This window comes from Shewanella sp. 10N.286.52.A9 (assembly GCF_041468985.1).
Lineage (GTDB): Bacteria > Pseudomonadota > Gammaproteobacteria > Enterobacterales > Shewanellaceae > Shewanella > Shewanella japonica.
Genome location: NZ_JBFRJQ010000006.1, coordinates 1 through 230,686 on the forward strand (window position 1 = coordinate 1; position 230,686 = coordinate 230,686).

The window sequence follows — 230,686 nt, forward strand, 5'->3', positions numbered from 1 at the left end:
TCGATGACTAAATCGACGGTCAATTGACCTGCCACAGCATCAATTTCACCATTATCATTTGCTGTCGCTGTATTACCAGCCGCGTCAGTAACAGAGGCTGTAACGGTAAAATCGCCTTCAGAAAGTGGAGAAGGGACTTCTACTTGGTATGTACCATCTGGGTTTACTTCAGCTTCTAGAATTTGTTCATTACCTTCACTATCCGTGACGGTAAGGGTCACAGTACTGCCAGGAGCTGCATCAGTTGAGCCTATGATTAATGGGGTATTATCACCGGTTCCTTCTGGTGCTGCGACTGTGATGGTTGGTGCAGTTGTATCAACATCACCCGTATCTTCAGCCATAGCGCCATTACCTGCTGGATCAGATACGCCAGCAACTGCAGTGTAATCTCCCTCTGCTAAAGGTTCTGGTACTTCAACTTCATAGGTTCCATCAGGAGAAACAACAGCTTCTATAATTTGTTCGGTACCTTCACTATCAGTCACTATAATTGTCACTGTAGTCCCAGGCTCTACATCCGTAGTACCTGTGATAATTGGCGTGCTATCAGATGAGTTGTCAGGTGCGTTAACCGTAATTTCAGGCGCTACGGTATCAATTGCACCTTCATCATTTGCAGTTGCTGTATTACCTGAAGGATCTGTTACAGCAGCATTGACGGTATAATCACCTTCAACTAATGGTTCAACTACATCAACTTCATAACTTCCATCAGGATTGACAATAGCTTCGAGAGTTTGCTCATTTCCTTCTGCATCGACGACTGTAACGATCACAGTACTGCCTGGTGCAGCATCTGTTGTGCCGGTAATTGTAGGGGTTGAATCAAGATTACTATCGGGTGCACTAACAGTGATAGTTGGAGCTGTGGTATCCACAGAACCATTATCATTGTCTGTAGCAGTATTGCCAGCAGGATCTGTGACTTCAGCAACAACGGTATAATCGCCTTCGGCTAAAGGATCATTGATCTCGACTTCAAAGCTACCATCTTCACTGACAATGGCTTCTAAAATTTGCTCATTACCTTCACTGTCTGTAACGACCAAAGTAACAGTGCTGCCTGGTTCAGCATCCGTAGTGCCTGAAATAAGTGGCGTGTCATCGTTACTGTTATCTGGTGCAACAACTGAAATAACAGGAGCTGTAATATCTAGGGTTGCACTATCAGAGCCTTCGGGGCTAATGTTTCCAGCTGAGTCGATAACGGTTGCCACAACTTCAATTGTGTCGCCTTCTTGCGGTGCTGGTAATGTTAAATCTACTGATCCATTATCAATATCTTCTTGAGTTAAGATGATCTCTTGACCATTAACAACCAAGGTGTCACCAGGTTGAGCACCAGTAGTTGTTAAATCTATCGTGACCGAAACTTCAGTGTTACCTGCTAATTCATCTTCACTGATAATACCGTCATTATTGGCATCAGTGTTGATAATGACGCCAGGTGCACCATCTGCAACAGGCGTAACCTCAATGGTTAGAGTTGCGGTGACGTTAGTGTTAGTCGTATAGGTGATAACTGGAACCTGACCATTCCAATCAGTATTAGGAGTAAAGGTATAACTACCATCTTCATTAAGCGTTAATACACCTTCATCTAGCGTGACAGAATCGCCCGCAGAGTAGGTTTGGCCATTAACTTCAAAACTAACGACAGTTAATACATCATCGGTGTCACTATCATTATCAAGAACATTACCTTCTGCAACAGCGTCTTCAGCGATAATGATACTGTCATTTACCACTTCAGTTGGAATGTCGTAATCTTCGGTTGATGTTGCTGTGCCTTTGGCGCCATTATCACCATAGCCATATACAATTCCGTCAATAACAGTATCAGGATCGTTTAATAAATCTTGGGCATCCACTTCCACAGAGAAGGTGCCATCAGATTGCATAATGGCTTGGTATTCCTGACCATTAATGGTCAGCATGATAATACCCGTTGTGATCGATGCATCGGCTGTAACAGTACCAGTAATTGTCACTGTACCTGTAGATTCATCTGGCGTTAATACGTTATCACCAGTAACAGGATCGATATCCAAAGTTATCGCTGTATTATCAGGCGAATCGTTATCATAAATACGCAGGGTGGCTTGGGTATCACCCAGTACGGCATTAGCCACATTAGATAGATTTATTAATGCAAATTCAGGACTATCTTCAACAATTAAATCATCGGTAATAGGTACTGTAATATAGGCAGTCGTTTCACCAGGAAGGAAAGTGACAGTTCCACTTACGTTAGTAAAATCTTCACCGAACAATGCTGTCAGCTCTTCAGAGCTATAATCCAAGGTAATGGTTTCAGTGCTAGGTTCACTTAACGTTAATGTGAACAGGGCAAATTCCATGCCCTCAACAACTACAGCGTAATCAATATCGACGACAGGTAAGTCAGAGCCTTCTCCATCATTATCAATAATGGCAAATTCTAATTCTTCATCATAAACATTCTCGCCACTAACAATGGCGTTGAAATACTCAGTGGGTTCGATTATTGCGTCATCAAAAATCGGCACGCGGATCATGACACTGTCACTACCCGCTGCGAGTGTGAACCCAAAGATAGGGCGTGCTAAGTCACCACTCGTATCGATTCCTGTTACAGTCATTGTCTGCCAGGTTAAGCCACCATCATTGGAATACTCTAGAGGGACTAAATAATCATCAGCATACTCAGCGATAGGGTAACCAAGCTGTTCGCTTAATAGCTCACTGGTAAATGTAATCGATAAGGCTTGATCATCTTCAAAGGTCAATTCACTGTTTAAGGTAAATTGGTTAAAACCTACATCCTCTAATACATCGGGAATATCAGCTGATAAGTGTGATTTGTACTGATCTTGCGTAGACGAGGTAACGTCTTTAAATACCGTCCAATCTTCAACGCGGTAATCAATACTGAGTCCCTCAAGATCATATTGATCAATGCCTTCATTCAAGATAATGGCGTAGTTACCATCACCTAAATCCTGCAATGTTCCGATATTTTCAAAAGCGGCGCTCAGTCTAACATTAGTGACGAGTAAGTTTTGATCGACAACTTGCTGCCCAACAGCACCTTCAAGCAAATCATTGACAGAAAAAGTTATTTGGCCATCTAGCTCGTTGTAGTTATAGGTTACTAAGCCACCTGGCACATCGAGCACATCAACAGTACGAGCATCATGCTCATCAGGTGCTCTGTCACCTGCAAGCTCATCAATAGTACCTGCAACATGCTCCATTGCGATGGTTTCAAATAGGTTTTGTTCGTTTTCTTGGCGTTCGGTATCACGGGTAAAGATGATGCCAAGTTCAGCCAAAACTTGAGAAATCATTTCTTTACCAGCAGTCGCGATATTTAAAGGCTGGCCTGTTGTTGGGTCGATGTAGTTTGCTAAGGCTTCATGAACAGAAAGAAGAATATTGATATTGGTGGCATAGCTATCTTCAATATTAACTAAGCTGTTGGTATTTAACACACCATCATCAACACCATCGGATAAATCATTGTCCAAGGCTTGAAGAAAAATAGCCATGTTCTCAACATAATCCATGTTGGTATCAGACAATAACGTGCCAGCAATATCTTGTAAGAATAGAATGTCGCCCTGAATTACATCTGCACTAAAGGTCGCAATTGTTACGCCACCCACCATGAAGGTGATGGTATCACCAGGCAAGTAAGCAAACGAGCCAGGAGCACCGAAGTCTCCCGTAAAGCCCGATAAACCAGAAGAGGTAGTAAATGACACACCGTTGACAAAGTTATCGGTGAATTGAGCAACATTGAAATTATTGTTGTTTAATGCGTTAACGCCTTCATCACCTAACGACAGGTTGGCAGTTAATGTTTCAGGAGCATCGAAAGACGTATTAAAACCAGCAGTGGCAATGGTTTCGGCACCATCACGGGCAAGAGAAGCAAAGTCACTGCCACCTTCGTTACCAGATGCTTCACCCGCTGCGGTCTCTGGTAATTCTTCAGTAGGGTCTTCACCCGAAAGAATTAACGCTTGTAGCGCTTCAATCTCAGCTAATTCTTCTGGGCTCATATCTGTTGAAAATTGAGCCACTGCATCATCAGTGACGCTAGGGTCAGCTTGTTCAGCAATAAGCTCATCACCGTTTAGCACTGTGCCGTCATCAAAAGTGACAACAAATGCTAAATCGCTCGCAAATTGGAGTTCTGCACCAGCAGGAATTTGTTCCCCTGGAAGAATATTTTTGGATTGCCCATTTAACGTGAGAGTGATCTCGCCGTTGGCTGAACTTAAGACACCATTTTTAGTCGTTACAACAGAACTCATATTTAGCTCCAAACCCTATTTTAGCAATGTATTTACATTCGATGCATAAAAAATCACATTGCTATATTTGTCGTTATTTAATTAGCGAGAAAGATTAACCGCAATATAACAATTTTAGCGTTATAAGTATGCTTGGTCAATTTTTTGGCGTGGCCTTAAATGCCTTTAAGATAATGAAAATGTTTTAAAATTAAGATTTACTTAGTAAATCAATGCAACTAAGTCATTATGCGGAAATGTGAAGTTTTTAATAACAAAGTGCTAAAAACTGGAATTTACAAGTGTAGTTCATTTTTTATACGATTTAAACTGGCGTTTAGTTTACAAAATAGATAAAAAAACCTGCCAATTGGCAGGTTTTTAAATAGTTAATTATTCGATTTAATGAATATTAGTCAGAACAATTAGCTGCTTTACGGTAGCTTTGTAATGCAGCAGCATTTTTGCCTAATTGCTCCTGCGCTTGGGCTAATGCTAAAAAGTACTCACGCTTAGGTGATATCTGGCAAACACTATGCCAATGATTTTTAACGACTTTAATATCACGTTTTTGTTGAGCTAATTTTGCTAAACAAATTTGATAATCAACATCATGTTCATGACTTTGCTCAAATCGAGCTAATAATTTTCTAATATCTTCATCATCCGCATCGATTATTTTGGGGATGTCAGCTAAAAGTGCTGGATGAAGATCAGTCTTTAAGCTTTTATTGATGATTTTTATGGCGTCTTTTTTACGATTATATTGGCACAGGCCGCGAGCGTAGATACTAATAAGGTGTGGTTGATTACGTTCCGTTTTACTTAGCCAATGCCAGCACTTTTCTAGCTCTTGTTCGCCATGTTGAGACGCTGCCGTTAATAATGCCGTATTGGTTGTGTGTTCAACCTCTTCATACTGCTTTTCACTAATAATCTGACGTTTTTTAATCGCCGGTAATAAGATTTTAAGTGCTTGCCAATCATCTTGAAGTTGATAAAGGTCAAGGGCTAGTTTTAATACAGGTGATTTACTTTTACTGGTTGGATTTAATGCATCAAGCTCAGCTCTTGCTTCAGTCAGCTTTCCTTGCTGAATTAGATACCTTGTTTTTGAGGTTTTAACGGCGGTTTTAGCCAAAGGGTCTTTTGCAGCCTCTGCTAAGTATTTATCTCGGCTATCAGTGTTTTTTTGATGATGTGCAGCTCTTGCCGCTGCAAATAAATTGAGCGCAGGCAGCTCCCCTTTAGCAGCACCTTTTGCCATGGCTTTTTCTGCACTAGGCCAATCTTCTTCTGCTAATGCTAACGCGCCTTGAAGCGTGTGCTTCTTCGCAGCTTCTTTACGCCAACGTTCTGGTAAGTAACGGCTATTGATAACAATATTAAGCAAAAATATGATGAGCCATTCAGTTAATTGGAGCGCGCAATAAAAGAGCACTAACCCTAATAAACCAAAGACTAAGCTGGTTTCTATTTGATACTCGCCCGCCGCAATATAGATATAGCCAATATTGCCAATAATGAATGGGCTAATGCAGAAGCCGATTAAAATGATGATGACATAAGCAAGAATTTTAATCATAGCTGTGGTTCCTCTGCTGGAACCAATGAACCATAAGTGATTAATTGCTGTAGTAACCGGGTCGATTCAAAGTTGGTGTGTTTCACTTGGTCAATTTTAACTGTAATTAACGCATCAAGTGCCGTCATGGTGTCTTGAGTTAAGTCTTCATCTAAATCGAAATACTGTTGAATCCATGTGCGAGCAAAGCCGATCGATTGACGATAATTTACTTCATCATGTTGATACAGAGCCAACTGAGCCTGCAGTAATTTATTTCTAATATTTTCAATTAAATACCATTGTTGATCTGGTGCTAATAACGGCTCTATATCTGTTGTACGTTTACGGATGGTAATAAAGCCGTCAGTAACTGAATGCCATGTTTTAGCAAGATTACTTTGCCAGTCATCTAACGAGTCTGTAATGACGTGTTGTTCTGCTAAGTCTTCAGCTGACTGCGCTTTGGCACGGTTTAGCGGCAAGCTGTCTAACTGATTTAAAATACCATCAATCGTATAGATGGTACCGGCAACATCTGTTGTTTTAATGGCATTCGTTTGAGCTAAATCGTGGGCTAATGCACGTCGAATAGGTAACAAAGCAGGGTCTTTCATTGCTTCAATACGATCATCGGCAGACTTTAGCAATCCGGCTGCAGTTTTAGGGTCATTCTCTAACCATAATTTACGTCCTGCCATTCTCACCAAGTATTCAGCTTCAGATGCCATCCAATGGTTTGGATTTCGTTGAGCTAAGGTTGCAACTCGCTCTTGAAGTTGTTGGTGTGATTTTGCTAACTGATTTTGTTGTTGGTAGGCCAAGGTATCGTTTTGTTGCTGTACTTCTAATTCTGCAATACGACGCTTAGGTTCAATTAACGCTTCAGTCACTTCATTACTGATAGCTTGTGTTTGTTGATACTGAGTTTGTAACTCAATTTTCTGACTTTCGAGTTCAATCAACAATAAATAGCTTATGCCAATGCCTGCAAGAGCGATAATCAGGCAGAGTAAAATACTTAATCTTACCCACCATGAACTCTTATTGTGTTTCGGTTTATCGCTTGGCGCATCAGAATGTATTGAAGATGGCACTTTGTTCGTAGGCAAGTCTGTTGAGTCAGCATCAGTGTGAGAACTAGTTTGATTTTCAGTAACAGAATTGACTTCATTTACAGATTCTGAAGGTGCTTCATTATTTTCTGGAGTAGACGTTGAAGCTTGCTTTTTGTGTTCCATGAGCTGTCCTTGAGTAACTAATTGCGGTTAACAATTAGTGCGACCATTTACTGCGCGACAAAAATGTAGAGTGATAGGGTACAAGTTTGGCAGCATTATACAATATGGCAAATAAGCAAGTTTACTTTATTGTTTAAATAGATAACGCTCGTAAAACAGCTTCAGTGTTCGCGCCGTTAGCATTGGTGACGTGATGAATACCTGCCGTTTTAGCCCTTTGTTCCACTCGATGACTAGGTACTATGATATGACATGATTGCAACCATGCAAATAACTCTTTTGGAACAAGTTTAATTAGATTATCTAGGACTTCGCCACTGGTCACGACGATAGTGTCTATTTGGGCGCTTGCCCAATAGTTGCAAATGTATTGTGAATCGAGTTGTGGCGTGACTCGCTGGTAAACTTCCCAATAGCTGACACTTGCCTGTCTTAAGCTAAGTTGTTCGGCGATGGTTTCTCTACCGCCAAAGCCTCTAATGATGACGACTTGTTGTTGAGCGATATCGCTTAACGAGGTTAGCGATAATAATCCTTCACTATCTTGGCTTTCTTCTGGTGCGGTTTCAGCAAATACACCGAGCTCGGCCAGTGCCGCAGCTGTCGCTTTTCCAACAGCGTAATATCGACTTGCAGGAAAATGGTTATTAAGCATTTCTGCTGCGTACTTTACCGCATTGGTACTGATAAAAATGATGGCATCAGCATCAGAAAGTTGCTGATGAGAGAAAGGATGTTGAGTTGGAGCAACTGCTAACAAAGGAGTGACAATATAGTCCACTCCTTTTGCATTGAGCTGTTCTATCATTGCTTGATTGCGCCCCTCAGGGCGCGTTAACAAGACTTTCATGTAAGCTTTCGCCTAATTACTTGTTGTAAACAGCATCTAAAATAGTTTTAGCGCCACGGCTAAGTAAGTCATCAGCCAGTGCTTCACCTAAAGCGACCGCATCCGTTTTAGGACCAGATACAGCACCTTCAATGACTTGGCTGCCATCAGGGTTACCCACTAAACCACGTAAGCTTAATGTATCACCTTCGATTTCAGCGTAAGCACCAATAGGTACCTGACAACCACCTTCAAGGCGGGTATTCATAGCACGCTCGGCAAATACACGGTAACGCGTCTCAAGATGTTCTAGTGGAGCGAGTAATGCTTTAACACGCTCATCATCAGTACGACATTCAATTCCTACAGCGCCTTGACCATTTGCTGGAAGTGAATCTTCTGCTGAGATAAAGCTTGCAATACGTTCATCCAGTTTAAGGCGAATTAAGCCCGCAGCAGCAAGAATAATGGCATCGTAATCACCGCTATCTAACTTAGCTAGACGTGTTCCGACATTACCACGTAAGTCTTTAATCACTAGATCAGGACGAGCGGCACGGATCTGACATTGACGACGTAGGCTTGATGTACCCACTACAGCGCCTTGAGGTAATTCAGCAATGGTTTTGTATGTATTAGATACAAATGCATCACGAGGATCTTCACGCTCACAAATCACTTGCAAACCTAAGCCTTCAGGAAAATCTACCGGTACATCTTTCATTGAATGAACAGCGATGTCTGCACGGTCTTCAAGCATGGCAACTTCCAGCTCTTTTACAAATAACCCTTTACCACCCACTTTAGCCAGAGGCGTATCTAAAATAACGTCTCCTTTAGTGCTCATTGGTAATAACTCAACCGTTAAATCAGAATGAATGCGTTCAAGCTCTGCTTTTACGAATTCAGCTTGCCACATAGCCAGTGGACTTTTACGAGTAGCGATACGAATAACATTTTGAGACATGCCAGAGAGTTCCATCAATAGACTTAATTGCGTCAATGCTAACATTGCCATCGAGCTTATGTAACAAACTGATAGTGATTGTTTGACCTATGCACATAAAATTTTTGTGACGCAGATCTCATTTGCTGGCGTAATTATCCAAAAGTGATAATATGATCATGTTGTTGCTAATTAATTGAGCGCTAATATTGCAAGCAATTGCTTGTCAAATTGGTATCAAAACGATAGTAGATGGTTGCACAGGGATGGAAGCCTTGATTGAAAACAGTTGTCGGCCAGTCAAAATAGCTAATCGATTAAACCTTGTTCGTTACGAACGAGTCAAATCGTTATTGTCACCAAAACAGCAACGCTTATTCGATTTGATTCCTTACCTCATACACCATCACCATCCCCAATTACCCGGTGGCACCTCTGCATTAACCCCATTTGGCGTGAGCGACTTTGCAACCCTTCCAGAAGTCGTGCTCGCGTGTGAAGTATTTGATTTACCCTTTATTGAAACCAACAATAACCAACCAAGTGCCTTCGAAGGTGTTTACTCTATGGGGAGTACTGCCAGTTTTGGCCAGAACCCCAAAAGTGATGTTGATGTATGGTTGGTCTATAAGTCGAGCCTTGGCAATGCTGACTTAGCCCTTATCGCAGACAAAACGGCGGCATTAACGGAGTGGTTTGCTTCATTTGATTTTGAAGTGAATTTTTACTTAGTGCATCCGTTGCAGTTTCGAGAGTGCAGTGCATTTGATAACTGTTTTAGTTCACTCGGTGAAGAGCACAGTGGTAGTACGCAGCACTGGTTATTACTAGAAGAGTTTTATCGTTCGCACATTCGCCTAGCGGGTAAACCAGTGGGGTGGTGGCCTGAAGCTTTAAAAGAACCATCGGTGTTGCATTTAGGTGACGTAAGGTCAATGCCTGCGACTGAGTACTTTGGCGCTTCATTGTGGCAACTGTATAAGGGGTTGAATAAACCTCACAAAGCGCTACTTAAAGTACTGCTACTTGAAACTTATGCGGCGGACTATCCCAAATCTTATTTTATAACTGAACAAATTTGGGAGCAGTGTCTACGTGATGATTTTTCTGATTCGAATGACGCCTATTTGATTCTGTATCAACGTATCGAAAGCTATTTATTAAAACAAAAAGACATTCGTCGATTAGAGATTGTTAGACGTTGTTTTTACCTAAAATGCGGAGTTAATTTAACCAATGCATGTGTAGGACAAGATTGGCGCCGAGATAAGATGCAGCAACTTGTTGAGCAATGGCATTGGCCATCAAGCTTATTAGAAACCCTAGATAATAGTCAAAACTGGCATTCAGGCCAGCTAAAGTGGTTCAATAAACAATTAAATGAACTCTTATTGAAAAGCTATAAAACACTACTTGAATTTGCCTCTAAGCAAGCGTTAAGCGATCGCTTTAGAGTTGAAGAGTTAGGGATGTTAGCTCGTAAGTTACATACCTATTTTAGTGATGATGAACATCAACTGCTGCCATTAAATAAGTTGTGGAGTCACTCGGTATTCGAGCCGAACATGACCATCATTCACAGCATTAAAGAATCCCGTTATTACCTTTATCGTAAACCACTGAAGTCGGGTCAACTGTTAGGCGAAACCTCAATCATTAAAGCGGATACTCCAACGGCCCTTATTGCTTGGGCGGTGATGAATGATGTGTCCAGAAGCACCACTCGTTGGCAAGAATATGGCCGTAAGAAACACCGTTCAGCGTTGCTAACACAACTATCGGCTCATTTAGTGCCACTACTAAACCATAATAATAAAGTCTCAAAAGCTGAATTATGCCAACCTTTTTTCTATAAGAAACTGATTGTGGTGGCTAACGTTGATGGTGACCCTACGCTAAAATGGCAAGGTCAGGAAATCATGGTGGATTACATGAATGGCAATGTTTTTTCTTTAGGGAAAAAGCAGCAAAACATGTTGTCGACTCTGGATGTGATTTCACTGAATAGTTGGGGCGAGCGGCAATGTCATCGCTTTAAAGGCGAGCAAGGCTTATTAGAAGCGCTGTCTTTTGTGGCGCTGGGGCTAAAAGCAACGCCTGAACAAGTCGACATCGAAGTGTTGGTGTGTGCCGAGCGATTAAAGAAGCAAATTCATGATGCACTGTTTAATATTTTTAATCAGTGCGTTAAATATTGCCATGAAGCAAGATCATCGTCGGCAATGATGCACCCAATAAAATTATCCAATAAGCGCTACGGTTTGTATTTTAACTCTATGGGTCTCGTCTATAAGGTGTTGACGGGCGATGAGGTTAAAGTTGCTCCAGTCAAAGTTGAACGTTATAAAAAAGCGCAGTTAAATGCCCCTGTAGCTGTTATTAAGTCTGATCCTTTTCGCAGTATTCCCAGCATTATTAAGCTGTATATCTCAAAAGGGGCAAAACAGTACTTTTTAAGGCAGCGACCCGATGTTCTTGATGTGTTTATTATTGATGAAACCAATCGGCTCACAAAGCGTGAATATGAAGATGTGTCGATGAAAGAATTAGTTGAGAAAGAAAGCCATAGTTTTGCTTTTGAGCGAGATGCCTCTTCATTGCATTATTTCAATGTGCCACAGTTTTTTAAATTAGAACGAATTGATGGCGAGTTGAGTGTGGTGCCATTTGGCGTAGAAATGAATGAACTGAGCTCAGATATTTAAGCTCAGTTCACCTCATTGATAAATTAGCGCTTAAATTGACAAAGCAATGCCGCTTTGTTTTTTAATTGACTCAATAACAAATGGCATAAATACATTATCGTTACGTTCATCAAACCATTTACCATCAACAAGCGCAAAGTGGTAGCCACCAAATCGCGTCGCAATCCATAACTCATGTAAAGGCTCTTGTTTATTGATGACAATTTGCGAACCGTCTTCAAACTCTAGTTGCAACACGTTGCCACTCGCATTGATATCCACATCAGCATCTTGCTCATCAATTGCTGTTTCTATGGCGTTTTCTATCTTGCTAAACATTTCATCTGCCAACTGATGAAATTCAGTATCTGTCATAGCCATGTATTTCAATCCTTGTGCTTTCTAGGTTATGAATGCGATTATAAGGCTATAACTCCCCAGATGCATAGATGTTGAGAAAAATGAGACTGTTTTTATTAGTAATGCTTGTTAGCCTATTCACTATAGGTTGCGGACAAAAAGGCCCTTTATATAAATCTTCTGAAGTGGAAACGAATCAGCAAGAGCGAAAACCGCAAGAGCCTACTACTGAATCAACCCAACAACAGTCTCTCGAGCAAACTCAAGAGCCGACACAAAATAAATAAGATTTACAAGGAAACGCATTTTGGACCATTTTACATATCAACAGGATAGTTTATTTGCTGAAGGTTGTTCTGTTGCTGAACTTGCTAAAACTCACGGCACACCACTATATATCTACTCTAGAGCGACGTTAGAGCGTCATTGGAATGCATTTAACAATGCCGTGGCTAATCATCCCCATCTTATTTGTTATGCGGTAAAAGCCAACTCTAATCTGGCGGTGTTAAATGTACTTGCTAGGCTTGGCAGTGGTTTTGATATTGTCTCTGGTGGTGAATTAGCTCGTGTTATCGCTGCTGGCGGCGACCCGAAAAAAGTTGTTTTCTCGGGTGTGGGTAAAACCATTGCTGAAATGGAACAAGCTTTAAACATTGGTATTTATTGTTTCAATGTAGAATCAAGCGCAGAGCTTGAGTTGCTCAATGACGTGGCTGGTAAATTAGGTAAAGTCGCGCCGATATCGTTGCGAGTTAATCCCGATGTCGATGCAGGGACTCATCCATACATTTCGACTGGGCTTAAAGAAAACAAGTTTGGTATTGCAATGGATGAAGCTGAGCAAGTGTTCGCACGTGCGCAAGCACTCCCTCATTTAGCGATCAAAGGGGTCGATTGTCATATTGGCTCTCAGCTTACAGAAATGCAGCCATTCTTAGATGCGATGGATAGAATGTTAGCGTTAATTGACCGTCTTGCAGTTAATGGCATCGAAATTAAACATTTTGATGTTGGCGGCGGCTTAGGCGTGCCTTATGATGATGAAACACCGCCACATCCTGACGTATATGCTGCCGCATTACTTGAACGTCTAGGTGACAGACCACTTAAATTAATTTTTGAACCTGGGCGTGCGATTGCGGCTAATGCAGGTATATTTGTCACTGAAGTGCTTTCTTTGAAAGAAAATAGCGATAAGCGCTTTGCTATTGTTGATGGCGCGATGAACGATCTTATTCGCCCATCACTTTATAGCGCTTGGCAAAATATTATTCCTGTTCAGCTCACTTCTGCACCAAGCTATGAGTATGATGTCGTAGGTCCTGTATGTGAAACAGGTGACTTTTTGGGGAAAAACCGCCAGCTTAATGTTCAGGCTGGAGATTTACTCGCCGTTCGCTCAAGTGGTGCATATGGGTTTGTCATGGCATCAAATTACAATTCTCGCCCTAGAGTTGCTGAAGTCATGGTTGACCAAGACCAGCATCAAGTCATACGCGAGCGTGAAAAATTAGAGCAATTATGGCAAGGTGAGCACTTACTACCTTAAACTAGTGAAATCAGTTAATTTTTTAGTTCGATAAAGGAAATTCTTTTGATCCAATTCACCAAGATGCATGGGCTGGGTAATGATTTTATGGTGGTTGATGGCGTAACACAGAATGTGTTTTTTTCGCCTGATCAAATTCGCCGTTTAGCCGACCGAAATTTCGGTATTGGCTTTGATCAACTTTTATTAGTTGAGCCTCCGTATGATCCTGATTTAGATTTTCATTATCGAATCTTTAACGCTGATGGCGGTGAAGTGGAACAGTGTGGCAATGGTGCACGCTGTTTTGCCCGCTTTGTACGTAATAAAGGGCTAATTAATAAGTATAAAATTCGTGTCAGTACCAGCTCTGGTAAAATGACACTGCGGCTTGAACGTGATGGAAATGTGACGGTTAATATGGGTGTTCCGGTGACTGAACCAGGGAAAATCCCATTTAGAGCTAAACGTCCTGAGAAAACCTATTTACTGCAAACCCCTAAGCAAACATTTTTATGTGGCGCAATCTCGATGGGCAACCCTCATTGCGTACTCGAAGTCGATAATGTTGACACCGCCGATGTAGAAGAGATTGGCCAAATGCTGACAAAGCATGAACGTTTCCCGAAAGGCGTGAATGTTGGCTTTATGCAAGTGGTTGATCGTGGCCACATAAAATTAAGAGTGTATGAACGTGGCGCAGCAGAAACATTAGCTTGCGGCACTGGCGCATGCGCTGCCGTGGCTATCGGTATTTTACAGAATAAGTTAGATAGACAGGTCAAAGTTGACCTGCCTGGAGGTCGCCTTACCATTAATTGGGAAGGAGAAGGGAAACCATTGTGGATGACTGGACCTGCTGAACATGTATTTGATGGACAAATTCAGTTATGAACGATGTAACCCGTACTAAAAAACTTCTCGAAGACAATGCTGAATCTGCCGCATTACTTGGCACAGAATTACCATTAGAAGCTATGCCAATTGATGAATTGATGATCCGCGAATACTTGCTTGATAATCCAGAGTTTTTCAATCGTTACCCTGAATTATTACTGGCAATGCGTGTCTCTCACCATGAGCGTGGTACGGTTTCTTTAGTCGAGAAACGCCAAGATTTATTGCGTTCTCGAGTCACGCAATTAGAAGAAGAAATTACGTCATTAATGAAAATTGCCACTGAAAACGAAAAGATTTTCAGGTTCAACAGTGCGTTATCGCTGAGTATTTTAAAGTGCGAAGATCTAGGTGAGTTAAGGCAAGTATTGTCTGAGCAGCTAAAAGGGCAGTTTGGATTCACTCATGTTCGTTTAATTACGGTTCACGATATCGACAGTGAATTAGCAAATATTTGGCGTCAACGTATCCAACAAGGTTTTTATTTTGGCCGCCTGACTCAATCTGAATCAAAACGTTTGTTTGGCAGTGAAGTGGGCTCCGTTGCATTAACTAAACTGTCTGATGAAAATGGTCAGGTGATTTTTGGTGTAGCGTCAGCTGATGCTGCTCATTTTCATCCTGAAATGGATCATTTGTTTTTTAAACAAATCAGAGATTTGCTTGATCATATGCTGCCAAAGTTTTAAAGCAGTCCCTTATGATTATAGGGGCACCCCCGTGTTTGTTTGGATAAACGCTATAAAAAGAATGGAGGTAGCATAATGGCACAACAACCGAGTTGGTTAGCCAGTTTTGAACGTTACCTTCACTCTGAAAGACAGTTGTCTCCTCATACCATTAGAAATTACCGTTACGAACTTGTGCGAGCAGGTGAGATTCTTTTTAAACAGCCTCAAGGGACGTCATTAGAGGCATTTGATGACGGCTGGTTAACTGTCTCCAGAGACGAGCTTCAACGAGTAATATCATCTTTGCATCGCAAAGGATTAAGCCCACGCTCTTTATCATTGTGTTTATCATCACTTAAACAATTTTTTGAGTTTCTTGTTCGTGAACAAGTGATAAAAACCAATCCAGCTAAAACATTACATGCTCCTAAACAGGCTAAGCCCTTACCTAAGAACATGGATTTAGACGCCGTCAGCCATTTATTGGATATTGATGCTGATGACCCGTTAAGTAAACGGGATAAAGCCATTATGGAATTGTTTTATTCCAGTGGCTTACGTTTAGCTGAACTTGCAAGTTTAAATGTGGCAGATATCGATTTAAGCCAAAACGAAGTCAAAGTGATGGGTAAAGGCAGTAAGCAGCGCGTGGTGCCGATAGGCAAAATGGCGCTAGCTGCAATCAATGTTTGGTGCGAGTGTCGTCATGATTTGGTCAAAGCTGACACTGGTGATGCTTTGTTTGTTAGTCAGCAAGGCAAGCGATTGTCCCATCGCAGCATCCAACTCAGAATGAAAAAATGGGGCCAAACACAATCTTTATCGGCAAAAGTTCACCCTCATAAATTGCGACATTCCTTTGCAACGCATATGCTTGAATCAAGTGCAGATTTACGAGCCGTGCAAGAACTATTAGGGCACGCTAACTTATCTACTACCCAAATCTATACCAGCCTTGATTTTCAGCATTTAGCGAAGGTTTATGATGGAGCTCACCCTAGGGCAAAAAAAGCTAAGGAGAAATAATGAAACAATATTTGCGACTTAGGCCTTTTAAGGCAATCAGTTTTGACTTAGATGACACCTTGTACCATAACGCCCCCCACATTATTAAAGCAGAATCCGCATTATCATTGTTCATGCAAGAGCACTTTAACGTCCCTGAAGGTTGGGGAATTACTCAGTGGCGAGAACTGAAATCGCAAGTGATAGCTGGCCATGAAGAGCTAGCCCATGATACGACAGCTGCAAGGTATGAAGTGCTACGTAAGGCGCTCATTCAATGGGATTACACTGAGCTAGAAGCCAGCCAAGGTGCGCAACAAGGTTTGGAATGTTTTCGTTTCCATCGTAGTGATTTTAAAGTAGACGACAGTGTTATCACTCTACTGGCAGAGTTAGGGGATCATTATCCGCTGATTGGGATCACCAATGGTAATGTCGATGCTAGTCGTGTTGGGTTAGATGACGTGCTCAAGTTTGTTGTGCATCCCGGACACGGTGTGAAGATGAAGCCATACAGTGATTTATTCGATTTGAGTTGCCAACATCTTGAGATACTACATGGGGATTTATTGCATATTGGCGATCATCCAATTAGCGATGTTTTGGGCGCTCGTGCAGCTGGTTGTCAAAGCTTGTGGTTAAATCTGAATCCAAATGAGCAAGGTCAGGCTCGACACATTTTACCTCATATTGAAATTGAGCAGTTACAAGAAATAAGAAAATTAATTTAATAATTTTAATTAGTTACCTATATTATCGCTTAAGTTAACTAATATGTTTATGGATAAATCATAATCAATATTGTGCGGTCAACGAGGTTTCTGACTCTTTTTATTCCAAATCTGACATTGTGTGGGTAAACCTCATAGTGTTTTATCATTGTTTCGCTTACACTTGCACGTTACAGGTGTTACCAATTCACCTAATTGTTAATAACTTCATACAGGTTATCGCCTAAGCGCTCATGTTAAGTTTTTATCGTAAGCTAAAAACCATCATCACTATGTCTCCAGCTATGCTGGCGCGGGTTTTGTTGATCATGATTTTTGCGATGCAATCCGTGGCAGCGATGTCAGACAACTGTGCGCTAGAGCATCAGGATTGTGGCAATAGTTCAGACGATAACAGTAAGGGTCAAGTAACTGAATTAGCAGTTATTAATCATGATGCTCTTGATATAGATAATCCTCTTGGCTACAGCGATACAGAGTTGTGTGATGATGGCACTGTTGTTATTCATGTTGATGATGATTGTGCCGAGTGTACTGATAATTGCTGCTCTTGTTGCATGACCTTGATGCATCCTACAAACACAATAGCAAATGAACTAGTTCATTCTGATTATGTGGCATTTACGTTTACTTCTACTGCCGCTGAATCCCCATACTTTAGCTTTTTACGACCTCCTCAAGCCTAACCTTTTAATCAAAAATATTATTCTAGTGAGCAAATTTAACCCTTAAATTTGCTCAAGCCTACTGCGTTTTCCTATGACTTAGGAACACTCAGCTAGGGTTATCTTTTGTATTAAATCGAGGCTTATCTTTGATGTTTTATAATACAAGTCGCTTTAAACAGCGTGCTGTGCTGTTTCCTATTTTGTGTTGCAGCTTACTTGGCTTGTCGGTGTTATTACCCGTAACAGTCTATGCTGAACCGAGTGCAGCACCTGAAAAATTGACGTTACAAACCGTAATAGAGCGAGTTCAATTACAGCATCCTTCGCTGAAGGTTTTTCAATTTAGACAACAAGCATTAGATGGTGAAGCGCAAACTCAGGCGTTAGCACCAGGGCTCGAGTTAGGTTTCGAACTTGAGAATGTCGCTGGAACAGGCGAATTCCAAGGTATCGAGAGTGCTGAAATGACAGTGTCCTTATCGTCTGTCATCGAGCTAGGCGATAAACTGGATGCGCGTTCAGACATAGTGACTAAAAAACATGCCTTACTTGATGCCGAACAGAAAATTGCAGGCTTAGGTATTCTTGCTGAAGCAACGCGTCGCTACATTGATGTGTTAGCTGCGCAATCAAGATTACAACTTGCTGACGATGCACTTGCACTGGCAGAAGAAACATTAACCGTTGTTGAGCTTAGAGCTCAAACAGGTTTGACGCCAGATGCTGAAGTGAAACGAGCGCAAGCCGCTGTGTTTAATAACCAATTAGTTGCCGAAACACAGTTGCATCAACTTGAGTACGCTAAGTTAGCACTCAGTATGATGTGGGGTGAATCTCAGGTGAATTATGCCAGCCTCGAAGGCAGTTTATTTGAGTTTACCGATGACGTGGCATTAACGCCGTTATTTGAAAAAGTGAAATACAGCCCCGCGATTGAGGCGTATTTAACTCAGGCGCAATTGAAACAAGCTGAGTTGCGTTTTGCTCAGTCGCAATCTAGCACGGATGTCAGTTGGTCTGTTGGCGTTAAACAAATGCAACAAACGAATGATACGGCTCTATCAGCAGGGTTTAGTGTGCCTTTGTTCAGTGGCGATCGAAATACCGGAGCTGTAATAGCAGCGCAAGCCGCAAAAGATGAGGTACTGATTAATCGAGATATCGCTTTGCGAGAATTGTATGCTCAGCTGTATCGCGCTTATGCCAGCCGCAAGCAAGCTATTATGACGGTTAACCGCTTACAAACCCGCATTATCCCTACCTTAACTTTGGCCTTAGAAGATACGCAAGTCGCTTACGAGCAGGGGCTCTACAGTTACCTTGATTATTTAACTGCAAGAGAGGAATTATTGTTTTCACGACGAGCAATGATAGATGCTGCGGCATCAGCTTTACGGTTTGGTGTTGATATTGAGCAATTAATTGCCGAACCCTTACCCGCATCTCAGCATTCCTTTTTCCGTGATTTCCAAGGATTTTAACCATGAACCACAGTATTTCTAATCACTTATTCGCTCGCAGTCTAGCGGTATTGATGGCGTTAGTATTGTCAGTATCAGTCCAGGCGTCTACTGAGCATCAGCATGAAGAACAACATTCAGAATCCAATCATGGCCATAACGAGTTACATCAAGATGAACATGATCATCAAGAAGGACATAAAGACAGCCATGGCCACAAAGATGAACATGGTCACAAAGATGAACATGGTCACAAAGATGAACATGGTCACGAAGATGAGCACGGCCATGATGAGCATGAAGAAGGGCAAGTGCACATAAGTGCTGAGCAAATGGCCATTTCTGGGATTATGACTGATTCAGCTCAGGAGGGTGAAATCAAAAAAGTACTTACTTTATATGGCCGCACTGTATTACCAGAGCAAAATGTGAGTCATGTCAGTGCACGATTTGCGGGCTTAATTACCAAGTTAACTGTCGAGGTGGGCGATAAAGTAAAAGCAGGGCAAAAGATTGCTGAAATTGAGTCTAATGCGAGTTTGAAACGCTATGGGATTACTGCGCCAATTAGTGGTCTCGTAGTAAGTCGTCACGGCAATGTCGGCGAAATGGTAAGTGATAAAGCATTAGTGAGCATTGTCGATAGCAGCCAACTATGGGGAGAGTTCCAAGTCTTTCATGGTCAAAAAAACCGAGTTGCTGTTGGGCAAAAACTCAGTGTGAACTTTGAGCAATTACGGACGACTTCAACCATTCAATACTTGTTAAATCCAATGGGTAACAAGGCGTATTTACGTGCGCGTGTGCCACTTGATAACACTGAAGGACACTGGACTGTTGGTGCCTTATTATCGGGTGAAGTGACCCTGAGTAAGCACAACGTCGCGTTAGCCATTGATAATCGCGCCATACAAATTATGGAAGGTCAGCAGGTTGTTTTTGTCAGAAATGAAGAAGGCTTTGAAAAACGCATCGTAACATTAGGTAAAAAAGACAGTCAGAAGACAGAGCTGTTATCTGGTATAGCAGAAGGTGAAGAGTATGCGGTCGAAAAAAGCTTTTTATTAAAAGCCGATCTTGAAAAGTCTAGTGCTGGCCACGTTCACTAAAAGGAGATGCAAATGATTGAATCTGTTTTGCGTCTTGCTATTAGCCGACGCTGGATGATGATGTTTTTAGCGCTGCTGCTAGTTGCAGTGGGGCTTTGGAGTTATCAAAAATTGCCGATTGACGCGGTGCCTGATATTACCAATGTGCAGGTGCAAATCAGTACCCGAGCAGAAGGTTATTCACCGCAAGAAACCGAGCAAAGAATCACTTATCCGATTGAAAATGCCTTAATGGGCATACCGAATCTTGCCTATACCCGCTCACTGTCGAGATATGGTTTATCACAAGTGACAGTGGTATTTGATGAGGGCACGGATCTATATTTTGCCCGTAACCTTATTAGTGAACGATTAAATGCAATTAAAGGAAAATTGCCTAGTGATATCGAGCCAGAAATGGGGCCAATTACTACCGGCCTTGGCGAGATTTTCATGTATACCATTGAAGCCTTACCTGACGCACAGCAAGCCAATGGCCGTGAATATGATGCGACTGCGCTACGAGAGATCCAAGATTGGATCATCAAACCGCAATTAGCCCAAGTTTCTGGTGTGACAGAAATTAATACCATCGGTGGTTTTGACAAGGAATATCATATTACACCGCACCCAATGAAGATGCTGTCTTATGGCATCGCTTTTGCTGATATTAAATTAGCCATTGAAACCAATAACAGTAACCGTGGTGCAGGTTTTATTGAGCGAGAAGGGCAGCAGCTGACAGTTCGTTCAGCGGCGCAACTTGCTTCGATTAATGATATTGAACAAGTTGTTGTTAAGCATATTGATAATGCGCCAGTGTTTATTAGTGATGTTGCCGATGTTGGTATCGGTAAAGCGCTGAGAACGGGCGCTGCAACACGTGATGGTAAAGAAACAGTACTAGGTAGTGCAATGATGCTGGTGGGGGAAAACTCCCGTCAAGTGTCTTTGGCGGTGGCAAGTAAGCTTGAGGATATCAAGGCGTCATTACCTGAAGGGATTAAAGTAGCAGCGGTCTATGACCGCACGACCTTAGTTGATAAAGCAGTCCATACAGTACAGAAAAACCTCGTTGAAGGCGCATTGCTCGTCATTGTGGTGCTATTCATCCTACTTGGTAACGCTAGGGCTGCATTAATCACAGCTGCAGTTATTCCATTGGCAATGCTGGCAACGATGACAGGCATGGTACAAGCAGGTGTTTCGGCAAACTTAATGAGTTTAGGGGCGTTAGATTTTGGCCTTATTGTCGATGGTGCAGTGATTATTGTAGAAAATGCCACACGCCGTTTAGGTCAAGCTCAGGCGCAAAATGGCGGGCAGGTGTTAGCACGTAAACAAAGGTTGCAACTGGTATACGAAGCCACTAACGAAGTGATTCGTCCAAGCTTATTTGGTGTATTGATTATCACTGTGGTGTATATCCCGCTATTTAGTTTAACGGGCGTGGAAGGAAAAATGTTCCACCCTATGGCTGCTACGGTTGTTATGGCGTTATTGGCGGCATTGGTTTTATCGTTAACCCTAGTGCCAGCGGCTGTTGCTTTGTTCATGACGGGTAAAATCAACGAAAAAGAAAGCCGAGTAATGGCATTAAGTAAATCGGTTTATAAGCCACTCCTTTTGCTTGCGATGAAATTACGTTGGTTGGTATTAAGTGCATCACTAACTCTTGTGGCCTTCTCTATTTGGCTGGCGACGACGTTAGGCTCAGAGTTTATTCCACAGCTTAATGAAGAGGATATATTGCTGCAGGCTATTCGTATTCCAGGTACTGGTTTAGAGCAATCTGTGGAGATGCAATTACTATTGGAAGATCGTATTAAGCACTTTCCAGAAGTCTTAAACGTGTTCTCTAAAATAGGAACGCCTGAGGTGGCGAATGATCCTATGCCGCCCAATATTGCCGACACTTTCATCATGCTAAAACCTCGTAATGAATGGCCTGATCCTAAAATGAGCCATGAAATGTTAGCGGCTGATATTGTGGAGTCTGTTTCGGGGCAACCAGGTAATAATTTTGAGCTAACTCAACCCATTGAGATGCGATTTAATGAGCTCATATCAGGCGTGCGTGCCGATTTGGGGATTAAAGTGGTGGGTGATGACTTACAGCAGTTATTAACTTCAGCTAATGACATTCATGAAGTGTTAGAGAAGATAGACGGTGTGACGGATTTACAAGTCGAGCAAGTGACAGGCTTGCCAATGTTGTCGATTCAACCTGACCGAATGGCGCTTGCTCAATACGGTTTATCAGTACAAGCATTGCAAAATTTTGTGGCGACAGCGATTGGCGGAGATGAGATCGGATTGATTTTTGAAGGCGATCGCCGTTTCAAAATAGTGACTCGATTGCCTGAAAATATCCGTAAAGATGTCGAGCACTTACACAATTTACCAATAGTGATGCCATCTGGTGAGTTTGTTCCTTTATCGGAAGTCGCAAGTTTATCTATTGCGCCATCGCCAAATCAGATCAGTCGCGAAAATGGTAAACGCCGCATTGTGGTTACTGCAAATGTTCGTGGGCGCGATCTGGGATCTTTTGTCGCTGAAGCCAAGAGAGACATTGCCGAACAAGTGGATATTCCAGCAGGTTATTGGCTTGAATATGGTGGAACGTTTGAACAGCTTGAATCAGCCAGTCAACGATTATCAATTGTGGTGCCTTTGACCTTAGCTATTATCTTAGGTTTATTAGTTATGGCGTTTAGCTCTGTCAAAGATGCGTTGATTATTTTTACCGGTATTCCGCTGGCATTAACTGGTGGGGTCATTTCATTGTGGATAAGAGACATGCCATTGTCTGTTTCTGCAGGTGTAGGCTTTATTGCTTTATCGGGTGTGGCTGTACTTAATGGATTGGTATTACTGAGCTTTATCCGTCAACTTCACCAAGAAAAAGGCGAACTATTAAATGCAATTGTTGATGGTGCTTTGATAAGACTAAGGCCTGTGTTAATGACAGCATTGGTTGCCGGACTGGGCTTTGTGCCGATGGCGCTGAATATTGGTACCGGTGCGGAAGTGCAACGTCCGCTTGCGACAGTGGTTATTGGCGGTATTATTTCATCGACTATTCTTACCTTGTTTGTTTTACCTGCTTTGTATCAATGGATACATGGTAGAACTAAAGAGTGAAGTGATTAAGTGTATTTACACATGACAAAGCCCAGCGATTGCTGGGCTTTTCGATAAGTCTTCATATTAACGGTTTAGCTTTGCCCGCATTGCAAGCTGCTTTAATTCAATGCATTGACAGTTAATCAGTAGGATGTTGTATCACCATCTTATATTTTTCAATGAGATGTTGCCGTTTACTGGCAAGCATATTGATTTTACTTGCATCGCCACCAGTGGTTGCTAATAGTCGTATATCCATCACTTTAAACCACAACCAAGGAATATAAGCCAGACCATACATACCAAAGTAGCCGCTTGGCAGTGTCGGTAAGTCATCGAAATGTCGTAATGATTGGTAACTGCGTGTTGCATTGGCGTGGTGATCAGAATGACGTTGTAAATGAAACAGTGCCCAGTTGGAGAAAATATGATTACTGTTCCAACTATGATGAGGCTGCGGAGGCTCATAACGACCATTGGGTAGCGTACGTCTTAATAGGCCATAATGCTCAATATAATTTGCCGAGGTTAACTGCCACATAGACCAAAAAGCGCAAATGAGCAGATAGGGAATGACTGATACACCTAACCAGATCACCAAACCAATAAATAGCGAAAATGTTAATAGCATGGCCTGCCAAAACTCATTGTGTAAACTCAAGGAGGATTTTCCTGCCTTGTTGAGCCGTAACTTTTCGATTTGGTGAGCACGCATGATGGCGCCAGGGAGCTCTCGCAGTGCAAATCGATAGATGCTCTCTCCCATTTGAGCTGAGGCGGGATCTTCTGGTGTGGCCACATGTTTATGATGACCACGATTATGCTCAATAAAAAAATGACCGTAAGCTGCTGGAGCCAACACAATCTTGGCCAACCATTTGTCTATATTTTTACGTTTATGTCCGAGTTCATGGCCAATGTTTAACCCATGCCCACCAATGCTGCCTGCCAACAAGGCAACGGCTAAGTATCCGGAATAACTAAGGGAATAATTGGCAACAAACCAAGCACAATAGATGAATGTTGCCAGTACGACAAACACATTTAACCGTGTAATTCGAGCGTAAAATGGGTCGGATTCGAGTTCAGGAATAACTGATTCAGGTGGATTGCTGGTGTCTTCTCCCATGACATAATCAATTAAGGGAAACAACATATAGACCACTGCAAAAAACAACCATAGAAAAATTTCTTGCTGATAGGTTTGATATAGCAAAGGCCCTGCGACAGCAATAGTGGGGATCAATAATGACAGCCACCAAAAGTGACGTTTTTTGTCTACGTATGTTGTGCCGTCTGTGGCAATAAATACCCCAGCTTTTTCCATGCTGACTCTCCAGAACCATTATTACAATAAGCATGGCCTATCGCTTAAATAAGCTGTTTAACTGTTAACCATACTGTTTATTAGTTAAGCACACATTGCTTTGAAGATAAACCGTGAGGTTTTGGCTGTGGTGACAGGCATATTTTGCGGTTATAGCGCGTTAGTCAAAGCTGTTATAACGCCTTGAGCAATCAAATTACGCTGGAGTTGCTGAATGGCATTAGTATAAAAGCAAAAAAATGGCTCTGCTGGGGGAGCGAGAGCCAAGGACCTGATGAAACTTTTTACTTAACAATCGGGTTAAGGTTTAGATTGCGAGTGCTTTTGGAAACAGTAATTCATTTTCAGTATGAATATGTACCTGTAAATCAGCATCAAATTCAGCCAAGGTTTGGTAGCATTTTTGCCAAGTGCTACATGCTCCATCAGGAACTTGGTAGTTATTGGTGAGTTCGCGTAACTGTTGTAAAACACTGCCTGCATGATCATGTTCATGCTCCATGGCATTAATTGGATTACCAATATGGCCAAAGCAACCATTCACTTCTTCGCCAGCAGCGAGTCTTCTCATCGCAGGGAATAAAATCTGTTCTTCTTTCATTAAATGCGGCATCAAATCAGCAATCAGCGCACCAATTAGCATGGCTAATGGTTTAATCTCTGCATAATCTTCGCCATGGGCTTGCACCATTTTTTGCGAGTATTCAACTAGCAGCGGCGCTGTTTCACGCACGTATTGGTGATGCGTTGCTTCTAAATGGTCAATTAAAGCAGGAATAGGCAAAGCTTGTAATTGCTCAAAGCGAGTGGAAGGCATGGTTGCTCCAAAAGATGCAATAAGTTAATACCTGTATTTTAAATGCGTCTTTTGGTTGGGCAATCATATTGATGAGTAATTGTTAGTTGGATCACATAATTTAAAGGCGAGTATCTCTTACTGAGTACACTTTTGCCCATTTATTAGTGGGCTCACTAAAACCTGTTTACTGACTTGTTGCTGCTCAAGCATGCCACCGATGCGAAGCAACTGATCATGGTGACAAATTAAGCCACGATGATCCATGCTGGGTACATTAAGCGTTACAGGCGTTAACCATTGCATAGATTTAAAATCAAATGTGTATTGAACATTATGAGGGGCGCTCGGGTCGCCGTTATAGCCGATGCCGCTGTAATTGTATGGGTTATTACTGCCAGCCATAAAGATTGCTTGCCCTTCAGATGAATCACTGATTCCTGTGGCAGCCATACGGTAATGTGCAGTGGCTGTTGGTGCTTTATTAAGCTTGGCAGCCTGTTCACTGATCGAATAATGCGGCAATAATTGCCAGCTTATTCTTAAATGATTTTCTGGATTCACTTTACCAAACAAGCACACTGGCGATGACTGATAGTTGCGGCGTTTACCGATATTTGCCTGCACTTTTACACCATCACATAACACGATTTTATTGCCACTCATGGCGACAGCTTGACCAAATACGGCAGGAGCTGGGATAGGACTTGCTTGCTCCCACGTATCTGTTTTAGTGTCGTAAACTTGAACCAAATTAACATTGCCGTCGTTATGCCAGCCACCAAATAAGTAGATATAACGCTGCTGATAAACGCTGGCAGCAGTGTCATCAACAGCTACTGGCATGTCAGCAATTCGCTGGTAGTGATTGGTTAATATATCGAACTGATAATTATCGACAGTGCTGATCTCTTCATGGTTTTTAGCAACTGTGTAGCCACCAAATACATAAGCTTTTTCATCAATACCGACAGCAATTGATGCGAGGCGACCTGCTAACGGCGCAACAAATGGCACAGGTTTTAATGCTTGCCATTGGGAGTCTGAGGTCGAAAGATTAACGCCCCACACTTTATTATGAACCGCTTGGTAGTCTTTTTCTGCTGCTAACCCAGTAAAGCTAATAAGGTAATCCCCTTTAATGGTGGAGACCTTAGCTACGGCATTATTAGACACGCCTTCAGGTAATTGTGGGTAACTCGCATAAGCTAATGGCGCAGCGCACATGGCTGAAATTGTCGTCATTGCTATCGCACCGAGTTGAATTAATCGGCTCATTATCAATCCTTTTGATTTTTTATTGTGGATATTTAACCATATTTGCTCACCCATGGGGTAACCAAACTGCAGTGAATGTAGCGTTAATGGCATGATTTATTATGTTTATCTTGAGCGATTTAAATGCTGCGAGAGTGACGTTTTTACGGTAAGTTAGTTTTTACTAATATCAGTGCCGATGTAAATATAGCTAGCGTTTACGGCCAATATAAAAATCATATAAAACACCGCAAAACACAGGCAAATTGTTATTTTGAATCATAAAAAAAACTCTCGAAGTGTCGTAAGTAAAGTGACCTCGGCTCAATTTATCCATCGCTGGTTAATGTTAATATTGGCTATCCCAATTGTGATTTGGGGTTTTACGGGCAGCTATTTCGTGTTGATGGATATTGGCTTTATCCGAAGCGATCATATTGCCGTGGAAAAATCAGATAAAATTAACCCACTATCAGTGTCTTACCCTATTTCCAAGCTCTATCAAGACTTCCCTGACGCTAAAAGCATCAGCGTGAAATCATTGCTTCAACAAGCTGTTTATCACGTGACGCTAACTGAAAAAACCGTATTGGTTAGTGCCCAATCGGGTACGCAACTCGATGCAATAACCCATGAGCAGGCAACAAAGATAGCTCAGTCTTTTCAGCATAATAATGCTGTTTCACCTTCAGCCAGCATTGCTGCGGCTAAGTTATTAGTAGATCAAGCTCCAGCTGAGCTAGCTTCAAGGCATTTACCTGTTTGGCAGGTGGTGTTTGATGATATGGCCAAAACGACATTGTATATATCAGCACAGACAGGCGATGTGGTGACAAAACGTCATGAATATTGGCGTTGGTTTGACCTGTTTTGGAAATGGCACATTATGGATTATGACGAAGGGGAAGCGATTGATAATGCATTATTGTTTTACAGTGCAATAGGCTCATTTATCGCCGTTTTTGCAGGGTGTGTTTTACTTTGGCAACGCCGAAAGAGGTATTGCTAATGAAAGGGAAAGCGCTCAAACGTTGGTTACGAGTCGGTCATTATTGGTTAGGAGTGATCGTCGGTGTGCAGTTGCTCATTTGGTTGGGTACAGGTATTTATTTCAACATCACGCCCCATGAATCGCTTAAAGGTAAGTTGTACTTTAAAACGGCACCACAATTAGAAAAGCAGTCATTTAGCGTTAACGAACTCTTGCCGTTAGCCTCAATATTGGCAAGAGTAAAATCTGTAGAGCAGGTAAGTCTGATTACTTTGAATCAGCGAGCCGTATATGTGTTAGATGAACAAGTGCAGCGTTATCCACATGACTGCCAACAGCAAACTCTCATCGATGCGTTGAGCGGCGAAAAAATGATGATTGACGCGCATCTTGCTGAGCAGTTAGCCAAGCATACCTACACAGGTCACGGTAAGGTTATACAAACGCAAAAAATGACTGCGCCTTTTGATGAATGGCCCAAAGAATGTAATCCATTATGGCAAGTCAGTATTGATGACGATGTGAGTACACAAATTTATGTTAACGCGATTAATGGCCGAGTTGTTGGCCATAAAAATGATCAGACTGAACTCGCTGACTTAATGTTTAAATTGCACTTTATGGACTACTTGCACCAAGGCAGTTTTAATAATCCTTTTAGTTGGCTATTTGGGTTAATGATGCTGACTTTATCGCTTACAGGTTTGTATTGGGTGATTGAAAATATGGTGATGAAGCGGTATCGATTTAAGATTACTTAATTCGTCGAGCAGTAGGTAAAACATGGAAAACAAAAAAGGCTAATCATCTCTGATTAGCCTTTTTAAATGCAGCAAACTTAAGAATCGCTTCTTAGTTCATGCCGTATTTTTTTAATTTCTTACGTAAAGTACCACGGTTGATACCTAACATGTTCGCAGCACGTGTTTGGTTACCACGAGTGTGTTGCATGATGATGTCTAGTAATGGTGCTTCAACTTCGCTTAAAACCATTTCATATACTTCAGACGCTTCTTGACCGTCTAACTGAGAGAAGAAGTTTGTTACTGCACGCTTTACTGCGTCACGTAATAGTTGTGGCTTGATTGTACCGTTAGCGGTTTCAATCTTACCTACGGTTAGCTGGTGAACTTCTGTGTTAGTAGTTGTCTGATCAAACATTCTATTCTGCTCTTTATATTAAAAATTTACTAATTCATCAAAGTAACATTCCACAAGGGAATATTGCTGTTCAGCGGTTTCAAGCCTATTGAAGTCAGCACGGAATTGTCGCTGTTCTTCTTGGTTTAGGTACCATCCCATATGCTTTCTCGCAAATCGGACACCTTTGTATTCGCCGTACAATTCGTACAATTTGTTCAGGTGTTCGAGCATGATTTCTCGTTGCTCGCTCGCCTCAACTGGCGGTAATTTTTTACCTGTTTCCAAGTAGTGGTGAATTTCTCTAAAAATCCACGGTCTGCCTTGGGCTCCTCGTCCTACCATCAAAGCATCGGCGCCTGTGTAATCTAAGACAAACTTAGCTTTTTCAGGACTGTCGATATCTCCGTTAGCAACAACAGGGATTGAGACATTTTGTTTTATTGCTTTAATCGTGTCGTACTCGGCAAAGCCTTTATACATGCATTGTCTCGTTCTACCGTGAACGGCGAGCGATGCAATACCACAATTTTCAGCAATGTGGGCAATTTCAACACCATTACGATGTTCAGGTTGCCAACCTGTGCGGATCTTAAGTGTTACAGGGACATCAACTGCACTAACAACAGCCTGTAAAATCTCTTTCACTAGCTGGGGATCTTGCATTAATGCCGAGCCTGCAAGCTTCTTATTCACTTTTTTTGCCGGACAGCCCATATTGATATCAATGATATGCGCACCTTGTTCAACGTTGAACTGGGCGGCATTTGCCATTAAATCAGGATCTGCACCTGCAATTTGTACTGAGCGAATACCTTCTTCACCAGAATGCATCATGCGCTGGCGGCTTTTATCGGTATCCCAAACATCAGGATTCGATGAAAGCATTTCTGATACTGCTAGGCCTGCGCCATAGCGTAAACAGAGGTTTCTAAAAGCGCGATCGGTGACACCTGCCATTGGTGCCACGATCAGCTGATTGCTCAGTTGATAAGGGCCAATTTGCATTGAGTTAATCACCTTGCTCGTCAAAGGGGCGCTATATTAGCCCTTTTTTGCGCTGCTGAAAAGGTCAATAAATGAACTAAATGTAACTTTTTTTCTTGACTTTTAGTTGGGGAGTCGTAATAGCCCCTTTTGGCAGAGATCTAGCTGCCATAAGGGGTGTACTGCCTTTACCGTTATTTACGTGTACCTGTCAAGCGGCTCCAGTCTTCTTTGTGAGCCGCTTCATCCATGATGAACCATTGACTGTAAAATTGTGATATTTCTTCTGCTTGCTCTTGTAGGAGGCCAGATAGGGCTAATTTACCGCCTGTTTTAACCTTTTCTGCAATTAAAGGCGCTAATTCACGTAAAGGACCCGCAAGAATGTTAGCAACCAAGATATCAGCTTGCAGATTGTCAGGTTGGTTCTCTGGTAAATATAGCGCTAATTTATCTGCAACGCCGTTACGTTCTGCATTGGCAGTTGATGCATCAATCGCTTGATAATCAATATCGACACCAGTAACTGTTTTAGCGCCAAGTTTTAGTGCTGCAATGGCTAAAATACCTGAGCCACAACCAAAATCGATCACTTCTTTATCAGATAAATCTAAGCTATCTAACCACTCTAAACATAATGCTGTGGTTGGGTGGGTACCTGTTCCGAAGGCAAGACCTGGATCAAGAATAACGTTAACAGCATCAGGCTCAGGAATATCACGCCAGCTTGGGCAGATCCATAAGCGGTTACCAAATTTAATCGGGTGAAAGCTGTCCATCCATTCACGAACCCAATCTTTATCTTCAATCTGTTCGATTTTATGTGTAAACCCTTTGCCTAGATAAGGCAGGGTTTCTAAAAAGCTCACTGTCGGAGCTAAGTCGGTGCCAGCATCAAACAGGGCAATCACGATAGTGTCTTGCCAAAGTGGTGTTTCGCCTAATTTGGGTTCGAATATCGGTGTGTCTTTACCATCTTCATAGGTAATTGATACAGAACCTTGCTCCATTAAGAGGTCGCCAAGCGCGTCGGCATGGTCGCTGTGAGTACTAATGCGAAGTTGAATCCAAGGCATGGAGTTTTCCTATGAGAATAATTTAATGGCCTATTGTACCTGCTTGGCGGGTAAAACAGCAGCATTTGATAGTGAAATATTGCTCAATTGCATTGAAAGGGCCATTTTCACACCTTTTGCTACTGGTTAATCTTTAAGCTATTAATATCCATGATGAAATCATCATATTCATCCGTTTGTTTGAATGTCACGATAAATTTATGAAACATAAGGTAAATTTTGAGTTCTTAAATTTGAACAATCTGTGACTGTGATCAACTTCTAAAAGACGGTGAATGCAGGGTGAGCTTGATCACGATTTAATTTTCTAGCACAAGGAGAAATAGTGATAACTGATAAGCTGAAATCACCAGCAATATGTCATTAACAGGCATGAGAACTATGACAGCTTCATCACAAACACAAAATCAAAAAATACATGACGTATCGTCAAAAGGGTACTTGAACCCCATTTGGGCTGCCAGAGCGGATAAATTACAAAGTGCCACTGGATTACTATTGGGCTTCTTTATCATTATGCATTTGCATTTTGAGTCGAGCATCCTAATCAGTAAAGAGGCGTTTTATCATGTGGGTCACTTTCTAGAGGGGGGAATATTCAGTGAAACTGGACATGGCTTCCCAGTACTAACCAAATTTATCTCTGCCTTCATGTTAATTGTGGTGATTATTCATGCTGCATTTGCCTTGCGCCGCTTTCCTGCGCAAATTCAACAATGGCGAGCACTACGCAGCCAAATGACCATTATGCCGCACCAAGATACTAAAATTTGGTTCTGGCAGCTGATCACTGGCTTCTTATTATTCTTCCTCGCGCCAGTTCATCTCTACGATATGATCACTAACCCTGCGATTGGTCCGCATTTATCAGCAGAACGTGTTTACCACCAAGATGTGTGGATGCTGTATGTATTACTGCTTCCTGCCGTTGTGATTCATGCCATGTTCGGCTTATACCGTGTTGCCGTTAAGTGGGGCATTACCACTAAACGTATGGCAGCGTTAAAACTTGCCAAGTTTATGGTGATTTACTTGATGATTATTGGTATCGCAAGTTTGATGACTTACATCGTGATTGGTCAATCGTTGGAGTTACCAGTGACTCCTTTTGTGCCGAGCTAGAAGCTTAAGAGTTTTAGGTTAATGAGTCACATATGCCATTAACCTCGTATCGAATTTAAGGAATACCCGTGAAAATAATTTATACAGACTCATTAGTCGTTGGCGCAGGCCTTGCTGGTTTGCGCGTTGCTATTGCTTCAAAAGAACGTGGTTTAGATACCGTGGTGTTATCGCTTATCCCTGCTAAGCGTTCTCACTCTGCAGCGGCTCAAGGTGGCATGCAAGCGAGCCTTGGTAATACAGTTAAAGGTATGGGTGATGATGAAGATGTCCATTTCCAAGATACTGTAAAAGGGTCTGATTGGGGCTGCGATCAAGACGTAGCAAGAATGTTTGCTCATTGCGCGCCAAAAGCGGTGCGTGAATTAGCTAACTGGGGTGTGCCTTGGTCTCGTATTACTGCTGGCGATCGGCAAGTGGTCGTTAATGCTGAAAAAGTCACTATTACCGAAGCTGAAAAAGCCCATGGCTTAATTAATGCCCGTGACTTTGGTGGTACTAAAAAATGGCGTACTTGCTATACCGCTGACGGTACAGGTCATTCATTGTTATATGCAGTAGATAATAAAGCCATTGAAATGGACATTCCTGTTCATGAACGTATTGAAGCTTTATCACTTATCCATGATGGCAAACGCTGTCATGGTGTGATTGCACGCTGTTTAATTACAGGTGAATTACGTGCCTATATTGGCAAGGCAACCACTATTGCTACTGGCGGCTATGGTCGTATTTACGAAGTGTCTACCAATGCAATCATCTGTGAAGGTATAGGCCAAGCATTGGCATTAGATACGGGCGTTGCCGCCTTAGGCAACATGGAAGCGGTGCAGTTCCACCCAACAGCCATTGTGCCAGTAGGGATTTTAACCACAGAAGGGTGTCGTGGTGATGGCGGCTTATTACGTGATAAAGATGGTCATCGCTTTATGCCTGACTATGAGCCTGAAAAGAAAGAGCTCGCATCACGTGATGTGGTATCACGCCGCATGACCGAGCATATGCGCAAGGGTAAAGGGGTTGATAGCCCTTATGGCCCACACTTATGGCTCGATATTACTCTACTTGGTCGTAAACACGTTGAAACCAACTTACGTGAAGTTAAAGAGATTTGTGAAAACTTCCTTGGTATCGACCCTGCGAAAGATTGGATTCCAGTCAGACCAACTCAGCATTACTCAATGGGCGGCATACGCACGAATGCTACCGGTGAAAGTCCGCAGCTTGCAGGTTTATTCAGTGTCGGTGAGGCAGCCTGTTGGGATATGCATGGCTTTAACCGTTTAGGCGGTAACTCACTAGCAGAAACCGTGGTTGGCGGCATGATTATCGGTAAGTATGTCGCTGATTTTTGTGAGAAGAATACCCTAGAGATTAATACACAAGTCATCGATGACACCATGTCAAAATTACAAGGCGAAATTGATGAGCTATTAGTCGGTGAAGGTACTGAAAACGTATTTGATATCAAACTCGCTATGCAGCGCATTATGATGAATTACGTGGGTATTTTCCGTAATGGCCCTGAGCTTGAAAAAGCCGTCAGCGAGTTAAAAGACTTGCTTAAACGCAGTAAAAATATTGGCCTTAAGTGCAAAAAACGTCACGCTAACCCTGAATTAGTTGAAGCATTAAGAGTCCCGCGTATGCTGCGTGTTGCCCTAACGGTTGCATGTGGTGCCAATGCGCGCACAGAAAGCCGTGGTGCCCATGCCCGTGAAGATTACCCGCAACGTAACGATAAAGAGTGGTTAAATCGCACACTATCAACATGGCCAGATGAAAATGCACTTGAGCCAGAACTACATTACGAGCAACTTGATGTGATGAAGATGGAGTTGCCACCAGGATATCGTGGCTATGGTAATGACAATGCCGTGGCGCATCCTGATACTGCAGCGCGTGAAGCCCAAATTGCCGATATTCTTGCCGAATTAGGTGATGATGCCGACCGATTTGACAAACAAGCAGCCATCATGCCTTTTGAATTACCCGAAACATTACGTCCTCGTAATGAAAGATTAAGTGACACAAGCCCTGTGTCGGGAGAGAAGTAATGAGTGCACCACGTACTATCAGTTTTGATATTTTTCGTTATGATCCACAAGATCCTAACGATAAGCCAAAGATGGTGACTTACGAGATCACTGAAGCGCCAGGAATGACAGTGTTTATTGCATTAAACCTGTTACGTGAGCAGCAAGATCCTTCTTTGCAGTTTGATTTTGTTTGTCGTGCAGGCATTTGTGGCAGCTGCGCCATGGTGATTAATGGCAAACCAACACTAGCGTGTCGCACACTGACGGCTAATTTCCCTGATGGCAAAATTAAACTTATGCCATTACCAGGATTCGAGCTAATTGGCGATTTATCGGTGAATACTGGTAAGTTTATGCGTGAGCTGGCAGAGCGTTTACAACTGTGGCTGCAACCAGACAGTAATGACATCGACATTCACCGCTTAGAAAACCCAATGGATCCAGCTGAAGCGGCTAAGTTATATGAGCTAGAGCGCTGTGTTGAATGTGGTGTGTGTGTTTCTGCGTGTGCGACCAAACAAATGAAAGACACTTTTGTTGGCGCTGTGGGTATGATGAAAATCGCTCGTTTTGAAATGGATAGCCGTGATACCCGCACAGCGGAAGATTTCTATCATGTGATTGGTAATCAAGATGGTGTATTTGGTTGTATGACCTTATTGGGTTGCCAAGACGCTTGTCCAAAAGATTTACCGCATATGCAGCAAATCGCTTACCTAAGACGTAAGATGGCGCAAACGATTGTGAGCTGTTAATTAATCGCTAAACATTTAAAAGCCGCATATCTGCAGAGGTAAGCGGCTTTTTTGTCTGCCATTTTGAACAAATCAAGGTCACGGAACTTAGTTAATATCAGTTTTAGACATATGGATTTCATACTGGATTTCCAAACTCCGTTTGGATTAACGTCGTGGCGCTTCGCCCACACCAGAGTCAAGGGGGAAAGCGCTTGTCCCCCTTAACAAACCCTCAGCGCCCCTAACGAAAAATGCTGGAAAGCGCATAATTTTCGATGGGGATTGATCCAGCTTTAAACTTCGTTTGTTGCTAACTTCAGACTTATTCGAAAATGCTAACGCTTCCGATGGTGCATCCCTGCACCGCGAAAGCTATGCTCACATCCATGTGAGCATCACGCTATTTTCTTCAACGTCCTCAATTCAAATTGAGCGCCTTTTAGCTCTTTAAATTGACACGAATGCAGTCAAATCGAAGAGAAAATAATCCCAGTGTAGATGCGTTCAAGACCTTCGAAAACAAGGCGAAGTTTCACAGTGTGAAACACTCTGAGCGAGAGGCATGGATGCCGAACTGGCCGCTTAACATGGATGTTATTTGTTTTCGTAGAGCCCACATGGATGTGTTAACGGCGTGTCTTGGATGTATCTGCATAAAAGGTCTCTCTTTCACATCCATGTGATCGCGACATTCGTATATCCTATACAGCACCTGCGGCAGGCAATGGATTAGATTGAAGTGATGACCTACGATAACTTAGTTAATAAAAACTAAGTAAAACATTGAATTAAAGCCATAAATTATATTAAAGTATAACCACTTAAGGACAGCGTTGGGTAACCTCGAATACAATCATCGGGCATGCCATTTAGGGAAGAAAAGCCATTTAATAAAATGTGCCTATCGCCAACCTATAAAGTTTACTCTGCCCCCACTAATTTTGGTCCGCTTAGCGAGGGGTTATATTTCAAGGAGGAAACATGCCACATCACCCATCACTAGATGAAGTATTAGAAGAACGCTCTGATTACGAATGGCTTGAAGCTAATATTTCTGGGTTTTCCTTAGGTAATTTCGCTGACTCAGAGAATGAAAAAGGCGACATTATCACCTCTAGCTTTAGCTTATTTTCTGGCTTATCCAATTCAGAATACGGCACATATTCATATAAAAGAGCTACTATCTCGATTGAGGAAGCAGAAGAGAGTTTATTGCAAAACCTTGAAGGTAAGTTTCCTCTCGGCAGTATAAACTACGATGATGCCGAAAGGACTTTTATCACAATTCGTTTAAGTAAAAAGCTCTATAGTAGCTTGCTAACATTATTAACAAACAATATTGATAATTTGATTATAAAAATAGCAATCCCAAAGTGGGATGATTCTGAAGCAAAATGTTTGCCGCTGCTCAAATACCAAATCACTTATAAGCAAGAAAATAAAATATAACAATCGCAGTCATGAAGGCTCTTCGGGTTGGACTCGTTGCTGCGCTACTCGTCCATGCTAATGGCGTTAGCTATATTTGGAGATATCGCGATATGTTTAAGTATTTTAAGAGAAAAGAATTAATTAAAGAAATTACATATTACGAGTCTTATCTTGATACACAGCTAGAAGATACTGTTAAAATTCGAGAAGATGTTTATTACAACTTACATAAACTAAAAGTAAAAAAGGCTTGTGAATGGAGTTGTTTGCTAAAAAGCACAGAAGGTAAAAACACACTTTTTCCACTGTTAATGCACAAACAATTTATTGGTTACTTATTTGAGCAAATGCGACAAAAAACGCATCAGCTTTATTCACTTGATAACAAGGCGCCATCATCTTTTAACAACCAACAATATTTTGAACTTATTGAAAATTCTGTAGCCAAGAGGCAAATGAATACTATTTTTCAAATATTTGAAGAAGAGATGGCTCTTTTACTTGAAAAGTATGAGAAGGATATTAGCTAACGTAAAAGGATAAGCGGCGTGAGAGTTCACGCTGATTTAGGTGAGTGGCCTTGGATATGCGGAGTCAGTGTGAATTTTTTTGATACCCATACATTTACTAATCCCAATACCCATTCATAGACCCTTTGCACTAAATTATTTTTGTCCAAAAATAAGCTTCAAACTTTATCCGATAAAGAGATTGCTAGATAACTAAACCAAAGGCGCTAGCTTCATTAATTCTGCAATATTTTGCACGCCCAGTTTTTCCATTAATTTTGAGCGATGAACTTCGATCGTTCTGACTGCCACACATAATTCATTCGACATTTGTTTATTGGTATTGCCTGCGATAACTAATTTGAAGATTTGATTTTCTCGCTCTGACAGTCCATCAATTAAAGCCAAATTGTGCATTTTCCAGTGTTGTTTCACGCTGTATTGCAGCCCTTTTTCTATGGATTGTGCTAGCACTTTGCCTTGTACTGGTTTTTGGAAAAAATCAAAAGCGCCTTGTTTGAAGGCATCTACTGCCATTGGCACATCGCCATGTCCTGTTAAGAAGATAATCGACAACGGGCTTTTCGCTTCATTCAATAATTGCTGTACTTCTGGGCCGCTAAGTCCAGGCATTCTGGCATCTAAAATAACGCAACCTGCTAGTGACAAATCAACCTGAGCGAGAAAGACGTCTCCAGAGTTAAAGCTGGTTAGCTGATAACCGAACCCTTCCATTAAAAAGCATATTGAATCGATAATGGCTTCATCATCATCGACTAAATAGACTGGGCAATGAATGTCAGTTTGCATGTGTATTCCTTGCAACGTTTTGAATGCATCATTGATAAATATCTCAGTTTGAATCGATATGCGAACTAATTTTATACAAACCATGAAATCCATCACGTTGCGTGATTGCCGCTCATCGTAAGCTTATTATAGTTTTCTAATGAAAGGTTTTATTGTGCTGCGGATATTGCTTTGTTTAATCGCTATTAGCTTTTTGTCACCAGTTTGGGCTAAACCGCAAGAGCTTTATGTCGGTGTGCTTGCCAATTGGGGCGATCAACAGGCGATTGCTCGTTGGACGCCGATGATGGATTACTTGAATGAACAGGTACCTGATACCCGATTTCATGTTTATCCAGGTAATTTCGAAGCCTTGAATGCGGCAATGGAATCAGGAAAAATCCAGTTTATTATTACCAACCCTGGGCAATACCTTTATTTATCCAATCAGTTCCCTTTGTCTTGGCTAGCTACGATGCGTTCAAGGCGTCATAACGGCGCTACCTCTGCTATTGGCTCAGCCATTATTGTTAGGGCTGACAGTGATTACCGTACCTTGTACGACTTAAAGCAAAAAACCATTGCGGCTAGTGACCCTCATGCGCTAGGAGGCTATCAAGCTACCATTGGCTTGATGCATAAATTGGGCATGGACACTAAAAATTACTTTAAAGAGATTAAATTTCTTGGGTTCCCACTCGATCCATTATTGTATCAAGTGCGTGACGGCAACGTGGATGCGGCGATAACGCCATTATGTACCTTTGAAGATATGGTCGAGCGAGGGCTGATTAAAGCGGATGAGTTTCGTATATTAAACCCGAGTCGCCCGAAAGGGTTCGACTGCCAGTGCAGTACTAATCTTTATCCTAACTGGTCGTTTGCTGCGAATGAGAGCGTGGATATTGAACTCAGTAAACATATCACTCAAGCGCTAATGGATTTGCCTTCAGAGCACCCTGCTGCAATACAAGCAAAACTAAAAGGGTGGACGTCACCTATTAGTCAGCTGGCAGTGATTCAGTTATTCAGTGAGCTTCATGTTGAAGCGTCAGAAGTAAACCGCTGGGACACTTTACTAAAATGGCTTAATGATAATCGTCATTGGGGTGGTTTGGCAGTGCTGTTATTTATCGTCGCGACGGTTTACCACTTATGGATTGAGTATCGATTTCATCAAAAAAGTGAATCGTTAATTGAGTCTGAGCGGCAATTAAAACAACAAGAATTGGCGTTAGAAAAACTGCAAAGTGCTGCCATTATTGGTGAGATTGGCGCAGGGCTCGCACATGAGATTAATCAGCCCATTGCGGCGATTACCAGTTACAGTGAAGGCGCTATTATGAGGCTGGAAAATAATCAGCCTTTTGATGAACAATCAGCTAAAGCATTGCTGACTAAAATCCATCAACAATCCACCCGAGCTGGCGAAGTTGTGCACCGTATTCGTGGTTTATTAAAGCGCAAAGAAGCGGTCATGGTGGATGTCAACATTTTGAGTTTGGTCGATGAGAGTGTGTCATTACTCAAAATTGAATTGGCTAGACACGATATCAGTGTTGAAAACAATATCAAAGGTGAGCCATTTTTTATTACCGCCGATAGAGTTGGCCTGTTGCAGGTGCTGATTAATCTAATTAAAAACAGTATTGATGCGATAAGTGATAGTGCTGAGGCTGTAAAACGAGCCAAAATTGTCATCGCAATGGATTTTAAAGAGCATCAGGTGGATGTTTCGATAATCGATAATGGCCCAGGCTTACCTGAGACATCAGATGCGTTAATGGCAACCTTTTATACCACCAAAGAAAATGGTTTAGGCCTTGGACTTGCGATTTGTAATGAAGTCATCAAGGAGCATGAAGGCGCCTTTAGCCTTAACAATCGACAAGATATTCAATCTGGTTGCATTGCCAAAATCAGTTTGAAAAAAAGAGGCAGCCAGCAAAAACTCATTGTTTAACGTGAATAACAACCTGCCTCGATAGAGGCAGGTTGAGTCGCATTAATACTGACTATTTTGTTTTTATCACGAAAATAGACAAAATGTGGTTTACCACAATAGCGAAAAAAATAGACATGTGTTGGTGTTTTTTTAAACCGTGAACACAGTCACAAAGCCGAAATACCCGCCGTAGATATGTGGTTTACCACAATATTCAATTCGCTTCTTCTGTTTGAGAATGATGAAAACCTTAGAACTACTTAACCGTTATGCCATCCAGTAGATTGGATATTAAAGCAAGCTGATTAAGGTTCTTGGGCATCGTTGTCAATTGGGAGAAGTACCATGAAACTAGATCGGCGAACCTTTATCAAAGGCGCAGGAGCAGGCACAGCAGGTTGTGCACTCGCTGCGCTGCCAGGCTCGATTGCTGCGTTGGGTAGCGTCACTGTGCAAGGGAGTGAAGAGCTAGTCGCAAGTAGCTGCGAGATGTGTTCAACACGTTGTCCTATTTCTGCTCGAGTAGTAAACGGCAAAAACGTTTCTATTTTAGGGAATAAAAAAGCGAAATCATTTGGCGGTGCTGTGTGTGCCCGTGGTGGCGCTGGTCATAGTTTACTTTACGATAAGCAGCGTATTGTTAAGCCGCTTAAGCGAGTGGGGGAGCGTGGCGAAGGCAAGTGGGCTGAAATCGAGTGGGATGAAGCCTACAGTCTGATAGCGGAAAACCTCAATAAAATTAAAGCCAAGCATGGCGCAGAGTCTGTTGCATTTTCTTCTAAGTCTGGCTCGCTTGAAAGCCATCTTTTTCATCTCGCCAAAACCTTTGGCAGCCCAAATACCTTTACTCACGCATCGACTTGTCCAGCTGGTTATGTGGTTGCAGCTAAAGCCATCTTTGGTGGCAAAATTAAACGTGATTTAAGTAACTCAAAGTACATCATCAACTTCGGTCATAACTTGTATGAAGGCATTAATATGTCTGAAACTCGCGGGATGATGAATGCACAAATGGAAAAGGGCGCCAAGCTAGTGGTATTTGAACCACGCTTTTCTATCGTGGCTGATAAAGCTGATGAGTGGTACGCCATTAAACCAGGTACAGATGTAGCGGTTGCCTTGGCGATTTGTCATACCCTGATTAATGATGATTTATACGATAAAGATTTTGTCGCACAGTACGTTGAAGGCTTTGATGAGTTTGCCAAAGAAGTCAAAAACTACACACCTGAATGGGCCGAAGCGATAAGTGATGTCCCCGCTGAAGATATTCGCCGTATTACCCATGAATATGCTGCTGCAGCGCCTCATGCATTAGTGGATTTTGGTCACAGAGCCTCATTTACAACTGAAGAGTTTGAAATGCGCCGTGCGCTATATGCCGCCAACGTGTTAGTGGGCAATATTGAGCGTAAAGGTGGCTTATATTTCGGTAAAAAAGCGTCTAGCTACAATAAATATGCTGGCGAAACCGTAGCGCCAACCTTGTCAAAGCCAGGGGTGAAAAACCTTCCTAAAATTGATGCTAAACGTATTGATATGGTCGATGAGCAATACGCATTATTGTGGTCATCAGGCGGGGTGTATCAAAGCATTTTAGATGCCACCCTTGAAGCAGTGCCTTATCAATTACACGGCTGGGTTATGAGCCGCACAAACCCAATGCAAACCATGACCGACAGAGCACGGATTGTAGAGTCGATGAAAAAGCTCGACTTTGTTGTCGCATGCGACTTATACATCACCGAAAGCGCAGCTTATGCTGATGTGTTCCTACCTGAATCTACCTACCTTGAACGTGATGAAGAAATTAAGGATAAGTCAGGCAAGAACCCAGCTTATTACGTGCGCCAAAGGGTGGTCGATACCATTGGTGACACTAAGCCAAGCTGGCAGATTTGGAAAGAGGTGGCAGATAAATTAGGCCTTGGTGAGTACTTCCCTTGGGAAAATATGCAGACCTTGCAGATGTTCCAAGTGAATAAAGATATTAGCTTGCTGGATAAAATTAAGCGTGATGGCTGGGTAAGCTACGGCAAACCATTAATGTTACGTGAACCGAGCATGGTGAATGCGTTTGTAACTGAATACGCTAATGCCAAAGCCCCAGATGAAGATAGCACTTATGCCAGCCATCTGAGCTTTAAAACGCCGTCAGGCAAGATTGAATTAAGCTCAGATAAAGTGGAAAAAATGGCACCTGGACGCGGCGTGATTAAATACCGCGAAGTCACCATGAAAAAAGCTGATGAGCTATTTTTCATCCAAGGTAAGGTCGCCGTACATACCAATGGCGCAACGCAAAATGTCCCCATGCTGGCTAACTTGATGTCTGACAATGCCTTGTGGATCCACCCGATAACAGCGGGACATATGGGGATTTCGAGCGGCGATAAAATTCGTATCTTCAACGATACAGGCAGCGAAGAGGGTCATGCCTTAGTCACGCCAGGTATACGTCCTGATACCGTATTTGCTTATATGGGTTGTGGCTCTAAAAACAAAGAGCTTGCGCGTGCCACAGGCAAGGGTATTCATTGCGGTAACTTACTTCCTCATGTCACGGCTCCGGTAACAGGTATGAACCTACATACTACCGGCGTCAAAATAGCCAAGATTTAATCGGAGTTCATTATGACTAAACGTTATGTCCTTGTGCACGATGAAAATAAGTGCATTGGCTGCCAAGCGTGTAATGTCGCTTGTCGCAGTGAAAATAATGTCCCTGAGTCGGTGACCCGTATTCAGGTAAGAGTTGAGGGGCCTTACGGTAATTTTCCTCACCTGCATTTTAAATACAACCGCGTGTCATGTGAGCAATGTGAAAACGCACCTTGCGTGAAAGTCTGTCCAACTGGAGCGGCTTATGTCAACGATGATGGCATTGTGTCCATCAATGAAGGTAAGTGTGTTGGTTGCTTGTATTGCGTGGCGGCGTGTCCTTACAAAGTGCGCTTTATCAATCCTGAAACCCGCGTGCCGGACAAGTGTGACTTCTGTAAAGAAACCCGTTTAGCTCGAGGCGAAGACCCTGCATGTGTAGCAGTGTGCCCAACCCAAGCGCTGACCTTTGGTGATGCCAATGATTTAACTTCTGAAGTGAGTCAATTGCTAGACACCAAAAATCATTACCAACAAAAAGTGAATCTAGGCACTGAGCCAAGGGTTTATCGTATTCCTAGCCGTAAAGGAGGGATCAAAGCATGAATAATATCTGGGGCTCAATGGAGCAATACGATCCAGTCGTCTGGAACTGGATAATCGCAGTGTATTTATTTATGGCAGGGTTATCAGCAGGTTCAATGCTGGTGGCAATAGGGCTCAAATGGTACAAGCAGAGCCGAGGTTTACCGACAGAAGGGTTACCGGTGATCAAAGCCGCAGCGGTAGTTGGCCCTGTCTCTATTTGTCTAGGCATGGCGCTATTAGTGCTTGATTTAACCAAGCCATTTGAGTTTTACCATATTCTGCTTAACTACAACTTTACTTCGGTGATGGCTTGGGGGGTATTAGCATTATTATTTTATATCCCGCTGGTGTTTATATTTGCTGGTTTAGTGTTTGAAAAGCAGTTACTTAAATATGCACCCTGGTTAGCTGGCGTGGCTAAAGTATGTCGCCAACTTGAGAATAGCCTTAACAAGTTGATCTTTATATTGGCGATAGGGGTTGGGGTTTACACAGGCTTTTTATTATCAGCGTTGATTAGCTACCCGATATTAAATACTGCTGTGTTACCTGCACTATTTTTAGCATCAGCTTTGTCGGTAGGTTCAGCAGGTAACATTTTGGTTGCGACCTTATTCTTTAGCAAAAAAGAATCTGATTGTATCGAGCAAGTGCATCGTATCGAATACCCTGTGGCCTTTAACGAAGCCTTATGTCTGGTGTTATTGTTTGTTGGGCTTAACTTTTCAGGCCCTGCAGCGCAAGCAGCAACGTCAGCCATCACTACAGGAACGTGGGCGAGTGTATTTTGGCTAGGGGTTGTTGGTTTAGGTTTAGTTGTGCCAGTACTTGCTAGCACGATTGCACCTAAGTCATGGCGTCATACAAAAGGGTTTTTAATCACGGTTTCTTGTAGCACCATTCTTGGGGTATTAGCCTTACGTCACTTCGTGGTGTATGCAGGACAAAGTTATATCAGTTAGTCAGTTTAAAACTTGGAGTTTAACCCTCAAAAAAGCCGCTTAACATATACTGTTTAGCGGCTTTATCGTACTCACAATATTTATAGCGTTAGATTATTTCTCACATTAGCTGTGGAAATTGACTCCCGGCGAAAATCACTTATTCCATTATTAATATCAATACTACTACCAGTACTACTATCAGTTTTACATTCCAAGAGCATCACATGTTAATCGAGCATGTTTATTTAGGTTTAAATTTATCCGATGCAATCATGTGCAGTAATGATATAGTCATTTTTATTTAATCATTTGATTCAGATGTTTGAAGAGTATTGATCATGAGTGTTTGTGGTAGTTGCGGATCAATGACTCGCAATAGATAAGCACCAAAATAACATAGAGGGATTTATGATTTATTGGCCGTTAAATAAGAACATTAGGTTGGTCAGCATACTGGCTATACTGTTGTTATCTGGATGCGCTTCGCAGCAAGTGAATACCAAAAGTAGTGTGATGGATTACCTTTATCCAAAGTCCAGCGAAGCAGTAATTACCCCTGCAATCCCTCAGTTAACTCTCCCGTTACGGGTTGGTGTTGCGTTTGTTCCTGCAAGTAAAAGTGATAGCTCATCTCATAACTCTTGGACCGGAAATAGTTATTCTGCAGGGTTATCGGAATCTAAGAAAACCGAAATTTTAGAAAGTGTTGCTAGTAACTTTCGGATGTTGGATTTTGTTAGCAGCATAGAAGTGATCCCTTCTGCGTATTTAACTGCTGGTGGTAGTTTTGCTAATTTGTCTCAAATACAAACTATGTATGGTATTGATGTGATCGCATTGGTTTCTTATGACCAAGTACAGTTCACCGATGAGGGCATATTATCGCTAAGCTATTGGACAATTGTCGGTGCTTATGTGGTATCAGGCGAGAAGAATGATACGAATACCTTGATGGATACAGTTGTCTACGATATCGACAGTAAAATGATGCTATTTAGGGCGCCAGGAACCAGTCAGATATCAGGCAGCTCAACACCTATTAATTTAAGTGAAGAGTTAAGAGCAGATAGTATTCAAGGCTTTGAGCAAGCAGCGGATAGTATGGTTATGAATTTAAACACTCAATTGGATAGCTTTAAAAAGAGAGTTAAAGAAAACCCTGATCAAGTAAAAATAACGCATAGTGAAGGTTATAGTTCTAAAGGTGGCGCACTAGGTTTGTTAGATATAACACTGTTTTTCATAATGATGGTATTTGGATTTAGAAACCGAGTAGGTAGAACATAATCAAAAACAGTACCTACACCCTAAAGTGTTAAATAATTAGCTTTTCTCAGTGCTTTTACTGAAGTATTGCATGCTGACATGTCCGCTTGTTGAAAGTACAGGCACAAAAAAACCACCAATATAGGTGGTTTTTTTAATGCAGAATAAACGTTAGGTTTTAGCGCGTTTCATCGCAGTGAAGAACTCATCGTTTGTTTTGGTCATGGCCAATTTATCGATAAGGAATTCCATACCTGAAACTTCATCCATTGGATTAAGGATTTTACGTAAAATCCACATCTTCTGAAGTTCATCTGGCGTGGTGAGTTTTTCTTCACGACGCGTACCTGAACGGTTGAAATCAATCGCTGGGAATACACGTTTTTCAGCTGCTTTACGAGAAAGGTGTAACTCTTGGTTACCTGTACCTTTAAATTCTTCGTAAATGACTTCATCCATCTTAGAACCAGTATCGACAAGCGCTGTTGCGATAATAGTTAAGCTACCACCGTGCTCGATGTTACGTGCAGCACCAAAGAAACGTTTTGGACGGTGTAAAGCGTTAGCGTCAACACCACCGGTCAGGACTTTACCTGATGATGGAATCACGGTGTTGTATGCACGTGCTAGACGCGTGATTGAGTCTAATAAAATCACCACGTCTTTTTTGTGCTCAACTAAACGTTTAGCTTTTTCGATAACCATTTCTGCCACTTGAACGTGACGTGAAGCTGGCTCATCAAAGGTTGAAGCAATCACTTCACCTTTTACCATGCGTTGCATTTCGGTTACTTCTTCAGGACGTTCGTCAATCAGTAATACCATTAACACCACTTCTGGGTTGTTGTAGGTAATGCTTTGCGCCATGTTTTGAAGTAATAAGGTTTTACCCGCTTTTGGCGGTGCGACAATCAAGCCACGTTGACCTTTACCGATAGGAGAGCATAAATCAAGAATACGCGAGGTAATATCTTCAGTCGAACCATTACCGCGTTCCATGCGTAGGCGATCTTCTGCATGTAGCGGGGTTAAGTTTTCGAATAAGATTTTAGAACGAGAATTTTCAGGCTTGTCGAAGTTTACTTCGTTGACTTTTAGCAGGGCAAAATAGCGTTCACCGTCTTTTGGTGGGCGGATTTTACCAAAAATGGTATCACCGGTACGCATATTGAAGCGTCGAATTTGGCTTGGAGAGACATAAATGTCATCAGGGCCTGCTAAGTAAGATCCATCTGAACTTCTTAAAAATCCGAAACCATCTTGAAGGATTTCTAATACACCGCCACCAAAGATATCTTCACCGCTTTTGGCGTGGGCTTTCAGAATTGAGAAAATGATGTCCTGCTTGCGAGCACGGGCCATATTGTCTAATTTCATGCTTTCAGCGAGTGAAACTAGGTCCGATATAGACGTGTCTTTTAATTCAGTTAAATTCATGTTGGGGGTCTTGTATTACGCGACGATGCTTACCGCAATCAATCATAGGGTATAACGGTGTAGATAAAGTGTGATTGATAAGCGAGTAGGAGTTTAGTTGAAAAAATCTGCTGAATAAATTAGCACTATATGGAGTGTGCGTCCAGAATTTTAGCTAATTATCGGCACAAATTGTTCACATATTGTGCCGATAATCACTATTCAAGCTCAAAATGCGCAGCATCGTCATGATTGATTAGCGTTATTGACTCTCATATATGAGAGTCTCTAAGCCAATAACGAGTCTAACAACAGCACTCGTTATGAATAATATTCAACATTCAATCAGATAGGCTGTGATTCTGATTTGAGGCTTGCTTAAGCTTGTGCGTCGATGAACTCTTTTAATTGAGTCTTAGATAGTGCGCCAACTTTAGTCGCTACTAACTCGCCGCCTTTGAACATTAATAATGTCGGGATGCCACGTACACCGTACTTAGCAGGTGAAACATTATTTTGGTCAACGTTAAGTTTAGCTACTGTTAGCTTACCTGCGTACTCTTCAGCTACGTCATCTAAGATTGGGGCAATCATTTTACAAGGACCACACCACTCAGCCCAGAAGTCTACCAATACAGGTAATTCTGAGTTAATAACGTCATTTTCGAAGCTGTCATCGCTTAGGTATACAATTTTATCGCTCATGTAAATCTCCAGATTTGGCACCATTGCTAGTTTATTAATGGCTTACCATGTATATTGGGGCGGTTAAATAGTTTTCAAGTAAACGTGTGGGCTATTTCAAACGATTAAGTCTTTTTTTGCAACACTAACGAGTATGCTTGTGCTATGAGCGAAACACATTTATCTACCCAAAGATTCGCCGACTTCCCTCTGAAACCAGAGGTTGTTCAGGCTTTAAACGAAAATGGCTTTGAATTTTGTACGCCGATACAGGCGTTATCTCTCCCCATTTTATTACAACAAAAAGATATTGCAGGTCAGGCACAAACAGGTACTGGCAAGACAATGGCTTTTTTGGTTGCAACCTTTAACCATCTTTTATCCGTTGCCGTGCCAGAAGGGCGACAAGTCAATCAGCCACGTTCAATTATCATGGCGCCGACTCGCGAATTAGCGATTCAGATTGCAAAAGATGCCAAATTATTAGAAAAACATACCGGCTTAAAAGTGGGTATTGTTTATGGCGGTGAAAGCTATGATGTTCAACGCCAAGTGCTTGATGCTGGTGTTGATATCCTTATTGGCACAACGGGTCGTATTATTGATTACGTTCGCCAAGGTGTGATTAGTTTGAACTCGATTCAAGCTGTCGTATTAGATGAAGCTGACCGTATGTTCGACTTAGGCTTTATTAAAGATATCCGTTTCTTGTTTAGACGTATGCCTGATGCGAAATCTCGCTTGAATATGCTTTATTCAGCGACATTATCAATGAAGGTACAAGAGCTAGCTTATGATCATATGAATGATCCTGAGAAAGTCGAAATTGCGCCTGAGCAAAAAACGTCAAAAAACATCAAAGAAGAAATTTTTTACCCTTCAACAGATGACAAAATGCGCCTGTTGCTAACATTATTAGAAGAAGACTGGCCAGAAAAAGCCATTGTATTCTCTAATACTAAGCACAGCTGCGAAAAAGTATGGTCATGGTTAGAAGGTGACGGTCATCGAGTTGGATTGCTGACAGGTGACGTGCCGCAAAAGAAACGAATTCGTATTCTTGAGCAATTTACTAATGGTTCGCTTGATGTGTTAGTGGCAACTGATGTTGCTGCGCGTGGCTTACATATTTCTGATGTATCTCATGTATATAACTATGACTTACCGGATGACTGTGAAGATTATGTTCACCGTATTGGCCGAACTGGACGTGCAGGTCAAAAAGGCGTGTCAGTGAGTTTTGCATGTGAAGAATATGCATTAAACTTACCTGCAATTGAGACTTACATTAAGCACTCAATTCCAGTGACAAATTACGATCGTGAAGCGTTACTTGATGATTTACCGCCACCAGTGCGTATTCATCGTAAACACCCAACGACTCGTGGTCGTGATGGTGCTAACCGTAATGGTGCTCACCGCAGTGGTGGTCGTCCACCTCAAAGGAATCGCAGACACTCGTAAATGACTGTTTCAGCTACATTACCCTGTTACGCCGCGATAACGCTTGGCTCAAATAGCTTTAATATGTTGGTTGCCCAAACATTGGATGGCCAACCAACGATTATTGCTAAATATAAGCAAAAGGTGCGCTTGGCTGAAGGTATTGGCGAGGATAATCGCTTAGCTGAACATGTGTTACAGCGTGGTCTTGATTGCTTGCAAATGTTTGCTGATATGCTTGAAAAACATCAAGTAGCTCAGCAACATGTTGCTGTTTTTGCCACAGCAACACTCCGTGTTATTTCTAATGCGGCTGAATTCCATCAACGTGCGTTACCGATATTAGGTCATCCTATTGAGGTGATTAGCGGTCTGCGTGAAGCTGAGCTTATTTATCAAGGCATGGCAGCGACAACCGAAGGTGATGGCCAGCGTTTAGTGATTGATATTGGCGGTGCAAGTACCGAGTTTATTATTGGTAATGGCAACGAAGTGCTATTTAAAACCAGCTTAGATTTTGGTTGTGTACGCTTTAATCAACAGTTTTTCAATCAAGTTCCTCATCAGCTTCAGCATTTTGAACAAGCTAAAGCAGCGGTGTCTGATGCGTTGCTTCCTCATAGTGAATTACTTAGAGAGCTAGGTTGGCAAGGGGTGGTTGGTGCCTCAGGCGCGGTTCAGTCCGTGGTTTCGGTACTGAATCATCGTGAGCTATCTGAAATCATTACCCTTAAAGTCTTATATCGATTTCGTGATGAAGTGTTGGCGCAAAAGAATGAATCTTTGCATCATATTCAAGGCTTATCTGAAGAAAAAGCACCGACTTTTGCTTCAGGCATCGCCATATTAATCGCCTTATTTGAATTGCTTGATATTGAGTCGCTAAATTTATCTGGCGGCGCACTTCGAGAAGGGGTGCTGAAAATGTTGGCTGACAGAGTTGAGCTGGGCTAAGATTTGAAAAAGTGCTTGTTATGAGCGATCAAAAAAGGACCTAAATAGGTCCTTTTTTATTGTGGCGTATTTGATTTATTTAACGATATTCAATAAATCTTGCTCTAGTGTCACTTCAGGGCTTTCTACGATACGGCCAATCTCTTTATTGTCTTGTTCAACGATAAAGGTTGGGATACGTGTAAAGTCATAGTTAGCGGCTAAACCTTCAGGATCAAGCTTGCTGCGATCAACACCAATGTAGGTAACGGTGATATTCGGGTTAGCAACTTCTTCGATTAGCTTCATGAAACGTGGTGTTTCACGATGACAATCAGGGCACCAAGTTCCAATAATCACAACCACATTTGTTGGCGTGGTAATGGCTTTTAATGCTGAGATAGTCGCGGCATCTGTTTGATAGTTTTCAAACTCTTCTGCATAGCCTGGTAAATCTTTTTCTAATGCTGAAATTTCAACAATACCTGTGATAATCACTTCTTGTTTCTCCTCGCTACATGTTGCCATGAAGCCTGATTGCTCTTCATCAAACGCACAGCCGCTGCTAGCTAAGGCTGAACCTACAACCAATTGGCTGCTAAAGAAAAGGGCGGTTGTGGCTAATAATGTTTTAACAGTTTTATGCATGATAAAGTCTCATGAAAGAAGAATGCAATAATTCAATCATTTTGACGTAAGTTAGGGAAGTTGAATATGAGCGACCTGTTAGCTAGATCACTCACAAGGGCAATAATTCAAAGAGAACTTTGAACTTGCCCATAAGTGCGATAAATACTGTTACAGATATAAGAATCTTATTGCATATCATATTCCTGATGCACTGTTTTTGTCCTTTTTGGGCTGTTTTTCTGTCGAGAAAATATGCCAAGACTTTTCAATTCCTGATTCTTGCCACTTAGCCACAGCAACTAATCTGTGTTCACGTCCCTTGATGGCTGCTGGGATCATATTATCTTCAAAATACACTTGCGAAGTAATGTTTTGCTTGTTGATCCCTTGCGCCACAATCAAGCGGGTAATTTCTTCGGTGCGCTTTTTAGCGAGTTCATGGTTATAGGTATCGCTACCCTCGGGGCTTGTATCACCAATCAAATAAATCTTCGCGTCTGGGTGGTGTTTGACTGCGTTTACCATTTTAGCCAAACGATTCGATTCATACTCAGTCAGTGTGTGTTTATCAAATTCAAACATCACCACTCGGCTGGCTTTTTTCTCCACGGTGACGGCATTCTCGCAGCCATCGTTATTGATAACTGAACCGTCAGGAGTCGTTAAGCACAGATCTCTAGCTGTGATAACGCCATCGGCATCGGCATCAGTTAAATCACGACTTTGCTGTTCAACCATGGCTGGTTTAGGTGTTTCAATACAGGCTGATAGCATCAATGCCACGAGGCAAAGTGGAAGCATATTAAGGTGTTTCATATTACTTCTCCTCTTGCCATTGTGTTGGGGTGTCGACTCTAAATGATTCAATGAGTTGACCTGTGGCGTTAATTAATCGATACGATGCAATATGATAATTGTAATAGGCGCTAAGGTAGTTTTTTCTGGCTAAATAAACTTCTACTTTGGCATCTAACACATCAAGAAGTGAGCGTCTTCCTAGCTCAAATTGACGTTGATAGCCTTGCTCTGCTTGCACGGCTTGGTCCACATTCACTTGATAAAACTTACGTTGCTGGCCAACAAATTCATAGGCGTTCCAAGCAAGTCGAGTGCCTTCAATTACTTGTTTTTCAGTTTGCTGACGAATTGATTTTGCTTGTTGTACTTGCCAGGCTGCGGCTTCTGCTCGGTCATTGGTTGAACCGCCATTGTAGAGGTCATAACTGAGCATTAGCATGGCTCGTGCATCTTCATCAGGCCCTTCAATCCCACCAATGTTGTCATTTTTATTGGCTTGTAACTCGATTGATAACTTAGGCCAGTAGTCACTTTTTTCTCGCTCATACTGTGACGACGCAGCTTGAGTATCGTTGATGGCCGCATCAATTTCTGGATGGTTCTTAACGGCTTGCTCTAGTGCCAGCTTGAGTGATGTAGGTACATAATTAAAATCGGGTTTGGCATCATGCAGCTCTGTGGGAAGTTGGCCAACTAGGTCGTAATAACGAGCTTGTAAATCCATTTGCTCATTGCGCGCAGCAAGGTATCCCGATTGACTTGTTGCTACACGGGCTTTGACTTGCGCGACGTCTGACTCACTACTCAGGCCTTTTGCTTGACGCAAAATAATGTCTTTTAAGATGTCTTCGTGTTCGACAATATTACGTTCAGCAAGCCCCACTACACGGTTAGACAGCATTAAATTGAGATACACTGTTGCGACATCTAAGCTGAGGTTTTCAGCTTCAGAAATCAGCCCAAAGCGTTCAGCCTCTTGTTCAAATTCGAGGCGGTCAATTTCTGAAGTGGTTCTAAAACCATCAAATAACAGCTGCGACACTTTCACGCCTAACTCGGTGCGATTTAAATCAGTATCGACGCGTTGGCCGCTGTTATAGCGCACCTCTTCATAGCCTACACCACCATACAACTTCACTTGGGGTAAATAGTCTCCTACTGCGGCTTTCTTATAGCGAACAGCAGCTTCAAAGCTAGCGTATTTTTGCTGCAGCCTAGGGTGATGATTTATCGCTTCAGCCACCGATTGTTCTAGCGTCATTGCTTGAACTTGAGTGGACATCACTAAAGCAGAAATGAATAGCAGTTTTTGCATAGTATCCTTACCTTCTGGTACCTTTACGGTTCTCTTAGTGCATTTGCTTTGGCTCGTAATAATGGTTTAAGCCAGTAATTTAAAACTGTTTTTTGACCGGTCAAAATATCTGTAGAAGCTTGCATTCCGGGGATAATTGGCCAGCCATTGAGCTGAGTTTCATCTGTTTTTATGTGCGCCTCATAATAGGTGGTGCCATCTTCTAGTTGCTGGGCATCTGGACTGACATAAATAACCTCACCTTTAATGCCACCATAAATGACAAAATCATAAGCGGTGAATTTCACCATGGCTTGCAGTCCAGTATGGACAAATGCGATGTCCTTAGGCGCTATTTGGCTTTCAATAATCAGTTGATCATCTTGCGGCACTATTTCCATGATAACTTGCCCCGGTTCAACCACTTGGCCGGCGGAGCGCACCAGAATATTCGACACGCTACCTGTGACTGGCGTAGTGATTTGGGTGCGTTCGAGCCTATCGGCTAGCGCTTTCATGTTTTCGGTTAACGCTGAGAGTTCGTTACTGGTTTTATTACGCTCATCAGTCATGCGATTAATAAAATCGAGTGCCACATTGCGTCGCTCTGCAACCGCTTGACTGATCGCGGCCTGAAGCTGTCTTTCACTGGCTTGCGAGGCAGATAACTCTCCCTGTAAACGAACTGCGTCTCGCTCAAGTTTTAGTAGTTCAAGTTCGGCAACGGCGCCTTCACTAACCGCTTCACGGGTCATACGGATTTCTTGTTTCGCCATGCTAAGACCACTGCGTTGAGCCTCAATATTAATATTCACTTCTTCTTTGGCTTGGCGTTTTTGCTCGACGATTTGCGCTGTTTGATCTAATTGCGATATCAGTTGTGAGAGTTGCGATGAGTATATTGCTTGAGCACGACGATTGGCTGAAGGGTCTGCAATCTCAAACTGTTGCAGACTGACTTGCACTTGTGAAAACCATAATGGTTCATTGTCATTGATTTGCACACTTTCAAGTAATGCTTCTAATCGTGTGAGTTGGTTTTTTAAGGCAACGCTATTGAGTCTTGCCTCATGGAATGCTGAGGCAAATCGTAACTCATCTATCACTAATAAAGTTTGTCCCGCATTAACGGTATCGCCTTCTTTGACTAAAATTTCTTTTAAGCTGCCGCCATCTAAACTTTCTATTTGCTGAACGGCTGTGGCTGGTACCACTTTGCCTTCGCCAACCACCACCTCTTCTAAGGTGGCGAAGGCAGCCCAAGTAATCGTAGCCAAAAGCAAGGCAACAGTCAGCATGATGACAGTGTTGGCACGTTTTGCCCCTTCAAGGTGTTTGATGTGCATGTTGGCACTCATGATTTCACCTCATTGCTTGTATGTTGGCGCACATTGACCGCTTTAATTCGGCGCTTACTGGGCTCAATAAATTCACTGGCAGATTTCTCGCCGATTATCGCCCCTTTATCCATTACTATGATGCGATCACAAAGGCTCAATACTTTGGGGTTATGGGATGAGATTAGCAGGGTGCAATCAGCCGTATTCATTTTCAGGCTACTGATAATTTGTGTTTCACTGCGCTCATCCATGGCACTTGTTGGCTCATCTAATATCAGTAGTTTAGGTTGTCTGAGTAAAGTACGGCAAAGGGCAATAGCTTGACGTTGTCCGCCCGATAATTGGCGGCCAAATTCACCCACTTGGCTGTTTAAACCACTGCCGAGTCTATCCATTAACTTATCGATACCCGTATTCATCATGGTTTTAGCCAGTAATGCTTCATCCACGTGCTGGAGTCCGTAAAGTAAGTTGTCTAGGACGGTGCCATAAACTAAACAGGGTTGCTGACTCATATAACCGATATGGTCACGAAGTCGATTAACGGACCATTGTTGCGCTTCGAGTTGATTGTAAAAAAGTTGACCTTCATTTAATTGATACTGCCCTGCAATGAGTGCCAGTAATGTTGATTTTCCCGCACCTGCGGGGCCATAAAAGCCGACTTTTTCTCCAGCATTGATATCAAGGGATATGTCATTAAATGCAGTTAGTGGCTGCTCAGGGTAACTGAAACTTGCGTGTCGTAGATGTAGGCTGCCATTAAATGGGAATTGCGACACACTCATTGATTGCTGCTGGTTTTCTTGGGGTAAAGACAAGATAGATTCAACCGAAGTAATTGCTGAGCGAGTCTGTTGGTATTTTAGCAATAGCATGGCTATTTGATTGATAGCACTTGAGGCGCGTCCGCTGAGCATGACGATGGCGATAAGCCCGCCCATGCTCAAGTTACCCTGATGAATTTGATAAACGCCAGTAATAATCAGGCCAATGGACACTAGCTGCTGACAATTCATCACACTATGGCTTAGGGTATTTGAGCTAATACGGGACTCATTTTGCCAATCTGCAAGACTACTGACGGTTTCATGCCAAATACGTGAGGCTTTAGCTTGACCGTTATTTTGTTTAATTTCGGCTAGCATATTGAGGCTTTCGACTAGATGTGCTTGGCGCTGAGTAGACAGTTTTGATGATTCTTCTATGGTCACTGATAAGCGCTTTTGCATAAAAACACTCAGTAAAATGAGTACGACCATGCAGGTTAATGGCACAAACACCATGACGCCACCTAACCATGCAATTAAAAGCAAAAACAATAGGGTAAAAGGTAAATCCACTGCCGTGACAAGGGTAACTGATGTGATGAAGTCACGAATGCTATCAAATTCTTGTAATTGTTTAGCGAAAGCCCCTGATGATGCGGGGCGGTTTTCAAGCCGCATTCCGACGACTTTTTCAAATAATGTGCTTGAAAGTTTAATATCAACTTGCTTGCCAGCGACGTCAGCAAGACGGGTACGAGCTTGGCGCAGTAACCAGTCAAAAACAATCGCAATGGATGCACCGCTAGCGAGGACCCATAAGGTATCAATGGCTTGGTTGGGCACAACGCGGTCATACACATTCATGGTAAATAATGGTGTGACTAAGGCGAGTAAATTAATGGCCAGAGAACCAATCAGAAAACTGCCGTAAAACGGTTTTACTTCATCAAATGCGGCTAAAAGCCAATGTCTTTTAGTCTCTTTGTGGTGCTCAGTACCTCGCTCGTCGAGTTGTTCGAGTGGCTTGAGGTACCAACACAGGCTGTTTTTTTGAGGAAACTGTTGGCTTAATTGTTTGGGTGAGATTGTTGATTGTTCACCTGCAGCATTGAGTAAGGTAAAACCTGCAGCTTGTTTTTGGGTAATGAGAAAAACCTGTTGATTAGCATCGGTCAGGAGTGCAGGTAGCGCTAAATGCTGGCTATCAATTTTTTGTGAAGCAGCGTCCAAGCTTATTTTGGCCATCGCCGTGGTGAGTTGGATGGCGATGTCTTTTTGTACGGGCAGTGCCTGCTGCACTTGTTCAGTGCTAATGCTTAAGCCAAAGTGAGCTTTGGCTAATACTAGAATATTAACTAAGGCTTCATGTTGAGCTATATCGGCATGACTGCTATCTGTAACTGACATTGTAATATTGCGTATCCTTATGCGTTTTTAGTTTTTGATTCTAGCTTTGATTTAATAAGGCCTGATGGGCGGCTAATTGGTTTATTTCATCCAATTCAGTTTGACTTAAATGGACATCTGTTTGCACATCGAATAATGAAGCGTCTTGCTGATGTGCCATGGACTGTTTTATCGCATCAGTTAGCGCTAATAGGTTTTCAGCCTCAGTTTGATTCTCTGATGTTGCATTCATTTGGGTATCGTCTGGAATTGGCTGTATCTCATCAAAACCTGGCTGCTGAATAAGCTTGTCATATGAATGAGTTTGCTGCATATCGATTGATAATTGGCTGGTTGACTCAATCGTTATTGTTGATAAACCTTCATTGGGCAGTGCTGGTGCCAACAACTCTTGCGCTACTGGGCTCATTTCACTGAATAGGGCTAAGTTATTATCGAGATGACTAAAAATTGGCTCTACAGTTTGAGCTTCAGCGTCGGTAATAGGTTGCGGATCTTGATATCCGTATTCAGGTTTACCGCTGAGTAATGGTTCAGACTCTGGTTGAAACTCTGGTGCAGATTCTGGTTCAAAGTTTGGTTCAGATTCTGGTTCAAAGTTTGGTTCAGTCCCTGGTTCAAAGTCGGGCTCTGAATCTAAGGTCAATTTACTGTAGTCATTGGACGCAACAGGGGGCATCGTATCTTGATGAATAAGTATGTCATCTGATATGACTGGTTCATCAATAGGTAAAATGGCGTCTATAGGTTGGCTTGATAATGGGTTACGCGACTGCTCATATTGATAACGAGCGAGGGTTTGTTCCATTAACTCGATTTCAGCAAATACAGCTGCGGCAGTTGGAGTCAGGTTTCGATAGCCATGTTCATAATGCCGCACTTGCTCAAATTGTGCTCTTTCATGCATTTCTTGCATGATATCGAGCTGCATCATCTCTAGTGCTGCTTCATCATTAAATGGGTGGACTATCGGATCGTCGAGTTCCGCTGGCTGGGTAACCGTCATCGCCATTGCCATATTGAAAGCTGAAACGTAGGCGGCATTCGCTGCAAATGTATTGGCTGCAAATGCATTAGCCACCACGGCGTTGCTATCAACGGTAATGGTGATGGTTTCAAGCTCACCATCGGCCACATCAGAACCTAATGTCGCAATCGGATCGAGTGATAAGGTAATTGTTTCCCCGTCTGTCGCACCGCTTAATGTAAGCCCTGCGACATCTTCAATATTAACAATCCATTTGTTGCCTTGTTTTTCACCTTTCGAAAGCGTCATGCCATCTGATAGGCCAAGAATCGTTAATGTTGCGGTTTCATTTGGTGCAGGGTTTTGCAGCTCTAAGCCCAAGTTTAAAGCGATATTGTCAGTTTGATTGGTCGTGAAGTCGGCAAATTGCGTCCAAATAGGCGGATCGACCTCTGGGGTTAATTCAATATCAAAGGACACGGTTTGACTTTGGCTTCTGTCGAGCTCTTCCGAGCCGAGGACTTCCGCTGTATCAATACTGGAAATTGCCATTTCAACATTGAGCGTACCAAAGGCAAGTTCACCAGGTAATATTTTGACTTCAGCTAAGCTGACAGCTTCAACAATTAAGCTGGCGATATATCCACCTGAACCATTAGCGGTTAAAGCAACAAATTGCCCATCAATTTCTACACCTTCAAGGTCGACAAGGGCACTGGCGTCACTTGAGGTGATTAGAAAATCAACAACAAAGAATTCACTCCCATCGAGATTAAGTAGTTCTGCGGCAATTTCTACTTTGATGTCATCGCCCTCATTACCCGTATAATCGTCTGGAGCAGAAATGATTTGTACGCCATCTGCGACAGGGCTGACGCCAACAATAAAGTCCATTGAGGTAGTCACAAAATCATCTGTGCCTAACTCTTGGGTGATGATGGATAAAGACAGTGGCATATCACCGTTAAAGTTGTGTGGAGGCTTAACGACTATGCTATCTAGTTGATCGGGTGTGACTGTCCAATAGGTTGTCGGAGTACCATTGAGTTGACCGCCATCAGCGCCATTGTTTGGCAGAATGTGTAAATCACCACCTGCATCTTGGTAATAGACAGTCGCCCCTTCTGGCACGCCATTAAGAGTGATGTATTGCACCTCTGAACCATCTAAATCAATTAAGCCGATAACTGAGCTATTAATGCCACTAAGCAAAATATCGGTATCTTCTGTACCGTTGATAGTGATTAGGCCTGCTGGAATGTCAGCAGCGTCGGTTACTGGGTTTACATGAATCGTAATTGTGTCACTGAAATTGGTGGTATCGATGACATCTGCTGAGTCAATATCAGCGGTGTCACTGACTGCACCTGATATCTGTAACCTAAAGTCTCCACTTAAATGCTCGGGAGGCGAAAATTGTAATAAGGCCAGCGCTGAATTTAATGCAGCATTGGTAGAACCTGTGAATTCCCATGTATCTGTGGTGCCAGACTTTAATTGGAATAATCCTGAGTTATCAATTAGCTGACCACCATCGAGCAGTTGAATGGTGAATAATTGGGCGGGATTATCAAGCACCACTTTTTCAACACCACCATTATCAGCAGTTGGATCTAGATCCTCATAAGTAAGGAATAAGCCAAGTGATGTCGGATCGTCCTCATCCATAGTATCAACTAATACATCTAGCGATAGGCCATCAGCGATAGGGGAGATATTAATATCCAGACTCTGGCTATCATCAACTAGGGTATCACCACTGAGTGAGTCCGTTGCAATAATGCGAATAGGGATGACCATATCTCCGGCAAAGTCGTCGGCAACATTGTGCAGTGTGAGGTTACTTAATGATGCTGTGGTAAAGACATATTCAATCACGTTTTCACCGCTGGCATCATAAAGCGCAATGACATCACTGCCACTGAAATAGCCCCCTTGTGGGAGATCACTAGCAAGCACTCTAAAGCTAATCACATCATTATTATCGCTCGTGATGGATAGGTTTAAGTGGCCAGCAAAACTGATGGCGTTATCTTCGGTAGCATCTACGGTCGTCGATTGCAGTGCCGTCACAGTTGAAGCTGTTGAGGTTGAAGTGGGCTGATCAAAGGTAACAAAAATATTGGCTGAAATAACTTCTGGGTCATCTCTATCTAGCACTCTGGCTTCTACAAGGATAGCTTGAAAGAGTGTGATGTGGTCACTTGATATGGTCATTCCTTCTAAAATCGCCAGTGATTGTTCTTGAACTGAGTCACTGGTCATATTATTGCTAGGAATTATCCATCGGCCATCACCGTCGTTAATTGCGCCATTTGGATGGGTGATATACCAGCCGTCAGCACTTGGCATTGTAATAACGATATAGTCGAGTACTTCAGAGCCATCAATATCACCATCAAAAAACACAATATCATCGCCAATGGTAATTGGCTGTCCATCAGGACTATAAAGGACGGTGTTGTTCACCTGTAATCGTGTGATGCCTTCTACAACGGCATCGACTTCAATAGAAAGCTGACTCGCGATATCTTGAACCGACGTTTCTCCTGTATCAGAGGTGTCGGTAATTTGATAAATAACGTCTAATGAGAAAGTACCGTCAGCATCTTGTGGTGGCAGTACGGCTAAGCGTCCCGAGTTGAGTAACTCTATTAATGTTGGGCTAAATTCATCGGTAAGTTCAGATAGTAATAGGCCTGAACTGCCCACGGTTATTTCAGCGCCATCGAATAAGTAAATGATCCCCTCACTAGAAGGAAAGATCGTCATATCTGTGATGCTTTCACTACCGTCAATATCGGCTAACAAAGCCGGTATTAAACTCAGTACAATAGGTTGATCTTCTTTGCCATTGCTGGTGGTAGTTAATGTTGCGGATGTTTCATCAATTACTGGGGCAATATCAATATTGAGATTGAGTTCGTATTGCGCACTATCGCCATCTAATTCGGTGCTTTCGACAAATAGTTGTAAGTTAATTTGACCACTAAAATCTTCAGCGGGTCTGATTGACAGTGCAGATAACTCTGCTGCTGTAACGCTATAAATAGGTGCTGAACCGTCAAAACCGACTACGGGTAAATTAACAATCTGGCCATTGCTGTCGACAAAGTTTGCACCGTCAGGCAAGCCCACAATGCGTAAGCTTAAACTTTCTGAGCCATCATCATCTGAGCTAATTACCGTAAATGATAGTGGAATATCAGTGTCCTCATTGAACGCCGCCACTGAATTGATATTACCATCATTGGTAATTTCCCAGACTGTGGGATCTGAGGTGATGGTAGGCGCATCATTGGCGACACCGGTGAGAGCTATCGTTATGGTTTGTGGGGCACTGTAATTGGGATTGGGATTGATAATACTGTCTACTGGATCGATACCATCTTGGGTAGTTTCTGTCGCATAGCTGCGAACCGAAATAGTAAAGTCGCCAAGATTTGCAGAGCTTGCGTCTGCTAAAGGCACTAGCATGGCTTCTGGACTGGCAAAAAGATCGTCTACCGAGACTGTCCACACATTGTTGCCTAAATGGATGGCGCTTGGGGCATCAATCTGCCAACCATCTGGTAAGGTTAATTCAAAATGGAGGCTTTCAGAGCCAGATGTATCGGTTAATTCGCCAAATAAAATTGTGTTTAAAGCGATAGGCTGATCTTCTTGACCATTGATATCACGAGTCACTAATGTGGGAGCATCAGCAATTGGGGTGACATTGATGGTGATTGTTTCATTGGTGCTTTGCGCAGTATCGCCATTATCAGGCTCAGTCGAGATGGCCCTAACATCAAAGCTATATTGGCCCGCTAAATTTTCACCGACTGTAGCTTGTAATAATGCTAATTCATCTGCACTGATTTCTTGGCCATTGGCGATAGAGAATTGCACACCTTCACTGTTTGTACTGGTGAGCTGAATACCTAGTGCAATATTGAAAATGACATAGGTCATGACCTCAGAGCCCTGAGCATCAATGCCAACCACATCCTTAGTACTGGCTGACAGGCTTATATTGAAAGCACCATCATCTTCATTGACATCATAGGTAAACTGGCTGGTGTTTTCCCATTCAGGTGTGTCGGCAACAGAGGCGATAGTCAACGGAACTTCAGTCGAGATTGACGGCTTGTTATTAATATTGACCGTGATTTCAGCGTTGATGGTTAAGGTTGCATCCGAGGCGTCTTCAGGAGGGTGGAACACTAAGTCACCGCTAGGGATCGCTATACCAAGATTACTGATCAACAGATCTCCACCACTCAAGATATAGTTCCCATCGGCATCTAGGCTGACAGGTTGGCCATCTAATGTGAGTGTGCCACCTGTTAAAGATGCTTTGTTGATGACAATGCTTTGAATGATTTCCCCTTCATCAATATCGCCAGGCAAGGCGACGATAGATAAAGCCCCAGGTGTATCTTCGGTATAATTGGGGTTGAGCACCTTGATAGAGCCTGCTTTATCGTTAGCCGTGATGGTGAGGTTATCAATGACGGTATCACCATCAGTATCGGTGACATATACCTGAACCACCTCACTATAAAACAGTTCATCATATTCAAAAATCATACTGGTTACTGTGGCTTTACCATTGGCAGTAATCACTAACGTTCCGTACTTAACTCCGGTATCGGTAAAGAGTTCAACGGAATCGCCTGCTGAATATTCTGTGCCTTTGTATATAAATTTACTGACTTGTGCTCCATCAGCGCCTTGTTGTTTTTGATTAAACAAATTAACACTGTGGTCAGCATTGTTTTCTTCGGTAAAGGTGAGTGATGAGTCATGTTGAATGGGGACATCATCTTGAACATTGATATGTATCGTTTGACTGTTTGAGGTATCGCCATCGGCATCGGTTGCGATAACGTCAAAGCTGATAGTTAAGGTATTTTCACCATCGCCATCAGGATGATCTATGGCCTCAAATTGCTCAAATTCAACTTTACCATTGGCGTTAAATCGCACTCTAAATACTTCACTACTGTCTCCGGCTCTAATGGCGGTATACCAGCCGTTACCATCAGCAAAATTACTGAGTAATATTGACTGCCCACTACTGGTATAAGCCCCAAAAATAAAGCTGGGATCAAATTCAATACGACTAATATCATCACTGCCATTATCGATATTTAATACCGCACTGCTAAGGACGCTGTTGTTCTCGACTAGCTCACCTTCATCGATTGTTAAGATGAGCGAAGAAGGTAGACTTGGAGATTCTCCATCGTAAATATCAATAGAAATAATGGCGTTTATATCTGTGTTATCGCTGTCGGTTGCGACAACATCGACGTTGATTTTGCTTTCAACACCCGAGCCTGCGATGTTGTCAATTGGGCCTAACATACGCATTTCAAAATCAATTTGAGCTGTGGACTCGGCATCGATATGGATGTCTGTTGGCAGGCTCATTCTGAACACAACAGTTCCGTCAGCTGTTTGTCCTTCTGCTGTTGCCCCGTCATTAGATATCACCCAATACACGAGTGACCCATTTTGAGTCACATCATTATTGTCTGCATCTACAACCACGTCGCCATCGGTAATGGCAAATTTGATATCGACGATGGGGTCGCCTTTAGCACTGATATTAATAAAGCCACTAGCACGGTTATCAACGCCTGGAGTAACGCTAGGCAGCTCGCTAATTTGCACTGTGATGCCAGTAATTTCACCTGCTTCATCATCTTTTACTGTCAACGTCATCGTGGCTTGTGTTGTATCGCCATCATTATCAGTTATGAATAAGCCAAAGTTGATGTCGTCAGTATCAATTTGATCAAAAGGTTGATGGAGCGTTGTTGTATAGCCATGAGATAAAGTGACAGATTCAGTATTCCAGCCATTGTCGATCGCAATGGTAAATATTGGTTGAGCAGGATCGCCAGTATGTGCGGTTAGCGTTAATCCATCAGCGGATAAGTCAAATTGAATTACTTCACCGCCAACGGTGAGCTCAGGAAGCTGGTCAATATCAAACCCTAATGTGTCGATAGCATCGGCACCGACTTGAATATCAAACTGACCTGTTTGGGCAATAGGTGTTCCTATGAGATTTGTTTCATCAAAAATCAAGGTTTCAATATTATTGATAGCTGCATCATTGCCATCTTGTATGTTCCATTTAAGGTTACCTAAATCGATATGACTGCCATCAATATCATTGGCATCGATTAATGTGGCTAATTCCAGTGATTCAGCACTGTAATGATCTAATGGCCTAGTTAATGACATTACCGCTGTCACATCGACATCATCGCCATTACTGACAGCAGAAAGAGATAAGGTAAATACAGTGACTCCATTTGCAGATGCAGTGATGGTTTTAGCATCTGGACTGAGGATATAACTGAGACTGTCGCCATTAGATGTTAGTCCTAATGCGGTTAATGGGATTAATGATAAACTACTAAACACCACAGAACTGGCGACGATGGAGTCTGAACCTGCGGAAATGGTAAAAGAGCGTGAGTCTGTATTAGGGGAGTTGATAATCGCTTCTGCAGTCGAAAAGCTGGCATCACTCATGTTACCAATTGCACCGTCAGCGATGATAATGGTACTGGTTGCAGATGCAATACTGCCGTCAAAGTCCGTAACTGTGTAGTCAAAACTTATGGATTGTTCTACGGTGTTATCTAGATTGTCACTTGCCTCAAATCGCCAAAAGCCATTGTATAAAACCGTTAATTCACCTTTACCTGTATCAATAACAGCTGGAGAGCCTTCTAATACGGGGTAATCGATGCCATTAAATGTGACGGTTTCGACGACCAGTGGGCCTTCGATAGTATAATCGTTACCAGTTATCGAGCCCGTCATAGCGGTATCTTCAATGGCTGTGAAGTGATCGTCAATGGCTAATTCAGGGGTATCTTTTACATGCAGTATGGCGTAAGTGATGATTTGCTCAGTTGTGCCATCTGTATCCGTTTGCAGCCCCTCAACTCGAATTAATGTGGATAAATTACCTGTAGCAGGGTTATCCAGCGTTTGATAAAGGGTAACGTCGAGTTCGGTTCCGATAAGCGTCGCTTCAAGGACGAGTTCGTTATCTCCATCCCTAAAAACTTGGAAAGACAGGCCGTTTGGCGCGATCACAATCGACAAGTCTTGGCCATTAGATTGGTTTTGTAGAAGAAAGGATTGGTCAGTTGATAATGTCAGGTCGGCATTAAGAATATCAAAACTAAACTGGGCACTTGTTTGATTGTTAATGTTTAACACTAACTCATATAAATAACCATCATCAGGAATATCTAAATACGGCATTTCATCTGTAGCGGTATTCCCTGCAAGGTCGGTCACACTGACACTCATCTGCCAACTTACACGTTGATCTAATCCATCTACATCTAAGGTTTCATCAAACTCCCAAGTGCCATCGGCCTTAACATCAGTAGTAAATGTTTTGGTGGTGACTCCATCAGTTAGCGTTAGAGTGATTGTTTGGCCTTCTTCTGCACCTGTTGTGGTACCAGATAAAGATGATTCTCGACCATAGGTAAATAATCCGACGTCAAACCCATCTGCGCCAGTATCGATATCAATGGTTACTTGAGTATCTATAAGAAGTTGATCCGTTGCGCTGGCGGTATTTCCCGCGACATCGGTTGCCGTTGCTGATGCTGTTAAAATACCGTCAACAAAACCTAATGCGGCTAGATCTTGCGCTGAAATGGTCCACGTACCGTCACTATTGACCGTGGTGATGATGCTGGTGGAAGTATTATTCGCATCCGTCAGCGTGACAGTCACATCTTGTCCTGCTTCAATATTAGTGACGGTTCCGCTAACAACGACGGCCAAAAGCTCAGTTTGGTTAATGATATCGTCGTTATCTATGATGTTAATTGTGATGATAGCCGTGGTATCAACGGGTAACTGAGTTGTCGCAGTGGTAGGGTTGCCAGCATCATCGTTAACACTTGCTGTGACTTCTAAAGAGCCATCATCAAAACCTGATAAGTCTTGAGCTGCAAGTTGCCAAACTCCAGCAATGACTTGTGTGGTTAACGTTAGACTATGGCCTTGATTATCGGTAATGACAACGGTGACGGTTTGGTTGTCTTCAACATCGGTTACCGTGCCCTGAATAACCACTTGTGTCATTTCAGTGGCGTTAATGACACCATCATTATCAAGGATTTCAACCGTGATATCGGCAAGAATATCGACAGGTAACTGAGCAGTGGCAGTAGCAGGGTTACCTGCAATATCGTTTACGGTTGCTGTGACCTCTAAAGAGCCATCATCAAAACCTGATAGGTCTTGGGCTGGTAATTGCCAGATCCCACCATTGACTTGAGCTGTTAACGTGAGGCTATGACCTTGGTTATCAGTGAGATTTATCGTTACGGTTTGACCATCTTCGATATGGGTAACCGTCCCTTGAATCACCACTTGAGCCATTTCGGCGGCATTAATCACGCCATCGCTATCAATGATTTCAACAGTGATTTCGGCAAGGGTATCTTTGGCTACGGTGTTGTTACCAATACTTGGATTGCCTTCAACGTCAATGGATAAGACTCTTAGGCTGAGTTCACCTTCTGCTAGTGAAGATAAATCTAGATTATCTAACTGCCATTGACCATCAACAACTGTGGTATTGAAAATAAGGCGTAAGCCATTAATATCAGTGACCCATACAAGTACGTTCTGACCATCTTCAATATTAAGTGCTTCACCTCGTAAAGTCGTTGTGGAGACTTCAATCGCATTGAGCGTATTGTCATCGTCGACAGCTTCTATGGTGACAGCAGCAAGGGAGTCTTTGGTGACAATCGTAGAGGTTGAGGCTGGGTTACCTGCGATATCAACGGTGCTAACGGCAAACAGGATATCGCCATCAACGAGTGAAGAGATATCGGCATTATCAATTTGCCAATTTCCCGCTGTGATAGTGGTGGTAAAAGTTAACGATGTACCCAAAGAGTCAGTGACGATAATCGTCACGCTTTGGCCGTCTTCGACATCATTGACTTGCCCTGAAAAATCTAACCGTAGCATTTCAAAACGATTAATAATGTCATCACGGCCAGTGTCGACGTCGATATTAATGTCAGCAAGAATATCAACAGGTAACTGCGTTGCTGCCGTTGCAGGGTTACCTGCAAGATCGCTGACCTGCGCAGTTACGAACAGTGACCCATCATCAAAACTTGATAAATCTTGCGCAGCGAGTTGCCATTCTCCGTTTGAGACTATCGCGGTTAACGTTAGTGTATTACCTTGATTATCAAAGAGCAGTACGGTGACCGTTTGGCCATCTTCAACATTCGTCACAGTCCCTTGAATCACCACTTGAGTCATTTCAGCGGCATTAATCACGCCATCATTATCAATAATTTCAACACTAATACTTGCTAGGGTATCAATCGGGAGTGGTAATGATGAGCTTGCAGTATTTCCTGCAATATCTGTGACGGTGGCGGTTGCCACTAACGAGTTTTGATCAAAGGCTGACAGATCTTGTGAAGGTAGGGCCCAAAGTCCGTTAATCACAGAGGTTGTTATCGTTCGTGTGTTACCTAAATCATCGGTTAAATTGATGATAACAGTTTGACCATCTTCTACATTCGCTACGCTACCATGAAAATATACGTTAGTGATTTCTGTTGAATTGATAACACCATCATTATCCAGAAAATCGATACTAATCTCTGCGGTGGTATCGACAGGCATCGATGTCGTCGTCGTAGCAAGGTTGCCAGCGATATCACTGACTTCTGCGATAACGATTAGAGTACCATCATCAAAATGACTTAAATCTTGGGCAGGCAATGACCATTGGCCATTAATGACAGTGGTCGTGAGTGTTAATGCATTGCCGTGAGCATCACTTACTCTTACTGTGACGGTTTGGCCATCTTCAACTTTAGATACACTACCTTGTATGCCGACTTGTGTTTGTTCTGCTGCATTGATAACGCCATCATTATCGATAATGTCAACGGTGATCCCTGCTTGGGTATCTTTGATAATGGTATTACTACCAAATGCTGGGTTACCTTCAGCATCAATTGCCACGGCATAAAGGTGCAATACCCCGTCTGCTAAATCTGAAGCATCTAAGCCTGATAAACTCCAGATACCATGAGTGACTTCTGATGACAGGGTGAATACTTGCCCTAAACTATCAGTGATAGTGATGAAGATTTTTTGCCCATCTTCAATATTATTGGCAATACCAAAAATAGTATTGAGGTCATCAATTTCTTGCTGGTTTAATAGGTTGTCTGAGTCAATGACATTAATGGTGACATTGGCGATGGTATCTTTAATCACTGTAGTTGAAGCACTGGCTGGATTGCCTGCTAAGTCTGTTGTATCGACATCAAATCGCAACTCTCCATCAACTAAAGCTTCAATATCAGCGTTATCTATTTGCCAAGCGCCATTAATAACTTGGGTGGTAAAGGTTAATACTTGGCCATTGATATCGGTAATTGTGATGGTGACAGTCTGGCCATCTTCGACATCAACCACACGGCCTGAAAAATCGAGCTTTTTCATCTCGAACCGATTAACAAATTCGTCATTGCCTGTATCAACGCTAATATCAATATTCGCAAGGATATCAATAGGATCTGCTGTAGTGGCGGCAATAGGGTTACCCGCTATATCAATAACTTCAGCGGTTGCTGTGAGTGAACCTTGATCAAAGTCGGAAAGGTCTTGAGCATCAAGCTGCCAAGCACCACTCATTACCGTGGTTGAAATTGTGCGAGAATGACCGCTGGCATCAGTTAACGTCACAAGCACTGTCTGACCATCTTCGACGTTAGTGACGTTACCTTTGATGGTGACAGATATAATTTCTGCAGCATTGATAACATTATCATTGTCTTCAATTTCAATGGTAATGCTGGCGAGGGTATCTTTAATGGTTTGATCAGTTGCTGGTGCAGCTTCACCTTGATAGGTTGGTGCACTGATTTCTGCGGTAATCAGTCCTTCAGCTAGGGTTGATATATCAAGCCCATTCACTTGCCATGACTCATTCATCACCAATACTGACAATACAATTTGCTGACCCTGGATATCCGTTAGCGTGAGCTGGAGTACTTGCCCATTTCGAGCATCGAGTGCTTGGCCATTGATATCGACCGTAGGGACTTCAAACTGGTTTAAATAGCCGTCGTTTGCATCTTCAATATTGACAGATAAAGTTAACGTTAAAAAAGTATCTTGGCTGCCAACAAGGGAATTGATTGAGTCAGTAGAATTGAATTGTTCATTGCCTTGAGTGTCGTAACCAGATTGGGCAATGAGCGCATTATATCGAGTTTGAATGATTTGGTAGAAGTAGTTAAGCCCGCTATTACTGACATTATTACTGTTCTCGCCAGAAGTATTTGAGCTGATAGAAACGGGTTCAGTCGAACTATCTTGAGCTGGGCTATTTTGCAGCCCTTCGTCTTTGGCTGAATTAATCAGTAATGAATTAGGCAGCAAAACGCTTTGTTGGTCGACAACAATATAAGGGGCGCTGTCTGCATTAATAAAAATACTTTCAGCATTGACGTCATGAACGGTTAATTCATTGCTGACGTTATCTAGCGTAACCGCATGCCATTGACCATCGTTCGCTACAGCGAAAATGCTTGAGCCAATTTTAACGTAGTACAACACATCTACACCATCAACAATCATTTGCATTCCTTAATTTCAATCCATTGTTGTCAGTAATCAAATACGTTTACCGCTTATGACGAGGATCACCAACAAATTAAGCGCAATTTAAAGCATAAACCTTGTTTTTTAAATTTAAAAGCGATGATGAAATATTCACCTGTTTTGATTCATAAAGATACAAAAAAAGAGGCCAATTGGCCTCTTTTTTAAAACAATCAATAATTTTTATTTGTCTTCTTTAAGCCACTGAGCGGCAGATTTAGCAAAGTAGGTCAAAATACCATCAGCGCCAGCACGCTTAAAGCAAAGTAATGATTCCATTACGATGGCTTTTTCTGCTAACCAACCGTTTTGAATTGCTGCCATGTGCATCGCGTATTCGCCGCTGACCTGATAGGCAAATGTTGGTACTGCAAGTTCTGTTTTAACGCGGCGAACAATATCTAAATACGGCATACCAGGTTTAACCATCACCATGTCAGCACCTTCTTGAATATCTAATGCGACTTCGTGAAGTGCTTCATCACTATTGGCTGGATCCATTTGATAGCTGTGCTTGTTGCCACCTTTAAGGTTGCCTGCTGAGCCAACTGCATCACGGAATGGGCCATAATAGCTAGAAGAGTACTTGGCTGAGTAAGCCATAATTTGGGTATTCACATGACCCGCAGCTTCCAGTGCTTCACGGATAGCGCCAATACGGCCATCCATCATGTCAGAAGGCGCAACAATATCAGCACCTGCTTCTGCATGAGATAGGGCTTGTTTAACTAAGATTTCAGTGGTGATGTCGTTAAGAATATAACCTTCATCATCAATAATGCCATCTTGACCGTGAGTGGTGAATGGATCTAAAGCCACATCAGTCATCACGCCCAACTCAGGGAAAGCTTGCTTTAGTTCACGCACAGCACGCTGAACCAGCCCATCAGGGTTATAAGCTTCTTCAGCCATTAATGATTTCTTTTCTGCCGGAGTCACAGGGAATAAGGCAATAAGCGGAATACCTAATTCAACGAGTTCAGCCGCTTCTTTAAGCAATAAATCGATTGAATAACGTTCAACACCTGGCATAGAAGCCACTTGTTCAGTGCGATTGTTACCTTCAAGAATAAACATTGGGTAGATAAGATCATTTACCGACAATTTGTTTTCTGACATTAAACGGCGGCTGAAATCATGTTTACGCATGCGGCGCATTCTGCGCTGTGGAAACGCACTAGTAATAATATTCACATTCGACTCCTGATATTAATTTGCTCTTATTCGGACGAAAATTGGCTTACTTGGTTTCGTCCATTGCGCTTAGCTTGGTAAAGCGCTTTATCGGCTTGTTCAAGTAGCAGAGTTGGGTGTTCATCAGTTTCAATTACCGAAGCACTGACTCCAATACTTACAAAAAGGGGAATAGGGTTATTCTCCCAATCAATGGATAACTTGGATATTGCTAAGCGAACTTGCTCTGCTAACTGCATGGCTCCTTCACTATCAGTATTCGGTAATATAATAGCAAACTCTTCACCACCAAAACGTGACACCAGATCGGTTGGACGTTTTAAAAAATCTGAAATTGTAGTCGCAATCACTTTTATTGAGTGATCGCCAGCAAGATGGCCATGTTGATCGTTAATGTCTTTAAACTTATCGATATCAATCATTAATATCGCCAATGGTGTCTGTTGACGACGACTGATACGACCCTCAGCGGCAAGACGCTTATCAAAAGCACTACGGTTTTTAACACCCGTTAAACTGTCAATGGTATTCTGCTGAGTGAGTTTTTGGTTAGCTTCATTTAACTCACGCAAGGTCACTTCAAGTTCTAAGGTTCGCTGTGCCACCATTTGTTCTAAGCGCTCGTTCGCTTGCGCTTCAGCTCGTAGTGCTTCATCTCGGTTTTGTTGTAACCTTACCGCTTGTTCAAGCGCTTTTTTCTGCATTTGTAATTTTGCTTTGCGCTCATCGTTATAGCGCATAGCCAATACTGCTGACATGATAATGACCTCAAAGGTCAGCCCAACCATAATTGGAGTTTGCGGCAAGATTTGCCAGCTAATATGACCTAAATAGATTAATGCTGATATTAAAGAACCAGCAAATAAACCAATACGGCCTATGGCATGGAAGCGGGCGTTTTTAGTGCCTTTTAGAACTTGTATTATTGAAAATACAATTAAGGTAAAACTAATTAAAATGATTGATACACCCAGGAGGTATATGGTCACTTCAAAATTTAAAAATGAGATCACTAAGCTTAGGAATACACAATAAACTGCCAAGTAGCGCCCCATTAGCAACATGCGTTTATTATGATATTTAAGTTGCATAACCTTTTCAGTAAACATCAATGCAAAAGCCAGTGCGATAGGGATCATCATCGGAATGATTAATTGCTGCAGTCCAGGCAATGAGGGCCAAATATACTGAAATGAAATACCATAAATACTCGTGACAATGATCGTTAAGCTCATGACATAACCACAGTAATAGCTGTAACTGAACGAGCCAGAAGCCAGTGCAATAAATAAACTGAATAAGCTAATTGCGATTAAAATACCAATTTGAAGCCCATGCACTAGGCTCTGGGTTTCTATCGCATGGCTAAAATCATTCTTGCTCCAAAGCACTAAGGGAATATTGAGTGTGCCGCGATTATTAATTTTAAAATAAAAGGTATGCAGCTCGCCGGGTTTCATGTCGAATGGATATAGAAATAAGTTACTTTGCAGTGGACGTTGATCAAAAGGCAGGCTATCCCCCATCAGTTCAACATTCTTTAAATCATTATCCACTAGATGAAACAACTTCAATCTATCTAGCAGTGGGTTATCTAAGGCGATAATGCGTGACAATTGATCGTTAGGGTTATAAATACTGAAGCTGACCCAAGTATTTTTCGCTCCAATTGAGCGCATGTCTGCTTCGGTAAATTTATGCCAATTTTGCTTGTTGTTATTGTGTAAGGTGAGGGTAGCAAGCTCGGTTATATTATTGGAGTTATGGATGTAGAGCCAATCAGTGAGATCAATTTTGGTGATGGAAGATTCTGTTAATCTGAGAGGGGTATTTTTATGCTCGTTTGTGTCAAAAACATCTTGATTATTAATCGCTGATACTTGAGTTTGGCTTTGTACATAATCATGATCGATTGCCATGCTCGCTGCGCAAAAAAGTAAGCTGAAAAGCGAGAACAATAATATGGCACTGTAGTGAGTTAGCGGTGCTCTAGGCATTAGGTGTTGCCTAGATTAAAAAAGTTAACGCTATTGCGGTAACAATGATCCGAAAATTGTTCATAGGTTTGCCCACGAAGCTGGGCAATATAGTCGACAATATAAGGTAAATATTGCGGTAAGTTTTTACTCGATTTAGGTTTAGGTCGCATACTTCTTGGCAACAGATAGGGGCTATCGGTTTCAACCATAATCCGGTTATCTGGAATCAGAGGGACAATACTGGCAAGTTCAGCACCACGCCTTTCATCACACACCCATCCCGTAATGCCGATATGAAGATCGAGTTCAATACAAGCAAGTAGCTCATCTCTTGTTCCGGTAAAGCAGTGCAGTACTGCGGCAGGTAATTGTTGCCTATATTGAGATACTATTTCAACAAAGTCGTTATGGGCATCACGACAATGCATTAATACTGGCATTTGCAGTTTTACCGCTAATGCCAGTTGGGCATCGAATGCTTCTCGTTGCTTGTCTCGAGGAGAAAAGTCACGATTATAGTCTAAACCGCATTCACCAATCGCAACGACATGCTCAGAGCCCACTAGGGATTGTAGCTCAGCTGTACTGGACTCATTCCAAGTACTGGCTTGGTGTGGATGTACACCTGCCGTAGACAACAACTGCATTGGGTATTGCTGGCAAAGGGTGATGGCATCAGTACTTTCAGATAGGTCACTGCCAATAACAATCAGCGGAGATACATTTTTCTCCGCTGCATTGTGAATAATAGTGTCTATATCTGCTACTAACCGACTACTGAGTAGGTTAACCGCAATATCGATATGTTGAGACATAATTACTTGAGACGTTTAACTCGCATGGTTGAATTGCGGCCATCACTACCAAGTAAAAATGAACCTAGTGCGCCTTTTTTGATAAAGATGGTTTGGCCTGATTTAAGCTTATAGCGCTCAGTTCCTACTTGTTTCCAAGTTTGCTCATTGGCTAATGTCACAATTAATGAACCATAAGGATCTTTCTTTATGGATGACACTTCGGCATAAAGACGAACATCTTCTTCGTCATCAGCGACTTGTTTTAAGCCAAATTCCTGTTCATCTTTTTCAGCGACATTCTTCAAACCAAACTCTTGCTCAGCGGTGTTAGCACTCGCTTCAACTGGCGCTGCAGCCGCTGTTGGCGTAACAGGTGCTGTGTTTGTTTGTGTTGACGTCACTGCAACTGCTGCAGGCGCAGTGACTGCTTTAGCAATCTGGGATGTTGAAAGTGTAGATGTTGCTGTAGAAACTGAGGCCGCTAATGCGTCGTAACACATTAGACGGTCCAGTTTATCGGTATGATTGGCACATGTTGCCAATTGCTCTTCCACTGAGGCATGAGCTTGAGAAGTGATAGCCAAAGCAAAAGTGGCAACCAAGGTTAAACGCATAACAGAATCCTTCTTTATTATTGTTTTACTAGTCCATGAGTATTAAATGCAATTACTTAGCTGTCAGTGCTTTCACTCTTAGACTCTTCGTTATCTGTATCTTCTTTTGGCGTGTATAGCTTAGCTGCTATGAGTCCGCCTTCAAATAATATTAACATAGGAACAGCTAACATTGTTTGAGAAATAATATCCGGTGGAGTGAGCATCATACCCACGACGAATGCGCCTACGACAATGTATGGTCGTTTTTGCTTTAATTCTTCGGGAGTGGTTACGCCAGCCCAACACATTAATACTACAGCAACGGGAATTTCAAAGGCTAATCCAAAGGCAAAAAATAGCTTCAGAATAAAGCTTAAGTAGCTACTGATATCCGTTGCAACGGTAACGCCTTCTGGTGCCACACTGGTAAAAAAGCCAAACACAACTGGAAAGACAATGTAGTACGCAAATGCAATTCCAAGATAGAACAACAGTGTACTACTGAATAACAGTGGTGTAATAAGGCGCTTTTCGTGCTTGTATAAACCCGGTGCGACAAAAGACCACGCCTGATATAACACATAGGGAATTGCCACAAAAAATGACAACACTAAGGTTAATTTAAATGGGGCGAAAAATGGCGCAGCTACATCTGTTGCAATCATGCTGCTTGTTTCAGGCAGTGATTGCATTAATGGGATCGCCATATAATGATAAATATCATTTGCCCAATAAACTAAACAGATAAATACCAGCAAAACACTGCCGATAGCTCTGAGTAACTTATTACGCAATTCAAGCAAATGACTAATGAGAGGTAGCTGTTGTGACATTGATTACCCGCTAGCTTTTGGTATTTGAACTGGTCGAGTCTGCTGCTTGCTCACTTGTTGTAGTGGCGCTTTCAGCTGGTTTTGCTGTTGCAGCATCTTTATTAATGTCCTCTACTTGATAAGGACGATTAACCGATTGCGCAGCATCTTTTAGCTGATCAATAGACTCTTGTAATTCAGGAGATAAGTTAGACAAACCTTTGCTTTCAGCTTTTTTCAGATCAGCATGTAGCTCTTCGATTTTAAGCTCTTGCTCTAATTCGTCTTTAACAGAGTTTGCCATTCGCTTTAATGAGCGAATCCACCCAGATATTGAACGTACTGCAGTCGGGAGTCTTTCGGGGCCCAATACCACTAGCCCCAAAATACCAATCAGCAGTAGCTCCATAAAGCCAATACCGTCAAACATAATGAATTACGCCTGTTCTTTGTCCTTTGACTCGGACTTTTGTTCAGTTGCCTGTTGAGAAGTTTTCGCTGTGCTTTCTTTATCTTCTAAAGACTTTTTCTCTTCGTCTTCAGGATTCATAGCATTTTTGAAGCCTTTAACAGCGCCACCTAAATCACCACCTAAAGAACGTAACTTTTTAGTTCCGAATAACAAAACAACAATTAACGCAATGATAAGAAGCTGCCAAATACTGATGCCGCCCATGAACATTTCCTCTATAAGAATAAAAACGTGATTTTGAATAAAGTCAAAATTATAACCTTTATTACATCGAGTATTATGAACCTCTAATGAATAAGTGCTAGTTAAAATTTACGATTCTTTGGTCTGGATCTCCATCCTGTGAGCCAAAGCACTATACCTGATGTGATACAAATATAAGAAGGCCATAGTGTAGCGTCTTGATTTAATAATAGTGTGCCACAGATCAACAATACAGCAGATGTTATTAATAAGTAATTGCTTTTATGGGCCTTATGCTGAAATTTTAAATATTTATCAAGCATTTGCTGCTGAGTCCCCAGCAGTTTTCGGCCCACTTTTAGGTTGTCATAAATCAGTTCTGGCAATTCAGGTAACTTTTCTGCCCAGTAAGGACTTTTCATTTTCACTTTGTCAAAAATCGCTTTAGGCCCGACTTGTTCAGACATCCATTGCTCTAAAAATGGTTTTGCTGTCGACCACAAGTCAAGTTGAGGATAAAGCTGACGGCCTAACCCCTCAATGTAAAGTAATGTTTTTTCGAGTAAAACCAGTTGTGGTTGCACCACAATGTCGAATTGGCGGGCTGTGCGGAACAGCTCTAGTAACACGTGACCGAATGATATTTCATCTAATGGTTTATTGAACATCGGCTCACACACCACTTTAACGGCTTGCTCAAATGCCAGTACGTCTGTGTTTTCAGATACCCAGCCTGATTCAATATAAAGCTGTGCAATTCGTTGGTAGTCTCGGTTAAAGAAAGCAAGAAAGTTTTCAGCTAAGTATCGTTTATCGACATCGCTTAATGTGCCCATGATGCCGCAATCCATACCGATATAAAATGGATTGTCTGGGTGCTCACGGCTAATAAAGATATTGCCAGGGTGCATGTCAGCATGGAAAAAGTTATCGCGGAATACTTGGGTGAAAAATAGCTCTACACCGCGCTCTGCTAGTAATTTAAGGTTTGTGCCTTGGGCTTTCAGTGCTTCAACGTCTGATACAGGGATACCATAAACGCGTTCCATGACCATCAAACGAGGGTAGCAATAGTCTTCATAGACATAGGGTACATATAAGGCGTCAGAATCTAAGAAGTTATTGCGCAGTTTAACCGCATTAAGGGCTTCTAGATTCAGGTTTAACTCACCTAGTATTGTGGTGCGGTAATCATCAATTACTTCAGCAGGGCGTAGGCGGTTGCCTTCTCCTAACAGCTTTTCAAGTAGATCTGCAGCCTGACACATTAATTGTAAATCTGCTTGCACCTGTGCTTCGACATTGGGACGAAGGACTTTCAGTACCACTTCGGCGCCATTTTCTTTTAAATTTGCAGTATGTACTTGTGAAATTGAGGCTGATGCGAGCGGGGTTTCATCAAAGTTATCGAATAAGCTTTCGACTGGTGCTTTTAATTCAGCTTCAATAGCCTGTCTAGCGAGTGCTGAATCAAAAGGAGGGACTCTGTCTTGCAACATTGATAACTCATTTGCCCACTCGTCATTCAACAAGTCACGACGTGTGGACAACATTTGGCCCAACTTAATGTAGACAGGTCCTAGTTCTTGCATCGCCAGTTTTAAGCGTTCTGCTGCGGGTTTATCTTTGTGTTGATTGCGAAGCCAGAAGAAGCAATTGCGAAGCAAACTGAAGTACCAGGGGGTTTTCTTATTAGCAATAATCTCATCTAGGCCGTAATGCAATACAGTTTTGATGACTTGATAACCACGTCTGATACTGGCAATTGTCATGGGGTAATCTTTTCTCTTAGTGATGCAATTCTGTCCGCAATTGCATTGGTGTTATCTGCTAATTCTTCCAGATTATCACGAAAATGAATGAATTCTATTTGATGGGGGGCAAGACGGTATTCTTCGGTGGTTAATTGACCGACATGGGAACGCGATTTGTAGAATATGTCTTTAGCAGTGCTTGCAAGTTGTTGAGCCCCTGAAATCAACAAATGAGTGGGTGCATCACCGATATATTTTGATAATGGCTCCGCAAAATCTAACTCAATATGACGCAAGTAATGACTAAAACTTTGTAATAAGTTTATATCACCATCCAGTGTCAATTTGTCTTCTTTAATGAGCTCAGTCAGGCTGTCACCGTCAGTGACTTTATATAAGGTCGTGACATCGGCTGAAATACTGACATCCACTTCGCCTTCGTAGGCGTTGAGCACTTGAATCTGTTTGGCAAAAACAAAGTAAAGTGGCCATTCAACTTGGGTTAGTTGAATACGAAACACTTTACCGTGTAATTGTTTAAGCCGTGCATATTCACCCTTGTCTTGCGCTTGTAACTGCGCAATGGCCGTTTCTAATCCTGCACAAGCAAAGAGTGAAAAATGATTCGGTTGCATTAGAACTTGTAACCACGATGAAGTGCAACGACACCATCAGTCATATTGGTGTAATCGACTTGTTCAAAACCAGCATCAACCATCATTTGTTTTAATGTGTCTTGATCTGGATGCATACGAATTGATTCAGCAAGGTATTCGTAGCTGTCAGCATCTTGTGTAATTAATGCACCCATCTTAGGTAATACTTTAAAGCTATACATATCATACACTTTACGCATGACTTCATGCTGAGGTTTAGAGAACTCTAGCACTAATAACTTTCCACCTGGTTTTAATACGCGGCGCATTGAGCGTAAAGCGGCATCTTTGTCGGTGACGTTACGTAGGCCAAATGCAATGGTAATGATGTCGAAGTAGTTATCAGGAAATGGCAATGCTTCGGCATTAGCTTGAACGTAGTCAACATTTCCTACAATGCCTTTGTCACGCAGTTTAGTGCGGCCAACTTTCAACATAGAGTCGTTGATATCAGCTAAGATCACTTGGCCACGATCACCAACGAGGTGTGAAAACTTTGCGGTTAAGTCACCGGTTCCACCTGCTAAGTCCAACACTTTCATACCTGGACGTGCACCCGCTGTCGCAATGGTGTGACGTTTCCAGAAACGATGAACACCAAAAGACATCACGTCATTCATAATGTCGTATTTAGCCGCAACCGAGTGAAATACGTCAGCAACTAAGTCAGCTTTCTTTTCTGATTCAACGGTTTTATAACCAAAATGCGTGTTCTTTGGGTCGCCCTCAGACATTTGTGTATTCCTATAATGTGCGATAATTAACTGCGAGTGTATGCCATTGCTTGCTTTGCAGAAACTTTAATCAGCGAGAGTGTGATCAAGTTTACTAGAAACAGCGTGGAAAGTGGCAAACCAGAATCGTTTTGCAGCTTTGCAAAAAATTGCTCTGCATTAGACCACAAAACGACTCGATATTGAATAGTCTCAAATGGCGCAAATACAGCATAACTGTCAATATCATACGCCTTAATTAAACACTGGGTTCAACTTTACGCAGTGCTTGATACTTTGTAGGCGTTATCATTTTGCCTGTATGACCGCCTAGTCTTAACTTGAATGTCGGTAACACCCTGATTTAAAGTTGTTTCTGTGTTTTTAATAGTGTTGCGGTTGCTTGGCTTGAATATAAGCATAAATCAATTCACTTACACTTTGCCCTACATCCCTATTGCCAGCAGACTCGCCCGCTTCATGACATAACGGTGCAGCTTCAGCAATATGTAAGTATGCAGTTTGAGTATGTTTAGCCATATAACTGACGTAGTGGCAGGCATCAAGTAGTGGTATTCCCGCAAAAGTAGACGCGCTACTCGGCATTTTAGCGATAGCATCGACATCAAGCTCTAACGCCACTGGTGATTGGGTTTGATTAATATTCTTACTTATCTGGGTTAATGCCTCAGTTAAGCTGATTTCTCGTCTGACCCAAATTTGCTGGAAAGTATGCCACTGACCACCAAATAAACTGAGTTGTTCTAGTGTCGCTTCGCTATTTTTAAGTTCATGTAATCCAAGTACATGGTAGTAACTTAATGCACCATTGGCAGCTGCGTAGCTAAATCCATTGCCACTGTGTCGGCCTTCTCGTGGTCGAAAATCGCTATGTGGATCGAGGTTGACCGCCGCAGCAGCTTGATTAAATTGATCTTTTACAGCCATTAAAAGGCCATAAGCATTGTTATGACCGCCGCCTATCACTATGGGCGTTAATTGTGCTGCAAATATTTGACTGACGATGTTGATAACTTGCTCATCTAATTCAGCTGTTGCTTTTGATAAGTCGGCTTGAGTGGCATTGTCATCGAGATGGTGAGGTAGGAGGTTGCCTAAAATAAGGCATTCTTTTCCATGAAGGTATCGGTTTGATTGCAAGTTCAACCATTGCGACATCGTTGCTTCAAAAGCCGTATTTGCTCCACCTCGACCAAGGTTTGCTCTAGGGCCTGCATCTTCGCTGATCCCAAGAATAACGAACTGTCCGCCTTGGGATTTAAACTGGTGTAAAGCTTCTTGTTGCGTCGCACTGTTAGTTAATGATGGTGCAAGCACGTGCACTGTTTGTCCTAATTTTGTCTCTCCATCACGGGGGGAGACAAACTGCTTAATTGCTTCGTGCGTCATTATCTGTAGCATAAAAACCTACTCTATCTCGTGTTAAGTATTATTGTTATCGAGGTTGGGTTCGTTATTGTTGCGCTACAAGGTTTTTTAGCGCATTTATTGTGATGCCTTGTGCCACTATTGTTCATGACAGTGATGAATGAGTAAAGTAGATTTAGCTTAAACAATGTTCTATTACAGTAAATAAAAAAGCCAGCAAAGCTGGCTTTAATTTTGACTGCTCATGATATGACAGTAGTTATCAATTAACCTTCACAAGGTGAAAGTTGATTAGTCGATGTCTAAAGCTTCTGGCGATAAAATAATGCCAGTATTATCAGCATAAATATGATCGCAAGGTAAGAAGGTTACACCACCAAAATTAACTGGGATTTCAACTTCACCGACACCATTACCATCAGCGCCAATTGGGATTGAAGCGAGTGCTTGAATGCCAATGTCCATTTCTTCAAGTGTGTCGACATCTCGGACAGAACCATAAACAATGATGCCTTCCCACTTGTTGGCAACAGCAATCTCAGCAATAGAAGCATCGATTAGTGCACGACGCATCGAACCGCCGCCATCAACTAATAATACTTTTCCTTCACCATCTGCTTGCAGTGCATCTGCGATAAGGCCGTTATCTTCGAAGCATTTAATGGTGCTAATAGAACCACCAAAAGAGCTCGTACCGCCGTAATTACTGAACATAGGTTCTACGACATCAACAACATCTAAATACATATCACACAGTTCTGAGGTGTTGTATTCCATAGTGACACTCCTTGGGGGTAGCGATTTGTTACTTCTCGCTAGTAGTTAAGCAATCTTAAATGAATTATATGAGCTTTTTGTGAAATTAAAAGCGATATTCATCACCAGATGACGATAAACCAACAAGTTGATTTATAAACTGATGTTGAGAAATCCCACAACATCGCACCTGAGGCTAGGTTGTAGGAAACTAACTTACATTAGTGCTGGATTAGGATGTTTATATTGATCTTAGTCATCTTATTACGGTTTTTTATTACAACCTTGTATGAAATTTTGTTAATATCAGCGCTTAATTAAATGCAGTTTGTTTTATTTGCTTTAGGGGCACGGACCCCCCGTAACGCTTATGGATGGCAGAGGGCCTTAATGAGAGGTTCTTATGGAAGGGTTAAACGTTGTTGAAATCATAGGTTATGGCGCATCAGTTATGGTGGCTATTTCATTAATGATGAAAGATATTATCTGGCTACGTTGGTTAAACTTTGTGGGTTGTACATTATTCGTTATTTACGGTGTGCAAATTGAAGCATGGCCAGTAGCAGGTATGAATGCCTTCGTTGCGGGGATCAATATTTTCCACTTGATCAAAATCTATCGTACCAATAAGTCAGAAAGCTTATCTGAAGCGTCTGCGTAAAAATGGTCAAGCGAGGTGCCTTTATTGGGCACCTTAATCCATCACTGAAATTTACTATTTACCAACCACGCTTAATATATCCTCTCGTTTTTATCTTTATGTCAGTTCCAATGCTTTATGGCTGATGCAAGCTTGCCTGTTTGTGCTCTGATATCACTTCCTCTTATGACGGTTATTGCGGACACTTGATATCAGTATCAGATTCGTCATTGTCACAAAACTTTCGACAGAATGTCATGTCAGCGTCATTGGTCATATTTACAGTCCTAATCATGGTTGAATAATAAATAACCCAAAGGACTAGCGAGATGGTGAATATAGCAAACTTAGATAAGTTGTTATTTTGTCATATATTAACCTTTTGTCGTGAGCATAAGCTTAATCAGTTTGCTAAGCAGGTCTCTGCAACGGGTGATGGCCATATTTATGTGTATTTGGCCGTTGGATTGTTGTTTCTACATCCTCAAGGAAGCCACTTTTTCAACCTTATGTTAGTCAGCTATATTATTGAGCTGCCTCTTTATTTATTACTCAAAAATTTTATTCGTCGCAATCGTCCCTGCGCCGCATTTGCAGGGTTTGAATCTGATTTTCAACCATCTGATAAGTTTAGCCTGCCTTCTGGGCATACGGCGGCGGCCTTCATTATGGCATCAGTCGTGATGCATGTTTTCCCATTACTGGCTGTGATGGCATTTACTTGGGCTATGGCAATTGGCTTATCGAGAATCGCACTTGGCGTGCATTACCCATTAGATATCTTAGCTGGAATAGCATTAGGGCTCGGAGCGGTGAGCATGGCAGAGCAATTTATTTAACCACAGGGTATTTAACTCTTTTTATTTTGTGGGATGTAGAAATTAGTGGCAGATAATCAAGGGCGTTTATGAAAATCTTATACGGTGTTCAAGGTACAGGAAATGGCCATATTAGCCGTGCACGTGTGATGGCGAAGTCACTGAGTAAAACGGATATAGAGGTCGATTTTTTATTCAGTGGCCGAGAAGAACATCAATATTTTGATATGGATTGTTTTGGTGACTTTCAGCTGCGAAAAGGTATGTCATTTATGACAGAAGGTGGGCGAGTTAATCTGCCAAAAACCATTAGACGCAATCTTTCTACGTCCATCTTCTCAGAAGTGCAGCACATGGACTTATCTGATTATGATTTAGTGATTAATGATTTTGAGCCTGTGACGGCTTGGGCAGCAAAAAAACAGGGAGTCACATCAATAAGCATCAGCCATCAAGCTGCATTGCAGTATCCTGTGCCTAAACAAGGGATGAGTTGGCTTGACGAACGTTTACTGAATAACTTCGCTCCAACAGATATTAAGCTAGGTTGCCACTGGCATCACTTTGGTTTTCCTATTATTCCACCTTTTGTTGAAGTCGAGCCAAACTGCGGTGATCACCATCATCAGATTTTGGTGTATTTGCCTTTTGAAAGCCCAGATGAGATTGCTCGGTTCTTGGCGCCTTTTAATCAATATCAATTCTTTGTCTATCACGCTGCTGAGCCGAATATAGCTTTGGCAGACCATATTAATTGGTTCGGTTTCAATCGCACGGGTTTTAAAGCCCATATGTCACAATGTGGCGGCGTGATTGGCAATGCTGGGTTTGAACTGGCCAGTGAAGCCATGACACTTGGCAAAAAGCTGTTGGTAAAACCGTTATTAGGTCAATTTGAGCAGTCATCTAATGTGGCCGCATTAGAATTACTTGCTGCTGCACAAAGCATGGACACTTTAGATGGCAGTGTATTAAAACGTTGGTTAAAGTCTGCATCGCCAAAGCCTATTCTGTATCCTCAGGTCGGTGATGCTTTAGTGAAATGGTTAAAACAAGGCGACTGGCATCAACATCAAATGTTGTGCAACGATTTATGGTCGCAGGTGGAATTACCAGATAACTGGCGTAAATGAAGTTATAACTGGGTATGCCTTGTGAGCAGGTAATGGAAAGCTAATGGTTTAAACTATTCTTAAGCGCTAATTTTATGTACAAATGCTCAGCGCTAACGGTAATGACTAGCACCCATACAATTGGCAATAGCGTTAACTGGCCGCTTTTGAATGATGCTCGTAAAGTTGCTCAAGAAGTTCGTCTTCAAAAGCAAAACGCGTTTCCATTGCTTGAGCTAATTTTGATAAATCGGCGTCTAAGTCCATCAATACATCGTCACTTTCAACTTCTGTATATTTATCATTGAAGTCAAGCGCAGCATCGGTTGTTTCGCTAATTTGAGGCAATAGCTGTTGTGCACGGGCTTTACTGCTTTCACCAGACTTCTCACATTCGTTGACCACTTGGTCATACACTTCAAAGTGTCCCTCGGAAACGTAGTCCACTAATTGTGCACAAAATTGCTTGACCGTTTCTGTGGTTGGAAGGCTTTTTTCTGGCGCAGTGTAAGGAGCTAGACCGGCAATATTGAAGTATTGGATCAGTAAATTTCTACGGTGTTGTAGCCATTGATCGACAAGCTTGTTAGAACCGCCCCATTTTTGTTCGGCTTTTTCTAGTTTTGTCAGCATAACGAAATCCAATATTGCAACTAATCCATAACACTTAATGTATGAGAGAAAGTGACTATTGATCAACTATTTTCTGTAAAAGATCGAATGGATCGACCAGAAGAAGGACGTTTTAATTGTAAAAAATAATGAAACTGTGGAGTTCAGAAAGAAAAATGCCCAGTGATAGCAAGCTATCACTGGGCAAATAGATTTTTTAAGGGCTCGATTTATCGTGCTTCTTGATTGTTCTTGCTAGCGCAGACTTTTTATACCAAACGCTAACAATAGGTGCAACTTTTTTATCCAATTAGCCTAATCTATACCTAATTATGAGTATTATTGTGAGCGTGATAACGATTACATTAGCAATTTCGATACTAGTTGGGGTGTTACTTCACATTAATTTAGCATTGCTGGTTACATTAATCGCATAAGTGCTAAACTACGCGCCAGCGGATATCACTATATGTTTAGGAATCAAGCCCCATGGCAGAATTAAAGAATGATCGTTATTTACGCGCTTTATTAAAACAGCCTGTTGACAGAACCCCTGTCTGGATGATGCGTCAAGCTGGACGTTATCTACCTGAATATAAAGCGACTCGCGCAGAAGCGGGTGACTTTATGTCTCTTTGTAAGAACCAAGATTTAGCATGTGAAGTGACGCTGCAACCACTTCGTCGTTATGATTTAGATGCTGCAATTTTATTCTCAGATATTCTTACTGTTCCAGATGCAATGGGCTTAGGTTTATATTTTGAAACCGGTGAAGGTCCACGTTTCGAGCGTCCTACAGATACAATCGACGCTATCAAAAAGCTAGCTATCCCAGATCCTGAAGATGAGCTTGGTTACGTTATGCGTGCTGTTAGCACCATTCGTCGTGAACTGAAAGGTGAAGTACCATTAATTGGTTTCTCTGGTTCTCCATGGACACTAGCAACCTATATGGTTGAAGGTGGTTCAAGCAAGACGTTTGAAAAGATCAAAAAAATGGCTTACGAAGAGCCAGCAACACTACACATGCTTTTAGACAAGTTAGCTGATTCAGTTATCTTATACCTAAACGCACAAGTTGCTAACGGTGCTCAATCGTTAATGATTTTCGATTCATGGGGCGGTGCATTATCTCACCATGCTTACCGTGAGTTCTCGCTACGTTACATGCAAAAAATCGTTGATGGCCTTACTCGCCATGCAGACGGTCGCCAAGTACCAGTTACTTTATTCACTAAAGGTGGCGGACTATGGTTAGAATCTATGGCTGAAACAGGTTGTGATGCACTAGGTTTAGACTGGACTGTTGATATCGGTGATGCACGTCGCCGTGTTGGTGAAAAAGTTGCACTTCAAGGTAACATGGATCCATCAGTACTTTACGCATCACCTGAGCGTATTCATCAAGAAGTTGACCAAATCTTGTCATCTTACGGTGAAGGTACTGGTCACGTATTTAACTTGGGTCATGGTATTCACCAGCATGTTAATCCTGAGCATGCCGGTTCGTTCATCAACTCTGTGCATGAGTTATCGGCTAAATACCACAAGTAATGGGTATGAAGTTTGAGGCGTCGTGAAGATGCGTAAAAAAAGACGAGCTTAGCTCGTCTTTTTTATTTGTGAAAAAAGTGACGAATGACTAAAGCTGAACTAGCTTATAGGAATCATCGAGTTAAAGGTGTGGTGATATGTGTCACAAAGTAAATATGAGATATTCTAATTTGTGATCTTTGCAAAATTCTTCAGAGAGTTAATTTGATATTTTATACACATTCTGAGAATAAATATTTTATGCTAACTAGTTTTGTTTCACGATGGGATGGAAGCCACATCTAGTAGCCTTCGCTAAAAGAGAGTTAAATATGAAAATTCAAATTATTGTTGCTTTAGTGTTCTTCGCTATTTTTGCTGCTTTGCTTCCTGGCACCCATTACATCTATGTCGCCAATGCTGATTATTACATGGGGCAATACATCACAGTTGCTTCAGTATTATTGATGTGGATTAGCTTGTTTGCTGGTATTGCGAGTCTTTTCTTCCACAAAATTAAAAGCTTATATCAATCAATTTATAACGATTAATTGTAGACATACAAGGTTCGTTATTAATTGACTTGATACGTAAAGCCACCTTAATAGGTGGCTTTGTTGTTTTTCGCTTTGATGTTTTGAGCAATTATACGTTTAATCCTCTGTCATATAGAAGAAAGTAATCGCGAGTCTTTTTTCTCTCTTTTCTTTACCAAAGTAACTACTGGCGCTGTGAACCATATTGCCTTTGAATAAAATGAGGCGATTAAATTTATTTTCAATGGCTTCGTCTTCATACCAAGCACTTGGAGGTAAGCTGTCGGTGTTTAACGCATCCACTAAATTGTTATAGGGTTTTTGTACTAGATTACCGCCAGCAGCTTCATTCGCGTATTTCAATCGATAGAAAGAGGTTCCAGAGTGTGGTTTAGGATTTTTACTTAAAAAAAGCACGGCGCCGTATCGACAAAGCTGCCGATTATCAACATGAGGCCTTGCCGCTCCTTCATCAGCCCCAACCAAAATGGCTGTGTTTGTATCAACAACGACACTGTTTGATTCAGCAACCCATAATTTATCTACTTTTAGGGTTTCTTTTATCCAGTTTTCTACTTGTAAGAGCTCTTTTTTCTTCAAGGCGTTTTTAGAGCGCATACCAGGCCATAACTCACTAGTATAAGGCTTGCCAAGCTTCCACTTACTTTTCATGAAACAGCGATTGGCAATCTCTGTTGCTTGCTTTTCAGAAAAGAAATTATCAATTATCCAAAAGTTTTTATTTTCTTCGGGCTTTTCATAATTGAGTTTAGGAGCATCGAAAGGTGCATCAGGAAGGTTGAGTTCATCTGAATATATTGGGTGCATGCTGTATCTACCTGCAAACGATTTAAAATAATAATTGTTCGTTTAATACGGACGGTGCTTGTTGAATTTATGTTATCAACATTCAAATGCGATGGGTAGAAAAGTGGCTCATTAACTTGTAAAAAATAGTGAGTAATCAAAATCGGAGTAACGATTACTCACATAACACTCAATGACTTGAAGAAAGCAGCTCAATATGAAAACAACTTCCTGTACCAGGTTGACTGTCGATATTTATACGGCACTTTAATATCCCAAGGAGCTGTCTAACAATTGCAAGCCCAACACCTAATTGTGGGAGTGGTTGTTCTGGTGAAAAGGTAAGTTGTTGCATTGATAATTGTTTTAAAGCGTCCACTTCATGCTTGTGCATACCTGCACCAGTGTCTTTAACGGCTAGCCAAGTTTGACCATTTAACGTTTCACTGTAAATGGTAATAGTGCCATCTTTAGGGGTGTATCTGAGCGCATTATCAACAAGATTATTGAGTATTCTGCGCATCAATTGTGGATCGGTATAAACCTGTAATTCATCGGTAATATTAAATTGTAATCTTATTCCCAGCTTTTTAGCTCTAGGAGCAAATGTCTGATTCAAATCGAGTAACAACTCACGCAAATTGATTTGTTTAATTTGAGCGCTAATTTGACCGTTTTCAAGTGCTGCAAGTTCAAGCAGTTGCGATAGTAATTGTTGCAAGTTTTGCCCTGAGTTAGCCGCATACTCTATGTATTCTGGTTGGCGCTCATTTGGTGGGGAGAGCAACCAGGTATCTATATATCCTAATAAAGAGGTGAGCGGTGTTTTTAAATCGTGGGATAAATGCAGTAAAAAGTCATGTTTTGCTTGTTGCTGACGTTTAACTTGTTGATGTTGATTATTCAGCTCTTGCAGTAAATGGTTAATATGTTCGCTGAGCTTTTTGATTTCTAAGCTACCGTTATAACGGTTTGGGAGAGTTAGGCTGCTGTCGAAGGAATTCCCTTCAAACGAACACGCTTTAAGACGCGTTAAATCACTGGCTAACTTTTGAATTGGACGGGTAAAAAAGCCTAATAATAATACAAACAATATCAAGGCAAATATCACCCAAAAACCAATCGTAGCGCCCCATAGTTTAGGCTGGTTTTCAGAATTAATCAGCGCCTGCCAGCTGTCATAATCTTCACCGCCAATAATCACGTATAAATACCCGCTGTGAAGGCCATCCTCTGTGATAAGTGGGCTGACTGAAAAAATCTTCTCAGTTTCAGTCGAACGAGGGTCTGTTCCTAAGATAGGTAAATCTCGGCGTGCTATAAACTGTTCAATTTTATCTAAACTCACTCGGTTTTTTTTAATCTTCTCCTCTTTTGCATCATAAGCAACGACTCGGCCTTCTGGATCGAGTGTGTAGATCTCAAAACTGGGCCCAAGTAACATAAAATCATGAAACGCTTCTTTTAATGCCGCATCAGAAGTAATGCCTTGAGAGAGTAATGGGTTGATATGTGCCATATGCTCAGCCAATTCGAGATGCAAAGATTGCTGAATTTGGTTACGACTAAATTCATGATTGAGTTGCAACCATTGCCATAACGCCATGAACAGAATAAGCACAACCAATGTCGCTGAAAGAAATAGTCGATTAAATAGTCGATTCATAATGACTGGCCTGCCTTGGTAACATCAGAGAAAAATAATCCATTTACGCTTCTGGTGGAGAAAATTTATAACCCACTCCCCAAACTGTTTTTACGAGCTCAGGATGACCTGGACTGCGGGCAAGTTTGCTGCGTAAACGATTAATATGGCTATTTACCGTATGCTCGTATCCATCATAGTTATAACCCCAAACAGCCTCTAGCAATTGCATACGACTGAATACTTGGAGTGGGTGCTTGGCTAAAAATAACAGTAAATCAAACTCTCTTGCGGTGAGTTCAAGTGGGCTGTTATTGGATACGACCTCTCGGGTGGTTGAGTTAATGGTGACCCCATTAAAGTCCAATTGCTCAGTTTGTACTTGTTGAACCTTACTGCGCCTTAGCATGGCTTTAACGCGGGCTCTAAGCTCTAATACGCTAAATGGCTTCACTAAATAGTCATCAGCGCCAGCTTCTAACCCCAAAACAATATCGGCTTCAGAATCTTTTGCAGTTAGCATCATTATTGGTAATGACTTTTCTGCTTCTCGTAATTGCTGACATAACATGATGCCGTCACCATCAGGCAGCATCCTGTCCATGAGAATGAGGTCGAGCGTTTTTGTGTCGATGATTTGCATTGCCTGACTTAACGTAGTTGCATGAAATACTTCATAATTTAATGCCGTTAAGTTGAGCATGATAAGTTTTGCTAAGTCTTGTTCATCTTCCACAAGTAAAATATGCGGCTTTATCTGATGGCCGTTATGCTTAGTGCTATCGTTCATCCAGAATGTCCCAAATCAGATCCCTACTGAGCAGACCTGACTTGGGCAGATTAAATTTCAAATTGTTTAAATAATGTTATCAAACAGAATTTAATCTATCGCTGAACAATCTGATTAGCTATGTATTCGCATCACTTACTCAGTACGGCTAATCGAGATAGAAACCGCTGGATTATCAAAACGATGTGAAGGCGTTAATACGCTATCCATTAACCCATCATACATGGTGATAACACCAGGGTGGATATGGACAAAATCAACATCATCACGTTCAGCGTTGTAGCCTTCACCACCATCAGCAGGTCCAGGCATAGTGCCTTGTGCTTCTGAGTTTGCTTCGGTTCCTGCATCGTAAACCATGCCACGCATAGATACTGAATCACTCACTGCGAGCATACTGATGTCATAGCTGTTTAAGCCTGTAAATGCATCATTGGTGTTCACTAACATAGTGGCAACCGTGAGGTTGGCTACATCGGCTTCTTCGAGTGTCACGGTAATGGTTTCTGACATCCCTGGCATTAAAATACCAGCGCCACTGACGGTTGAAGTAATGCCTTCAATCGCAGCAACATCTGCTGCATCACCACCTTCTGCGATTTTCTCTAGTGCAACGTTGGCTGCTTCACCGGCCTGCCATAACATGACATCATCACCATGAGAGGCGATAGCAATAGGAGACATTGGCTGGTTAGCTGTTAAATTCGTAACAGTGACAGTGTATGTTTGCATTACCACAGCTGGCGGCGTTGGTGTCACTGGTGCCGGTGTTGGTGAGTCATCATCGTCATCAGAACAACCACTTAACCCAATCACAGCGATAAGTGCTACGGCTGACAAACTGTATGGATGACTGCGTTTTTTGGACGTATTCGTTAAATATCTCATTGCGATTCCCCCTTATTTGACGGTAACAACAACTTTCGCCACAGGGTTTAACCAGCGATGAATACGACTGTCTAAATCACTGGCACCGCCTACTGCATCAGTATCGCCAAGCACACCTGGATGAGTGTGAACATAAGCATTAGTAGAACCATCCATAACACCAGTACCATTCATACCTCCGTCACCGCCAGGAGCAGCTGGAATACCTGGAACACCTGACATGCCGCCGCCATTGACGATTTCATCGTTGGCTTCTGTACCTGCATCATATGCATTTAAATACACAGTGTAGCTGCCTGCCTCAGTCGGAATTTCCCAGCTATCTAAACCAATAAAGGCATCGTTGGTTGGTAATACCATTGCCACAATCGATAAATGTGTCATATCCATAGAGTCGAGCGTCACTTCACTTACATTCGCGCCAGGGGCTAATAATCCCATTGCAGGGTTAACAGCGGTAAAACCACCAGCACCCATTACGGCGGCATCTAAATCACCAACATCGCCGCCTTCAGCCATTTTTTGTAAGGCAGGCGTGGCCATTTCACCGACATGGAAAAGGTGACTGTCAGTATCATGAGCAGCAATCAGTAGAGGGGTGAAATGATTACCATGGGTTAGGTTAACGACACTAATTTCTAAATCAGCTGCAGATGCTTGAGCACTAAATATTCCGCCTGCAACTAATCCAAGGGTTAACAAGCTGGTTTTGACTGATAAATTTTTGTGTGTTGATGTCTTTAAGACTGATGATTTCATAACAGAGCTCCTTTTGTTTGATTGATAATGATTCTGACAAAGGGATCTCACTGGGTTATCGCTAAATTATCACAAAAGTTTAACATCGTTTATTTGAGCGATTTTTTTGTGTTATCGTGATGGTGAATAGTAAAATTTTAGGGTGTGAAAATGATAATAAGAACACTAACTCCTGAAGATTTTCAACAGGTTATTGAGCTAGGTAATTTAGTACACGGTGAAGGTTACTTAGACATGCCTTCGCTGGAAAATATTTATCAAATGGGAATAAAAAATAATATTAATGCCCATTTTATCGCAGAAAATGAACAATTATCATCTGTACATCAGGCGCAAGAACAATCAAAAATAGCTGGGTTTAGACTGACCTATGCAGCGGGCAATTGGCCAATTGATAAATGGTGTACACCACAAAAATGGCCAGTTTCACCCGATCAAATGTGTTACTTCAAGTGCAATACAGTGGCTCAAGAGCTTAGAGGGCAAGGGATAGGTTCGCAACTACTACAAGCCTCTATCAAAGCAGTAAAAGCGCAAGGTGCGACAGCTGGAGTGAGTCATTTGTGGAAACAAAGCCCTAAAAATTCAGCAGTGGGCTACTTTACTCATGCTGGCGGTAAATTGATTAAAGAGCATCCGAGTCGATGGAACCAGCAGCAAGACAACAGTAATTATCTGTGCGTGATATGCGGCGATGATTGCCACTGTACAGCCTGTGAAATGGTGATTGAGTTTAACTAAATAACTCATTTTAACATTTCTCTGTATGACCACATTGATGTTAACCACGAGTACCCAACATGCCTCAAGCTTTGTATGATCCCTTAATTAATCAATCACCTGCTAAGCAGCCTTTAGCGCATAGCTACTGGGCGAGCACACAATCATTACCCGCATTACTTCCCTCACTCAAAGGTTCTCAGCAAACAGACGTTGCTATTATTGGCGGCGGCTATACTGGTCTATTGACGGCTTATTATTTAGCGACACAATACCACATTGATTGTCGTGTGCTTGAGGCTAATCAAGTGGGGTTTGGCGCTAGCGCTCGCAATGCGGGTTTTGTATTAAAAGGGTCTGGTCGTTTGGGGTATTCAGCAATGGCTGAACGTTGGGATCTAGACACTGCGCGCGGGATCTACAGTGAATTTAGTCAAGCGGTAAGTCGAGTTGAAGGATTAATACAGCAACATCACATTCAGTGTGAGCCACAAGATAAAGGTTATCTCAAGGTCGCTCATAATCCAAAAGCGTTAAAAAACCTTAAAGCGGCAGCCGAATATATTCAAAAAAATATGGCCCAAGGCAGCGATTTTACAGCCGAGTTTATTACTGCTGAACACTTTAGAGAGCAGTACCTTAACCACCATCAAGCTTATGGTGCGTTAAGGCTGAATGACGGCTTTGGAATTAACCCTCTTAAGCTATTACTGGGTTATAAGTCCATGCTTGAAAAGCAGGGAATAACCATTAATGAGCAATCCTGTGTGCGTGACTGGATAGAGGAAAATGGAAAGCACCGTTTAGTAACGGATCAAGGTGAACTGTTAGCCAATAAGGTGATCATGGCGGGTAATGCTTATTCGCCTAAGCAGCTGAGTCAAAGAATAGATGATAAGTTTTTGCCGATACTGAGCAATATTATCGTCACTGAACCATTAACTGCAGATGAGCTAAAAGCGGCAGGTTTGCATAGTCACCAAGTGACAATGGATACTCGAATATTAAAGTATTACTTTAGATTGCTGCCCGATAACCGTTTATTGTTCGGGGGCCGTGGGGCCGTATGGGGCAAGGACGCAGCTAAACCGATATATGGTCAGCGTTTGAAACTTGCGATGGATAAGTGCTTTCCACATCTGAGCCGAAAGAAGGTTGCTTATAACTGGACTGGGTGGATAGCAGCATCAATGGATGACATGCCCCATGTATATGGCAAAGATGGTGTCGGATATAGTTTAGGTTACTGCGGCGCCGGCGTATCATTTAGCGCTCAAGCTGCCTTTAGACTGGCACAAAATATTGCAGGAGAAACCTTACCGAACTTACCGCTTTACAATACCCCATTACCGCCGATGCCGTTTGCAAAAGCAAGACGGCTAGGGCAATGGGGTTATTATCATTATGGCTGGCTCAAAGATAAATTCGGTTAATACTGATTTTATACATCGATACCACCAAGGCTAGCTTGCTTGAATTTCTTCACTGAGCGTTGATTCATCTAATGGCTCAATTTTAATATTGAAATAGGCATAAGACGCACTGATAAACGGACAAACTAAGTTAAAAATAGCGTAGGGTAGATATGCGATAGTCGCCACGCCTAGGGTACTTGCCATAAAGGCGCCACAAGTATTCCAGGGGATCAGTGGGCTAGTGACAGTTGCTGAATCTTCTAAAGAGCGGCTTAAATTGACAGGTGCAAGTTTACGCTTTTGATATTCCATTTTTAACATTCTACCGGGTAATACGATGGCAATGTATTGGTCGGCAGTAATCACATTAGCGCCAATACAGACCCCAAGAGTGGTGATAATTAAGCTGCTTGTGCCTGTCACTAAATTCATGATGCTTTCAAGTAAGCGAGCTAATAAGCCTGTCACTTCCATCACGCCGCCAAAAGCCATAGCACACAATATTAACCAGACTGTTGTCACCATACTGCTCATGCCGCCACGGCTTAATAGGTTGTCGAGCACGGCATCGCCAGTATTAGCCACATAACCATCAAACATCGCAATCCAAATGCCTTTAATGATGGCAATTACTGGTAATAACTGTGGGTCGTTAACGTAAGTAATCACATTATCAAACTGGAAAATGGCTGCGCAGATAGCACCCGCTAAGGTACCAATAATGACGGTTGGAAAGGCGGGCATTTTCTTATTTGCCAAAAAGAGCACAACTAATAATGGTAGTAATAAATGCAGCCCAGGTTGGTAAGTATTTTCTAGTAATGTCAGCGTATCACCTAGTTGCGAGTTAAAGCTGGATACATCGGCTGATAAACCTAAAAAAGTAAACACGATTAAGGCAATAATAATGCTGGGCACAGTGGTCCAAGTCATATGCTTAATATGACTAAAGATATTTGAGCCAGCAACGGCAGGAGCTAGATTGGTTGTGTCAGATAAAGGTGACATTTTATCGCCAAAATAAGCGCCACTGATGATTGCACCAGCAGTGATATTGATATCTAAGCCCATCGCTGAAGCGATACCAATAAGGGCAATACCAATAGTACCTGCTACTGTCCACGAGCTACCGATGCTTATTGCTACAACGGCACATAAAATACAGCTGGCAGCATAAAAATATTGTGGATGGAGGATTTGCATACCGTAGTAAATCATTGTCGGCACTGTGCCGGCTAAAATCCAAGTACCGATTAGGGAGCCAACAGTAAATAAGATCAGTAAAGCGCCAGTTGCGACACCAATACTTTTAATGATGCCACGTTCCATTTGGTTCCAGCTGTAACCATTTTTGTAACCAATTAAAATGGCAATGCAAGCGGCGAGAATCAGTGCAATTTGGTTTGCTCCTGATGAGCTATCAGAAGAGAAAAGGTTCACCGCAGCGCCCAGCATGGTGATAAGGGCGATAACAGGTGCAAGGGCGTCAAACAAACTAGGTTGTTTGAGTTGAGAGTCAGACATAAAGCTATCCCTATTTTTATTCTTATGGGGTGTTGTAAATAGTCGGTGTTATTTGTTGTTAATTTGTGACTAGGTCGACATCCTGCCATAGATGCAGGGGATAAGTCGATGTTTTGGCAGTGTAACAACTTGCTAGAAAAGCATAGGGTTACAAGATCTATTGCTTAATAATTTAAGATACTAGATTAGCTATTCATTTGAGGTGATATTGGTGCATATTTACTTAGATGTGATTGACTATATTTAGTTATTTAATTTCTTTTTCTCGCAAACTTTATTAAGAGCAAAGTCGTTGAGCTTCGCCCACACCAGAATCAAGGGGTAAAGCGCTTGTCCCCATACTTTATATACTAAGAGTAATCCCTCAGCGCTCCGGCGAAATTTAAAAAGCAAAATTTCCAACGGAGTATTATTTAGCTTTTAGCTTCATTTGGTTCAGCTTTGTGCATCTTCAAAAATCACTAACGCTTACGACGGGGCGTCCCTTCCCCTCGAAAGCTAGCTGATATCTTAAGTGCAGGATGCACAAAATGCCTTGAAGCACATGGATGTGCGAGAAAGGCCATGTCAGGACTCACGTAATTTTCTTGATGCACTCAAGTTTTATGAAAAATGATAATGAAAGCATTCTACTGAGATTTTGAATAAGCAAACGGAGTTAAATCGAAGAAATAATAATCCCAGTGCAGATGCGTCTAAGACCTTCGAAAACATGGATGTTTTCGAAGGTCTTACATGGACGTACTTGAAGCGTGTCTTAGATGAATCTGTACAAAAGCCTGCGGCAGGCAATAGGTTAGATTGAAGTTTTGGACTTATATTCATTATTCAATACCAAATAGGGTATTGCATATACGACTTATAGGCTGAGAAAGTCGTGGCGCTTCGCCCACACCAGAATCAAGGGGAAAAGCGCTTGTCCCCATACTTTATATACTAAGAGTAATCCCTCAGCGCTCCGGCGAAATTTAAAAAGCAAAATTTCCAACGGAGTATTATTTAGCTTTTAACTTCATTTGGTTCAGCTTCGTCCATCTTCAAAAATCACTAACGCTTACGATGGGACGTTTAGTTTTGTTTTCTTTGGCTCAAAGCAAGATCAAAGTCGTGGCGCTTCGCCCACACCAGACGAAAGGGAAACAACAGCTTTTCCCTTTTCGATATCCCTAGCCGCCTTTACGAAATTTTCTGAAAAGCGAAAGATTTCTACAAGGATTGATCCAGCTTGTGGCTTCGTTTTACTCCGCTTCGCGCATCTTCAAAAATTACTAACGCTTACGATGGGGCGTCCCTTCCCCTCGAAAGCTAGCCTGACATCCATGTCAGGACTCACGCAATTTTCTTGATGCACTCAATTCATATGTTGGCTTCAAACTTTATGCTTGAGTTTTTAGAATGCTCAAATGAACTACAATCGAAGAAGTAATAATCCCAGTGCAGATGCGTCTAAGACCTTCGAAAACATGGATGTTTTCGCAGAGCTTACATGGACGTACTTGAAGCGTGTCTTAGATGAATCTGTACAAAAGCCTGCGGCAGGCAATAGGTTAGATTGAAGTTTTGGACTTAAGTCTTCGTAATAAATAGAAATAAAGAGACGTTATTAAATATTATGGTTTGAAGTCGTCGATTACTTGAAAAATAAGCATCCTTTCGCAATTGATTATTCGAGATTTAGCTATGATGTTTGATAAAAAATCCCCGTGATATTGCTATCACAGGGATTTTATTTCATCGCTTCAACAACAAGCCAACTAACGAGTTAGTCTTTACCTTGCTCACGTGCAATCGCACGGTAGGCGATGTCGGTACGGAAGTAGACGTCATCCCAGTGGATGGCATCGACTAAACCATATGCCGCTTTTTGTGCTTCTGTCACTGTGTTACCGAGTGCTGTGGCACATAATACGCGGCCGCCTGCTGTGACAACGTGACCGTCTTTCATGGCTGTGCCTGCGTGGAATACTTTGGCGTTGTTGTCACCTAAAGATAAACCGTCAATGACGTCTGCTTTGCGGTATGCATCTGGGTATCCGCCAGCTGCAAGGACTACACCTACTGCTGCGCGTGAGTCAAATTCTGCGGTCACTTTATCAAGCTCACCACGGGTGGCGGCTAAACAAAGCTCAACTAAATCTGATTGTAGGCGCATCATGATTGGCTGCGTTTCTGGGTCGCCAAAGCGGCAGTTGTACTCAAGTACTTTTGCGCTGCCATCAGGTGCAATCATTAAACCAGCATATAAGAAGCCTGTGTAAACATTGCCTTCTGCTGCCATGCCATCAACCGTTGGGCGGATAACGTTAGCAATTGTCCAGTCGTGAACAGTTTGCGTGACCACTGGTGCTGGTGAGTATGCACCCATGCCGCCAGTGTTAGGGCCGTAATCGCCGTTATCGCGGGCTTTATGATCTTGGCTCGATGCCATAGCTAAGATGTTGTTGCCGTCTACCATGACGATAAAGCTGGCTTCTTCACCTTTTAAAAATTCTTCGATAACAACGCGAGAACCGGCTTCGCCAAACTTGTTGCCAGCGAGCATATCTTCAATTGCTGCATCGGCTTCAGCTTGGTCTTGCGCGATAATCACGCCTTTACCTGCAGCTAAACCGTCAGCTTTAATCACAACTGGGAAACCTGTTTTAGCAGTTAACTCAACTGAGTAAGCTTTCGCAGCATCAATTTCAGTGAAGTTTGAGTAGTCAGCCGTTGGGATGTTGTGACGAGCTAAAAAGTCTTTGGTGAAGGCTTTTGAAGATTCAAGTTGCGCTGCACCTTGAGTTGGGCCAAAGATAGGTAAGCCAGCTTCGTTAAAGGCATCAACTACGCCAAGTGCTAAAGGCACTTCTGGGCCGACAATGGTTAATTCAATTTTGTTGTCTTGGGCAAACTTCACTAATTCTGAAATTGCTTCAACCTTAATACTGACGTTTTCTAATTTTGGCTCTAAAGATGTGCCTGCGTTGCCAGGAGCAACAAAAACTTTTTCAACTTGAGCTGATTGAGCTGCTTTCCAAGCTAGTGCGTGTTCGCGTCCGCCGCCGCCAATTACAAGTACCTGCATCTTTATTCACCTTTTTTATATTCAATTTGGTAAAAATTATCATGTTCTTTAAACGAAAAAAGCAGCCAAATGAGGCTGCTCTATTCAAAAGCTATTTAGTGACGGAAGTGACGCATTCCGGTGAACACCATAGCAATGCCGTGCTCGTCAGCTGCTGCAATGATTTCTTCATCGCGAATTGAACCGCCCGGTTGGATGATACAGCTGATGCCCGCTGCTGCGGCTGCATCAATACCGTCACGGAATGGGAAGAATGCATCAGATGCCATTACAGACCCTTCAACAACCAAACCTTCATCGGCGGCTTTAATACCTGCCACTTTCGCTGAGTAAACGCGGCTCATTTGGCCTGCGCCCACACCGATAGTCATACCATCTTTGGCGTAGACAATCGCGTTTGATTTAACAAATTTAGCCACTTTCCAGCAGAACATTAAGTCAGTTAGCTGCTCAGCTGTAGGTTGGACTTTTGAAACCACTTTAACATCGGCGACATCAACCATACCTTGGTCGCGGTCTTGTACTAATAAACCACCGTTAACACGTTTAAAGTCTTGAGTGATGGTTTTAGTGTTCCACTGACCACACTCTAATAAACGCACGTTGGCTTTAGCGGCAACGATTTCACGTGCAGCTGCACTGACTGTTGGGGCAATAATCACTTCAACAAATTGACGGTCAACAATGGCTTTCGCTGTGTCTGCATCTAACTCTTGGTTAAACGCAATGATGCCGCCAAATGCTGATGTAGGGTCAGTTTTAAATGCGCGATCGTAAGCTTCTAAAATGGTGTCGCCTAGTGCAACACCACATGGGTTAGCATGCTTAACGATAACACAAGCCGGACCGTCGAATTCTTTAACACACTCAAGGGCTGCATCGGTATCAGCGATATTGTTGTAAGACAGTGCCTTACCTTGCAATTGAGTTGCGCTAGCCACTGACGCTTCATCAATGTGTGCATTAACATAGAATGCCGCTTTTTGATGGCTGTTTTCACCGTAGCGTAAATCTTGCTTTTTGATCAACTGAGTATTGAAGGTACGTGGGAAGCTTGAATCTTCGTGGCACTCATCTTTACTGTGTGCTGGCACCATAGTACCGAAGTAGTTCGCGATCATGCCATCGTATGCTGCGGTGTGTTCGAACGCTGCAATAGCTAGGTCAAAGCGCGTTTCAAGTGTAGTGCTGCCTTCATTGGCACGCATTTCAGCAATCACGCGGTCGTAATCACTTGCGTTAACCACAATGGTGGTGTCTTTATGATTTTTAGCAGTAGAGCGAACCATAGTTGGGCCGCCAATATCGATGTTTTCAACGGCGTCAGCCAAAGTACAACCTTCTTTTGCCACTGTAGAGGCAAACGGGTAAAGGTTAACGGCAACTAAGTCGATTGGTTTGATGGCATTTTGTTCCATCACGATTTCATCGATACCACGACGAGCTAGAATGCCGCCATGCACTTTAGGGTGAAGTGTTTTAACACGACCATCCATGATTTCAGGATGACCTGTGTAGTCAGAAACTTCGGTCACTGGGATATTATTATCAGCAAGTAATTTAGCAGTGCCACCAGTAGAAAGTAGCTCTACGCCTTGCTCATGTAATGCTTTAGCAAACTCAAGCATTCCAGTTTTATCAGATACGCTTAACAGCGCGCGACGAATAGGTCTGACAGTATTCATGTAGGTACAGTGTCCACTATTTATTTAAGGAAGTTTGGCAAAGCTGAGTTTGTTAAATCAGCTTTGCCAAAGTTCCTACGATGCACATCTCGTTTTTATTTTATTAGTGAGCCGTACTCGAGCGCGCGTATTTTAACGTAATCTGTTTTATTTCGGGAAATTTCTGCGCGATTTCACAATATTGAAATAAGAACAAAGTACGGGGGCTTTTTTATTCTATAAAACCCTTGACCTTGGATTAAACTCCAAGGTTTATAATGATGACATTACACTGATATAGATTCTAACTTTACAGGTAACGATATGTATCGAATTGGTGAGCTCGCGACGTTATTTGATGTGAAAACGGATACGCTTCGTTTTTATGAAAAACATGGTTTATTAGCCCCTTCGAATCGATCTGATTCTGGCTATCGACTGTATAACCAAGATGACGCCGAAAAGCTGCGATTTATTATTCGAGCTAAAGCGGTGGGCTTTAGTTTAAGTGATATTGCTGAGTTGTTGTCTATTGAACTGGATAAGTCCAATTGGGCTTGTGCTGATGTTAAAGGCATGGTCGATATCAAGTTGGATCAAGTACAAGCAAAGATAGCGGAACTGGAGTTCTTTGCGAGTTCGTTGAGTAAATTGTCAGAGGCATGTTGTGGCGGGCCTGAAAGCGCCGAACACTGCTCTATATTAGAAGCATTAGAGTCATCAGATAAAGAATTACAGCCAAAATCTGAACATCATGCTGTAGTACAAAACCCTTAGTGTTAAGAATTAGTGGCAAGAAATAGTGGGGCAAGAGATGTTATTCACTAACTTTGTAGAATTATTTTTAGAGTCAGCACCATGGTTATTACTTGGCTTGGTGTTAGCCGGATTATTAAAAGTGTTTGTGCCTATGGCATGGATGCAAAAGCAATTAGGTGGTCATGGGGTTAAAACCGTGGTTAAAGCCGCAGTGATAGGTGCGCCATTGCCGTTATGTTCGTGTGGTGTCATTCCTGCTGCCGTGGGGCTGCGCCGCAGCGGTGCCTCTAAGGCCGCTACGACTTCATTTTTAGTGTCGACCCCAGAAACTGGCGTTGATTCTGTGACAGTTTCTTATGTTTTACTTGGGCCTTTTATGGCAATTATTCGTCCTATTGCTGCAATTACCAGTGCCGTTGTGGCAGGGTTATTGGTTGGTCGAGATGATAAAGATGAGGTGAGTGAGGCTAAGGCTTCATCAAAGGTTGCAAAAAACGCTGAAGAGAATGATTTAGGTACCGCGGGTGAAGTGGTGTCCTCATGCTGTAGTTCAAAAGCCGCTGAGGTTAAGGCTCCTGATACAAGCTGTTGTAGTTCTAAGGCGCAAAGTAAACCGGCATCAAGCAGTTGCTGCTCTAGCAACAAAGACAACGTTGAAGCGATCCCGAGCACGAGTAGTTGTTGCGCGGGTAAGACAGATAATACAACTAACGAAAAAGTGGCTACAGTTGCTAAAAGCTGCTGTGCCACTAAGACAGATCACGCTGCAGTCAGTGACAACAATGACACGCATGAACATGCGGCTGAAAGCTGCTGCGAGTCAACAAAAGATATGGCGACAGAGCTAAAAAACGAGTCAGTATTGTCAAGGATTAAGTCAGGTTTGCAATACGCGGCAACGGATTTAGTGAGAGACACGACGATGTGGTTGTTAGTCGGTCTATTTTTTGCTGCATTAGTACAAACGTTTGTTCCTGGTGACTTTTTAGCAAAGTGGGGGGACGGGATTTTAGCTATGTTGGTGATGGTGTTGATATCTGTCCCTATGTACATTTGTGCTACAGCCTCAACACCGATTGCGGCAGGTTTACTATTAGCAGGTGTATCACCAGGGGCTGTATTGGTCTTTATGATGGCAGGGCCTGCAACCAATATTGCCACTTTAGGTGTTGTCACCAAAGAGCTAGGTAAGCGCGCATTATTTGGCTATTTAGGCGGGGTGTTGGGCGTAGCGTTAAGTTTTGGTGTCTTAGTCAATTATCTTGTGGAGCACTTTGGTTTTGTTGTCATGCCGCAAATTGGCGAAGAACATGAGTTATTACCTCATTTTGTTACTACGGGATCTGGGATTGTATTGGCCTTGTTAATGGCAAAAGTTATTTATGATAAGTTACCGAAAAAAAGCTTGCGACGAGACTGCTGTTCGTAAGTTATTTGTTTTACTTTAGCAATAAAAAAGGCCCTCAGGGCCTTTTTTATTAACTGAACCTTAAGTCTAATGTATTGATTGATACAGCTTGTTACGTAGTTTGCGTGTAAATAACGAGCAGGTTGAGGAATGATTTTTAATTGTTAATATCAGCTCTAGCTAAACTAGATCTGGCTCAAGGTTTTAATTTAAAGAATATTGAAATTGTTAAAGTTCAGATCTTACGTGACATGAATCACTCATAAAGTTTGGGTTAATACCTAACATGATTCCGAGCTACCTCAATGGTGGTATAAGAAATTGGAGTGATGATGAAACATTTAACGAAACGCAAACTAGCATTCGTTATCGCAGCAGCAATGGGGATTGCAGGCTGTGGTAGCGATGGAAAAGATGGCGAAGATGGCGTAACGCCACCACCACCATCAGCAGAAACCTCAGAGATTACTAATGTCGACGTTATTCACCATGAAATTGGTGATGGCAAAGTAACTTTTGAATTCCAAATCACAAACGAAAAAGACATGCTAATTGTTGGCTTAGAAAAAGCGAACGCAGAATTAGCCGCTATGACTGATAAAGGTATTGCTCGTAGTCGTGATGATTTCGAAGGAACTATCGTTGGTGGTAGTGCAAGCGAGTCAACTGCTGGTGCTAGCTTAACTGTACTGGAAAATGGTAACTATGAATTTGTAGCGCCTATGCCAAATGTTACAGCGGGTACTGAAGGTATTGTTCGTTTAGCTGTGGGTGGTGGTGACTTAATTGCTAAGTCTCGCTACATCGTAGTTAGCAAGCCTGAAAACGTGCACACAACGACGACAGAAACATGTCAGTCTTGTCACGTTGATTTCCATGCATCAGACGTTAAGCATTCAAGCTACACAGCAATCGATACAGAAGGCGAAACTGATTTAGTCGCAGGTTGTTTAGTTTGTCACAACAACGTGGTTCGTGATGATGGCGGTTACGCACGCAACAGCATGCAAAAGCTTGGTCATATTAATCACAATGGCTTTGAAAAAGATTTCACTGCAACTAACTGTTATACCTGTCACGCTGAGCCTGTGATTAACACAAGCATCGCGGGTAACGGTTGTAGCGATTGTCATACAACTGATATGTCTGACAACATGGCTTTATTAGCTGCAAACAGTGACTTTGATGCACGTGAATTCCACGTTAAGTCTGAAAAAATTGGCATTACAGAGCGTCAAACTATTCGTGAAGAGCACAGCACGACTTTATCAGCTGTATACATGAATGACTTAGGTGAATACTGTACTGATTTAACCTTATTTAAAGGTGAAGAAGTACTGGATATCGAAGCGCTATATAATGACGGTACATTAAGCTACGCAAGTACTTACCTTCACGGTTACCATAATGAATCATTAGTGGGTCGTGAGTCTCGTAACTACGAAGAGTCTTATAAAGGCGACGGAACTAAAACCTTCTGTCACCCTGAGCTAGACTTGAACACACCACAAATCATGGCAAGTGCTCGTGTTACCTTTAAAGGTGGCAACTGGATTGATGATGATGGTAAATATGGTGTTTCACTTACAAGTTACTCGCCAGTAGCTGACTTAGCTGATCTGAACAATGTGACTGATTACGATCGTCGTCATGCCGTGACAACTGACAGCTGTACGACTTGTCATAACAACGAAACTAACTACCACAAAAATGGTAGCTACGCTGAAGGCGGCTTAGATTGTGTTGCTTGTCATAACAACGGTCAAGATCGTAGTGCTGGTAACTCTGCACCTGGTTTCGGCCCAATGGTTCACAGCATGCACTGGGGCGTAGGTAGCCAAGCTGGTGAAGACGGTGAAAATGCAGCAGCAAGAAATCTAGACGCTGCAAACTGTGTTTCTTGTCATGCTGATGGTATCGAACTTTACGCTATTCCTAACCAATATATGCTTTCAAAAGCTTATAACGGTGGCGATTCAGGCGTTATGACTAGCCCAATTACAGCAAACTGTTACGCATGTCATAATGGTGAGCAAGCGCTTAACCATATGGAGCAAAATGGTGGTGAGCTGAATGTTGAAGCTGGTACTAATTGGTACACAAATGGTACTTCTGAGTCTTGTGCAACATGTCACGATGCTGGTAAGTCAATGGGTATCGATAAGTTCCATAACTTTGAGCGTTAATCACTGACATTTTATAGCTTGCGATATTAACTGGCCCTGCAAAGCTCAATTTCGCAATCATAAATAATAAAAAGCCACTAGAAATAGTGGCTTTTTTCATTTTTGCCTTTCTATTTCATCTGTCAATTGGCAGGTTTGAATTTCATATTCTATTCTTTTTCGGTGCTTGCAAAAGCAACATAATGTCATTGACTGATTTTTGAGCTCAACTTTGAACCTTAAAATTAACTTAATTTAAACTTAATTGTAATTTCAGCTATAGAGTAAATAGGCTTTTACTTACTATAAATTCAAGTTAAGCCACTGAATAATAAGGCTTAATTTGTTTGTTAAATTATTTAATTAGTTGTAAACCCTTTTAAAACAATGGTTTAGCTTGCTGTTGCTATTGTTGTTATTTATATAAGGATGTAGTTATTTAGATCTGAGTCAAACTTTGAACATTAAAAAGTGTTAATCAGCTTCGTGTTAATTCAGTCGTGATCATTGTCACTATTTAGCGAACAAGAAATGCCTAGTATAAAAATAGACCTGTACCTACAAAGTGGTAATGGGCAATAGGAGATGATGATGAAGCATTTAACGAAAAGAAGATTAGCTTTCGTTGTCGCGGCTGCAATGGGGATTGCAGGTTGTGCTGATGACGGTAAAGATGGTGCTGATGGCGAAGATGGTGCACCGGGTGAACCCGCTACTCCACCAGTCACTGAAGTGTCTACAGTAACCAATGTTGAGTATATTGCTCATATGGTTGAAGAAGGCCAAGTGACAGTAGAGTTTAACTTAACTGATGAAGATGGCGTTGCGATTACGGGTCTTGAAAATGCAGGTATTTACTTAGCTGCTAAGACAGATCGCGGTATTCAACGTAGCCGTGACGGTAGTGTCGGTGGTAGTGCAACGTTTGGTGGCGATAATGCTACTGAAGGTGCAACTATTACAGAAGTTGACAGCGGGCAATATAAACTCGTTGCTCCAATGGCAGCTGTACAAGCGGATACTGAAGGATTAATTCGCTTACAAGTGGGCGGTGGCGATATTGCTGATTCACCGTATATCATTATTGATAAGCCAGAAATGACCCACACCTCAACAACTGAAACTTGTTATTCATGTCACGTTGATTACGCCACTTCAGATATTAAGCATGCGAAATATGTCGCACAAAACATTGATGGCGAAGTTGATTTTGTTGGTGGCTGTATGGTGTGTCACAACAATGTTCCACGTGATGTTGCTGAAGATGGTACCTCACTTGATACCGGTGGATATGCTAAAAATACCATGCAAAAGCTTGGTCACATTAATCACCAAAAGTTTGAAAAAGATTTTACCCCAACTAACTGTTACACCTGTCACGCAGAGCCTGTGATTAATACCAGTATTGCTGGTAATGGGTGTAGTGACTGTCATGGCTCAGGCGAGTCAGGCGTGATTGTTCCTTCTGACGGATTTGATGCTCGTGAGTTCCATTTCCAATCTTCTAAAATTGGTTTAGAAGAGCGTAAAGACATTCGTGCAAATCATTACACTACAACTAGTGCGCCATACTTTAATCCTACAATGGATGAGTGGATTGATCACAAAGATGTTGCTTGGACATCAGGTTACTGTGTTGATATCGCATTGTTTGATAACTCTGGTGAAACACCTGTACAGTTAAACATTGGTGAAATGTATGCTGCGCATGAAGTTGTTTATGGTGGTGCTTACATTAACAACTACTACAATGATTCTATTGTTGCACGTGTTATTGGTCATGGTTCAGAAGGCTACATTGAAAATGCTGATGGCTCACGTTCAGTATGTTACGGCGAGCTAACTGCGGGTTATGAACTTGCTAACTTGTCTGCCAGCTCACGTATTACGATTGCTGATACCAATTGGATTGATAGCGATAATGAATACGGTGTGTCTTTCACTGGATACAGTGATGTAGTTGACCCAATCAACTTTGAAAAAGTACAAGATTGGGGTCGTCGTCATACTATCGATGAAAACAGCTGTACGACTTGTCACAACAACGACACTAACTACCATAAGAGCGGTAGCTACGGTGACGGTGGTTTAGATTGTGTTGCTTGTCATAACAATGGTCAAGATCGTAGAGGCGCATTGTCTGGTCCTGGTTTCGGCCCAATGGTTCACAGCATGCATTGGGGTGTTGGTAACGAGTTAGGTGATAAAGCGCCTGAAGCGAACTCAGCAGCAAGCTTGAATGCCGATAACTGTGTCTCTTGCCATGCTGATGGTGTAAGCCTAGCTGATGTACCTAACCAATACATGCTTTCTAAAGCGTATAATGAAGGTAATGCTGGTGTAATGACGAGCCCTATCACTGCAAACTGTTTTGCATGTCATAACTCTGATTCAGCGTTAAGCCACATGGAGCAAAATGGTGGTGAGTTGAATGTACCATCAACGACAGAATGGTTCACTGAAGGTACTTCAGAGTCTTGTGCAACATGTCATGATACTGGTAAGTCATTCGGTATTGATAAGTTCCATAACTTTGAACGCTAAGAGTAACTTAACGACAATTTTATCCCTGCTAAGATAATTGTCATAAGTTGAAAAAAGCCACTATTTTATATAGTGGCTTTTTTATTGGTTAACGGGTCAAAAAACGAGGTTAATTTAGTATTTAAGGGTAATAATGCTTATGTTTTTATTGCTATTTACACTCGTTGTTTATTACATTTTTCAGTTTCTTTTTGATACAAGTGTATAATTTTTAGAGAGTTATATTGTTCTTGCATTTCCAGTAATCAAATTACAGATAAGTTGATTCTGATTTCATTCATAATTTAATCACAAAGGCTGTTTTCTGCTGTTTAATCAATAAATTTTCGTGAGCTTAATCACTCCAGATAAAGCGGTTAGTCCCTACTATGCCAATCAGGTGTTTACCTAAAAAGTAGTAATTAAACTATTCGGAGTGATGATGAAACATTTAACGAAACGCAGATTAGCCTTCGTTGTTGCAGCAGCGATGGGGATTGCTGGTTGTGCTGATGATGGAAAAGACGGTGCAGATGGCGCACCAGGTGAACCAGGTCCAGGACCTAATCCACCAGTAACAGAATCCGCTGATATTACCCATATCACTATGATTTCGCATGCGATTGAGGAAGGCCAAGTTCGATACGAATTTGAAGTGACGAACGAAGATGGCGTTTTAGTCAATGGTTTAGGTAAAGCAGAAGCTAAATTTGCTGAAAAAACCGACCGTGGTGTGGTGTTAAATCGTGATGGCAATGTCGGTGGCTATACAGATTCCACTAAAGAAGGGTCATCATTAACAGCTATCGGTGATGGGCATTATGAGTTTATTGCTGCTATGCCAGCTGTGACGGCAGCCTCAGAGGGTATCGTTTGGTTACGTGTAGGCGGAGATAGCGAAACAGAAATCGCTCGTTCACAGCCTATGGTGGTGGATAAACCTGAGATGATCCACACCAGCACGACAGAAACCTGTTATAGCTGTCACGTGGACTATGGCACTTCTAGCATGAAGCATCCTAGCTACACAGCAATTAATGTTGAAGGCGAGGTCGATTTCGTTGCAGGCTGTTTAGTGTGTCATAACAATGTGTCTCGCGCTGAAGAAAATGGCGGATATGCCACCAACACATTACAGAAAATCGGTCACATTAATCATCAAAAGTTTGAAAAAGATTTTGCAGTTACTAACTGTTATACCTGTCATGCTGAGCCAGTAATTAATACCAGTATTGCAGGAAATGGTTGTAGTGATTGTCACTCATCAGACAGTGCTGCTAGCGGCATTGTGATGGCGATGAATGACTTTGATGCCCGTGAATTCCACGCAAAATCTGAAAATGTAGGTTTGGTAGCAAGACAAGACTCTAGAAGTCAGCACTCTACAATGCTTTCAGATATTTACACACCGGATTCTGGTGTTACCTATTGTACCGATCTCAGCCTTTACCAAGGCGAGAGTATGCTAGATATCGAAACGCTTTCTGCTGACGGAACGTTAAGCTATACAGGCGGTTACATGCATGGTTATAACAATAAATCTATTATTGGCCGTGAAACCAACTCTTATGCAACCAGCTATAAAGGTGATGGTACTAAAACCATGTGTTATGCCGCATCAGGTTTCGGTATCAATGCACCACAAATTATGGCGAGCTCTCGTGTCACATTTGCTCACGGTGATGATCCTTCATATGACGGTGTAACATTTACCAGTTACTCACCAGTGTTTGCTATCGCAGATGGAAAAGTGACTGATTATGATCGTCGCCATGCAGTAACAAGTGATAGCTGTAGCGCTTGTCATAATGAAGAGACCAATTACCATAAGAATGGTGGTTACAGTGAAGGCGGTTACGATTGTGTTGCTTGTCATAACAATGGTCAAAACAGAATGAGCTCTCGACATATCAGTCTTGAAGGTTCTGAGTTTGCTAGCGAGCAAGAAAGAATCAATGCGGGTTACATTTTCAATGCTGCATATGGTGGAGAAGGTTGGCAAGCAACAAGTGGACCTGGATTTGGACCAATGGTTCATGCAATGCACTGGGGTGCTTCGCAAACTATTGTTGGATCTGATGACAGTGGCTACTTGTATAATTCATCTGCTGAATTAAATGCGATAAACTGTGTGTCTTGTCATGCTGAAGGTATTGATTTATATGCAATACCTAATCAATACATGCTAGCTAAAACCTTAGCAATAACTGAAGAAGGCAACCCTGATACTAATAACATGGCAAGCCCAATCACTGCCAATTGTTATGCTTGTCATGATTCAGCTTCAGCATTGAACCACATGGAGCAAAATGGTGGTGAAATTAATGCGAAAGTTGATGAAGTACCAGTATGGTATGAAGCTGTTCCACAAGAGTCTTGTGCAACGTGTCACGCCGAAGGTAAATCATTTGGTATTGATAAGTTCCATGTATTTGAACGTTAATGACGGTAAAGTGAGTCAGTGCCTGCAAGCTGACTAACTAGAACGTTTCATTTAACAGTCAGTGTTAAACAAAAGAGCCACTCAAATGAGTGGCTCTTTTTATGCGTAATAAGCTATGTAATAACGCGGCTTGTACAAAATATTAAGAATAAATTTCAGTTCAATGACGACATAATTATCTTAATATGACACTCTTTATTAACATAACAAGCATTACAATTATTTACTGAAAATAATATTTAACTTTTCTGCAAGACGGATCCCTGCTTGCTGTAAACGTAATTCAACTGTTGGCGTATGATCGAAAATATACTGCCAGCGTAAGTCTGGTTGGTCGTCGCGGTTTTTTTCTAATTCATAGGTTGCTTCACGCAATGTTTTTGACTCATCAGCCCAGTCATAATAGCTTTTTCCGACCCAACTCTTGATGTCTTTATCTGAGATACGTTCAATGAATTTTGTGTATTCGGTGTAGCTAAGCTGTTTATGATCAACCAGCTTACTATCCCAAACACTATGCAAGTTTGTGTCTTCACCAAACCATTTTAACTTGACCTTATTACCGCCATGATCGTGGCTATGGCCAACATGTAATGGCTGATGAATATCACCGACAAAGTGAACGTAAAATGCTAATGCGTCACGCTTATCTTTATTGCTAACCTTAGGATCCTTCAACACTTTTTCAAAACGCTCAAGGCTTTCAATAATATCGCCTTTCGGGTTTCTTTTGACTGTGTCCCAAGTTTCGTCGTCAGCAATTGATACATAGTGCCATGGTGATGCGTGATGCCAGTTTTTATCCGAACGGATTTCATCTGGCCAGGTCGACATTTGTGCTAAAGATTCACCTTGCGTTATTTGATTGATTTTATCTTGTGCGACAGCAGAAAGGTTATTTTGTGCTAACTCCCCAATAATACGGTGACCATTTTGGCCCCAAGCATGAACTGGTGAGCTGACAAGGCTACTGAGCGCAAGTGTTGCACTGAAAAGAATTACTGCAGGTTTCATTATTATTATTCCAAAAGCGATTTAACAGGCTTTGACCCTAGTACGGCATGCTAAATCGAGTGAGTGAGGTCGTTTTATCATATATTTTTCAAATTAAATTTTTGTGACAAAACAACCATGAACCCTTACCAAGTAAGGGGTTGGTTAAATTTGTGAAGCAAATTTGACGCAAATAGTTTAGATATTGTTGAAAAATAGTTCAAGAATGACATGATTTTGAAACAAATTGGTTATAAAATCCGCCCTGAAGTTTTTACTCTACGGCTTCATATTAAAAGCTAGCTTAACTAGCAAACAAATTAAAATATAAAAGTATTTCAGGGGTCTGAAAATGTTAAACAATAAAATCAGTCGCTTAGCGCTAGCGACTTGCTTTGCTATGGGTGTTTCTCTACCTGCCATGGCAGCCGATACTGCATCAAATATCCGAGGCCAGATTGTTGGCCCTCAAGGAAATGCTGTAACAGATGCAACAATTACTATCATTCATGAACCAACAGGTACCGTTACTGAGCTTGCTGTTGGTGCTGACGGTACGTTTGCTGCTCGTGGTCTTCGTGTTGGTGGTCCATATATCATTAAAGTAGATTCAGAAGAATTTGCGGATGATTTAGAGCAAGACTTATTTTTAAACGTTGGTGAAACCTTACGTTATAACCGTACTCTTCAAGCTGAAGGTGATATGGAGCGTATCGGTGTTGTGGGTAATGCAAATTACTACCGCAGTGCTGGAAGCAACAGCGAATTTGGTGCTAAGGATATTGCTAACTCTCCAGGTATTAACCGTGACCTTAAAGATGTATTACGCCAAAATCCAATGGCTGTTGTAGGTACTGATGGCATCTCAATGAGTGTTGCGGGTATTAACCCACGCTTTAACACGTTCGTTGTTGATGGTGTATCTCAAAACGATGACTTTGGCTTAAACTCAAACGGTTACCCAACTCAACGCTCTCCTATCTCAATTGATGCGGTAGAAAGTGTTGCATTAAACACATCTCCTTTTTCTGCTCGTACAGGTGGCTTCTCTGGCGCACAAGTTAACGTAGTGACAAAATCAGGTACGAATGAGTTAGCTGGTACTGTTTTTTGGGAAACGACTAACGACAGCATGGCTGGCGACGGTAAAGACCAAGAAACGGGTGAAAAATTAAAGCAAGATTTTGAAGAAACAACATTTGGTGCGACTGTTGGTTTCCCATTAATTAAAGACACATTATTCTTCTTTGGTTCATATGAAAACTTTGACGCTCCACAAGCGGCTGAGTGGGGACCAGCTGGTGCAGGTTTTGCTAACGATTCTCGTGTAACACAAGAAGAGTTAGACAGAATTACCAGTATTTCTAACAGTGTTTATGGTCTAGATAATATTGGTGGTTACAGCTCAACTCCACAAGAAAAAGATGAAAAAATCTTAGCAAAAGTGGATTGGAACATTAACGATGAACATCGTGCTTCTTTCACTTATCAAAATACTGTTGGTAACTTAACTAACAAAGTATCTGACGATGAGTCTTCACTTAACTTATCAAGCTACTGGTACGATAAAGAAGAAGAGTTAGAGTCTTATGCTGCAACGGTTTACAGTGACTGGACAGATTCATTTACTACTGAAATCAAATTAGCTTATAAAGATACGACAAGTAACTCTAACCCTGTTGATAACATCGGCATTGGTCAAGTTAATGTACGTACTGGCAGTGGTGATGTTAACTTCGGTACTGAGCGTTCTCGTCAATCAAATCAATTAAATAACCAAAATTTAGAGCTTCGTTTTGTGGGTGATTACTACCTAGACGAGCACACCATTGGTTTTGGTTTCCAGTATAACGACATCGAAGTGTTCAACTTGTTTGCTCAAGACACTATGGGATCATGGGATTTCGATTCAATTGATGATTTCGAAAATGGTGTTGTTGACCGTTTCCGTTATCAAAATGCTGAATCAGGCAACTCAAACGATGTTGCTGCTAACTTCACAATGGAAACGTTAGCATTATTTGTTGAAGATACTTGGGAAATTAACGCTGACTTAGAAATGACCTTTGGTATGCGTTATGAAACCATCACCATGTCTGAGTCTCCGGCATTAAACCAAAATTTCGTTGACCGTTATGGTTTTGCAAACAACGAGACAATGGATGGTAAAGATATCTGGTTACCACGTATCGGTTTAACTTACGTCTTATCTGACGATGTTACTTTACGCGGTGGTGTCGGTCGTTACAGTGGCGGTTACCCAACAGTTTGGATGTCTAACAGCTTCTCAAATGATGGTAACAGCTTATTAAGCTTCAACGATGGTTGGAATACCGATTGGGGTACGCCTGATTTTGGTAATGTACCAAGCGAAGCTCAAGATGGTCTTGTTGGCGGCGATGGTAACACTAACTCATTAGATCCAAACTTCGAACTTCCTTCAGATTGGCGTGCAAGCATCGGCTTTGATAGTACTTGGGACTTCGGTGCTCTAGGTCAAGACTGGTTCTTTGGTGGTGAGTTCTTATATATCCAAAAAGAAAATGATGTGGCTTGGGTTGATTTAGCACGTCGTGAAGTTGGAACAGATTCAACAGGCCGTGTGATTTACGAAACGTGGGATCCATTAGCAAATAATGGCGCAGGTGGAAACACTGAACGTTATGACTTAATGCTAACTAATGCAGAAGAAGATGGTAAGAGCCAGACATTAAGCTTCACCCTAGCGAAAAACTGGGACATGGGTCTTAATATGCGCTTAGGTTATGCCTACAACTCTGTTGATGAAGGTAACCAAGGTTCGTCTTCAACAGCGACATCTAACTACCAATACCCGATTACTCAGTATGACCGTAACGGTACAACAATTGGCCCTGGTTACTATGAAACACCACATCGTTTCACCTTTAGCTTAGGCTATGATGTTGAATTTGTTGCAGGTTATAACTCAAGCTTTAACATGTTCTATGAAGCACGTGAAGGCCGTCCTATGACTTGGGTTCTAGGTTCGCACAATGACCGTGGTTTCGGTGACCAAGGTTCATTTGCCTACTCTGATGCATACCTTCCATACATTCCAACAGGTGCTGATGATGCCAATGTTGAATATGCTGGTGGCTTAACTTACGAAGACTTTAAAGCAGCTATTGATGAAATTGGTCTAAGTGAATACGCAGGCGGTATCGCACCTAAGGGTACTGATAACCAACCTTGGGTTCACCAATTAGATTTCCGCTTCACTCAAGAGCTACCTGGTTTCCTAGAAGATCATAAAGGTATCTTGTACTTTGACGTGAAAAACGTACTTAATCTAATGAATGACGATTGGGGTGTTGTTGAGTATCAATCATTTGGTAGCAAAATCCTAGTTGACCATAACTACAATGCTGATACGGGTGTATACACTTACTCAGTGCCTTATGGCCAAGATGGTATCGAAACAGCTAACCAAAATACTTATGACATTAATAAGTCTGCTTGGCAGTTAAAAGTGGGTGTTAAATACCAGTTCTAATTTGAGCATATTTAACGTTTAAAAATACCGAGCTTAGGCTCGGTATTTTTTTGCCTATCACTCAAGGTTGTTACTGGTTGGTGGGTGATTTGTTTTTTATTTGTTCGCGTATTGAGGTTTGTTTGTTTGCCTGTTGATGCTTATTTGTTTATTTTTTTGAAGTGTTAAAAAACTTTTTAACCTAATTAATTTGCTTTTTATTGCCTCAGTTTTTAAAAAAACCATACCCCTCTCACAAGATTAACATTAGTTAACCTAGGTCTCATCGGGCTTTTAGTCAGATGTCGTTATTTCGGTGATGGTAAATTCGATATGTTAATTAACGCTTTGTAAATAGATGTACTTTGCCATTGATGCGTTTTGCTACAAATATGAAATGGCACTGAAATATATGCTCAATAGCATCCGCCCCTGAAGTTTTACTCTACAGCTTCATATAAGGCTAGACCAACTAGCTATATTATAATTTTTCAGGGGTCAGATAATGTTTAACCATAAAATTAGTCGCTTAGCGCTGGCGACTTGCTTTGCTTTAGGTGTCGTATCTCTACCAGCTACCGCATCGCAGACTGCATCCAACATTCGAGGCCACATTGTTGGCCCAATGGGTAATGCAGTTACCGATGCAACTATTACTATTATTCACGAGCCAACAGGTACCGTTACAGAAGTGCCAGTAGGCGCTGACGGTCAGTTTGCAGCTCGTGGTTTACGTGTTGGTGGTCCATACATTATTAAAGTAGGTTCTGATGAATTTGCCGATGATGTTGAGCAAGGTTTGTTTTTAAATGTAGGCGAAACACTGCGTTTTAATCGTGAATTAAAATCTGCAGCTGACATTGAGCGAATTGGGGTAGTCGGCAACGCAAACTACTACCGCTCAGCTGGCAGTAACAGTGAGTTTGGTGCTGACGATATTGCTAATTCACCTGGTATAAACCGTGACTTAAAAGATGTATTACGTCAAAACCCAATGGCGGTTGTGGGGAATGATGGTATCTCTATGAGTGTTGCGGGTATTAACCCTCGTTTTAACACCTTTGTGGTTGATGGTGTATCTCAAAATGATGATTTCGGATTAAATTCAAATGGTTACCCAACTCAGCGTTCACCAATATCTATTGATGCTGTAGAGAGCGTTGCATTAAATACTTCGCCATTTACCGCGCGTAGTGGTGGCTTTTCTGGGGCACAAGTTAATGCGGTAACCAAGTCGGGTACCAATGAGCTATCGGGTACGATGTTTTGGGAAACCACCAATGACAGCATGGCAGGTGATGGTAAAGATCAAATCACTGGTGAAGCTTTAAAGCAGGATTTCGAAGAAACCACATTTGGTGGCACGATTGGCTTTCCTTTGATTAAAGACAAGCTATTTTTCTTCGGCTCTTACGAGAATTTTGATGCGCCACAAGCGGCTGAATGGGGACCTGCAGGAGCGGGTTTTCCTAATGATTCAAATGTAACGCTAGACGAATTAAATCGAATCAACAGCATTGCTAGTAGCGTATATGGCCTTGATAATATTGGTAGTTATAACGCCACACCTCAAGAAAAAGATGAGAAGATTCTGGCTAAGTTAGATTGGAACATTAACGATGATCACCGTGCTTCTTTAACCTATCAAAAAACGGTCGGTAATATGACTAACCGTGTTTCTGATACCGAAGGTTACTTAAACTTATCAAGCTATTGGTACGATAAAGAAGAAGATTTCGAATCTTACGCAGCGATTGTATACAGTGACTGGAGCCATGACTTCACGACTGAATTTAAAGTTGCTTATAAAGACACTGTAAGTAGCTCTAACCCAGTAGATAATTTGGGTATTGGACAAGTTGCAGTGAGAACTGACAACGGTACTGTAACCTTTGGAACTGAGCGTTCGCGCCAATCAAATGAGCTTGATAACCAAAACTTGGAAGTGCGTTTTGTGGGTGATTATTACCTAGACGAGCATAAGATTGGTTTTGGTTTCCAGTACAACAGCATTGACGTCTTTAACCTGTTTGCTCAAGACACTATGGGTACATGGGATTTTGATTCTATCGAAGACTTCGAGCGTGGCATTGTTGATCGCTTCCGCTATCAAAATGCTTTATCAGGCAATCCAGATGATGTTGCCGCTCAATTTAACATGGAAACGCTGGCATTATTCCTAGAAGATACCTGGGAAATTAACTATGACTTAGAAATGACCTTTGGTGTGCGCTATGAAAGGATCATGATGTCAGACTCACCAGAGTTAAATAGCAACTTTGTTGATCGTTACGGCTTTGCTAATAACAGCACAATGGATGGTCTAGATATTTGGCTGCCACGGGTAGGATTAAATTACGTACTAACGGATGATGTGACGTTACGCGGTGGTGTCGGTCGTTACAGTGGTGGTTACCCAACGGTTTGGATGTCGAATAGTTTCTCAAATGACGGCAACAGCTTATTAAGTTATACCGGCGGTTGGAACGATGCGTGGGGCACACCTGATTTTGGTAATGTTCCTGGTGAAGCGCAAGATGGCCTTGTGGGTGGAGACGGTAATACTAACTCACTTGACCCGAACTTTGAGTTACCATCAGATTGGCGAGTCAGTGTTGGCTTTGACAGTACTTGGGACTTAGGGGCCTTAGGTCAAGATTGGTTCTTTGGTGGTGAATTCCTCTACATCCAAAAAGAAAATGATGTAACTTGGGTTGATTTATCTCGCCGTAAAGTCAGAACTGATGATACTGGCCGTGTAATTTATGAAACCTGGGATCCATTAGCGAACAACGGACAAGGTGGACACACAGAGCGTTCAGATTTAATGCTCACTAATGCAGATACTGACGGCTCAAGCAAAACGTTAAGCTTTAGCTTGGCGAAGAATTGGGACATGGGTCTGAACATGCGCTTTGGTTATGCTTATAACCAAGTTGACGAAGGTAACCAAGGTTCATCTTCAACAGCAGGTTCAAACTATCAATACCCGATTGTTGGCGCAGATCGTAACGGCACCACTATGGGGCCTGGCTATTATGAAACGCCACATCGTTTCACTCTTAGCTTAGGTTACGACACTGAGTTATTTGCAGGTTATAACTCTAGCTTCAATATGTTCTATGAAGCACGCCAAGGTAACCCAATGAGCTGGGTATTAGGTTCGTATAATGACCGCGGATTTGGTGACCAAGGTGATTACGCCTACTCTGATGCATATCTACCGTATATTCCAACAGGTGCAGATGATGCCAATGTTGAATATGCTGGTGGCTTAACTTATGAAGAGTTTAAAAAGGCCATTGATGAGCTTGGGTTAGGTAAATACGCAGGTGGACTCATTGATAAAGGCACTCACAATCAACCTTGGGTACATCAATTAGACTTCCGTTTCACCCAAGAATTACCGGGCTTTACTCAAAAACATAAAGGCATGCTGTACTTCGATGTTAAGAACGTATTGAACTTGCTTAATGATGATTGGGGTAAGGTGCAATATCAAAGTTATGGCAACAAGGTGCTTGTTGATCACAGCTATGATGCAGAAACTGGTGTTTACACTTACTCAACTCCGTTTGGTCAAGACGGCATAGATACTTCCAACTTCAATACTTACGATATTAATCAGTCAGCATGGCAGATTAAGGTTGGAGTAAAATACATGTTCTAACAAGAACCTGTTGAAAAATACCGAGCTTAGGCTCGGTATTTTTTTGTGTTTTTGAACCTGATTTGTCCATTTAGTGATGTTGTTTATTCATGGTAAGCTTGCGATAAAATCATTAAGTGGTGATCAATCAGAATGTCGCAACTAGATACAACGCAGTGGAAATTACTTAGCTTTAATGAATTTAGCCTAGATGAGCTATACGAAGTATTAAAGCTTAGAGTTGACGTGTTTGTGGTTGAGCAAAACTGCCCTTATCCAGAACTGGATAATAAAGACAGGTTGCCTGGCGCTAAACACTTATTAGGACTCAATGCGCAAGGCGAACTGATTGCATATACAAGAATCTTACCCGCAGGCGTGAGCTACCCTGAGGCGAGTATTGGCAGAGTTATTATTGCTGAATCTGCACGCGGAAAGGGAATTGCCCATGCATTAATGCAACGGTCAATCGATGTGGTAAAGGATTTGTGGCCACAGGAAAATATTCAAATTGGCGCTCAGCAACATTTAAACCATTTTTACCAGCAGCAAGGGTTTATCAATAATTCAGAGATGTACCTTGAAGACGGCATCTCACATATTGATATGTTACTCACTTTAAAACCTAGTTAAGTTTACTATTCAAGGATATCTATGTCAGATTATAGAATTAATACGACTCGTATAGTTTGTATTGCGCAGTTTGTTGCTAAAGAAGGCAAACGTGAGTTATTAGTTGAAGCGCTAGCATCGTTGATCCCAGACACACGTCGTGAATTGGGATGTATTAGATATGAGCTTAACGTGAGTTTAGAAGACGATCGTAAGGTCGCATTCGTTGAAAAATTTACTGATAAAGCGACGTTTGATGAGCATTGCGCTAAAGATGATATTCAACATTATTTCCACAACGTCATGCCTGAGCTCGTTGAGTCTCATCATGTGGAAGTGTTTAATGAAGTCATTGCTTAAAGTGTGATTTAAATTGGATCAAAAAAGAGTGCAGAGGCACTCTTTTTTATGCGTGACTGATAGAACTAATGATTAGATTACCGTCTTGCTATTGAGACTCTTCACGTAATTTGATGTCAGGACGCAAATTCACTTCGCCTTCAAAATCAATCACTGCTAATTCACTTTGTTGTGAAACCACCGCGAGAGGGCCCTCTGGCATCATTCTTACAAACAGTAATCGGTAGCCAAACCGGTTTAAATCATACAGCGCCATTTTTTGGTCTGCTGTCATCCGTTCCCAATGCTGTTCTTGATCGAGAGGTTCTCCACGACGCTCGCCGATAGCATATGCAACTTGATTCATAATCAATAAGCCTGAATAATTATTGAGTTAACAAAATGAATATAACAACTAATACGATCATTTCAAACATTTTGGATCAGAAAATAGAATAAAAAACAGTCATTACGCTCACTGTTTATACAAAATGTGTTTTGAGAGGTCGAAAGGATACGACATTGATTAGCTATATAGAGCCAGTATTTAGGCCGCCTTCTGAGTGGAAATCACTGATTTTACAAGTGAGCAATGGTTGCAGTTGGAACCGCTGTAGCTTTTGCGATATGTATACTCAAGAGCAAAAAAAGTTTAGAGCTCATAAAGTTGATAAAATTGAACAAGACATATTAGCAGCAGCGGCATCGGGACATTCCATTAGTCGAGTATTCTTAGCCGACGGTGATGCAATGACTTTGCCCTTTAAGCGGCTAAAAGAAATTTGCCAACTAATTAACAAGCACTTACCCAGTGTGACTCGTATTAGCAGTTATTGCTTACCTCGTAATTTATCTAATAAGACAGTAGAACAGCTTACAGAGCTTCGTCAAATGGGCTTGTCATTACTTTATGTTGGTTGTGAAAGTGGTGACAACGAGGTACTTCGTCGTATCGAAAAAGGGGAGGATTTTGACTCATCTTTAGCGGCGCTCAATAAAATAAAGCAAGCGGGTATCAAGTCGTCAGTGATGATTTTAATGGGGCTGGGCGGCAAAAGTTTGTCATTGCAACATGCTAAAGCCTCTGCTGAATTGATGAATGCAGCGCAGCCTGAGTATCTATCTACGTTAGTGGTCACCTTACCGCTTGGTACTGACAGAATGGATGCAGCATTTGACGGTCATTTTGAACTACCCGATCAGATAGGTCTACTTGATGAGATGCAAACACTATTGGCTAATTTGGAATTAGACAAAACGATTTTTAGGTCTGATCACGCTTCGAATTATTTGGTGCTAAAGGGCGTACTTGGTAAAGATAAACCTCAGTTACTAGCCCAAGTAAATCAGGCTATGCAAGGTATGGTGCCATTACGACAGGAATGGCAACGAGGTTTGTAAGGCCGCAACGATGAGTCACCTGCGTGGCTGCGCTAATTGGCAGTCACATATCGTTGTTGCTAGTGACTCACTTTTTCAGATATCGATTGGAAATGAGCAATCGTTAGTTTGTCTCAGGCGTATCAGCAGCTGCGGTCATCAAGGCATTTTTAAAGTCATTTACCCAGCGTCGATAAACTGTTTTCACATCACCCCAATTAAATACCTTAGTGTTTTGACGCCATTGATCAAATCCGATAGCGCGATCGGCAGCCTTAGCGAGTACCTCATCTGTTTGGCCATCTTTCAGCACAGCCAGCAATACCATTGAACCTGAGTTTTGTGTGTAGGTTTTACCCATAGAATTATAGCTTCTGCGGCTGCTTTCAACAGGTGCGCTAAGGCGAATGTCGCTAACGGCAGTGTCAATCACTAAGGTATTAGGGCCTGCGCGAGTCACTAACTCAAATGGTTGCTCATGATTAAAGACATCCTGCACCGTCTTTGAAAACTGTTGCGCCATTTTGTCCAGCGATTCTTGTGGTAAGTCATAGGTGGCATTTAAGCCGTCAGTCTGTGGATCGACTCTAGGAGCACGGTAATCTTTAGGGTGATCATTAGTCACCTTTGTTGGCCTGAAATAGAGTTTGGAGTATTGGGTCCAATCTACGTCAGGTCGAACGTAAGACAGTGCCAATCTAGAGTTATCGACTTTAACCAGCCCATCCTTGGTGATTTCTGCATCTGGCCCTTGCTGAAGTGTGGCTGGCTGAGTTGCACAACCAAACAAGCCAAATACAACGAGTCCTGCCATAGCGATATGTGATGTGTTGATATGACGCATATGTTTAATCCCTTAATTTACATGATGCTAATTAATATGGCAGGAATTAAGGTAGAGTCAATATTGGTTCTAGTGCATGACAAAAAGCATCACTGGCTATTATTGTTAATAACGGTGGTCAGAACACTCTAGTCTTCTTGATTTATGGGCTAACAATAAAACATTTGCAATGTTCGGTGAAAACAAAGGTGAAGCGATATGGATGTCAGTAAGTTTACAATAAAATTGGACGATTTATCTGGTCATGAGGTGGCGCAGTTATTAAATGAGCACCTGCAAGATATGTATGCGACGTCACCAGTTGAGTCTGTTCACGCATTGGATTTATCTAAACTTCGTCAGTCCAATATTAAATTTTGGACCATATGGGATGAGCAAATGCTCGCAGGCTGCGGAGCGTTAAAGACTTACTCTGCAACAAGTGTGGAAATTAAGTCAATGAGAGTGGCAAATGCTTATCGACGCCAAGGTGTTGCTGCGCAACTATTGCAACATATTCTACATGAAGCTAAATGTGCCGGCGCTAAAACTGTTTACCTAGAAACAGGTTCAATGGCATTTTTTGCACCAGCAAGACAACTTTACGCCCAGCATGGTTTTATCGAAACTGGCCCATTTGCTGATTACCAAGCGGATGAAAATAGCATTTTTATGTCGCTCTCTTTATAAAAGTAAACGACAAAAAATCTCGTTGAACTAAGCCTCATCTTCGAAAACGTCCTCGATAGTGAGGCCAAACAGTTTAGCGGCCTTAAACGCCAACGGTAAACTTGGGTCAAATTTTCCCTTCTCAATAGCGTTGACCGTTTGTCGAGATACTCCCAATAAATCCGCCAGTTGAGCTTGAGTTAAATCACGCTCAGCTCGAAGTACTTTTAATCTGTTTTTCATTGGTACTTCCTGTTACCGAGAATAATACCGACCATGTAAGTTAAGCTCATTACAATCACCAAATGGGAGATTTCTGCATGACTGTTTATTACGCCAGTGGTACTCAGTGTAGAGTAACTGATGCCTGAAATTAGCCCAACGCCTAGACTCAATCCCATGGCATTAAGTTGTATTTTTTGTTGTAACTCATCAAGGCTCAGTAAATGATGCTTATTGGCTAGAATCATCCCGATCCCCACTAAAAAGTTAATCACAATTGCTGTTATGGTTATCGCTTCTTGTTGCCAGATAAAGACTGGACCAAACGTTGCAATCGCTAATGTCACAACCCAAGCAGCGGTCCACTTGGCCAGTTTTTTTGTGTAGTTAGCGTTACGCTCTTTCCAATCTGTTGTCGTTGATTGAGGTGTTTTCATCGCCAATTCCTTTCAAGTAAACTTGTCTAAATGTCAAACTAACTTGACTTAACTATGTGTTCAAATATTGCTCATGTCAAGTTTTGACGACATTTTGTATTGTCTAACTTGCTTTTAAAGACAAGAGTGTTGTTTGCCAGATGAGGTAACCAATGGGAGAAAGTAGAGTAGGTAAGTCGTTAAGGTTTTGATATTAAAAATGATACCAGTTTAGTTAGCACTGTTTGAAATAGCCTATTCAGCCAGAGTGCAATTATTCTGGCTGAACGCTAATTAATGGAAACAACTAAAGTTTACTGTTGTAAATGGATTTCTCTAACCGGACAAGGAATCGTGATATCAGCATTTTTTAAGGCATTTATAATGGCCAAGTTGCTTTGGTATTTGTCGTCATAGTAGCTATTAGTTGGCACCCAGTAACGTACGCCGATTTCCATACCAATACTGTTGAAGTCATTAATACCTACTTGAGGCGGGCGAGACTGATTAATATTGTCTTGCGTTTGTAGGGCTTGAGCAATCAGTTGAATGACGTGTTGTGGGTCGGTTTGATAATCAATATTAAATTTAGTGTCGACCAATTTATATTCTTGAGAGTTATGTAAAATTTCACCGACGATATGCTTATTAGGAATACTAATTAGCTCGCCTTCCTCATTAGTCAGTATCGTTAAGCCCAACTGGATTTTTTGCACCACACCTGAAACCCCTTGGATTTCGATAGTGTTACCAATCACAAAAGGGCGAGTCACGATAATGGTAACCCCTGCAGCGTAGTTTGCCAGCATGCCTTGAAGTGCTAAACCTGCACCTAATGATGCCGCACCAATTGCTGCTACCATTGGAGTGACACTAATACCTAGCTTACCAAGGGCAATGATTGCCACCATCACGATAATTGTGATTCTGACTAAGTTCGAAACAAAGTTACCTAGGGTGACATCAATATTGTGTTTTTCGAATTGATTCGTAACGACATTAGAGACTTTATTCGCAACCCATACACCAATTAAAAAGATGATTACGGCACCAACAATCTGGAAGCTATATTGCACAATAAACTCGGTGAGCAAATCGTAAACATTTTGCAGTTGGGCTAGCTCTTGGTCTAATCCTGTTTCGTTCATAATAGTGTTCTTTACTGTGAATGATGGAACATGAATGCATTGAATATAGTGTTGCGAAAAAGCACTAATTTGTCGAGTTTATTAACACCTTTAATCATTTAAAGGTGAGTTGATTGCAATAGTCATATTTCATACATAACAATGATGCCATTCCGTGAGATACCTCAAGGTTCCAATGCAATTTCATCGGTGTTAAATCACATTGAAGGTATAGTTTAGTGCGCAATTACATTTATCACTTTGCCTCACGGTAAGGTTTGTACTCTACTTCAGGAATAACAAGATGAAAGCCATTTTATTTGTAGCAAGTTTATTGTTTATGACGACAGCACAAGCTGAGGTGTTTGTTGTGAATGATAAAATTGAACCAGTGACTTTAGAAGATCAGTTTGAGCAGCCTTTAGTGGTAAATGAACAAACTCAATGGGTATTATTTAGCCGAGGCATGAAAGGTGGCGAGCTTATTCAAGCATCGCTTGAATCATTGCCAGCTGAAAAACAACCAGAGAACTTAGTTTATATTGCTGATATCAGCGGTATGCCTTCTCTTATTGCTAGATTTGTCGCTATCCCAAAAATGAAAGACTTACCCTTTTCAATGGGGTTAGATCGTGAAGGTGATGTCACAGCAACTTTCCCATCAGAAAAAGACATGGCGTCAGTCATCAAATTAGATAAATTCAATGTCGTTAGCATTGAGCACTTTGATTCAAGTGGAGCTATTACTGAAGCTATTTCTCAGTAATGACAAACTCGATGGCATCTCACTGATGCCTGACAATATTAAAGGACGCATATGCGTCCTTTTTTATTGGCTGAAAATTGATAAAAGTGTCAGCGTTAATGCTTTTTCAGCATTGAGAAAATTTCTTCTTTTAAATGCAATTTCTTGGATTTGAGAATTTTAAGCTCGGGAGTGGTATCGCTACTGTAGTGCTGTTCGTACTGTTTAATTTGTTCATCTAGCTGATTATGCTCATCGAAAATCTTTGAGAAATGGGCATTGGTGGTTTTTAATTTACTGATTAAATCACGGTACTCTGGAAACATAGAAGGGCTCCTTTTTTTCTATTGTTAATACCAAATTACGCCGACTTTTAAGCCAGTATCGTGACCAAGATCAATTATTATTAAAATGCTTGTTATTACTGAATATAAACTAAAATTGACTATTGAGTTTCAGGTAGTTTATGGTGCGCTAAATTAGAGATTGGTATTGGCATTTGTAAATTTGTCACAACAAGCGTTTTATAAGTATCAAGATTTATGTGATCGAGTTAACCCTAACTGAGCTAATAGTGGGGTAAAGTCGACATAATTAGGATTTTATATTCAATAATGAAAGGGGTTTTCAACATGGCCGACGTATTTCACTTAGGTTTAACCAAGCAAATGCTTGATGGCGCAACAACGGCAATTGTTCCGGGCGATCCAGAGCGTGTTAAGCGAATTGCTGAATTAATGGACAACGCAACGTTTCTAGCCAGTCACCGTGAATATACCAGTTATCTTGCTTATATCGATGGTAAAGCTGTGGTGGTTTGTTCAACTGGTATTGGTGGTCCTTCGACTTCAATTGCGGTTGAAGAGTTAGCACAACTTGGTGTGACCACATTCTTGCGTGTCGGTACCACTGGTGCGATTCAGCCTCAAGTTAATGTTGGTGATGTGATTGTGACTCAGGCATCGGTACGTTTAGATGGCGCGAGCTTACATTTCGCTCCGCTTGAATTCCCAGCAGCTGCAGACTTCAATTGTACAACAGCAATGGTTGCCGCTTGTCGTGATTATGGCTTAGAGCCTCATGTTGGTATTACAGCGTCATCCGATACCTTCTACCCAGGTCAAGAGCGTTACGATACCGTTTCAGGCCGAGTGACTAGTCGTTTTGTTGGCTCAATGAAAGAGTGGCAAGCGATGGGTGTATTAAACTACGAAATGGAATCAGCGACGCTATTTACTATGTGTGCTTCACAAGGTTGGCGCGCAGCCTGCGTTGCAGGTGTGATTGTGAATCGTACTCAACAAGAGATCCCTGACGAAGCGATGATGAAGAAAACCGAAGTCAGTGCAATTACTATCGTAGTTGATGCTGCTCGAAAACTCATGGCGTAATCGTTAAGTTTATAAATTAACTTAACTGTTTGAATATAAAGGTGCTTAGGCACCTTTTTTATTGGTTGTGTTTGGTAAATTGCGCAGTGTTTTTAATGTAAACGAACGTGTCCCAGTGTGGAATATGATTGCAATTTAGTCATTTTACTGTATTGTTGACATAATATGTCGTGTTGTTAACCCTTATCTTAATCGGTGTGAACAGTACAGATATTGTCAAAGTGCTTTTAGCATTCCAATGGTTATCAAGACTATAAACTCCCTGCCTAAAATCTGGGTTGGATCAGGGTTTAATAGCTTAAAGGATTCTATGATAACGTGTTTACAGGGGGGTATATGGAGTTTTCAAATCCAACCAGCATTTGGTTAATTGTTGGTCTCATCTTAATGTTCGCGGAAATTATTGTTCCCGGGGGCATCGTTATCTTACTCGGCACAGCCTGTGTCATCGTTGCGGCTGCACTATTTACAGGTGTTGTTGATGGCGCTACACAAAGTTTTACCCTGTGGTTTATCACTTCAATTGTATTACTTCTGAGCTTTCGTCATGTCACTCAACGAATGATTGGAGGGGATGCTCACGTGGATAATACCGACGAAGAAATGGATTTATATAATCAAATTGTCACGGTAAAGGCTGATATTGGTCCTGGTGAACGAGAAGGTCGGGTGACTTATTCAGGCACTGAATGGCCAGCCTTAGGCGACGGTAGTGAGATTAAGTCAGGTAGCAAAGTGCGTATTATTTGCCGTGAAAACATCGCGTTAATTGTTGAGCCATATATCGAAACTGAAGTGTCGCCTTAACGAGGCGCTATATGTGCATTTCAAAAGCGCAAAACCGTAAGCCAAATTAATAAAAAATCACGGATAAAGTCATATTAAAGCCATGCTCATTATTGGCTTGAATATTATTTTCAAAAGGAAGGGGAAGTATGTTTGAACTAACCATAGCATTTTTATTCATCGTTTTTATCTTGTATAAACTCATGTTGATTGTACCGATGCGTGAGGTCAATGTGATTGAGCGTTTAGGTAAATTTAGAACCGTATTACAACCGGGATTTCATTTTTTAGTGCCTTTTGTTGACCGAGTTGCTTACCGTCACGATACCCGTGAAGAAGTACTTGATGTCCCACCGCAAAGCTGTATTTCAAAAGATAATACTCAATTAGAAGTTGATGGCTTAGTGTACCTAAAAGTCATGGACGGTAAGTTAGCCAGTTACGGTATTGAAGATTATCGCCGCGCTGCAGTTAACCTTGCACAAACCACCATGCGTTCAGAAATTGGTAAATTAACCCTATCGCAAACGTTCTCAGAACGTGACAGTTTGAATGAATCGATTGTACGTGAGATTGATAAAGCATCCGATCCTTGGGGAATCAAAGTGCTGCGTTATGAGATCAAAAACATCACTCCTTCTATTCATGTGATTCATACGCTTGAAAAGCAAATGGAAGCAGAGCGTCGTAAACGTGCAGAGATTACCCTAGCGAACGCCGAAAAAGCGGCCATGATCAACATGTCAGAAGGTGAACGCCAAGAGGCGATTAACTTGTCAGAAGGTCAAAAACAAAAACGGATCAACGAAGCAATTGGTTCAGGGCAAGAAATTACCATCATTGCTAAAGCCAAATCAGAAGGCATGGATATGATTTGTACTGCACTGGCTAACGAAGGCGGTAATGATGCGATGAACATGATGCTAAAAGAGCAGTTTATTAGCCAAGTGGGTAACATTTTGTCTGAGTCTCAAGTGTCGGTAGTACCTGCTGAAATGGCTAAATTAGAAGGCTTTTTTGAAGGTATGGAGCAAGTGACCCACGCCGTAGCTAAACCATCATCAGCCACAAAAGGAGCACGATAATGTTAAACGGAGTTGATACAGATTTCATCGTGATGATCATTTGGGGCGCAATCTTTTTAATATTTGTATTGAAGTTATTTCAGTCAATTCGATTAGTGCCTACTAAGTCTGCTTACATTGTTGAGCGCTTAGGAAAATATCACAACACACTAGATGCAGGTTTTCATGCCTTAGTGCCTTTTATTGATAAAGTGGCTTATATCCACGATTTGAAAGAAGAAACTATTGATGTTCCTCCACAGGAATGTTTCTCAAGTGATGAGGTCAATGTTGAAGTGGACGGGGTAATCTATATCTCAGTGGTGGACCCCGTTAAAGCGAGTTACGGGATTACTGATTATCGTTATGCAGCAATTCAATTGGCACAAACAACCACACGCTCCGTTATTGGTACGCTGGATTTAGACCGTACTTTCGAAGAGCGCGATATTATATCGGCCAAAGTGGTTGAAGTGCTTGATGAAGCTGGAGCGATTTGGGGTATTCGAGTTCATCGTTATGAAATTAAAAACATCACCCCGCCAGAAACAGTTAAAAATGCCATGGAAATGCAAGTAAATGCTGAGCGTGAGCGTCGTGCTTTATTGGCAAAAAGTGAAGGTGATAAACAAAGTAAGATTAATCGCTCTGAAGGTTTTATGGCTGAAACCATTAACTTGTCAGAAGGTGAGATGCAACGCCGTATTAACGAAGCTGAAGGTAAGGCTGAAGAGATTTTAACCCTTGCTAAAGCGACCGCTGAATCGATTGAGCGTCTGGCTGTCGTTATTTCAAAACCTGGCGGACACAGCGCACTGCGTTTGCAATTAGGTGAGCAATACTTCAAGCAACTTGAAGGGTTAAGTGATGCCGATAACCGAGTGGTATTACCGGCTAACTTGATTAATTTCGAGCAATGGATGACGACCATGGGTCTTGAAGACGAATTTAAGGCTAAAAAATAGTTGTTTGATTCGTTAAGGGAGAGGCTAGCAGCAGTGCTAGCCTTTTTTATATAGCAAATACCGTGGCGGGTATAATTACTGCTCAAATCGCTGCTTAAATAGCGGCAACATAGCCGAATAAGTGGCTAAAACTGACTCAAAACGTGATTGACTAACTGATTAATGAGTCATTCAAATTTTGCGAAATCAATAAGATAAGGTTATGTTTATGATGAGTGCATTAGGTTAAGTCGTGATAACCGAGATGAATAGAGTGTCAGTGAATAAACGTGTTATGGCATGCCCTTGTAGATAAGAGGTGAGAGTGAAACCAAAAGTATTGCATTGTGTTGACGATCCAAACATGGGCGGCGTTAATTTTGCGCTTCAAAGCTTATGTGGCTCAACATTGCAACACGACTTTGAATTCGACATCAAATATGTGGATTTTTCAAAGCCGGTTTCTTTGAATTCAACAGCGGATATCATTTGCTTACATGGTGCTTCAAATTGGCGAAATCTGTTCAATATTTTCATATTTACATTACGGCACCCCAAGGCAAAATTCGTCTTGCAAGAACATCACTACAGCGCAAGCTTTGTGCGCTCGCAAATTCAGTCTCCTAAACGTTTTTACTGGATGCTTAAACTCAATTATTGGCTAGTGGACAGGGTAATTGCCATTGCGCCTTCACAGCAGTTTTGGATGCTTAACCATGATTTAGTGCCAAAAAATAAGATCAATTTATTAGGCCAAGGACGTGATTTAAGTGGGTTTATTCCTAAATTTAACGACCTAAATAACGCCGCAATCGACGCTGAACAAAGCAATGTTAATAAAACATCCGCTGACATAAAAGTGCCTGTTATAGCCGCTTATGGGCGTTTTCATTATCAAAAGGGCTTTGATTTATTGATAAAGGCGATGTCGCTAATTAATCAACCTTGTTTACTCAAAATAGCGGGTGAAGGCCCCTTGGGCGATGAGCTAGAGCAATTAGCTGGTGGCGTTGCGAATGTTGAGTTTGTGGGGAAAGTTGAACGTGTCCCGGAGTTTTTAAATCAAGTTGATGCTGTGGTTATCCCATCTCGCTGGGAGCCCTTTGGGCTAATATTTATTGAGTCATTGGCAATGAATAAAACAATTATCTCAAGCCAAGTTGATGGCTTAGGAGATCAAGTTAGCCAGCATGCTGCATGCGATGTTAATCAAGGGGAAAACCTTCCTGTTATTCATCCTATTTCTGAGCCTGTTAGCGCTGAATCTATTGCCGATGCAATTAATCAATTTCTGTCTCAAACGGCTTCAATACATCCACCTGTTCCCAATATTGGCTATATCAATCATTGGAAAGAGCAACAATGGTTTGAGCTACAGCAAGCATGGAAAAACTTGTTTAAGCAGTTGCTGGAAGATAAGCGTCATTAAATGTTCGCTTTGATGTATTTCTGGAAGGAAAATTATAGCGTTAAACAAGCGTTCTACCCTCACGTGATAGAACAACATGCCCCCAAAGATTTCGAGCGACTTAATCATAGCTACTTAATCATAGCTACTTAATCAAAGCGACTTAATCAAAGCTACTTAATCATAGATAGTTAGTCATAACGACTTATAACTAGGCGCGTATCCAGCGCATCTCAAGCTGCTTTTGCCCTGTGTGTTCGCAAATACACTTGCCCACATCACTAAAGCCATGGCGAAGATAGAATTGGTGTGTTTTTTCGTTTTCAGCGTAAACGGTTAATGTTAACTGTTCATATTGGTTTTTTACCGTATCTAACAGCTGGGTTCCGATCCCGTTAGATTGTGATTGAGGATCCACAAAAATGGCTGGAATACTGCCCTCGTAATATGAAATAAAACCGAGGATGTGGCCATTGTCTTCATAAACCCAAGACTCGCTATGAGGAAGATATACATCACGCATATTTTGCTGTTGCGATTGCCAAAATTCTTCCGCTACAAAGCTATGTGCTTTGATTGATGCTGTCAGCCAGATAGCGACGGCACTATCTAGATCCTGTTCTCGCATTACTCTTATCATTTGTGTTTCAGCCCTTAATGCTAGTGCTAAGTTTAGTGTCATTGACGTCTTTATAACGTAAGTGTCGTGAGTTGCTGTATCTACAAGTCAGTGATAATTGATACTTTAAGCATGTTAGCCACACTATAAAAGTTGCCTGCGATGAATGATTGAATATTTCCGACAATATCAGCTTGAGATAGAACTCACGCCACCATAAATATCAATGGTAAGCCCACGCTCTTTTTCATAAGTTTTAGGGGTAAAACCTAATTGTTTTTTTAAATACCGAATCAAATGAGGTTGGTCGCTAAAGCCGAAGTTAAGCGCGATTTCAGCCCAATCAAGCTCGGCAGATGAGCGTTGATAAAGATACTCCAACATAGCTTCAAGTTTATTCATCGATTGGCATTGTTTAAGCGTTAGTCCTGTCACACGCTGAAAACTTCTTTCCAATGTACGCTGTGAGCAATGAAGTTGTTCTCCGAGTGAAGATATAATGCTGTCATCAAGGTGATGTAATGCTTTACGGGTAATCTTACTATGTTGATCTTCAGTGCATTGCTCAAACCAGGGCATTAATAACGCATCTAATTGCTGACAACATAAGGCAGCATCCGTTCTCGCCATAGTCATCAGTGCATCTTCATTGAGCTGACGTTCAGTGAGCAATGTCGTCCCTTGGACTTGCTCTACTGTATCAAGTGGCAGTGTCTTACCGAAAAATTCAGGCAAGCTATAAAGCGCACCTATATGAAATTTAACCCCAAGGTGGATAAATGGCTGTGAATGATCGAGTTCGAATGTATTTTGATGAGGGTATAACCAATGGCTACCTTTGCCTGCTTCGCTACCAGAACTGGTATCGTAGCGGTAGGCTTGATTTGCCGGCGAGATAATTAAATGTGTAGCAGGATCAGGGTTAAGCTTTGGATAGTTATGGCTATTCACATCTGGGCGTTTTTCAATTAACCAATAGCATTGCACATATTTAGCAATGCTAGGGGAACTAGGCGAGCGCAACCAATGGATCATAACCAGATTAACCTTGTTAAAATATGACTTATCACTATATGTCACATCGCGGCTAATACAACAAGAAATAAGGCGAGAATCACAGTGCCAATCACAAAGTGATACTCGCTAAACCTGATTAACAATAGCAATCATTATTTTGCTTCAAACGCTATTTGAACAATGCGGTTCTGTGGCATTAGGCCTGCTCGTTCAATGGCCTTTTGTGCTCCGATGTTGCCAATTTCAGTTGAGCAAATAGGAGTTAAACCTCGATCATTGGCTAAGTTAATCAAGCTTGAAAGCACCTGAGTCGCCAAGCCTTTACCACGATGAGATTGCGCTACTATCATGCCTAAGTCTGCATACTCGGTCTGATATTCATCGAATAAACGACATTCGCCTGTTGCCAACAATTCACCATTTTGCCAATAACCAAATAACTCTTTACGGCTAATTAGATTGCCATAATAACCCGATACCCACTGCTCTGGTGCGCCGATATTGGTGGCGGCAAACTCAACAAATTGCTGCAATTGCTCTGGTTTTGCTAAAGCTAAAGTAAGCGTAGTCACATTATTGTTAACTGGAACAAGCTGCTGATACATCAAGGCGCTCACTGCAAATTGTGTTGAGTTATCCATACAAAGAGACAAATAGTGTGGCTCCGCTGTACTCACATAAGCGCCTTTTACTTGTTTGATGACTTGGCTTTGTTGCTGCGCAATAAAACGAAATAGGGCTTTGGCATCAGTTTCCGCTTCAGGGGCAAGGTAAAACTGCAGTAAATAATTTTCATCATTAATACAGCAAAAGCCGACTAAGTTATCTTGCTCATAAAACCCAAAGTGACTCGCCATAGGCACAAAGCCAAAATGCCACATACCATCTAGCGGAGCACTTGATAGCGCAAAATACTGTGCTTTAAGTTGGCTGATACTTTCCAGCTTATCGATTGGTTTAATGTCTATCATTACTGTTACCGGGTTAAATTATAAATGACGAACAAAGGCTTATTTTAGTCATGAGCGCTGTTCTGGATGGGATAAATAGTAATCAAGCTAAGAGCGTTAAGATTGAATAAAAACGACAAGGTTGAATAATTTTACTTTTGATGTAATTGAATTGGGTGAGTAACGAAATGAAGCAAACGCCGTGGTTCGCTTATGGACAAAAGCTTATTAGAGTTAAAGCGCTTAAATTGATGCGCCCCATTAGAGAATATATGGCAAGTGGATATAAAGTAACGTCCACAATAATGAGCTAAAATGTGTTGGCTAACATAGGCGGTGCAGAAGCAAAAACAACTGTTTATCGTCCTGACAGCTTTGCTGGAAAGAAGACATTGCTAAATGTACAGGTCATTACTTTTTAAAACAGTGCGTATTTTATCTTGATCTTTTAGTACGGTTTTATATATCCACTTATAAAAATACTGTCCATTCGTGGCAATAACTGTGCGTAGGGCTAATTTACCTCGTCTTGCTTGGGACTTTTTACCACTCTTATATAGACATCAGGTATTGATATGCCATGTTTTTTATATGCGGTAAATTTTTCAAACTCAATGTTAGTCACTTCATACCCTAGTTTATTTAATTCGATAAGTAACTGCTTGAAAATAGTCGTAGACTTCAACGCTTCCGGAAACTTATCTCTCACTCCGCTTATTGCGGGGTTATGCATATTGCCTGAAGATTTAAATGCAGCCTCTAGCTCGATTGGGTAATGAGTTTGATAAAAGGTTAGCAGCTCTTGATTGGTTAATTCAGATGACTGGCCAATGAGACGGACTGTAAATTCGCGCTCACGATAAGTAATTACTTCGAAAACTTCAGCTATGCTATTGCCTCCGCTTGGCATTAGAAATAGCTCCAGATGCGGAGAAGTGCCATATCGCTGTAGATTTCCTAGCTTCACATCGGTTGCAAAACTATTTGCTGACATAATGAGTAGTAAAATAGATAGAGTGATTTTCATAGTGATGCCTAATGTCCGAAACAGCTGAAATTTAGGAGTACCAGCGAGTCATCTTTCGGACTGCTTGTAATTAAGTTTACTCTGCCCCCCACTGATTTAGGTTTCTGGAGATTCTATCAAGATGGTAAAAGACATAATCTTGCCTAACAATGCTGTGTTTGCTGTAACCGAAATTATTTTCCATCCATCATTCTCAATTTCCTGAATTTGAGTATTAAGAAGGTTTATATCTATAACCCCAAGCATTCAATGTGTTTTTTATCAAAGCCAATAAGTTTACGCACTTTTAAACTCCTTATTTGCATACAACAGCTTATTGAACGGCTCATAGTTTAACGTCTGCAGCTTAAATTATAGATTAATGCCATCCTATATTTTCTATCTTATTGATGTAAATACTGATTGATTATTAATATCTTAAAACAAAGTGTGTTTACCTGATAAAAGTGTCAGTAAAAAGGATTATTACTTTAAATTGAGAATTATCAAATTATTAGAGTTAGTTACACTGTTTGCATCATACATATTTCGTTTATGTATATATCGTTTGGGTTCATTTTTAGCAGATCAAAGTCGTGGTGCTAATCCAAACGGAGTTTGGAAATAGAGAAAGCACCATTAAACCTGGTGTGGGCGAAGCCCCAAGACTTTGACCTTAATTCATACGAAGATTGGCGTTATAAACACCCATCTTCTCAAAATCAGAATGCGTTGCAGAATGCATTTTAGCCATAATAAAAATCTTTGTTGACTATGTAAGTTGCTGTATTTAAATGGTAATAAAAGTTGGCATTCGCTGTGCATTATACCGTTACATCCTGATAACGAATAGCGAGATGCAATATGAAAACAGCAACTGTAAAAGCAAATAATGTAAATTCATTGAACGCCCAAATCATCAATATTCTTGGTTTCAGTAGTATTGCTATTGGCACTGGCATGGCGCTATTTAGTGCTAATACCCATGCTGCTGAAGCATTTGATGCTTGTCCGACGGAAGCCTTTATCGTGCAAACGCCATCGGGTATTCCAAAGACCTTTGGCGTTGAACTTGGTACAGGTAGTTATACTGTATTGTCACCAGATATGGGGATTAACAAAGCACTCAACGGTGTGGGTTTTAGTTATCTTGATAATTACCTCTACGGTTGGGATTACGAAAATGCCACAGTCGGTAAAGTGGGTAAAGATTACCAAGTAGAGCCATTAACAATCACCAAAGACAGCGCGGCAGCTAATCAAAACTTTTATGTTGGTGACGTCGCCATTAACGAAAACGTTTGGTACGGCTACCGTAAAGGTAAAGGGTTATTTACCGTACCGCTTGATGGTAATGACCATCCTATGAACATTGTGCCGGGCAGTAAAAATAATGCCACTTACAATATTACCGATTTTGCATTCCATCCAACCAATGGCTTTTTATATGCCGTTACCAATGGTAGTTCAGGTAAATTAATCAAAATTGATCCAAGTAGTGGTGCATCAGAAACTATTGGAACCGTTATCACCAAAGACAGTGGTAGCTTTACCTTTGGTGCGCAGTTCTTTGATCCAGATGGCAACTTATACTTGAGTAACAACGGTGACGGTAATGTATTTAAAGTCAACGTTGATGCTGATACTCCACAAGCTGAACTTTTCTCTTATGGTCCTTCTTCTACTTCTAATGACGGTGCGCGTTGTGCGCTTGCCGAAGTGCCAGTAGGAGACAGTGTTGATTTTGGTGATGCGCCGGACACTTACGGCACCTTAATAGACTCAAATGGTGCTCGCCACGGAATTGTTGGCAATATGAAATTGGGTAGTGTCGTTGATAATGAATCAGACGGTTATCCAGCACCATTATCTGATGATGAAAGTGATGGTATCGATGATGATGACGGTATCAGTATGCCTACAGGGTTTGAAATCGGCGAAAATGCGATGTTGATTGTCACAACCCAAGGTGATGCGGCATTTTTAAATGGTTGGATTGATTGGAACCAAAATGGCGAGTTTGATACTGACGAAAAAGTGATTGCTGCTCGTTCATTAAATGCGGGAACAACCACCTTATCAATTGATGTCCCAAATTGGGCTAAAACCGGTGAGACATGGGCACGATTTCGTTTAAGTTCGGTTGCTGATCTACTGCCTACTGGTGGTGTGAGTGATGGTGAGGTAGAGGATTACCCAATTACAGTCACTGAAACGGGTATCACGATCAGTTATTACCCATCTTCTTCTGAGTACACCACGCTGGCTTATGAGGATTTATATCCGAACCAAGGTGACTTTGATATGAATGATGTGGTGATGCAATTACGTATTAGCCAGTTCAGTAAAAATGACATGGTGCGTCGTGTGGCATTTGATGCGCAGTTAGTGGCCATGGGCGCTGCTTACCATAACGGCTTTGCGGTGCAACTGCCTGATGTGGGACGCGGTAATGTGCAAGAGTCTGCGATTGAGTGGAGCATGCAAGGGGTGAAACAAACCACCTCGCCATTAGAAGAAAATCAAACTAATGCGGTATTACTGTTCAGTCAAGATTTATGGCAGCACGCTACGCCAGGTAACGGCTGTTTATACTTCAGAACAGAGCCGGGTTGTGGTACTCAGTATCGTGCGACATGGCAAATGACCGTGCCATTTATTGATTCGGTTCATGTCGATGACATGCCTGAATTTCCTTATGACCCATTTATTTTTGCCACTCCAGGTACAGATCATGGCTTAGCGGCGAAGAATATTACTGATGGGCAAAACCCTGGCCGTAAATTAGAAATCCATCTGAAAAATAAAGCACCAACTGATTTGTTTGATACGCGCTTTTTAGGCATGCATGACGATGCGTCAGCGGCTTCACAAGGTCAGTATTTCCAAGATCAAAACGGCATGAGCTGGGCGATTGAAGTACCTGATTCATGGCAGCATCCTGCAGAAAACCAACGTGTTGATAGTGCTTACATTGAGTTTATTGAATTTGCTGCAGACGAAACTGGTGAGACTAAACCTTACTGGTACCTAAATGCACAAGATTCTTTGATTTTTAAAGACTAAAAGTCACGATGAATCGCATAACTGCAAACCCAATTAACTTAAGTCATAAACGGAATTTTAAGGTGAATATTATGAACACATTAACTCAAACAACTACGGCTAAAAATGCAATGTTAATCACGTCGAATAAAGGTGTAACGGTAGCGGCGACAATGTTACTCACATTACTGACTGCCTGTGGTGGCGGGGGGGGCGGAGATGACAGCTCTCCAGCGCCAGTGGCTGCAACACCAGCGACAACCACCACAACAACGACGCCGACGACACCAACAACACCGACGACGCCAACGACGCCAGAAACACCAACGGATCCTGAAACGCCTGAGGAGCCAACGATACCTGCAACGTCAATTGATGATCTGATTGTTGATGCTGATTTTGACTTACAAGCGGCTTTTAATCTGGATATTGATGTGGCGCTTGAGTCTACGCAGCGAGGTTATTTTTCGTTATGTGACCAATATGAGCAAAATGGTGCCCAAGTGACGGTTAACTTTGAGTCATGCTTATTACGTGGCGCATTAGATGAAGGTAGCTTAAATGAAGCGCTATTAGTGGCAAACCATCAGCAAAACTTAGTGGCAGTGGTGTGGTTTTACGATGGTTCAGATCCTATTTATCAAATGTGGTCATATGATATGGAGGCAGAGGAGCAAACCTTGACTATTGGTGCCATATAAATTGATGAATATTAATAAAGCCAAAAAAGCCCCTTTATTGCGGGCTTTTTTGGCAATGGTCATTTCGATTTTACGCAGTGTTAGAAGCGTTTACCTAAGGTTAAGTAAAAAGATTGGTGGTGTAAGTCATTAACTCCGAAACCAAATACAGCAGGGCCAAAGTCTGTTTCAGTGCCCACAAATACACTTGCGGCGTAGATTAAGTCATTCATATCGCGCTCAGACTTTAACTGCCAAACATTGCCCGCTTCAACTGATAATCCCATATAAACAGGGACATTTTTATTGAGTATTTGCCAATCTGAGCGGCGCTGGTAAATAAGCGCACCGTAAGCTAATTGGCTGCCAACAAGGGCATCATTCGACTCACCAGATAAATTCAAAAAGCCCCCCAGATTTTGTGTATGTAACAGGCTAAATTCCTCAGTATCAACGCCTGCTAAATCGACTTTGGCAATCAAGGTGTGGTGCTGATAACTGCTGGCCTTTTTAAAACTGAATTGATACTCAGTGGCTGAGTCAGTGCTAGAATTTGACGTTAGCATGCTGTTTTCGTCCATGCTTAACTTGTCTTTATGCCAAATGACATTGGCCTCAATCAGCATGCCTTTAGATGGAAAGCTATAACTATCTAAGCTGTCGTAACCCACATGAATGCCGCCTCCATGAGCATCATAATCAAAATTTAGTTGCGGATATTGCGGGCCCTCCATATCGCCCGATTCGCCATATAATCCAAGCTCAATCACCATATTATCTATTGGTGAGTAACCTAAAGCTGCGGATATATGATGGGCATTATGGGTGGTTTTCAGTAACAAGAGCCCTTGCTCATAATAGGTTTGTTGTTGCTGTTGATATTGATAACGGCCTTTTACATAAAACTGTTCAAGCTCGTCCAAGGGTAAATACAGCTCGGTTGCCAATAATTTATCTTTGCCTGTGGTCAGCTCAAAGCGAACTTGGGCATCAGTATCTGCAATATGATTAATTTGATAAGCCAAATCCAACGCGACATTTGAGGTATTCTCAAAGTCTTCTTGCCAGCTAAAGCCAATATCGAAAAAGTTAGGACCCCAGCTCTTTTCTTCTGTGTTAACTACCAGCACTTTTTGATCATTTTCTTGCTCAAATTCGAGTGTGACTTTTTCAAAGTCATTGATGGCATAAACCCGATCAACGGCTTCGATTAGTGCATCTGAACTCACTTGATCGCCGTTATCAATATCGAGTTTTTGTTTAATCAGTGCAGTTGAAGTTGATGACTGATTATTAAAACGAATTTGCTCAATAGGCGCTTGTTGAAACGCAAGAATGTCTTGCTTAAAATTCGCTCGCTTATAGAGATATAGGCTAAAACTGTCAGCATCAGAGGCCAATGGTTGCAGTTGTTGTTTATGCATTAAGGCCGCTTGTTGTCCAAGTTCAAATCCACTGGCTAAAGCGCTAAAGTCGGTGGTGTCAAAGTTACTGATATCTGGGCGGATCAAAATATCAGCCTTATTCAGTGTCGCAATTTGCGCTACGGCATTGGCGCGTGTCATCAAGGTGCTTAATTGGCCGACGATAGCAATAGCGCTGTTGAGCTGTTCTTGGGCTGATAAATCCGCACCAATATCGATGGCAATAACAATATCTGCCCCCATATTTTTAGCGGTTTCAACGGGTAAATTACTTACAATGCCACCATCAACTAAGGATTTTCCATCAATCACGGTGGGCTGTAATATGCCGGGTACCGTGGCGGAAGCTTGCATTGCTTTAAGTAAATTACCTTGGTTTAGCACCACAGCTTCACCTGTGGAGATATCGGTTGCTATCGCGCTAAAAGGCGTTGCGAGATCATTAAAGCTGGCTTGGTTTTCGATAGCGCCAAATGAATCCAGGTAAAGGTTGCCCATGGTTTGGCCCCTAAGTAGGCCTTTGGGGAGCAGTAATTGGCCATCAAGTAGGCCTAATTCAAATGGCATGTTGTAGCGGTCGACATCTTGTTTATCACGGTAGCGTAATGATTGTCTTGGCACATTATCGTTAAAACCACTTTCCCACGCTAAGCCGAGCATGATGGTTTCGATGTCGTTTGCACTAAAGCCTAATGCGTATAAGCCGCCAACATAAGCGCCAATACTGGTGCCGACAATATAGTCGACTTCAATTTGTTGTTGCTCTAAATACCGTATTACGCCCACATGGGCTGACCCTTTTGCTCCGCCGCCACTGAGTACTAAACCGACGGTGGGTCTAGGTGATGGCTCAGGTTGAGCATCTGGGTGAGTGTTTACTGGGTTTAATGAGTTTGCGCCTACCATGTGACTGATGCAAATACAGCTTGCCGCTAGCCAAGCTAGGCAGGTTTTCGCTAGGTTGACGTTAAACAAGGGCAATAGGAATTGACGCATCAGAAACCTTTAAATTGGAATGATTGAATTAGGGTTGAAAAGATTTGGGTGCTCACAAACCACCGAAAAATGGGGGAAACAGTGGTCTGTGAGGCTTAGGGGGTGTGATCAATCGGTCAGGATTGATTGCTTGCCTGTTGCGGTGTCTTTTTGGGTGTTGTCATCAGTTGATGGCTTCACTTTCCAGTCTCCGCCTAAGGCTTTGTTGACCAAAATGACATTTGACGCAATGTTCAGCTGCGCTGTGACAAGTGCATCTTGCATGGTGTTATCTTGTCTTTGTGCATCCAACACTTGGATGTAATCAATTAAGCCCGCTTTGTATAAACTATTGGCTTTTGCCACAGCTGTTTGGGTTTGCTGGGCTGCAGTCTCTAATTGTTGATAAAAACGTAAACTATTGCCGTAGCTCATTAATGTGGTTTCAACTTCATTAAATGCCGCATTGACTGCCTGTTCGTAACGCAAACTGGCTTGCTTAAAACGAGTTTGTTGCATATCGACCATTGCGCTGCTGCGCCCGCCATCAAACACTGTCCACTTTGCCCCTAATCCAGCAGCCCATCCAACAGAGTTTGAGCTGAATAAATCATCTGCGCTATCAGCAATCACAGCAGGGCTTGCAGTCAGATAAAACTGCGGATATTGATTGGCGATACTGGCACCGAGTTCAGCATTAATGGCCGCCATTTCTCGCTCTGCTAATGCAATATCAGTGCGTCGTTTAAGGATGTCTGATGGCATTCCTGTCGGGATTTGGCCTGTGACTGTTGGCAGTGGGGCGGCGTCAAAACGATTGATGATGTCACTCGGGTGTTGGCCTAATAGCGTTGCAAGGCGATATAAATGCACTTTCTCAGCCGTTTCAAATAGGGTTTGGCTAGCAGAGATTGTAGCGAGTGCTGCACGAGCACTGGCTAAGTCTAGTTCTGAACCAAAGCCGCTATTGACTAAGGTTTGTACCATTTCTAAGGTCTGTTGTTGCTCATGAATATTACGTTGAGCAATGGCTAGACGAGCTTGCGCCCCACGATATTGCAGGTAGTTGTGTACCACATCGGCGGTAATCAGTGTATTAACGCCTTGAGACAAAATTTCTGCTTGTTGAACACGAATATTGGCGGCATCGCTTAATGCATCTAAACGACCAAATAAGTCAATTTCCCAACTGACATTTGCGCCAACCATCAGGGCTTGATGATCTTTGTCAATCATCTGGGCGCCTATAGCAGGGCCCGATAATGAGTCGTTTTCTGATAAGCGGTAATCCACAGCTCCCGCCCCTAAATTAACGGTCGGAATTTTTAGCGATGACACCATTGATTCATAAGACTGCGCTGCGGTTATTCGCTCTGCAGCAATTTGAATACTGATGTTTTGCTGCTGCACTTCTTCAACTAAACGATCGAGTTGTGGATCACTGAAATTCTTCCACCACATATCGGTTTCAATTTGCTGGGTATTGTCTGCATGTAAGTAGACGTGATCTAGCCCGACGGTTTCAGGGGCTTGGTAGTCAGGTGTCATGCTACAACCGCCAAGTAAAAGGGCGATGACTAATGAGATATTACGCATTTTCATGAGTTAACTCCTGTTGTGCTTGGCGTTTAAAAAACAATTTATACAGTGCTGGCATAATGAATAATGACAGTACAGTTGCGACCGCAAGGCCACCAATAATAGTTGCAGCCATTTGATCGAATAATAAGTCAGACAATAGCGGTACCATTCCTAATGCTGTCGTCAGGGCACCCATCGAAATCGCCATGGTTCTATTGAGGGTTGAGTGAATAATGGCGTCGTCTAATTCAGCACCATTTTTACGTTCAAGCTCAATTTGATCCATTAGCACAATGCCGTTTTTAATGATCATTCCAGATAAAGCGATTGCCCCGACTAGCGCCATAAATCCAAATGGTTTGTCGAATAAAATTAAGCTCCAACACACGCCAATAAAGGCCAGAGGTAAGGTGATCAAAATGATGGATGGCTGTTTAAAGGCGTTAAATAACAGCACCAAGATAATGACCATGATTAAGAATGACTTAGGTGTTTGAGTCATTATGTCGTCAATGGCTTCACGCTCTTCAGAGTATTCTCCGCCCCATTCCATTTTGTAACCCGGTGGTAATTCAATCGCTTCAATCTCAGCGGCGATTTCATTACGCACATTACCAATTGTGTCGCCTAATACACCGGCTTGTACGGTAATGGTTGGCACACGATCACGGCGCCAAATCATGCTTTGCTCACCGCGCATTTCAAAACCATCAACCACATGGGAAAGAGGCACACTATGCAAGCCGACAATGGATCGAACAGGGATATCGCCAAGATCGTCTAAGCTGGCATTTGATGACTGCAATACAATTGGCACTAAGGTGTCGTGCTCACGTATTTGGCCTAAAGTAATCCCGTCGCTGGCGCGTTTTATCGCTAAGGCAATATCGGCACGATTAATACCAGCAAGACGGGCTTGCTCTTGATTAATAATCGGGTGAATCACTTTGCTTTCTTGACGCCAATCATCACGTACATAACGAGTATGAGGGTGCTGATCTAAAATCACTTGCGCTTGATCTGACAGCTGTTTTAGCACGAGAGGGTCTTTACCTGAAAAACGTGCTTCGATACTAAATTTATCTGATGTGGCCAGTTTTAAATCCCGAAAACGTGGTTGTGCTTGCGGGAAGGTTTTTGATAACCATACATCGCCATCAGCCACTAATGTTTCAATGTCCTCAAAGCTATGGGTATTAATTAAGATTTGGCCATAACTGCCATCTAATGGTTCTGGCTCTACCGTAACCGAAAAGCGTGGTGCACTGGCGCCGATAGAAGTAGAAATACTTTCTACTTCAGGGCGAGCTAATAGCCATTGCTCAATTTGCGTCATGTCTTGTGAGACATCTTGAATACGGCTGCCGTTAGGTAACCAGTAATCCACAAACACCATGGCTCTGTCTGAGGTCGGAATAAAGTTGACTTTCACCATTGGCGTCGCCAGTAATGTCACGATAAGCGACGGAATAATAATGGCGATAGTGTATTTAGGGTTGGCGACAGTCCATGTAATGGCTGCTTTAAATTTAGTGGCAGCGGCGCTCGGTGCTTTTTCGCTGTCGTGTTCTGGCGCTTTAATGAATGCCCAGCACATCAGCGGGGTAATTGTCATTGCCACAACCCAAGACAGCAATAATGAGCTGGCAAGGATTTGCACCACAGATACGGCAAATTCAGCGGCATCAGTCGTTGAGAAAATGACAGGTGTTGCCCCCATAATGGCAATGACGGTCGCAGCAAGCAGTGGTAATGCAGTTTCGCCAATACATGCTTTAGCGGCTTCAAAACGTGCTTTACCTGCTTTGAGCTTACTGACGAACATATCAGTAATCACAATGGCATTATCAACCAACATACCCAGTGCAAGAATAAATGACCCCACTGATACTCGCTGTAAGTCAACTGAAGTCAGGTTCATATAAATCAGAGTGAACAGGATGGTCATTAATAAGCTTGCACCGACAATGGATGCACTGCGCCACCCCATGAATATCATTAGGATCACCACCACAATGGCGATACTTTCAAGTAAGTTGTTAATAAAACCTGTGATCGACTTATGTACTTCATCAGGCTGAAAAGCAATAGTGCTAATATCCACACCTAATGGCAGTTCAGATTGGTACTGACTGATCACGTCTTTGAGGGTGTCGCCCAGCGACACGACATTAATCCCGTTAACTGGGCTGACCGCTAATGTGATGGCTTGTTCACCATTAAAACGGCTTTCTGTTAGTGAAGGTGTTTGGTAGTCATAGTAAATATCGGCGATATCACCTAAACGAATTAACCCACTTGAAATAGGGCCAACACCCGACTTAATGGTGAGGTTTTTGATATCTTCAATGCTGGTAAAGCTGCCTGTTTGCTCAACACGTACTTGTTCAATACCCATATCGAAATTACCAGCATCGATAGGCAGGTTTTGGCTAACCAGTTGATTGTACACTTGGGCGGCCGACAATCCTGACTCAGCAATACGTTCATCACTGATATCAACATTAACGACACGATCTCTAACGCCGTGCAGTTCAATTTTCTTAATGCCATCGACTTCTTTTAGGCGGCGCTGCAACTCTTTTGAGTAATCTTTAAGTTGCTGCAAACTGGCATCGTTACTGTGAATGGCAAAGAGCATTCCGTACACTTCAGAAAACTCGTCTTGGACGATATTGATTTGGGCTTCGAGCGGCAAACTGAGTTTTACGTCATTGACTTTACGGCGCAGTAAATCCCACTCTTGTGGCAGTTTTTCTGATGATACGGTCGAATGTAGATCGACAAAAATCATCGACATACCTGGACGAGATAATGAGCGCAGTGTGTCTAATGAACTCATTTCTTGTAGCTTGGTTTCTATTTTGTCTGTTACCAAGTTTTCAACTTCCGATGCAGAAGCACCTGGATAGAGCGTCACCACAACAGCCGTTTTAACGGTAAATGATGGGTCTTCAAGTTTACCTAAGTCAAAATAAGAGTAGATACCTGCAATGATGCATAGCACGGTAAAGAAGCACACGAACACTCGCTGCTTGATGGCAAATTCAGCTAAATTCATCATGAACCTCTCACAGAAATGATATTCTCAACGACTTTCCCGTCATGAATAAAGGCGCTTCCTGCCACAATGACTGTGTCATTAATCTTGATATCACCCAGAACACAGATATGGTTGCGACCTTGTTTAATGACGTTCACATCAACACGCTCCGCTTTACTATCAACAATCTTGGTCACTTGAGTGATGTTTTGACGACTGACTAACGCACTTGCTGGTAAACAAATGCTGTTGTTGTCGAGGGTTTGATCTGCAATACGTACATTGACCACTTTGCCTGGATAGAGATGATCTTGCTTTTCGTTAAGTGCAATGGTCGCCGAGAAGGTGCGTTTAATACTATCTGGGATACTGGCTATTTCGATCACTGTGCCGTTAAGCGCCTTGCTGCCATTACTTGCAGCACCATTGGTTTCATTAGTGAATACACTGGCAGCTTGGCCTTGAGAAAACGCAGGTAACATCGTTTCTGGAATATCGATAATGGCTTGTAATTTTTCTGGTTGATGCAAGGTTACAAAGGCAAGCCCAGGTGAAACTTGTTCAAAATTATCGTATGAGCGTTGACCTACAATGCCGCTAAATGGCGCGACAAGTTCGGTGTAGTTAAGGGCATCTTTAGCTTGTTTTAGATTTTGCTCGACAACAGTGACGGCAGCCTTGGCTCTTGCTACCCCTGTTTTAGCACGATCTAAGCTGACATCAGACATGGCATTGTCTGTGGTCGCCATCTGGGTGCGGTCTAACTCATTTTTAGCTTGATAGTAACTTGCGTTCGCTTCAGCTAAACGGCCTTCCAGCTCTGCCACTCTGACTTGGTAGTCATGGGGATCAAGACGGGCAATCACTTGTCCTTTTTCTACGTAATCACCTTGTGCAGCGTTTATTTCAATTAGGGTTCCAGCCACTCTAAATGCAAGACGTGCTTTTTCTTGGGCTTCTAATACACCTGAAAAGCGCAAGTCATGGTTTTGGTTATTTTCACCGATAACAATGACAGAAACTGGTTGAGTTGGTTTATCTGCAACTGTAGCGTCTTGACTGCAGCCACTGACCATCGCAGTAATAAGTGCAAGTTGAGTCAGATTAGTGATTTTTTTCATTTTCATGGAACACCTCATAATTAATGAGGGCAGTTTATTCAGATATTCACTTATTAAGTAGCGGTATATGAGTAGTTTCACTTACTCATAAAATGAGACAATCAAAATATGCTAAGGATTAAATAAATTGATGAGCTATTGAATTTAATAACGGCTGGTATGGTTTATTTGCTTATAATTTCAGGTTTTTATTCTATAGTTTGTTGTTATTCACTTGAGGGTAATATCAATTTATCAAAGCAGTAACATGGATAACATCATATTAATTGTCTCTTTTTTGGGGACTAAGAGTCTGTGTTTTGTCATCTTCTCAATGCAAGCCAGCCTAAGTACAGTGAGTGCATCTGGATTACACAAGATATCTAGAGCCCATTTAATGATTGTATTTGACGAGGTGACTATGATGAAAATTAACACAATATTAGCGGCGACACTTTGCTCTTCTTTGATGGTTGCCAATGCGCAAGCGGCAGATGTGGATTACTTTATTGGTGCAGGTACAGGCTATCAAACAGACACCATTAATGGTGATGTTATTAAAGATACTGATGGATTACCTATTATTCTGCGTGCAGGTGTCGTTATTAACGAACAACATCGTGTTACAGGTACTTTCAGCTACATGGAAGACAAGTTTTCTATTGGTGAGCAAGATTATAAGCACGAGCAATATTCTTGGTTAGTGTCCTATGACTATCTGATCCCTGTCGCCAAAAATACGCAGTTATTCATGGGTGTTACAGCGGGTGGTAATGATAATAAAGTCGCTGGTAAGGCGTCAGCAGATTTCACTTGGGGTGGTCAAGCGGGCGTCACCTACCAATGGAACGAACATTTCTCATCTGACTTGGGTTACCGTTATTTAGAACAAGACTACAGTAAAAATGGCGTTGATATTGATAACAGCCAGCAAGTGTACTTAACCTTAGATTACAAGTTCTAAGTCAACGCGGGTTAATCGCTCCAAAAGGCATAGGGTCGTCGCTTATGCCTTTTTTAATTCTGTTTTGGCATCGTTTTTAGCATCCTTGTAATAGCCCGTTTCGGTTTCAATAAGAGACGTGGCCATATCAACAATGGTGTCGGCAAATAACTTAGCTGCTGCAGTCATATGTTTACGACTTGGATAGACTAAGAATGTGTCGATGGGAGTCGATTCAATTTCAGGTAACACACTGACGAGTTTACCTGATGCAATGGCTTCAGCTGCAATACTATAAGGTAGCATTGAGATCCCCGCACCCGCCAAACAAAAGCTGTATAAAGAATTCAGCTCGTTGGTGATGATATTGTATTTGACCTCAATGGTTTGATCGCCCATTTTAAGTTTGGTGTCGACCATGCCATTGATTGAACGACTGCCAATAAATGAATGATGCTCTAAATCGGTGACATCATGAATGTCAGCGGCTTTATCTATGTAGAGCGGCGATGCAAATAATTTAAGGTTCAAAGTGCCCAGTTTTTTAGCAATAAACCCACTGTCATCAAGCGTCCCAGTATCCAATACAAAATCTAGCCCGAGTCGCGCCAACTCTTTATAACCCCCATTCACCATAAAAATATCTAACTGAACATTAGGGTATTTAGTGACGAACTCTGCGATGTATTTATCTAGCAATCTGTCAGTGAATGGAATAAGGCCAATTCTCACTCGTCCTTGGACTTCAGCTTGATCGTTGCGCATCACATGAGCTGCATTTCGAAGCTGATTAACCAAAGGCTCTACTTGTTCAAGAAATTGCTCACCGTTGGGGGTTAACGACATTGCACGAGTGGTGCGGATAAAGAGTGGCGCACCGAGGTGTTTTTCTAAGTCGGCAATACGACGACTGACTAATGCCCGTCGGGTATCAAGTGATTCAGCTGCTTTGGAAAAACTGCCTAATTTGGCTACGGCAATAAATAACTCTAAATCATTGATGTGCATAGTGTGGTCTTATATGAGTGACACGCACAATCAGTGTAATAAGTGGGTGATTTACTTGTCAATGCAGAGGCTATTTTTCGCTGGTTAGCTCACACCTGAACTGGGTTAAGCTAAATAGTGTTCGAAGAGACAATGAGGGATTCTCAGTTGTGTTTATGGTTTTTTATGGCTGATAATAGGGCACTTACTTCAGTGATAAACGAGAAAACAGCATGACAATAGAACGCATAGAAACCAGCAAACGTATGAGCCGCATTGTAAAACATAACGGTACTATCTACTTATGTGGTCAAGTTTGCCAAGATGCCACTAAAGATATCACAGAGCAAACCCAAACCATGCTGGATAAAGTCGAGGCGTTATTATTGCAAGCAGGCAGTGATAAAAAACACATATTATCAGCCACCATCTACGTTAAAGATATGTCTTACTTCGCTGAAATGAATGCCGTTTGGGATGCATGGGTGATTGAAGGCTATGCTCCTGCTCGCGCCTGTGTTGCGGCTAAAATGGCACGTGAGGCACTATTGGTTGAAATTTCTGTCGTGGCTGCTGAAATTCAAGCTTAAACAGTTTTATGTCAATAGGGCAATGGATCGAGTTAGACCTCAGATCCATTGTTATATTGCTATTTGCAGAACACTTGAACAGCTTTTTTAAAACTATTACTTTTCTTTGTATAAATTAAAACAAAAAACATCAAAGGGAAAAGTAGAAGGAAAATAAGACCATCAAAATCAACGTCATTAGACTTGCCATAATTGCCAGCTATTGCGAATAAAACAAATAAAATTAGCATAGTAGAAAAATAATAAGGGAAAGAACCTATTTTTAATGAAGCTAAAATTTTCTTACGGTAAATAAAACCTAGTGTGGAGTATATAAGCCAAAAAACTAAAGCTTTAGGGTCTAAATTTAGCACATAGGTTACACCAAGCAATGGGCTGCAAGTAAAAAAAGTGATCAGACTTTCTGCGAATCTAGTTGATTTCATAATGCAATATAACGCCCTAATAATGAGCAAAAAATTGTTGGCTAAAATATTGAGGAACGAAAACAGCCAACTGTTTTTTGACTCTATTCATTAGCTTGTTAGCTTTCATCTTCTGAAACACTAAACTCAATAACACGTACTGTTGTTCCTTCGACGACGACAACAAACCTATACTTACCAAGAGAGTATCGTTTTTCATCTTCCCATAAAAAAGCTTCATAGTCGGGATTAGTTGGTGGCTTTATTACCCAGTAACCACCCTTGGTGAACTCTTCAAAGCTCAGAGTAGTGCTATTGTATTTTTCTATGTAAAAGGCTAATTCGTAATCTAGTCTTGCGAGGTTTTCGACTCTCACGCCAAATTTTAAAGTTGGAACTCCTTCTTTTACGAAAACCTCTAATTTGTTTGGCCTGATTTCATAAAACTCACCAGCTTCTACAATATTGCCAAAATCAACTTTAAATCTATTTTCAACTTCAAGGGCTGGCTTTGACGTACACGCCGATAGCAACACAGCGAAGACAGCCAATATTAATTTATTCATACTACTTACCTTTGAAAGCTAACAGCTTATTATACGGCTCGCCTGATAAAGTCGGCCGTTTAAGTTATTGATTTATAACATCCTACTTTCTCTATGTCTTTGATGTAAAGCAATAAAATTCTTTTGGCGTCCTAAAACAAACCGAGCTTGCGCGTTAAAGTCGCTTAAAAAATAAGTGATGAAATTTATTTCCAACATTATCAGGCAATTATAGATTTTTAGTTAAGCATGAATTACGACTTTAGACTTATTTGATGAGTTGTTTGATTTAAATTAAGCCAAATCCCATTATACCTGTATATAAAAACAGTTCATTAGATTGTGCAATCTAGGGTGTAAGGATGGCAACTTTAAAAGAGCAATTTCATTTAAATGTTTATGGAAAACGAAGATAAGCATTGTTAAATAGAGCTTTGGCTATAACTAACTTTGGGGCATAAACGTGTTATAACCACTAACTTTTCACTTCATTTATACTGGGTTGGTTAAAGAAGATCACTACTTCAATCTAATCCATTGCCTGCCGCTGGGATGTACAGGACGAACGAAATGTCGCGATCACATGGATGTGAAAGAGCGACCTTATGTGCAGATACAACTGCGAGACGCTGCATTCTTTATTTAAGGCAGGGTCCCTGTAAGCTCTGCCAAAACATCCATGTTTTGGAAGCTCGCTGCTGCATCTACACTGGGATTATTACTTCTTCGATTTAGCTTCATTTGTGTATCAAGTAGGCTTGAGAACATCAAGAGAATCGCGTGAGTCCTGACATGGCCTTTCTCGCACATCCATGTGCTTTAAGGCATTTAGTGCATCCTGCACTTAAGATTCTGGCTAGTTTTCGAGGGAAAGGGACGCCTCCATCGGAAGCGTTAGTGATTTTTGAAGATGATCGAAGCGGAATACAAACGAAGTCCAAAGCTGGATAATCCCCCGTTGGAAATCTTTCGCTTCCCAGAAAATTTCGCCGGGGCTGCTGGGGAGATGCAAGAGGGGGGAGCAGTTTCACCCTTCTTGCTCTGGTGTGGGCGAAGCGCCACGACGTTAATCCAAACGGGGTTTGGAAATCTTGTGTGAAATCCATATGTCTAAAACTGATATTAACTAAGTACCAAGATGTAGAGTTTTCAAAACAGTAAACAAGGAGTGGGGCAGAAATACGTTAGAACCACAAACGAAGTTTAAAGCTGGATGATTCTCCGTTGGAAATTTTGCTATTTAAATTTCGCCGGAGCTGCAGGGACTATGGTTTATAAAGAATCAATAGGGGTGAGCAGTTTCACCCTTCTTGCTCTGGTGTGGGCGAAGCGCCACGACGTTAATCCAAACGGAGTCTGGAAATAGAGAGCACACCACGACGTTAATCCAAACTTTAAAATAAACGCACAATTACCTATTTATCTCCTTCTTAATTTGACGATCAATGAACCTCAAGTGAGGTATTCATCGTTTGTTATCCGTGCTTATACGATTAAGCCTCTTTGCACCCTAGGATCAGATGCCATTGAACTGATATACTGCCCGCCTGATTTTTGGGAGGACCAATGGACGTATCATCTTTATTAGACGGCTTAAATGAAATGCAGCGTGAAGCAGTGGGCGCACCGCTTTCTAGCATGCTTGTTTTGGCTGGAGCAGGCAGTGGTAAAACACGGGTATTAACCCACCGTATTGCTTGGTTGATGCAGGTTGAACAACAAAGTCCATACTCCATTTTAGCGGTAACCTTTACCAATAAAGCGGCGGCAGAAATGCGTGAGCGTGTTGAAAAGGTCGTCGGCACGAATATGGGACGCATGTGGATTGGTACCTTCCATGGATTAGCGCATCGTTTACTGCGTACCCATTATCAAGATGCTAATTTGCCGCAAAGTTTCCAGATCATCGATTCTGATGACCAATTACGTTTACTTAAACGTATTCTTAAAAGCCTCAATTTAGATGAAAAGCAATATCCGCCACGTCAATGCCAAGGTTATATCAATGGTAAAAAAGACCAAGGATTACGTCCAAAGCATATTGATGCCGGCGGCTTTCCTATTGAGCAAAATCTACTTAATATCTACAAAATTTATCAAGAGTCATGCGATCGCGCAGGGTTAGTCGACTTTGCTGAAATCCTATTACGTGCTCATGAATTGTGGCTCAATAAACCTCATGTGTTGGCGCACTATCAAGAACGCTTTAAACATATTTTGGTAGACGAATTTCAAGATACCAACGCCATTCAATATGCGTGGATCAGAGTATTAGCGGGTAACTCTGCCAATGTGATGATTGTTGGTGATGACGACCAGTCCATTTATGGCTGGCGTGGCGCTCAAGTTGAAAACTTGCATCGCTTTTTAAATGACTTCCCTGGTTCAAATACCGTTAGGCTTGAGCAAAATTATCGCTCAACAGCTAACATTTTGAATGCTTCGAATGAATTAATTGCTAATAACCCTGAGCGTTTAGGTAAAAAACTGTGGACCGAAGATAAGGCGGGTGAGCCTATTTCAGTCTATTGCGCCTTTAACGAAATGGATGAAGCCCGTTTTATTGTCGGTAAAATGGCTGAATGGCATGCCAAAGGTGGCAACTTAGCGGATTGTGCAATTTTATATCGCTCTAATGCGCAGTCTCGTGTGCTTGAAGAAGCGTTACTGCATAAAGGCTTAGCGTACCGTATATACGGTGGCTTACGCTTCTTCGAACGCCAAGAAATTAAAGATGCTATGGGTTATATGCGTCTTATCAATAATAAAGATGACGATGCCGCTTTTGAAAGGGTTGTGAACACGCCAACTCGTGGTATTGGTAACCGTACCTTAGAGATTATTCGCTCTACAGCGCGTCAGCAAGAAATGACCATGTGGCAAGCCAGTGTTCGCTTGATAGAAGAAAAAGTATTAACAGGGCGAGCGGCGAACGCCGTTAATGGCTTTATGGATTTAGTGATTGGTATGCGCACAGACACCTTAGATATGAGTCTGTATAGCATGACGGATACCGTGACTCAGCGATCTGGACTGCGTGCAATGTACGAAGCCGAAAAAGGCGAAAAAGCCCAATCTCGTGTTGAGAACTTAAACGAGCTAGTTACCGCAGCTCGCAGCTTTGAAATGCCTGAAGAACTGGAAGATATGGGCGAGCTAAATGCCTTTTTATCTCATGCTGCATTGGAGGCAGGCGAAGGCCAAGCTGACAAGTTTACTGATGCTGTGCAGTTAATGACATTGCACTCAGCTAAAGGGCTAGAGTTTCCTGTGGTGTTTATGGCAGGGGTTGAAGAAGGTATTTTCCCAAGCAAAATGGCACTGGATGAAGGTGACCGTTTAGATGAAGAACGCCGCTTATGTTATGTGGGCATGACCCGAGCGATGCAAAAACTGTATATCAGCTACGCTGAGTCTCGTCGTATTTATGGTCGTGAAGATTATGCCAGTCCTTCACGCTTTATTGGTGAAATTCCATCTGAATACGTTGAAGAAATACGCATGAAAGCCTCAGTCTCTGCGCCAGCAATGAGCAGTCGCTTTAACGTACCACGTCAATCCATTGCCAATGACAGTGGCTTTAAAGTCGGCCAAAAAGTGAAGCATTTTAAGTTTGGTCAAGGCATTGTCACTGACTTTGAAGGCACAGCTGATAAAGCCCGAGTTCAAGTGAACTTTACCGACTTTGGCAGTAAGTGGTTGTTAGTATCACTAGCAAAGCTAGAGTCTTGCTAGATGGTACATGTCGTTCCAAAACCGTTTTTTCGTTGTTGAAGGGCTGTTTAGTTTTTCTGAACCCAATGATCTGATATGGGATAGATAGGATAATTGGTATTGGAACGAGATTTTGAACAAATGGTGACCATTGTCGCTATATCCACGATAAACAAGTGTTTTAACACGCCCTTAGCATGTTAGATTATTCATTTGGCAAACACACATAAATAACGCCAACCCAGAATGGCGAATAAGAAGTGAATATACTTCAAAAAGTGGGAGTGAGTTAGCCATGGCAGTATCCTCATGGACGCTTAAAGAAAAGATTTCAGTTTATAAACGGTTAACACGTTTAGACAGGCCAATTGGGACATTATTACTCATGTGGCCATGTTTGATGGCGCTGGTGTTAGCTGCTGGTGGCATGCCTGATGTAAAGGTACTGGTTATCTTTGTATTTGGTGTATTTATCATGCGTGCCTGTGGGTGTGTCATTAATGACTTTGCCGACAGAAAATTAGACGCCCATGTCGAGCGTACTAAAAACAGGCCACTCGCTTCAGGTGAAGTCAGTAGCAAAGAAGCGTTGATGTTATTTATCGTCATGGCGCTGATTGCGTTTAGCTTGGTGTTATTTTTAAATCCACTCGTGGTTAAGCTTTCGGTGGTGGGGATTATTCTCACCATTATGTACCCGTTTATGAAACGGGTGACCAATATGCCGCAAATGTTTTTGGGGATAGTGTGGAGCTGGTCAATCCCGATGGCCTATGCCGCCCAGCTTGGTTATGTGCCTGTTGAGGCATGGTGGTTATTTGCGGCTAATTGGTGCTGGACTGTGGCTTACGACACTATGTATGCCATGGTTGATAGGGATGATGATTTAAAAGTTGGCATTAAGTCTACTGCCATTTTATTTGGCAGTTACGATCGCCAATGGATAGCGTTGTTTCAACTTGCCGCACTGACGTGTTTTATATGTGCTGGTTGGTCAGCTGAGCGAGGACTGTTTTACGGCGTTGGTATTAGCAGCTTTATTGTATTCAGTGCTTATCAGCAATGGCTGATTTATAGCCGCGAACGGGCGCTGTGTTTTAAGGCATTTTTAAATAACAATTGGGCTGGTTTTGCGTTATTCATTGCACTTGCCGCTGATTATATTTTACCATACTAATATTGCTGCAAAATTAAGCTAAAACAACTGATTAACTCTGTTATGTTTTAGCTTATTGCAGTGAAACAACATTATTAATTACACATCACTAAAAACAACATCAACAAGGATAGCTGATGCATATTGTTTATTTGCTGGCCGTAGCGGTAATGGGATTATTAACCCTATCTGCGCCAGTCAGGGCTGAGCAGGCCTTTACCATTCCTAATACCTCATCCATTATTTTAGAAGATTCCGATAGAAGCTATAAAATATGGATTAAATTACCTAACAGTTATCAAGAACAAGATCCGATTCAGTATTACCCTGTAGTCTATATGACTGATGCCATGTATAGCTTTCAGGTGGTATCTGGGGTCACACGATTACCGATGAACATGCGGGAAATGGATCAAGCCATATTAGTCGGCATTGATTGGCAAGAAGGCATGAGCCCAGCAGCGAGTCGGATAAGGGACTACACACCAAGTTCAGATAAAAGCTGGAAGCGTAAAACCGGTGAAGCCCAGAGACACCTGAATTTTATCGCTAACAAGCTCATGCCTCATATCAACAAACACTATCGCACTAACCCTAGTCAAAATACCTTAATTGGTCATTCCTTAGGTGGCTTATTTGGCGCCTATGCTTTGCTAAAGCAGCCACAGTTATTTAACCATTATCTATTGAGTAGTCCGTCATTATGGTTTGATGACAAGCAGCTGATGAAGCAATTTCGTTCAGCTGACTTTATGCTAAAAGACGTTAATGCCAAGGTTTATATCGCAATTGGTGAATATGAAACGGCTGCGCTAACTGAGTATGGTCATGACATGGTGGCAGATGCGAAAGCGTTTCAGGCGATTTTGTCCCAAAAGAACAGATTATCAGCTGCACAAACGCTCAATGTTCGATTACAGGTGATAGAAGCGGCAACCCATAATATGGCGTTTCCAGCAGCGGCAATTCAAGGGCTAAGCTGGTTTTTATCTGCTGAAAAATAATCTGCTCAGTGGATTCGTTTACGAAGTGATGTGATGAGTGAATTGAGAGTCATATCGTGATGGATAACAAACTTAGCCAATAAGGATATTGCTATGAGACCTGTCGTAAAATACCGACTGATTTTTTTAGCTATTGCGATAGTGCTATTTACTCTTGGTGTAAAGCTTACGCCCGAAACACTGACAAACAGTAGTAACGAGCTAACATTAACTCTGATTGCTATTGGTTACTTTATCATTATTCCATTGACATATTGGTACTGCATTATTAAAAAAGGCGGCCAAAAGTGGTGGAAGCTGATTATTATTTTAAGCACTAGCAGTCTGGTCGCAAGGCTCAGCTTTCCGGCAGATATTGCCGACTATTTTGAGTTTGTTGCTTGGTTAAAATACCCCATTGTTGGGGGGGTATTGATCATTGAAGCTTACCTCGTGTTTACGATTATTCGTGGCTTATTAAAGGTTAGAAAGGTAAAAGGCGACCCGAGAGTCAGTGCGGTAGAATTGTATGCAAATAAGGATGAGAAGGCGCTGTCTATTGCCTTTATCGTGGCGGGTGAACCCACAAACTGGTATTACGCTATTCCATGGTTTTCTCGTCATCATCCCACAGCCCTCAGCCACATTAAGTTAATGAGTGCCAAGCCTTGGCATTTGTTATTCATGCTTATTGGCTGTTTAACTAGTTGTATTGCCAGCTATATGATGTTGGTTCACTGGAGTGAATTAGCCGCGTTTATCGTGTCTTCAATCATCAGTTTAACCTTGGTGATGTTGGTGGCGAATTATCGTATCGCGCGCCATTACTCAATGTATTTAATCCGCGATAGACTAGTGATTAATAATGCCATTTGGGGCTTTATGGCGATTGATGTTAATGAGATTGAAGCGGTAGAGGTGAATCAAATAGCCAAGAAGGTTGTTGATGATGAGCTGGCCATTGGGCGAGGCGAGCAGACTAATCTCACCATACGTTTTAACACGCCACAATGGTATTTTGGCGGGTTAGGGCAATTAGTTGAAAAGCTCACCGTATTGCACATTCAAGTTGCTGAGCCAGAAAAGGTGTTCGAGACATTGGTGAATGTTGAACATAATCAAGCGGCGTAATCTTTCGAATTGTTACCAAGCGCATAGGTGAAGATTGTGCATAAAAAAATGCGCCAACGTAGGCGCATTATTGTTATTCATTTGAGCTGATTAGTCGGCATTGATAATGCACTTAATTTGGCCTACTTGGATTAGTTACTCACTAATTTGGCTAAGTCAGCAGGTCGATAATAAACCGATTTTAATACCTTACCTTGGCGAACGACTTTACCCGCCATTTCTACATCTTTTGCACATTTAGCAATGATAAACTCGCCTTTGGTGCTGCCAACAATTTCAACGCCTTGCTTGGCATAATGGGCTACTGTTTCAGCTAATTCTTGCTCATTACGGCACACTTTACTCATGTTGCTTGAGTGGACTTCATCCCAACATTCAATAAAGTTAATTTCGCGATTGTTAGCCACACATAACAGTAAATCAACTAAGTAACTAATTTCTATGCGGTCAGTGATTTTGCTAGCGCCTAAATGCACTAAACGCCCCATAAGCACATAAACCGAGTCAACGATGGCGTCAGCTTGTTCAACACGGCAGTCAGCTTCAGCAAGCTCTGTTAACTCTTCAATGATGAGTGAGGTATGTAGGGTATCCGCTTTATCATCTAGGCTAGTCGCATCTTCGATGGGTAAATCAAAGGTGCTGCGAAATTCTCTGATATCACGGTATAAATGGTCAAAAATGGATTGGTCTAAAACAGATAACTTCATGAGTCAGTAAGCCTAGTTAATAAAATAGGCGATTATGGTAATGAATTGCACTTCGTACTACAAGAAAAACGGCGACACAGGGTCACCGTTAAGATAATAAAAATAACCGCCCATAAAACAGGGATCGGGCGGAGGTTAATAGAACCTTTTGTGATGATGAAACTAAAACTGATTTGTTATCTATTGGCATATTTGGCAATTAAGCCATCTAAGTAAGGTTGAATACCTTCGTCAGTCCAATCGATATAGCCTCGAACAAACCCAACAAGATTCCCTTTGCCGTCAAGAAAGAAACTTGCAGGGAGTAAATCTGCAGGCATGATGTAATCAATGTCTTTGTCGGGATCGATCCAAGTGGCATATTCTCCAAAACCGTGTTTTTCAAAAAACGGTTGGATATTGGCTGGGTCTTCGTCAATCGAAATAGGGACTAAAGCAAAGTCATTATCTTTATTGCGCGCTTTAATCGCCTGCATGGCTGGGATTTCCTTGATACAAGGCGCACACCATGTTGCCCATAGGTTTACCATGACCAATTTACCTTGATGCTGTTTCAAATTGACCGTTTTTAATTGTTGGTCTTTGAAATCAATATCTTTAATTTTTCTGGCATTGTGCAGTTCGACAAATCGGGACATCACCATAGGTTTAGCGATAGGTTCACCGGTTTCATAGACTTTGGCTTCATTAGGACTAGCGACAGCATTAAGGTGCAGACTGCCAGTCAGTAATAGCATGGTAAATGGAAGTAATTTATTCATAATAATTCTCATAAGATTGTGGCGCTGAGTCGGCTTGTTGTTTTTTGATCCAAGCAATGCCACCAAAAGCGGCAAGTAAGACTAATCCAAGTGGAATGACCCATAATGCCAACGTGCCTGAGTGGAAACTTGGGGTGTAGCGGATCCGTTCGCCAAAGCGAGCGACCATAAAATCAATGATTTGTTGTTTAGATTGGCCTTCATCGAGTTTTTGAAAAATATGCCCTTTAAGTTCATTAGCAATTTGAGTTTGTGAATCAAACAAGCTGCGATTGTCGGAAATTGGACAACGTAATTCTTGCGCAATTTCAAATCCCAATGCACGTTTTTCACTGGCGCTATACTCGTTTGGCATCGTGATATCTTCAGCACTTGCTGGTTTTACACTGATGGCAATCAATACGCTGATAATCAGACTAATCAAGATGTGAGATAAATGACTCAATGAGCCTAATCGAGACGAATTAACTGTTGGAAATATCATGATGTCGGCTCCTGTAATGCCTGTGATTGAGACAAGGTTTGAAGCTGCTTTAGAGGTCGAACTGTTTGTGATTGATGGCGGTATAAGGGACTTTTACAACCAAAGACCACCACTAGTCCTGCAATCATCATCATTAATGCACCAAGCCATAAGCCATTTATCAGTGGTTTATAGCTGATACGGATCAGGTATTCGGTGTCATTTAGCGGTGTACCCATTGAAACATATAAGTCTTTTAACGGACTCGAATGCACACCTGCTGCTGACATTTGCATACCGTTGGTTTTAAAGGTGCGACGTTGCGGATAGACATACGCAATAGGGTTTTCATTGCTATCCATTACGAGGATATTGGCTTGCAGTGCATCATAGCTTTGCGTTGTCACATGCTGAGTTTGCTCAAAGACAAATGTATAACCGGCGAGTTCTCTACCTTGGTTAGGCCCCATACTGAGCACTTCTTCTTGCTCAAGATTTGAAACGACGGTACCTGCAAGTATGGCCATCGCAACGCCAAGGTGTGCAAGGCACATGGCATAAAATCGGCGGCTATGATGTTTATCTGCACCTTGTTGGTGCTGAATAATGGCAACCATGATTGTCAGCACTAACCAAGTAACAGAGGCTAATCCGAGGAAAAACCATACATTGGCCTGCTCGAGTGCGACGTTGAATATCGCTGCAGTGATTGTTGAGATGAGCAATAATATTGCAGGTACAGTGAGGTATGAGCGTTTATCGACTTGCCAACGTAGCAGGGGAGCAAGCCCCATTAATAGGCTTAGTATCACCACAATTGGCACAAAAATACTGTTGAAGTAAGGAGCACCTACTGAAATCGTTACGCCAGTGAGCACGCGATAAATTATAGGGTAGTAGCTCCCTAATAAGACAGACAATGCGGCGACAACAAGTAATAGGTTACCCATTAGCAGAAGGCTATTACGGGATATCAGAGCAAATTTATCACGGGTCTGAATGTATTGCGCTCGGGTGGCAAATAAACCTAAAGCACTACCAGCAAATACAATTAGCAGGAATAAAATCGACATTCCTCTAGTCGGATCGGCGGCAAAGGCATGGACTGATTGCACTACGCCAGAACGGACAATAAAGGTACCTAATAAACTGAGCGAAAACGCTAAAATAGCTAAGAATAAGGTCAACTTTTTACATTGTCCGAGTCGTTCACTCATGGTCACTGAGTGAACCAGAGCCGTAGCCACAAGCCATGGAATAAATGAGGCATTTTCAACCGGATCCCAAAACCACCAACCACCCCAACCAAGCTCGTTATAAGCCCACCATGAGCCAAATGCATTCCCGCCAGTTAAAAATACCCAGGCCATTAATGCCCAAGGTCTTAGATAACGTGCATGTTGCTGAGTAAATTCCTTGCCAATTAGCGCGGCGACTGATGCTGCAAAGCATACTGTTAAACCGACATAGCCAAGAAATAATAACGGAGGATGAATAATCAGCCCGATATTTTGCAAGATAGGGTTTAAATCTCGCCCTTCAATAGGAAAATTCGGCAGTAATCTAACAAAAGGATTAGAAGTGAAAATGATAAATAAGCTAAAACCAAAAATCACTAATGCTAGTACCGATACGGTACGAATAAAAAACGCATGATGATTATTAGCATGAGTATTGGCAATAATCGCAGTCCACAGGGCGATGGCCGATACCCAAAACAACATTGATCCTTCATGACTCCCCCAAATCGCAGCTATTTTATAAAATGTGGCAAGTTGCGTATTGGAATGATCGGCGACATAAGCAACAGAGAAATCATTAGTAATAAAGCTGATGCCTAAACAAATAATGGCACCAATAAATGCACTAATCATCATATTACTGAGTAGACGGTAATAGCTAATTAAATAAGCATTATTATTAGATAAACCAAGCATAGGTATAATAGCTAATAATAATGATAGCACAGTCGCTATTATTAATAGTAAATGTCCAATTTCAGGAATCATATTATTACCTATTATATATGTGTGTTTTAATAACTTCTAAATAAATGAAATGGAATTTATATATTCAATGATATTAAAAGTTAATCCGTATTAATGTTATTTGTTAGTCTAGTTTTATAATTATTATGTTGTGTCTAAATAACCTTGAGTAGAGGTTAACTATCTTAGTATTAACTTTCTGTGAGATGGATCTTACTATTTTCCCAGTGAATAGTTTTTATTTTATAAAAGTAATATTTATTATTTTTCACAGATAAAAAAATCGCCTTTTTATATAAAAAATAAAATAAAATAATCTATAAGCATTTGATTTTGCTGTTTATTTTTGCTTTTATTTTTTGTTATCTGTAAGGCGTTTTTTGGTGTGATCTAGCTCAATTTTTGATGGCTTATTAGCTTTAAAATAACTCTTGCTCAAATTAATTATATCGTTCGCTGAACTGCCAGGTTCGACGACAAAATATAAAATAATGATGATTAGGAGTGGGACAATGAAACAGGCTAAATACAAGATGACAGCACTAAGCGTGCTAGTTTGTCTTGGCATTGTTGGCAATGCAACTGCAGCTGGTAAATATGATAGTGTGCCAGCCATGGGTAAAACAGCTCAAAAAGTACTTGCAGCCCCAAATGGTGATGAAGAAGCAAAAGGCGTTAAAACGCTGCAAGATTATATTGTTCAAGAAAAAGAACTTTTTGATTACTTATTTCAAAACCATCCATTATTTAAATACCATGAAGAAGGTAACTTAGTGGGTGATTACCACATTAGTGACCGTGGTGAAGAATATTTAGATACTGGTAATAGCCCGAAATACAGCAAACGTGTTGGTCGTCCAAGTGCGGTGCAATATCGCCTGGGGGCAAAATCTATTTTAGATTATCCGAACAAGTTTGTTGGACCTGAAAAATGTGGTGAGTGTCATGCTGTGCAATATGAAGCATGGAGTCGTTCTCGTCACTCTAAAACAATTCGTTTCCCTGGAGAGCATCCAGAAGTCGATAACGATTTGAACAAAACCATGTACAACACTAAAGATACTTCTATCTTACCTGACGGTATTACCCCTGATGCCATTTATGCAACCGTTGGTACTCCTCGTACAAAATACGGTTTCATTGATGCGTGGATGGTGCGTGGTACTTATCATATCCGTGATGGTTTACTAAAAGATGGCACCGGTAAAATGATTGCTGGTGGTAACCAATTCTCACGTGGTTGGGCGGAGTGGCTTACCCCTGAAATGGCGGCAAAAATTAATGCTGCCATTCCAGAGTTCCCTGCAACAAACGAAGGTAAAGCATTTGGATTAAGTGGTTCTCACCAAGTGGGCATGAGCTCGTACGGTGCGAAATACGAAAAAGAAATGTTGTTCCAACCAGCGAGTTCTTACTGTGAAGTTTGTCATAGCTTCAAGTTCGACTTCCAAAGCAAAGATGAGTACTTAGCGGCATTAGGCGACCCTGAAAAACTTCGTGAGCATACGATTTCTAAAGGTATTGCTTGTGAAGAGTGTCACGGCGCTGGTGGTCACTTAGACGGCGGTAATGGCGGTGGTATGCCATCTAACTGTGAACGTTGTCACCAACGTTTCAACTATGTTGATGAGTTAGCTGATACTGAACAAGGTCAAGAGAAACTTGAGTATGCCTTCGGTGTGAAAATGAAGTCTGCATGTCCATCATGTGGTACTGAAGGATCGCAAATGTTTGCTTCTATGCATTATGAAAAAGGCATGCGTTGTGCCACGTGTCATGATCCGCATGAAGTGACAAGCAACGATTGGAAGTCTGGTTATACCAAACCGAAAATGAAGAAAGAGTGTTCAGACTGTCACGCTGCGCAAGCAGAAATTGCTGACAATACGAAAACTCATAGCGAGCAAAGCTGTACAAGTTGTCACATGCCTAACATGGGCAGCTGTGAAAACTTCACCGCAATGCAGTTCCCTGATCAAGCTGGTTTCGATGCCGTACGTAAGTCTCACATGTGGAAAATCGAAATTGACCCAACTCAGAAAACGCTAAATCCACCAGAAGGCAAGTCTCGTGAAGCGACGACTAAAGGTTGGACTGTTGCGAAGAACGCAGATGGTAATAACTACTTAGACTTAATGTGGTCTTGTGCTCGTACTGCGACCTCTGATGATAACGTTGTAAATGGCAAAGGTTGTCATAGTCAGTTCCAATCTGAACTTGACCCAAGCCTACACTACGAAGATCAACAAGAGATCTACGGCGAAGTCATGAAGTTCCAAACACCAATTAAAGAAACCTACGCTCAAGTTGTTGGTGCACTTGAAGCTATCGACCAATTACTAGAAGTGACTAAGTTATCTGTTGAAGATAAATCACAAGTACTTCTGTTGGCTGATAAAGCTCAAGATGCAGTGACCTTACTTGAAAAAGACGGTTCTTGGGGTGTTCATGGTGCGCGTTATACCCAAAAACGTATCGACGCAGCATTAACTTACGTGACCCAAGCTCAAGCCATTATTAATGGTAAAAAAATGTAAAACCCAGATGGCAACGAGCAATCGCTCGTTGCCATTTTTAATAGCTCGGCATCAGCCGATGCCGAGATATTTAGAGAGAAAGACCATGAAAAAATTACTTAGCAACCTCCTGATTTCTGTCTCGTTGTTTATTGCCGTGCAAGCACAAGTCTTTGCAGGAGCTGGGGGAGATTTAATCCCTGTAAAAATGAGCAATATTCAGCTTAATCCGATTTCAATGCGTGAAGCTGAGTCATTAGTGGGCAATGAAGATGTTTATTTTTTTGATGTAAACACATTGGAATTATGGGCTGAAGGATTTATTCCAGGCGCTGTGTATTTCAATGTGAAGAACTGGAAAGAGTTACTTCCAAAAAATAAGGATGCCGTGATGGTTTTCTACTGTGCAAATACCTTATGCACTTCGAGTGCGATGGCTGCTCGCGAAACAGTAAAGCTCGGGTACACAGGAGTTAGACATATGGCCGAAGGAATTTACGGCTGGCGCTTGTCTGGCAGAATCATAGAAAAACCATAACGATTTTATTACCGATTAACAGCCTGAGGCTTGTTGTCCGCAGGTTAACTTTTTAAAGAGAGAACATCGAATGAAGCTATTAACTAAAAGCACTTTAGCAGTTGCAACTTGTATGTCTTTGGTTTTTTCAGCAGGAAGTTTTGCTACTGAAAACGTTGAAAATGATATTGAAAAACATTCCTACAGTATGGGTGCTTCGATTGGTAATTACCTATCCAGTCAAATTTATAACCAAACAGAGTTGGGTGCTCAAGTTGATGTGCAAAAAGTCATTGATGGTGTGATTGATGCGCTAAAAAATGAGCAAAAAATGTCGGATGAAGAAGTACTCACTTACCTAAATGAGCGCAGTGAATTACTGAACTTATTAAGCTCGCAAAAAATGAAACAAATTGCCCTTGAAAGCAAGCAAGCCAGTGAAGCTTACTTAGCTGAAAACAAAAACAAAGATGGCGTCACCATTACCGAATCTGGTCTGCAATACGAAGTGATCAAAATGGGTGAAGGCGTAAAACCTAAAGCGGAAGATGTTGTCACTGTGAAGTACAAAGGCACGATGGTTGACGGCACAGTATTTGATGAAACCACAGACCCTGTTCGTTTTGCATTATTAACCGCTATTCCAGGCTGGGAAGAAGGCTTACGTCTTATGCCAGAAGGGTCAACATTCCGCTTTGTTATTCCATCAGAGTTGGCTTATGGCAAGGATGGCGCTGGCGATATTCCAGGTGATACCGCATTAATTTTTGAAGTCGAGTTAGTGAAGTCTGAAAAGCCAAGTGAAAACGCTAAAGGCATGGGCCTAAGTGGTATGGGTATGAACGGCGCAATGGGCTCACACGGCTCTCACTAAGCGACAACACTTAATCGTTTTTTTAAAGAAAGAAGAGACACTTATGAATATTCTGGCCTTAGGTATCGCAGTATGTCTGAGTATATTTATCGGACTCTTCTGGATTCATCACTGTGCATATAACCGTAATTTGAGCAGCACAGTGGTGAAAGCAACCAATACAAATGCCGAAATGGGCAGCACCATATCTGTAGAACCTGATGACTTCGCAGATGTCGGTGCTTACCAATACCCTTTGTGGATGTCGGCAATTGTATTGATCTTTTCGTTATCTATATATGCCAGTGGAGGACATTTCCAAGGTTGGGATAAAGGGCGAGTGGATGACTCGGTAGATTATTTGATCGCAGCCAAAATCACAAAAGGGCGAGAACAAGTACAGCAGCAACCGACTAATGAAATGGCATTAATGGCGTTAGCGCAATCTTATGCAGAAGGTGGCATGTATGCCGACTCTGTCGATACGTTAAGTCAGCTTATTGAGCTAGTCGGCGAAGATGCCGGGTTATTAGGCATGCAAGCCACATCAATGTATTACCGCGATGGTCGTCAGTTTTTACCTGAGGCACGCAAGGTTATTGATACTGCGTTGAATTTACAACGTGACGAGCTTAATACCCGAATGATATTGGCAACTGATGCTTACCTTAATGGCCAGTATGCAGTCGCCATTGAACATTGGCGCATCCTACAAACCAACCAAACCCAATCTTTTAATAGACAGTCTATTAATAACGCAATAATGAAAGCCGAATTTAAATTGGATGAAGTGAGTCGCTAATTTCGTCATTTGAATTTGCAGCGAACCAATAAAAACCAGTCAGCTAAGGCTGAACTAGGGAGGATGTTGTGAGTGAAAATATAGAAAGACGGAGGTTTCTAAAAGGCATGGGAGCTGCCTCTTTAATTCTAGGCCCTATGGGGTGTAGTTCTGTTAAAGATGACAACGAAGATGCCAATAAACCTCATTACGTCATGGTGTTTGATCAAAATAAATGTGTCGGTTGTGGTGAGTGTAAAGAGGCATGTAATGTCGCTAATAACTTACCTGATGGCAAATCAAAATTGTTGATGGAACATCAATCGGGTGGTGTGGAAGGGCAAGCCTGTCCACATTGTGGCAAAGAAGCATGTAACTGTGAGCGTAAATTTGTTCGTGTGTCTTGCCAACAATGTAAGAACGCGCCTTGTGTTGCCGTTTGTCCTACTGGTGCTGCACATAAAGATCCTAAAACTGGGATCGTCACCATGGACGCCAGTAAATGTGCTGGCTGTAAATATTGTATTGGCGCTTGTCCTTACAATGCACGTTTTATCAATGAAGAAACTGATGTCGCCGATAACTGTGATTTTTGTTTAAACAGTAAGCTGGCAAAAGGTGAGCTACCTGCATGTGTGCAACAGTGTAAATATGATGCGTTGATCTTTGGCGATGCTAACGATCCAACCTCATACGTTAATAAGTTATTAGCGGTAAAAGACTCTGTACGTATGAAACCGCAGTTTGGTACCGAACCAAGCCTTCGTTACATTCCAGTCGTAAAATTGGGGGTATAAGATGGACGGTTCAATGGAATTTACCATGGGCTTATCTGAAGGGGTGGCATGGCCTTGGCCAATTGCGGTTTACCTTTTCTTAGCCGGTATTTCGGGTGGTTCGTTAGTAGTGGCATTGGCTATTCGCTTCTTTAAGGGGCAAACAGCTACGACACCATTATACAAAGCTGCCAGTTTAATCTCATTCGTGACGATTGCACTTGGGATGTTATGTCTGGTTTTAGACTTAACTAACCCATTATTCTTCTGGCGTATTTTGGTGTTCTATAACTTCACTTCAGTGATGTCTATCGGGGTAATTGCACTGTGTGTATACATCCCGCTAACTGCAGTGTTGTGTTTATATGCCTTTGAAGATGAAATCAAAACCATACCAGCGCTCAACTTCTTGTTGCCTATTATTACTATGCTTAAACCCGTTCGTAAGCCTTGCGAAGTGACGGCGTTAATTTTAGCAGCAGCAGTGTGTGCTTATACCGGTTTCTTGATTTCAGCGTTAATCCGTTTCCCGCTCATTAATACTGCAGTATTACCTGCGTTATTCATTGCATCGGGTGTTTCAGCGGGTGCTGCAGCGTCAAAAATGTTGTCAGTATTCTTGTTTAAAGAAGACATGCATAGCAGTGAACTTAAAATCCTTCATGGAGCTGAATGGCCAATCATGATTGCGGAAATTTTGTTTATTTGCATGATTGCGATGTCACTTGCCACAGGAAATGCAGGGGCGCAGTCAGCTTTTGCTGCATTTACCTCTGGTGTGTGGGCAAACTTGTTCTGGATTGGTGTCGTAGGTGTTGGGTTCTTAGGCCCTATTCTACTTAACTTTGCCACCGGTAAAACCTTTAGTCATTCAGCTAAAGCGTTCTATCTATCAGGCGTATGTGCCATTAGCGGCATGATGTGTTTACGTCTGTTTATCCTATATGCAGGTCAAACATACGCAATTTAGTGTTGCCAGAGTCACCCTTAAGTCTTATGTCTTCCCTTAGTCATTTTTAAGGGTGATTCTTTTTACCAGGTAATAGCCTGTATTGAATTGGAAAACTGAAATGAAAAAAATACTATCGCTACTGTTACTCGTTCCTTTCTTATTTGCCTGCCAACCTGACAATGTTACAACAGAGGCTGATAGTCATGCACATGCAATACATGAACACGATCGTTGCCATATGTGCGGCATGATGATCACTAAATATCCAGGCCCCAAAGGCCAGCTAAAACTGAAAAATGTGGAAAAAAATCCTTCTTTTTGCTCAACCCGTGACATGTTTAGTTTCTTACTTCAGCCAGAAAATGCCCGTCAGGTGACACAAATTTGGGTACACGATATGGCGGCAACATCTTGGGATGATCCTAAAGATGAACACTTCATTGACGGTAAAACTGCCACCTATGTTTACGGTACAAGTCGTCAAGCTGTGATGGGTTCTGCTGTTGCCTCATTCAGCACAGTTAACGCCGCAGAGCAGTTTGCCAATGAATATGGCGGCGCGGTATTAGGCTTTGATGATATTACTATCGGATTACTCGGCGAAGGCATGAGCCATCATTAATTGACTTAGGATATTAGCCGATATTATTGCGCTGTTATAGCGTCTATTCACAGTATGGTGAGTGATGATTCATTGCCAAGGTAAATCGAGGCGAAAGTGAGGAAAACCATGGTTAAATTTTTGCTTAATGGGTTGTGGTTAATCGGTGTCATTAGCGCCCCTTGTGCTTTCGCAAACTCGACAGACACCGACGTGCAAAATTCGCTTAATGTCATTTTGCTGCAGCAGGTCATAGATGAAGCCAACGCCCATGACACTGTGTTGCTGCAGGACCAACCTTACACTGGCAATGCCGTTATTAACAAACCTTTGACACTCATAGGACACCCTTGTTCAATTATTGATGCCCAGGGCAAGGGAAGCGCCATTACGATTGCAAGCAGTGATGTTCGTGTTGAGCAGTTAACAATACTAAATTGGGGATCAGATCAGTACGAGCTTAATGCTGGCATCTTAGTGAATGATGGTATGAGTAATATTGTGATTTCTGGGAATAATTTAACCGGTGATGGCTTTGGTATTCGGGCTGATAATACCTCGCATATTGAGATTTATAACAATTACATCATAGGGAATAAGCAATTTTTTGTACTCGACAGAGGCGATGGCATTTATCTAAAAAGGGTTGATGACGCGGTGATTGAGGGGAATACCATTAAAGATGTGAGGGATGGGATATACCTTGAGTCAGGTAAGAATAGCCTCATCGATGACAATCATTTCTCATCTCAGCAGTACGGTATTCACTACATGTATACCGAAGGTGATGAAGCCAAAAATAATGTCGCTGTGGATGTTGATGGCGGTTATGCATTAATGAACTCAAAGCGGATTAATCTCCATCATAATCGCGTAGACAATGCGGCGACTTTTGGGGTGTTGCTAAACATGACCAATGACTCAGACATCCATGCAAATCAGGTAGATAATATCGTTAATCCTCAGCCCAAAATGCCGACGGGTGATGAGGGTAAAAGTATGTTCATCTATGGTGCCCGCGATAATCGTATTTATGAAAACCACTTTGGCCACAGCGAAATTGGTATTTATATGGCCATGGGAGGCGAGGGAAACAAAATTTATCGTAATCAATTTATCAACAACCAAGCACAGGTAAAGTACGTAGGCGACACCTTAGTAGAGTGGAGTCACCAGCAGCAGGGAAACTACTGGAGTGGATTTATCGGTTGGGATAACTCGGGTGATGGGGTGAGTGAACAAGCGTATCAGCCTAGTGATCATTTAGATCGCTTGTATTGGCTTTATCCAGAAGCGCACTTTTTATTAAAAAGCCCTGTGGCATCTTTATTACGTTGGACTCAACAGCAGTTTAGTCTTTTACCTGAGGCTGGAGTGATCGATAGCTTTCCAATGACAAGCGCATCACGGCCTTCCTTAATTGAAAATAATCGCCCACAGTCTGCGCAGCAGTTGTTAAGTAAATAGGGTTATCATGGAAAATACAGCCAGTATTCATGTTCAGAATCTCGTTAAAAAATACGATGATTTTACCGCTGTTAACGATATCAGCTTAACCGTTTCAGCAGGCGAAACCTTAGCGCTGCTTGGCCATAATGGCGCTGGTAAGTCGAGTTTGATAAAAATGCTGTTAGGCATTGTAAAGCCGACTTCAGGTCAAATCTCCATGATGGGGAATATGGTGACCCATGAAAAAGATCGTCGCCAGGTTAATTTAGGCTACTTGCCTGAAAATATCAGTTTGTATGAAAAGCTGACGGGTAAAGAAGTACTTAACTATTTTGCCGCACTAAAACGGATTGATAAAGCCAAGGTATCGACAGTACTGACGGAGTTTGGGCTTGAGTATGCGCAAGATAATCCGGTTAAGAGTTATTCAAAAGGCATGAAGCAACGACTTGGTTTTGCACAAGCCATTTTGTCATCGCCTGACATTTTACTGCTTGATGAACCGACCGTTGGACTTGATCCTCAAGCTTCATTATTTATGTATCAAAAAATCGCAGAGCTGAAACAGCAAGGCTGCGCAATTATCGTATGCACTCATGAATTGGCTGTGGTTGAGGACAATATTGATCGTGCATTCATTATGGCTGATGGACAACACCTCGCTAGCGGTAGTTTGAGCCAATTAAGGCAGTCGACTGATTTGAAAGTGAATATAAGCGGAACTGAAGTGAGCCGTATTATCGCAGAAGATCCCTTTTTAAATGCCTTATCCATTCAAGATAAGTTAATTATCTCACAGCAAGATAAACCCAAGATTATGAAGTATCTGACTACGCATTGCGGGGTGTATAACTTTTTAATTGAAGAACCTGATTTAAGTGATATTTATCATCACTGCATGAATAACCGTCAGCAGTACGCTGCTTGAGGACAATAAATGTTGACGCCAATTTTAACTATCGCCACAAAAGAAATTAAAGATAACTGCCGCAACCGTTGGGTGGCTTTTATTGGCATTATTTTAACCAGTTTGGCCTTACTGATAACTTTTTCAGGCTCAGTGGTGACAGGTGAGCTTGTTATCCCAGAACTGCCGCTTTTGATGGCTAGTTTAAGCTCAGTTGCAGTATTTATCTTGCCACTTACAGCGATCTTGCTTAGCTACGACAGCTTTATTGGTGAAGAAGAGTCGGGCACCTTATTACTGCTTTTATCTTATCCGTTAAGCCGTAGCCAAATATTGGTGGGTAAGTTTATTGGACACTTAGCGGTAATTTCTTTCACTATTTTTATTGGTTTTGGTGCAACAGCATTGCTGGTCGGGATATTAACTGATTTGGCGTTATTTTCGCTAATATCGACCTTTTTACACTTAATGGTCAGCAGTATTTTATTAAGTATGTGCTTTATTTTAGTCGGTTACGCAGTGAGTTTGCAGGTAATTGAAAAGGCTAAGGCAATTGCGATTTTATTGTTTATTTGGGTTGCTGTTGTATTAGTTTATGACCTCATTTTACTGACCATGATGGTGGCTGAATCAACGAGTATTTCTAATGGTGTATTACAGCTACTTATTCTATTAAACCCCAGCGATGTGTTCCGAGCATTGATGTTGGTGGTTGCACCTCACTCAAGCCACGTAGAGGGTCTATCTTCATTAGTGCAATGGCCAGTATTAAGCTTGTACCTTACCTTAGTGGGTTGGAATGCAATGATGATGATGCTGTCATTAGGCTTGTTTTATCGTAAACGTTTTTAGGGCTAATTATTGCTAAAGAGGTTTATCAGTCAGACTGCTTACAAACTATTTCATATTTTGTATCTTTAGATGTATTAGGTTTAAGTTACTGTATTATTTAGTTAAATATTTTACTGGATTGAGTATGTGGTCACATAAAATTTACAGTGTCTAGGATATTATATCATTGGAATAAATTAGATAATTAGCTCAAGTACAGGTGCTTCCAGTGCTAAAAATTACATCATATTTAACACTTGATACTTCAGCAAAGCAGCTGGTTAATCATCTTAATGATGAAAAAACCAGTCTTACGTTTTCTGAAAATGCTGTGCTGATAAAATTGCTCGATCATAGTGAAGAGATCTGGACTAAAGAGCAGCTATTAGCTGAAGGCTGGCCCGATCGTGTGGTTGCGCCTACTTCATTAACCCAATGCATTAGTACCCTGCGTCGTAAGTTAGAGCCTTACTCAGAAATTCATTTAAAAGCAGTCGCTCGCCGTGGCTATCAACTTCATATTAATGAACGTAGCCATGTCAAAATGGTGTCATTAACGGATCGCGATACCCTGCGTGCAGCGTTTTTAGATGTTGGTGTTATGGTAAAAATAGCCGGCGCTATGGTTGTGATTGGGCTAATTACATTAGCTTGGTATCAATGTGAATATCATAAAGTTTTGAAAAAAACCTCTGAGTGGAGCAGTGACAAACAAGTTGAACTGAATATCGGTGGTGTGACGGAAAGTGCAACTTTGCTCTATAAAGATAATACCGACCAAGTGCATAAGTCCAAATGGCAAAAACATCTCGCGCCAGAAAGTAATATTGTTGAAGGCTTAAAAGGCTTTAGTGCTTTTGCGTTAACAAATGGAGCTCATTACTCTTTTGCATCGTGTCCTGGTTATACACTTGATGATTGTAATGGTGAAGGCATCATTAATATCAATACGTTAACTCCAGAGCCTGCTGGTTTGAATATGAGTGAATTTGTGCCACTCAGTCAGAAAATGGAAGATAGAATTCGATACAACCGTGTACTTATTCCACAAGACAGTGTCGGTAACATTGTTGAGCACCATTATCATGCTGATGTGTACTTTCCTGTGGCTGGTGAAAAGTTAATTCGGGGTGATTTTAGCCTGTCTTTGGTTTATGAAGATGACACCAGTGGCCAAATTTATACCACGACCTGTATTACTGATGAAGACTGTGTAACTACGCCAATTAAGTGGAAAACACGAGGGACGTTTAATCAATATCAGCAAAAGATTGGCGATTATGATGTTGATGTTTTTTATACCAATATCGAACATAAAGAGTTTATCAAACCTGATTTCGTTACCCCATCTGCAATGCGTTTTTATCGAGAAATTAGACGTGATGATATCCAAGTCACGAATATGACGCTTTTCAGGGTACACAAGACCAAAGATACTGCGGTGTGGATTTTACCGTTTATGGATGGTTTAGTCGCTTGGTCTAAGTACGAGAAGGTGCAATTCTAGCCCTTAAGCTGATGTTGTAAACGAGCGCAAATAACAAAAAAGCCGACTGAGATAGTCGGCTTTTTGTTGGGCAGCAAGGATTCAATTCTGAGAAGGTTGAATAGCTTGCTATGAATTCGCCTTTATTACTTAATAAAGGCGAATGCATCTCCGTAGAGATGAGCTTCATCGACACCCATTTCACGAAATACTTCACGGGCTGCACCGACCATATCAAAGCGGCCAGCAATGTAGATGTCATAGCCAACTAAGCTGACATAGTCTTGTTTAATTTGTGCTAATAAATTGGCTTGCTTACCATTCCAGTTAGCAGGGGCTTCTTCAACCACTGGGATAAACTCTAACCAGTTATGCTCTTCATGCCATTGACGTGCGATAGCTTGGTAGTACATGGCTTCTTCTGTACGGCAACCCCAATAAAACTGAGTCGCGACGGTTTGGCCTGTCGCAATTTGTTGCTCGATGATGCTTTTGATGTACGAAAACCCTGTACCGCCAGCAACCATAATACGTGGACGGTTACTTTCTTGACGTAAAAAAGCATTTCCTGCTGGAGCTTCAATATCTATGTAGTCATTGGTTTTAAGGCGCTCAACGACTTGCATTGGGTAGCTTTCTGAGACTGCAGCACCAATATGTAGCTCAATTAGTTCAGCACCTGGCGCTGAAGCAATTGAGAATGGACGTTTGTCTTTTTCGCCCATGACAATAGATAAGTATTGACCTGCTTTAAAATCAAACGCCGCTTCAGGTTGTAAGGTGACCTGAAACACGGCGTCGTTAAATGGGGTGACGCTAACAACTTTACAGCGAATGGTGTTCATCTAACATCCTTTTAGCCCTTTCTATGAAGGGTTATTTTCTTTTATATATGTAGGGTCTAGGTTGCGCTAGTGTGATATAGATCACCATTATAGCGTTGGTGCATCATCAATACCTAATTCTTCCCAAATATCATCAATCTTTTCTTTCACTTTGGGATCCATCACTATCGGAGTGCCCCATTCTCTGTCGGTTTCGCCTGGCCATTTATTGGTGGCATCCAGTCCCATTTTTGAGCCTAAACCCGCTACAGGAGAAGCGAAATCTAAATAATCAATCGGCGTATTGTCGACCATGACGGTATCGCGAGTTGGGTCCATGCGAGTGGTAATAGCCCAGATGACATCCTGCCAATCACGACAATTCACGTCTTCATCAACAATAATAATGAACTTGGTATACATGAACTGACGTAAGAAAGACCAAGCTCCCATCATGACGCGTTTGGCATGACCTGCATATTGCTTACGAATTGAAATGACTGCCATACGGTACGAGCAGCCTTCTGGCGGCAGGTAGAAGTCAATAATTTCAGGATATTGCTTGCGTAAAATAGGCACAAAGACTTCGTTTAATGCCACGCCTAACATTGCCGGCTCATCAGGTGGACGGCCAGTGTAAGTGCTGTGATATATGGCGTCTTTCCGCTGTGTCATGTGAGTGACGGTGAAAACTGGGAACTTGTCTGTCTCGTTATAGTAACCAGTATGGTCGCCATAGGGACCTTCTTCTGCCATTTCTTCAGGGTCGATATAACCTTCTAAAATGATCTCGCTGGTGGCTGGAACTTCTAAGTCACAGCTAATCGCTTTACAGACCTCAGTGCGTTCACCACGCAGTAAGCCTGCAAAGGCATATTCACTCATTGAGTCAGGTACAGGTGTCACCGCACCTAGGATGGTGACAGGGTCTGAGCCTAAAGCAACGACCACAGGGTAGCGCTCACCTGGGTGCTTTTCTTTGAAATCTTTAAAGTCTAATGCGCCGCCACGATGATCGAGCCAGCGCATAATTAATTTGTTTTTACCCAGTAACTGCTGACGGTAAATACCTAAGTTTTGGCGTTTTTGGCGCGGGCCTTTAGTGATGGTTAAACCCCAAGTCACCAAAGGTGCCACATCACCAGGCCAACAATGTTGAACTGGTAAGTTTGTTAGATCCACATCATCGCCAGTGATGACGATTTCTTGGCATGGTGGATTACGGACCGTTTTAGGCGGCATATTGAGTGCTTGCTTGAATTTTGGGATTTTCGCGATCGCATCTTTAAAACCACTAGGTGGCTCTGGCTCTTTTAAGAATGCTAATAACTCACCGACTTCACGTAGGGCGAGAGGATCCTCTTTACCGAGTGCCATGGCAACCCGTTTTGGAGTGCCAAATAAGTTCACTAAAACAGGCATAGATTTGTCTGTTGGATTTTCAAAAAGCAATGCAGGACCGCCAGAACGAAGTACACGATCGGCAATTTCCGTCATTTCTAGATTAGGATCAACAGGATAACTAATACGCTTTAATTCACCATTGGCTTCGAGGTGATCGATGAAGCTACGTAAATCCTTAAAACTCATGGCTAATTCACTCTTTTTATAATCGCTCTTTGGGGCGCACTATAGCATTTATATAATATTGGGTTAAGCCAAGATTATTGGTTCAGTGGCTTTTTAGGGTAAACTGATATTAATTGGCTTTGTGATCTTTCAGCCTAGGAGCGATCAAATGGCAATATTCAGTCAACCTCACCGATTGTCGATGTTATTCGTATCAATAAGCCTGACTCTGGCTATTCTGCCTTCACATGTTATGGCTGAATCTTTTCGTACTTCTTCAATGAGCGCTGTTGCTACAGAAAATGGTGCTAAACATCGCCATTCGGCTGGCAGTCATCGTTATGATCGTTATTCAGGTTCGTCAGTACGCTGGGGAGTAGGTTACAACAATTATTGGGGACCCAGTATTGGCGTAGGATGGAGCAGTGGTTGGAATAACCGCTGGTATAACCGTTGGGGCTATAATGGTTGGGGAGGAAGATGGGGCAATGGTTGGCGTTATCCTTATCGATACGATTATTACGACCGTTATTACCGTGATCGTTATATGAACAACCAATCCCGTAATAACTATGTTGAACCAGTCACAGCAGTTGAAGCGCCAAAACGAACAACCACTAGCATTGAGTATGCAAAAGGGATTAGCAAGTTGCCAGACAATGCACGAGTGATACAACGTGATGGTCATACTTACTATGAATGGGATGGTCATGAGTATTATTTTGACTGGTCGACTGAGCGTTACTTTGAACTTGAAAAAGGTAAGCAATAATTAACCATTGTTTTTTAAAGCCCGTCGCTCATTCGTTGGCAGTAGCGCTGTATACTGTGCCTAGAAAGGTAAAAGCCCTAATGAATCCATTTCATTAGGGCTTTTGTTTGCATTGTCTTTCGACATTTTATCGTTACATATTATTGTTATTAGACCCTGTAACGTACTTCAAAATAGCCATTGCTGTCTACGGGGAGTTAAACAGCAATCATTATCTTGAAACTTTTACCTGACTTGCAGGCTGTGGCTGCCTATTCTCAACCTTACTCTTGTAACGCTAAGCGTTAGGCTAAGCCACGGTATAAAATTGACAAGAGAGGTGGGGGAGAGAGATTTTCGCTGGGGGACGAAAATAACGCATCCTTTCTTGTCGGAACTGCCTTCAAACGATGAGTTGTTAGCGCTCAATGTTTGAAAATAAAATTGGAAAGAAAAATCACTGCGATTGTTTAGCTTCCGATGGGGACGAATGCTAAAGTCATTTTTCTTTCCGAAACGTTGAATTTAATGTCCTTTTACTGACACTAATTCTTGATTCAGTTGAAATAGCCTTTTCTGCAAATTTGCTATTTCAGTTGCAATTTCAGTGGCTAAATCTTGTTGTTTGCTCACTGATTTTAGAGGTTGTTTTCTTTTCTTCACCCATTGGTAAATGGTTTTTGCTGACACATTATATTGCTTGGCAACATCTGAAATTAATCGATTATTGTCTTTTACTTCCTTGATTACTTGTTGCTGTAATTCATCTGGATATATTCGATTTAGTGTCGTCATCATTGTTCCTACTACTCAATTTTGTTAACCACGAACCTTCATAAAATTAAGAGGTTTTTAGATTAATGATTGTTATCAATATCCCAGCTGCTCAATCCAAGGTGATGGAAGAAGTGCCACTGATATTGACAGTTTTCAATGAACATTCTTAGATAATTCATACTTAACTCCCTGTATTACATCTCTAATCGAGTCATAAATTGGTCAAAAATGCATCTACCTCTAAGGTGGTATATATCTATATGGAATAGTCGTGCCAATTTTGAAATAAATATTTTATCGTTAATTAACAGTTAGTTAGTTTTTTAGTGTGTTAACTCTAAAAAAATGCGTTGTGCTACATTGGTGCAAATTATCCATTTTGGTGCAAGGTGGTGATTTATTGGTAAATTTAATTTACCAGACTTTTTGGGCGTCATTTCTAGTGACATTAACGGTAAACCATTATCACTTAATCAGTATGAATGAGGAGTGTTACAGTGAGTCGTTTATGATTTAGAAGGATTAAAAAATCCATGCCGTTTGGCATGGATTTAGTGAGATGCGAAGGACGGATATTGACTACATTAAGAAGATCGTCGCTAAACCTAAAAAGGCAAATAGGCCGATGACGTCGGTTACTGTGGTAAGCACCATACCACCTGCTAAAGCAGGATCGATGTTCAACTTTTTCAGTAAGAGTGGGATACTGGCGCCTGCAAGACCTGCAACAGTCATATTAATGAGCATGGCGCCACCAATCAAACCACCTAAGGCCATATCATCTTTCCACAGCCAAACGGCAAAAAATACCAACACTGACCACATGATGCCGTTAAGGAAACCAATGGCTAACTCTTTGCCTATTAACCAGCGAGAGTTACTTTGACCAATATGCCCAAGGGCAATACCACGAATGACCAAAGCCAATGTCTGGTTACCAGCAACGCCGCCCATGCTCGGAACAATGGTCATTAAAATGGCAATAGTGGCAAACTGCTCAAGGGTGCCTTCAAACATGTTACTGACAGAGGCAGCAAGTAAAGCAGCAAATAAATTGATTGTTAACCACAAAGAGCGTCGGAAGGTACTTTTCATGACGGGACCGAATGTGTCCTCGTCATCATCCATCCCCGCCATCCCCATCATGGAGTGCTCGGCATCTTCACGGATAACATCGACGACGTCATCAATGGTAATACGGCCTAATAACTTCTGCTGTTCATCAACGACAGGGGCTGAAATCCAGTCATGACGTTCGAATAACTGTGCCACTTCATTATCTGGCATATCAACAGGGATACTTTCAAGCTCCGGATCCATGATGCTGCGGATCGTTTCGCTAGGGTTACAGGTTAATAGATCGGCTAAACGGACCCCGCCAAGTACATGGTCGTTTTTATCGACCACATAGAGTGTATCTGTCGTATCGGGTAAATTGCCTCGTTGGCGTAAGTAACGCAGTACCACATCAATATTCACGTCGGGACGTAAAGTCACGGTATCGGTATTCATGATACTGCCGGCAGTATCTTCAGGGTAGGATAACGCTTGTTCAACTCGGTGACGGTCTTGGCTACTCATCGATTGCAGTACTTTCTTATACACTGCATCTGGCAAGCTACGTAAAATATAAGCTAGGTCATCGGTGTCCATTCCTGAAGTGGCTTGCGCAACTTTTTCAGGTGTCATGCCACTGATAAGCGAATCTTTTAACTCTTCACCGAGTTCTTCAAGAATTTCACCGGCTTGTTCTTGGTCGATAAGTTGCCACAACACTTGGCGTGTTTTAGGGGGAGATGACTCAAGAATGAGGGCGACATCAGAAGCGGCCATATCATGCAGCATATTGCGCACATGCACAAACATACCACTACCAAGTGCTTGGGTGAGCTGATTTAGGCGCTGTTCTGTAAGTTCGCTATCTATCACTTCGATACTCATTCGCCACTCCTCAAAAATTCGATTGCTAATATTAACTTAACAGTGTGTAAAGGGAGAAGCAGTTTCTAATATGGCGTTGATTGCCGTATAAAAAATAAGCAGGTTATGGTGTGGGTCATGACATTATTATAGTTAACTATAACTGTTTGTTGTTGATAATTTGCCGTTGATTGGTTTAATGCGCTTTGAGCAGCGCAAAAGCTTAGTTTAAGCGTATTCCCGAGTAGGATATGAGGTTAATAAAGCATGGCTGTTAGCGGTTTGGAGTCGTAAATTTCAATGTTTTGCTAGTAAGTGATAACTAGCAACGAGTTAGCCTGAAAGCGTTAAATCATATAAAAGGATTAGCTTTCTTCGTCAAATTTGTCGTTAATCAGTTGGCAAACCGCATCTAGTGCTTGCTGCGCATCAGGGCCTTCAGCCTGAACAGTAATCACTTTTCCTATACCACTTTCTAGCATTAATAAACCTAACACACTCGCTGCGCTGGCTTGTTTGTCACCTTGAATCAAGGTAATGCTGGCTTTAAATTCCGTAGCCAATATAGCTAATTTTGTTGCCGCTCGAGCATGAAGCCCAAGTTTATTACTGATGGTGATTTCTCTGGAGATACTCATCGTCACAGGTTGAGCTCTCGGTGGCGAGCGCTAACTTGGTGTTTACTGTTACTGAAGCGCTGTGTGAGTTGATCTGCAATATAAACCGAGCGATGCTGTCCACCTGTGCAGCCAATCGCGATGGTAAGGTAACTGCGATTATTGCGCTCAAGGTGCGGCATCCAAGTATCAAATAAATTCTCAATCTGCCAGATGAACTTATTGACTAGGGGTTGTCTGCCTAAGAATTCTTGTACTGGTTGATCAAGACCTGTTAATGGTCTTAACTCTGGCTCCCAATGTGGGTTTGGCAAAAAGCGGACATCAAACATAAAGTCGGCTTCAGTAGGCATACCGTGCTTGAATCCAAATGATTCAAAGTGAATGACTAATTCTTTATCAACACTGCCCATAAGAATTTGTCGGACTTGATCGCTCAAATCGTAAATATTCAGCTGAGATGTGTCGATGTAGTGATCAACCATTTTGGCAATTGGTTCGAGCAATCGACCTTCAAGTTGAATCGCTTCTTGTAATGAGATTTGATTTTTTGACAGCGGGTGTAATCGACGTGTTTCACTGTATCGTTTTAGCAGTACTTGATCATTGGCATTTAAAAATAAACTAATGATCGTGGTATCGTCGGACAATAAAGCAATTTGCTGCTCTAATACTTTGCCTTGCTCTTCGATATTACGCACATCAACACTGATGGCGACAAGTTCGTTATTTCCTTTTAGCTGCTCTAGTAGGCTGCCAATCAGTGGGAGAGGCAGGTTATCAACACAGTAATAACCTAAATCCTCTAACACTCTTAAAGCAACTGACTTACCTGAGCCCGATCGTCCTGATACGATGACAAGTTTCATGCAGTAATAACCTGATACAGTTCTGTAGCGTCATGACTCTTTCGAAGTCTTTTAAGGATGAGTTTATCGCTTAATTTCTCAGCCATACTTGATAACGTGCTTAAGTGTTGCTGACATTGCTCAGAAGGAACCAATAAGGCAAATAAAATGTCTACTGGCTTCTTATCAATAGCATCAAAGTCGATAGCTTCTTCACATTTGATCAAAATAGCGATCGGCGATTCAATGTCGTCTAAACGCCCATGTGGAATCGCAATGCCATTGCCGATACCTGTGCTACCCATTTTTTCACGTGCTATTAAACTTTCGAAAATAGCTTGTGAAGATAGAGTAGGGTACTGGTCAGCCATTAAATTGCTGATAAGTTCCAGTACCTTTTTCTTACTGCCCGGAGTGGCACAGGTAGTGCACGCCGGCTGCAGGATGGTGCGAAGTTCCATCGTTAGTGTTTAATTAACTTCTCTTTGTGTTTAATTACCTGACGGTCTAATTTGTCTATCAGGGCGTCAATTGCGACATACATATCTGCGTTTTGAGATACGGCAAAAACTTCACCTCCTTTGAGGTGCAATTTAGCTTCGGCAATCTGTTGTAACTTTTGTACATTGAGCACAACGTGAACATTATTGATCTGTTCGAAGTGACGTTCAAGCTTTGAAAACTTAGTTTGCACATACTCACGTAAAGATTGAGTAATTTCGATATGGTGTCCAGTCAGGTTAATTTGCATAGATCATCCTCCAATAACAAAGGCTTATAAGCTTTTGCGTTGGTTTGAGGGAGGGATGAGCATTGCTTCACGATATTTGGCGATCGTACGCCGAGCAACATTGATCCCTTGTTCAGCCAGTAGCGTCGCCATTTTACTATCGCTAAGTGGCTTTTTCTGGTTTTCTGCAGCGACCAGCTTTTTGATAAAGGCTCTGATTGCTGTAGAAGAACACTCTCCGCCATCATCGGTACTTACGTGGCTAGAGAAGAAGTATTTTAGTTCAAAAAGGCCGCGAGGGGTGTGCATATATTTTTGAGTTGTAACCCGTGAGATGGTCGATTCATGCATCTCTACCGCTTCGGCAATATCATTTAATACCATAGGCTTCATGGCTTCTTCGCCGAACTCAAAGAAACCTTGCTGGAATTGAACAATACAATTTGCCACTTTTAACAGGGTTTCATTGCGGCTTTCAATACTTTTAATAAACCATTTGGCTTCTTGTAAGTGACCGCGAATGAATTGGCTGTCAGCTTGATTGGCTGAGCCTTTTGCCATGGCGGCATATTGCTGATTTACGCCTATTTTAGGCATATTATCTGGGTTTAATTCTACGACCCAACGGCCATTCTTTTTAAACACTGTGACATCTGGGATGACGTACTCATCTTTGATTGGAGTAATTTGTAACCCTGGGCGAGGGTTCAGTGTTTGGATAAATTGAATCGCTTCGCGTAAATCATCTTCTTTAAGCTTGGTTTTACGCATTAGTAATCTGAAATCACGGCCTGCTATTAAATCTAGGTGTTCAGATATCAGTAATTTTACATTTTCTATGCAAGGGATTTCGCTTGGGTATTGTCCCAATTGAATCATCAAACATTCGCTTAAATTTCTTGCAGCGACGCCCACTGGATCAAAATGTTGTACACGCTTTAAAACGGCTTCAACCTCATCAAGTTCAATATCCTCAAGACCGAGTGCATCGAGAATATCTTCTGTTGATTGGGTTAAGTAACCTCTATCATCAATTGCGTCGATGATGGCTGTCGCAATGGCGAGGTCATTTTCAGAAAATGGGGTTAAGTTTTTTTGCCATTCTAAATGTTCGTATAAACCTTCAGTCGTTTCACCTTGAAATGGCATATCGTCATCACGGCTTACAGCGCCAGAACCTGAGTTAGGAGAGGCGGTGTAGACTTCATCCCAAGTGGTATCCATTGGTAAGTCTTCAGGCATGGACTCTTTCGTAAGTGACTCTGTTGTATCGACTGATGAGGTGTCTTTTTCTACGCTGACTTGGCTGTTATCGCTAAAATCGGTGTCAGTTTGCTGAGCATTGTCTTTGACTGGTTCTTTTGCTTTGGCAAACTCATCCTCAAGCTCAAGAAGAGGATTTGAGTCAAGTGCTTGCTGAATTTCTTGCTGTAGCTCCAAAGAGGAAAGTTGCAATAAGCGAATGGCTTGTTGCAACTGCGGGGTCATTGTCAGGTGTTGACCCATTTTAAGTTGGAGTGAGGCTTTCATTTACCGCTTATCCCTAATTGAATTTCATCATCGCGACTACAATGTTATGGGTCTAGCACCTTTGTAAGTGTTAGCTAGACTTTAACCGAACTTGGGTTCTACTTTGCCAAAAATTAGCGTTAAGTTTTGAGTCTAGTGTATAACGCTAAAAAGTGGGACTGGTTGGCCGCGAAAATGCCATGCTTGTACACTAAAGAATGCTAACTATAGCTTGAATTGCTCACCTAAGTATACTGACCTGACTTGCTGATTGTCTAAGATCTCAGCAGGCGTACCTTCAGCAATTAAATCTCCGTGGCTGACAATATACGCACGCTCACATACATCAAGTGTTTCACGGACATTATGGTCAGTAATCAATACTCCAAGACCACGATTTTTTAGTTGTTGAATAATTTTCTTAATATCTATCACGGAGATAGGATCAACACCCGCAAATGGTTCATCTAATAAAATAAACTTAGGATTGGCGGCTAAAGCGCGTGCTATTTCTACACGTCGACGTTCACCACCTGATAGAGCCATACCTTGGCTGTCACGAATATGGGTAATATTGAACTCTTCTAATAAGTGCTCTAACTCTTCGATTCGTTGCTCACTCGATAAGGTTTTACGGGTTTGCAGCACCGCCATGATGTTATCGTGCACAGTGAGTTTTCTAAAAATACTGGCTTCTTGAGGTAAGTAACCAATACCTTTACGAGCACGTAAATGCATTGGGTCTGCAGTCAAGTCGTCAGAATCAATCAAAATACGACCTTTATCGCTTTTGACTAAGCCAACAACCATATAAAAGGTTGTGGTTTTACCTGCACCATTTGGCCCTAAAAGACCAACAATCTGACCCGTTTTAACGGTTAGGCTAACGTTTTTGACAACTTGGCGGCTTTTATAGCTTTTTGCTAAGTTTTCAGCTGTTAAGGTAATTTGTGTCATTATTGCTTTTGCTCTGCCGCAGGGGTCGTTATGTCTGCATTGGTTGAGTTTTGAATATCAGATTCTTGAGGGGTGACTGATTCAAGGAGGGCATCAGTGTTAGTTTCAACAGCATTTGCCTCAGGAGTCACTGTTTGATTCTCAGTTACATTGTTAGGTGCATTGTCAGTCGCATCAGCATCTGGGTTATCAAGCGAATCATTATTTTCTATCGGCGCTTCGTCTGAGTTATCAAGTTCTTCGTTTTCTTTATTCAAGTCAGGGTAATTTTCTGGCTGAAAAATAGTGATAACTCTGTCTTTTCCTTCACCTGTGCTTTCAGCGATCAGTTGCTGTTTATCAATATTATAGCTAATGAGATTACCAGTAACCTGGCTGCCTGCCTGGTCAAGTTTTGCATTGCCTTTTAAGGTTAAAATACTGGTTGAAAGCTCATATTTTATTTCGTTCGCACTTGCGGTACCGATACGGCCATCATCGAGTTCTTGTGAGAATGTGGCTGGATTACCTGTCGCAATCATGGTTTTTTTGCCACCCGACTCTTCACTGAATGCACGTAATTGATCGGCATTAATATTAATGGTGCCTTGCGTCACATTCACTGGGCCGAAGAAAATCACTTGGTTATTTTTAATATCTGCTTTTTGGCTGACGGCAGCAACTTTAAGCTCTTGTTGTAAATCACCTTCTTTGGCATGAACGCCGGTGACTGTCACTAAGCTCAATCCCATTAGGCTCATACCAAGAATACTTTTTCTAATAAAGTCTGTTTTCATAAGCTTATTGAGTGAAAATGTCAGTGTTTTACTTTGCTTCATATGTTCCTTCTACCTGACTTAAAAGCTCTAACTCTTCGGCATTTAAATCAGCATAAAGGCCTAAGCCTTGTATTTTAAAATCTTGTCCTGAGACATTAATTTGTCGATCAGACGTCATGATCATGGTATTTAAATCTAACGCAAGCATACTTGTGGTTAGCGATTGTACTGGTTCATTGATGTTTATTGCATCAATAATAACATTTTTTTCTAGCACCACTTTACCGGTTTCTTTATTAAGCTTGCCTAATTCAGCAGTTAATTGCCACTCAGCTTCGCCGTTTTCTGGATAGATAAGGTATACAGGCTCAGTGAATAGGGTTTCATTGGTTTGCTGAAAGTGTTCCATGTGTTTTGCTGACACCCGGCTTTGTACTAATCCTTGCTCGTTAAATTCTGTGCTTCGTAAGTCATTAGCGATGAATTCTGGACGCGCGGGATCGGGAAGCTTATTGGCTTCCATTTGACTACGCTTCACTTGCACTTGCCAGTATAAAACTAATGCTGCACCAAAGAAGCCGAGAATAGCGAGGGTGGTACGGCTCATATGCTCATTCCGTGGGCGGTTTCGAACTTGTCTTGGCTAACAAGCAGTAAATCAGTTAACTCACGTAAAGCGCCGTTACCGCCATTAATGCGAGTGATCATTTGGCAATGTTGTTTTACGTATGGGTGACCATCAGCTACGCAAACAGCTAAGCCCACTTCTTTCATAACGGGTAAATCAACCATGTCATCACCGATATAGGCCACTTCATCTGGCGTTACATTATAAATACTGAGTAACTCTTTAAATGGTGTGAGCTTATCGTCTACCCCTTGATAGATATGGCTAACACCTAGCGCCGTCATTCGATTTTCGACAATGGCAGACTTTCGGCCTGTGATAACGGCAACACTGATACCGCTAGTTAAAATTGATCGAATACCGTAACCATCACGGGTATGGAAAGCTTTCAACTCTTCCCCTGCGTTACTTAAATATATACGCCCGTCAGAAAAGACCCCATCAACATCACAGATCAGGAGTTTGATTTTTTTAGCGCGTTGCCAAATATCGTCTGATACAGGGCCATATAATCCTTGATGAACTTGACTCTTCGACATATTAAATGACTCCTGCTTTTACCATATCAAGCATATTAAGTGCGCCAATTGGGCGTTGATTTTCATCAACAACAATTAAGCCGTTGATACTTTTTTCATCCATCACTTGTAAGGCCTGTGCTGCTAAAATATCAGCTCTGATGGTAATGCAATTAGGGGTCATCACTTGTGAGATTGGCGTGGTGCGTAAATTGACTTCGGCATCAATCACTCGGCGTAAATCACCATCGGTGAAGATACCGACTAACTGTTGGTTGTCATCAATAACGGCAGTCATGCCTAGTCCTTTATTGGATATTTCGTATAGTGACTCTGTGATGCAAACCTGGCTATTAACTTGCGGAACATCGCTTCCATGATGCATGACGTCTGATACTTTAAGTAAGAGTTTACGTCCTAATGATCCACCTGGGTGTGATAATGCAAAATCATCACGAGTAAAGCCTCTGGCTTGCAATAATGCGACGGCTAGGGCATCTCCCATTACCAAGGTTGCGGTAGTGCTTGAAGTAGGCGCTAATCCTAATGGACAAGCTTCTTCTGGTACTTCAATGCAAAGATGCAGTTTAGATAACCGCGCCATGTTAGATTCAGGCTTACCCGTGATCGCAATCACTGGAACCCCCATGCGCTGAATAACGGGTAGCAAGGTTAAAATTTCACTCGACTCACCAGAGTTAGAAATTGCTAAGATAATATCATTTTTAGCCAGTGCACCTAGGTCACCATGGCTTGCTTCACCTGGGTGAACAAAAAATGCAGGCGTTCCTGTGCTGGCCAAGGTGGCTGAAATCTTATTGCCAATGTGGCCTGATTTACCCATGCCCATGACAATCACTTTACCTTTGCACTGCAAAATTAGTTCACAAGCTTGGCCAAAGGCATCTGAATCAACGTACTGATATAGGTTATCTAACGCTGTTTTTTCAATATCAATGACTTGACGACCCCATTGACGCAACTGTGTTTGATTTATCATATGTTTCTCGTTTTTTTCCAATGCTAATGAGTCTTTAACAATGGTGAGTGACCCATCTTTATGCCCCGTTATTGAGATTGAAATAAGACAATCTGGTACGCAATAAAGACGACTAATAATATGGCGCCATGCCAGCGAGTTAATTGTTTCTTCGCTCCACTTGATAATACGAGCACAGCAAGGGCTGCACTGGTACCAAGTGTCATGTAAAAATCACGGCCAGCAGCATTGGCATCTATTTCCCCTGGGGCAATCAATCCTGGTATAGCAAGTACCGCTAGGATATTAAATAGATTCGAACCCACAATGTTACCAATTGCGAGATCATCTTCTTTTTTTAATACGCCAGCTACGCATGCTGCTAATTCAGGCAAGCTTGTTCCCACTGCAATAATGGTTAAACCAATGACTAAATCTGATAATCCAAATGTCTTTGCAATGCCTACAGCGCCGGTTACCATCCAGTCAGCAGAAAGTGGTAGCAAAACCATGCCAACAATAATCCAGATAATAGCATGTAATGTAGGTACATTTTTAGGGATCTCTGCATCAGATTCGTCAGATAGTGGATCTATTTGCTTATTTCTCAGTGCTTGCCAGATGAAATAACCCATTAACGAGAAGAAAGCGACCAAAAGTACTGTGCCTTCAAATCGGGTTAGCATACCGTCATGAATGAGGTATCCGGCTAACACAGTTGCCGCTAACATTAACGGAATTTCACGTTTAAGGGTTTGTGAGCTAACTGATATAGCACCTAATAGTGCTGTAATACCAAGAATTAAGGTGATGTTAGCAACATTTGAACCTAGGACATTTCCAACGGCAGTATTACTCATCCCTTCCATCGACGCTGTTGCAGCCACAAACATTTCAGGAGCAGAACTTCCCATGGCCACAATGGTTAATCCAATCAGCATTGGAGGTAGGCCAAGGTTTCTAGCGAAAGCGGCTGCGCCATATACGAAGCGATCTGCGCTCCAAACTAATACGCCTAATCCAGCGATTAGCATTAAAATATTAAAAAGCATGTGGTTCCAAAACGTGTGTTAATAGCGATATTTGTGCAGGATTTTAACAAAAATATGAGCTGATGCGATAATTGTTGTGGATTGTAACTCATGGTGATTGATTTGTTGTAGGTTCTTACACAATTTCGTACAATTCAGCTCTACACCACATGCGCCAGGAAGGCTATTATTTCTTCAATATCCGATTCCAAATTATTAGATTCAGCAATGCCATTGGTCGAAGTTCGCCACATGGGGTTCAATCGTGGATCACGTGTTATTTTTGATGATATTTGCTTGAGCATTCCCAAAGGGAAGGTGACAGCGATTATGGGCCCGAGTGGCATCGGAAAAACAACCTTACTCAAATTGATTGGTGGTCAATTAACGCCTAACAGTGGTGAGGTACTTTTTAGTGGTGAAAATGTTCATCAATTAACACGTCCGCAATTATTCGAATTACGTAAAAGAATGAGCATGCTTTTTCAAAGTGGTGCGTTATTTACCGATATGAATGTATTCGATAACGTCGCATTTGCCCTGCGAGAGCATTCAGGCTTACCTGAAGAGCTTATTCGTAAAATTGTGTTAATGAAGCTACAAGCGGTTGGGCTTCGAGGCGCAGCACAGATGCACCCTAATGAATTGTCTGGTGGAATGCAGAGAAGGGCAGCGTTGGCGCGGGCAATTGCACTAGAACCTGAAATGATTTTGTATGATGAACCATTTGCAGGCCAAGATCCTATTTCCATGGGGATGCTGGTGAAATTGATAAGCGAATTATCAGATACCTTAAATTTAACTTCAGTGGTGGTCTCTCATGATGTGGACGCCGTGCTGAGTATTGCCGATTATGTTTACGTCATCGCGGAGAAAAAAGTCATTGCTTCAGGAACTCCTGAAGAATTACGTGCTTCTGATAATCGTCAAATTGAGCAATTTATCAAAGGTAATCCTGACGGCCCTGTGCCATTTCATTTTCCTGCCGAAGATTACCAACAGGAGATGCTCAATGGGAGTGATTAACCGCATTGAAAACATCGGTCGCTACGCATTAGATTTTATCGCTGGTTTAGGGCGAGCTGGTCTTATGCTGTGGGGGGCAATTGCCCATTTACCTAGATTGCAAAAAGGGCTTCCTTTACTGCTCAAGCAAATTTATGTGCTTGGTGTGCGCTCAATGGTGATTATCGTCGTATCAGGTCTATTCATAGGTATGGTGTTAGCGCTTCAAGGTTATACCGTACTTGCTGATTTTGGTACTGTTGAAAGCCTAGGGCCTATGGTTGCCTTGAGTTTATTGCGTGAACTTGGCCCTGTGGTCACAGCTCTTTTATTTGCTGGTCGAGCGGGTTCAGCATTGACAGCTGAAATCGGATTAATGAAATCTACCGAGCAATTGTCTAGTCTTGAAATGATGGCCGTTGATCCGTTGAAGCAAGTTATCGCACCTCGCTTTTGGGCTGGAGTGATTTCAGTGCCATTATTAACCATGATGTTTTGCCTTGTTGGAATATTGGGTGGTCATTTGGTGGGGGTAGAATGGAAAGGCATTGATAGCGGGTCTTTTTGGTCAATTCTTCAAGCGTCGGTTGAGTGGCGTCAGGATATTGTAAATTGCTTGATTAAAAGTACCTTCTTCGGTGTGGTTGTGACATGGATTTCTTTATATCGCGGGTATGAAGTCACGCCAAACCCTGAAGGGATAAGCAAAGCCACTACCTCGACCGTGGTGCAAGCAAGTTTGGTCGTACTCGCATTAGATTTCTTGCTGACTGCAATCATGTTTGGTCAGTAGTCATATTTTTAACGTTCATAAATTAAGTGGTTGAAGCGTATGTTGACAAGGAAAGTAGAATTATTCGTAGGCGTATTTTTACTCGCTGGGCTGCTGGCATTTTGTATTTTGGTATTCAATGTTGCCAACGTAGAACTAAAACCCAATCAAGCTACCTATACTTTAAAGGCAGAGTTCAACAATATTGGCGGGTTAAAAGTACGCTCGCCAGTTAAAGTAGGCGGAGTTGTCGTTGGCCGCGTGACAAATATAACCTTAGACACTAAAAAACTTGTGCCCGTGGTAACGTTAACGATGGACAAGCAATATGATCAATTCCCTGAAACCAGTAGCTTATCGATTTTAACCTCGGGTTTACTTGGGGAACAATTCTTGGGCTTAACCCCAGGTTTTATGGATGATGATATAGAGATGCTAGCGGATGGCGATAGAGTCCATGACACTCGTTCAGCATTAATATTAGAAGATTTAATTGGGCAACTTCTGTATAGCGTTTCTTCGAAGGATTAATAGGAGAGTATCATGAGCCAATGTTTCATACGTTTATGGCGTGTTTGTGTCTTATTCGCGGTCATCATTTTGCCAGTACAGGCTAGCGAAGTGATCGACACCCATGACCCTTTTAAATTAGTCCAGCAAGTATCCAGTAAAACCTTTGAACGTTTTGATGCTGATAAGGCACTCATTGATGCTGATTTGAGTCATTTGAAAGTCATTGTGCGCGAAGAGTTAATGCCTTATGTGGATTATAAGTATGCAGCTTATAAAGTCATGGGGCAGTATTTACGCGACACCACACCAGAGCAACGAGAGCGTTTTGTTGATGCATTTGAAGGGTATTTGGTTGCGACTTATGCGCAAGCGTTCACCGAATATACTGGACAAAAAGTGCAATTTTCTCCAGCTAGTGAATTCGAAAATGAAAAGTTTGTTGATGTAAATGTGCAAATTATTGAAGACGGTCGTCCGCCAATTAAGGTGATGTTTAAGGCTAGACGCCTAAAAGATGACAGTTGGAAAGCATTCGATTTAGTCGCTGAAGGGGTCAGTTTGCTGGCATCTAAACAGTCAGAAATCACCAACCTTATTCGCCAAAAAGGGGTTGATTCAGTGATTGAGATGCTTAAAGAGAAGACCCAGCAAGAAATCAATTACAAACAGGATAAGGAAAATGCTGCGTGATTGAGTTTTTACAGCAAGGTGACATTTGTGAAATTAAAGGGCAACTAAGGCAAATAGAGGTCATCGATTTATGGCCAAAACGACAAGAGTTGTTTACTGATTCGACTCAGGTGTTAGACTTGTCAGCTTTAGAGTATGCCGACAGCGCAGGCGTCGCTTTTTTACTTGAGCTGGTTAGTTTAGGTAAAAGCAGTAAAAACACCACTCAGCCAAGGAGATTGGCACATCCGAGTAAACATCTAAAAAGACTCATTGAGTTATATGATTTAGAATCCTTTTTTCTAGAAAACTAGCATTGAATTTAAGGTAACCAATTTCATGGATTGCAAAGTAATCGAGCAGATTTTAACAGAAGCACTAACGATTGATGAAGTGCATGTCACTTCAGATGGAAGTCATTATAAAGTTGTTGCCGTTGGCGAATGTTTTGATGGCATGAGCAAAGTAAAGCAGCAGCAAACGATTTATGCACCATTAAATGACCATATTGCTAGTGGTGAATTACATGCGCTGACCATCAAAACATTTACGCCGACACAGTGGAAGCGTGAAAAATTATTTAATATGTAATTAGAGAGTCAGTGTGGATAAATTAACAATTAAAGCCAGTAAGCCACTTTCTGGAGATGTCACTATTTCTGGTGCTAAAAATGCGGCATTGCCGATTCTATTTGCTGGCGTGCTTGCTGAAACTGACTTTATCGTCTCTAACGTACCAAGTTTACGCGATGTAAATACCACGTTTAAATTACTACGATGCTTGGGCGCAGAAGTCACAGATTTAGGTAACAGTAAATACTGCATCTCAGCTGCAAAGCTTAATGAGTTTTGTGCACCTTACGATTTAGTCAAAACCATGCGCGCTTCGATCCTAATTTTAGGGCCGTTGCTGGCACGTTTTGGTACTGCAGATGTGTCACTGCCTGGCGGCTGTGCTATTGGTGCTCGTCCAGTGAACCTTCATTTACAAGGCCTAGAGCAAATGGGCGCTAAGATTGAAGTAAAAGAAGGCTACATTAAAGCTCGTGTCGATGGTCGCTTAAAAGGTGCGCATATCTTTATGGATATGGTGAGCGTTGGGGCAACCGAAAACTTATTGATGGCTGCAGCATTAGCTGATGGTGAAACCATTATTGAAAATGCTGCGCGAGAGCCTGAAATTAATGATTTAGCGCATTGTTTGATAGCGATGGGAGCTAAAATTTCGGGTGTCGGTACTGCGACATTAAAAATTGAAGGTGTTGAGCGTCTTTCAGGGTGTGAGCACCGTGTCATGCCTGATCGAATTGAGACAGGTTCATTCCTTGTTGCTGCTGCAGTGACTCGTGGTAGCGTGCGTTGTGTTAGTGCCGATCCATCTTCGCTTGAAGCTGTACTTGCTAAGTTAGAAGATGCGGGGGCAGAAATCACTACAGGTGAAGATTGGATTGAGCTGGATATGAAAGGCAAACGTCCAAAGGCCGTTAATATAAAAACGGCTCCTTATCCTGCATTCCCAACCGATATGCAAGCTCAGTTTTGTGTGTTAAATGCTTTAGCTGAAGGAACGAGTCATGTGACTGAAACGATTTTTGAAAATCGTTTTATGCATGTACCTGAACTGAGCCGTATGGGCGCAGAAATGGAACTTGAAGGTAATACTTGTATCATTAAAGGTATTGAGCGCATGAATGGTGCTCAAGTGATGGCGACTGATTTACGTGCATCTGCCAGCTTAGTGATTGCAGGTTTAATGGCTGATGGGATTACTACAGTTGATCGTATTTACCACCTTGACCGTGGTTATGAACATATTGAAGAAAAGTTCAAAGGGCTAGGCGGCGAAGTCGTACGTGTGTCTGAATAGACTGACGTGATTAGGCTTTTAATAAGCTAAAGGCTATACCAATAAAAAACCGCTCATTGAGCGGTTTTTTATTTAATTGAATTAAGTGTCTTTTTATTAGCTATTTTCTGGTAACTTTTCGCCAATAATCACAGGCAGTTCAATCGGCTTACCTTCACGGATAATGGTAATGTTAACCTTATTGCCTGGTGGTGTTTCCGCAATTCTATCCATCAGCATTTCAACACCAGGAACGCTTTCTTCTGCGTATTGAATAATGACGTCGCGTGGTTTTAAAGTCGCTTTAGCTGCAGGGCCATTAGGATCAACCCCTGTTACTAGTACACCTTTAAGATCGGGTAGGTTTAAAATTTGCGCCATCACTTGGCTGAGGGGCTCGCCAGAGATCCCTAAAGCACCGCGGATCACACGGCCATTTTTAATCAGTTTACCCATAATGCTATGGGCAAGCTTGATAGGAATAGCAAAGTTAATTCCGTGTCCACCGCCTTCAGCGCCAATCTGAAATGCGGCAGTATTAATACCAATTAATTCCCCACCTGTGTCAATTAATGCCCCACCTGAGTTACCGGCATTAATCGCAGCATCTGTTTGTAAAAAGTCTAAATAACCTGAACTGAGTCCATTTCGACCTGTGGCACTAATAATACCTTGAGTAATGGTTTGCCCTAAGTTGTAAGGATTACCAATGGCAAGCACAACATCACCCACTTGGGCTGGGTTATTAAGATTAATCGGAACGATTGGTAGGTTATCCCCTTCGATTTTAAGCACGGCGATATCAGTGATTTGATCTGAGCCCACGACTTCTGAAGTAAATTTTCGCCCATCTTGTAAGGCAATGACGATCTCATCAGCTTTTTTAATAACATGGTAGTTGGTTAAAATATAACCTTCTTTGCTCATGATAACGCCTGAGCCGAGACCTTGAAGTGAACTGGAATTCAGTGGGCTATTTTGATCTAAACTGAGGCTATAAATATTGACAACGGCAGGGGCTGCTCGGCGAACCGCGCTCGCAAAAGACAATTCGTTATTTTGATGAGTAACAGACAAGCCATTGTTAAAGCTGTTGTTATCAGTAAAACGAGTCACTACTAAAAACACAGCAGCCATGACGAGGCCAAAAACCACGGCTTTTGTTAAGTATAAGATGTTGTCTTTAAGATTCATTGGCCAACTAAATTAGTTAAATTAATCAAGGATATTACCACGCTTAAAAAAATTAAGCATCGTGACTAGGCCACGATGCTTAATTAGCACTATAAATCTCAGTTTTTAGTGCAGCGTTAATGAAGGTATACACATGTCAAACGACACCATTGCTAGGTTAATATCATAGCGGTTATTACCTTAATGCCTTGTTATTAAAGTTTGATATACCTTTATAAAACTCGCTGTCATTCAGGCTATCTTAATACAAGGTACATTAGCTTATTATCACGTAATATTTTTAGTGCCACTGCGCCTTGTTGGTTTTTCAGCTCTTCTTTAAGTGAGTTTAAGTTTTTCACCTTGCTGCGGTTTAAGCCCACTATCAGATCGCCTTTTTCTAGGCCGTTACGAGCGGCCGGCGACCCCTGTGCAATATCGGTTATTTCAATACCTTTACTGCTATTAGTAAGTTCAGCCCCTTCAAGCATAGGATGTAAAGCATCGGCAGCTGAGCCGGTACTGCTTGTTGATTCTCCTAATATTACGTTAACGGTTTCTTTATCCCCGTCTCGAATGATGCCGATGTTAACTTTAGCACCAGCGCCCATAGTGGCCACTTTGGCTCGAAGTTCTTGGAAGTTTTTGATTTTCTTCCCGTTTACGCTGACAATAATATCGCCAGCTTCAATGCCTGCATCATCGGCTGCACTATCTGGCATCACTTCGCTAATAAAGCCACCATGTTGGGTTTCAAGGCCAAATGCTTTAGCGAGTTCATTATCTAAATCTCGGCCTGTTACACCTAGCACCCCACGCTTGACTTCACCATGCTCGATAATTTGATTAATGAGGTTATTGACCATATTGGCTGGAATAGCGAAACCAATACCGACGTTACCACCACCTGGAGCGACAATGGCCGTGTTAATACCAATCAGTTCACCGTTCAGGTTGACGAGCGCACCACCAGAGTTACCACTATTAATAGCAGCATCGGTTTGGATAAAGTTTTCAAGCATTTCGATGCCAAGCCCGCTGCGACCCAATGCACTGACAATACCGGATGTGACAGTTTGACCTAAGCCAAACGGATTACCAATTGCAATAGCAAAGTCGCCAACACGAATGTCATCTGAATTGGTTTGTTTAATCGCTGTCAGGTTTTTGGCTTTAATTTGTAATAAGGCGATATCAGACTCGGGATCTGAGCCTATTAATTTAGCATCAATTTCGCGGCCATCATGTAAACCGATTTTAATTTCATCGGCGCCATTAATTACATGGTTATTAGTCACAATGTAACCTTCTTTGGCATCAATAATGACACCAGAACCTAGACCTCTAAATGGTCGTTCACGTACTTGTTCTTGAGGTGCGTTGGGGCCAAAGAAATATTTAAACACATCAGGAATTTGCTGTTTTGAAGTTTGAGTGCCACTAACCGCAACTGAAACCACAGCAGGGGTTGCTTGTTCTAACATTGGCGCTAGGCTTGGCAATGTTTGACCATCAACTGCATGAGGCATCGCTGCCTGTGATATAGCTGGCATTAACGATAAAGAGGCAGTTAATAACGCTGCAGAAAGTAAAGTTAATTTTGGCTTCATTGATTGTAACTCCTTGAAAATGAAATCTGTGTCATACACGAAAATGGCTTTTCGCTTATGCGTAATAAATGATTCCCGTTAACACGTATTGAATATATAACCTCGGAGTGGTGCAAAATCCAATAAGTTCAGGCTTTATTAACAAAGGTTAATTTTTTGTTGTTCTAAGCGTTACCTCAATTGACGCTGCATGCTATGATTGCTGAGAATTTTCAGCAGTATAGAGAGTCGTATTCGTGTCTCAGTTAAGCCCATGGCAGCATTATCAACAAGATTTAACCCGTGAAGGTTTTTCTCATGACTTAGCACAAGAGCAAGCTGTTAAGTCATTACAAAGAGTGTATGAAGAGCTTATAGCTGCTGATACTCAAACCTCTGGCATGACTAAATTATTGAGCGCTATTGGTATTAAAAAATCTGCACCTTCAGTGCAGGGGTTATACCTTTGGGGCGGTGTTGGCCGTGGTAAAACCTATCTTATGGATACCTTCTTTGATGCTTTACCGACAGATAAAAAACTGCGTGCTCATTTTCATCGGTTTATGCATCAGTTACATCATGATTTAGGTGAACTGGAAGGGGTGCAAGACCCGTTAATCAGCATTGCGAAGAAAATGGCTCAACAATATAAGATTATTTGTTTTGATGAGTTTTTTGTTTCTGACATTACTGATGCGATGTTATTGGGAACCTTGTTTCAATACTTGTTTAAAGAAGGCGTTGCTTTAGTGGCAACATCTAACATTATTCCTGATGATTTATACAAAAACGGCCTTCAACGTGCGCGCTTTTTACCTGCTATTGCATTAATTAATCAGCATTGTGAAATTTTAAACGTGGATTCAGGTATCGATTACCGTTTACGTACACTCGAGCAAGCTGAGATATACCATTTCCCATTAGATGAACAAGCTGATACAAACTTACTGACTTATTTTGGTCAGCTTGCCCCAGAATCTGAGGTGCTGACAGACGCTATCGAGATAGAAGGGCGTTTAATTGATATTCGTCAGCAATCTCAAGGCGTGCTATTAGCTAATTTTAGAGACTTGTGTGATGGACCAAGATCGCAACGTGATTATATGGAAGTGGCCAGACTCTATCACACGGTTTTATTAAGTGGTTTAGAGCAGATGGGCTCGTCCACAACAGGTGATGATATTGCCAGACGTTTTCTGGCGATGGTGGATGAGTTTTATGAGCGTAATGTTAAGCTGATTATCTCAGCAGAAGTGGCGCTGGAAGCTATTTATACAGACGGTTTATTGGCTTTTGAGTTCAGGCGTTGTCGTTCGCGTTTAATTGAAATGCAATCTCATGATTACCTGACTTTAGAGCATCTACCTTAATAGTGGCTCGTTTATATATTAAGCCGTCTATTGATATGTAATTTCGCTTAAAAAATCGCATATATAATGTACATCAATCAAGAAATCACCCATCGCGGTGATTTTTTTATAAAAGTTAAAAAATTAGGTGATTTTTAACTCAGGTTTGTCTATAATCCGCCACCTGCCCTCGTTACTCCACCGAATTTGGGTGGACGATTTAAACCAATTTCAGCTCGAAGGGGCTTTGAAATGGTCATTGTGTTGATTGCATGAGCAGTCAATATTGAGACAGAATTTTAAACATTGGGTTTTTGTAAAATGAAGACTACATTTACTGCTACACCAGAAACAGTCACTCGTGACTGGTTCGTCGTTGATGCTGAAGGTAAAACTTTAGGTCGTATCGCTACTGAAATTGCTACTCGTTTACGCGGTAAGCATAAGCCAGAGTATACTCCTCATGTTGATACTGGCGACTACATCATCGTTATTAACGCTGAAAAAGTTGCTGTGACTGGTAACAAAGCTAAAGGCAAAGTTTACTACTCACATTCAGGTTTCATCGGTGGTATTAAGCAGATTACTTTTGAAAAGCTGCAAGATCATAAGCCTGAAATGATTATCGAGAAAGCAGTTAAGGGTATGTTACCAAAAGGTCCATTGGGCCGTGCTATGTTCCGTAAGCTTAAAGTTTACGCTGGCACTGAACATAACCATGCTGCACAACAACCTCAAGTTCTTGATATCTAATACGGGAGTAAGCTAATGTCTGCAACTCAGTACTACGGCACTGGCCGTCGTAAAACATCAACTGCTCGCGTATTCGCTAAAGCAGGTAGTGGTCAAATCGTTGTTAACCAACGTCCACTAGATGTATATTTTGGTCGTGAAACTGCTCGTATGGTTGTTCGTCAACCTCTAGAGCTTGTTGAAATGACTGACAAACTTGACATCTATGTAACTGTTAAGGGCGGTGGTATCACTGGCCAAGCAGGTGCAATTCGTCACGGTATTACTCGTGCATTGCTTCAGTTAGACGAAGCTTTACGTCCTTCTTTACGCGGCGCTGGTTTCGTTACCCGTGATGCTCGTAAAGTTGAGCGTAAGAAAGTTGGTCTACGTAAAGCACGTCGTAAGCCACAATTCTCAAAACGTTAATTCGTTTTTGGAATTCAAAAAGCCCAGCTATATGCTGGGTTTTTTATTGCCTATTTTTTACTATTTAGCCTGACGATGCGAAATGATAAGTGTGTTACTGATTTTGTGTTTTAGTGGTCTTGATGTTATTGGCGCAACAAAAATGATGGAGTGAATAATGGATTATCAAATGCTAATGTTAGTAATTGGCACGGTTTTAGTTATAGAGGGCGTAGGGCCACTATTATTTCCTGAGCAGTGGAAAAAATATTTAGCCGAGATTTCACTGCAAAATAAGAATGTTCTCAGGAGGTTAGGTGGATCTTTAGTCTCTGCTGGCGTCGTACTATTAATAATTTTCGCATAAAATACTTGCAATATACCCCCAAAAATCTGTTAAAATTCGCCTTTATACCGCAACCTTGCAGCAGACGATGGGCAAAAACGTAGTAGTACTCGGCACTCAATGGGGTGACGAAGGAAAAGGTAAGATTGTCGACCTTCTAACAGAACAGGCAAAATATGTAGTTCGTTACCAAGGCGGCCACAATGCTGGTCATACTCTTGTTATCGACGGCGATAAAACAGTACTTCATTTGATTCCATCAGGGATCTTACGCGACAATGTGAAATGCATTATCGGTAATGGTGTAGTGCTCGCTCCCGATGCTTTGATGAAAGAGATCAACATGCTTAAAGAGCGTGGTGTTCCTGTCGAAGAGCGTCTTCTTATTTCAGAAGCATGTCCACTAATTCTACCTTTCCATTGTGCTCTTGATGTAGCTCGTGAAAAAGCGCGCGGCAATCAAGCTATCGGTACAACGGGTCGTGGTATTGGTCCAGCTTATGAAGATAAAATTTCTCGTCGTGGTCTTCGCGTCGGTGATTTGTTCAATGCTGAACTTTTCGCTGAGAAGCTAAAAGAAGTGATGAAATATCACAACTTTATGCTGACAGAATACTATGATTGTGAAGCAGTTGATTATCAAAAAACGCTTGAAGATGCATTAGCGATTGCTGATTATCTTAAGAGCATGTGTACTGACGTTACTGAATTACTTGATACTGCCCGTAAAGCGGGTGAGCCAATCTTGTTTGAAGGTGCTCAAGGGACATTACTTGATATCGACCATGGTACATACCCATATGTGACTTCATCAAATACTACAGCAGGTGGCGTAGCTACTGGTTCTGGTTTTGGTCCTCGTCACTTAGATTATGTTTTAGGTATCATGAAAGCTTACACCACTCGCGTAGGTGCTGGTCCATTCCCAACTGAACTTGAGAATGAGATTGGTGACTACTTAGGCCATAAAGGCCAAGAGTTTGGTGCTACCACTGGTCGTAAACGTCGTCCAGGTTGGTTGGATGCAGTGGCAATGCGCCGTGCAGTTCAAATCAACAGTGTAAGCGGCTTCTGCCTAACAAAGCTTGATGTTCTAGATGGCCTAGAAGAAGTTAAGATTTGTGTTGGTTACAAGTACCCTGATGGTACTGTAGAAACTGTTACTCCACTAGCAGCCGAAGGTTACGAGCAGGTGACACCTGTTTTTGAAACTATGCCTGGCTGGAGTGAAACAACTTTCGGTGCGACGTCAATTGAGCAACTGCCACAAGCAGCACTTAATTACATCAAGCGCATTGAAGAGTTGCTAGAAGCACCTGTTGATGTTATTTCAACGGGTCCTGATAGAAATGAAACAATCGTATTAGTTAATCCATTTAACTAACACATTGAAGGCCGCTAACTTAGCGGCCTTTTTATTGTGTTGTTAACCTGATTAGCCTAACTGAAATTTATAATCGAAATATCGCTGTCATCCTCCAGTTATCTTCGTTACTTTTCCAATCTAATATTGATTTTCTTTATCATTTTTATCCGCTAATAACCTTAGTTTGTGCAGTTAATACTCAAGAATTGAGCTATAATGCCGATGCATAGAGTAACTATAGTGTCATTGAGAATTGTTATGCTGCGATTAAGTTTGGTCATCTTCTGTTTTATTCCTTATCTTGCTGTTGCTGAACTTGCTTCAGTGGATATCTATAGTGATGAACAGTTATTGACATTAATTCGTACTGATCGATATTTAGAGCAAGTGCAAACCGATGATTGTCAGTTAGTGCAAGATATTGAAGCAAGAGCTGAAATTTTAAAGCAGCCCATGTATCAGTTTTTATGGGGCGAAATGCTTAACCATGGTGTGTGCGTACCTAAGCATGCCTCTCGTGGTATGAAACAATTACAAATTGCTGCAGAGCAAGGTAGCGCAGAGGCGATGCTAAAACTGGCCGAATATTACTATCACGGCAAAATGGTAGTTAAAGATAAGAATCGTGCTGTGCAGTATGTGATGCCTGCAGCTGCCAATGGTGATGTTCCAGCACGACTTATGTTAGTTCGCTTATTTAGCGAAGGTTATGGTAGCCCTGTAGACTATAAGTTAGGTTACCATTGGTTATATAACAGCGTATTTAATGATGAAGCAACGCAAAAACAAGCGACTTCATTATTGCAGAATTTAGCCGCTAAGATGCCCGCCAGTATAGTAGAGCGAGCTCAGCAGCCACAGCTGCATTAAACGCGAATACTCCAAAGGTGGAGTAAATTATTTGGAAATTGAATGATCAACGATCCTCATTTTGAGAGAGAGCAAGACAAGTACGAAAACCCAATCCCTAGCCGTGAATACATCTTAGAGTATTTACGCGCACAGAAATCCCCAGTGACCCGTGAACACATTGCTAAAGCACTTAACATGGTCGATGAAGATCATCTTGAAGCGTTAAGAAGACGTTTACGTGCAATGGAGCGAGACGGACAACTGGTTTATACCCGTGGGCATAGCTACGGATTACCTGAAAGAATGGATTTAATTTCGGGCACCATTATTGGTCACCGTGATGGCTTTGGATTTTTTAAATCTGATGAAGGTGGTGACGATTTATTTATCAATAATCGTGACATGCAAATGTATTTCCACGGTGACAAAGTACTGGCACAAAAAGCAGGTTCAGACAGACGTGGTCGTCGTGAAGCACGCATCGTCAGATTAGTACAAGAACGTACTGCGCCCTTAGTTGGTCGCTATCACGTTGATGCAGGTATGGCATTTGTCATTGCCGATGATAGACGTATTACTCAAGAAATATTAATAGCAAAAGAAGATGCCAACGGCGCTCGTGCGGGTGACGTTGTCGTGGTTGAGCTCACTCGTCGACCTGGCCGCTTTGTAAAAGCAGCTGCGAAAGTGACGGAAGTTTTGGGTAAGACCATGGCGCCGGGTATGGAAATTGAAATTGCACTGCGCAATTACGATTTACCGCATAAATGGTCGTCAGTTATTGAGAAAAAACTCAAACGTATTCCTGATGAAGTCCCAGAGTCTGATAAAAAAGGCCGTGTTGATTTACGACATTTACCGTTAGTGACTATTGATGGTGAAGATGCTCGAGATTTTGATGATGCAGTGTATGCAGAAACAAAACCAAGTGGTGGCTGGCGTTTATGGGTAGCGATTGCGGATGTGAGCCACTATGTGCGCACTGATTCAGCATTAGATGAAGAAGCGAGAGCGCGTGGTAACTCTGTGTATTTCCCATCGCAAGTTATTCCAATGTTGCCTGAGAAAATTTCGAACGGTTTATGTTCGCTAAACCCGCATGTCGACCGTTTATGTATGGTTGCGGAAATGACGATTTCTGCTGCTGGTAAACTATCGGGTTACAAGTTTTATCCTGCGGTCATGCATTCTCATGCTCGGTTCACTTATACCCAAGTTGCAGCCATGCTTGAAGGCGGTGAGATTGCGCCTGAGCACGAAAGCTTATTCCCACATCTTCAATGTTTACAATCACTGTATTTAACATTGAATGAACGTCGAGTTGAGCGTGGTGCGATAGCATTCGAAACTGTTGAGACACAGTTTATCTTTAATGAGCAACGTAAAATCGAAGCTATTGTGCCGAGAAGTCGAAACCAAGCGCACAAGATTATTGAAGAGTGCATGATCCTTGCTAACGTAGCTTCTGCTAAATTTGTTAAAAAGCATAAAGGTGAAGTGTTATATCGAGTTCATGAAGCGCCATCAGAGACTAAACTAGCTAATTTCAAAGAGTTTTTAGCCGAACGTGGCCTGTCGATGAATGGTGGTGATGAGCCTACACCATCAGATTATCAAGATGTGATGCTGAAAATTGCTGATAGGCCAGATGCAGAGTTAATTCAAATTATGTTGCTGCGCTCTATGCGCCAAGCAGTATATAGCCCTGATGACGATGGTCACTTTGGTCTAGCATTAACCGAGTATTCGCATTTTACATCGCCTATTCGTCGATATCCTGATTTAGTCTTGCACCGCGTGATACGCTATTTATTAGCTGCCCAAGAGGGCAATGTTAAGGACAAATGGACCCCTGAAGGTGGCTATCATTACGATCTTGATGAGCTAGATAAGTTAGGTGAAGAGTGTTCAACCACTGAACGCCGTGCAGATGAAGCGACACGTGATGTCAGCGATTGGCTTAAGTGCGAATACATGCAAGATCATGTGGGTGATGACTTTGAGGCCGTTATTGCCTCTGTTACGAGTTTCGGCTTATTTGTCCGATTAAAGGATCTTTATATTGATGGCTTAGTTCATATTTCAAGTTTAGTGAGTGATTACTATCAGTTTGATCCTATGCGTCAGCGTTTGATTGGTGAAAACACCAAGAATGTATATCAAGTCGGTGATGAAGTGAGTGTTAAAGTTGCTGCGGTTAATCTAGATGACCGACAAATTGATTTAATTATGCTTGGCGATCATGGAAAGAGTCGTAAAAAAGCTAACCGCAAGCCATTAACTGCTCGTGAGCGTGCAAACCTTGAAGGGGCTAAAGTCGGAGCGGGTAAATCGAGTCGTGACAGCGAAGCAACGACCGAAAAAGGCAAAAAGAAGCGTGGTTCGAGTAGTAAAAAAACGCGAACAAGTACCGCAGCTAAGCGAAAAAGTACAAGTAAGTCCGCTAAAAAAACAGCAAAAGGCACCTCAGCCACCGCTGCAAAGAAACCATCAAAAGCAAAGCGTAAGAGAAAATAAGTAAATGAAAAAACAAGATATCATTTTTGGCATCCATGCAGTTGAAGCTTTGCTACGCAACGCACCTGAGCGCATTATTGAGCTATGGGCTTTACAAGGCCGTGAAGATGAACGTGTATTGCCGTTAATTAATTCGGCGACACAGTTTGGTGTGTCGGTGCAACGTTCAAGTCGCAAAGTACTTGATGACAAATCTGCCAGTAGTCAACATCAAGGAATTGTTGCACGGGTTAAGCCTGCAAAAATCTTAACTGAAAATGATTTAGACGTATTACTTGAAAAAACTGATCAAGCCTTTTTATTAATATTAGATGGCGTAACGGACCCACATAATTTAGGTGCTTGTCTTCGTAACGCGGATGCCGCAGGCGTACAGGGCATTATTGTGCCGAAAGATAATTCAGTTGGGTTAACTGCAACCGTAAGTAAGGTTGCTTGTGGTGCTGCTGAAACCATCCCGTTATTTCAAGTGACTAACCTTGCTCGTACCATGCGTCATATTCAGCAAAAAGGTGTTTGGATTATTGGTGCGGCAGGTGAAGCGGATTGCGAACTGTATCAAGCAGACTTAAAAGGGTCATTAGCGATTGCAATGGGCGCAGAAGATAAAGGACTACGTCGTTTAACTCGTGAAAGTTGTGATTCGATAGTCTCGATTCCAATGGCTGGAAGTGTTTCAAGCTTGAATGTATCAGTAGCAACCGGTATTTGTTTATTTGAAGCAGTGCGTCAACGCAAAGCATAAAATGAACTGAAAATGCGACACGACGAAAACGGGCTTAATGCCCGTTTTTTTATGCGATAAAAATCGTAAATGGATTTACTGAAAAGTATAGAGAAGATTGAACGTGGTAATCGTATCGGTTTTGACACTGTCTTCTGGAACAACTGCAGTGTATCTGACGTTCACACCAATTTTGAATGCCCAATCCTGCAAGAAAGTATTTTTGTAGCTCAAGTCTAGCGTCAGGGTATTGTTATCTTCACCGACTTCAGAGGTTAAGTCTGCATTTAAGCTGGTGTACTCTTGCAGCTTCACTGAATACTTGGCTGCGGTACGTAAAATAATATCTTGGTTAGCATCAGGGTTTAAGTCTGAATCTGTGGCTTTAGGTAAATCATAACGAAAACCTGGACCCACCTCTAAACTGAGCTTTGTTTGATAGTTGGAGATAATATCAAAACCGTAACCAGATGAAATGGTCATTAGTTTGGTATAGCTACCAAAATCGTCCCAGGTGAATTCACCTCGTCCAAAAATATAACCACTGTCTAATTTATAACTTGATTGGGCATAAACGTCGTACTTTTCAGCTGTCGTCGACTCATCATCAGCTGCGTAATAGACTTTGAAAGTAAACTCTTGCCTAGCTTTTTCTGTGTCGTAATTTAAGTAAGTACGGCCATTAAAATTCTGCGATTTATTGTTACCGGTATTTAATTGCATTCCAGCTTCAATTTCAGCATTAAAGTCGCTTGGTGGCTCTTTGTAATCTGGCGGTACTAATGCCCAGACTGGCGTTGAGGCGAGCAGGGTGGAAGTTAACATGACGACTTTTTTCATTACGCTTTTCTATGAATTATGATTGTGAACGCCTGAAATACGGATGAAGCGACATAATACCTGTAATCGAGTTAGCTGCAAAGCGCTCAGACATGCCAATTTCCCTTAAGGTTTTATAATATGGGGCAGAGCTTAGTTATCAATCTGATTGCAAAGTAAAAAAACGAGGTGTTTACAAGGAAGGGAAGATAACTATTGAGCATTGATAACAGCAGGGTTTCCCCTAAACGAAGTGAATCACAAATCTAGCTTGAACCACTAGAAATATTACTTGAGTTTGCTGTTGTGTTTCTGTACTATGTCGCGCTCAAATCAGTCATTTAATTTCGTTCCTTGCCTCCAACTTGGTGTGACTGAGCCACACGTGAGGCTAATTAACCGTAAGGAGCAATAAATGCGTCATTATGAAATCGTATTTATGGTTCACCCAGATCAAAGTGAACAAGTCCCAGGTATGATCGAGCGTTACAGCAGTGTAATCACTGATGCTAACGGTACTATCAGCCGTCTAGAAGATTGGGGTCGTCGTCAATTGGCTTACCCAATTCAAGACCTACATAAAGCTCACTATGTTCTTATGAACGTAGAAGCAACTGCAGAGTCTATCGAAGAGTTAGAAACAGCTTTCCGTTTCAATGACGCTGTTCTGCGTAACATGGTAATGCGCACTAAAACTGCTGTTACTGAAGCTTCTCCAATGGCTAAAGCAAAAGATGAGCGTGATTCACGTCGTGCTCCTACTGCTGCACCAGCTGCTGAAAAAGAAGTAGAAGCAAGCGCTGAAGAATCTGCTGAATAATTAGTCTGTGATTAATCACTTAGTATTGGCCGGAACGATAACTCGTTCTAAGCGTTTTGAAAGTCCAAGCGGGATACCTCATAAGGTCATCACGTTAGAGCACAAAACACAGCGGTATGAAGACCAAATGTTACGTAACGTTTATTGTCTCATCCAAGTCATATTAAGTGGCCAACGCTTTAATAGCGTTACAGAAGAATTAAAAGCAGGCGTGCAGGTCCAAGTTGAAGGGTTTATCTCTATGCAGCAAGGACGAAATGGCCAAAATAAATTGGTTATGCATGCCGAAAATGTCGAATTGAAAACTTAGGAGACTGTCAACATGGCACGTTATTTCCGTCGTCGCAAGTTCTGTCGTTTCACCTCTGAAGGTGTTGCAGAAATTGATTACAAAGATATCGTTACTTTAAAAAACTACGTAACAGAAAGCGGTAAGATTGTTCCTAGCCGTATCACTGGTACTAGTGCTAAATATCAACGCCAACTAGCTCGCGCGATTAAGCGTGCTCGTTATCTTTCTCTACTGCCATACACTGATTTACATCAGTAATCGCAGTATTAAATCAGAGGAATTAGATAATGAACGTTATTCTGCTTGATAAAATCGCTAACCTTGGAAACCTAGGTGACCAAGTTTCAGTTAAAGCTGGTTACGCACGTAACTTCCTTTTGCCACAAGGCAAAGCTGTGATCGCAAACGACGAAAACGTTAAAGTTTTCGAAGCACGTCGCGCTGAATTAGAAGCTAAATTAGCTGCTGAATTAGGTGTTTGTGCTGCGCGCGCTGAAAAGCTTGCTGCATTAGAAGCTGTTGTTATCGCTTCTAAAGCTGGTGACGAAGGTAAACTATTCGGTTCAGTTGGTACTCGTGACATCGCTGATGCAGTAACTGCTGCTGGTGTTGAGCTTGCTAAAGCTGAAGTACGTCTACCTTTAGGTGCTTTACGCACTTTAGGTGACTTCGAAGTTGAAGTTCAACTTCACACTGAAGTTAAAGCTGTTGTTAAAGTTTCTGTTGTTTCAGAAGACTAATAACAATTTGCTTTAAAGAAAACACCGCCAATTGGCGGTGTTTTTTTATGTCAAAAAAGGCATAAAAAAGCACGAGGGGGAGTTCCTCGTGCAGTTTAATAAGAAAGTGTATTTTTAAAGGTTAGAACTTCACACTTGCACTGAACTCAACATAACGTGGTGTTTGATAACCAGTAATTGTGCCAAAATCAGTATCTATGGTACCTGGACTATTTAGCTCATAGGTTTCCACTTGACGAGTTGTTGCCGACGAGTCGAATACGTTATAAATATTCGCTTTTAGCAAAACGTCTAACTCAGACACTTGAATCATATATGACGCCGATAAGTCTAAACGGTAAACCCAGTCGGTACGACCATCGCTTCCTCTAGGATTAAAGTCATACGAAGTACCATCAGAGTTTAACGTGTAGTAAGTATCACCATATGTTGGTTGTCCGTTTGGATGCCCAACACCAAACTTATTCAATGGACGACCAGACTCAACAGTAAAGTTTGCGCCCACGGTAAAGTCGTCGGTAATGGCATATGCACCATATATTTTAAACATATGACGACGGTCATTAGGCAAGTAACCATCAGCCCCATCCATTAGCTCAGGAAAGTCGAAGTCTTGTGTTAAACCCGCATCATCCTGCGCATTATCTGATTTAACTAAGCCTTCAGTATTGCCATAACTTTGCGACCAAGTATAAGTCGCACTCATACTCCAATCGTCAGTCCATGCACGATTTAAGGTCAAGTCGACAGCGTTGTAAGTTCTTTCTGCCTCAGGATAGCCTAGCTCGGAACCAGGTATTGTGACCGTTTTGTCTAGGGTGTGCTCAGCATCACAATCAGAATCAACTGCAACAGTCATATCTTCGCCAGGGTTGCCTAATACATATCCGCCCCCACCTGGGTGTGAACAACCGTATTTAGCTTCTGTCCAATGACTGATAGTCATATCATCGATAGCACCATTTAGCTTACGTTGCGTCCCTTTTATGCCCCATGACCAGTCTTCGTTTAGCATGGCTTGATAGCCAATAATAATTTCATCTTGATACATAGGGTCTAGATCTTGATCAACAATACCCGCTGTGTCAGGAACGGTGCCGTCAGCTAAGTACTCGTCATCACCGATTTGAGCTCCTAAATTCGGAGTAGGGACTTGAATACCATTTATTTCTTGGTCAGTGGTGCCTTCTAGCACGTAATATTTACGAACATCATATTCGTTACCCGCTAAACGAACGTTAGTATTACTGGCTACGGGTAAGAAGTAGCGACCGACGTTAGCAAATAATTTTGATTCACCATCACCGTTGATATCCCAAGAAGCGCCTAAGCGTGGCGCAAACATGTCATCAATTTTCACAAAACTCTCATCTTCAGAGTTTTTATTGTTGAATGAATCCCAGCGAAGACCGAGTGAGAGGGTAATATCATCGGTAACTGTCCAAGTATCTTCAATATATAGTGCTGATGAATTTACTTCGAAGTCACCACCGACAGTTCGCTCCCTTGAACGAGCATATTCGGTTACGCCATCAGGTACTATGCCGCCGTTTGGAAGTTCTGTTCCTGGTGCCGTGTCGTAATAGAACCAATACACTCCATCTGGTCCTGAGTAGTATTGATTACTGCTTGAGGTATTGATTTCTTGATCGTAACCGAAGTTAATGACGTGATTGTCCGAAACAAACCATTCAAAATCTGCACGGAACTCTTCACGCTTGTCACTGCCTTCTTCTTGGAAATAGTCGGCGGCAGAAGCACAGCCACGTGATACTTTAGGGGCAGATGCCCTGCGGTCATAAATAAGGTTACAGTCTTCGGCGATGTTGCTTGAAGATGTTAGGTTATATTCATTGACACCATAAAGTAATCTCGCACTAAACGAGTCGGTTAATTGCCCTGTATAAGCAAATACATAGTTATCACCACCAGATTTGTCGATGCTAACAGACGTTTGATCGCCGACTTTTTTGTTTTCGTAGTCATATAAATGGTTACTTGATTCATCGTCAGACTCATCCGAGAAACCTGTAAATTCAAGCGTGTGGTTTTCGGCAATATTCCAATCAAGTTTTAGCCCCCAGAATGGGTTATCTGATTTAACTGAAGAAAAGGTTGTTCCTCTGTCAGCTACATATTCTTCTTTCTCTGAACGAGGTTGGTACATCGCATAGAAAAACAGCTTATCTTGAATAATTGGACCCGATGCATATACATTACCTTCAACATTGTCATAGTAGTCTTCAGCATTATAGTTGTAGATGTCACCGTTCATGTCGTAACTGTTCGGAGAGTCAGATCTAAGTGCGTCAGGGCGGTATCGAATATTGCCGCCAAACTCCCAGTTATTTGAACCGCGCTTTGTTACTGCGTTAACAACACCACCGGTTGAGCGACCGAACTCTGCTCCATAACCACCAGTCTTGACTTCAAATTGCTCGTAAAAATCAAACGGTACATTTGAGAAGCCGAGTCCATTACGGAAGTTTGTGACATTTAAACCATTAATAAAAAATGCATTTTCAGCTACAGATGCGCCACCGAAAGAAGCAAAGTTACCAAATCGGCCGTCACCCCGTGTTGTACCAGGTGCAAGAAGCGCGACACTGGTAATATCTTTAGGTAATGGTAGGCGTTCAATTTCAACTTGTCCGATAACCATAGTCGCTTCGGACGACGTTGTATCTATTGATGCGATACGGCTTGAGCCTGTTACTTTTAGGCGCTCCATTCCTTCAGGATCAAGGGAAGCTTCAACATTGGAGTTACTACCGATTGCTACATTGACATTCTCAATCACTTCATCTGCATAACCATCAGCAGAAATTGTGATCGTGTATGCACCAATTGGGAGACGTGGGATCCGATATTTACCATTTGAATCAGACTGGATGGTTCTTGTTAAGCCTGTATCTTGGTTTTTAATTATGATACTAGCGCCAGATACCGCTTGACTGGTTTCTGATGTAACAGAACCTTGAATAGAACCATCGGTATTACTTGCTGCTAGAACTGGCGTACTGATTGTAAATAAGGTGGAAATAGACATTGCGATAAGCGAGCGCTTAAATGTCTTGTTTTTCATTGTCATCCTGACTTTTCCTTATAATGATTAAATTACTTTTAATCCTTGGTTAAAAAGCCACCGAATAGGTGGTCTTTTATTTTTTATATTAAATGTTACAAGAAGTAAACAAATTGTTATAAGGATGTTCTGGAGTTGGCTTGTATAAATAAATTAATGGTTTATCTTCAAAAACGTTTTTTTGTAGCGCCAGCTTGGGTTTGAGGCATAAAAAATGGCGCAGTAAATGCACCATTTTTTAATTTGTTGATTTTATTAATTTCTTACGAGTTCTAGTTCATTTATTAAGTTTTGCGCATTATCCACTTTATCCATCATCCAGAGGATGTAGCGGAAATCAACATGCACAGCACGGGTAATGGTTGGATTGAAGAACCAATCTTTGGTGATTGCTTCGTAGGTTGAATCAAAGTTAAGACCAACCAGTTCGCCTTTACCGTTAAATACTGGTGAGCCTGAATTACCGCCAGTAGTATCAACACTTGATAAGAAGTTAACAGGCACTGAGTTAAATTCTTCCGGCTTATCTAAACAAGAGAACAAGCTGCATATCCAAGAGCGAGGGTCTTGATAAACTGAAGCCACAGTGTGTTTACCGTAATCATTTGTTGCAATGGCATCCAATAATTTTTTCGGTGCATTAAATGGCTCTTCACCCGTATGCTTACCTACAATCCCTTCAAGGCGTGTGAATGGTTGTTTGTAAAGTGCATCACGAGATTGATAACCATCGACCATACCGTAGGTGATACGCAATGTTCTGTTCGCATCTGGGTATACTGGCCAGTCATTTGCCTTGTAATAAGCAATCACAGCTTTCATATACTCAGGACGAGCGGTAGACAGTTTTCCTTTTAATGTCTTTTCGGCTTTTTCCTGCGCCATATTGGTGTCATGAAGGGCGACGGCTAAGCGGATAAATGGGTCGGCACTGGTTTCAAATGCTTCGGCATCCTTTTCCATCCACGCTAAGCGCTTTTCTTTATCGGTGAGACCAGTTAAAGCGTAATAACCATCAAGTTTATCTGATAACTCCTGTGCATCAGAGATTTGGTTTAATGCATTATCCAAAATTTCGACGCGTTGGTTTTGCCCCATATATGCATTTAAATCTTGGAGCCAAAGTGTTTTATCAACCGACACATCAAAGCTGCGCTCAAGACGCTTTAAGTTCGCAGCAAACATTTTCATGTCACGTTCTTGGAAACCTTGTTCACGTTCGGCATCAGGAAGCTGCTTTTCTTTAGCGAGTCGGTATAACTTCTTAGCGGCAGACAATAACGCACTAGATTGTGCATTATTAAAATAATAATCAGTTTGAACTTGCGTTTGCTGCTCGGCTAATAAAGATTCTAATTCAGTGATGAGATTTTGATTAGCTTGAGTATCCTTTTTTAGCCAAGCTAAAAAGTCATCTTCACGAGTTTGTTTAATACCAACAATATCGGTTGCTTTAAAGCCATCAAGTAAACCGTTAAGCTTTTTCATTCGGTTTGCCATTGATGCTAAATTGCCCGCATATTTGATGGCGATAGCGTTATCTGTCGCAGCCATGCTGTTAATGGTATCAATCTGTAACTGATAACGTTTTGCATAGGTTGGGTACATCCAATCACTAGCAAATTCAAGCTCACTTGTTAGGCGATAACGACTTGTTGCACCAGGGTAACCTGCTGCAAACACACCATCACCTGCTTTTACGCCGTCAGCATTAATCTTAAGGTAGCTTTTTGGCTCAAAAGGAACATTGTCTTCTGAATATACGGCTGGTTTTCCATCTTTACCGACGTAAGCACGCAAAAAGGTAAAATCGCCAGAATGGCGTGGGTATTCGTAGTTATCAATATCGCCACCAAATGCCCCAACACTTTCTGGTGGTGCATACACAAGGCGCACATCGCGGATGATAAGTTGTTTAATCAAATAGTATTCTAAACCATTGTGGAAACTACTTACCGAACAGCGATAGTTTTCATCGGTTTCACACTCTTTAATTAATGCTTTACGGTTTGACTGAATATCTTGATAGCGAGTTAATGGATCTGCACTTAAATTGGCATTTACGCTTTTAGTTACATCCGTAACGGCTTCGGTAATGTATAATCGCTCGTTGGGGCCAGCTGAAGGTTCTTCTGCTTTAGTGTTAGCAAGAAAACCTTCTTCAAGGTAGTTGTGCTCAGTTTTACTGTTATATTGTATTGCTCTATAAGCACAATGATGATTGGTAACAACTAGCCCTTGGGGAGAGACGAAACTGGCGGTACAATAGCCTAGACCGACGACAGCATTCATTGGATATTGTGTTAAGTCTGCAAGCTGTTTTGCAGGAATTTCGATGCCGCGTTGTGCTAATTTATCTGCAATAGAAGGCATTTGATAGGGTTGCCATTGGCCTTCATCGGCTTGAGCTAACCCAGAAGACAGCACAAGGGCTGCAACGAGTGCAATACGCATGTTCTTTCCTTATATTATTATTGTTTATCCGCATTAGCGGTTGATGTCTCATGTATTGATATATGCGACATGTTTGCATGACCTCGGTGTTATACCATATTTTACAAACAGGTTGGGAATTGGGAGTTTTAATGTCACAAAAAGGTGTTTTTAAGGCAAAAGAAAGGTTAAAAGACGCTCAAGTCGATGCGCTTAAATTGCCGCCGCATTCCATTGAAGCTGAGCAATCAGTTTTAGGTGGCTTAATGCTGGATGCCGATGCTTGGGATCGTGTTGCTGAAGCGATTGTGGCTGAAGATTTTTACTCCCGCTCTCACCGCATGATTTATGCGGCAATGAGCCGTTTGGTTGAAACCGGCCAACCGATCGATTTAATTACTGTATCTGAGCGATTAGAAGTTGAAGATCAACTTGAAGATGCTGGTGGTTTTGCTTACTTAGGTGAAATTGCCAAAAACACGCCAAGTGCAGGTAATATTTTATCTTACGCTGATATCGTTCGTGAACGTGCTGTTGTCAGGGACATGATTGGCGTTGCACACGAAATTGCTGATGCAGGCTATAACCCCGAAGGCCGCAATTCAAGTGACTTATTGGATTTAGCAGAAACCAAAGTATTTAAAATTGCTGAGTCTCGCGCTAATGCTAATGAAGGCCCTGAAGGAATTAAATCAATCCTTGAGAAAACCGTTGATAAAATTGAGCAGTTATATAACAACCCTCAAAACGGTGTGACAGGAGTTTCGAGTGGCTTTAGTGACCTAGATAAAATGACAGCGGGTTTCCAATCTGGCGATTTGGTGATTGTCGCTGCGCGTCCATCGATGGGTAAAACGACCTTTGCGATGAACTTGTGTGAACAAGCGGCGATGAACGAAGATAAACCTGTACTGATTTTCAGCTTAGAAATGCCGTCAGAACAAATCATGATGCGTATGTTGGCGTCATTAGGTCGAGTCGACCAAACGAAAATCCGTACCGGACAATTGGATGATGAAGATTGGGCACGTGTATCATCGACCATGGGCATAATGCTTGAGCAAGGTAAAATGTATATTGATGATGGCTCTGGTCTCACTCCTACAGAGGTTCGCAGTCGTGCACGCCGAATAGCTCGCGAGTATGGTGGTTTATCTATGATCATGATCGATTACTTGCAGTTAATGCAGGTGCCGTCATTAAAAGATAACCGTACCTTAGAGATTGCCGAAATTTCCCGGTCGCTGAAATCGTTAGCCAAAGAATTAGAGATCCCTGTGATTGCATTATCGCAGCTTAACCGCTCGTTGGAGCAACGTGCCGATAAGCGACCTGTTAACTCAGATTTACGTGAATCAGGATCGATTGAGCAAGATGCGGATTTGATCATGTTTATTTATCGTGATGAAGTGTATAACGATGATTCTGAACAAAAAGGTGTCGCAGAAATTATTATCGGTAAACAGCGTAACGGCCCAATTGGTCGTGTGCCTTTGACCTTCCAAGGCCAGTTTTCACGCTTTGATAATTATTCTGGCACTCAGATATTTGATGAAGATTAAAGCTGCCTAAGTCAGCTTAATGACCGCCAAATAACCTGTAATATTCAAGCCTCTGTTATAATTAACAGAGGCTAATTTTTTGAATGCTGTTAGGTAATGAGTAACATATAACTACAGCAAAATAAGGCTAAGTATTTGAAACCTTTTCCACGCGCAGAAATCAGTCGTCAAGCGCTACAGAATAACCTCACTCGGCTGCGAGAAATTGCGCCGAATAGTAAGGTCATGGCTGTTGTTAAAGCCAATGGTTATGGACATGGTTTATTAAATGTCGCCCAATGTGTTGATAATGCTGATGGGTTTGGCTTAGCAAGGCTGGAAGAGGCGCTACAACTTCGCGCTGGCGGCGTGAGTGCGAAATTATTACTGTTAGAGGGGTGTTTTCGCCAATCAGATCTTCCTTTGCTGGTAGAGCATCAAATTGATACGGTTGTGCATCACGAGTCTCAGTTAGAAATGTTAGAACAGTCGTCCTTATCTAAGCCGATTACTGTGTGGATGAAAGTGGACACAGGTATGCACCGTTTAGGCTTTGATTTAGAGCAATTTAACGAGATATATCAACGTCTGCTTACTTGTCCTAATGTGGCTAAGCCAATTCACTTAATGACACATTTTGCCTGCGCTGATGAACCCGATAATGCATTAACACAACGTCAAATTGATGCGTTTGAGCAGCTGATTAAAGGCTTACCTGGTGATGTAACTTTGGCGAATTCTGCTGCTACATTGTTCTGGCCGCACAGCCAGTGCGACTGGATTAGACCTGGCATTGCATTATATGGTGTTTCACCTGTTTTCGGTGACAAAGGCACCCATCATGGACTTACACCTGCCATGGAATTAGTGTCTAACCTGATTGCTGTCAGGGAACATAAAGCCGGAGAAAGTGTTGGTTATGGCGCCCATTGGACCGCTGATAATGATACTCGGCTTGGCGTTGTTGCCATTGGTTATGGTGATGGATATCCACGCAATGCTCCAGAAGGCACCCCAGTTTGGTTAAATGGTCGTAGAGTACCGATCGTTGGTCGTGTATCTATGGATATGCTGACAGTGGATTTAGGTAAAGATGCTACAGATAAGGTTGGCGATCTTGTTCAGTTATGGGGCAAGGCGCTTGCCGTTGAAGAAGTTGCGGAGCACATAGGCACCATTGCTTATGAGCTTGTGACTAAACTGACTCCCAGGGTTGTAGTAGATTTACAGCAATAACATTTGTCAGTAATTTTCGTTGTGAAACTAGATGTTGCAGGTTAATTAAGTCAATAGTTAGCCTGTATTAGAAGGAAAACTAGGTGCAGTTGTATAAATCTGTAGTATTGATTTATTGCCTTTTATTAAGCGTAAATAGTGTGGCTCAAGCAAGCTCTGTGATCTCACAGAGTAGCGATATTGAAACACCCAATATACAAACATTGGCGTCAGAAGGGGCCACTGTATCTGTAGAGTTGCCTCATGATGAAGCGGCTAGAGATACTGAAGACGCGAATCAAACGGCTCAAAAACAGTCTGAACCACAATCAAATCATCAATATGATCCTGAGTTTGTCGCTGTTCCTATTGTTTTTTCAACAGAAACCCTTAGCACTACATTTGGCGCTGCAGGATTAGTAAAGCATGCTGGCCAAGCGCAAGCAGTCGCTTTAGGCATTGGCCTATACTCTGCAAATGACAGCTGGTTAACTTATGCTGGATTTTATAATTATCAATTACCTAAACTTGATCAATGGCTGTTTAGTGCTGAGGTATTTCGTGGTCACTATGAACAAGGAATTTACTACTTACCACAAGCACCACAGGCTAATGATAGTGAGCGAATAATCAGTGTTGGTGATGAAGGTTTTTCAAAACTACATATTAAATATGTCCTGCCTATTGCTGGTGGCAAAAATGGCGCAGCAGCCTCGTTAGCGAGAAAGAAAAATGCAGTGAGCTGGAATCCATTAGAATCTGGTGTCACAAGCATTAGTTTAACTCCCTTTAACAAATATCGTGAGTTAGAGGCCTTGGATTACTTACCTGATGAAGCCAGAGGCTTTGAGTTGTCGCTTAACTGGGATAACCGTGATTCAGCTAATAATAGTAGCCAAGGTGGTGAGAGTAATTTAACCATTACCCGTGGTAGCGATATAAATGATGACCCAAATTGGTTGATGTGGGAATTTGAGCAAAGTGCATTTTTGTCACTTGGGAGCAATGCTTGGTTTGAAGATCACGTATTAGCTACCAATGTTTATATTGCCGATACGCCAACTTGGAATGATATTGACAATAGTACACAAGAATTTAAGCGTCCGCCGAGTTTTGCTGGCGTCTCCTTGGGTGGTTTTGATCGACTTAGAGGCTACGACTCAAAGCAATTTACTGGCCGTAGTGCAGTTAATTATGCTTTAGAATATCGCATCACTCCTCGCTGGCAGCCCCTGCAGAATCTACCTGTGTTTAATTTGTATAACGTACCTTGGTGGCAATGGGCGTTATTGTTAGAAGCGGGTAATGTCAGTGACGAGTTCAGCTTCGATTCTCTCCATGAAGAGATGAAAACGGCTTATGGTGCGAGTATTCGATTTGAAGTTGAAAGTATCGTTATTCGTACCGACTTTGTCACTGGTGGCGATGAAAGCCAGTTTTGGGTCATGGTTAATCAGCCCTTTTAATTCAACTACTAATTTTATTACTGAAACGATCTTGCTTTAGCTTCTGTCATTAACGCTTTGATTAGTTATGATTTAAGTTACAGATATTGCGGGAAAGGTATACGATTTACACTCAATTAGTTTCTAATTTAAATGCTTATTGAGTTCTTTATTTAAGGACTCAATAAGCATTGTTTATAATACCTGTGTCAGGATAAAAATAAGAAAAAGGCGGGAATGAACACGCCTAAACTCATCAATAAAATGGATTTTGGCTTGGCTGGACCGTGCTTCCCTTTGACCATAAACAAGGCTGACAGTGCCAAAAATATCAACATGCCAGCAAACAAGTCAGAGAAATACACCCATGCATTGCGTGTTTCATTCAAGTGCAACTTGTTCAATGCCTGAAGGATCACTCTAGGCTCAATATCTTGATAGCTCACCTGATGATGTCGCCTATCCCAAAACAGTGTATCGCCATCATCGAGAAAAACTTCAAACTGATTTTTATTCTGCCAAAAGCTGGACTTTACCGTTTGTGTTAATCCAAAACTGTTCTGCATTCGTTGAATAATTTGTTGATCGTCAAGTGCTAACCAGTCACTGTCATCAACCTGCTTAGTCTGCTTCTCTACAGCATAATTAGGGTTCCAATCGGCAATATGATTAACCGCAATACCTGATACCGCAAAGATGATAGAAAAACCGATGCAAAAATACCCTATATCACGATGTAAGTTTCGATTAAGACGATACCAATTAATACCTTTAAACCATTTAATCAAGGATACTGACTCCTGTCGGTACCAGTTGATACATAGTCATTGGCTCGGTCACTGATGCAGGATCGAATGCTTCGCCAGCTTCTTTAGCATAATGCGCTTTAATCTCACGAGTTTGCTCAAGATCGTATCGAAGCGCCTGTAGTTTTCCAGTCGCTAACGCTTTTTTACCACGAGCAGTTAATGGAAATACCATTTCGCCGTCTTTTACTTTTATTCGCAATGTTTGAAATCGCTTGTCAGAGGCAATGGTCATCCAACAACCACGGTGCTCACATACTCCGACAATGGTTCCTTCAATAGTAACCGTGTTTTCAAGGTAATCCTCTGGCGAGTCCATCAAGGTCGATACTGGTACTAGGTAGTCTCTATTCACACCTTCACCAAAGTCTGTTGCAGCCTGCGCAGTACCGACTAAGGTGCTGAAGAAAATTGCTGCGGCAATCATTTTTTTTGCTTTCATGTTTTGTCCTACTGTTATGTCTTGGTCGTTTATTAAAATCAATAACTCGGCCACTGTTATATTGAGTGGCCGACGTATCATCTATAATTTTTTTCCTCCGGGCATATCGATGAAGGTTAATCGATGTGGTAATGGGAAGATTTGTTTCGCTAGTACTTCTAAGCCTTCAAGGGTTACCTGTTCGTGTAATTGTCCAGACCGCTTGATATAGCTAGCATTTTTATAACGTTTGTCAGATAAAATAAGTCTTCTCAGCCAAGTGTTAGCATTGTTATTACGGCTTTTTTCTGCAAAATAGATATCTTCCACAATACGTTGTAAATCTTGTTCGGCAATAGCGGAAGACAGGTTGTTAAGCACTTCATTCGTCGCAGTAAGTAATTCATCAGCACGCTCTGGTGCGCAAGTGTAATGCACTTCGGTTTCTACTCTGTTCTGCTGAGGATCTAAGCGCATTTCAAATTTGATAGAATAAATGCCGCCGAGTTCTTGTCTGAGTTTTTTCTTAAGCATTTTTTTCGCAATAGGTGTCAGCGTTGATACTAAGAATGCATTTTCGGGGGTCCACTGCATCGGTAAATACCCGTACTGACTAATCTCGGCTTTTTGCTGGTCATGGCTTTGAATATACTCAACACGGTTAGCTGGAAGTTGCATGCTGCTGTTGTTATCCAAACTCGCTTTACGGCTAATATTCGCCAATGAGTGACTCATTTGCTGTTCTAAATCAGTTTGCGATAATTCCCCAATGATATAGAAGGTGGCTGGTTGCGATAAGATAGTTTTGGCTTGCTCTTCAATTTTTGCTTGGTTTAAGGCATCAACGTCAACTTGGTTAATGTCATCAAACGTTGATTCACCAAAACGTTGTTGATTGACAAATTGCGATTTTGGTTGAATTCGGTTTGCCTGTTCAACAACGTCATTTTTAACTGACTCCCAGGCACCTTTATCAATACCTGTACTCATTCGTAAATGATATAACTGCATTAAGGTTGCTAATTGATCGGGTGCTATAACAGCAGCTAAATCCAGCTCATTGGCTTTAAATTCCCATTGCCAATGTGGATTATCCACTTGCCATTGTTGCCACTCAGTTTCACTCCATTGCGCTAAACCACTCTGTTGCCACAACTGTATACTGGTTTGAGCAAGCCACGCTGGTATCGCGTTGTTTTGAAAACCTACTTGAGTTAACGCTTTGATATACAGTTTATTATCAGAGGTAGGTTTGTTAAGCCACAACAGTTGGTCACCATTGCTTAGCTGGTATTTTCTTAAGGTTAATGTTTGCTGTTGATATTGCCACTGCTCAGATTCAAGTGGAGACCAACTACCAGGTTTTGAGGTCACTTTTGGCAGATTAGGTGTCGTTACTTCTGAGACCGAGGCTGTATTGATGGCTTGGGCTGCTTTGGGTTTGACATCGGCTAGCAACACACTTTTTTCAAGAGTATTGATATTTGCTTGGATATCAGCCTGCAATTGACGAACTTCTGCAGTTGTTGGTAGTGTGATTTGTTGATCGCCACCAGCTTGGAAGTATAAAAAGTTGTCTTCAGTATCAAGTATTTCACGCATGCGTGCGTTAAGCTCTTCAAAGGTCATCTTATTCAACCATTGATGAGTGCGCTCGCTACGTGCAACTGGCGACTCTAACAAGCTGCCTTGTACAAACGCTTCAGTAATTTTATCTTCCCAAGCGGCAAAATCACGATGCTTTGCGGCTTTAATATTGCGGCTATTAATCTCTTTTGCTTTGTCTCGTATTTGGATAAATTCTTGCTTATCTAAACCATCTCGGTATAGCCGAGCCAATTCAGTTGCTACAACTTTGAGGCCTAATTCATGATTATGAGTGCGAGAGGCAATAGCAACAATCAGACGGTTATTTGTTGGCTCTTTGACAGTAAGGCTAAGGCTTTCAATATCATCAGAATCAACTAATGATTTATTTCGTCGTATTTGATTTCTCATCATTTTACGTAAGAAGTAATTTTGTAAATACGTGTACTGACCTTGCTCTGTTGTACGGTCAGGCATTGGCATACGCAATCCATAAACCACCATGGAAGTGCTACCTTTAGGATGCTGCACTTTATCTATATATAGCTTAGGCGATAAAGGCAAAGCCACATAGTCGCGTTTAGGCTGTGGTTTTGATGGTAAAAGGCCAAACGAATGCTGAATAGCGTGCTCAGTTTTTGCGACATCGAGATAACCAGAGATGATTAATTTCATATTACTAGCGACATAAAATGTGTTGTAGAAATCTCTTAGCTCACTGATATCGGCTTGTTTAATTGATTCATAAGTACCAATAGTAGGGCGATCAACATAACGGGAGTTATTTCTTACAACCGCTTTTTTTAGCTGGTTAACTTCATCAGCTAGCCCATTTCCCTGACGCCACTCTTCAACAATTACCCCTCGTTCTCGCTGCCAATCAGCTGCATCTAAGGTGGCGTAGCCTGCAAGTTGTGACATTAATGCAAGTGATCCTTGCATATCTAATGCATCATTTGGCCGAGTTCGGATCATGTATTGAGTTTCAGTTTGACGAGTCATTGCGTTAACTTGCAAACCTGTTTTCCACCCCAGTTTTTCGAGATAGTTGTGGATCCCTTCTGGGTGGTTCTGAGTTTTATGAAACACCATATGCTCAAGCATATGCGCAACACCTGCGCGTTGTTTCTCGTCTACGGAGCCTGCGTTAACAATCAAGCGTATATTAAAAGGATCAGTTTTTTTATCACTGTTGTAGATAACGTACTGTAGTCCATTGTCTAACTTGCCCGTAGTCAAAGCGGGATCCCATTGGTATTGGGCTGAACAAGTAACGCTTATGAAGACAACAATACAAGCGATAAGACGAGCACAGCTCGTCAGCATTTTTCTGTATTCATTCATTGAGTGCACATTAGGAGAAAGTTATGTTCGCATCACGAACTAGTTAAAAAAGATCCAGACATATCGTTGATAACATTTACATCGTGTTTATGCGTGATTGTTATCAATTAAATCTGGAATACAAAATATTAATTAGGCTATTTAATTTAATAACCGTAAGTTAGGTTTAGGGTGTTCAGCGTATTGGTAAACTAAATAGCTTACCAACACGCAGGTCTAGCTTTGTTGCAACTTATGCTGTGTCTTTAGTCATAGGTATAATTTATGCCCAGCCAGAAACTTCGGCCAACCTCAACCCCAGACTCACCTGGTAATACCGAATATGTTCTGCTGTCTAATAAGTTACTTATATCAAAGCTCAAGGCTAGGCCGTGCTTATTGAAATCAGGTAATCGGTAGCGTAATGATGCATTAAATAAAATGGCATCATCGTATTCAAACTCCCTATAAATAGTCGCTTCGAGGGGTAACAATTCACCTGAAGGGGTTGTCTCAATAATATCTTCAAATTCATGTACTTCTGAAGTTGCTGATACAGACGTGTAGCCTTGGGTGTATGTTGCGGTTAACGTCGTTTGTAAATCATCAGTCCACTTGGCGGTCCAGCCCATATTAACTATCCAAGGGCGTGCATAATTTGATGCAAGTCGGTCAAGGTCGTCTAGAGAAACAGCGGTATAAATTGTTTCTTCTGTGCCATCTTCATTAATGATAGTGGTTTCATAAGCAACAATATCTTCAGCTGGTGTATCGTCGATATTGTCATCATAGCTTTCCTGACTCGTATAAGTTTCAGACCAAGAAGTATTCGCCCAGAAACTATGATTGCGCCATTGGCCATTCCAAGACAGGGAAATACGCTTTTGCTCGCTCTCACCTTTGTTAACTTGATAAAGATAGGTATAGCCTCCTTCTCTAACAGAGTCACCCTGACCAATTTCATCCTTGTTTTGGCGCCAAACGCCACGCAAGGACAAGAAACCACCGAGCAATTCTTGTTTCCAGCCCAAGGTTAATTCATCAGAATAGGGGGTTTTTACGCCGTCGTATCGATACCGCGTTAAGTCTTGCTCGCTGTCATCAATCCAATCACCGACAACATTATTGTATGAGTCACGGTATTGGGTGATATAAGGTAACTGCTGCTCGCGAATTGCATAGGTTGTTAAATTCGCATCGTAATAGCGGCTAGCACCAAAAGTGATTAAGGTTTGGTTGTCGCCAAAAAGGTCATAACCACCGGAAATACGTGGCGCGATATTATGATTACCAAAGAAATCTTCAGTGTCATAACGCAAACCTAAATTTAGTTTTAGGTTGTCCCACTCGATCACATCTTGAATGTACATTGATGCTTTACGCACAGTGACATCAATATGTTCCTCTTGATAAATAACTCGCCGTTGAAAAAACTGTCCCGTTGTACCGACTGACTTTTCATAAAGCGCGAGGTGTTCAGGATTGGTTGGATCAAATGGCTCACCTAATATGGCTTCCAGCTCTTCAATAGAGGTGTTATTTGACTGTTCAATACAATCGTAATTGTTGCCATTACAGTCAACTTGGCTGTTTATTCTGGCGTTAGAATAGGTCACAGCTTGCTGCTCTCGATCACGCAATATTTGCTGACTTTCTAATTGTAGACCCATACTAAATTGATGGTCTAAGTCCCAAAAGTTGGCGTCAAAATCAAACTTGTTATTTAACGAATAGGTGATTTGTTGGGTATCGAGATCACCATAAGCACCTTCTTTAGATACGGTAGCCCAAGGATCAGCCCAATCTTTTCCTGGAACATTCGCCCAAGAGAAGTAATCTTGAGGTGCTGTGCGGCTATTTTCACTGTAACGACTGTTAGCAGTAATTTTCCAGTCGGCCCAACCAAGGTTTCGATAACCCACCGCGTTTAGTGCATAGCCACCCCCTTTGGTTGTGTACTCACTATTTAAGGTGTCAGTGAGAATATCGTGATTTTCAAAAGGGGCATAAAGCGCTGATACACTGAGGTGATCAAACCAATCTAGTTCAGAGTCGTACTTCAACATCACGTTCGAGTTTGTACTTTCGGTATCTTCTAATACGCCAAGGGACTCGATACTCTGTGTCGATGTGGTGTGATTAACATTTAGACCAATACCTCGGCCATCTTCCAGCTTCTTAGCGAGTTGAAGTTTGTATTGGTGTTTGTCATATACCGGCTTGTCAAAAGTAGATTCAGAAGGATCGGCATTGTCGCCATAGATATCATGGAACTCCACCCAATCAGAACTAGTGCCTCGGTACCCCAGTCTTACCGCGGGTAAATCCCAGGCATCTTTACTTTGAGATTCCACAACACCACCCACAAACTCGCCATATTCGACGGGAATATTAGAGTCATAGACGGTAATGCTTTCTACTAAGTCTTTGTTTAAGAAGAACTCGTTTGTATGACCCGCTACTGAGTTTTGGCTACTTGTGGCTAATGAAGAGCTACCAGGGTCGATACGGCTATTGACGTTCATTCCGTCTATAAAAAATCCATTTTGGTAGGCTTTACCACCAGAAATAGATACCTCACGCGAACGAATGTCCGTTAGACTCGATAAGCTATTGTCAGCTTCACTGGTTTGAATACCCGGAAGACCTTTTAATAGCTCAGTAATGTCACCATTGCCAATAGGGGCATTTTCAATGAAATCCTGAGATAGGAATATTCTACCTTGGGCTTCAAGTACTTCTGGGCCAAAGTAACGACCTGTGACTTCTATCACCTCAACAGGGGTTCCGTCATTGTTAAGGCAGCCTTTCATTAATTTAGCTTGCTCGTCGCTCAGTAACTTCGCTTCGGGAAAACGTAACTGCTGAGCACAGCTCTGCCATAATTCAGCAGTCTTTTTAGTGCTTGCAAGGATTGTTTGTTGTTGCTGTTCAAAAGAGTCAACCTCTTCCGCAAAAGCGGAAAAGGTTACCGTTAGGTTTAACGCCAGCATCATGCTGACGTATACAGGGTTAAGTGTTAACTTCATAGTGTTAACCGTTACTGCGCGTTATCAGGCAATAGTGGATTAACATCTTCGCTGTCAAGAATACCGTCACCGTCAGTATCATCATCAGCGGTCAAGCCAGAAGCGGTGATTTGTTCTTCAGTTGCTATACTGATGAAGAAATTAGGCTTGCCGTCTTGATCTGTATCGACGTTAGCAGCAACAGTTGCAGGGAAATCTTCTTGTAGGGCGATTTCTTCAGCTAATACAGAGGTAAGCTCTAATTGAGCAGCTTCTGCATTGGCATCTCGAGCAATGATCTCTTTTGCTAAATCGTAGTTACGCGCTCCAGCAAGTAGGGCGGCCGAATCCTCGTAAATATTAGCTTGAATGGTTGCGGTTTGTGTTTGCACCTTGGTATCAATGAAACTAATTAGCTTTGCAATATCAGCTTGTACGCTGGCTAAACTTGTCGCATATTCATCCGATGCTGCGTGATAACGCATTTGTGTTACCACAGAGTACGCATCGGTAGAGGTATTAAAATCATCAGGGCTAGCAAGTTGCTCAAGTATATCAATACCTAAGTCTAATCCTGCTTCTTCATCGCCATCTTCTGCAGCAACAAATGCCTCATATCCGGCTATATATTCGTTTACTAATGTTGTTGTTTGCTCAGCAGCACTCATTAACAAGCCGTTAAGTGCAGCGCTTTGGGAAAATTCGTAACGCCATTCAATGCGGTCTTCAAAATCACTGACTATGTCGATCAACGATAGTGCTTCAATGGTCGTGGCTGCTGCGACTTCTGACTCATCGACTTTACCAGCAATGCTCATCAACTTCTGTCGTGCATCTAACAGGTTAGAGGTTGTAAGGCCTTCTGCGTTGATCGGGTAGTTATCAGTTAATAGTTGATGGCAGGTTGGGAATAATGCTTTGGCATCATCTTGAGCATCCATCCGTTGGAGTAATTCGATCAATTTACCACAGCCCCAGTCGCCAACAATGTAGGCTGGAGACGTCAGCCTTTCATTAATCATTTCTTCACTGGTAAGAATGCCTTTGGCAACTTCAATAGCCTGTTTGGCTTCATCATACATACCATAATTAATAAGGTGTGTGGTTAATCCTGGGCTGGTAATTGTTTGCTCTGCAACGGCTCTGAACTGTGTTCGGTAAGCATCTGGTGATAGAGCAATTAAATAGTCTGTTGCGGTTTCAACACTGCCACCCTCAAGTATGATTGATAACCCATGATAATCGTCAATCTCTTCCTGAACCGTTGATTCATACCGATCTAAGAATTCGGAACCTGCTACAATCGCTAAAGCTGGGTTCGGTGTTATGTTAGGGTAAAACAGTTCTAGCGGACCGGCCGCGAGTTGTAATGCATAAGCGACACCGTTCTCTTTGGTATATTCCGCATACTCATTCGCTGGACGATTATATTCTTCATCGTAAGTTACCTCACCGTGTAGCGAAATTATCCGCGCGATGAGCTCCTTACTTTTAAGCTCTTCGCCTGCACGAACATAGTATTCAAGCGCCCAGCCGTAATAAAATGCTCGTCTATAATAATCAGGGCTTCCGGCATTGGTTTTTGAAGAAGGTAAATACTCATAACCGATATCTTCAATGTACTCGACAAAATGATCAACGGAAGCAACAAATTTAAGTCGATTCGCCTCTGTTTTATCCGCCAAGTATTGTGCTTGCAATGCCTCGACATAATTACGGTTGCTAGTCAGTAAATAGCCATAACTTGTCGTATATTCATCAGATTTTAGTGCTTCTTTAATCAGCTCAAGCGTTGCTAATACATTTTCGGCGCCTAGTTCATTGCCGCTGTCTTGATAATCGCCTAATAGAGAAAGGTAAAATCCACCATCTGAGGTATTGAAGCTACTAAAGCCTTTGTCTGCGACGTAGATATTGTAGACTTTTAATGCCTCATCACGAAGTGTGTCACCTTGGTCAAATAAACCATTGTCATTATAGTCAGATGCAATATCTTTTAATGCTCTGGCTTTGTTGTCTTGATTAATAATATCTTCATTGACAATACGGCTACTTTCGTCAGTAAAGCCTGCATTGGCATAACCGCGGGCTAACGCAAGGTAGGCTGGGTCAGCTAGATTGTCTTGTTCAAGGCTATCAATTAATGCCTGAGACTGCTTAAGATGTGATAATTCGGAAGCATAGTAATAATCTTGCTTTTGCTGATTAGTTTCGTAGCTAGGCTTAAGCTCAATAACGGCTGTGAGCATGTCAGAATGCCCATCGGTGACACCTACTGTAAAAGATTTGGCAAATGATAATGGGTCAGCGGTGTAAGTGAATGAGCCTGTTATTGCATCAAGTGTTAATGTTCCTGATTCTGGGGCGGTTTCAATGCTGTAGCTTAGAGCGTCATCGTCAGCATCCGTCGCCACAATTTGTCCTTCTGTCACACCATTTGCATTCACAGCGATGCTGCTACTTACAATTACGGGGATGTCATTCACATTGGTGACAGTGAATACCAGATTTGCTGAGGTGGCAACCGTTCCATCACTTGCTTGTACTATTGCGGTGTCTGTACCAAAAAAATCAACTGCTGGCGTATAACTGTAGCTTCCATCAGCACTCAATGAAAGTGACCCATTTTCAGGCGTCTGAGTAATAGAAAAGGTGATTTGATCGCTATTTTCATCAGTGGCGATTAAATTACCATCAAAACTAGTGTCTTCTTGCACAGTTACAGCCAGTGAAGCTGTGTCAAATACAGGTGCAGAGTTTGAGTCTGAAGAGCCTCCACCACATGCTGTTAGTAATGCGGAAACTACAGCAATAGCTAAAGGTGCGATCGGGAATGTATGCTTCGCCATCAGAAAGTCCTATTTATTATCAATTTATATTCGCGGGCATTTTGATACCGTGTTGTTACAAATGCAAATCATTCTCATCACGATCTGATACATGTTTTTAGTTTTACGATCATGATCGCAACTATTTGTAAATTTTAGTTTGACAATGTAAATTAATTGAAAGCGTTAAAAACAGATTTTTTTCTATTTAGTATAAATATTATGATATTGATTTATATCGATTATTTATTATTGGGGTAATCGCTTTAAGTTTTTATTTTGTATTTTCGGAAATCGTCTATTGTAAGTGTGTTGTTAATTCTTAGGCGGGCTGTTCATTTTGGTTAAGGGGGCAAATTTACCAACATTTACATTTCAATAACTCCAACTGGTTAGTAAAAGAGTTCAAATTGGCACCTCAGAATGAGGAAAGTTGGGGACAAAAGTAGAGGTTATAGCTGGATTAAGTTTACCTGTCATTCTGACTGTCGTGTAATAAGCGGTTGCTTTCTTTCTTGTACGCTTATTAATGGTATAATTCGTCTTTTTGTATGCTCCGTTGTTTATAATAAACCACCTTAGAAGAGGTGGATCAGGTTCCCCAAACGGACTGAAAAGTAAGAATAGGCCTGAAAGGCATTTTATTTAAGCTGGTTGTAATCGATAGTTTTTGGTTTAACCAATTGATTTGTAAAAGGTTGAGTTAGTTGTGACAAACAAGAAGTTAAACAGAGCACTCTCTATTGCCCCAATGCTTGATTGGACTGATAGACATTATCGCTATTTTGCTCGGTTGATGTCAGCGAATACCGTGCTGTATACCGAGATGGTCACCACAGGTGCAATTATTCATGGTCAAGGCGATTACTTGGCGTATAACGAAGAAGAGCATCCTGTCGCGCTTCAATTGGGCGGTTCAAATCCAAAAGACTTAGCTACGTGCGCCAAGTTAGCGTTTGAGCGCGGCTATGATGAGATTAACCTCAATGTGGGTTGTCCTTCTGATCGAGTCCAGAATGGCCGTTTTGGTGCCTGCTTAATGGGCGAGCCACAACTTGTGGCTGAGTGTGTTGATGCGATGAAGCAAGTTGCTGATATCCCTGTAACGGTTAAAACTCGAATCGGTATCGATGAGCAAGACAGTTATCAATTTCTCACTGATTTTGTTGATACGGTAAAAGCGGTTGGTTGCGATACCTTTATTGTGCATGCTCGAAAAGCGTGGTTGCAAGGATTAAGCCCAAAAGAGAACCGGGAAATACCTGAACTTAATTATGAGCGTGTATACCAGTTAAAGCGTGATTATGCCGATTTGAATATCAGTATTAACGGCGGTGTAAAAACCTTAGAAGATTCGTTAACGCACCTAGAGCAATTAGATGGTGTGATGATAGGCCGTGAGGCATATCAGAACCCTTATTTACTCGCTAAGGTTGACCAAGTTATCTATGGTGATGATAAACCCGTCATTACCCGTGAGCAGGTTATTGAACAAATGATGCCTTATATTGAGCAACATTTAGCGCAGGGCGGACGGTTAAATCATATCACTCGTCATATGATTGGTTTATTTCAAGGTTTACCAGGCTCAAGAGGATGGCGCAGACATTTAAGTGAGAATGCTCATAAAGCTGGTGCTGGTGTCTCGGTTATTTGGGACGCAGTGGCAAGAATGGAGCAAAGTCGCCCACCTGCTGATGTGACCTTTTATCCTAACAACAAGCTTTGATAGTTGTGAATGATTATCTTGCATTGGCATCTAGGTTATTAGTATCGCTTACATGATGCTGTTGTCGAGCTAAATTAACTTTTAAAAGCGTCTTTATAGGGCGCTTTTTTTGTGACTGTTATTTGGCTAATTAAGTTTTAGCTAATTTCACTATTTTTGTGGTTAAAAATACTAATAGTTTAAAAAATGCTCAACGCGCTTTTTAGTCGATTAGAAAGTTTTTTGATAAAAACTCTTATAAATCAGGTGTTAAAAAATATTTTAAAACTTGGCACGCAGCTTGTAATAACCATGGTGTACCCAACAAATGAAAAGGAAGACATCATGTTTAACTCAACTACAAATACAACTGGTTCATTATTATCGGCAAACACTAATGCAACTTCATCAGCAAAAAGTGTCATGAAAAAAGCAGCTTTGGTTGCACTGCTTGCAACAGCAAGTATGGGGGCACAAGCAAACGATTTGAACAGTGCCGATGTGATTCATGTGTTAGAAACTCGAATCAGTGAAACTGCAACAGAAATGCTGCAAACAGCGAAACAAGAAATTGTATTGTCACTGCATAGTCAAATCGCTGAGCAAGTGTTTGCTTTAAATAGCTCACTAGAATTAGCTGAGTCAGCACAGGAAGAAAATGCGGAATCAGTATTAGCCAGTAACGAGGACTAATTCATGGATTTAATGATGATATTTCATTTAGCAGATCCGTTGATTTCACTTCTTCTGCTTCCCGTAATCAGTTTTATTGTGTGTTCACTTTTGATTTGCGGGTTGCAGCGGTACCAATTTAGCCATGTAGATGCTATCTCAGCAGAATTTAACCAAGCTGGTTTAGTAGGAGAAAAAGAATGAACATGTCAGATGTAGAGAACTATTTGAAAGCTAAAAAACGATTAGTGTGCGGCGCATGCCTTTCGGTAGCAAAACAATTCGGTTGGTCTGTCATGTGGACGCGTGTATTAACGTTTATCGCTATTTTTTTAAGTCCAACTGTTGGCCTAATAGGTTACTTTATCGCTGCCATTATCGTAAGTCAGCAACAGTCTCGCTATTAATGTAAGGGACAGTGATGGTCATCACCGCCCCTAGCTGAGATTATTTGCATCGTCAGTTGATTACCAAGCTGGTTTTAGATGAGCCGACTTAATGACCACATAGATTAGCGAGATAAAAATGCTTGGAAGCAGGCTTTCGCTTCATCACTTTTTAACCTTTCACTAAATAACTCAAGCTCAGTAAGCATTTGCTGTTTCACTTCTGCTTGATTGTATCGTAGTAACTTTTTAGATGCTTGCATGGCCAATGGTGGCTTAGCCGCTAACTTTTTAGCTTGGCTTAACACAAAGTTATCTAAATCCGACTGTTCAACCACACGATTGATGATATTGAGCTCATATGCTGTCTCTGCGGTAAAACTTTCGCCTAATAAGAGCAATTCTGCCGCTTTTTGCTGGCCAACAATCAAAGGTAAAAGTAAACTCGAGGCCGCTTCTGGGACTAACGCTAAATTCACAAACGGTAACTGAAATTTAGCACTGTTATCAGCGTAAACGAGATCACAATGTAACAGCATGGTTGTGCCAATCCCGACAGCTGCTCCAGATACAGCAGCAACAATTGGTTTTTTGAGCGTGAGTAAGCAATGTAAGAATTGTACCGTAGGATGACTGTCGTTTAGCTCGCCGCTGGCAAGGAAATCGGCAATATCATTACCTGATGTGAAACATTTGTCTTCACCACGCAACATAAAGGCACGAATGTCATTGTCGCTCTCACCTTGGATCAGGTATTCTGTAAGCTGTTGGTACATTTTAAGATTAAAGGCATTACGTTTTTCTGGACGATTAAAACTGATAATACGTACGCCTTGATCATCCTTAACCTGAATCTGGCTCATTCGTTGTTTTCCTTATGGACGCGAGTAGGGTGTAAATGGAGTTTAAGACATTGAAAGCAATATTCAAACAACTGTTTAGTTTTTTAGTTTTAACCACGTTTTCTTTTTCGGCTTTTGCTGGAATAATGTTAAGTGATGGTCATGTAAGAGCCATGCCTGCAAGTGTGCCAAATACCGCAGCATACATGACATTAATGAACCATACTGACAAAGCAATCACATTAGTCGCTGTGAATACACCAGTGGCAAAAGAAGCTCAGCTTCATACGTTAATTGAAGAAAATGGCATGGTAAAAATGCGTCAGGTAGAAGGGTTCGAGATCCCGTCTCATGGCACCTTGTCATTACAGGCCTCTGGTGATCATATCATGCTGTTATCACTTACAGAGCCTTTGAAAGTAGGGGATACAGTCCCGTTAGAATTGGTTTTTAAAAATGGCGAACTACTACAAGTTGAACTGACGGTTGAGAAAAAGGCGAGTAATGAATCCCAAGAAAGCCATCATCACCATCATCATTAAGGAGTTGTATTGATGCAAGTAACAAGGAATAAAGTCATTGGCGTAGTCGGGTTTATCTTTTTAATCGGATACGTTATCTCGGTTTGGTGGAGTATCGAGCCTGATATTCTTGAGCCAGAAGTACTGCAAAATGAGCGCGGTGAAGATGTTGTTGGTTATGCGACCACATCGTCATTAATTTCAACCATGGAAACCTTATTGGACAAACCAGGTGGCTGGTTATCCAATGATATTATGCCACCTTCTGTGATGATGGATAATATGCCAGCATTCGAGTTTGGCGCATTAGAGCAATCACGTGATTTGGCCTTAATTATGCGTAAGGAGTTCAGTCGTTCGCAATCACAATCAACGGCAGATGCAGACTTACTTGCCGCTCATTCAAAACTGAATATTGAGCATACTAGCTGGTTAGTGCCGAGTGCTGAAAGTGAATATCGTGAAGCCATAAAACTATTGAAACTTTATCGCGCTAAAATCAGTGATACTGAAAACAGTAATGCCCAGTTTTATGCCCGTGCAGATAATTTAAACGAGTGGCTTAAAGAAGTGCAAAAGCGTTTAGGCAGTATGTCACAACGTTTATCTGCCAGTGTTGGTCAAGATAGATTGAATACCGATTTAGCTGGTGATACCGCAGCAAGACAATCAACGTCATCAATGGCGAGCTTAGAAATAAAAACAAGCTGGTGGAAAATTGATGATGTGTTGTATGAAAGCCGTGGTTCTGCTTGGGCGTTATTAAACTTTATGAAAGCCATCGAAGTTGATTTTGCCGATGTGCTGGAAAAGAAAAATGCTGAGGTGAGCTTACGTCAGATAATTCGTGAACTCGAAGCAACTCAGCAAACCGTATGGAGTCCAATGGTTTTAAACGGTGATGGATTTGGATTGGTGGCTAACCACTCGTTAGTGATGGCCAACTATATATCGCGTGCTAATGCCGCGGTGATTGATTTAACTAACTTACTCTCTCAGGGATAATGATGAAAAAGACACTTCTTGCCACTGCCTTATTAGGTATGTTGAGCGTTTCTTCTGCTCATGCAGCTACTGTTGTTGGTTTTAAAGTTGGTGGTGATTACTGGGATGCTGATACCAGTGGTTCATTCAACAGCGATGATGGTGTAGCACAAACGTATAACTACGAGTCTAAGTCTCAAGGTAGTTTATGGGTTGCCTTTGAGCATCCAATTCCTTTAGTGCCGAATGTCAAAATTCGTGAAAACCGCCTAGAAGGTAAAGGAAGCCAAATCGATTCAAACTTCATGTTTAATGGTCACCAGTTTGATTCTGATACGACAGTTTTCAATGACTTAAGTAACACTGATTTTGTGCTTTATTACGAAATCTTAGATAACGATTTAGTTGCTTTAGACTTAGGTGCTGCTTACAAACAAATGCACGGCTCTTTACGTGTTCAAGATCCTGGTCATCCAGAAGAAGTTGATGTCGATAGCGGCATCGTTATGGTTTATGCCAGCGCTGAAGTCGGTGTACCAGGACTCGGTTTATATGCATTTGCTGACGTGATGTTAGGTGTTGATGAAACGAGTGTATACGACTACAACGCAGGTCTTGGTTGGAAGTTTGATGGTGTTGCACTTGATACAGCTGTTCGTGTGGGTTACCGCGAATTTAACTTTGACGTTGATGACTTCTCTAGCACAACTCAAAACATGTCATTTAAAGGTGCTTTTGCCGGTGTTGAATTGGCATTCTAATCAGCCTTCAATGTAGGTTGAAACAAGCAAAAAAAAACCGCCGATTGGCGGTTTTTTTATGCTTAGCATTTAATCATCACAACATAGATTATTGTGCGATTAAGCCATTATTGATAGCAATGATGTCATCTTCACTCAAGGTACCAGCTGCTTGTTTAAGCGCTAAGATTGAATTGATGTAACCGTATCGCGCATCAGATAACTGACGTTTTGAATCATATAAATCACGTGTACGGTTGAGTACGTCAACAATAGTACGTGTACCTACTTCAAAACCAGCTTGAGTTGCTTTTAATGCACTTTCAGAAGAAATCACTGATTGCTCGTAAGCACGGATTGAACTGATTGATGCACCAACGTTGTTAAAGTTATTGCGCACATCTTTTACAACACCACGATGAACTTGCTCTAGCTTCTCACTAGCTTCAACGTATTGGTACTGCGCTTGTTTAACTTGTGAAGATACTTTAAAGCCTTCAAAAATCGGTACACTTAATGTCACTGCAATGTTGGCATTATCGTAATCGGCACCAGGGCTTTGCTCAAAACCTTTAGTGTAACCCGCACCTAAATTAAGCGATGGCATATGGCCTGCTTTATATAGCTCGATAGTTTTGCTCGCGATATCACGGCCAATACGTTGAGTCATCAAATCAATACTATTGGTTTCAGCCATGGTTAACCACTCTGAAGAGGTGGTTGGGCTTGGTGCACCAGCAGAGAATCGGTTGGTATCAAGGGTATTAATCGATTTATGATCAATACCTGTGATTTCACGTAATGCTTCATAGCTGTTTGCTAATGTGTTTTCTGCAAGAATTTCAGTTGCTGAAGCTAAATCGTATTGAGCTTGCGCTTCATGCACATCAGTAATTGCGGTAAGGCCTACAGCAAAACGTTGTTTAGTTTGCTCAAGCTGACGCTCAATCGCGCGTTTTTCTGCGCCTTGGAATTCATAGTTATCTTTTGCGGTTAATACATCAAAATAAGCAGTCGTTACACGAATAATTAATGATTGTAATGCCGATGCGTAAGCTGAATCAGCTTGAGATGCAGCCATTTCAGCAAGGTCTAAGCCAACCCATGCACTGTGATCGTAAATGACTTGGTTAAGGCTTAAACCACCAGTAAAACCTTCAGGCTTTTCGGTAGGTGAACCTTCTGAATCATTCCATGCTTTAGAGTAACCTACGTTAGCACTGATGGTAGGTAATAAAGGAGCACGGTTTTCTTCAATCGTTTCGTATAATGCATCACGTTGAGATTGTGCTTGCAATACAATTGTATCGCTTGTTAGCGCTTGCTGATAAATTTGGAGCAAATCATCGGCATTAGCTGCAGGTGCAGCAACCGCTAATGTTAGCGCTGCGTATAAAGAACGTATTTTAAATTTCATTTGCTGCCCTTTTAGACATGGCCTCCTAACCTGGAGGAAATATTAACTTTGTTGTGCACAGATTGACTATGTGAGCAAGATCGCTTTGTGTGTTTGTGATCCACTTAAAACTTTGTGCAATCCCGCTATGTATCTAGTGTATATGATAAAAAGACTATCATCTTTAAGCTAAATATCAACTTTCAAGTTGTAACAGACTTTTTTCACCTTACATGGTTAAATACAATACTCAGCTATTGGTATTTTTTATGGTGAATTTTATCTATTTCCTGCTGCTTATAGTATAGGAAACTACCATCGCAATACCAATAATGACTTTAGCAAATATCAAAAATCAACATTGGCTAATATACTCGATAAAATATTTCAAAGGGCTTACAAACTGTAAGAAAAAATATGAAAGATACTGAGATAATAGAACAGTTTAACGCATCTACTGATGTTGAAATAATTTCAACAAAGACCTTATATAAAGGTTTCTTTCAACTGGATGAGTATCGATTTAAGCATAAGTTATTTGCTGGTGGTTGGAGTGAAGAGGTCACCCGAGAGGTTTTTGAGCGTGGGCATGCCGTTGTCGTGTTACCGTATGATCCTGTTAGACGACAAGTCGTATTAATTGAACAAATACGCCTTCCTGCATTAGCAACAACTAATTCTGTTTGGCTTCTTGAACTCGTGGCAGGTATGATTGCTGCCGGTGAAGTACCAAGTGAAGTGGCTGAGCGTGAGTTATTAGAAGAAACCGGTTTAACAGCTTCCGAAGTCAATCTTGTAAACAGTTACTTAGCGACTCCGGGTGGTTCATCTGAGCGTTTTCATTTTTATTGGGCTAAAGTTGATGCTTCTAAAGCTAAAGGCATTCATGGTTTAGACTATGAACATGAAGACATCAAAGTACATGTTGTTGATGTTGATGCCGCTATGGAAATGGTTAACTCAGGTCGAATTGATAATGCGTCTACTGTGATTGGTTTGCAGTGGTTAGCACTTAATATAGATAAAATTTAACTGCCTAAGGTCCTGCAAAACAGATTTACCTTAACTATTGCGAAATAGCTATTGATATTGAAAGAGAGAACCCAGTGAGCCAAGTGAATGAAAAAGAGAAGTATCAGCCTAATGTCAGTGCGTTTTTGGCACTGTGCGGGCGCAACTATGCCTTAATTCTAAAGTGGCTTCCTGAAGATGCCGCTTTAAATACTCCTTGGATTATTGCTGGGCAGTTTGGACAACTCCACGTCACATTACTTGAAAACACTAAGTATACTCAATTAATTGAAATTTCACGCCATTTGCCCAACAGTGATTTCCTTACCACACCTAAAGCTTGTGTGCGAGTCTATCATGATGCTCAATTAGCAGAAGTGTTAACTAGTCAACAGATTTATCGACTGAAAGCAGTGTATGATTATCCAAATGTACATATGCATCAAACGGATGAGAAGTATCAAGTTAATGCATTTCTGGAGGAGTTATTGAAGATTGGGTGTCGTCCTAAAGATATCAGTCTATCAGTACTCTAATACATTGAATTAATTTATGTTGGGATTAATTAGTGCTTAAACAGCCAGTGTCTTATTCAATTGCAGAAACGGATGTCGTGCGACTTATTCAAGTTACTGACCCGCACTTATTTGCAGATCCTGAAGCAAAGTTGTTAGGGGTGAGTACGGCTGCCAGTTTCCAAGCAGTACTAGACACATATTTGGCCTCCCAATATTCTGCTGATTTAGTATTAGCCACTGGCGATATTAGCCAAGATTACTCTCCACAGTCTTACCAACACTTTTCTAGAGACATCGCTGCACTCAATATCCCTTGCCATTATTTACCCGGCAATCATGATGACCCACGCTTAATGAGCTTGCATATGCAAGGGCCGCATTTATTTGGCCAGCAACGAGTGTTGGCTGGAAACTGGCAAATATTAATGTTGGACTCTACTGTGCGTGGCAAGCCTGGTGGTTATCTTGCTGAACAAGAATTTGAACTCATTGATGCAGCTATAAAAGCAGAGCCTAATAAGCATGTATTACTTGTGATGCATCATAATCCCATTTTGGTTAAGTGCAGCTGGCTTGATCAACACTGTATGGCGAA

191 protein-coding genes and 2 pseudogenes (1 of these 193 cut by a window edge) are annotated in these 230,686 nt (G+C 41.8%); 102 read left to right on the forward strand and 91 right to left on the reverse strand.

The genetic code is table 11. The annotated features are described in order from the left end of the window. From AB4128_RS05170 to hemC, 5 genes are all read right to left on the reverse strand, one after another. Nucleotides 1-4,304 (reverse strand): retention module-containing protein (locus AB4128_RS05170; protein WP_372037179.1); only part of this gene is annotated, 4,304 nt, incomplete at its 3' end. Nucleotides 4,305-4,695: 391 nt separating this feature from the next. Then, nucleotides 4,696-5,868, reverse strand: a complete 1,173-nt coding sequence (locus AB4128_RS05175) for a heme biosynthesis HemY N-terminal domain-containing protein (RefSeq protein ID WP_372037180.1) — start codon at nt 5,866-5,868, stop codon at nt 4,696-4,698. Continuing rightward, nucleotides 5,865-7,088 carry a uroporphyrinogen-III C-methyltransferase gene (locus tag AB4128_RS05180; RefSeq protein WP_282167435.1) on the reverse strand — a complete coding sequence of 408 codons (1,224 nt, stop codon included), beginning with the start codon at nt 7,086-7,088 and terminating at the stop codon, nt 5,865-5,867. The genes AB4128_RS05175 and AB4128_RS05180 overlap by 4 nt, the downstream gene beginning before the upstream one ends. A 133-nt stretch (nt 7,089-7,221) precedes the next feature. Beyond that, a complete protein-coding gene (locus tag AB4128_RS05185; RefSeq protein ID WP_372037181.1) occupies nt 7,222-7,938 on the reverse strand; it encodes a uroporphyrinogen-III synthase in 717 nt (238 codons plus the stop codon). 16 nt (nt 7,939-7,954) lie between these two features. Then, on the reverse strand, nt 7,955-8,884 hold the full coding sequence (hemC, locus tag AB4128_RS05190) for a hydroxymethylbilane synthase (RefSeq protein ID WP_055023625.1): 930 nt from the start codon (nt 8,882-8,884) through the stop codon (nt 7,955-7,957). Between the two features lie 188 nt (nt 8,885-9,072). Between hemC and AB4128_RS05195 the strand changes: the two genes are divergently transcribed. Continuing rightward, complete coding sequence (locus tag AB4128_RS05195; RefSeq protein ID WP_372037182.1) at nt 9,073-11,568, forward strand: class I adenylate cyclase; 2,496 nt, start codon at nt 9,073-9,075, stop codon at nt 11,566-11,568. A gap of 30 nt (nt 11,569-11,598) precedes the next feature. Here AB4128_RS05195 and cyaY read toward each other — a convergent pair whose 3' ends face one another. Continuing rightward, nucleotides 11,599-11,928, reverse strand: a complete 330-nt coding sequence (gene cyaY, locus AB4128_RS05200; protein WP_055023604.1) for an iron donor protein CyaY — start codon at nt 11,926-11,928, stop codon at nt 11,599-11,601. Between the two features lie 68 nt (nt 11,929-11,996). On the opposite strand from cyaY, the gene lptM reads away from it, so the two are divergent. From lptM to AB4128_RS05250, 10 genes are all read left to right on the forward strand, one after another. Then, on the forward strand, nt 11,997-12,194 hold the full coding sequence (lptM, locus tag AB4128_RS05205; RefSeq protein WP_055023603.1) for an LPS translocon maturation chaperone LptM: 198 nt from the start codon (nt 11,997-11,999) through the stop codon (nt 12,192-12,194). A gap of 20 nt (nt 12,195-12,214) precedes the next feature. Then, a complete protein-coding gene (gene lysA, locus AB4128_RS05210) occupies nt 12,215-13,459 on the forward strand; it encodes a diaminopimelate decarboxylase (RefSeq protein WP_055023602.1) in 1,245 nt (414 codons plus the stop codon). Nucleotides 13,460-13,504: 45 nt separating this feature from the next. Next, entirely contained in the window at nt 13,505-14,332 is an 828-nt protein-coding gene (gene dapF / locus AB4128_RS05215; RefSeq protein ID WP_055023601.1) for a diaminopimelate epimerase, read from the forward strand. Nucleotides 14,333-14,415: 83 nt separating this feature from the next. Continuing rightward, nucleotides 14,416-15,024: a DUF484 family protein gene (locus tag AB4128_RS05220; RefSeq protein ID WP_055023624.1), complete on the forward strand. Its 609-nt coding sequence runs from the start codon at nt 14,416-14,418 to the stop codon at nt 15,022-15,024. A 72-nt stretch (nt 15,025-15,096) separates the two neighbouring features. After that, nucleotides 15,097-16,032: a tyrosine recombinase XerC gene (gene xerC / locus AB4128_RS05225; RefSeq protein WP_372037252.1), complete on the forward strand. Its 936-nt coding sequence runs from the start codon at nt 15,097-15,099 to the stop codon at nt 16,030-16,032. Beyond that, nucleotides 16,032-16,742 (forward strand): HAD-IA family hydrolase, encoded by a 711-nt coding sequence (locus AB4128_RS05230; protein ID WP_372037183.1) that lies wholly within the window; start codon nt 16,032-16,034, stop codon nt 16,740-16,742. The genes xerC and AB4128_RS05230 overlap by 1 nt, the downstream gene beginning before the upstream one ends. 233 nt (nt 16,743-16,975) lie before the next feature. Continuing rightward, entirely contained in the window at nt 16,976-17,428 is a 453-nt protein-coding gene (locus AB4128_RS05235; RefSeq protein WP_192021660.1) for a hypothetical protein, read from the forward strand. Between the two features lie 131 nt (nt 17,429-17,559). After that, entirely contained in the window at nt 17,560-18,891 is a 1,332-nt protein-coding gene (locus tag AB4128_RS05240) for a TolC family protein (protein WP_372037184.1), read from the forward strand. A gap of 2 nt (nt 18,892-18,893) precedes the next feature. Next, a complete protein-coding gene (locus tag AB4128_RS05245; RefSeq protein WP_372037185.1) occupies nt 18,894-19,979 on the forward strand; it encodes an efflux RND transporter periplasmic adaptor subunit in 1,086 nt (361 codons plus the stop codon). A 12-nt stretch (nt 19,980-19,991) separates the two neighbouring features. Further along, nucleotides 19,992-23,105 (forward strand): efflux RND transporter permease subunit, encoded by a 3,114-nt coding sequence (locus tag AB4128_RS05250; protein ID WP_372037186.1) that lies wholly within the window; start codon nt 19,992-19,994, stop codon nt 23,103-23,105. Between the two features lie 121 nt (nt 23,106-23,226). Here the strand turns inward: AB4128_RS05250 and AB4128_RS05255 are convergent, their stop codons facing one another. The 3 genes and pseudogenes from AB4128_RS05255 to AB4128_RS05265 form a co-directional block, all read right to left on the reverse strand. After that, entirely contained in the window at nt 23,227-24,414 is a 1,188-nt protein-coding gene (locus AB4128_RS05255; RefSeq protein ID WP_372037187.1) for an alkane 1-monooxygenase, read from the reverse strand. Nucleotides 24,415-24,721: 307 nt separating this feature from the next. After that, nucleotides 24,722-25,237: pseudogene (locus tag AB4128_RS05260) on the reverse strand (hemerythrin domain-containing protein); the annotation flags it as partial. 111 nt (nt 25,238-25,348) lie between these two features. Further along, nucleotides 25,349-26,488, reverse strand: coding sequence for a Kelch repeat-containing protein (locus tag AB4128_RS05265; RefSeq protein WP_372037188.1), 1,140 nt, complete (start codon nt 26,486-26,488; stop codon nt 25,349-25,351). A gap of 253 nt (nt 26,489-26,741) precedes the next feature. Here AB4128_RS05265 and AB4128_RS05270 point away from each other — a divergent pair, with 253 nt between their 5' ends. Together AB4128_RS05270 and AB4128_RS05275 are read left to right on the forward strand one after the other, a co-directional pair. After that, nucleotides 26,742-27,476, forward strand: a complete 735-nt coding sequence (locus tag AB4128_RS05270) for a peptidase (RefSeq protein ID WP_372037189.1) — start codon at nt 26,742-26,744, stop codon at nt 27,474-27,476. Continuing rightward, on the forward strand, nt 27,476-28,219 hold the full coding sequence (locus AB4128_RS05275) for a PepSY domain-containing protein (protein ID WP_372037190.1): 744 nt from the start codon (nt 27,476-27,478) through the stop codon (nt 28,217-28,219). Before AB4128_RS05270 ends, AB4128_RS05275 begins: the two co-directional genes overlap by 1 nt. 91 nt (nt 28,220-28,310) lie before the next feature. Here AB4128_RS05275 and fis read toward each other — a convergent pair whose 3' ends face one another. The 3 genes from fis to prmA all read right to left on the reverse strand — a co-directional run bounded on the left by fis (nt 28,311) and on the right by prmA (nt 30,661). Further along, nucleotides 28,311-28,619 carry a DNA-binding transcriptional regulator Fis gene (fis, locus tag AB4128_RS05280; protein ID WP_055023591.1) on the reverse strand — a complete coding sequence of 103 codons (309 nt, stop codon included), beginning with the start codon at nt 28,617-28,619 and terminating at the stop codon, nt 28,311-28,313. Nucleotides 28,620-28,637: 18 nt separating this feature from the next. Next, nucleotides 28,638-29,606: a tRNA dihydrouridine synthase DusB gene (gene dusB, locus AB4128_RS05285; protein WP_372037191.1), complete on the reverse strand. Its 969-nt coding sequence runs from the start codon at nt 29,604-29,606 to the stop codon at nt 28,638-28,640. 173 nt (nt 29,607-29,779) lie between these two features. Then, complete coding sequence (prmA, locus tag AB4128_RS05290; protein WP_055023589.1) at nt 29,780-30,661, reverse strand: 50S ribosomal protein L11 methyltransferase; 882 nt, start codon at nt 30,659-30,661, stop codon at nt 29,780-29,782. A gap of 381 nt (nt 30,662-31,042) precedes the next feature. On the opposite strand from prmA, the gene AB4128_RS05295 reads away from it, so the two are divergent. The 5 genes from AB4128_RS05295 to AB4128_RS05315 all read left to right on the forward strand — a co-directional run bounded on the left by AB4128_RS05295 (nt 31,043) and on the right by AB4128_RS05315 (nt 36,520). Further along, nucleotides 31,043-31,783 carry a fumarate reductase cytochrome b subunit gene (locus tag AB4128_RS05295; protein WP_055023588.1) on the forward strand — a complete coding sequence of 247 codons (741 nt, stop codon included), beginning with the start codon at nt 31,043-31,045 and terminating at the stop codon, nt 31,781-31,783. Between the two features lie 68 nt (nt 31,784-31,851). Next, nucleotides 31,852-33,840 (forward strand): fumarate reductase flavoprotein subunit, encoded by a 1,989-nt coding sequence (locus tag AB4128_RS05300; protein ID WP_055023587.1) that lies wholly within the window; start codon nt 31,852-31,854, stop codon nt 33,838-33,840. Beyond that, nucleotides 33,840-34,577 carry a fumarate reductase iron-sulfur subunit gene (locus tag AB4128_RS05305; protein WP_055023586.1) on the forward strand — a complete coding sequence of 246 codons (738 nt, stop codon included), beginning with the start codon at nt 33,840-33,842 and terminating at the stop codon, nt 34,575-34,577. Before AB4128_RS05300 ends, AB4128_RS05305 begins: the two co-directional genes overlap by 1 nt. Nucleotides 34,578-35,540: 963 nt before the next feature. Next, on the forward strand, nt 35,541-36,008 hold the full coding sequence (locus AB4128_RS05310; protein ID WP_372037192.1) for a hypothetical protein: 468 nt from the start codon (nt 35,541-35,543) through the stop codon (nt 36,006-36,008). Nucleotides 36,009-36,019: 11 nt separating this feature from the next. Beyond that, the gene (locus tag AB4128_RS05315; protein WP_372037193.1) at nt 36,020-36,520 is read left to right on the forward strand and encodes a hypothetical protein; all 501 of its coding nucleotides are present in this window, start codon (nt 36,020-36,022) and stop codon (nt 36,518-36,520) included. Nucleotides 36,521-36,712: 192 nt separating this feature from the next. Here the strand turns inward: AB4128_RS05315 and AB4128_RS05320 are convergent, their stop codons facing one another. Next, entirely contained in the window at nt 36,713-37,309 is a 597-nt protein-coding gene (locus tag AB4128_RS05320; protein WP_372037194.1) for a response regulator transcription factor, read from the reverse strand. Nucleotides 37,310-37,448: 139 nt separating this feature from the next. Here AB4128_RS05320 and AB4128_RS05325 point away from each other — a divergent pair, with 139 nt between their 5' ends. The 5 genes from AB4128_RS05325 (at nt 37,449) to rhlP (ending at nt 44,653) form a co-directional block, all read left to right on the forward strand. After that, nucleotides 37,449-39,251 carry a PhnD/SsuA/transferrin family substrate-binding protein gene (locus tag AB4128_RS05325; protein WP_372037195.1) on the forward strand — a complete coding sequence of 601 codons (1,803 nt, stop codon included), beginning with the start codon at nt 37,449-37,451 and terminating at the stop codon, nt 39,249-39,251. A 327-nt stretch (nt 39,252-39,578) separates the two neighbouring features. Next, nucleotides 39,579-41,855 carry a thiosulfate reductase PhsA gene (phsA, locus tag AB4128_RS05330; RefSeq protein ID WP_055023582.1) on the forward strand — a complete coding sequence of 759 codons (2,277 nt, stop codon included), beginning with the start codon at nt 39,579-39,581 and terminating at the stop codon, nt 41,853-41,855. A gap of 12 nt (nt 41,856-41,867) precedes the next feature. Continuing rightward, nucleotides 41,868-42,440 carry a 4Fe-4S dicluster domain-containing protein gene (locus AB4128_RS05335; RefSeq protein WP_080916960.1) on the forward strand — a complete coding sequence of 191 codons (573 nt, stop codon included), beginning with the start codon at nt 41,868-41,870 and terminating at the stop codon, nt 42,438-42,440. Further along, a complete protein-coding gene (gene nrfD / locus AB4128_RS05340) occupies nt 42,437-43,384 on the forward strand; it encodes an NrfD/PsrC family molybdoenzyme membrane anchor subunit (RefSeq protein WP_055023580.1) in 948 nt (315 codons plus the stop codon). Before AB4128_RS05335 ends, nrfD (AB4128_RS05340) begins: the two co-directional genes overlap by 4 nt. A 390-nt stretch (nt 43,385-43,774) precedes the next feature. After that, nucleotides 43,775-44,653: a rhombotarget lipoprotein gene (rhlP, locus tag AB4128_RS05345; protein WP_372037196.1), complete on the forward strand. Its 879-nt coding sequence runs from the start codon at nt 43,775-43,777 to the stop codon at nt 44,651-44,653. Nucleotides 44,654-44,803: 150 nt separating this feature from the next. Here the strand turns inward: rhlP and rho are convergent, their stop codons facing one another. Together rho and trxA are read right to left on the reverse strand one after the other, a co-directional pair. Beyond that, nucleotides 44,804-46,069, reverse strand: a complete 1,266-nt coding sequence (gene rho, locus AB4128_RS05350) for a transcription termination factor Rho (protein ID WP_065109317.1) — start codon at nt 46,067-46,069, stop codon at nt 44,804-44,806. 357 nt (nt 46,070-46,426) lie between these two features. After that, nucleotides 46,427-46,753: a thioredoxin TrxA gene (gene trxA / locus AB4128_RS05355; RefSeq protein ID WP_055023577.1), complete on the reverse strand. Its 327-nt coding sequence runs from the start codon at nt 46,751-46,753 to the stop codon at nt 46,427-46,429. Nucleotides 46,754-46,897: 144 nt separating this feature from the next. On the opposite strand from trxA, the gene rhlB reads away from it, so the two are divergent. Together rhlB and AB4128_RS05365 are read left to right on the forward strand one after the other, a co-directional pair. Further along, nucleotides 46,898-48,196, forward strand: coding sequence for an ATP-dependent RNA helicase RhlB (rhlB, locus tag AB4128_RS05360; protein WP_055023576.1), 1,299 nt, complete (start codon nt 46,898-46,900; stop codon nt 48,194-48,196). Continuing rightward, nucleotides 48,197-49,129, forward strand: a complete 933-nt coding sequence (locus AB4128_RS05365; protein WP_080916953.1) for an exopolyphosphatase — start codon at nt 48,197-48,199, stop codon at nt 49,127-49,129. Between the two features lie 75 nt (nt 49,130-49,204). On the opposite strand, the gene AB4128_RS05370 is transcribed toward AB4128_RS05365, so the two are convergent. The 18 genes from AB4128_RS05370 to rraA all read right to left on the reverse strand — a co-directional run bounded on the left by AB4128_RS05370 (nt 49,205) and on the right by rraA (nt 79,324). After that, a complete protein-coding gene (locus AB4128_RS05370; RefSeq protein WP_055023574.1) occupies nt 49,205-49,756 on the reverse strand; it encodes a thioredoxin family protein in 552 nt (183 codons plus the stop codon). A 177-nt stretch (nt 49,757-49,933) separates the two neighbouring features. Beyond that, nucleotides 49,934-50,554 carry an OmpA family protein gene (locus AB4128_RS05375; RefSeq protein ID WP_372037197.1) on the reverse strand — a complete coding sequence of 207 codons (621 nt, stop codon included), beginning with the start codon at nt 50,552-50,554 and terminating at the stop codon, nt 49,934-49,936. Between the two features lies 1 nt (nt 50,555). Further along, nucleotides 50,556-51,851, reverse strand: a complete 1,296-nt coding sequence (locus AB4128_RS05380) for a TolC family outer membrane protein (protein ID WP_055023572.1) — start codon at nt 51,849-51,851, stop codon at nt 50,556-50,558. A gap of 23 nt (nt 51,852-51,874) precedes the next feature. After that, on the reverse strand, nt 51,875-53,188 hold the full coding sequence (locus AB4128_RS05385; RefSeq protein WP_372037198.1) for an HlyD family type I secretion periplasmic adaptor subunit: 1,314 nt from the start codon (nt 53,186-53,188) through the stop codon (nt 51,875-51,877). Beyond that, nucleotides 53,185-55,347: a type I secretion system permease/ATPase gene (locus tag AB4128_RS05390; protein WP_372037199.1), complete on the reverse strand. Its 2,163-nt coding sequence runs from the start codon at nt 55,345-55,347 to the stop codon at nt 53,185-53,187. The genes AB4128_RS05385 and AB4128_RS05390 overlap by 4 nt, the downstream gene beginning before the upstream one ends. Before the next feature lie 40 nt (nt 55,348-55,387). After that, nucleotides 55,388-67,978 (reverse strand): adhesin, encoded by a 12,591-nt coding sequence (locus tag AB4128_RS05395; RefSeq protein ID WP_372037200.1) that lies wholly within the window; start codon nt 67,976-67,978, stop codon nt 55,388-55,390. 207 nt (nt 67,979-68,185) lie between these two features. Continuing rightward, nucleotides 68,186-69,196, reverse strand: coding sequence for a porphobilinogen synthase (gene hemB / locus AB4128_RS05400; RefSeq protein ID WP_055023568.1), 1,011 nt, complete (start codon nt 69,194-69,196; stop codon nt 68,186-68,188). Between the two features lie 26 nt (nt 69,197-69,222). Next, complete coding sequence (locus AB4128_RS05405) at nt 69,223-71,193, reverse strand: diguanylate cyclase (RefSeq protein ID WP_372037201.1); 1,971 nt, start codon at nt 71,191-71,193, stop codon at nt 69,223-69,225. Beyond that, nucleotides 71,193-71,990, reverse strand: a complete 798-nt coding sequence (locus AB4128_RS05410) for a TatD family hydrolase (protein WP_372037202.1) — start codon at nt 71,988-71,990, stop codon at nt 71,193-71,195. Before AB4128_RS05410 ends, AB4128_RS05405 begins: the two co-directional genes overlap by 1 nt. A gap of 2 nt (nt 71,991-71,992) precedes the next feature. Beyond that, nucleotides 71,993-72,586 (reverse strand): hypothetical protein, encoded by a 594-nt coding sequence (locus AB4128_RS05415; RefSeq protein WP_372037203.1) that lies wholly within the window; start codon nt 72,584-72,586, stop codon nt 71,993-71,995. 56 nt (nt 72,587-72,642) lie between these two features. Continuing rightward, nucleotides 72,643-73,401 (reverse strand): twin-arginine translocase subunit TatC, encoded by a 759-nt coding sequence (gene tatC / locus AB4128_RS05420; RefSeq protein WP_055023565.1) that lies wholly within the window; start codon nt 73,399-73,401, stop codon nt 72,643-72,645. Nucleotides 73,402-73,411: 10 nt separating this feature from the next. After that, on the reverse strand, nt 73,412-73,810 hold the full coding sequence (gene tatB / locus AB4128_RS05425) for a Sec-independent protein translocase protein TatB (protein ID WP_055023564.1): 399 nt from the start codon (nt 73,808-73,810) through the stop codon (nt 73,412-73,414). Nucleotides 73,811-73,816: 6 nt separating this feature from the next. Then, nucleotides 73,817-74,056, reverse strand: a complete 240-nt coding sequence (tatA, locus tag AB4128_RS05430; protein WP_055023563.1) for a Sec-independent protein translocase subunit TatA — start codon at nt 74,054-74,056, stop codon at nt 73,817-73,819. A gap of 101 nt (nt 74,057-74,157) precedes the next feature. After that, nucleotides 74,158-75,807 (reverse strand): ubiquinone biosynthesis regulatory protein kinase UbiB, encoded by a 1,650-nt coding sequence (gene ubiB, locus AB4128_RS05435; RefSeq protein WP_372037204.1) that lies wholly within the window; start codon nt 75,805-75,807, stop codon nt 74,158-74,160. After that, nucleotides 75,804-76,424, reverse strand: coding sequence for an SCP2 domain-containing protein (locus AB4128_RS05440; RefSeq protein WP_055023561.1), 621 nt, complete (start codon nt 76,422-76,424; stop codon nt 75,804-75,806). Before AB4128_RS05440 ends, ubiB begins: the two co-directional genes overlap by 4 nt. Further along, nucleotides 76,424-77,179, reverse strand: a complete 756-nt coding sequence (gene ubiE, locus AB4128_RS05445) for a bifunctional demethylmenaquinone methyltransferase/2-methoxy-6-polyprenyl-1,4-benzoquinol methylase UbiE (protein WP_055023560.1) — start codon at nt 77,177-77,179, stop codon at nt 76,424-76,426. The genes AB4128_RS05440 and ubiE overlap by 1 nt, the downstream gene beginning before the upstream one ends. A gap of 363 nt (nt 77,180-77,542) precedes the next feature. Next, nucleotides 77,543-78,580: a formimidoylglutamase gene (locus AB4128_RS05450; protein WP_372037205.1), complete on the reverse strand. Its 1,038-nt coding sequence runs from the start codon at nt 78,578-78,580 to the stop codon at nt 77,543-77,545. A 258-nt stretch (nt 78,581-78,838) separates the two neighbouring features. Next, the gene (rraA, locus tag AB4128_RS05455; protein ID WP_055023558.1) at nt 78,839-79,324 is read right to left on the reverse strand and encodes a ribonuclease E activity regulator RraA; all 486 of its coding nucleotides are present in this window, start codon (nt 79,322-79,324) and stop codon (nt 78,839-78,841) included. A 382-nt stretch (nt 79,325-79,706) separates the two neighbouring features. On the opposite strand from rraA, the gene AB4128_RS05460 reads away from it, so the two are divergent. The 3 genes from AB4128_RS05460 (at nt 79,707) to AB4128_RS05470 (ending at nt 81,894) form a co-directional block, all read left to right on the forward strand. Beyond that, complete coding sequence (locus AB4128_RS05460) at nt 79,707-79,964, forward strand: YgjV family protein (RefSeq protein WP_055023557.1); 258 nt, start codon at nt 79,707-79,709, stop codon at nt 79,962-79,964. A 308-nt stretch (nt 79,965-80,272) separates the two neighbouring features. Next, nucleotides 80,273-80,782 carry a phosphatase PAP2 family protein gene (locus AB4128_RS05465; protein ID WP_055023556.1) on the forward strand — a complete coding sequence of 170 codons (510 nt, stop codon included), beginning with the start codon at nt 80,273-80,275 and terminating at the stop codon, nt 80,780-80,782. A 68-nt stretch (nt 80,783-80,850) separates the two neighbouring features. Next, nucleotides 80,851-81,894: an MJ1255/VC2487 family glycosyltransferase gene (locus AB4128_RS05470; protein ID WP_372037206.1), complete on the forward strand. Its 1,044-nt coding sequence runs from the start codon at nt 80,851-80,853 to the stop codon at nt 81,892-81,894. A 132-nt stretch (nt 81,895-82,026) separates the two neighbouring features. On the opposite strand, the gene AB4128_RS05475 is transcribed toward AB4128_RS05470, so the two are convergent. After that, nucleotides 82,027-82,506 (reverse strand): Rsd/AlgQ family anti-sigma factor, encoded by a 480-nt coding sequence (locus AB4128_RS05475; RefSeq protein ID WP_055023554.1) that lies wholly within the window; start codon nt 82,504-82,506, stop codon nt 82,027-82,029. A gap of 468 nt (nt 82,507-82,974) precedes the next feature. Between AB4128_RS05475 and hemE the strand changes: the two genes are divergently transcribed. Continuing rightward, on the forward strand, nt 82,975-84,039 hold the full coding sequence (gene hemE, locus AB4128_RS05480; protein ID WP_055023553.1) for a uroporphyrinogen decarboxylase: 1,065 nt from the start codon (nt 82,975-82,977) through the stop codon (nt 84,037-84,039). Between the two features lie 311 nt (nt 84,040-84,350). Continuing rightward, nucleotides 84,351-84,569, forward strand: a complete 219-nt coding sequence (locus AB4128_RS05485; RefSeq protein WP_055023552.1) for a hypothetical protein — start codon at nt 84,351-84,353, stop codon at nt 84,567-84,569. Nucleotides 84,570-84,671: 102 nt separating this feature from the next. On the opposite strand, the gene AB4128_RS05490 is transcribed toward AB4128_RS05485, so the two are convergent. The 5 genes from AB4128_RS05490 to AB4128_RS05510 form a co-directional block, all read right to left on the reverse strand. Next, nucleotides 84,672-85,382, reverse strand: coding sequence for a DUF6445 family protein (locus tag AB4128_RS05490; RefSeq protein WP_055023551.1), 711 nt, complete (start codon nt 85,380-85,382; stop codon nt 84,672-84,674). Between the two features lie 169 nt (nt 85,383-85,551). Next, on the reverse strand, nt 85,552-87,027 hold the full coding sequence (locus AB4128_RS05495) for a HAMP domain-containing sensor histidine kinase (protein WP_065109330.1): 1,476 nt from the start codon (nt 87,025-87,027) through the stop codon (nt 85,552-85,554). A 43-nt stretch (nt 87,028-87,070) separates the two neighbouring features. Continuing rightward, a complete protein-coding gene (locus AB4128_RS05500) occupies nt 87,071-87,796 on the reverse strand; it encodes a response regulator transcription factor (RefSeq protein WP_055023549.1) in 726 nt (241 codons plus the stop codon). Nucleotides 87,797-87,931: 135 nt separating this feature from the next. Continuing rightward, nucleotides 87,932-88,684: a spondin domain-containing protein gene (locus tag AB4128_RS05505; RefSeq protein ID WP_055023548.1), complete on the reverse strand. Its 753-nt coding sequence runs from the start codon at nt 88,682-88,684 to the stop codon at nt 87,932-87,934. Between the two features lie 12 nt (nt 88,685-88,696). Then, nucleotides 88,697-89,443 (reverse strand): spondin domain-containing protein, encoded by a 747-nt coding sequence (locus AB4128_RS05510; protein ID WP_372037207.1) that lies wholly within the window; start codon nt 89,441-89,443, stop codon nt 88,697-88,699. Nucleotides 89,444-89,593: 150 nt separating this feature from the next. On the opposite strand from AB4128_RS05510, the gene AB4128_RS05515 reads away from it, so the two are divergent. Together AB4128_RS05515 and AB4128_RS05520 are read left to right on the forward strand one after the other, a co-directional pair. Continuing rightward, nucleotides 89,594-90,184: a GNAT family N-acetyltransferase gene (locus tag AB4128_RS05515; protein WP_372037208.1), complete on the forward strand. Its 591-nt coding sequence runs from the start codon at nt 89,594-89,596 to the stop codon at nt 90,182-90,184. A gap of 59 nt (nt 90,185-90,243) precedes the next feature. Beyond that, nucleotides 90,244-91,596: an NAD(P)/FAD-dependent oxidoreductase gene (locus AB4128_RS05520; RefSeq protein ID WP_372037209.1), complete on the forward strand. Its 1,353-nt coding sequence runs from the start codon at nt 90,244-90,246 to the stop codon at nt 91,594-91,596. Nucleotides 91,597-91,626: 30 nt separating this feature from the next. On the opposite strand, the gene nhaC is transcribed toward AB4128_RS05520, so the two are convergent. Beyond that, entirely contained in the window at nt 91,627-93,102 is a 1,476-nt protein-coding gene (nhaC, locus tag AB4128_RS05525) for a Na+/H+ antiporter NhaC (RefSeq protein ID WP_372037210.1), read from the reverse strand. A gap of 1,403 nt (nt 93,103-94,505) precedes the next feature. On the opposite strand from nhaC, the gene AB4128_RS05530 reads away from it, so the two are divergent. Then, nucleotides 94,506-94,658, forward strand: a complete 153-nt coding sequence (locus tag AB4128_RS05530; RefSeq protein ID WP_372037211.1) for a hypothetical protein — start codon at nt 94,506-94,508, stop codon at nt 94,656-94,658. Nucleotides 94,659-94,864: 206 nt separating this feature from the next. Here AB4128_RS05530 and purD read toward each other — a convergent pair whose 3' ends face one another. Together purD and purH are read right to left on the reverse strand one after the other, a co-directional pair. Next, a complete protein-coding gene (gene purD / locus AB4128_RS05535) occupies nt 94,865-96,166 on the reverse strand; it encodes a phosphoribosylamine--glycine ligase (protein ID WP_372037212.1) in 1,302 nt (433 codons plus the stop codon). Nucleotides 96,167-96,261: 95 nt separating this feature from the next. Continuing rightward, a complete protein-coding gene (purH, locus tag AB4128_RS05540) occupies nt 96,262-97,851 on the reverse strand; it encodes a bifunctional phosphoribosylaminoimidazolecarboxamide formyltransferase/IMP cyclohydrolase (protein ID WP_372037213.1) in 1,590 nt (529 codons plus the stop codon). Nucleotides 97,852-98,154: 303 nt separating this feature from the next. Between purH and zntR the strand changes: the two genes are divergently transcribed. From zntR to AB4128_RS05565, 5 genes are all read left to right on the forward strand, one after another. After that, nucleotides 98,155-98,607, forward strand: coding sequence for a Zn(2+)-responsive transcriptional regulator (zntR, locus tag AB4128_RS05545; protein WP_372037214.1), 453 nt, complete (start codon nt 98,155-98,157; stop codon nt 98,605-98,607). Between the two features lie 37 nt (nt 98,608-98,644). Then, nucleotides 98,645-100,018, forward strand: coding sequence for an SO_0444 family Cu/Zn efflux transporter (locus AB4128_RS05550; RefSeq protein ID WP_372037215.1), 1,374 nt, complete (start codon nt 98,645-98,647; stop codon nt 100,016-100,018). 311 nt (nt 100,019-100,329) lie between these two features. Further along, on the forward strand, nt 100,330-102,183 hold the full coding sequence (locus AB4128_RS05555) for a multiheme c-type cytochrome (protein WP_119967881.1): 1,854 nt from the start codon (nt 100,330-100,332) through the stop codon (nt 102,181-102,183). A 570-nt stretch (nt 102,184-102,753) separates the two neighbouring features. Continuing rightward, complete coding sequence (locus tag AB4128_RS05560; protein ID WP_372037216.1) at nt 102,754-104,706, forward strand: multiheme c-type cytochrome; 1,953 nt, start codon at nt 102,754-102,756, stop codon at nt 104,704-104,706. Nucleotides 104,707-105,127: 421 nt separating this feature from the next. Next, nucleotides 105,128-107,128 (forward strand): multiheme c-type cytochrome, encoded by a 2,001-nt coding sequence (locus AB4128_RS05565; RefSeq protein WP_372037217.1) that lies wholly within the window; start codon nt 105,128-105,130, stop codon nt 107,126-107,128. A gap of 219 nt (nt 107,129-107,347) precedes the next feature. Here the strand turns inward: AB4128_RS05565 and AB4128_RS05570 are convergent, their stop codons facing one another. After that, nucleotides 107,348-108,142, reverse strand: a complete 795-nt coding sequence (locus AB4128_RS05570; RefSeq protein ID WP_055023537.1) for a S1/P1 nuclease — start codon at nt 108,140-108,142, stop codon at nt 107,348-107,350. A 331-nt stretch (nt 108,143-108,473) separates the two neighbouring features. Between AB4128_RS05570 and AB4128_RS05575 the strand changes: the two genes are divergently transcribed. The 4 genes from AB4128_RS05575 (at nt 108,474) to AB4128_RS05590 (ending at nt 116,235) form a co-directional block, all read left to right on the forward strand. Then, nucleotides 108,474-111,635 (forward strand): TonB-dependent receptor, encoded by a 3,162-nt coding sequence (locus AB4128_RS05575; RefSeq protein WP_055023536.1) that lies wholly within the window; start codon nt 108,474-108,476, stop codon nt 111,633-111,635. 484 nt (nt 111,636-112,119) lie between these two features. Next, complete coding sequence (locus AB4128_RS05580; RefSeq protein ID WP_055023535.1) at nt 112,120-115,284, forward strand: TonB-dependent receptor domain-containing protein; 3,165 nt, start codon at nt 112,120-112,122, stop codon at nt 115,282-115,284. A gap of 132 nt (nt 115,285-115,416) precedes the next feature. Further along, nucleotides 115,417-115,896, forward strand: coding sequence for a GNAT family N-acetyltransferase (locus AB4128_RS05585; RefSeq protein ID WP_372037218.1), 480 nt, complete (start codon nt 115,417-115,419; stop codon nt 115,894-115,896). Nucleotides 115,897-115,917: 21 nt separating this feature from the next. Continuing rightward, nucleotides 115,918-116,235, forward strand: a complete 318-nt coding sequence (locus AB4128_RS05590) for a putative quinol monooxygenase (RefSeq protein WP_055023533.1) — start codon at nt 115,918-115,920, stop codon at nt 116,233-116,235. Between the two features lie 88 nt (nt 116,236-116,323). Here the strand turns inward: AB4128_RS05590 and AB4128_RS05595 are convergent, their stop codons facing one another. Then, a complete protein-coding gene (locus AB4128_RS05595) occupies nt 116,324-116,581 on the reverse strand; it encodes a hypothetical protein (RefSeq protein WP_055023532.1) in 258 nt (85 codons plus the stop codon). Nucleotides 116,582-116,736: 155 nt separating this feature from the next. Here AB4128_RS05595 and AB4128_RS05600 point away from each other — a divergent pair, with 155 nt between their 5' ends. Beyond that, a complete protein-coding gene (locus AB4128_RS05600) occupies nt 116,737-117,615 on the forward strand; it encodes a radical SAM protein (protein ID WP_119967889.1) in 879 nt (292 codons plus the stop codon). Between the two features lie 103 nt (nt 117,616-117,718). Here the strand turns inward: AB4128_RS05600 and AB4128_RS05605 are convergent, their stop codons facing one another. Further along, entirely contained in the window at nt 117,719-118,438 is a 720-nt protein-coding gene (locus tag AB4128_RS05605) for a DUF3313 family protein (RefSeq protein ID WP_211029307.1), read from the reverse strand. 198 nt (nt 118,439-118,636) lie between these two features. On the opposite strand from AB4128_RS05605, the gene AB4128_RS05610 reads away from it, so the two are divergent. Then, nucleotides 118,637-119,107 carry a GNAT family N-acetyltransferase gene (locus AB4128_RS05610; protein WP_055023530.1) on the forward strand — a complete coding sequence of 157 codons (471 nt, stop codon included), beginning with the start codon at nt 118,637-118,639 and terminating at the stop codon, nt 119,105-119,107. Nucleotides 119,108-119,134: 27 nt separating this feature from the next. Here AB4128_RS05610 and AB4128_RS05615 read toward each other — a convergent pair whose 3' ends face one another. From AB4128_RS05615 to AB4128_RS05625, 3 genes are all read right to left on the reverse strand, one after another. Further along, a complete protein-coding gene (locus AB4128_RS05615) occupies nt 119,135-119,329 on the reverse strand; it encodes a helix-turn-helix transcriptional regulator (protein WP_055023529.1) in 195 nt (64 codons plus the stop codon). After that, nucleotides 119,326-119,745, reverse strand: a complete 420-nt coding sequence (locus AB4128_RS05620) for a hypothetical protein (protein ID WP_080916917.1) — start codon at nt 119,743-119,745, stop codon at nt 119,326-119,328. The genes AB4128_RS05615 and AB4128_RS05620 overlap by 4 nt, the downstream gene beginning before the upstream one ends. A gap of 293 nt (nt 119,746-120,038) precedes the next feature. Next, nucleotides 120,039-120,872 (reverse strand): mechanosensitive ion channel family protein, encoded by an 834-nt coding sequence (locus tag AB4128_RS05625; protein ID WP_055023527.1) that lies wholly within the window; start codon nt 120,870-120,872, stop codon nt 120,039-120,041. Between the two features lie 283 nt (nt 120,873-121,155). Between AB4128_RS05625 and AB4128_RS05630 the strand changes: the two genes are divergently transcribed. Continuing rightward, entirely contained in the window at nt 121,156-121,617 is a 462-nt protein-coding gene (locus AB4128_RS05630; RefSeq protein WP_372037219.1) for a hypothetical protein, read from the forward strand. 95 nt (nt 121,618-121,712) lie between these two features. On the opposite strand, the gene AB4128_RS05635 is transcribed toward AB4128_RS05630, so the two are convergent. Beyond that, entirely contained in the window at nt 121,713-121,922 is a 210-nt protein-coding gene (locus tag AB4128_RS05635; RefSeq protein ID WP_055023525.1) for a YdcH family protein, read from the reverse strand. Between the two features lie 306 nt (nt 121,923-122,228). On the opposite strand from AB4128_RS05635, the gene udp reads away from it, so the two are divergent. From udp to AB4128_RS05660, 5 genes are all read left to right on the forward strand, one after another. Further along, nucleotides 122,229-122,987, forward strand: coding sequence for a uridine phosphorylase (gene udp / locus AB4128_RS05640; protein ID WP_055023524.1), 759 nt, complete (start codon nt 122,229-122,231; stop codon nt 122,985-122,987). 336 nt (nt 122,988-123,323) lie between these two features. Continuing rightward, nucleotides 123,324-123,794, forward strand: coding sequence for an NfeD family protein (locus AB4128_RS05645; protein ID WP_055023523.1), 471 nt, complete (start codon nt 123,324-123,326; stop codon nt 123,792-123,794). Nucleotides 123,795-123,922: 128 nt separating this feature from the next. Further along, nucleotides 123,923-124,858, forward strand: coding sequence for a slipin family protein (locus AB4128_RS05650; RefSeq protein WP_065109351.1), 936 nt, complete (start codon nt 123,923-123,925; stop codon nt 124,856-124,858). After that, nucleotides 124,858-125,802: an SPFH domain-containing protein gene (locus tag AB4128_RS05655; protein WP_055023521.1), complete on the forward strand. Its 945-nt coding sequence runs from the start codon at nt 124,858-124,860 to the stop codon at nt 125,800-125,802. Before AB4128_RS05650 ends, AB4128_RS05655 begins: the two co-directional genes overlap by 1 nt. 304 nt (nt 125,803-126,106) lie before the next feature. Continuing rightward, entirely contained in the window at nt 126,107-127,210 is a 1,104-nt protein-coding gene (locus AB4128_RS05660) for a glycosyltransferase family 4 protein (protein WP_372037220.1), read from the forward strand. A 190-nt stretch (nt 127,211-127,400) separates the two neighbouring features. Here AB4128_RS05660 and AB4128_RS05665 read toward each other — a convergent pair whose 3' ends face one another. From AB4128_RS05665 to AB4128_RS05680, 4 genes are all read right to left on the reverse strand, one after another. Continuing rightward, nucleotides 127,401-127,871: an N-acetyltransferase gene (locus AB4128_RS05665; protein ID WP_225442111.1), complete on the reverse strand. Its 471-nt coding sequence runs from the start codon at nt 127,869-127,871 to the stop codon at nt 127,401-127,403. 126 nt (nt 127,872-127,997) lie between these two features. After that, on the reverse strand, nt 127,998-128,843 hold the full coding sequence (locus tag AB4128_RS05670; RefSeq protein ID WP_055023519.1) for an AraC family transcriptional regulator: 846 nt from the start codon (nt 128,841-128,843) through the stop codon (nt 127,998-128,000). 134 nt (nt 128,844-128,977) lie between these two features. Then, the gene (locus AB4128_RS05675; RefSeq protein ID WP_372037221.1) at nt 128,978-129,796 is read right to left on the reverse strand and encodes a GNAT family N-acetyltransferase; all 819 of its coding nucleotides are present in this window, start codon (nt 129,794-129,796) and stop codon (nt 128,978-128,980) included. A 493-nt stretch (nt 129,797-130,289) separates the two neighbouring features. Continuing rightward, nucleotides 130,290-130,802, reverse strand: coding sequence for a hypothetical protein (locus AB4128_RS05680; RefSeq protein ID WP_282167627.1), 513 nt, complete (start codon nt 130,800-130,802; stop codon nt 130,290-130,292). Nucleotides 130,803-131,645: 843 nt separating this feature from the next. On the opposite strand from AB4128_RS05680, the gene AB4128_RS05685 reads away from it, so the two are divergent. Together AB4128_RS05685 and AB4128_RS05690 are read left to right on the forward strand one after the other, a co-directional pair. Next, nucleotides 131,646-133,847, forward strand: a complete 2,202-nt coding sequence (locus AB4128_RS05685) for an LruC domain-containing protein (RefSeq protein WP_372037222.1) — start codon at nt 131,646-131,648, stop codon at nt 133,845-133,847. 71 nt (nt 133,848-133,918) lie between these two features. Beyond that, nucleotides 133,919-134,527: a hypothetical protein gene (locus tag AB4128_RS05690; RefSeq protein ID WP_372037223.1), complete on the forward strand. Its 609-nt coding sequence runs from the start codon at nt 133,919-133,921 to the stop codon at nt 134,525-134,527. Nucleotides 134,528-134,607: 80 nt separating this feature from the next. On the opposite strand, the gene AB4128_RS05695 is transcribed toward AB4128_RS05690, so the two are convergent. The 4 genes from AB4128_RS05695 to AB4128_RS05710 form a co-directional block, all read right to left on the reverse strand. Then, the gene (locus AB4128_RS05695) at nt 134,608-136,926 is read right to left on the reverse strand and encodes a patatin-like phospholipase family protein (RefSeq protein WP_372037224.1); all 2,319 of its coding nucleotides are present in this window, start codon (nt 136,924-136,926) and stop codon (nt 134,608-134,610) included. Nucleotides 136,927-137,034: 108 nt separating this feature from the next. Beyond that, nucleotides 137,035-138,507 carry an efflux transporter outer membrane subunit gene (locus tag AB4128_RS05700; protein WP_372037225.1) on the reverse strand — a complete coding sequence of 491 codons (1,473 nt, stop codon included), beginning with the start codon at nt 138,505-138,507 and terminating at the stop codon, nt 137,035-137,037. Continuing rightward, complete coding sequence (locus AB4128_RS05705) at nt 138,494-141,550, reverse strand: efflux RND transporter permease subunit (RefSeq protein WP_372037226.1); 3,057 nt, start codon at nt 141,548-141,550, stop codon at nt 138,494-138,496. The genes AB4128_RS05700 and AB4128_RS05705 overlap by 14 nt, the downstream gene beginning before the upstream one ends. Next, nucleotides 141,547-142,656 (reverse strand): efflux RND transporter periplasmic adaptor subunit, encoded by a 1,110-nt coding sequence (locus AB4128_RS05710; RefSeq protein ID WP_162928418.1) that lies wholly within the window; start codon nt 142,654-142,656, stop codon nt 141,547-141,549. The genes AB4128_RS05705 and AB4128_RS05710 overlap by 4 nt, the downstream gene beginning before the upstream one ends. A 241-nt stretch (nt 142,657-142,897) precedes the next feature. Here AB4128_RS05710 and AB4128_RS05715 point away from each other — a divergent pair, with 241 nt between their 5' ends. Further along, the gene (locus AB4128_RS05715) at nt 142,898-143,593 is read left to right on the forward strand and encodes an outer membrane beta-barrel protein (protein WP_372037227.1); all 696 of its coding nucleotides are present in this window, start codon (nt 142,898-142,900) and stop codon (nt 143,591-143,593) included. A 42-nt stretch (nt 143,594-143,635) separates the two neighbouring features. On the opposite strand, the gene AB4128_RS05720 is transcribed toward AB4128_RS05715, so the two are convergent. After that, nucleotides 143,636-144,580 (reverse strand): LysR family transcriptional regulator, encoded by a 945-nt coding sequence (locus AB4128_RS05720; RefSeq protein WP_055023511.1) that lies wholly within the window; start codon nt 144,578-144,580, stop codon nt 143,636-143,638. A 212-nt stretch (nt 144,581-144,792) separates the two neighbouring features. Here AB4128_RS05720 and AB4128_RS05725 point away from each other — a divergent pair, with 212 nt between their 5' ends. Then, the gene (locus AB4128_RS05725; RefSeq protein WP_080916895.1) at nt 144,793-145,149 is read left to right on the forward strand and encodes a RidA family protein; all 357 of its coding nucleotides are present in this window, start codon (nt 144,793-144,795) and stop codon (nt 145,147-145,149) included. Nucleotides 145,150-145,208: 59 nt separating this feature from the next. Here AB4128_RS05725 and AB4128_RS05730 read toward each other — a convergent pair whose 3' ends face one another. Together AB4128_RS05730 and AB4128_RS05735 are read right to left on the reverse strand one after the other, a co-directional pair. Then, entirely contained in the window at nt 145,209-145,574 is a 366-nt protein-coding gene (locus AB4128_RS05730) for a hypothetical protein (RefSeq protein ID WP_372037228.1), read from the reverse strand. Between the two features lie 98 nt (nt 145,575-145,672). Then, nucleotides 145,673-146,119: a hypothetical protein gene (locus tag AB4128_RS05735; RefSeq protein ID WP_372037229.1), complete on the reverse strand. Its 447-nt coding sequence runs from the start codon at nt 146,117-146,119 to the stop codon at nt 145,673-145,675. A 1,545-nt stretch (nt 146,120-147,664) separates the two neighbouring features. On the opposite strand from AB4128_RS05735, the gene uvrD reads away from it, so the two are divergent. The 4 genes from uvrD (at nt 147,665) to AB4128_RS05755 (ending at nt 153,082) form a co-directional block, all read left to right on the forward strand. Beyond that, nucleotides 147,665-149,833: a DNA helicase II gene (gene uvrD, locus AB4128_RS05740; protein ID WP_372037230.1), complete on the forward strand. Its 2,169-nt coding sequence runs from the start codon at nt 147,665-147,667 to the stop codon at nt 149,831-149,833. A gap of 274 nt (nt 149,834-150,107) precedes the next feature. After that, nucleotides 150,108-150,989: a 4-hydroxybenzoate octaprenyltransferase gene (ubiA, locus tag AB4128_RS05745; RefSeq protein ID WP_055023506.1), complete on the forward strand. Its 882-nt coding sequence runs from the start codon at nt 150,108-150,110 to the stop codon at nt 150,987-150,989. 116 nt (nt 150,990-151,105) lie between these two features. Next, a complete protein-coding gene (locus AB4128_RS05750; protein ID WP_372037231.1) occupies nt 151,106-151,972 on the forward strand; it encodes an alpha/beta hydrolase in 867 nt (288 codons plus the stop codon). Between the two features lie 93 nt (nt 151,973-152,065). After that, on the forward strand, nt 152,066-153,082 hold the full coding sequence (locus AB4128_RS05755; protein WP_372037232.1) for a hypothetical protein: 1,017 nt from the start codon (nt 152,066-152,068) through the stop codon (nt 153,080-153,082). Between the two features lie 131 nt (nt 153,083-153,213). On the opposite strand, the gene AB4128_RS05760 is transcribed toward AB4128_RS05755, so the two are convergent. The 4 genes from AB4128_RS05760 to AB4128_RS05775 all read right to left on the reverse strand — a co-directional run bounded on the left by AB4128_RS05760 (nt 153,214) and on the right by AB4128_RS05775 (nt 157,025). Next, nucleotides 153,214-153,792: a nucleoside triphosphate pyrophosphohydrolase family protein gene (locus tag AB4128_RS05760; RefSeq protein WP_065109368.1), complete on the reverse strand. Its 579-nt coding sequence runs from the start codon at nt 153,790-153,792 to the stop codon at nt 153,214-153,216. A gap of 176 nt (nt 153,793-153,968) precedes the next feature. Continuing rightward, on the reverse strand, nt 153,969-154,553 hold the full coding sequence (locus tag AB4128_RS05765) for a TlpA disulfide reductase family protein (RefSeq protein ID WP_055023502.1): 585 nt from the start codon (nt 154,551-154,553) through the stop codon (nt 153,969-153,971). After that, on the reverse strand, nt 154,546-155,037 hold the full coding sequence (locus AB4128_RS05770) for a cytochrome c-type biogenesis protein CcmH (protein ID WP_372037233.1): 492 nt from the start codon (nt 155,035-155,037) through the stop codon (nt 154,546-154,548). Before AB4128_RS05770 ends, AB4128_RS05765 begins: the two co-directional genes overlap by 8 nt. Continuing rightward, entirely contained in the window at nt 155,034-157,025 is a 1,992-nt protein-coding gene (locus tag AB4128_RS05775; RefSeq protein ID WP_372037234.1) for a heme lyase CcmF/NrfE family subunit, read from the reverse strand. The genes AB4128_RS05770 and AB4128_RS05775 overlap by 4 nt, the downstream gene beginning before the upstream one ends. Nucleotides 157,026-157,516: 491 nt before the next feature. On the opposite strand from AB4128_RS05775, the gene AB4128_RS05780 reads away from it, so the two are divergent. The 11 genes from AB4128_RS05780 (at nt 157,517) to AB4128_RS05830 (ending at nt 168,694) form a co-directional block, all read left to right on the forward strand. Beyond that, nucleotides 157,517-159,541 (forward strand): cytochrome c, encoded by a 2,025-nt coding sequence (locus AB4128_RS05780; protein ID WP_055023499.1) that lies wholly within the window; start codon nt 157,517-157,519, stop codon nt 159,539-159,541. 85 nt (nt 159,542-159,626) lie between these two features. Beyond that, nucleotides 159,627-160,058, forward strand: coding sequence for a rhodanese-like domain-containing protein (locus tag AB4128_RS05785; protein WP_372037235.1), 432 nt, complete (start codon nt 159,627-159,629; stop codon nt 160,056-160,058). Nucleotides 160,059-160,128: 70 nt separating this feature from the next. Next, nucleotides 160,129-160,911, forward strand: coding sequence for an FKBP-type peptidyl-prolyl cis-trans isomerase (locus AB4128_RS05790; RefSeq protein WP_055023497.1), 783 nt, complete (start codon nt 160,129-160,131; stop codon nt 160,909-160,911). Nucleotides 160,912-160,954: 43 nt separating this feature from the next. Then, nucleotides 160,955-161,692 (forward strand): hypothetical protein, encoded by a 738-nt coding sequence (locus tag AB4128_RS05795; protein WP_055023496.1) that lies wholly within the window; start codon nt 160,955-160,957, stop codon nt 161,690-161,692. Nucleotides 161,693-161,760: 68 nt separating this feature from the next. Then, entirely contained in the window at nt 161,761-162,468 is a 708-nt protein-coding gene (locus AB4128_RS05800; RefSeq protein ID WP_055023495.1) for a 4Fe-4S dicluster domain-containing protein, read from the forward strand. Nucleotide 162,469: 1 nt separating this feature from the next. After that, nucleotides 162,470-163,417 (forward strand): NrfD/PsrC family molybdoenzyme membrane anchor subunit, encoded by a 948-nt coding sequence (gene nrfD / locus AB4128_RS05805; protein WP_055023494.1) that lies wholly within the window; start codon nt 162,470-162,472, stop codon nt 163,415-163,417. Nucleotides 163,418-163,517: 100 nt separating this feature from the next. Next, entirely contained in the window at nt 163,518-164,021 is a 504-nt protein-coding gene (locus tag AB4128_RS05810; RefSeq protein ID WP_372037236.1) for a nitrous oxide reductase accessory protein NosL, read from the forward strand. 108 nt (nt 164,022-164,129) lie between these two features. Beyond that, a complete protein-coding gene (nosD, locus tag AB4128_RS05815) occupies nt 164,130-165,467 on the forward strand; it encodes a nitrous oxide reductase family maturation protein NosD (RefSeq protein WP_372037237.1) in 1,338 nt (445 codons plus the stop codon). A gap of 7 nt (nt 165,468-165,474) precedes the next feature. Beyond that, nucleotides 165,475-166,377 carry an ABC transporter ATP-binding protein gene (locus tag AB4128_RS05820; protein WP_065109377.1) on the forward strand — a complete coding sequence of 301 codons (903 nt, stop codon included), beginning with the start codon at nt 165,475-165,477 and terminating at the stop codon, nt 166,375-166,377. 9 nt (nt 166,378-166,386) lie between these two features. Further along, on the forward strand, nt 166,387-167,208 hold the full coding sequence (locus AB4128_RS05825) for an ABC transporter permease subunit (RefSeq protein WP_372037238.1): 822 nt from the start codon (nt 166,387-166,389) through the stop codon (nt 167,206-167,208). Nucleotides 167,209-167,416: 208 nt separating this feature from the next. After that, the gene (locus tag AB4128_RS05830) at nt 167,417-168,694 is read left to right on the forward strand and encodes a winged helix-turn-helix domain-containing protein (RefSeq protein WP_119967912.1); all 1,278 of its coding nucleotides are present in this window, start codon (nt 167,417-167,419) and stop codon (nt 168,692-168,694) included. A 125-nt stretch (nt 168,695-168,819) separates the two neighbouring features. Here the strand turns inward: AB4128_RS05830 and fre are convergent, their stop codons facing one another. Beyond that, nucleotides 168,820-169,518, reverse strand: coding sequence for an NAD(P)H-flavin reductase (fre, locus tag AB4128_RS05835; protein ID WP_055023488.1), 699 nt, complete (start codon nt 169,516-169,518; stop codon nt 168,820-168,822). 87 nt (nt 169,519-169,605) lie between these two features. Continuing rightward, entirely contained in the window at nt 169,606-171,087 is a 1,482-nt protein-coding gene (gene ubiD / locus AB4128_RS05840) for a 4-hydroxy-3-polyprenylbenzoate decarboxylase (protein WP_055023487.1), read from the reverse strand. Nucleotides 171,088-171,235: 148 nt separating this feature from the next. On the opposite strand from ubiD, the gene AB4128_RS05845 reads away from it, so the two are divergent. After that, nucleotides 171,236-171,838, forward strand: a complete 603-nt coding sequence (locus AB4128_RS05845; RefSeq protein ID WP_055023486.1) for a hypothetical protein — start codon at nt 171,236-171,238, stop codon at nt 171,836-171,838. Between the two features lie 504 nt (nt 171,839-172,342). On the opposite strand, the gene AB4128_RS05850 is transcribed toward AB4128_RS05845, so the two are convergent. From AB4128_RS05850 to AB4128_RS05910, 13 genes and pseudogenes are all read right to left on the reverse strand, one after another. Continuing rightward, nucleotides 172,343-172,612, reverse strand: a complete 270-nt coding sequence (locus tag AB4128_RS05850) for a transposase (RefSeq protein WP_055023485.1) — start codon at nt 172,610-172,612, stop codon at nt 172,343-172,345. Between the two features lie 561 nt (nt 172,613-173,173). Then, nucleotides 173,174-174,535, reverse strand: coding sequence for a magnesium transporter (mgtE, locus tag AB4128_RS05855; protein WP_055023484.1), 1,362 nt, complete (start codon nt 174,533-174,535; stop codon nt 173,174-173,176). Nucleotides 174,536-174,879: 344 nt separating this feature from the next. Next, nucleotides 174,880-175,152: an HPr family phosphocarrier protein gene (locus AB4128_RS05860; protein ID WP_372037239.1), complete on the reverse strand. Its 273-nt coding sequence runs from the start codon at nt 175,150-175,152 to the stop codon at nt 174,880-174,882. Between the two features lie 2 nt (nt 175,153-175,154). Further along, a complete protein-coding gene (gene rapZ / locus AB4128_RS05865) occupies nt 175,155-176,000 on the reverse strand; it encodes an RNase adapter RapZ (RefSeq protein WP_055023482.1) in 846 nt (281 codons plus the stop codon). Continuing rightward, complete coding sequence (gene ptsN / locus AB4128_RS05870; protein ID WP_055023481.1) at nt 175,997-176,440, reverse strand: PTS IIA-like nitrogen regulatory protein PtsN; 444 nt, start codon at nt 176,438-176,440, stop codon at nt 175,997-175,999. Before ptsN ends, rapZ begins: the two co-directional genes overlap by 4 nt. Before the next feature lie 2 nt (nt 176,441-176,442). Continuing rightward, nucleotides 176,443-176,730, reverse strand: coding sequence for a ribosome hibernation promoting factor (hpf, locus tag AB4128_RS05875; RefSeq protein ID WP_055023480.1), 288 nt, complete (start codon nt 176,728-176,730; stop codon nt 176,443-176,445). A 24-nt stretch (nt 176,731-176,754) separates the two neighbouring features. After that, complete coding sequence (locus AB4128_RS05880) at nt 176,755-178,239, reverse strand: RNA polymerase factor sigma-54 (RefSeq protein WP_065109381.1); 1,485 nt, start codon at nt 178,237-178,239, stop codon at nt 176,755-176,757. Nucleotides 178,240-178,443: 204 nt separating this feature from the next. Further along, nucleotides 178,444-179,175, reverse strand: a complete 732-nt coding sequence (gene lptB / locus AB4128_RS05885; protein ID WP_055023478.1) for an LPS export ABC transporter ATP-binding protein — start codon at nt 179,173-179,175, stop codon at nt 178,444-178,446. Nucleotides 179,176-179,369: 194 nt separating this feature from the next. Continuing rightward, nucleotides 179,370-179,915 (reverse strand): annotated as a pseudogene (lptA, locus tag AB4128_RS05890) (lipopolysaccharide transport periplasmic protein LptA); the annotation flags it as partial. 64 nt (nt 179,916-179,979) lie between these two features. Then, nucleotides 179,980-180,540, reverse strand: a complete 561-nt coding sequence (lptC, locus tag AB4128_RS05895) for an LPS export ABC transporter periplasmic protein LptC (protein WP_055023477.1) — start codon at nt 180,538-180,540, stop codon at nt 179,980-179,982. Further along, on the reverse strand, nt 180,537-181,100 hold the full coding sequence (gene kdsC, locus AB4128_RS05900) for a 3-deoxy-manno-octulosonate-8-phosphatase KdsC (protein ID WP_372037240.1): 564 nt from the start codon (nt 181,098-181,100) through the stop codon (nt 180,537-180,539). Before kdsC ends, lptC begins: the two co-directional genes overlap by 4 nt. 1 nt (nt 181,101) lies before the next feature. After that, a complete protein-coding gene (locus AB4128_RS05905; RefSeq protein WP_080916863.1) occupies nt 181,102-182,079 on the reverse strand; it encodes a KpsF/GutQ family sugar-phosphate isomerase in 978 nt (325 codons plus the stop codon). 68 nt (nt 182,080-182,147) lie between these two features. Continuing rightward, on the reverse strand, nt 182,148-183,110 hold the full coding sequence (locus tag AB4128_RS05910) for a calcium/sodium antiporter (RefSeq protein ID WP_055023474.1): 963 nt from the start codon (nt 183,108-183,110) through the stop codon (nt 182,148-182,150). Nucleotides 183,111-183,317: 207 nt separating this feature from the next. On the opposite strand from AB4128_RS05910, the gene AB4128_RS05915 reads away from it, so the two are divergent. The 7 genes from AB4128_RS05915 to murA are packed head-to-tail and all read left to right on the forward strand — an operon-like array spanning nt 183,318 to nt 187,915. Then, complete coding sequence (locus AB4128_RS05915) at nt 183,318-184,115, forward strand: ATP-binding cassette domain-containing protein (RefSeq protein ID WP_055023473.1); 798 nt, start codon at nt 183,318-183,320, stop codon at nt 184,113-184,115. Beyond that, nucleotides 184,102-184,887: a lipid asymmetry maintenance ABC transporter permease subunit MlaE gene (mlaE, locus tag AB4128_RS05920; RefSeq protein WP_055023472.1), complete on the forward strand. Its 786-nt coding sequence runs from the start codon at nt 184,102-184,104 to the stop codon at nt 184,885-184,887. The genes AB4128_RS05915 and mlaE overlap by 14 nt, the downstream gene beginning before the upstream one ends. A 39-nt stretch (nt 184,888-184,926) precedes the next feature. Further along, entirely contained in the window at nt 184,927-185,397 is a 471-nt protein-coding gene (gene mlaD / locus AB4128_RS05925; protein WP_065109384.1) for an outer membrane lipid asymmetry maintenance protein MlaD, read from the forward strand. A gap of 12 nt (nt 185,398-185,409) precedes the next feature. Further along, the gene (locus tag AB4128_RS05930; protein WP_080916857.1) at nt 185,410-186,069 is read left to right on the forward strand and encodes a phospholipid-binding protein MlaC; all 660 of its coding nucleotides are present in this window, start codon (nt 185,410-185,412) and stop codon (nt 186,067-186,069) included. Continuing rightward, nucleotides 186,066-186,362, forward strand: a complete 297-nt coding sequence (locus AB4128_RS05935; protein WP_055023470.1) for a lipid asymmetry maintenance protein MlaB — start codon at nt 186,066-186,068, stop codon at nt 186,360-186,362. The genes AB4128_RS05930 and AB4128_RS05935 overlap by 4 nt, the downstream gene beginning before the upstream one ends. A gap of 25 nt (nt 186,363-186,387) precedes the next feature. Further along, nucleotides 186,388-186,639, forward strand: coding sequence for a BolA family protein (locus tag AB4128_RS05940; RefSeq protein ID WP_055023469.1), 252 nt, complete (start codon nt 186,388-186,390; stop codon nt 186,637-186,639). A 13-nt stretch (nt 186,640-186,652) separates the two neighbouring features. Further along, nucleotides 186,653-187,915: a UDP-N-acetylglucosamine 1-carboxyvinyltransferase gene (murA, locus tag AB4128_RS05945; protein WP_055023468.1), complete on the forward strand. Its 1,263-nt coding sequence runs from the start codon at nt 186,653-186,655 to the stop codon at nt 187,913-187,915. A gap of 96 nt (nt 187,916-188,011) precedes the next feature. On the opposite strand, the gene degS is transcribed toward murA, so the two are convergent. After that, a complete protein-coding gene (degS, locus tag AB4128_RS05950; protein WP_055023467.1) occupies nt 188,012-189,088 on the reverse strand; it encodes an outer membrane-stress sensor serine endopeptidase DegS in 1,077 nt (358 codons plus the stop codon). Between the two features lie 236 nt (nt 189,089-189,324). Next, entirely contained in the window at nt 189,325-190,677 is a 1,353-nt protein-coding gene (locus tag AB4128_RS05955; protein WP_055023466.1) for a DegQ family serine endoprotease, read from the reverse strand. A 236-nt stretch (nt 190,678-190,913) separates the two neighbouring features. On the opposite strand from AB4128_RS05955, the gene zapE reads away from it, so the two are divergent. The 8 genes from zapE (at nt 190,914) to rlmB (ending at nt 198,971) form a co-directional block, all read left to right on the forward strand. Further along, nucleotides 190,914-192,026, forward strand: coding sequence for a cell division protein ZapE (gene zapE, locus AB4128_RS05960; protein WP_055023465.1), 1,113 nt, complete (start codon nt 190,914-190,916; stop codon nt 192,024-192,026). Between the two features lie 300 nt (nt 192,027-192,326). Then, entirely contained in the window at nt 192,327-192,758 is a 432-nt protein-coding gene (gene rplM / locus AB4128_RS05965) for a 50S ribosomal protein L13 (protein ID WP_055023464.1), read from the forward strand. Between the two features lie 15 nt (nt 192,759-192,773). Beyond that, entirely contained in the window at nt 192,774-193,166 is a 393-nt protein-coding gene (gene rpsI / locus AB4128_RS05970; protein WP_055023463.1) for a 30S ribosomal protein S9, read from the forward strand. 157 nt (nt 193,167-193,323) lie between these two features. Next, nucleotides 193,324-193,512, forward strand: a complete 189-nt coding sequence (locus tag AB4128_RS05975) for a DUF2065 domain-containing protein (protein WP_055023462.1) — start codon at nt 193,324-193,326, stop codon at nt 193,510-193,512. A 67-nt stretch (nt 193,513-193,579) separates the two neighbouring features. Then, entirely contained in the window at nt 193,580-194,875 is a 1,296-nt protein-coding gene (locus tag AB4128_RS05980) for an adenylosuccinate synthase (RefSeq protein ID WP_055023461.1), read from the forward strand. A gap of 204 nt (nt 194,876-195,079) precedes the next feature. Next, nucleotides 195,080-195,727, forward strand: a complete 648-nt coding sequence (locus AB4128_RS05985; protein ID WP_197495541.1) for a tetratricopeptide repeat protein — start codon at nt 195,080-195,082, stop codon at nt 195,725-195,727. A 42-nt stretch (nt 195,728-195,769) separates the two neighbouring features. Next, nucleotides 195,770-198,226, forward strand: a complete 2,457-nt coding sequence (gene rnr, locus AB4128_RS05990; protein ID WP_372037241.1) for a ribonuclease R — start codon at nt 195,770-195,772, stop codon at nt 198,224-198,226. A gap of 4 nt (nt 198,227-198,230) precedes the next feature. Next, entirely contained in the window at nt 198,231-198,971 is a 741-nt protein-coding gene (gene rlmB, locus AB4128_RS05995) for a 23S rRNA (guanosine(2251)-2'-O)-methyltransferase RlmB (RefSeq protein ID WP_055023458.1), read from the forward strand. Between the two features lie 75 nt (nt 198,972-199,046). Here rlmB and AB4128_RS06000 read toward each other — a convergent pair whose 3' ends face one another. Next, nucleotides 199,047-199,790, reverse strand: a complete 744-nt coding sequence (locus AB4128_RS06000; protein ID WP_055023457.1) for a YdiY family protein — start codon at nt 199,788-199,790, stop codon at nt 199,047-199,049. Between the two features lie 394 nt (nt 199,791-200,184). Here AB4128_RS06000 and rpsF point away from each other — a divergent pair, with 394 nt between their 5' ends. The 4 genes from rpsF to rplI are packed head-to-tail and all read left to right on the forward strand — an operon-like array spanning nt 200,185 to nt 201,621. After that, nucleotides 200,185-200,589: a 30S ribosomal protein S6 gene (rpsF, locus tag AB4128_RS06005; RefSeq protein ID WP_055023456.1), complete on the forward strand. Its 405-nt coding sequence runs from the start codon at nt 200,185-200,187 to the stop codon at nt 200,587-200,589. A 7-nt stretch (nt 200,590-200,596) separates the two neighbouring features. Then, on the forward strand, nt 200,597-200,899 hold the full coding sequence (priB, locus tag AB4128_RS06010) for a primosomal replication protein N (protein WP_055023455.1): 303 nt from the start codon (nt 200,597-200,599) through the stop codon (nt 200,897-200,899). Nucleotides 200,900-200,911: 12 nt separating this feature from the next. Further along, on the forward strand, nt 200,912-201,139 hold the full coding sequence (rpsR, locus tag AB4128_RS06015) for a 30S ribosomal protein S18 (RefSeq protein ID WP_055023454.1): 228 nt from the start codon (nt 200,912-200,914) through the stop codon (nt 201,137-201,139). Nucleotides 201,140-201,168: 29 nt separating this feature from the next. Further along, the gene (gene rplI, locus AB4128_RS06020) at nt 201,169-201,621 is read left to right on the forward strand and encodes a 50S ribosomal protein L9 (protein WP_055023453.1); all 453 of its coding nucleotides are present in this window, start codon (nt 201,169-201,171) and stop codon (nt 201,619-201,621) included. A gap of 121 nt (nt 201,622-201,742) precedes the next feature. Here the strand turns inward: rplI and AB4128_RS06025 are convergent, their stop codons facing one another. Both AB4128_RS06025 and AB4128_RS06030 read right to left on the reverse strand, forming a co-directional pair. Then, nucleotides 201,743-204,706 (reverse strand): TonB-dependent receptor domain-containing protein, encoded by a 2,964-nt coding sequence (locus tag AB4128_RS06025; protein WP_372037242.1) that lies wholly within the window; start codon nt 204,704-204,706, stop codon nt 201,743-201,745. 255 nt (nt 204,707-204,961) lie between these two features. Further along, nucleotides 204,962-207,160, reverse strand: coding sequence for a S46 family peptidase (locus tag AB4128_RS06030; protein ID WP_055023451.1), 2,199 nt, complete (start codon nt 207,158-207,160; stop codon nt 204,962-204,964). 131 nt (nt 207,161-207,291) lie between these two features. Here AB4128_RS06030 and dnaB point away from each other — a divergent pair, with 131 nt between their 5' ends. The 3 genes from dnaB to AB4128_RS06045 all read left to right on the forward strand — a co-directional run bounded on the left by dnaB (nt 207,292) and on the right by AB4128_RS06045 (nt 211,361). Continuing rightward, on the forward strand, nt 207,292-208,701 hold the full coding sequence (gene dnaB / locus AB4128_RS06035) for a replicative DNA helicase (protein WP_055023450.1): 1,410 nt from the start codon (nt 207,292-207,294) through the stop codon (nt 208,699-208,701). A gap of 135 nt (nt 208,702-208,836) precedes the next feature. Beyond that, a complete protein-coding gene (gene alr / locus AB4128_RS06040) occupies nt 208,837-209,916 on the forward strand; it encodes an alanine racemase (protein ID WP_055023449.1) in 1,080 nt (359 codons plus the stop codon). A gap of 83 nt (nt 209,917-209,999) precedes the next feature. Next, complete coding sequence (locus AB4128_RS06045; protein WP_055023448.1) at nt 210,000-211,361, forward strand: hypothetical protein; 1,362 nt, start codon at nt 210,000-210,002, stop codon at nt 211,359-211,361. A gap of 188 nt (nt 211,362-211,549) precedes the next feature. On the opposite strand, the gene AB4128_RS06050 is transcribed toward AB4128_RS06045, so the two are convergent. The 5 genes from AB4128_RS06050 to AB4128_RS06070 all read right to left on the reverse strand — a co-directional run bounded on the left by AB4128_RS06050 (nt 211,550) and on the right by AB4128_RS06070 (nt 221,334). Further along, nucleotides 211,550-212,128 carry a PepSY-associated TM helix domain-containing protein gene (locus tag AB4128_RS06050; protein ID WP_225442106.1) on the reverse strand — a complete coding sequence of 193 codons (579 nt, stop codon included), beginning with the start codon at nt 212,126-212,128 and terminating at the stop codon, nt 211,550-211,552. Further along, nucleotides 212,121-212,588, reverse strand: a complete 468-nt coding sequence (locus AB4128_RS06055) for a DUF4920 domain-containing protein (RefSeq protein ID WP_055023447.1) — start codon at nt 212,586-212,588, stop codon at nt 212,121-212,123. Before AB4128_RS06055 ends, AB4128_RS06050 begins: the two co-directional genes overlap by 8 nt. 81 nt (nt 212,589-212,669) lie before the next feature. Then, nucleotides 212,670-215,498 (reverse strand): insulinase family protein, encoded by a 2,829-nt coding sequence (locus AB4128_RS06060; protein WP_372037243.1) that lies wholly within the window; start codon nt 215,496-215,498, stop codon nt 212,670-212,672. Between the two features lie 245 nt (nt 215,499-215,743). Next, nucleotides 215,744-218,506, reverse strand: a complete 2,763-nt coding sequence (locus AB4128_RS06065; RefSeq protein WP_055023445.1) for a TonB-dependent siderophore receptor — start codon at nt 218,504-218,506, stop codon at nt 215,744-215,746. An 11-nt stretch (nt 218,507-218,517) separates the two neighbouring features. Then, nucleotides 218,518-221,334, reverse strand: coding sequence for an Ig-like domain-containing protein (locus tag AB4128_RS06070; protein ID WP_372037244.1), 2,817 nt, complete (start codon nt 221,332-221,334; stop codon nt 218,518-218,520). A 688-nt stretch (nt 221,335-222,022) separates the two neighbouring features. On the opposite strand from AB4128_RS06070, the gene dusA reads away from it, so the two are divergent. The 4 genes from dusA (at nt 222,023) to AB4128_RS06090 (ending at nt 224,100) form a co-directional block, all read left to right on the forward strand. After that, nucleotides 222,023-223,042, forward strand: a complete 1,020-nt coding sequence (dusA, locus tag AB4128_RS06075) for a tRNA dihydrouridine(20/20a) synthase DusA (RefSeq protein ID WP_192021594.1) — start codon at nt 222,023-222,025, stop codon at nt 223,040-223,042. A 324-nt stretch (nt 223,043-223,366) separates the two neighbouring features. Further along, nucleotides 223,367-223,714 (forward strand): hypothetical protein, encoded by a 348-nt coding sequence (locus AB4128_RS06080; protein ID WP_119967926.1) that lies wholly within the window; start codon nt 223,367-223,369, stop codon nt 223,712-223,714. A gap of 3 nt (nt 223,715-223,717) precedes the next feature. Then, a complete protein-coding gene (locus AB4128_RS06085) occupies nt 223,718-223,897 on the forward strand; it encodes a hypothetical protein (protein ID WP_055023441.1) in 180 nt (59 codons plus the stop codon). After that, nucleotides 223,894-224,100 (forward strand): PspC domain-containing protein, encoded by a 207-nt coding sequence (locus tag AB4128_RS06090; protein ID WP_055023440.1) that lies wholly within the window; start codon nt 223,894-223,896, stop codon nt 224,098-224,100. Before AB4128_RS06085 ends, AB4128_RS06090 begins: the two co-directional genes overlap by 4 nt. A 104-nt stretch (nt 224,101-224,204) precedes the next feature. On the opposite strand, the gene AB4128_RS06095 is transcribed toward AB4128_RS06090, so the two are convergent. Beyond that, on the reverse strand, nt 224,205-224,942 hold the full coding sequence (locus AB4128_RS06095; protein WP_055023439.1) for an enoyl-CoA hydratase: 738 nt from the start codon (nt 224,940-224,942) through the stop codon (nt 224,205-224,207). Nucleotides 224,943-224,977: 35 nt separating this feature from the next. On the opposite strand from AB4128_RS06095, the gene AB4128_RS06100 reads away from it, so the two are divergent. The 3 genes from AB4128_RS06100 to AB4128_RS06110 are packed head-to-tail and all read left to right on the forward strand — an operon-like array spanning nt 224,978 to nt 227,187. Next, nucleotides 224,978-225,463, forward strand: a complete 486-nt coding sequence (locus AB4128_RS06100) for a copper chaperone PCu(A)C (RefSeq protein WP_055023438.1) — start codon at nt 224,978-224,980, stop codon at nt 225,461-225,463. A 12-nt stretch (nt 225,464-225,475) separates the two neighbouring features. Continuing rightward, nucleotides 225,476-226,447: a DUF2333 family protein gene (locus AB4128_RS06105; protein ID WP_055023437.1), complete on the forward strand. Its 972-nt coding sequence runs from the start codon at nt 225,476-225,478 to the stop codon at nt 226,445-226,447. A 2-nt stretch (nt 226,448-226,449) separates the two neighbouring features. After that, entirely contained in the window at nt 226,450-227,187 is a 738-nt protein-coding gene (locus AB4128_RS06110; RefSeq protein ID WP_080916829.1) for a TIGR04219 family outer membrane beta-barrel protein, read from the forward strand. Between the two features lie 88 nt (nt 227,188-227,275). Here AB4128_RS06110 and tolC read toward each other — a convergent pair whose 3' ends face one another. Then, nucleotides 227,276-228,583 (reverse strand): outer membrane channel protein TolC, encoded by a 1,308-nt coding sequence (gene tolC, locus AB4128_RS06115; protein WP_055023435.1) that lies wholly within the window; start codon nt 228,581-228,583, stop codon nt 227,276-227,278. Nucleotides 228,584-228,979: 396 nt separating this feature from the next. Between tolC and nudF the strand changes: the two genes are divergently transcribed. The 3 genes from nudF to cpdA form a co-directional block, all read left to right on the forward strand. Beyond that, a complete protein-coding gene (gene nudF, locus AB4128_RS06120) occupies nt 228,980-229,594 on the forward strand; it encodes an ADP-ribose diphosphatase (protein ID WP_372037245.1) in 615 nt (204 codons plus the stop codon). A gap of 74 nt (nt 229,595-229,668) precedes the next feature. Beyond that, nucleotides 229,669-230,109 carry a DUF1249 domain-containing protein gene (locus AB4128_RS06125; protein WP_372037246.1) on the forward strand — a complete coding sequence of 147 codons (441 nt, stop codon included), beginning with the start codon at nt 229,669-229,671 and terminating at the stop codon, nt 230,107-230,109. Between the two features lie 32 nt (nt 230,110-230,141). Then, a protein-coding gene (gene cpdA / locus AB4128_RS06130) for a 3',5'-cyclic-AMP phosphodiesterase (protein WP_372037247.1) crosses the window boundary here: on the forward strand, nt 230,142-230,686 show its 5' portion. Its footprint extends 295 nt past the window's final position; only the first 545 of its 840 coding nucleotides appear in the window; it begins with the start codon at nt 230,142-230,144; the stop codon falls past the right edge of the window.

Coding starts and splice junctions, on each gene's coding strand:
- AB4128_RS05240 (WP_372037184.1), top strand. CDS start 17,560: ATGTTTTATAATACAAGTCGCTTTAAACAGCGTGCTGTGCTGTTTCCT.
- AB4128_RS05250 (WP_372037186.1), top strand. CDS start 19,992: ATGATTGAATCTGTTTTGCGTCTTGCTATTAGCCGACGCTGGATGATG.
- AB4128_RS05310 (WP_372037192.1), top strand. CDS start 35,541: ATGCCACATCACCCATCACTAGATGAAGTATTAGAAGAACGCTCTGAT.
- AB4128_RS05450 (WP_372037205.1), bottom strand. CDS start 78,580: ATGCTACAGATAATGACGCACGAAGCAATTAAGCAGTTTGTCTCCCCC.
- AB4128_RS05465 (WP_055023556.1), top strand. CDS start 80,273: ATGGTGAATATAGCAAACTTAGATAAGTTGTTATTTTGTCATATATTA.
- trxA (WP_055023577.1), bottom strand. CDS start 46,753: ATGAGCGATAAAATTGTATACCTAAGCGATGACAGCTTCGAAAATGAC.
- AB4128_RS05175 (WP_372037180.1), bottom strand. CDS start 5,868: ATGATTAAAATTCTTGCTTATGTCATCATCATTTTAATCGGCTTCTGC.
- hemC (WP_055023625.1), bottom strand. CDS start 8,884: ATGTCTCAAAATGTTATTCGTATCGCTACTCGTAAAAGTCCACTGGCT.
- AB4128_RS05220 (WP_055023624.1), top strand. CDS start 14,416: ATGCCAATTGATGAATTGATGATCCGCGAATACTTGCTTGATAATCCA.
- AB4128_RS05880 (WP_065109381.1), bottom strand. CDS start 178,239: ATGAAAGCCTCACTCCAACTTAAAATGGGTCAACACCTGACAATGACC.
- AB4128_RS05625 (WP_055023527.1), bottom strand. CDS start 120,872: ATGAACGAAACAGGATTAGACCAAGAGCTAGCCCAACTGCAAAATGTT.
- AB4128_RS05860 (WP_372037239.1), bottom strand. CDS start 175,152: ATGAGTATCTCCAGAGAAATCACCATCAGTAATAAACTTGGGCTTCAT.
- AB4128_RS05825 (WP_372037238.1), top strand. CDS start 166,387: ATGTTGACGCCAATTTTAACTATCGCCACAAAAGAAATTAAAGATAAC.
- AB4128_RS05185 (WP_372037181.1), bottom strand. CDS start 7,938: ATGAAAGTCTTGTTAACGCGCCCTGAGGGGCGCAATCAAGCAATGATA.
- AB4128_RS05305 (WP_055023586.1), top strand. CDS start 33,840: ATGAGTGCACCACGTACTATCAGTTTTGATATTTTTCGTTATGATCCA.
- AB4128_RS05315 (WP_372037193.1), top strand. CDS start 36,020: ATGAAGGCTCTTCGGGTTGGACTCGTTGCTGCGCTACTCGTCCATGCT.
- AB4128_RS05515 (WP_372037208.1), top strand. CDS start 89,594: ATGATAATAAGAACACTAACTCCTGAAGATTTTCAACAGGTTATTGAG.
- AB4128_RS05775 (WP_372037234.1), bottom strand. CDS start 157,025: ATGATTCCTGAAATTGGACATTTACTATTAATAATAGCGACTGTGCTA.
- AB4128_RS05265 (WP_372037188.1), bottom strand. CDS start 26,488: ATGAGCCGATTAATTCAACTCGGTGCGATAGCAATGACGACAATTTCA.
- AB4128_RS05720 (WP_055023511.1), bottom strand. CDS start 144,580: ATGCACATCAATGATTTAGAGTTATTTATTGCCGTAGCCAAATTAGGC.
- nudF (WP_372037245.1), top strand. CDS start 228,980: ATGAAAGATACTGAGATAATAGAACAGTTTAACGCATCTACTGATGTT.
- AB4128_RS05690 (WP_372037223.1), top strand. CDS start 133,919: ATGAACACATTAACTCAAACAACTACGGCTAAAAATGCAATGTTAATC.
- AB4128_RS05595 (WP_055023532.1), bottom strand. CDS start 116,581: ATGAATCAAGTTGCATATGCTATCGGCGAGCGTCGTGGAGAACCTCTC.
- AB4128_RS05780 (WP_055023499.1), top strand. CDS start 157,517: ATGAAACAGGCTAAATACAAGATGACAGCACTAAGCGTGCTAGTTTGT.
- AB4128_RS05675 (WP_372037221.1), bottom strand. CDS start 129,796: ATGATAGACATTAAACCAATCGATAAGCTGGAAAGTATCAGCCAACTT.
- AB4128_RS05370 (WP_055023574.1), bottom strand. CDS start 49,756: ATGCATAAAACTGTTAAAACATTATTAGCCACAACCGCCCTTTTCTTT.
- rpsI (WP_055023463.1), top strand. CDS start 192,774: ATGTCTGCAACTCAGTACTACGGCACTGGCCGTCGTAAAACATCAACT.
- AB4128_RS05650 (WP_065109351.1), top strand. CDS start 123,923: ATGTTTGAACTAACCATAGCATTTTTATTCATCGTTTTTATCTTGTAT.
- lptC (WP_055023477.1), bottom strand. CDS start 180,540: ATGAGCCGTACCACCCTCGCTATTCTCGGCTTCTTTGGTGCAGCATTA.
- AB4128_RS05590 (WP_055023533.1), top strand. CDS start 115,918: ATGTCAGATTATAGAATTAATACGACTCGTATAGTTTGTATTGCGCAG.
- tatB (WP_055023564.1), bottom strand. CDS start 73,810: ATGTTTGACGGTATTGGCTTTATGGAGCTACTGCTGATTGGTATTTTG.
- AB4128_RS05380 (WP_055023572.1), bottom strand. CDS start 51,851: ATGCAAAAACTGCTATTCATTTCTGCTTTAGTGATGTCCACTCAAGTT.
- ptsN (WP_055023481.1), bottom strand. CDS start 176,440: ATGGAACTTCGCACCATCCTGCAGCCGGCGTGCACTACCTGTGCCACT.
- AB4128_RS05490 (WP_055023551.1), bottom strand. CDS start 85,382: ATGCACCCAATATATTCAGATGAACTCAACCTTCCTGATGCACCTTTC.
- AB4128_RS05565 (WP_372037217.1), top strand. CDS start 105,128: ATGAAACATTTAACGAAACGCAGATTAGCCTTCGTTGTTGCAGCAGCG.
- AB4128_RS06100 (WP_055023438.1), top strand. CDS start 224,978: ATGGAGTTTAAGACATTGAAAGCAATATTCAAACAACTGTTTAGTTTT.
- tatC (WP_055023565.1), bottom strand. CDS start 73,401: ATGTCACAACAGCTACCTCTCATTAGTCATTTGCTTGAATTGCGTAAT.
- AB4128_RS05245 (WP_372037185.1), top strand. CDS start 18,894: ATGAACCACAGTATTTCTAATCACTTATTCGCTCGCAGTCTAGCGGTA.
- AB4128_RS05715 (WP_372037227.1), top strand. CDS start 142,898: ATGGATAACATCATATTAATTGTCTCTTTTTTGGGGACTAAGAGTCTG.
- AB4128_RS05910 (WP_055023474.1), bottom strand. CDS start 183,110: ATGCTTTTTAATATTTTAATGCTAATCGCTGGATTAGGCGTATTAGTT.
- tolC (WP_055023435.1), bottom strand. CDS start 228,583: ATGAAATTTAAAATACGTTCTTTATACGCAGCGCTAACATTAGCGGTT.
- AB4128_RS05795 (WP_055023496.1), top strand. CDS start 160,955: ATGAATATTCTGGCCTTAGGTATCGCAGTATGTCTGAGTATATTTATC.
- AB4128_RS05700 (WP_372037225.1), bottom strand. CDS start 138,507: ATGAAAATGCGTAATATCTCATTAGTCATCGCCCTTTTACTTGGCGGT.
- AB4128_RS05975 (WP_055023462.1), top strand. CDS start 193,324: ATGGATTATCAAATGCTAATGTTAGTAATTGGCACGGTTTTAGTTATA.
- AB4128_RS06110 (WP_080916829.1), top strand. CDS start 226,450: ATGAAAAAGACACTTCTTGCCACTGCCTTATTAGGTATGTTGAGCGTT.
- AB4128_RS05710 (WP_162928418.1), bottom strand. CDS start 142,656: ATGAAAATGAAAAAAATCACTAATCTGACTCAACTTGCACTTATTACT.
- degS (WP_055023467.1), bottom strand. CDS start 189,088: ATGAATCTTAAAGACAACATCTTATACTTAACAAAAGCCGTGGTTTTT.
- AB4128_RS05235 (WP_192021660.1), top strand. CDS start 16,976: ATGTTAAGTTTTTATCGTAAGCTAAAAACCATCATCACTATGTCTCCA.
- AB4128_RS05755 (WP_372037232.1), top strand. CDS start 152,066: ATGAGACCTGTCGTAAAATACCGACTGATTTTTTTAGCTATTGCGATA.
- dusB (WP_372037191.1), bottom strand. CDS start 29,606: ATGCAAATTGGCCCTTATCAACTGAGCAATCAGCTGATCGTGGCACCA.
- fis (WP_055023591.1), bottom strand. CDS start 28,619: ATGTTTGATCAGACAACTACTAACACAGAAGTTCACCAGCTAACCGTA.
- AB4128_RS05500 (WP_055023549.1), bottom strand. CDS start 87,796: ATGAACGATAGCACTAAGCATAACGGCCATCAGATAAAGCCGCATATT.
- rpsF (WP_055023456.1), top strand. CDS start 200,185: ATGCGTCATTATGAAATCGTATTTATGGTTCACCCAGATCAAAGTGAA.
- rhlP (WP_372037196.1), top strand. CDS start 43,775: ATGATTTATTGGCCGTTAAATAAGAACATTAGGTTGGTCAGCATACTG.
- AB4128_RS05635 (WP_055023525.1), bottom strand. CDS start 121,922: ATGTTTCCAGAGTACCGTGATTTAATCAGTAAATTAAAAACCACCAAT.
- AB4128_RS05615 (WP_055023529.1), bottom strand. CDS start 119,329: ATGAAAAACAGATTAAAAGTACTTCGAGCTGAGCGTGATTTAACTCAA.
- AB4128_RS06070 (WP_372037244.1), bottom strand. CDS start 221,334: ATGGCGAAGCATACATTCCCGATCGCACCTTTAGCTATTGCTGTAGTT.
- AB4128_RS05930 (WP_080916857.1), top strand. CDS start 185,410: ATGAGCCAATGTTTCATACGTTTATGGCGTGTTTGTGTCTTATTCGCG.
- AB4128_RS05475 (WP_055023554.1), bottom strand. CDS start 82,506: ATGCTGACAAAACTAGAAAAAGCCGAACAAAAATGGGGCGGTTCTAAC.
- AB4128_RS05495 (WP_065109330.1), bottom strand. CDS start 87,027: ATGAATCGACTATTTAATCGACTATTTCTTTCAGCGACATTGGTTGTG.
- AB4128_RS05705 (WP_372037226.1), bottom strand. CDS start 141,550: ATGATGAATTTAGCTGAATTTGCCATCAAGCAGCGAGTGTTCGTGTGC.
- AB4128_RS05620 (WP_080916917.1), bottom strand. CDS start 119,745: ATGAAAACACCTCAATCAACGACAACAGATTGGAAAGAGCGTAACGCT.
- phsA (WP_055023582.1), top strand. CDS start 39,579: ATGAAACTAGATCGGCGAACCTTTATCAAAGGCGCAGGAGCAGGCACA.
- lptB (WP_055023478.1), bottom strand. CDS start 179,175: ATGACACAAATTACCTTAACAGCTGAAAACTTAGCAAAAAGCTATAAA.
- rapZ (WP_055023482.1), bottom strand. CDS start 176,000: ATGAAACTTGTCATCGTATCAGGACGATCGGGCTCAGGTAAGTCAGTT.
- AB4128_RS05725 (WP_080916895.1), top strand. CDS start 144,793: ATGACAATAGAACGCATAGAAACCAGCAAACGTATGAGCCGCATTGTA.
- AB4128_RS05395 (WP_372037200.1), bottom strand. CDS start 67,978: ATGATTGTTGATGGTGTAGATGTGTTGTACTACGTTAAAATTGGCTCA.
- rpsR (WP_055023454.1), top strand. CDS start 200,912: ATGGCACGTTATTTCCGTCGTCGCAAGTTCTGTCGTTTCACCTCTGAA.
- ubiE (WP_055023560.1), bottom strand. CDS start 77,179: ATGTCTGAGGGCGACCCAAAGAACACGCATTTTGGTTATAAAACCGTT.
- AB4128_RS05385 (WP_372037198.1), bottom strand. CDS start 53,188: ATGAGTGCCAACATGCACATCAAACACCTTGAAGGGGCAAAACGTGCC.
- AB4128_RS05460 (WP_055023557.1), top strand. CDS start 79,707: ATGGAAGGGTTAAACGTTGTTGAAATCATAGGTTATGGCGCATCAGTT.
- AB4128_RS05375 (WP_372037197.1), bottom strand. CDS start 50,554: ATGAAACACCTTAATATGCTTCCACTTTGCCTCGTGGCATTGATGCTA.
- AB4128_RS05180 (WP_282167435.1), bottom strand. CDS start 7,088: ATGGAACACAAAAAGCAAGCTTCAACGTCTACTCCAGAAAATAATGAA.
- AB4128_RS05410 (WP_372037202.1), bottom strand. CDS start 71,990: ATGTCTCAACATATCGATATTGCGGTTAACCTACTCAGTAGTCGGTTA.
- AB4128_RS05915 (WP_055023473.1), top strand. CDS start 183,318: ATGCCATTGGTCGAAGTTCGCCACATGGGGTTCAATCGTGGATCACGT.
- udp (WP_055023524.1), top strand. CDS start 122,229: ATGGCCGACGTATTTCACTTAGGTTTAACCAAGCAAATGCTTGATGGC.
- dnaB (WP_055023450.1), top strand. CDS start 207,292: ATGTCACAAAAAGGTGTTTTTAAGGCAAAAGAAAGGTTAAAAGACGCT.
- purH (WP_372037213.1), bottom strand. CDS start 97,851: ATGAATACTGTCAGACCTATTCGTCGCGCGCTGTTAAGCGTATCTGAT.
- AB4128_RS05585 (WP_372037218.1), top strand. CDS start 115,417: ATGTCGCAACTAGATACAACGCAGTGGAAATTACTTAGCTTTAATGAA.
- AB4128_RS05680 (WP_282167627.1), bottom strand. CDS start 130,802: ATGAAAATCACTCTATCTATTTTACTACTCATTATGTCAGCAAATAGT.
- rho (WP_065109317.1), bottom strand. CDS start 46,069: ATGAATTTAACTGAATTAAAAGACACGTCTATATCGGACCTAGTTTCA.
- hemE (WP_055023553.1), top strand. CDS start 82,975: ATGGCAGAATTAAAGAATGATCGTTATTTACGCGCTTTATTAAAACAG.
- AB4128_RS06090 (WP_055023440.1), top strand. CDS start 223,894: ATGAACATGTCAGATGTAGAGAACTATTTGAAAGCTAAAAAACGATTA.
- AB4128_RS05610 (WP_055023530.1), top strand. CDS start 118,637: ATGGATGTCAGTAAGTTTACAATAAAATTGGACGATTTATCTGGTCAT.
- AB4128_RS05760 (WP_065109368.1), bottom strand. CDS start 153,792: ATGAAGTTATCTGTTTTAGACCAATCCATTTTTGACCATTTATACCGT.
- AB4128_RS05695 (WP_372037224.1), bottom strand. CDS start 136,926: ATGCGTCAATTCCTATTGCCCTTGTTTAACGTCAACCTAGCGAAAACC.
- AB4128_RS05415 (WP_372037203.1), bottom strand. CDS start 72,586: ATGCGTTTAACCTTGGTTGCCACTTTTGCTTTGGCTATCACTTCTCAA.
- AB4128_RS05580 (WP_055023535.1), top strand. CDS start 112,120: ATGTTTAACCATAAAATTAGTCGCTTAGCGCTGGCGACTTGCTTTGCT.
- rplI (WP_055023453.1), top strand. CDS start 201,169: ATGAACGTTATTCTGCTTGATAAAATCGCTAACCTTGGAAACCTAGGT.
- AB4128_RS06025 (WP_372037242.1), bottom strand. CDS start 204,706: ATGAAAAACAAGACATTTAAGCGCTCGCTTATCGCAATGTCTATTTCC.
- AB4128_RS05555 (WP_119967881.1), top strand. CDS start 100,330: ATGAAACATTTAACGAAACGCAAACTAGCATTCGTTATCGCAGCAGCA.
- uvrD (WP_372037230.1), top strand. CDS start 147,665: ATGGACGTATCATCTTTATTAGACGGCTTAAATGAAATGCAGCGTGAA.
- AB4128_RS06030 (WP_055023451.1), bottom strand. CDS start 207,160: ATGCGTATTGCACTCGTTGCAGCCCTTGTGCTGTCTTCTGGGTTAGCT.
- mgtE (WP_055023484.1), bottom strand. CDS start 174,535: ATGAGTATCGAAGTGATAGATAGCGAACTTACAGAACAGCGCCTAAAT.
- AB4128_RS05655 (WP_055023521.1), top strand. CDS start 124,858: ATGTTAAACGGAGTTGATACAGATTTCATCGTGATGATCATTTGGGGC.
- AB4128_RS05520 (WP_372037209.1), top strand. CDS start 90,244: ATGCCTCAAGCTTTGTATGATCCCTTAATTAATCAATCACCTGCTAAG.
- AB4128_RS05785 (WP_372037235.1), top strand. CDS start 159,627: ATGAAAAAATTACTTAGCAACCTCCTGATTTCTGTCTCGTTGTTTATT.
- rraA (WP_055023558.1), bottom strand. CDS start 79,324: ATGGAATACAACACCTCAGAACTGTGTGATATGTATTTAGATGTTGTT.
- prmA (WP_055023589.1), bottom strand. CDS start 30,661: ATGCCTTGGATTCAACTTCGCATTAGTACTCACAGCGACCATGCCGAC.
- ubiD (WP_055023487.1), bottom strand. CDS start 171,087: ATGAGTTTTAAGGATTTACGTAGCTTCATCGATCACCTCGAAGCCAAT.
- AB4128_RS05560 (WP_372037216.1), top strand. CDS start 102,754: ATGAAGCATTTAACGAAAAGAAGATTAGCTTTCGTTGTCGCGGCTGCA.
- AB4128_RS05275 (WP_372037190.1), top strand. CDS start 27,476: ATGAAAGGGAAAGCGCTCAAACGTTGGTTACGAGTCGGTCATTATTGG.
- AB4128_RS05735 (WP_372037229.1), bottom strand. CDS start 146,119: ATGAATAAATTAATATTGGCTGTCTTCGCTGTGTTGCTATCGGCGTGT.
- AB4128_RS05335 (WP_080916960.1), top strand. CDS start 41,868: ATGACTAAACGTTATGTCCTTGTGCACGATGAAAATAAGTGCATTGGC.
- AB4128_RS05390 (WP_372037199.1), bottom strand. CDS start 55,347: ATGTCAGTTACAGATAGCAGTCATGCCGATATAGCTCAACATGAAGCC.
- mlaD (WP_065109384.1), top strand. CDS start 184,927: ATGTTGACAAGGAAAGTAGAATTATTCGTAGGCGTATTTTTACTCGCT.
- AB4128_RS05790 (WP_055023497.1), top strand. CDS start 160,129: ATGAAGCTATTAACTAAAAGCACTTTAGCAGTTGCAACTTGTATGTCT.
- nrfD (WP_055023580.1), top strand. CDS start 42,437: ATGAATAATATCTGGGGCTCAATGGAGCAATACGATCCAGTCGTCTGG.
- AB4128_RS05820 (WP_065109377.1), top strand. CDS start 165,475: ATGGAAAATACAGCCAGTATTCATGTTCAGAATCTCGTTAAAAAATAC.
- AB4128_RS05985 (WP_197495541.1), top strand. CDS start 195,080: ATGCATAGAGTAACTATAGTGTCATTGAGAATTGTTATGCTGCGATTA.
- AB4128_RS05940 (WP_055023469.1), top strand. CDS start 186,388: ATGGATTGCAAAGTAATCGAGCAGATTTTAACAGAAGCACTAACGATT.
- AB4128_RS05550 (WP_372037215.1), top strand. CDS start 98,645: ATGTTATTCACTAACTTTGTAGAATTATTTTTAGAGTCAGCACCATGG.
- mlaE (WP_055023472.1), top strand. CDS start 184,102: ATGGGAGTGATTAACCGCATTGAAAACATCGGTCGCTACGCATTAGAT.
- AB4128_RS05685 (WP_372037222.1), top strand. CDS start 131,646: ATGAAAACAGCAACTGTAAAAGCAAATAATGTAAATTCATTGAACGCC.
- AB4128_RS05230 (WP_372037183.1), top strand. CDS start 16,032: ATGAAACAATATTTGCGACTTAGGCCTTTTAAGGCAATCAGTTTTGAC.
- hpf (WP_055023480.1), bottom strand. CDS start 176,730: ATGCAAATTAACCTGACTGGACACCATATCGAAATTACTCAATCTTTA.
- AB4128_RS05365 (WP_080916953.1), top strand. CDS start 48,197: ATGACTGTTTCAGCTACATTACCCTGTTACGCCGCGATAACGCTTGGC.
- AB4128_RS06060 (WP_372037243.1), bottom strand. CDS start 215,498: ATGAATGAATACAGAAAAATGCTGACGAGCTGTGCTCGTCTTATCGCT.
- purD (WP_372037212.1), bottom strand. CDS start 96,166: ATGCAGGTACTTGTAATTGGCGGCGGCGGACGCGAACACGCACTAGCT.
- AB4128_RS05810 (WP_372037236.1), top strand. CDS start 163,518: ATGAAAAAAATACTATCGCTACTGTTACTCGTTCCTTTCTTATTTGCC.
- AB4128_RS05670 (WP_055023519.1), bottom strand. CDS start 128,843: ATGATCCATTGGTTGCGCTCGCCTAGTTCCCCTAGCATTGCTAAATAT.
- AB4128_RS05320 (WP_372037194.1), bottom strand. CDS start 37,309: ATGCAAACTGACATTCATTGCCCAGTCTATTTAGTCGATGATGATGAA.
- rlmB (WP_055023458.1), top strand. CDS start 198,231: ATGAAAAAACAAGATATCATTTTTGGCATCCATGCAGTTGAAGCTTTG.
- AB4128_RS05730 (WP_372037228.1), bottom strand. CDS start 145,574: ATGAAATCAACTAGATTCGCAGAAAGTCTGATCACTTTTTTTACTTGC.
- AB4128_RS05295 (WP_055023588.1), top strand. CDS start 31,043: ATGACAGCTTCATCACAAACACAAAATCAAAAAATACATGACGTATCG.
- lptM (WP_055023603.1), top strand. CDS start 11,997: ATGTTGAGAAAAATGAGACTGTTTTTATTAGTAATGCTTGTTAGCCTA.
- AB4128_RS05645 (WP_055023523.1), top strand. CDS start 123,324: ATGGAGTTTTCAAATCCAACCAGCATTTGGTTAATTGTTGGTCTCATC.
- AB4128_RS05440 (WP_055023561.1), bottom strand. CDS start 76,424: ATGCAACCGAATCATTTTTCACTCTTTGCTTGTGCAGGATTAGAAACG.
- AB4128_RS05850 (WP_055023485.1), bottom strand. CDS start 172,612: ATGACGACACTAAATCGAATATATCCAGATGAATTACAGCAACAAGTA.
- AB4128_RS05485 (WP_055023552.1), top strand. CDS start 84,351: ATGAAAATTCAAATTATTGTTGCTTTAGTGTTCTTCGCTATTTTTGCT.
- rnr (WP_372037241.1), top strand. CDS start 195,770: ATGATCAACGATCCTCATTTTGAGAGAGAGCAAGACAAGTACGAAAAC.
- AB4128_RS05570 (WP_055023537.1), bottom strand. CDS start 108,142: ATGAAACCTGCAGTAATTCTTTTCAGTGCAACACTTGCGCTCAGTAGC.
- AB4128_RS06000 (WP_055023457.1), bottom strand. CDS start 199,790: ATGAAAAAAGTCGTCATGTTAACTTCCACCCTGCTCGCCTCAACGCCA.
- AB4128_RS06055 (WP_055023447.1), bottom strand. CDS start 212,588: ATGAAAGCAAAAAAAATGATTGCCGCAGCAATTTTCTTCAGCACCTTA.
- nrfD (WP_055023494.1), top strand. CDS start 162,470: ATGGACGGTTCAATGGAATTTACCATGGGCTTATCTGAAGGGGTGGCA.
- AB4128_RS05510 (WP_372037207.1), bottom strand. CDS start 89,443: ATGAAATCATCAGTCTTAAAGACATCAACACACAAAAATTTATCAGTC.
- AB4128_RS05405 (WP_372037201.1), bottom strand. CDS start 71,193: ATGCCTAGAGCACCGCTAACTCACTACAGTGCCATATTATTGTTCTCG.
- kdsC (WP_372037240.1), bottom strand. CDS start 181,100: ATGTCGAAGAGTCAAGTTCATCAAGGATTATATGGCCCTGTATCAGAC.
- AB4128_RS05530 (WP_372037211.1), top strand. CDS start 94,506: ATGAACTACAATCGAAGAAGTAATAATCCCAGTGCAGATGCGTCTAAG.
- AB4128_RS05665 (WP_225442111.1), bottom strand. CDS start 127,871: ATGACACTAAACTTAGCACTAGCATTAAGGGCTGAAACACAAATGATA.
- AB4128_RS05955 (WP_055023466.1), bottom strand. CDS start 190,677: ATGAAGCCAAAATTAACTTTACTTTCTGCAGCGTTATTAACTGCCTCT.
- AB4128_RS05750 (WP_372037231.1), top strand. CDS start 151,106: ATGCATATTGTTTATTTGCTGGCCGTAGCGGTAATGGGATTATTAACC.
- AB4128_RS05905 (WP_080916863.1), bottom strand. CDS start 182,079: ATGATAAATCAAACACAGTTGCGTCAATGGGGTCGTCAAGTCATTGAT.
- cyaY (WP_055023604.1), bottom strand. CDS start 11,928: ATGGCTATGACAGATACTGAATTTCATCAGTTGGCAGATGAAATGTTT.
- AB4128_RS06105 (WP_055023437.1), top strand. CDS start 225,476: ATGCAAGTAACAAGGAATAAAGTCATTGGCGTAGTCGGGTTTATCTTT.
- nhaC (WP_372037210.1), bottom strand. CDS start 93,102: ATGTCTGACTCTCAACTCAAACAACCTAGTTTGTTTGACGCCCTTGCA.
- ubiA (WP_055023506.1), top strand. CDS start 150,108: ATGGCAGTATCCTCATGGACGCTTAAAGAAAAGATTTCAGTTTATAAA.
- AB4128_RS05470 (WP_372037206.1), top strand. CDS start 80,851: ATGAAAATCTTATACGGTGTTCAAGGTACAGGAAATGGCCATATTAGC.
- AB4128_RS05630 (WP_372037219.1), top strand. CDS start 121,156: ATGAAAGCCATTTTATTTGTAGCAAGTTTATTGTTTATGACGACAGCA.
- zntR (WP_372037214.1), top strand. CDS start 98,155: ATGTATCGAATTGGTGAGCTCGCGACGTTATTTGATGTGAAAACGGAT.
- nosD (WP_372037237.1), top strand. CDS start 164,130: ATGGTTAAATTTTTGCTTAATGGGTTGTGGTTAATCGGTGTCATTAGC.
- AB4128_RS05505 (WP_055023548.1), bottom strand. CDS start 88,684: ATGAGATATTTAACGAATACGTCCAAAAAACGCAGTCATCCATACAGT.
- AB4128_RS05845 (WP_055023486.1), top strand. CDS start 171,236: ATGGCAATATTCAGTCAACCTCACCGATTGTCGATGTTATTCGTATCA.
- AB4128_RS05255 (WP_372037187.1), bottom strand. CDS start 24,414: ATGGAAAAAGCTGGGGTATTTATTGCCACAGACGGCACAACATACGTA.
- ubiB (WP_372037204.1), bottom strand. CDS start 75,807: ATGACAATTGCCAGTATCAGACGTGGTTATCAAGTCATCAAAACTGTA.
- AB4128_RS06080 (WP_119967926.1), top strand. CDS start 223,367: ATGTTTAACTCAACTACAAATACAACTGGTTCATTATTATCGGCAAAC.
- AB4128_RS05765 (WP_055023502.1), bottom strand. CDS start 154,553: ATGAATAAATTACTTCCATTTACCATGCTATTACTGACTGGCAGTCTG.
- AB4128_RS05980 (WP_055023461.1), top strand. CDS start 193,580: ATGGGCAAAAACGTAGTAGTACTCGGCACTCAATGGGGTGACGAAGGA.
- AB4128_RS05605 (WP_211029307.1), bottom strand. CDS start 118,438: ATGCGTCATATCAACACATCACATATCGCTATGGCAGGACTCGTTGTA.
- rplM (WP_055023464.1), top strand. CDS start 192,327: ATGAAGACTACATTTACTGCTACACCAGAAACAGTCACTCGTGACTGG.
- AB4128_RS05770 (WP_372037233.1), bottom strand. CDS start 155,037: ATGATATTTCCAACAGTTAATTCGTCTCGATTAGGCTCATTGAGTCAT.
- AB4128_RS05325 (WP_372037195.1), top strand. CDS start 37,449: ATGAAAGGTTTTATTGTGCTGCGGATATTGCTTTGTTTAATCGCTATT.
- AB4128_RS05575 (WP_055023536.1), top strand. CDS start 108,474: ATGTTAAACAATAAAATCAGTCGCTTAGCGCTAGCGACTTGCTTTGCT.
- AB4128_RS06085 (WP_055023441.1), top strand. CDS start 223,718: ATGGATTTAATGATGATATTTCATTTAGCAGATCCGTTGATTTCACTT.
- tatA (WP_055023563.1), bottom strand. CDS start 74,056: ATGGGCGGCATCAGTATTTGGCAGCTTCTTATCATTGCGTTAATTGTT.
- fre (WP_055023488.1), bottom strand. CDS start 169,518: ATGAACACCATTCGCTGTAAAGTTGTTAGCGTCACCCCATTTAACGAC.
- AB4128_RS06095 (WP_055023439.1), bottom strand. CDS start 224,942: ATGAGCCAGATTCAGGTTAAGGATGATCAAGGCGTACGTATTATCAGT.
- rhlB (WP_055023576.1), top strand. CDS start 46,898: ATGAGCGAAACACATTTATCTACCCAAAGATTCGCCGACTTCCCTCTG.
- AB4128_RS06065 (WP_055023445.1), bottom strand. CDS start 218,506: ATGAAGTTAACACTTAACCCTGTATACGTCAGCATGATGCTGGCGTTA.